Source organism: Kitasatospora sp. NPDC048286 (assembly GCF_043201735.1).
GTDB lineage: Bacteria > Actinomycetota > Actinomycetes > Streptomycetales > Streptomycetaceae > Kitasatospora.
This window is the reverse complement of the sequence record NZ_JBICZE010000018.1, coordinates 1-207,050: the sequence shown is the minus strand read 5'-3', so window position 1 is coordinate 207,050 and position 207,050 is coordinate 1. Positions and strand designations below refer to the sequence as shown.

General features: G+C 73.9%; 122 protein-coding genes, 1 tRNA gene, 1 rRNA gene and 3 pseudogenes. 60 read left to right on the top strand and 67 right to left on the bottom strand.

The window, feature by feature from the left end; all coding sequences use genetic code 11:
• Positions 1-322: 322 nt before the first annotated feature.
• Positions 323-1,903 carry an MFS transporter gene (locus tag ACGF13_RS34500; RefSeq protein WP_392882984.1) on the bottom strand — a complete coding sequence of 527 codons (1,581 nt, stop codon included), beginning with the start codon at positions 1,901-1,903 and terminating at the stop codon, positions 323-325.
• 143 nt (positions 1,904-2,046) lie between these two features.
• Between ACGF13_RS34500 and ACGF13_RS34495 the strand changes: the two are divergent.
• Positions 2,047-2,247: pseudogene (locus ACGF13_RS34495) on the top strand (ArsR/SmtB family transcription factor); the annotation flags it as partial.
• A gap of 94 nt (positions 2,248-2,341) precedes the next feature.
• Here the strand turns inward: ACGF13_RS34495 and ACGF13_RS34490 are convergent.
• From ACGF13_RS34490 to ACGF13_RS34455, 8 genes are all read right to left on the bottom strand, one after another.
• Positions 2,342-3,052 carry a 4'-phosphopantetheinyl transferase gene (locus ACGF13_RS34490; RefSeq protein WP_392882981.1) on the bottom strand — a complete coding sequence of 237 codons (711 nt, stop codon included), beginning with the start codon at positions 3,050-3,052 and terminating at the stop codon, positions 2,342-2,344.
• A 28-nt stretch (positions 3,053-3,080) separates the two neighbouring features.
• A complete protein-coding gene (locus ACGF13_RS34485; protein ID WP_392882978.1) occupies positions 3,081-3,704 on the bottom strand; it encodes a BTAD domain-containing putative transcriptional regulator in 624 nt (207 codons plus the stop codon).
• 379 nt (positions 3,705-4,083) lie between these two features.
• Positions 4,084-5,286, bottom strand: coding sequence for a cytochrome P450 (locus ACGF13_RS34480; RefSeq protein ID WP_392882975.1), 1,203 nt, complete (start codon positions 5,284-5,286; stop codon positions 4,084-4,086).
• A 36-nt stretch (positions 5,287-5,322) separates the two neighbouring features.
• Positions 5,323-5,991 carry an HAD family hydrolase gene (locus ACGF13_RS34475; RefSeq protein ID WP_392882972.1) on the bottom strand — a complete coding sequence of 223 codons (669 nt, stop codon included), beginning with the start codon at positions 5,989-5,991 and terminating at the stop codon, positions 5,323-5,325.
• A gap of 35 nt (positions 5,992-6,026) precedes the next feature.
• Entirely contained in the window at positions 6,027-7,007 is a 981-nt protein-coding gene (locus ACGF13_RS34470) for an AfsA-related hotdog domain-containing protein (protein WP_392882969.1), read from the bottom strand.
• A 44-nt stretch (positions 7,008-7,051) separates the two neighbouring features.
• The gene (locus tag ACGF13_RS34465; protein ID WP_392882966.1) at positions 7,052-8,218 is read right to left on the bottom strand and encodes a beta-ketoacyl synthase N-terminal-like domain-containing protein; all 1,167 of its coding nucleotides are present in this window, start codon (positions 8,216-8,218) and stop codon (positions 7,052-7,054) included.
• Positions 8,215-9,438 carry a beta-ketoacyl-[acyl-carrier-protein] synthase family protein gene (locus ACGF13_RS34460; protein ID WP_392882964.1) on the bottom strand — a complete coding sequence of 408 codons (1,224 nt, stop codon included), beginning with the start codon at positions 9,436-9,438 and terminating at the stop codon, positions 8,215-8,217. The genes ACGF13_RS34465 and ACGF13_RS34460 overlap by 4 nt, the downstream gene beginning before the upstream one ends.
• Positions 9,431-9,703, bottom strand: coding sequence for an acyl carrier protein (locus tag ACGF13_RS34455; RefSeq protein ID WP_392882962.1), 273 nt, complete (start codon positions 9,701-9,703; stop codon positions 9,431-9,433). Before ACGF13_RS34455 ends, ACGF13_RS34460 begins: the two co-directional genes overlap by 8 nt.
• 271 nt (positions 9,704-9,974) lie before the next feature.
• Here ACGF13_RS34455 and ACGF13_RS34450 point away from each other — a divergent pair, with 271 nt between their 5' ends.
• From ACGF13_RS34450 to ACGF13_RS34350, 21 genes are all read left to right on the top strand, one after another.
• Positions 9,975-11,024, top strand: a complete 1,050-nt coding sequence (locus tag ACGF13_RS34450; protein WP_392882960.1) for a ketoacyl-ACP synthase III family protein — start codon at positions 9,975-9,977, stop codon at positions 11,022-11,024.
• Between the two features lie 81 nt (positions 11,025-11,105).
• Positions 11,106-11,810 (top strand): SDR family oxidoreductase, encoded by a 705-nt coding sequence (locus ACGF13_RS34445; RefSeq protein WP_392882958.1) that lies wholly within the window; start codon positions 11,106-11,108, stop codon positions 11,808-11,810.
• Between the two features lie 182 nt (positions 11,811-11,992).
• A complete protein-coding gene (locus ACGF13_RS34440) occupies positions 11,993-28,555 on the top strand; it encodes an SDR family NAD(P)-dependent oxidoreductase (RefSeq protein ID WP_392882956.1) in 16,563 nt (5,520 codons plus the stop codon).
• A 73-nt stretch (positions 28,556-28,628) separates the two neighbouring features.
• Positions 28,629-38,276 (top strand): type I polyketide synthase, encoded by a 9,648-nt coding sequence (locus tag ACGF13_RS34435; RefSeq protein ID WP_392882953.1) that lies wholly within the window; start codon positions 28,629-28,631, stop codon positions 38,274-38,276.
• Positions 38,276-49,591, top strand: a complete 11,316-nt coding sequence (locus ACGF13_RS34430; protein ID WP_392882951.1) for an SDR family NAD(P)-dependent oxidoreductase — start codon at positions 38,276-38,278, stop codon at positions 49,589-49,591. Before ACGF13_RS34435 ends, ACGF13_RS34430 begins: the two co-directional genes overlap by 1 nt.
• Positions 49,588-50,043, top strand: coding sequence for a nuclear transport factor 2 family protein (locus ACGF13_RS34425; protein ID WP_392882948.1), 456 nt, complete (start codon positions 49,588-49,590; stop codon positions 50,041-50,043). Before ACGF13_RS34430 ends, ACGF13_RS34425 begins: the two co-directional genes overlap by 4 nt.
• A gap of 905 nt (positions 50,044-50,948) precedes the next feature.
• Positions 50,949-52,304, top strand: coding sequence for a LuxR C-terminal-related transcriptional regulator (locus ACGF13_RS34420; protein WP_392882945.1), 1,356 nt, complete (start codon positions 50,949-50,951; stop codon positions 52,302-52,304).
• Between the two features lie 410 nt (positions 52,305-52,714).
• A complete protein-coding gene (locus ACGF13_RS34415) occupies positions 52,715-53,140 on the top strand; it encodes a MarR family winged helix-turn-helix transcriptional regulator (RefSeq protein ID WP_392882943.1) in 426 nt (141 codons plus the stop codon).
• 55 nt (positions 53,141-53,195) lie between these two features.
• Entirely contained in the window at positions 53,196-54,671 is a 1,476-nt protein-coding gene (locus ACGF13_RS34410) for an FAD-dependent monooxygenase (RefSeq protein ID WP_392882941.1), read from the top strand.
• Positions 54,672-54,679: 8 nt separating this feature from the next.
• Positions 54,680-55,003, top strand: coding sequence for a TcmI family type II polyketide cyclase (locus ACGF13_RS34405; protein ID WP_392882938.1), 324 nt, complete (start codon positions 54,680-54,682; stop codon positions 55,001-55,003).
• Complete coding sequence (locus tag ACGF13_RS34400; RefSeq protein WP_392882936.1) at positions 55,003-56,286, top strand: beta-ketoacyl-[acyl-carrier-protein] synthase family protein; 1,284 nt, start codon at positions 55,003-55,005, stop codon at positions 56,284-56,286. Before ACGF13_RS34405 ends, ACGF13_RS34400 begins: the two co-directional genes overlap by 1 nt.
• On the top strand, positions 56,283-57,503 hold the full coding sequence (locus ACGF13_RS34395; protein WP_392882934.1) for a ketosynthase chain-length factor: 1,221 nt from the start codon (positions 56,283-56,285) through the stop codon (positions 57,501-57,503). The genes ACGF13_RS34400 and ACGF13_RS34395 overlap by 4 nt, the downstream gene beginning before the upstream one ends.
• Positions 57,504-57,516: 13 nt before the next feature.
• Positions 57,517-57,786: an acyl carrier protein gene (locus ACGF13_RS34390; protein ID WP_392882932.1), complete on the top strand. Its 270-nt coding sequence runs from the start codon at positions 57,517-57,519 to the stop codon at positions 57,784-57,786.
• Between the two features lie 13 nt (positions 57,787-57,799).
• Entirely contained in the window at positions 57,800-58,588 is a 789-nt protein-coding gene (fabG, locus tag ACGF13_RS34385; protein WP_392882930.1) for a 3-oxoacyl-ACP reductase FabG, read from the top strand.
• A 31-nt stretch (positions 58,589-58,619) separates the two neighbouring features.
• Complete coding sequence (locus ACGF13_RS34380) at positions 58,620-59,558, top strand: aromatase/cyclase (RefSeq protein ID WP_392882928.1); 939 nt, start codon at positions 58,620-58,622, stop codon at positions 59,556-59,558.
• 3 nt (positions 59,559-59,561) lie between these two features.
• Complete coding sequence (locus ACGF13_RS34375; RefSeq protein ID WP_392882926.1) at positions 59,562-61,568, top strand: SDR family oxidoreductase; 2,007 nt, start codon at positions 59,562-59,564, stop codon at positions 61,566-61,568.
• A 40-nt stretch (positions 61,569-61,608) separates the two neighbouring features.
• Positions 61,609-63,183 carry an acyl-CoA carboxylase subunit beta gene (locus ACGF13_RS34370; protein ID WP_392882923.1) on the top strand — a complete coding sequence of 525 codons (1,575 nt, stop codon included), beginning with the start codon at positions 61,609-61,611 and terminating at the stop codon, positions 63,181-63,183.
• A complete protein-coding gene (locus tag ACGF13_RS34365; protein ID WP_392882920.1) occupies positions 63,180-63,404 on the top strand; it encodes an acyl-CoA carboxylase subunit epsilon in 225 nt (74 codons plus the stop codon). Before ACGF13_RS34370 ends, ACGF13_RS34365 begins: the two co-directional genes overlap by 4 nt.
• Before the next feature lie 33 nt (positions 63,405-63,437).
• Positions 63,438-64,481, top strand: a complete 1,044-nt coding sequence (locus ACGF13_RS34360) for an LLM class flavin-dependent oxidoreductase (protein WP_392882918.1) — start codon at positions 63,438-63,440, stop codon at positions 64,479-64,481.
• A complete protein-coding gene (locus tag ACGF13_RS34355) occupies positions 64,474-65,724 on the top strand; it encodes an MFS transporter (RefSeq protein ID WP_392882916.1) in 1,251 nt (416 codons plus the stop codon). Before ACGF13_RS34360 ends, ACGF13_RS34355 begins: the two co-directional genes overlap by 8 nt.
• Positions 65,725-65,732: 8 nt before the next feature.
• On the top strand, positions 65,733-65,945 hold the full coding sequence (locus ACGF13_RS34350) for a ferredoxin (protein WP_392883004.1): 213 nt from the start codon (positions 65,733-65,735) through the stop codon (positions 65,943-65,945).
• A gap of 119 nt (positions 65,946-66,064) precedes the next feature.
• On the opposite strand, the gene ACGF13_RS34345 is transcribed toward ACGF13_RS34350, so the two are convergent.
• The 7 genes from ACGF13_RS34345 to ACGF13_RS34315 form a co-directional block, all read right to left on the bottom strand.
• The gene (locus ACGF13_RS34345; protein WP_392882914.1) at positions 66,065-67,261 is read right to left on the bottom strand and encodes a cytochrome P450; all 1,197 of its coding nucleotides are present in this window, start codon (positions 67,259-67,261) and stop codon (positions 66,065-66,067) included.
• 70 nt (positions 67,262-67,331) lie between these two features.
• A complete protein-coding gene (locus tag ACGF13_RS34340) occupies positions 67,332-68,171 on the bottom strand; it encodes an SDR family NAD(P)-dependent oxidoreductase (RefSeq protein WP_392882912.1) in 840 nt (279 codons plus the stop codon).
• Between the two features lie 146 nt (positions 68,172-68,317).
• Positions 68,318-68,896 carry a TetR/AcrR family transcriptional regulator gene (locus tag ACGF13_RS34335; RefSeq protein WP_392882910.1) on the bottom strand — a complete coding sequence of 193 codons (579 nt, stop codon included), beginning with the start codon at positions 68,894-68,896 and terminating at the stop codon, positions 68,318-68,320.
• A 133-nt stretch (positions 68,897-69,029) separates the two neighbouring features.
• Complete coding sequence (locus ACGF13_RS34330) at positions 69,030-69,773, bottom strand: class I SAM-dependent methyltransferase (RefSeq protein WP_392882907.1); 744 nt, start codon at positions 69,771-69,773, stop codon at positions 69,030-69,032.
• Between the two features lie 80 nt (positions 69,774-69,853).
• Positions 69,854-71,386, bottom strand: coding sequence for an MFS transporter (locus tag ACGF13_RS34325; RefSeq protein ID WP_392882905.1), 1,533 nt, complete (start codon positions 71,384-71,386; stop codon positions 69,854-69,856).
• Between the two features lie 84 nt (positions 71,387-71,470).
• Positions 71,471-71,917, bottom strand: coding sequence for an RrF2 family transcriptional regulator (locus ACGF13_RS34320; RefSeq protein ID WP_392882903.1), 447 nt, complete (start codon positions 71,915-71,917; stop codon positions 71,471-71,473).
• A 97-nt stretch (positions 71,918-72,014) separates the two neighbouring features.
• Complete coding sequence (locus ACGF13_RS34315; protein WP_392882900.1) at positions 72,015-72,521, bottom strand: nuclear transport factor 2 family protein; 507 nt, start codon at positions 72,519-72,521, stop codon at positions 72,015-72,017.
• A gap of 187 nt (positions 72,522-72,708) precedes the next feature.
• Between ACGF13_RS34315 and ACGF13_RS34310 the strand changes: the two genes are divergently transcribed.
• Complete coding sequence (locus ACGF13_RS34310; protein WP_392882898.1) at positions 72,709-73,494, top strand: SDR family oxidoreductase; 786 nt, start codon at positions 72,709-72,711, stop codon at positions 73,492-73,494.
• Positions 73,495-73,585: 91 nt separating this feature from the next.
• On the opposite strand, the gene ACGF13_RS34305 is transcribed toward ACGF13_RS34310, so the two are convergent.
• Positions 73,586-74,374: an SDR family oxidoreductase gene (locus ACGF13_RS34305; protein WP_392882895.1), complete on the bottom strand. Its 789-nt coding sequence runs from the start codon at positions 74,372-74,374 to the stop codon at positions 73,586-73,588.
• 633 nt (positions 74,375-75,007) lie between these two features.
• On the opposite strand from ACGF13_RS34305, the gene ACGF13_RS34300 reads away from it, so the two are divergent.
• On the top strand, positions 75,008-76,240 hold the full coding sequence (locus ACGF13_RS34300) for a LuxR C-terminal-related transcriptional regulator (protein WP_392882893.1): 1,233 nt from the start codon (positions 75,008-75,010) through the stop codon (positions 76,238-76,240).
• 116 nt (positions 76,241-76,356) lie between these two features.
• Here ACGF13_RS34300 and ACGF13_RS34295 read toward each other — a convergent pair whose 3' ends face one another.
• Positions 76,357-77,343, bottom strand: a complete 987-nt coding sequence (locus ACGF13_RS34295) for a helix-turn-helix transcriptional regulator (protein WP_392882891.1) — start codon at positions 77,341-77,343, stop codon at positions 76,357-76,359.
• 206 nt (positions 77,344-77,549) lie between these two features.
• Here ACGF13_RS34295 and ACGF13_RS34290 point away from each other — a divergent pair, with 206 nt between their 5' ends.
• The 4 genes from ACGF13_RS34290 (at position 77,550) to ACGF13_RS34275 (ending at position 83,797) form a co-directional block, all read left to right on the top strand.
• Complete coding sequence (locus tag ACGF13_RS34290; RefSeq protein ID WP_392882889.1) at positions 77,550-79,196, top strand: MFS transporter; 1,647 nt, start codon at positions 77,550-77,552, stop codon at positions 79,194-79,196.
• A gap of 263 nt (positions 79,197-79,459) precedes the next feature.
• Positions 79,460-81,073 (top strand): alpha/beta hydrolase, encoded by a 1,614-nt coding sequence (locus tag ACGF13_RS34285; RefSeq protein WP_392882887.1) that lies wholly within the window; start codon positions 79,460-79,462, stop codon positions 81,071-81,073.
• A gap of 254 nt (positions 81,074-81,327) precedes the next feature.
• A complete protein-coding gene (locus tag ACGF13_RS34280; protein ID WP_392882885.1) occupies positions 81,328-82,494 on the top strand; it encodes a serine hydrolase domain-containing protein in 1,167 nt (388 codons plus the stop codon).
• A 118-nt stretch (positions 82,495-82,612) separates the two neighbouring features.
• Entirely contained in the window at positions 82,613-83,797 is a 1,185-nt protein-coding gene (locus tag ACGF13_RS34275) for a serine hydrolase domain-containing protein (protein ID WP_392882882.1), read from the top strand.
• Positions 83,798-83,978: 181 nt separating this feature from the next.
• Here the strand turns inward: ACGF13_RS34275 and ACGF13_RS34270 are convergent, their stop codons facing one another.
• Together ACGF13_RS34270 and ACGF13_RS34265 are read right to left on the bottom strand one after the other, a co-directional pair.
• Positions 83,979-84,680 (bottom strand): response regulator, encoded by a 702-nt coding sequence (locus ACGF13_RS34270; RefSeq protein ID WP_392882880.1) that lies wholly within the window; start codon positions 84,678-84,680, stop codon positions 83,979-83,981.
• The gene (locus ACGF13_RS34265) at positions 84,677-85,912 is read right to left on the bottom strand and encodes a sensor histidine kinase (protein WP_392882878.1); all 1,236 of its coding nucleotides are present in this window, start codon (positions 85,910-85,912) and stop codon (positions 84,677-84,679) included. The genes ACGF13_RS34270 and ACGF13_RS34265 overlap by 4 nt, the downstream gene beginning before the upstream one ends.
• 369 nt (positions 85,913-86,281) lie before the next feature.
• Between ACGF13_RS34265 and ACGF13_RS34260 the strand changes: the two genes are divergently transcribed.
• Positions 86,282-88,588 carry an MMPL family transporter gene (locus ACGF13_RS34260; RefSeq protein ID WP_392882876.1) on the top strand — a complete coding sequence of 769 codons (2,307 nt, stop codon included), beginning with the start codon at positions 86,282-86,284 and terminating at the stop codon, positions 88,586-88,588.
• A gap of 2 nt (positions 88,589-88,590) precedes the next feature.
• Positions 88,591-88,725, top strand: a complete 135-nt coding sequence (locus ACGF13_RS34255; RefSeq protein WP_392882873.1) for a hypothetical protein — start codon at positions 88,591-88,593, stop codon at positions 88,723-88,725.
• Between the two features lie 250 nt (positions 88,726-88,975).
• Here ACGF13_RS34255 and ACGF13_RS34250 read toward each other — a convergent pair whose 3' ends face one another.
• Together ACGF13_RS34250 and ACGF13_RS34245 are read right to left on the bottom strand one after the other, a co-directional pair.
• Positions 88,976-90,139 carry a hypothetical protein gene (locus ACGF13_RS34250; RefSeq protein ID WP_392882871.1) on the bottom strand — a complete coding sequence of 388 codons (1,164 nt, stop codon included), beginning with the start codon at positions 90,137-90,139 and terminating at the stop codon, positions 88,976-88,978.
• 52 nt (positions 90,140-90,191) lie between these two features.
• Positions 90,192-90,791 (bottom strand): hypothetical protein, encoded by a 600-nt coding sequence (locus ACGF13_RS34245; protein WP_392882869.1) that lies wholly within the window; start codon positions 90,789-90,791, stop codon positions 90,192-90,194.
• Positions 90,792-91,664: 873 nt separating this feature from the next.
• Between ACGF13_RS34245 and ACGF13_RS34240 the strand changes: the two genes are divergently transcribed.
• The gene (locus ACGF13_RS34240) at positions 91,665-92,012 is read left to right on the top strand and encodes a hypothetical protein (RefSeq protein ID WP_392882867.1); all 348 of its coding nucleotides are present in this window, start codon (positions 91,665-91,667) and stop codon (positions 92,010-92,012) included.
• A gap of 515 nt (positions 92,013-92,527) precedes the next feature.
• Here ACGF13_RS34240 and ACGF13_RS34235 read toward each other — a convergent pair.
• Entirely contained in the window at positions 92,528-93,076 is a 549-nt protein-coding gene (locus ACGF13_RS34235) for a hypothetical protein (protein WP_392882865.1), read from the bottom strand.
• A gap of 177 nt (positions 93,077-93,253) precedes the next feature.
• On the opposite strand from ACGF13_RS34235, the gene ACGF13_RS34230 reads away from it, so the two are divergent.
• Positions 93,254-93,979 (top strand): hypothetical protein, encoded by a 726-nt coding sequence (locus tag ACGF13_RS34230; RefSeq protein WP_392882863.1) that lies wholly within the window; start codon positions 93,254-93,256, stop codon positions 93,977-93,979.
• Here the strand turns inward: ACGF13_RS34230 and ACGF13_RS34225 are convergent.
• The gene (locus ACGF13_RS34225) at positions 93,969-94,499 is read right to left on the bottom strand and encodes a hypothetical protein (RefSeq protein WP_392882860.1); all 531 of its coding nucleotides are present in this window, start codon (positions 94,497-94,499) and stop codon (positions 93,969-93,971) included. The genes ACGF13_RS34230 and ACGF13_RS34225 overlap by 11 nt on opposite strands.
• 1,478 nt (positions 94,500-95,977) lie before the next feature.
• Between ACGF13_RS34225 and ACGF13_RS34220 the strand changes: the two are divergent.
• Together ACGF13_RS34220 and xerC are read left to right on the top strand one after the other, a co-directional pair.
• Positions 95,978-96,187 (top strand): annotated as a pseudogene (locus tag ACGF13_RS34220) (Arm DNA-binding domain-containing protein); the annotation flags it as partial.
• Positions 96,188-96,196: 9 nt separating this feature from the next.
• Positions 96,197-97,228, top strand: coding sequence for a tyrosine recombinase XerC (gene xerC, locus ACGF13_RS34215; protein WP_392883001.1), 1,032 nt, complete (start codon positions 96,197-96,199; stop codon positions 97,226-97,228).
• On the opposite strand, the gene ACGF13_RS34210 is transcribed toward xerC, so the two are convergent.
• On the bottom strand, positions 97,137-98,537 hold the full coding sequence (locus tag ACGF13_RS34210; RefSeq protein WP_392882858.1) for a transposase: 1,401 nt from the start codon (positions 98,535-98,537) through the stop codon (positions 97,137-97,139). The genes xerC and ACGF13_RS34210 overlap by 92 nt on opposite strands.
• 290 nt (positions 98,538-98,827) lie before the next feature.
• On the opposite strand from ACGF13_RS34210, the gene ACGF13_RS34205 reads away from it, so the two are divergent.
• The 12 genes from ACGF13_RS34205 (at position 98,828) to ACGF13_RS34150 (ending at position 127,230) form a co-directional block, all read left to right on the top strand.
• On the top strand, positions 98,828-100,096 hold the full coding sequence (locus ACGF13_RS34205) for an NAD(P)/FAD-dependent oxidoreductase (RefSeq protein ID WP_392882855.1): 1,269 nt from the start codon (positions 98,828-98,830) through the stop codon (positions 100,094-100,096).
• Between the two features lie 117 nt (positions 100,097-100,213).
• A complete protein-coding gene (locus ACGF13_RS34200) occupies positions 100,214-101,479 on the top strand; it encodes a cation:proton antiporter (protein WP_392882852.1) in 1,266 nt (421 codons plus the stop codon).
• Positions 101,480-101,584: 105 nt separating this feature from the next.
• Positions 101,585-103,249 (top strand): NAD(P)/FAD-dependent oxidoreductase, encoded by a 1,665-nt coding sequence (locus ACGF13_RS34195; protein ID WP_392882850.1) that lies wholly within the window; start codon positions 101,585-101,587, stop codon positions 103,247-103,249.
• Position 103,250: 1 nt separating this feature from the next.
• Positions 103,251-109,493: an SDR family NAD(P)-dependent oxidoreductase gene (locus ACGF13_RS34190; RefSeq protein ID WP_392882847.1), complete on the top strand. Its 6,243-nt coding sequence runs from the start codon at positions 103,251-103,253 to the stop codon at positions 109,491-109,493.
• A 68-nt stretch (positions 109,494-109,561) separates the two neighbouring features.
• Positions 109,562-118,561, top strand: a complete 9,000-nt coding sequence (locus ACGF13_RS34185; RefSeq protein WP_392882845.1) for an SDR family NAD(P)-dependent oxidoreductase — start codon at positions 109,562-109,564, stop codon at positions 118,559-118,561.
• An 11-nt stretch (positions 118,562-118,572) separates the two neighbouring features.
• Positions 118,573-120,963 carry a beta-ketoacyl synthase N-terminal-like domain-containing protein gene (locus ACGF13_RS34180; RefSeq protein ID WP_392882842.1) on the top strand — a complete coding sequence of 797 codons (2,391 nt, stop codon included), beginning with the start codon at positions 118,573-118,575 and terminating at the stop codon, positions 120,961-120,963.
• Positions 120,960-121,745, top strand: coding sequence for a thioesterase II family protein (locus tag ACGF13_RS34175; protein WP_392882840.1), 786 nt, complete (start codon positions 120,960-120,962; stop codon positions 121,743-121,745). The genes ACGF13_RS34180 and ACGF13_RS34175 overlap by 4 nt, the downstream gene beginning before the upstream one ends.
• Before the next feature lie 50 nt (positions 121,746-121,795).
• Positions 121,796-122,374, top strand: coding sequence for a flavin reductase family protein (locus ACGF13_RS34170; RefSeq protein ID WP_392882838.1), 579 nt, complete (start codon positions 121,796-121,798; stop codon positions 122,372-122,374).
• A 9-nt stretch (positions 122,375-122,383) separates the two neighbouring features.
• The gene (locus tag ACGF13_RS34165) at positions 122,384-123,622 is read left to right on the top strand and encodes an AMP-binding protein (RefSeq protein ID WP_392882836.1); all 1,239 of its coding nucleotides are present in this window, start codon (positions 122,384-122,386) and stop codon (positions 123,620-123,622) included.
• A gap of 35 nt (positions 123,623-123,657) precedes the next feature.
• Positions 123,658-125,025 (top strand): FAD-dependent monooxygenase, encoded by a 1,368-nt coding sequence (locus ACGF13_RS34160; protein WP_392882834.1) that lies wholly within the window; start codon positions 123,658-123,660, stop codon positions 125,023-125,025.
• Between the two features lie 28 nt (positions 125,026-125,053).
• Entirely contained in the window at positions 125,054-126,010 is a 957-nt protein-coding gene (locus ACGF13_RS34155) for an alpha/beta fold hydrolase (protein ID WP_392882831.1), read from the top strand.
• 32 nt (positions 126,011-126,042) lie between these two features.
• Entirely contained in the window at positions 126,043-127,230 is a 1,188-nt protein-coding gene (locus ACGF13_RS34150) for a cytochrome P450 (protein ID WP_392882828.1), read from the top strand.
• Positions 127,231-127,316: 86 nt separating this feature from the next.
• Here the strand turns inward: ACGF13_RS34150 and ACGF13_RS34145 are convergent, their stop codons facing one another.
• From ACGF13_RS34145 to ACGF13_RS34135, 3 genes are all read right to left on the bottom strand, one after another.
• Complete coding sequence (locus ACGF13_RS34145; protein ID WP_392882826.1) at positions 127,317-129,230, bottom strand: BTAD domain-containing putative transcriptional regulator; 1,914 nt, start codon at positions 129,228-129,230, stop codon at positions 127,317-127,319.
• Positions 129,231-129,309: 79 nt separating this feature from the next.
• On the bottom strand, positions 129,310-130,620 hold the full coding sequence (locus tag ACGF13_RS34140; protein WP_392882824.1) for a salicylate synthase: 1,311 nt from the start codon (positions 130,618-130,620) through the stop codon (positions 129,310-129,312).
• A gap of 449 nt (positions 130,621-131,069) precedes the next feature.
• Positions 131,070-132,548, bottom strand: a complete 1,479-nt coding sequence (locus ACGF13_RS34135; RefSeq protein ID WP_392882822.1) for an MFS transporter — start codon at positions 132,546-132,548, stop codon at positions 131,070-131,072.
• Between the two features lie 109 nt (positions 132,549-132,657).
• Here ACGF13_RS34135 and ACGF13_RS34130 point away from each other — a divergent pair, with 109 nt between their 5' ends.
• Together ACGF13_RS34130 and ACGF13_RS34125 are read left to right on the top strand one after the other, a co-directional pair.
• Entirely contained in the window at positions 132,658-133,338 is a 681-nt protein-coding gene (locus ACGF13_RS34130) for a TetR/AcrR family transcriptional regulator (RefSeq protein WP_392882819.1), read from the top strand.
• A 2-nt stretch (positions 133,339-133,340) separates the two neighbouring features.
• Complete coding sequence (locus ACGF13_RS34125; protein WP_392882816.1) at positions 133,341-134,015, top strand: TetR/AcrR family transcriptional regulator; 675 nt, start codon at positions 133,341-133,343, stop codon at positions 134,013-134,015.
• Between the two features lie 129 nt (positions 134,016-134,144).
• Here ACGF13_RS34125 and ACGF13_RS34120 read toward each other — a convergent pair whose 3' ends face one another.
• The 5 genes from ACGF13_RS34120 to ACGF13_RS34100 all read right to left on the bottom strand — a co-directional run bounded on the left by ACGF13_RS34120 (position 134,145) and on the right by ACGF13_RS34100 (position 144,455).
• Complete coding sequence (locus tag ACGF13_RS34120) at positions 134,145-135,740, bottom strand: (2,3-dihydroxybenzoyl)adenylate synthase (protein ID WP_392882814.1); 1,596 nt, start codon at positions 135,738-135,740, stop codon at positions 134,145-134,147.
• Between the two features lie 28 nt (positions 135,741-135,768).
• On the bottom strand, positions 135,769-136,554 hold the full coding sequence (locus ACGF13_RS34115; protein WP_392882811.1) for a thioesterase II family protein: 786 nt from the start codon (positions 136,552-136,554) through the stop codon (positions 135,769-135,771).
• A complete protein-coding gene (locus ACGF13_RS34110) occupies positions 136,551-140,957 on the bottom strand; it encodes an amino acid adenylation domain-containing protein (RefSeq protein WP_392882808.1) in 4,407 nt (1,468 codons plus the stop codon). The genes ACGF13_RS34115 and ACGF13_RS34110 overlap by 4 nt, the downstream gene beginning before the upstream one ends.
• 94 nt (positions 140,958-141,051) lie before the next feature.
• Positions 141,052-142,761, bottom strand: coding sequence for an ABC transporter ATP-binding protein (locus ACGF13_RS34105; RefSeq protein ID WP_392882806.1), 1,710 nt, complete (start codon positions 142,759-142,761; stop codon positions 141,052-141,054).
• On the bottom strand, positions 142,758-144,455 hold the full coding sequence (locus ACGF13_RS34100; RefSeq protein ID WP_392882804.1) for an ABC transporter ATP-binding protein: 1,698 nt from the start codon (positions 144,453-144,455) through the stop codon (positions 142,758-142,760). The genes ACGF13_RS34105 and ACGF13_RS34100 overlap by 4 nt, the downstream gene beginning before the upstream one ends.
• Positions 144,456-144,848: 393 nt before the next feature.
• Here ACGF13_RS34100 and ACGF13_RS34095 point away from each other — a divergent pair, with 393 nt between their 5' ends.
• On the top strand, positions 144,849-146,453 hold the full coding sequence (locus ACGF13_RS34095; protein WP_392882802.1) for a radical SAM protein: 1,605 nt from the start codon (positions 144,849-144,851) through the stop codon (positions 146,451-146,453).
• A gap of 136 nt (positions 146,454-146,589) precedes the next feature.
• On the opposite strand, the gene ACGF13_RS34090 is transcribed toward ACGF13_RS34095, so the two are convergent.
• Both ACGF13_RS34090 and ACGF13_RS34085 read right to left on the bottom strand, forming a co-directional pair.
• Positions 146,590-147,705: a saccharopine dehydrogenase NADP-binding domain-containing protein gene (locus tag ACGF13_RS34090; protein WP_392882799.1), complete on the bottom strand. Its 1,116-nt coding sequence runs from the start codon at positions 147,703-147,705 to the stop codon at positions 146,590-146,592.
• Entirely contained in the window at positions 147,702-153,131 is a 5,430-nt protein-coding gene (locus ACGF13_RS34085) for an amino acid adenylation domain-containing protein (protein ID WP_392882797.1), read from the bottom strand. The genes ACGF13_RS34090 and ACGF13_RS34085 overlap by 4 nt, the downstream gene beginning before the upstream one ends.
• Before the next feature lie 619 nt (positions 153,132-153,750).
• Between ACGF13_RS34085 and ACGF13_RS34080 the strand changes: the two genes are divergently transcribed.
• Positions 153,751-154,878, top strand: coding sequence for a hypothetical protein (locus ACGF13_RS34080; RefSeq protein WP_392882794.1), 1,128 nt, complete (start codon positions 153,751-153,753; stop codon positions 154,876-154,878).
• A gap of 536 nt (positions 154,879-155,414) precedes the next feature.
• Entirely contained in the window at positions 155,415-156,665 is a 1,251-nt protein-coding gene (locus ACGF13_RS34075) for a tyrosine-type recombinase/integrase (RefSeq protein ID WP_392882791.1), read from the top strand.
• Between the two features lie 391 nt (positions 156,666-157,056).
• Here ACGF13_RS34075 and ACGF13_RS34070 read toward each other — a convergent pair.
• The 6 genes from ACGF13_RS34070 to ACGF13_RS34045 all read right to left on the bottom strand — a co-directional run bounded on the left by ACGF13_RS34070 (position 157,057) and on the right by ACGF13_RS34045 (position 162,812).
• Positions 157,057-157,130, bottom strand: a tRNA-Pro gene (locus tag ACGF13_RS34070).
• 135 nt (positions 157,131-157,265) lie between these two features.
• On the bottom strand, positions 157,266-158,642 hold the full coding sequence (locus ACGF13_RS34065; protein WP_392882789.1) for an MFS transporter: 1,377 nt from the start codon (positions 158,640-158,642) through the stop codon (positions 157,266-157,268).
• 162 nt (positions 158,643-158,804) lie between these two features.
• Positions 158,805-159,596 carry a DUF1684 domain-containing protein gene (locus ACGF13_RS34060; protein WP_392882787.1) on the bottom strand — a complete coding sequence of 264 codons (792 nt, stop codon included), beginning with the start codon at positions 159,594-159,596 and terminating at the stop codon, positions 158,805-158,807.
• A gap of 239 nt (positions 159,597-159,835) precedes the next feature.
• A complete protein-coding gene (locus ACGF13_RS34055) occupies positions 159,836-160,705 on the bottom strand; it encodes an acyl-CoA thioesterase (RefSeq protein ID WP_392882786.1) in 870 nt (289 codons plus the stop codon).
• A 225-nt stretch (positions 160,706-160,930) separates the two neighbouring features.
• Complete coding sequence (locus ACGF13_RS34050) at positions 160,931-161,620, bottom strand: alpha-ketoglutarate-dependent dioxygenase AlkB family protein (protein WP_392882998.1); 690 nt, start codon at positions 161,618-161,620, stop codon at positions 160,931-160,933.
• Positions 161,621-162,038: 418 nt separating this feature from the next.
• Positions 162,039-162,812: a transglycosylase family protein gene (locus ACGF13_RS34045; protein WP_392882785.1), complete on the bottom strand. Its 774-nt coding sequence runs from the start codon at positions 162,810-162,812 to the stop codon at positions 162,039-162,041.
• A 591-nt stretch (positions 162,813-163,403) separates the two neighbouring features.
• Between ACGF13_RS34045 and ACGF13_RS34040 the strand changes: the two genes are divergently transcribed.
• Positions 163,404-164,258 (top strand): hypothetical protein, encoded by an 855-nt coding sequence (locus tag ACGF13_RS34040; protein ID WP_392882783.1) that lies wholly within the window; start codon positions 163,404-163,406, stop codon positions 164,256-164,258.
• Between the two features lie 193 nt (positions 164,259-164,451).
• Positions 164,452-165,330 (top strand): hypothetical protein, encoded by an 879-nt coding sequence (locus tag ACGF13_RS34035; protein ID WP_392882781.1) that lies wholly within the window; start codon positions 164,452-164,454, stop codon positions 165,328-165,330.
• 211 nt (positions 165,331-165,541) lie between these two features.
• Here the strand turns inward: ACGF13_RS34035 and der are convergent, their stop codons facing one another.
• The 4 genes from der to ACGF13_RS34015 form a co-directional block, all read right to left on the bottom strand.
• A complete protein-coding gene (gene der, locus ACGF13_RS34030) occupies positions 165,542-166,996 on the bottom strand; it encodes a ribosome biogenesis GTPase Der (protein WP_392882779.1) in 1,455 nt (484 codons plus the stop codon).
• Between the two features lie 180 nt (positions 166,997-167,176).
• Positions 167,177-167,890 (bottom strand): (d)CMP kinase, encoded by a 714-nt coding sequence (gene cmk, locus ACGF13_RS34025; protein ID WP_392882777.1) that lies wholly within the window; start codon positions 167,888-167,890, stop codon positions 167,177-167,179.
• Positions 167,891-168,125: 235 nt separating this feature from the next.
• Positions 168,126-169,223 carry a DUF4419 domain-containing protein gene (locus ACGF13_RS34020; protein WP_392882775.1) on the bottom strand — a complete coding sequence of 366 codons (1,098 nt, stop codon included), beginning with the start codon at positions 169,221-169,223 and terminating at the stop codon, positions 168,126-168,128.
• Between the two features lie 72 nt (positions 169,224-169,295).
• Positions 169,296-170,381, bottom strand: coding sequence for a prephenate dehydrogenase (locus ACGF13_RS34015; RefSeq protein WP_392882773.1), 1,086 nt, complete (start codon positions 170,379-170,381; stop codon positions 169,296-169,298).
• 408 nt (positions 170,382-170,789) lie between these two features.
• On the opposite strand from ACGF13_RS34015, the gene ACGF13_RS34010 reads away from it, so the two are divergent.
• The 3 genes from ACGF13_RS34010 to ACGF13_RS34000 all read left to right on the top strand — a co-directional run bounded on the left by ACGF13_RS34010 (position 170,790) and on the right by ACGF13_RS34000 (position 175,024).
• Positions 170,790-173,024, top strand: coding sequence for a DUF4139 domain-containing protein (locus ACGF13_RS34010; protein WP_392882771.1), 2,235 nt, complete (start codon positions 170,790-170,792; stop codon positions 173,022-173,024).
• Between the two features lie 3 nt (positions 173,025-173,027).
• Positions 173,028-174,575 (top strand): mucoidy inhibitor MuiA family protein, encoded by a 1,548-nt coding sequence (locus ACGF13_RS34005; protein WP_392882769.1) that lies wholly within the window; start codon positions 173,028-173,030, stop codon positions 174,573-174,575.
• 86 nt (positions 174,576-174,661) lie between these two features.
• Entirely contained in the window at positions 174,662-175,024 is a 363-nt protein-coding gene (locus tag ACGF13_RS34000) for a DUF952 domain-containing protein (protein WP_224284232.1), read from the top strand.
• Between the two features lie 248 nt (positions 175,025-175,272).
• Here the strand turns inward: ACGF13_RS34000 and ACGF13_RS33995 are convergent, their stop codons facing one another.
• From ACGF13_RS33995 to ACGF13_RS33950, 10 genes are all read right to left on the bottom strand, one after another.
• Positions 175,273-176,280: a helix-turn-helix domain-containing protein gene (locus ACGF13_RS33995; RefSeq protein ID WP_392882766.1), complete on the bottom strand. Its 1,008-nt coding sequence runs from the start codon at positions 176,278-176,280 to the stop codon at positions 175,273-175,275.
• Between the two features lie 393 nt (positions 176,281-176,673).
• Positions 176,674-177,891 carry a pseudouridine synthase gene (locus ACGF13_RS33990; protein ID WP_392882763.1) on the bottom strand — a complete coding sequence of 406 codons (1,218 nt, stop codon included), beginning with the start codon at positions 177,889-177,891 and terminating at the stop codon, positions 176,674-176,676.
• Positions 177,892-177,953: 62 nt separating this feature from the next.
• Entirely contained in the window at positions 177,954-178,547 is a 594-nt protein-coding gene (locus tag ACGF13_RS33985) for an SMC-Scp complex subunit ScpB (RefSeq protein ID WP_392882995.1), read from the bottom strand.
• A gap of 374 nt (positions 178,548-178,921) precedes the next feature.
• The gene (locus ACGF13_RS33980; protein ID WP_392882761.1) at positions 178,922-179,800 is read right to left on the bottom strand and encodes a segregation and condensation protein A; all 879 of its coding nucleotides are present in this window, start codon (positions 179,798-179,800) and stop codon (positions 178,922-178,924) included.
• A gap of 535 nt (positions 179,801-180,335) precedes the next feature.
• Positions 180,336-180,956, bottom strand: coding sequence for a hypothetical protein (locus tag ACGF13_RS33975; protein ID WP_392882759.1), 621 nt, complete (start codon positions 180,954-180,956; stop codon positions 180,336-180,338).
• 41 nt (positions 180,957-180,997) lie between these two features.
• Entirely contained in the window at positions 180,998-182,065 is a 1,068-nt protein-coding gene (locus tag ACGF13_RS33970; RefSeq protein WP_030245868.1) for a ParA family protein, read from the bottom strand.
• Between the two features lie 425 nt (positions 182,066-182,490).
• Positions 182,491-183,606, bottom strand: a complete 1,116-nt coding sequence (gene ald, locus ACGF13_RS33965; protein WP_392882756.1) for an alanine dehydrogenase — start codon at positions 183,604-183,606, stop codon at positions 182,491-182,493.
• 261 nt (positions 183,607-183,867) lie between these two features.
• A complete protein-coding gene (locus ACGF13_RS33960) occupies positions 183,868-186,153 on the bottom strand; it encodes an AAA family ATPase (protein ID WP_392882754.1) in 2,286 nt (761 codons plus the stop codon).
• A 298-nt stretch (positions 186,154-186,451) separates the two neighbouring features.
• Positions 186,452-187,099: an NUDIX domain-containing protein gene (locus ACGF13_RS33955; RefSeq protein WP_392882751.1), complete on the bottom strand. Its 648-nt coding sequence runs from the start codon at positions 187,097-187,099 to the stop codon at positions 186,452-186,454.
• Positions 187,100-187,223: 124 nt separating this feature from the next.
• Positions 187,224-188,903 (bottom strand): CTP synthase, encoded by a 1,680-nt coding sequence (locus tag ACGF13_RS33950; RefSeq protein ID WP_392882748.1) that lies wholly within the window; start codon positions 188,901-188,903, stop codon positions 187,224-187,226.
• Between the two features lie 719 nt (positions 188,904-189,622).
• Here ACGF13_RS33950 and ACGF13_RS33945 point away from each other — a divergent pair.
• Positions 189,623-191,623: a glycoside hydrolase family 15 protein gene (locus ACGF13_RS33945; RefSeq protein WP_392882745.1), complete on the top strand. Its 2,001-nt coding sequence runs from the start codon at positions 189,623-189,625 to the stop codon at positions 191,621-191,623.
• 63 nt (positions 191,624-191,686) lie between these two features.
• Here the strand turns inward: ACGF13_RS33945 and ACGF13_RS33940 are convergent, their stop codons facing one another.
• The 3 genes from ACGF13_RS33940 to ACGF13_RS33930 all read right to left on the bottom strand — a co-directional run bounded on the left by ACGF13_RS33940 (position 191,687) and on the right by ACGF13_RS33930 (position 195,473).
• Entirely contained in the window at positions 191,687-192,865 is a 1,179-nt protein-coding gene (locus tag ACGF13_RS33940; protein WP_392882742.1) for a glycosyltransferase family 4 protein, read from the bottom strand.
• A 165-nt stretch (positions 192,866-193,030) separates the two neighbouring features.
• Entirely contained in the window at positions 193,031-194,788 is a 1,758-nt protein-coding gene (recN, locus tag ACGF13_RS33935) for a DNA repair protein RecN (RefSeq protein WP_392882739.1), read from the bottom strand.
• Positions 194,789-194,852: 64 nt separating this feature from the next.
• Entirely contained in the window at positions 194,853-195,473 is a 621-nt protein-coding gene (locus tag ACGF13_RS33930) for a YitT family protein (RefSeq protein WP_392882992.1), read from the bottom strand.
• A gap of 258 nt (positions 195,474-195,731) precedes the next feature.
• Between ACGF13_RS33930 and ACGF13_RS33925 the strand changes: the two genes are divergently transcribed.
• Positions 195,732-197,231, top strand: a complete 1,500-nt coding sequence (locus tag ACGF13_RS33925; protein WP_392882736.1) for a PLP-dependent aminotransferase family protein — start codon at positions 195,732-195,734, stop codon at positions 197,229-197,231.
• Positions 197,232-197,341: 110 nt separating this feature from the next.
• On the opposite strand, the gene ACGF13_RS33920 is transcribed toward ACGF13_RS33925, so the two are convergent.
• From ACGF13_RS33920 to ACGF13_RS33905, 4 genes are all read right to left on the bottom strand, one after another.
• A complete protein-coding gene (locus tag ACGF13_RS33920) occupies positions 197,342-198,247 on the bottom strand; it encodes an NAD kinase (protein WP_392882735.1) in 906 nt (301 codons plus the stop codon).
• A 93-nt stretch (positions 198,248-198,340) separates the two neighbouring features.
• Complete coding sequence (locus ACGF13_RS33915; protein WP_392882989.1) at positions 198,341-199,147, bottom strand: TlyA family RNA methyltransferase; 807 nt, start codon at positions 199,145-199,147, stop codon at positions 198,341-198,343.
• Between the two features lie 36 nt (positions 199,148-199,183).
• Positions 199,184-199,474, bottom strand: a complete 291-nt coding sequence (locus ACGF13_RS33910) for a hypothetical protein (protein ID WP_392882732.1) — start codon at positions 199,472-199,474, stop codon at positions 199,184-199,186.
• The gene (locus tag ACGF13_RS33905; RefSeq protein WP_392882730.1) at positions 199,458-200,321 is read right to left on the bottom strand and encodes a hypothetical protein; all 864 of its coding nucleotides are present in this window, start codon (positions 200,319-200,321) and stop codon (positions 199,458-199,460) included. Before ACGF13_RS33905 ends, ACGF13_RS33910 begins: the two co-directional genes overlap by 17 nt.
• A gap of 179 nt (positions 200,322-200,500) precedes the next feature.
• Here ACGF13_RS33905 and ACGF13_RS33900 point away from each other — a divergent pair, with 179 nt between their 5' ends.
• A complete protein-coding gene (locus tag ACGF13_RS33900; protein ID WP_392882727.1) occupies positions 200,501-200,848 on the top strand; it encodes an SCP2 sterol-binding domain-containing protein in 348 nt (115 codons plus the stop codon).
• A gap of 119 nt (positions 200,849-200,967) precedes the next feature.
• On the opposite strand, the gene ACGF13_RS33895 is transcribed toward ACGF13_RS33900, so the two are convergent.
• On the bottom strand, positions 200,968-202,005 hold the full coding sequence (locus ACGF13_RS33895; RefSeq protein ID WP_392882724.1) for an HAD-IIA family hydrolase: 1,038 nt from the start codon (positions 202,003-202,005) through the stop codon (positions 200,968-200,970).
• Positions 202,006-202,149: 144 nt separating this feature from the next.
• The gene (locus ACGF13_RS33890; protein ID WP_392882722.1) at positions 202,150-202,839 is read right to left on the bottom strand and encodes a tetratricopeptide repeat protein; all 690 of its coding nucleotides are present in this window, start codon (positions 202,837-202,839) and stop codon (positions 202,150-202,152) included.
• A 92-nt stretch (positions 202,840-202,931) separates the two neighbouring features.
• On the opposite strand from ACGF13_RS33890, the gene ACGF13_RS33885 reads away from it, so the two are divergent.
• On the top strand, positions 202,932-204,302 hold the full coding sequence (locus ACGF13_RS33885; RefSeq protein ID WP_392882719.1) for a DUF1015 family protein: 1,371 nt from the start codon (positions 202,932-202,934) through the stop codon (positions 204,300-204,302).
• 102 nt (positions 204,303-204,404) lie between these two features.
• On the opposite strand, the gene ACGF13_RS33880 is transcribed toward ACGF13_RS33885, so the two are convergent.
• The 3 genes and pseudogenes from ACGF13_RS33880 to rrf all read right to left on the bottom strand — a co-directional run.
• Positions 204,405-205,373, bottom strand: coding sequence for a hypothetical protein (locus tag ACGF13_RS33880; RefSeq protein ID WP_392882986.1), 969 nt, complete (start codon positions 205,371-205,373; stop codon positions 204,405-204,407).
• 201 nt (positions 205,374-205,574) lie between these two features.
• Positions 205,575-206,240 (bottom strand): annotated as a pseudogene (locus tag ACGF13_RS33875) (RNA helicase); the annotation flags it as partial.
• A 719-nt stretch (positions 206,241-206,959) separates the two neighbouring features.
• Positions 206,960-207,050: ribosomal RNA gene (gene rrf / locus ACGF13_RS33870) — 5S ribosomal RNA — on the bottom strand; the annotation flags it as partial.

Sequence of the window (207,050 nt, the reverse complement as noted above, 5' to 3'; positions counted from 1 at the left end):
TCTCCGAAGTGAAACGGTCACCGGTCAGCTGCATGCCGTCACCGGAATCACCGGCGAAACGAATGATCACCCGATCGAGTCTGCGGATCGGCTTGGGCCCGCTCGAAGCAGCGGCCGAGGCCTGCTGCACGGTGCCAGTCATGCTGTTCTCCAGACGTAGCGGATGGGGGTCGGACGGATCCGACGGGTGCCCCGGCCCGGTGGTCGGTCCTCGAAGCGGGTTCGACGACCGGCCCTGGGACCGGTCGGGAGGCGCCCCGGGGGTGTAGGCGCCTCCCGACCGGGTCGGGGGCCGCGGGCCGCTCCGGAAGCGGCCGCGGGGTCAGTTGGCCTTCGCCGGCTCGGCCTTGCGGCCGCTCAGCAGCAGCGCGATGAGCACGAGCAGCACCAGGCAGATGCCACCGAGCACCCACAGGACGGTGTGGAAGGCGCCGTCGTAGGCGTTGACCAGGAGGTCGGTGAAGCTGCCGCGCTGCGCCTCGGCCACGTCGCCGGCCGGGCCGGAGATGTTGCCGCTCGCGACGGTCCCGGCAACGGTGGTCGCGTCACCGGCGCCGGCGTAGCTGGCGATGCTGTCCTGGGTCTTGCCGCTGATGACGGTGGCGAGCAGCGAGCCGTAGATCGCCACGGCGATGGCCTCGCTGCCGAGGCGCATGGTGTTGAGGAAACCGGCGGCCATACCGGCGCGCTCCGGGGCGACGAGCTCCAGGGCCTTGCCGTCGACGAGGCCGGCGGCGAGGGCGTAGCCGGCGCCCACGATCAGCATCGGCAGGGCGACCAGGCCGAGGTTGACGTCGGGCTTGTAGAGCTCCAGGCCGGCGGCGCCGACCACCAGGAAGACCAGGCTCAGGTAGATGATGCCCATCGCGGAGACACCCTTGGCGACGAGCTTCGCGGCCACCAGCGGGAGGACCAGCATCGGGACGGTGAGCATCAGCATGATCGCACCGGCCGTGCCGCTGGAGTAGCCACCGGCGGCGGTGAGGTAGCTGGGCAGGTAGGTCAGCATGGTGACGAAGCCGAAGGAGCCGGCCACCGGCACCAGGCAGAGCGCCATGAAGCGGCGGTTGGTGACGATGCTCAGGTCGAGCATCGGGTGCGACTTGCGCTTCTCCACCGCGGCGAAGACCACGAGGGCGACGATCGTGCCGGCGAACAGGCCGAGCACGCCCGGGCTGGCCCAGCCCCACTGCGAACCCTGCGCGATGCCGGTGGTGAGCAGCAGCATGGCGAGGATGAACAGGGCGGAGCCGACGACGTCGATGCGCGCACCCTCGGTGCGGGTCTCCTGGACGGCGCGGCTCATGGTCGGGACGGCGAGCAGGACCAGGGCCAGCACGATCACGTGCACGGCGAACACCCAGCGCCAGCCGGCGTTCTCGATCAGCGCGCCGGAGAGCGACGGGCCGAAGGAGACGCCGATGCCGGCGACGGTGCCGAAGAGCGCGAACGCCCGGCCGCGGGCGGGGCCCTCGAAGACGGTGGAGAGCATCGCTGCACCGCAGGAGAAGATCGCGGCGCCGCCGATGCCGGCCAGGGCGCGGGCGGCGTCCAGCAGGATCACGTTGCCGGCGAACACGCTGACCAGCGAGGCGACCGCGTAGATCGTGGCGCCGAGGGCGAAGGCGCGGACGCGGCCGATGATGTCGGCGATGGAACCCCAGGCGAGGGTGAAGCAGGCGAACGCCACGTTGAAGGCGTTGACGACCCACTGGAGGGGCACCAGGTTGGCGTCCAGGTCGGAGCCGATGTACGGCAGCGCCACACCGGTGCCGGAGATGGACGTGGGGACGACGAAGACGGCCAGAAGGACGGCGACCAGGATCAGCGTCTGCCGCTGGCGCCCTGACGCCTGGGATCCGGCGTCTTCCCCGACGAGGGGGGATTCGGTCTGTGCAGCCATGGTTGGGGAAGCTCCCGTTCCGGAGGGCTCCGAACCTTAGGTTCGGTTCTTATAGAACCTAAGGCTTACACGGAGCGGAGGTATGATGCAAGTCAAACCTGGCCTACGAGTTGAGGCCACGAGCGACAGGGAGGCGGAGGAGAATGGTCGACGCGGAGGGTCACCCGAGCCGGGACGAGATGGAGCTTCCGACAATCCTGAACGCTCTGTCAGATCCCTTGCGGTACAAGGTCGTCCAGGAGTTCGTGGGGTTGCCGGACGGCACCGAGCGCACCTGTCTGTCCTTCGACCTCGGGGTCTCGAAGTCCACGCTCAGTCACCACTTCCGAATCCTGCGCGAGTCCGGGCTGGTCCTGCAGATCAACCGGGGCAACAGCAGGAAGGCGCACCTGCGACGGGAGGACCTGGAGTCGCGTTTCCCCGGACTGCTGGACCTGATCAGCCAAAACCCGCCACCCGGGCCAGGTCCGGAGCACGACGCCGCCGACGACTCGGACGCCGCAGCACCATCGCGGTCACGATCAGGCCGTCGCGGGCGAGCCATCGGCCCGCCAGCTGGGTCGAGCGGGAGTCCCGCCCGGCCGGCCCCGGAAGCCTGACCCGGGCCCGGAAGGTGCCGCCCCGGGGGTCGACCGTGATCAGCACGTCGTCGAAGCCCAACGGCCCGACCAGCGGGAAGCACGCCTTGTAGACGGACTCCTTGGCGCTGAACAGCAGCCGGTCCCAGCTGACTTCGGGCCGCCGCTCGAACAGGGTGCCGACCCAGGCCCGCTCCGCGGCGAGCGACAGCAGCGGCAGCGCGTCGCTGTTGCTCAGCCGCTGGTTCGGCTCCGCGTCGACGCCGATCGCCAGGATGTCCAGGGAGGGGGCGACGGCCGCGGCGTGGTAGCCGCGGGTGTGGGTCATGCTGCCGGTGAGCCCGCTCGGCCAGAGCGGCTCGCCCGAGCGGCCGCGCAGGATCGGGGCCGGCGGCAGCCCGAGCCGGACCATCGCCTGCCGGGCGCAGTCGCGGCTCGTGGTGAACCTGGCCCGCCGGGCGGTGGCCATCGGGGCGGCCCACCTCTCCTCCTCGGGGAAGAGGGCCGCCTCCTGCGCGGTGTCGAACGATTCGGCGCCGACGACCGGCCCCGGCAGCAGTTCCTCGATCACGGGATGTCACGTCCTTCCTGGCCGGGTCTCATGCGACGCCTCGGAGGATCTCGGTACGCAGCCGCTGGACGTCCCCGGAGGGCTCGACGCCCAGCTCGCGGTTGAGCAGGGTGCGCAGCGACTGGTAGGCCCCGAGCGCCTCGACCCGGCGGCCGGAGGCGTGCAGGGCGCGGATGAGCTGGGCGTGCCGCCACTCGTTGAACGGCTGGGCCGCGACCAGCAGCCGCAGCTCCTCGACGACGTCCCGGTGGCGCCCGCGGTCGAGGTCCGCCTCCAGCCGCTGCTCGATCGCCCGCTCGCGCAACCCGCCCAGTTCCGAGGCGAGTTGCTCGATCACGGCGCCGTGCCGCACGTCGGTGAGCACCGGGCCGCGCCACAGTGCCAGCGCCTGGCCGAAGGTCTCGGCGGCCGCGTCCACCCGGCCGGCGTCCAGCAGCTTGGACCCGTAGGCGCAGCGGAGCCGGAACTCCGTGGCGTCGACGTGCTCCTCGGATATCTCCAGCCGGTAGCCGTACGGCTGGCTGGCGATCTGCGGCTTGCATTCCTCCGCGACCGGGACGGCCGCGAACCACTTCCGCAGGTGGTAAATGTGGGTGCGGACGGTCATGACGGCGGTGGCGGGCTGATTCTCCCCCCACAGTTCATGCGCCATCACGTCGATGTTCACGTCCTCGTTCGCCCGCAGTGCGAGTAGGGCCAGTACTTTTCGCAGTTTGGGTCCCCGAAGTGCGAAGACCCGGTCGGTGAAACGGAATTCCAGTGTGCCCAGCACATCGACACGCATCACGTCCGACATGTATCCCCCGTGGTTCCCGCGCGATGGCGGGATCTCGTCCGGCCCCCCGGCCGACGCTTCAGAAAATATCGGTCCCGCACCGGGGGACTCAATGGATCTGCTCCTCAGGTGCCACCCCGGGTACGTCCAAAGGAACATGCCGGGTGACACACGCGACGCACCCGGGCCCCGCCTGCCAGCAGACGGGGCCCGGGTGCGTCCTCGCGGGAGGGCTTCCCCCGCGGGCACCGTGCGGCTACCAGCGCACCGGCAGCCCGATCGGACGGCGCAGCAGCGCGCCCTCGTCCCAGACCAGGTCGGCCGGGTCGCCGTCCAGCGTCATGGTCGGGAACTCGCGCACCACACGGCCGAGGATCTCGGCGATCTCCAGGCGGGCCAGCGCCGCGCCGAGGCAGTGGTGCATGCCGTAGCCGAACTGCAGGTGGCGCTTGCCCTTCCGGTCCGGGTCGATGACCAGCGGGTTCTCGAACACCTCGGGGTCGCGGTTGCCGAGGAAGGCGTCCGCGTAGACGAGGTCACCGGTGTGGATGGTTCCCTCGGAGGTCACCACCTCCCGGTGGGCGACCCGCGGGAAGGTGGACATCCGGCCCAGCGGGACCAGTCGGATGATCTCCTCGACCAGCTGCGGCATGACCTCGGGATCGGCGACGGCCCGCTGCCACAGGCTCGGCGCGCTGAGCAGCACGTGGGCGGCCTTGGCCAGGACCGAGAGCACGTTCTGGTCCACCGACACCACGGCGGTGAAGATGATGCCGACGAGCTCCTTGTCCTCCAGCGGCGGCTCGGTCTCGTCGCGGCCCTGGATGAACTTCTCGATCAGGCCGCCCGGGACGTAGGGGCGCTTGCCGGCGACCATGTCGGCGACGTAGTTGTACGCGGTGAAGAAGTCCTCCACCAGCTGCGGCACGTCGTCGTGCAGCGCCATCTGGATGGTGCGGGAGTGCGGGCGGAAGTACGCCACGTCCTCCACCGGGATGCCGAGGAAGTGGCAGGTCAGCTCGATCGGCACCCGGTCCAGGACGGCGGTGTACAGGTCGGGCCGCTCCTGGGCGCGCAGCTCGGCGAAGCTGCGGGTGATCGCCTCGTCCAGGTACGGGCGCAGCTTGGCGACCGCGTTGGCGCTGTAGTCCGCGGTGACGAACCGGCGCAGCCGGGAGTGGTCCTGGCCGTCCAGGTTGATCAGCATCTCGGGCGGCAGGGTGGTGGGGAAGAAGGTCGGGCCGCCCTCGACGTTGGTCTCGGTCCGGCCGTAGGTCGGGTCGGTCAGCGCCTTGTGCACGTCCGTGTAGCGGGTGAGGTGCACGGCCTTGTGGCCGCTGGGCAGCGCGATCTGCGGCAGGCCGCCGGCCGAGCGCTCGGGCACCGGCGTGTACAGCGGCGTCGGGTCCAGGCCCGGGATGTCCGTGACCGAGACGGACGCGTCGAGTGAGGTGGTCATGATGGTGGCTCCTCCGGGGTGTCCGGCCGGGCGGGCTCAGAGCAGGTCGGTCAGACCGGCGAGGCCGGTCGCGGCGTGCAGGTCGGCGAGGGTCTGCTCGTCGTTCTGGTAGAGCACCGTCTTCCAGCCCTGGGCGCGGGCGGCGGCGAGGTTCTCCTCGACGTCGTCGATGAGCAGGCACTCGGCGGGCGAGACGTCGGCGGTCTTGGCGGCGATCTCGAAGATCTCCGGGTCGGGCTTGCGGTGGCCGACCTCGGAGGAGTCGATCAGGACGTCGACCTCGCCGACCGGGGCGATGATCGCCTTCCAGTACGGGCCCCACTCGGTGACGTTGTTGGACAGGACGCCGACGCGCACGCCGTTGTCCTGGATGTACCGGTACGCCCGGACCATGACCGGGTTGGCCTTGATGCCGTCGAACCACTGCCGGCCGAAGGTCTCCAGCTCGGCCCGGGACAGGTCGATGCCGGGGTTCTGCTCGGCCAGCACCCGGGCCAGCCGGCGGCCCCACTCGGGCTCGCTGATCACGCCGACCTCGACGGGCGCCATGGTGGGCAGGCCCATCTCGTCGGCGACGCCCTTGATCGCGGCCTTGAGCTGGCGGGGGCTGATGCCGGTCTTGACCTCGTACGCCTCGTAGATGCGCTCCAGCGGCGGGGACAGGACGCCGCCGAAGTCGAACCAGACCATGGACAGGTGGGACATGGTGATGCCTTCCGAAAAGAGGTGGTGTGAACGGGTCAGGCGAGCGTGACGGCGACGGATGCCACGGCCTGCTCGCCCTGCACCGCCCGCAACAGGTAGGAGGTGGCGCCGCGGTCCGGATCCGGCGCGGCGGTGAGCCGAACGGTCTGGTCCAGTTCGGCGAAGCGGTCGAACGAGCCGTCCAGTCGCAGCACCCGGCCGGCGCCCTCCGCGCCGTCGGCCAGGAGCAGCGCGCACTGGCGGGCGGCCTCGCTGAAGACCATCGCCGGGACGTGGTCGTACGGGTGGTCGTACATGCTGCGGTTGCGGAAGGTGCGCGGGCTGAGCACCGCGGCCAGAGTGCCGTCCTCGCGGCGGACGTCGTCGAGGACGGCGTTCACCGGGTCGAGGCGGCGCACCGCGGCCGGGTCGACCGGCTCGCCGATCGGGTCGGCGGGCAGGCCGAAGGCGGTCGGCACCTCGCTGCCGCGCTGCATGTAGCGCAGGTTGTGGTACTGGTCGGTCGCGGTCGAGCGGACGTCCATGGTGAGGTGCCCGAGCGGCTTGCCGTCCAGGCTGAGGTCCATCGCGAACTCCAGCCGGCGCAGCCGTCCGCCGCGCTCGTGCCGGCCGGTGACGTCGCCGTCGATGGCCAGCTCGCCCGGGCGGGTTCCGCACGCCAGCGCGTCCCCGTCGGTGATCTCCAGGGTCCAGGCGGTCACCATGAAGGTGGTGGCGGCCGGGACGCCCTGGTGGAGGTGGGCCGCGGCGGTGACGGACTGCCGGCACGCCTCCAGCACGAGCAGCACGTCGTGGTGGTCGAGACGGCCCGGGTGGTCCCTGAAGTATCCGTGGGACAGCGGCAGTTGGGCGGCGGCCTGAAACCGCCGCTCGTCCACCGCACGCGATCCGGTCAGGAACACCTCGGAGAGCGACCAGCGGTGCACCAGGCTGCGGGGGACGGTCTGCTCGTACGCCAGCGGGGCCGGGGCCTCCTCGGTCCGGTCCGAGGGGTCGAGCAGAGACGTGCTTTCCATGAGAGTTCTCCAGATCGGTGCGGTGGACATGCGCGGACGGGAGTTCAGCGCGGGTCGGGCCTGGCGATCACCGCGGCGCCGACGGACCCGTCGGGGCCGACCGCGGTGAGCACGGCCGCCCGCTCCCCCGGTGCGGCCTGCCCCGCCTGCCAGCGGCCCAGGACGGCCGCCAGCTGCAGGGCGACGGAGGCCCCGTACGTCTCGCCGAGCGCGGTGTCGGTGCGGACGATCCGCTCCGCCGGGACGGCGCCGAGGGCCTCGCGCAGGGCGCGCCGCTCGACCGCGGACCAGCCGCGCCGGGCCGCCGCGCCCGGGGCCACGGCCACCGGCTCGTCGGCCGGCAGTCCGCTGCGCCGCAGCGCGCGGCGCACCACGGCGGCGAGCCGGGCGGCCACGCCGAGCGGGCCGTCGACGACCGGGTCGGCGTGGCCGCTCTCGCAGGCCAGCAGCTGCCCGAGGACGCTGCGGCCCTCGCCCCGCGCCCCCTCGCGCTCCAGCACGAAGACGCCGCAGCCCTCGCCGAGGGCCGACTCCGGGCGCAGCGCGCCGCTCTGCCGCCAGGACCAGGCGGCGGCGGCGGACAGCTCCTCCACGCCGCCCGCGAGCAGCCGGTCCGCGTGGCCGTTGACCAGCGCGGTCCGGGCGTAGCGCAGGGCGTGCAGGGCGGCCAGCGGGCCGCCGGAGACGGTCGCGTTGATCCCGGTGAACCCGAGCCGGATCGCGGTCTTGCCGGCCGCCGAGTTCATCAGCGTGCCGGGGAAGGCCGACGGGTTGACCAGGTACGGACGCTCCTGCACGAAGGTGTCGCGGAAGAACACCTCCTGGGCGCCGGAGCTGCCCACGGTGGTGCCGAGCACGATGCCGGTACGGGCCGTCGACCCGGCGACGGTCCCGTCCGTGGCGAGCACGCAGGCCGCCATGACCAGCTGGTCGGTGCGGGACAGCCGGGACAGCCCCTTGCGGCCGAGGACGGCCTGCGGGTCGAAGTCCGCCACCGGCCGCACGGCCAGCTCCGGCCAGTCCTCGCCGGGCGCGCCGGCCGGCGGCTCCGGCCGGGCCAGCGCGGCCGCGATCGGGGCCGTCCCGTGGCCGGCGGCGCTGAACACGGCGTGGCCGAGGATGTCGATCGGCAGGACGGACGGCTCGGTGTGTTCCCGCTCGTCGGCCGGGCGGGCGGACGGCGCCGCGTCGAGCAGAGTGGTTCCGGTCATGCCTCGACCTTCCCTAGCAGGAGGACCGCGTTGTTGCCGCCGAAGGCGAAGCCGTGGTTCTGCACGACGCGGGGGGCGGCGGCCCGGGCGGTGCCGGGAACGACGTCCACCTCGCCGAGTTCGGGGTCCACCGTGCGCAGCGTCGCGCTCGGCGGCAGGAACCCCTCGTGCAGGGCGGCGCAGGACACCAGCGCGCCGAAGGCCGCGGCCGCGCCCATGGTGTGCCCGAGCATCGACTTGACGGAGCTGATCGGGGGCAGGGTCTCCCCGAACACCTCGCGCACGGCGCTCACCTCGGTGACGTCGTTGGCCCGGGTTCCGGTGCCGTGCGCGCAGATGTAGTCGACGTCCCCCGGCTCGACCCCGGCGTTGGCGTGCGCGATCCGCACGCACTCGGCGATGGTCGCGGCGTTGGGGTTGGTCATGTGCTTGGCGTCGCAGGTCATGCCGTAGCCGAGCACCTCGGCGTAGATCCGCGCGCCGCGGCGCAGCGCCTCGTCGAGGGGCTCCAGGACGAGCGCCGCGCCGCCCTCGGCGGTGACGATGCCGTCGCGGTGCTCGTCGAAGGGGCGCGGCACGGTCTCGGCGAGGGCGCCGAGCGCGTGGAAGCCCGCGTGGGTGGCCCGGTTGGAGGCGTCCGCGCCGCCGCAGACGGCGAAGTCGGCCTCGCCGGAGCGGATCAGGTCGTAGGCGTAGCCGATGGCGTAGTTGCCGGCGGCGCACGCCGTGCCGAAGGTGAGCGACTCGCCGGTGAGGCCCAGCTCGGCGGAGACCGCGCCGGCGATGTTGCCCGGCTCGGTGCGGGCGATCTGCTCCGGCCGCAGGGCGGCGGGCCCGTCGGCGACCCAGCGGGCCACCGCGTGCTCGACCGCCTGGGACTCGCCGTTGGTGGTGCCGAAGCAGCTGACGCCCCCGTCCGGGAGCCCGGCCGCGGTGTCCAGGCCGGCGTCCTCGACGGCCATCCTCCCTGCGGCGGCGGCGAGTTGGCCACTGCGCCCCCAGCGCTCGGGGGTGGTGCGGTGCAGGTGCTCCGACGGGTCGAAGCCGCGGACCTCACCGGCCAGGGTGTGCTCGAAGCCGGTCGGGTCGAACTGCTCGATCGGACCGATGCCGCTGCGGCCGTGCCGGATGCCCTCGATCAGTTCCCCGACCCCGAGCCCGAGGCCGCTGACGGCCCCGAGCCCGGTGACGACGACCCGCCGGGACGTCCTGCTACGCACCTACGGCCTCGGCCACGTAGTGCTTGGCGACGAGCTCGTAGGCCTCGGGCAGGGTGTCCAGCTCGGACAGGTCGTCCTTGGGGATCTTGATGTGCAGGTCGCGCTCGAAGCGCGAGATGATCTCGATCACCAGGAGCGAGTCGGCCTCGAGGTCGTCGACGAAGCTCTGCTCGTCGGTGAGGTCGGCAATGTCCGCTTCGAGCACCTCGGCGACGATTTCGCGGATCTTCTCCCGAATTTCGCCCGGAAGCTGGCTGTTGCCCATATTCCTCTTCCCCTCAATTGGTCACGTCCGACCCTCCGGAGATCTTTCCCGGCAGGTCGGCGAGTTCCCCGCAATTCGAATGCAGCGACCGGGGGGGCGGCAACCCGTCGATAGTTGCAGGCGGCCATGTGTCTAAGGTGGCATGACCCAAATCGACACATTCGGGCCGTTCGACCGGACGTCGGTGCCGTTTTTTTAACCCGTTTCTATCTGCCCGCCGCAGACTCGGCCGGGAAGTACCCGCAGAGCGAATTCCGGAAGGAGGTCGGGGATGAGGCTGGCGGAACCGGTGAGCATCACGGCCGCGGCACTGTGGCTCCCCGAGGAACGCGACCGCGTCGAGTGCGCGGTCCAGGAGGGCCGGCTGACGCCCCGGCACGCCCGGGACCTCGGTCACGAGGACGTCCCCGCCGCCGTCGAGGAGACGGCACCCGACATGGCGGTCGCCGCCGCCCGCAAGGCCATGGACGCGGTCGGCATCGCGCCCAAGGAACTCGACCTGACCTTCCACGCGAGCATGTACTACCAGGGGCACGACCTGTGGTCGCCCGCCCACTACATCGCGCACCGGATCGGCGCCGACCGGGCCCTGCCCATCGGCATCCAGCAGGTGTGCAACGGTGGAAGCACCGCCATCCAGCTCGCCTCGACCTACCTGACCTCGGCCGGCGCCGGGGACACCCCCCGACGCGCCCTGGTCACCACCGCCGACCGCTTCACCGCGCCCGGCTTCGACCGCTGGGCCAGCGACTACGGCGTGGCCTACGGTGACGGCGGCACCGCGGTCGTGCTGAGCGGCCCCGGCGCGGAGACCGACGACGGGCTGCTGCTGCGCTCGACGGCGAGCACCGCCGCCGCCGAGCTGGAGGCGATGCACCGGGGCGTCGACCCCTTCGCCCCCGTCTCGCGCGGCGTGCGCGACCGGGTCGACATGCGGATCACCAAGCGCGCCTACCTGCGCGAACACGGCAACGAGCGGTTCGTCGAGGTCAACCGGCGCAGTATCCGCATGATCATCACCGACGCCCTGGACGGCGCCGGCATGCACCCGGGCGACCCCCGGCTGCGCTACGCGGTCCTGCCCCGCTTCGGCCGCAAGACCCTCCAGGACTCCTGGCTCACCATCCTCGCCGAGGAGACCTCCGCCGAGCCGCTGGACTTCGGCCGCGCCACCGGCCACCTGGGCGCGGGCGACGCGGTGGCCGGCCTCGCGGACCTGCTGGAGGCGGACGTGCTCGCCCCCGGCGAGGCCGCCCTGGTGTTCAGCGCGGGCGCCGGTTTCACCTGGTCCTGCCTGCTGGTCCAGGCCCCGGAGCGCTGACCGCGCCAGTGCGCCGCACGCCCGCCGCCGGTTCGGCGGGCCGCACCGAACGACCACCTCACGAAAGGCGACCCACGAACCATGTCTCGATCAGTCTTCATCACCGGGGCCAACCGCGGCATCGGTCTGGCGGTGGCCCGTGCGATGGCGGCGGACGGCGACCGGGTCGCGGTCGGCCACCGGGGCGGTGACGTCCCGGAGGGCTTCCTCGGGGTGCGCTGCGAGGTCACCGACCAGGCCTCGGTGGAGGAGGCGCTGGAGACCGTCGCCCGCGAGCAGGGCCCGGTCGAGGTGCTGGTCGCCAACGCCGGCATCACCCGGGACACCCTGCTGCTGCGGATGGACGACAAGGCCTTCGACGAGGTGCTGGACGTCAACCTGCGGGGCGTGTTCCGCACGGTGCGCGCCGCGGCCTCGACCATGCTCGCCGAGCGGCGCGGCCGGATCGTGCTGCTCTCCTCCGCGCTCGGCTTCCTCGGCTCCCCCGGCCAGACCAACTACGCGGCCACCAAGACCGCGTTGCTGGGCTTCGCCCGGTCGCTGGCCTGGGAGTTGGGCTCGCGGGGCATCACCGTCAACCTGGTCGCCCCGGGCATCATCGAGACCGACATGACCAAGTCGCTGTCCGACCGCCGGATGCGCGACACCATGAAGATGACCCCGCTCGGCCGCCCCGGCACCGACCGCGAGGTGGCCGCCGCCGTGCGCTTCCTCGCCAGCGAGGAGGCCAGCTACATCACCGGCGCGGTCCTCCCGGTCGGCGGCGGCATCGGCATGGGCATCTGACGCCACGGCGTCGGCCCGCCCTCTCGGACTCCCGGTCCGGGCACCGACCGGGTCAGGCACCCGCCTGCCCCGGTGTCGATGCCCCCGCTCCGCCCGGACCGGGCAATTCTTCGTGCGACCAGCCCCACCGGTCGGCTCCCTGGAACCGGCCGTCCCCACACGGCACAAGGGAGTCGGAACCGATGGACCAGCCGCCCGCCGCCGGACCAGCCCTCGACGAGGAGCCGGACGTCCCCGTCGCGGTGATCGGCCTGGCCTGCCGGTTCCCCGGGGCGTCCTCCCCCGAGGCGTACTGGCGGCTGCTGAGCGAGGGCCGCAGCGCCGTCGGCCCGACCCCGCCCGAGCGCTGGGACGCCGAGGCCTGGTACGGCGACGGCGACCTCGACGCCCCCGGGCGGGCGGACCTGCGGCACGGCGGCTTCCTGGACTGGCCCACCGTCACCGGCTTCGACGCCGAGTTCTTCGGCATCGGCCCGCGCGAGGCCGCCGCGACGGACCCGCAACAGCGCCTGATGCTGGAACTCGGCTGGGAGGCGCTGGAGAACGCCCGCCTGCTGCCCGAGCGGCTGGCCGGCAGCGCGACCGGCGTCTTCGTCGGCGCGATCTGGGACGACTACGCGGCCCTGCTGCACCGCGACGGCGCCGGCGCCACCACCCGGCACTGGGCGGCGGGCCTGCAGCGCGGGGTGATCGCCAACCGGCTCTCCCACGCCCTGGGGCTGGCCGGGCCGAGCCTGGTGGTGGACACCGCCCAGTCCTCCTCCCTGGTCGCCCTGCACCTGGCCTGCGAGAGCCTGCGCCGCGGCGAGAGCACCCTCGCCCTGGCCGGCGGGGTGAACCTGGACCTCGCGGTGGAGAACGCGGTCACCGCCGCCAAGCTCGGCGGCCTCTCCCCGGACGGCCGCTGCTACACCTTCGACGCCCGCGCCAACGGCTACGTCCGCGGCGAGGGCGGCGGCCTGGTGGTGCTCCAGCGGCTCGACGACGCGCTCGCCCAGGGCTCGCCCGTCCTGTGCGTGATCCGGGGCAGCGCGGTGAACAACGACGGCGGCGGCTCCGGCAGCCTGACCGCGCCCGACGCGCGGGCCCAGGAGGCCGTGATCCGGCGGGCCTACCGCCGCTCCGGCATCGACCCGGCCGAGGTCCAGTACGTGGAGCTGCACGGCACCGGCACCCGGGCGGGCGACCCGGTGGAGGCGGCCGCCCTGGGCGCCGTCGTGGGCCGCGCGCGCCGGGCGGCCCACGACGAAGGGGCCCGCGGCCCGCTGCGAGTGGGGTCGGTCAAGACCAACCTCGGCCACCTCGAGGGCGCGGCCGGCATCGCCGGCTTCCTCAAGGTCGCCCTGAGCATCCGGCACGGGCTCGTCCCGCCGAGCCTCAACTACCGGACGCCCAACCCGGACATCCCGCTGGACGAGCTGAACCTCGCGGTCCACACCGAGCTGTCGCCCTGGCCGCGGCAGGGCCGCCGACTCGTCGCCGGGGTCAGCTCGTTCGGGCTCGGCGGCACCAACTGCCACGTGGTGGTGACCGGCCCGCCGGACGCCCCGACGGGAGGGGCCGACCAGCCGCCGGCCGAACCCGCCGCCGTACCGTGGCCGCTGTCCGCCCGCAGCGGCGCCGCGCTGCGCGCCCAGGCCGCCCGCCTCGCCGACTTCCTGACGGAACACCAGGACGCCGGGCCGGCCGAGGTCGGGCTCGCCCTGGCCACCACCCGCTCGGTGTTCGAGCACCGCGCGGTGGTGGTCGGCGCCGACCGCGCGGAGCTGCTCGCCGGCCTCACCGCCCTGGCCGAGGACCGGCCCGCCCGCAACGCCGTGGCGCCCACCGCCCCGGCCGTGCACGGCGGCACCGTGCTGGTCTTCCCCGGCCAGGGGTCCCAGTGGGCGGCCATGGGAAGGGAGTTGCTCGCGGACAGCGAGGTCTTCGCCGAGCGGATCGCCGCCTGCGAGGAGGCGCTCGCCGAGTTCGTCGACTGGTCGCTCACCGCGGTGCTGCGCGGCGAGCCCGGGGCGCCGTCACTGGAGCGGGTGGACGTCGTGCAGCCCGCCCTGTGGGCGGTCATGGTCTCGCTCGCCGCGGTGTGGCGGGCCCACGGCGTGACGCCGGACGCCGTGGTCGGCCACTCGCAGGGCGAGATCGCCGCCGCCCACGTCGCCGGGGTGCTGTCGCTGCGGGACGCGGCCAAGGTCGTCGCCCTGCGGGCGCAGGCGCTCACCCGGCTCGCCGGGACCGGCGCGATGGCCTCCGTGCCGCTGCCCGTCGCCGAGGTCGCCGAGCGGATCGCGCCCTGGCGCGACCGGGTCTCGGTGGCCGCCGTCAACGGCCCCTCCGCCACCGTGCTCGCCGGCGACGGCGCCGTCCTCGACCAACTGCTCGCCGCCTACCAGGCGGAGGACGTCCGGGCCCGGCGGATCGACGTCGACTACGCCTCGCACTCCCCCGGCGTCGAGGCCGTCCGGGACGAACTGCTCGCCGCGCTCGCCGACATCACCCCGCTCCCGGCCGCCGCGGACGTCGCCTTCTACTCGACCGTCACCGCCGGCCCGGTCGCCGACACCACCGCGCTGGACGCCGACTACTGGTACCGGAACCTGCGCGGCACCGTCTGGTTCGAGGAGACCGTCCGCGCCCTGCTCGCCGACGGGCACCGGCTGTTCGTGGAGTCCAGCCCGCACCCCGTCCTCGCCGTCGGCGTCCAGGAGGCCGCCGAGGCGTGGACCACCCCGCAGGACCCGGCCGCCGTCGTCGGCACGCTCCGGCGTGAGGACGGCGGCCGCACCAGGCTGCTCGGCTCGCTCGCCCAGGCCCAGGTCGCGGGCGCCGCCGTGGACTGGACGCCGTTCTTCGGCGCCGCCCGGCCGGTCGGGCTGCCCACCTACGCCTTCCAGCGCACGCCGTACTGGCTTCCCGGGACCGCCGCTCCCGCCCCGTCGGCGCCCGCCGCCGAGGCCCCGCGGCCCGGCGGCACCCCGGCCGACCGGTCCGGGACGGCACGGCCGCTGGCCGACCGGCTGGCCGCACTGCCGGAGTCCGAGCGGGAGGCCCCGCTGCTCGACCTGGTGCGGGAGCAGACCGCGGCCGTCCTCGGCCACGAGTCCGGCGGCTCGGTCGACCCGGGCCGGGCCTTCAAGGAGTCGGGCTTCGACTCGATCGCCGCCGTCGAACTGCGCAACCGGCTGAACGCGGCGACCGGGCTGCGACTGCCGACCACCGCCGTCTTCGCCCACCCCACCCCCCGGGCGCTGGCCGCCCACCTGCTGACCGGGCTGCTCGGCACGCCCGCCGCCGGGCCGTCGGAGCCCGTCGCCCCGCCCGCCGCCGACACCGACGACCCGGTGGTGATCGTCGGCATGGCCTGCCGCTTCCCCGGCGGGGCGAACGGCCCGGAGGAACTGTGGCGGCTGGTCGCCGACGGACGGGACGCCGTCAGCGGCTTCCCCGACAACCGGGGCTGGGACCTCGACGCGCTCCACCATCCCGACCCGGGGCACTCCGGCACCTCCTACACCCGGCACGGCGGCTTCCTGTACGACGCCGACCGCTTCGACGCCGGGTTCTTCGGCCTGTCCCCGCGCGAGGCCCTGGCCACCGATCCGCAGCAACGGCTGCTGCTGGAGGTCGCCTGGGAGGCCTTCGAGCGGGCCGGGATCGACCCCGCGCCGCTGCGCGGCAGCCGGACCGGCGTCTTCACCGGACTGATGGCCTCCGACTACGGGCCGCGCCTCCACGAGGGCGAGGACGGCACCGACGGCTACCTGCTCACCGGCAGCGCGGGCAGCGTGGCCTCCGGCCGGCTCGCCTACGTGCTCGGGCTGGAGGGCCCGGCCGTCTCGGTCGACACCGCCTGCTCGTCCTCGCTGGTGGCGCTGCACCTGGCCGCCCAGTCACTGCGCTCGGGCGAGAGCGACCTCGCCCTGGCCGGCGGCGTGACGGTGATGTCCACACCGGGCACCTTCGTCGAGTTCAGCCGCCAGCGCGGGCTGTCCGAGGACGGGCGCTGCAAGCCCTTCGCCGCCGCGGCGGACGGCACCGGCTGGGGCGAGGGCGTCGGCGTCCTGCTGCTGGAACGCCTCTCCGACGCCCGCCGCAACGGGCACCCCGTCCTCGCCCTGCTGCGCGGCAGCGCCGTCAACCAGGACGGCGCCAGCAACGGCCTCACCGCCCCCAACGGCCCCGCCCAGGAACGCGTCCTGCGCCAGGCCCTCACCAACGCCGGACTCACCACCACCGACATCGACGCCATCGAGGCCCACGGCACCGGCACCACCCTCGGCGACCCCATCGAAGCCGAGGCGATCCTCGCCGTCTACGGCCCCCACCGCACCCCGCAACAACCACTGCACCTCGGCTCCGTCAAGTCCAACCTCGGCCACACCCAGGCCGCCGCCGGCGTCGCCGGCGTCATCAAGACGGTCATGGCCATGCGCCACGGCACCCTGCCCCGCACCCTCCACATCGACGAACCCACCCCCCACGTCGACTGGTCCACCGGCACCGTAACCCTCCTCACCGAGAACACCCCCTGGCCCGCCGCCGGCCGCCCCCGCCGAGCCGGCGTCTCCTCCTTCGGCATCAGCGGCACCAACGCCCACGTCATCCTCGAGGAGCCGGACCAGCAGCCGGACGAGGCGCCGTCCGCCGCACCGGCGACCGCCGACGGCCCGCTGCCACTGGTGCTGTCCGCGAAGACCCCCGAGGCGCTGCGCGAGCAGGCCCTACGGCTCACCCGGCACCTGAACGCCGACCCCGAGGCCCATCCGGCCGACGTGGCGTACACCCTGGCCACCACCCGCTCCACCTTCGAGCACCGCGCGGTGGTCCTCGGCGCCGACCGGGCGGAGCTGCTCGCCGGGCTCGCCGCCGTGGCCGCCGGCCGCACCGGCGTGACGGCCCCCGCCGAGGGCGCCGCCGGCCTCGCGGCGGCCGCCGCCGAGGACTTCGTCCAGGGGCTGGCCGTGGACTGGGCGGTGCTGTTCGCGGACAGCGGCGCCCGGGTGGTCGAGCTGCCCACCTACCCGTTCCGCCGGGACCGGTACTGGTGGCAGCCCGCCGCACGCCCCGACTCCGCCGGCGCCGCCCCCGACGAGGCCGAGCAGCGGTTCTGGGCCGCGGTGGAGCAGGGCGACGCCGAGGCCGTCGCCACCGAGCTCGACCTCGGCTCCGCGCCGGACGCCCCCGCCGCCGAGGCGCTGTCCGCGGCGCTGCCGGTGCTGTCCCGCTGGCACGGGCGCCGACGCGCGCGGGCCGCGCAGGACGCCCTGCGCTACCGGGTCCGCTGGCACCGGGTCGGCCCGGCCACGGACGCCACCCCCGGTGGACGCTGGCTGCTGGCCGTCCCGGCGGAAGCCGGACGGAGCGGTCCGTGGACGGAGGCGGCCGTACGGGCGCTGACCGTCCGGGGCGCCGAGGTCCGGCAGGTCGCCGTCGACCCGGCCGCGGACCGGTCCCGCGTCGCCGAGCGGCTGCGCGCCGAACTGGACGGGTTCCGCCCGACCGGAGTGCTGTCCCTGCTCGCCCTGGCCGAAGGACCACTGGCCGACCACCCGTCCGTACCCGCCGGTCTGGCCGCCTCGCTCGCGCTGACCCAGGCCCTCGGCGAGCTGGAGCCGGCCGCCCCGGTCTGGTACGCCACCAGCGGCGCCGTGGGCACCGGGGCCGGGGACCGGGTGCGCGACCCGGAGCAGGCCCAACTGTGGGGCCTGGGGCGGATCGTCGCCCTGGAGCACCCCGAGCGCTGGGGCGGGCTGGTCGACCTGCCCGCCGAGGCCGACGACGCGTCCACGGACCACCTGGCCGAGGTGCTGACCGGCGACGGCGCGGAGGACCAGCTCGCGATCCGGCCGCTCGGGGTGTTCGCCCGCCGCCTCGAACGCTCCCCCGCCCCGCCGCACGCCCACCGCGCGTGGCGCACCCGGGGCACCGCCCTGGTCACCGGCGGCACCGGCGCGCTCGGCGCACTGGTCGCCCGGCGGCTGGCGCGGGCCGGCGCCGAACACCTGCTACTGGTCAGCCGCCGCGGCGAACAGGCGCCCGGCGCCGAGGAGTTGCGGGCCGAACTGGCCGCGCTCGGCGCCCGCGTCACGTTCGCCGCCTGCGACGCGGCCGACCGGGACGCGCTCGCCGCCGTCCTCGCCGCCCTGCCGGACGACCTCCCGCTGACCACCGTGGTGCACGCCGCCGGGCAGCTCGACGACGCCCTGCTCGACGCCCTCACCCCCGACCGGCTGGACCGGGCGCTGCGCGCCAAGGCCACCGCCGCGCGGAACCTGGACGAGCTGACCCGGGGCGCCGACCTGTCCGCCTTCGTGCTCTTCTCCTCCGTGGCCGCCACCTGGGGCCTGCCCGGGCAGGGCGGCTACGCCCCCGGCAACGCCTTCCTCGACGCCCTCGCGGAGCACCGCCGCGCCGAGGGCCTGCCGGCCACCTCCATCGCCTGGGGGCCGTGGGCCGGTGCCGGGATGGCGACCGGCACCGCCGTCGCGGACCAGCTCCACCGCCTCGGCCTGCCCGGTCTCGCCCCCGAGCAGGGCCTCGCCGCGCTGGAGGGGGCGCTCGCCGCCGGCGACGACTGCGTGACCGTGGCCCGGGTCGACTGGGACGCCCTCGTCCCCGCCGTCACGCTCGGCCGCCCGCGCCCGCTGTTCGACACCGTCCCCGAGGCCCGTGAGGCGGCCGCCGGTTCGGCCGCCCCCGGCCCGGACGGCGAGGGGCCGGCCCGACGGCTGGCCGGACTCGATCCGCTGCGGCGCGCGGAGGCGGTGTCGGAGGTCGTGCGCGGGGCCGTCGCGACCGTCCTCGGCTACGCCTCCGCCGAGCAGGTCCGGGAGCACCGGATCTTCTCCGAGCTGGGGCTCACCTCGCTGACGGCCGTGGAACTGCGCAACCGGCTGAGCGCCGCGACCGGGCTGCGGCTGTCCCCCACGCTGGTCTACGACCACCCCACCCCGCGCGCGGTGGCCGAGGTCGTCCTCGCCGGGCTCATCGGCGACGACGCCCGGCCGGCCCCCGCCGTCGCGGCGCGGGCCGCCGACGACGACGAGCCGATCGCGATCGTCGGCATGGCCTGCCGCTACCCCGGCGGCGTGACCTCCCCCGACGGCCTGTGGGACCTCGTCCTCTCCGGCACCGACGCGATCGGCGACCTGCCCGACGACCGCGGCTGGGACATCGGGCGGCTGTTCCACCCGGAGCCGGGACGGCCCGGCACCTCGTACAGCCGGCACGGCGGATTCCTCTACGACGCGGGCGAGTTCGACGCCGCGTTCTTCGGGATCAGCCCGCGTGAGGCGCTCGCCATGGACCCGCAGCAGCGGCTGCTACTGGAGACCGGCTGGGAGGCCGTCGAACGGGCCGGCATCGACCCGGCCACCCTGCGCGGCAGCGACACCGGGGTCTACGTCGGCGCGTCCAACGGCGAGTACGGGCCGCGCCTGGCGGAGCCGGCCGGCACCGCCGACGGCTACGTGCTGACCGGCAGCGCCGCGAGCGTGGTCTCCGGTCGGCTCGCCTACGCGCTGGGGCTGGAGGGCCCGGCCGTCAGCATCGACACCGCCTGCTCCACCTCCCTGGTGGCACTGCACCTGGCCGCCCGGTCGCTGCGCTCCGGCGAGTGCTCGCTGGCACTGGCGGGCGGGGTGACGGTGATGTCGAGCCCCGGTGTCTTCGTCGAGTTCTCCCGCCAGCGCGGGCTCGCCCCCGACGGGCGCTGCAAGCCGTTCGCCGCCGCGGCGGACGGCACCGGCTGGGGCGAGGGCGTCGGCGTCCTGGTCCTGGAGCGGCTCTCCGACGCCCGCGCCAACGGCCACCCCGTCCTCGCCCTGGTCCGCGGCAGCGCCGTCAACCAGGACGGTGCCAGCAACGGCCTCACCGCCCCCAACGGCCCCGCCCAGGAACGGGTGATCCGCCAGGCCCTCGCCAACGCCGGACTCACCCCCGCCGACGTCGACGCCATCGAGGCGCACGGCACCGGCACCACCCTCGGCGACCCGATCGAGGCCCGGGCCCTGCTGGCGACCTACGGGCAGCACCGCCCGGCGGACCGCCCGGTCCGGCTCGGTTCGGTGAAGTCCAACCTCGGCCACCCGCAGGCCGCCGCCGGCGTCGCCGGGGTGATCAAGATGGTCATGGCGATGCGCCACGGCGTCCTGCCCCGGACCCTGCACGTGGACGAGCCGACCCCGCACGTCGACTGGTCCTCGGGCACGGTGGCGCTGCTCACCGAGAACACCCCCTGGAGCACCGGCGACGACCCGCGCCGGGCCGCCGTCTCCTCCTTCGGCATCAGCGGCACCAACGCCCACGTCATCCTGGAACAGCCCCGGCCCGAGCCCGAGCCCGTCTCGGCACCCGCCGGCCCCGAGGCCGTGCCGTGGGTGCTCTCCGGGCGGACGCCCGGCGCGCTGCGGGCCCGCGCCGAGCAGTTGCTCGCCCTGGCCACCGGGCAGCCCGGCCCCGACCCGGCGGCCGTGGCCCGCGCCCTGGCCACCACCCGGTCGGCCTTCGAGCACCGCGCCGTCGTGGTCGGCCGGGACCGCGCGGAGCTGCTCGCCGGGCTCGCCGCCGTCGCGGCCGGCGGCGAGGGCGTGGTGGCCCCCGGCGGGCAGGTCCCGGCCGCCGCCGAGGACTTCGCCCAGGGGCTCGAGGTGGACTGGACGGCCGTCCTCGGCGCCGCCGACCGCCCCGCGGTCGAGCTGCCCACCTACCCCTTCCAGCGCACCCGGTACTGGCTGGAGACCCCCGCCGCCCCGGCCGGGGGCGCGCCGCACGCGACCGGTCAGCGGCCGGTGGACCATCCGCTGCTGTCCTCGGTGCTGCACCTCGCGGGAACCGACGAGTACGTCCTCACCGGCCGGCTGGCCGAGCGGACGCAGCCCTGGCTCGGGGACCACCGGGTCGCCGGCGCCGTCCTGCTGCCCGGCACCGCCTTCGTCGAACTCGCGCTCCGCGCCGGCGAGCAGGTCGGCTGCGCGTCGGTCGACGAACTCGGCCTCACCGCACCGCTGCTGCCCCCGCCGGCCGGCGGCGTCGCCCTCCAGGTGGCGGTGGGCGCGGCCGACGAAGCGGGCCGCCGGAGCATCCGGATCTTCTCCCGCGCCGAACACGCCGGCGCGGGCCTGCCGTGGACGCAGCACGCCACCGGGCTGCTCGCGCCCGTTCCCGAGCGGCCCGCCGACCCGGCCGAGGAGTGGCCGCCGCCAGGCGCCACGGCGATCGACACCGCCGACCTGTACGAGCGGCTGGCCCGCCGGGGCTACGGCTACGGCCCGGCGTTCCGGAACCTGGTCCGGGCCTGGCGCAGTGGCGAGGACGTCCTCGCCGAGGTGGCCCTGACCGGCGCCGAGCAGGCCGAGGCCGAGCGGTACGCGGTGCACCCGGCCCTGTTCGACGCGGCCCTGCACACCATCGGCCTGGTCGCGGACGGCGAGGCTCCGGCCGTACTGCCGTTCGCCTGGCAGCGGGTGTCGGCGCCGGTCCGGGGCGCGGCCGCCCTGCGGGTGCGGCTCGGCCTCGCCGGGCCGGGCGAGGCCACGCTCACCGCCCACGACGCGGACGGGCGCCCGGTGGCCTCCGTCGGGGCCGTCGTGCTGCGCCCGGCGCCGGCGGACCTGACGGCCGGGCGGCCGGAGGCCGGCGAGAGCGGGCTCTACCGGCTCGGCTGGCCCGCCGCCCCCGCCCCGGTGGCGGCGGCACCGACCGGACGGCGGGCGGTGCTCGGCGCGGACGACCTGCTGCCGGGTGAGCCGGCCCCGCGCTGGGCCGACCTCACCGCGCTGCGCGCCGCGCTCGACGCCGGTGAGCCGGTGCCGGACCTGGTGTTCGCCGCCGTACGCCCGGCGGACGCCCCGGACCCCGGCTCCGCCGCCGACCGGGCCCTGGCGACGACGGCTCGGGCGCTGGCCCTGGTCCAGGCGTGGCTGGCCGAGGAGCGGTTGGCCCCGGCGCGGCTGGTCCTGGTGACCCGCTCCGCCGTGGCCGTGGCCGACGGCGAGACGCCCGACCCCGCCGAGGCCGCCGTCTGGGGGCTGCTGCGCTCCGCGCAGACCGAGCACCCCGGTCGCCTGGTCCTCGCCGACCTCGACGACGCCCCCGCCTCCGCCCGCGCGCTGGCGCCCGCGGCGGCCGGCGAGGAACCCCAACTGGCCCTGCGCGCGGGCACCGTACGGGTGCCCCGGCTGGCCCGGGCGGGCGTCCCCGAGCTGCGGTCGCCGCGTCCGCTCGACCCGGACGGCACGGTGCTGATCACCGGCGGGACCGGGTTGCTCGGGCGGCTCGTCGCCCGCCACCTGGTCTCCGAGCACGGCGCCCGGCACCTGCTGCTGGCCAGTCGCGGCGGCGAACAGTCGCCCGGTGTGGCGGAGTTGGTGACCGAGCTGGCCGGGCTGGGGGCCCGGACCACGGTGGTCGGCTGCGACCTCGCCGACCGCGCACAGGTGGCGGCCCTGCTGGCGGGCGTGCCCTCCGAGCACCCGCTGACGGCCGTGGTGCACGCGGCCGGGGTCCTGGACGACGGCGCGATCGGCTCGCTGACCGCCGAGCGGCTGGCGGGCGCCCTGCGCCCGAAGGCCCATGCGGCCCTGCACCTGCACGAGTTGACGCAGGGCCTGGACCTCTCGGCGTTCGTGCTGTTCTCCTCGGCCGCCGGGCTGCTCGGCTCGGCCGGCCAGGGCAACTACGCCGCCGCCAACGCCTTCCTGGACGCCCTCGCCGTCCACCGCCGCGGCCTCGGCCTGCCCGCGACCTCGCTGGCCTGGGGGCTGTGGGCGGAGCGCAGCGGGCTGACCGCCGGACTCGACGAGGCCGACCTGTCCCGCCTCGCCCGGGTGGGCGTACGGCCGTTGAGCACCGCGCACGGGCTGGCCCTGCTGGACGCCGCACTGGCCGCCGACGAACCGTTCCTCGCACCGGCGCGCCTCGACCCCGCCTCGGCGGCGGGCACCGGGGGCGCTCCCGGAGCGGCCCCGCTCGCGCCGCTGCTGCGCGCCCTGGTCCGTCCGGAGCCGGCCCACCGCCCCGCCCCGGCGCCCGCCCCGACGGCCGGGCTGTCCACCCGGGTGCGCGCCCTGGACGAGACGGAGCGGCTGCGCGAACTGGCCGCCGCGGTACGGGCCGAGGCCGCGGCCGTCCTCGGGCTCGACGCCCTGGACGAGTCGCAGGACGGCCGGGCCTTCGCCCAGCTGGGCATGGACTCCCTGACCGCGCTCGAACTGCGCAACCGGCTGGGCGCGTTGACCGGGCTGACGCTCCCCGCCGGGCTGGTCTTCGACCGCCCGACCCCGCAGGAGCTGGCGGGCTACCTGGCGTCCCGGCTGCTGGGTGCCGAGGAGGCCGCGCCCGCCCCGGCGCGCGCGGCGGCGCCCACCGCCGAGGAGCCGATCGCGATCGTCGCGATGGCCTGCCGCTACCCCGGCGACGTCACCACCCCCGAGGCCCTGTGGGCGCTGGTCGCGAACGGCGTCGACGCCGTCGGCGAGCTGCCCGGGAACCGCGGCTGGGACCTCGCCGGGCTGTACGACCCGGACCCGGGCAAGCCCGGCAAGAGCTACGCGCGCCACGGGGCGTTCCTGCGCGACGCCACCGCGTTCGACGCCGCGTTCTTCGGGATCAACCCGCGCGAGGCGCTCGCCATGGACCCGCAGCAGCGGCTGCTGCTGGAGACCGGCTGGGAGGCCGTCGAACGGGCCGGCATCGACCCGACCGGCCTGCGCGGCAGCCGGACCGGCGTCTTCGCGGGCGTGATGTACCACGACTACGGCTCGTGGGCGCGCCGGGTGCCCGCGGAGGTCGAGGGCTACCTCGGCTCCGGAACGGCCGGCAGCGTGGCCTCCGGCCGGGTGGCGTACGCGCTGGGGCTGGAGGGCCCGGCCGTCAGCGTCGACACCGCCTGCTCGTCCTCGCTGGTGGCGCTGCACCTGGCCGCCCAGTCACTGCGCTCGGGCGAGAGCGACCTCGCCCTGGCCGGCGGCGTGACGGTGATGTCGACGCCCACGCCGTTCATCGAGTTCTCCCGCCAGCGCGGGCTCGCCCCCGACGGCCGCTGCAAGCCCTTCGCCGCCGCCGCGGACGGCACCGGCTGGGGCGAGGGCGCCGGCGTCCTGCTGCTGGAACGCCTCTCCGACGCCCGCCGCAACGGGCACCCCGTCCTCGCCCTGCTGCGCGGCAGCGCCGTCAACCAGGACGGCGCCAGCAACGGCCTCACCGCCCCCAACGGCCCCGCCCAGGAACGCGTCCTGCGCCAGGCCCTCACCAACGCCGGACTCACCACCACCGACATCGACGCCATCGAGGCCCACGGCACCGGCACCACCCTCGGCGACCCCATCGAAGCCGAAGCCATCCACACCGTCTACGGCCCCCACCGCACCCCGCAACAACCACTGCACCTCGGCTCCGTCAAGTCCAACCTCGGCCACACCCAGGCCGCCGCCGGCGTCGCCGGCGTCATCAAGATGGTCATGGCCATGCGCCACGGCACCCTGCCCCGCACCCTCCACATCGACGAACCCACCCCCCACGTCGACTGGTCCACCGGCACCGTGGCCCTCCTCACCGAGAACACCCCCTGGCCCGCCGCCGGCCGCCCCCGCCGAGCCGGCGTCTCCTCCTTCGGCATCAGCGGCACCAACGCCCACGTGATCCTGGAACAGGCCCCGGTGGAGCGGGCCGCGGCCCGGGCCGCCACGCCGCCGCGCCGCACCGACGGCTCGGCCGTCCCGTGGCTGCTGTCCGCCCGCAGCGCCGACGGGCTGCGCGCCCAGGCCGTCCGGCTGCGCGAACGCCTCGACGAACGCCCGGACCTGCGCCCGCTCGACCTCGGCTACTCGCTGGCCACCGGACGGACGGCCTTCGAGCACCGGGCCGCGCTGGTGTCCACGACCCGCGCGGACTTCCTGGAGCGGCTGGACGAGCTGATCGCCGACCCGGCGCCGCCCGGGCGGCGCACCGGCGGGCGGCTGGCCTTCCTGTTCGCCGGCCAGGGCAGCCAGCGGCTCGGCATGGGCCGCGGCCTCCACACGCGTCACCCGGTGTTCGCCGCGGCCTTCGACGAGGTCTGCGCCGAGCTGGACCGGCACCTGCCGCGCCCGCTGCGGGAGGTGCTCGACGCCGCACCGGACTCCGAGGCGGCCGGGCTGCTGGACCGCACCGAGTACACCCAACCCGCCCTGTTCGCGGTCGAGGTGGCGCTGTTCCGGCTGCTGGAGTCCTGGGGCGTACGGCCGGACGTGCTGGCCGGCCACTCCGTGGGGGAACTCGCCGCCGTGCACGTCGCCGGGGTGCTGGACCTGGCCGACGCGGCCGTGCTGGTGACCGCCCGGGCGCGGCTGATGCAGGCCCTTCCGCCGGGCGGGGCGATGGTGGCGGTGGCCGCCGCCGAGGCCGAGGTGTCGCCGCTGCTGACCGAGGGCGCGGCCCTCGCCGCCGTCAACGGGCCGTCCGCCGTGGTCCTCTCCGGCCGGACGGACGCGGTGCTGGCGATCGCCGAGCAGCTGGCCGGGCACGGCCGGCGGACCGCGAGGCTGCGGGTCAGCCACGCCTTCCACTCCCCGCTGATGGACCCGATGCTGGACGAACTCCGCGCGGTCGCGGCCTCACTGACGTACCGTCAGGCTCGGATCCCGATCGTCTCCACGGTGACCGGACGCCCGGCGACGGCGGAGGAGCTCGGCTCGCCGGACTACTGGGCGGAGCAGGTCCGCCGGCCCGTCCGGTTCCACGACGCGGTACGGCAGCTGACCGAGGACGGCGTGACCACCCTGCTGGACGTCGGCCCGGACGGCTCGCTCGCCACCCTCGCCGCCGGCGAGGAGGCCGGCCGGGCGGTCGCCGCACTGCGCCGCGACCGGCCCGAACCGGACGCGCTGGCCGACGCGTTGGGCCGACTGCACGTGCGCGGCACGGCCGTCGACTGGGCGGCGTACTTCACCGACTCCGGCGCGCGGCGGGTCGACCTGCCGACCTACGCCTTCCAGCCGGAGCACTACTGGCTGCCCGCCTCACCCGACCCGGACCCGGACGGCCCCGGCCCGGCGAGCGCCGGCCTCGACGCCTCCGGCCACCCGCTGCTCGGCGCGTTCGTCGAACTGCCCGACAGCGACGAGCTGGTGTGCACCGGACGGCTCTCCCTCGCCACCCATCCCTGGCTGGCCGACCACGCCGTGCGCGGCGAGGTCCTGCTGCCCGGCGCCGCCTTCGTGGAACTCGCGCTGGAGGCGGGCGCCCGCCTGGGCTGCGACCGACTGGCCGAACTCACCCTGCGCAGCCCGCTGGTGCTGCCCGAGCGGGAGCAGGACGGCGTCCGACTGCGCATCCGGGTCGCCGAGCCCACCGCCGACGGGCGCCGCCCGCTGTCGGTGTACGCCCGCCCCGACCGGGCCGCCCGGGGCGCGCTGTGGACCCTGCACGCCACCGGTGTCCTCGCCGAGGGGACACCCCCCGGAGCGGAGCTGGCCGAGTGGCCGCCGCCCGGCGCCGTCCCCGTCGAGGTCGACGGCCTGTACGAGCGGATGGCGGCCACCGGGGTGGGGTACGGCCCGGCCTTCCGGGGCCTGGGCGCGGCCTGGATCCACGACGGCCGGGTCCTCGCCGAGGTGGCGCTGCCCGAGCAGGCCGCCGCCGGGGCCGGCCGGTACGGGCTGCACCCCGCGCTGCTCGACGCCGCCCTGCACGCCGCCGCGCTCCTCGGTCCGGACGCGGACGCGCCCGCCGCCGTACCGCGGCTGCCGTTCACCTGGTCCGAGGTGGCGCTGCACGCCACCGGCGCGGACCGGCTGCGGGTGCGGATCACCGTCGACGGCGACACCCTGACGCTCGACGTCGCGGACGCCACCGGGGCGCCCGTCGCGACCGTCGGCTCGCTGCTGCTGCGCCCCGCCGGCCCCGGCACCGCCGCCGACCGCCCGCTGTACGAGCTGCGCTGGCGCCCCGCGCCCGCCGACCCGGCGCCCGCCGAGGAGAGCTGGGCCGCGATCGGCCCGGACGCCCCGGCCGGACCGCCCGGCACCAGGACCGTCCGGTACGCCGACGTCGACGCGCTGTTCGCCGCCGTCGAGCACGGCACCCCGGCGCCGGACGCGGTGTCCGTCCGGGCGGCCGCCGGTACCGGCGGCCGCGTTCCGGAGCGCACCCGGACGGCGGTCAACCACACCACCGCACTGCTTCGCTGCTGGACGTCCGACCAGCGCCTGGACGCCACCCGGCTGGTCCTGGCGACCCGCGACGCGGTGGCCGCCACGCCCGAGGACCCGGCGGTCGATCCGGCCGCGGCCGCGGTGTGGGGCCTGGTGCGGTCCGTCCAGAGCGAGCACCCCGGCCGGGTCGTGCTGGTCGACACCCGCCTCGGCGCCGACGCGGCCCTGCCCGCGGCCGTCGGCTCCGGTGAGCCCCAGTTCGCCGTGCGCGCCGGCGCCGCCCTGGTGCCCCGGCTCACCGCGGCGCCCGGCCCGTCCGGCCCGCCCGCCGCGCCGGTGTTCGGACCCGAGGGCACCGTGCTGGTCACCGGCGGCACCGGCGGCCTGGGCGCGCTGCTCGCCCGGCACCTGGTCACCGGGCACGGCGTCCGATCCCTGCTGCTGGTCGGCCGACGCGGCCCGGACACGCCCGGCGCCGACCGGCTGGCCGCCGAACTCGGCGAACTGGGCGCCCGGGTGCGGATCGCCGCCTGCGACGTGTCCGACCGCACCGCCCTCGCGCGGCTCCTCGACACCCTGCCCGCCGACCGGCCGCTCGCCGCCGTGGTGCACTGCGCCGGGGCGCTCGACGACGGCGTGCTCGAATCGCTCACGCCCGGGAGCCTCGACCGGGTGCTGCGCCCCAAGGCCGACGCGGCCTGGCACCTGCACGAACTGACCACGGAACTGAAGCCCGCCGCGTTCGTGCTGTACTCCTCCGTCGCCGGCACGCTCGGCTCCGCCGGGCAGGGCAACTACGCGGCCGCCAACGCCTTCCTGGACGGCCTCGCCGCGCACCGCCGCGCCCTCGGACTGCCCGCCACCGCGCTCGCCTGGGGCTGGTGGGGCGGCGGGGCGGGCATGGCCGGCGCCTTCGACGAGGCCGACCGGGCCCGGCTGGCCCGGGCCGGCATCGCCGCCCTGGAACCGCCGGAGGCACTGGCCCTGTTCGACGCCGCGCTCGGCCTGGACGCGGCGGCGCTCGCCCCGGTCCGGCTCGACCCCGCCGTGCTGCGGGCCCGCGCCGACCAGGACGTGCTCTCCCCGGTCCTGAAGGAGCTGGCCACCGGCGGCGCCCGCCCGGTCCACCGCCGCGCCGCCGCCGCCCGCCCGGCGCCCGCCCCCGCGTGGCGGGAGCGGCTGCGGGACACCGCGGCGGGGCAGCGCGAGCACCTGCTGGTCGACCTGGTGCGCCGCGAGGTGGCCAAGGTCCTCGGCCGGCCCTCGCACGCCGCCGTGGCGGCCCACGACCGGCTGCTCGACCTGGGCTTCGACTCCCTCACGGCGGTGGAACTGCGCAACCGGATCGGCGAGTTGTGCGGCCTCCAGCTGCCGACCACGCTGGTCTTCGACCATCCCACCCCCGCGCGCCTGGCCGCCCACCTGCTGGAGCGGCTCGACGACGGCCCGGCCGGGACCGCGGCCCCCGCCGCCACGGCGCCCGCACCGGCCGCCCCACCCGCCGATCCTGCAGCCGAAGAGGCACCCGACCACCCGGCGGCGGCCGACCCCGCCCTCGCCGGTCTCGGCCGGGACGAACTGCTCGCCTTCATCGACGAGAACCTCAGAAGGCCCTGACCACCACCCACGACCACCCCCGGGCCGGCACGCCCGACCCGTTCCCCGCGACATGACGACGAGTGAGGTTCCGATGGCCGACGACGAGAAGGACGAGAAGCTCGTCGACTACCTCCGATGGATGGCCGGCGACCTGCAGCAGACCCGCCGGCGCCTGGACGAGATCGAGGAGGCGGCCCACGAGCCGATCGCCGTCGTGGCGATGAGCTGCAGACTGCCGGGCGGCGTCCACTCGCCCGAGGAGCTGTGGCGACTGGTGGCCGACGGCACCGACGCCGTCTCCGGCTTCCCCACCGACCGGGGCTGGGACCTCGACGCGCTCTACCACCCGGATCCGGACCACGCCGGCACCTCCACCACCCGGCACGGCGGATTCGTCGACGGCTACGCCGACTTCGACCCCGCCTTCTTCGGGATCAGCCCGCGCGAGGCCCTGGCCACGGACCCGCAGCAGCGCCTGCTGCTGGAGGTCGCCTGGGAGGCCTTCGAGCGGGCCGGGCTGCCCGCCGAGCGGCTGCGCGGCAGCCGGACCGGCGTCTTCGCCGGGGTGATGTACAACGACTACGGCAGCCGCGTCCGCCGGCCGGACGAGGACACCGAGGGGTACCTCGGCACCGGCAGCGCGGGCAGCGTCGCCTCCGGCCGGATCGCGTACACCTTCGGCCTGGAGGGCCCGGCCGTCACCATCGACACCGCCTGCTCCTCCTCCCTGGTCGCCCTCCACCTGGCCACCCAGGCGCTGCGCCAGGGCGACTGCGACCTCGCCCTGGCCGGCGGGGTGTCGCTGATGGCGACGCCGGCCACCTTCGTCGGCTTCAGCCGCCAGCGCGGCCTGGCACCGGACGGCCGCTGCAAGGCCTTCGGCGCGGACGCGGACGGTACCGGCTGGTCGGAGGGCGCCGCGCTGCTGCTGCTCGAACGGCTGTCCGTCGCCCGTGCCAACGGCCACCCCGTGCTCGCCGTGATCCGTGGCAGCGCCGTCAACCAGGACGGCGCCAGCGGCGCGCTGACCGCGCCCAACGGGCCCGCCCAGCAGCGCGTCATCCGCCAGGCGCTGGACAACGCCCGGCTGTTGCCCGCCCAGATCGACGCCGTCGAGGCGCACGGCACCGGCACCACCCTCGGCGACCCGATCGAGGCCCAGGCGCTGCAGGCGGTGTTCCGGGAGGGCCGGGCCGCCGACCGGCCGCTCTGGCTGGGCTCGCTCAAGTCCAACCTCGGCCACACCCAGGCCGCGGCGGGCGTCGCCGGGGTGATCAAGACGGTGATGGCGATGCGCCACGGCGTCCTGCCGCGCACCCTGCACGCCGACCGGCCGTCGCCGCACGTGGACTGGTCGGACGGCCCGCTGGAACTGCTCACCGAGGCCCGCCCCTGGCCCGACTCCGGCGAGCCGCGCCGGGCGGGCGTCTCCGCCTTCGGCATCAGCGGCACCAACGCGCACGTCCTGCTCGAACAGGCCCCGGACGCCCCCGCCGAGGAGGCCGCTCCCGAGCGGCCGCCCGTACCCGCCGCCGAACCCTCCGGCCTCCCGCCGCTGTGGCTGCTGTCCGCCCGCAGCGCCGAGGCCCTGCCCGCCCAGGCCGAGCGGCTGGCCGCCCACCTGCGCGCCGAGCCGGAGCTGGACCCCGCAGGCGTCGGCTGGTCGCTGCTGCGCACCCGGACGGCCTTCCCCCACCGGGCCGCCGTGACCGGCCGGGACCGCGCCGAACTCCTCGCCGGACTGGACGCGTTGGCGACCGGCACGGCCCCGGGCACGACCGCCGCCAGGGTCGCCCGGTCGCTCGCCGGCTCCGGCCGGGCCGCCCTGGTCTTCCCCGGCGCCGGCAGCCAGTGGGCCGGCATGGCCGCCGAACTGCTCGACTCCTCCCCCGCGTTCGCCCGCCGCCTGGCGGAGTGCGCCGAGGCGCTTCGCCCGCACGTGGACTGGTCGCTGACCGACGTCCTGCGCGGCGCACCGGGCGCGCCGCGGCCGGAGCGCACCGACGTCGCCCAACCCGCGCTCTGGGCGGTGACGGTGTCGCTGGCCGCGCTCTGGGAGTCCTGCGGCGTCGAGGTGTCCGGGGTGCTGGGCCACTCCCAGGGCGAGATCGCGGCCGCCGCCGTCAGCGGCGCGCTGTCGCTGCCGGACGCGGCCCGGGTGGTGGCGCTGCGCGCCCGGGCCCTGGTGTCGCTCGGCCGGCTCGACGGCGGGATGCTCGCGGTGTCCGCCACGCCCGCCCGGATCCGCGAGCAACTGGCCGAATGGCAGGGCGAGTTGACCGTCGCGGCGGTCAACGGCCCGCGCTCGGTGGTGGTCGCGGGCCGGAACCGGGCGGTGGAGGAGCTGCGGGCGCGCTGCGAGGCGGAGGGCGTCTGGGCCCGGCGGATCCCGCTGGACTACGCCTCGCACACTCCGCAGGTGGAGTCCGTCCGGGAAGAACTGACCGCCCTGCTCGGCACGGTGATGCCACATCAGCCGAGGCTCCCGATGTACTCGCCGGCCACCGGCGGGCTGCTCGAACCGGGCGCCCAGGACGCCGGGTTCTGGTACCGCAGCCTGCGGCAGCCGGTGGAGTTCGAGCGGGCCACCCGCGCCATGCTGGCGGACGGCTTCGACCTGTTCATCGAGTGCGGTCCGCACCCCGTGCTCACCCAGGCCCTTCAGGAGACCGTCGAGGAGGCCGGCACCGAGGCCGTCGTCGTCGGCTCGCTGCACCGCGACCACGGGACCCCGGACCGGTTCGCCGACGCGGTCGCCGAGGCGGTGGCGGGCGGCGCCCGGCTGGACGCCGACCGCTACTTCGGCCCGGCCCGGAGCGTCGGCCTGCCCACCTACGCCTTCCGGCGCAGCCGCTACTGGCTGGCCGCCGACGAGCCCACCCCGGCCGACGGACCCACCCCGGCCGCCGAGTCGTCCGGCGCCCGGGCGCCCGGCGGGCCCGGGGCGGCCTGGCGGCTCGCCGTCACCGAGCCCGGCGACCTCGCCACCCTCGCCCCGGTGCCGTCCGCCGAGGCGGACCGCCCGCTCGGACCGGGCGAGGTCAGGGTCGCCGTCCGCGCCGTCGGCCTGCACTTCGGGGACGTCCTGGTCGGCCTCGGCCTGGCCCTGCACGGCGACACCGGCGGCGGGCTGGGGCTGGAGGCGGCGGGCGTGGTCCTGGAGGTCGGCGCCGAGGTCGGCGGGCTCGCCCCGGGCGACCGGGTGATGGGCCTGTTCCCGGACGGAGCGGCCGGCCCGGTCGCGGTCACCGACCACCGGCTGTCCTGCGCCCTCCCGGCCGGCTGGACCTTCGAGCAGGGCGCCGCCGCGCCGCTCGCCCACCTGACCGCGCACCACGCCCTGGTCGGACTCGCCGGGCTCCGGCCCGGCGAGACCGTCCTGGTGCACGCCGCGAGCGGCGGCGCCGGACTGGCCGCCGTCCACCTGGCCCGCCACCTGGGGGCGAACGTCCTCGCCACCGACCTTCCCGAGCACCGGGAGGCACTGCTGGCGCTGGGCCTGCCCCGGGAGCACCTCGCCTCCTCGACCGATCCCGGCTTCGCGCCGGAGCTGCTCGCCGCCACCGGCGGACGCGGCGCCGACGTCGTGCTGAACTGCCTCGCCGGGGAGTCCACCGACGCCTCGCTGCGGCTGCTGCCGCACGGCGGCCGCTTCGTGGAGACCGGACGCACCGACCGGCGCGACGCCGGGCGGGTCGCCGCCGACCACCCGGGCGTGCGGTACCTGGTCGCCGACCTCGCGGACGCCGGTCCGGACCGCCTGCGGGCCGTCCTCGGCGAGCTGGCCGCCCTGTTCGCGGACGGCACGCTGCCCCCGCCGGCCGTCCCCGCCTGGGACGTCGAGCGGGCCGCCGAGGCGTTCGAGCACCTGGGCCGGGCCCGGCACGCGGGCCAGGCGGTGCTCACGCTGCGGTCCTCCTCGCGACCCGACCGTCCCGTCCCCGCCCCGGCCCCCGGGACCGCGCTGGGGGCCCTGGAGCCCGCCGCCCGCCGGGAGTTCCTGCTCGACCTCGTCCGCACCGAGATCGCCGCCGTGCTCGGCCACGCCGACGCCCGGGCGATCGGCACCGACCAGCGCTTCCAGGAGCTCGGGCTCGACTCGCTCACCGCCGTCCAGCTGCGCAACCGGCTCGGCGCGGCGACCGGCCTGCGGCTCACCGCGACCCTGGTGTTCGACCACCCCACCCCCCGGGCCGTCGTCGACCACGTCCTCGCCCTCACCGGCGCACGGGACGACGAGGGCGCCGACACCCCGCCGAGGCCCGCCGGCGATCCCGCCGAACCGCTCGCGATCGTCGCGATGGCCTGCCGCTTCCCCGGCGACGTCCGCTCCCCGGAACAGCTCTGGGAGGTCCTGGACACCGGGGCGGACGTCATCGGCGACTTCCCCGCCGACCGCGGCTGGGACTTCGCCGGCCTCTACCACCCCGACCCCGACCGGCCCGGCACCACCTACGCCCGCCAGGGCGGCTTCATCGACACCGTCGCCGACTTCGACGCGGCCTTCTTCGGGATCTCCCCGCGCGAGGCCCTCGCCATGGACCCGCAGCAGCGCCTGCTGCTGGAGACCTCCTGGGAGGCGTTCGAGCGCGGCGGCATCGACCCGGTGGCGACGGCCGCCGAAGGGCCGGTCGGCGTGTTCGTCGGCACCAACGGCCAGGACTACCCCCGGGTGCTGGCCACCGGCAAGGACGACCTGGAGGGGTACATCGGGACGGGCAACACCGCCAGCGTGCTGTCCGGCCGGCTGGCGTACGCCTTCGGGTTCGGCGGACCGGCGGTCACCGTCGACACCGCCTGCTCCTCCTCCCTGGTGGCACTGCACTGGGCCGGCCAGGCCCTGCGGCGCGGCGACTGCGACCTGGCGCTGGTGGGCGGCGTCACCCTGATGACCAGTCCGCTGCTGTTCACCGAGTTCAACCGGCAGCGGGTGCTCTCCCCGAGCGGCCGCTGCCGCTCCTTCTCCGCCGACGCGGACGGCACCAGCTGGAGCGAGGGCGTGGCCGTCCTGGTGGTCGAGCGGCTGTCCGACGCCCGGCGCAAGGGCCACCGGGTGCTCGGCGTGGTGCGCGGCTCCGCCATCAACTCCGACGGCGCCAGCAACGGCCTGACCGCGCCCAACGGCCCGGCCCAGGAGCGGGTGATCCGCCGTGCCCTCGCCGACGCCGGGCTGACCCCCGACGACGTGGACGCGGTGGAGGCGCACGGCACCGGCACCAAGCTCGGCGACCCGATCGAGGCCCAGGCGCTGCTCGCCACGTACGGCGCGCGGCGGGCCGCCGACCGGCCGCTGCTGCTGGGCTCGCTGAAGTCCAACCTCGGCCACACCCAGGCCGCTTCGGGCCTCGCGGGCATCATCAAGCTGGTCGAGGCGCTGCGGCACGAGCGGCTGCCGAAGACCCTGCACCTGACCGAGCCGACCCCGCACGTCGACTGGTCGAGCGGGGCGGTGCGGCTGCTCGACGAGGCCCGGGCGTGGCCGCGCACCGGCCGCCCCCGGCGCGGCGGGGTGTCCTCCTTCGGGATCAGCGGCACCAACGCGCACGTCGTCATCGAGGAGCCGCCGGCCGTCGAGCCGCAGACCCCGCCCGCCGCCCCGGACGACCGGGTGGTGCCCTGGACGCTGTCCGCCCGGAGCCCCGAGGCGCTGCGCGGCCAGGCGCTGCGGCTGGCCGAGCACCTGGCGGCCCGCCCGGACGCCCGCCCGCTGGACGTGGCCTGGTCGCTCGCCACCACCCGCGCCGCCCTGCGGCACCGCGCCGTCGTCCTGGCCGAGGACGGCCCGCGGGCGCTGGCCGCGCTCACCGCGCTGTACGAGGGCCGGGACGCCGCCGGGGTGGTGCTCGGGCAGGCCGGGGAGGGCCGCCGGACGGCGTTCCTGTTCTCCGGGCAGGGCAGCCAGGCCGCCGGCATGGGGCGCGAACTGCACCGCGGGTACCCGGTCTTCGCCGACGCCTTCGACGCAGCGTGCGCCGCCCTCGAACCGCACCTGGACGCCCGGGCCGAGCGCCCGCTGCGCGAGGTCGTCCTGGCCGAGCCCGGGGACGCGCGGGCCGAGGAGCTGATCGACCGGACGGAGTACGCCCAGCCCGCGCTGTTCGCCTTCGAGGTGGCTCTGTTCCGGCTGCTGGAGTCCTGGGGCGTCGTCCCGGACCTGCTGGCCGGGCACTCGGTCGGGGAGCTCGCGGCCGCGCACGTGGCGGGCGTCCTCTCGCTCGCCGACGCGGCCGAACTGGTCGCCGCGCGGGGCCGGTTGATGCAGGCGCTGCCGGCCGGCGGCGCGATGGCCGCGGTCGAGGCGACGCCGGCCGAACTCGCCGACCTGCTCGCCGGCCGGGCGGGCGTGGTCGCGGTCGCCGCGGTCAACGGCCCCCGGGCGAGCGTCCTGTCCGGCGAGCGCGCGGCGGTCGCCGAGGTGGTCGACGAGCTGCGCGGACGCGGGCGCCGGGTGTCCTGGCTGCGGGTCAGCCACGCCTTCCACTCCCCGCTGATGGACCCGATGCTCGCCGAGTTCGAGCGGGTCGCGCGGAAGCTGACGTACCACGCCCCGCGCGTCGCGCTGGTCTCTGCCCTCACCGGGCGGCCGGTGACCGCCGAGGAACCGGCCGCGGCCGAGCACTGGGTCCGCCACGTCCGGGACGCGGTGCTCTTCCACGACGCCGTGCGCGGCCTGGCCGGGGCGGGCGCCGAACTGTTCGTCGAGGTGGGGCCGCAGGGCGCGCTCAGCTCGATGGCCGCCGACAGCCTGGCCGGGCAGGGCGTCGTCGTCGCGGCGCAGCGCCGCAACCGGCCGCCGGAGGCCGCGCTGCTGTTCGCCGCCGCCGAACTGCACGTCCAGGGCGTCCCGGTGGACTGGCGGGCGGTGTTCGCCGGGCGCGGGGCGCGCGCGGTGGAGCTTCCCACCTACGCCTTCCAGCGCAGCCGCTACTGGCCGCAGCGCGGCTTCACCTCCCGGCGCGGTCCGGGCGGCGACGGGCACCCGGTGCTCGACGCCCTGGTGCCGCTGGGCGACAGCGACCGCCTGGTGGGCACCGGCCGGCTCTCCCCGGAGACCGCGCCCTGGCTCGCCGAGCACCGGCTGTTCGACTCCACCGTCGTGCCCGGCACCCTGTACGTCGAGCTGGCCGCGCAGGCCGCCGAGGCCGCGGGCCGCACCCGGGTACGGGAGCTGACCCTGCACGCGCCGCTCGTCCTCGGGCCGGAGGAGGAGGCCGAACTCCAGCTGCTGGTCGAGGAGTCCGACCCCTCCGACAGCGCCGGAAGCCGCGCCCTGCGGCTCTACGCGCGCCCGCGGGACACCACCGGCGCGGCGCCGTGGACCCTGCACGCGAGCGGCGTCCTGGCCGACGACGAGCCGGCCCCGGTGGGCCACGACCTGCGCGCCTGGCCGCCCGCCGGAGCCGAGCCCGTCCCCGTGGACGGCCTCTACGAGGCCTTCGCCGCCCAGGGGGTGGCGTACGGCCCGCTGTTCCGGGGCGTGCGCGCCGCCTGGCGCGACGGCGACACCCTGTTCGCCGAGGCGGCGCTGCCGGACGGCGCCGACCCGCAGGCCTTCGCCCTGCACCCCGCGCTGTGGGACGCCGCCCAGCACCCGGCCGCGATGGACGGCCTGGGCTCCGACTCGGGGGCGGCGGTGCCGTTCTCCTGGTCGGGCGTGCGGGTGCACTCCACCGGCGCCGACCGGCTGCGGGTGCGGATCGCGCCGGCCGGGCCGGGGGCCGTCACCATGGCGATCGCCGACGACCGGGGCGAGCCGGTGGTGGACGTCGAACGGCTGGCCGCCCGGCGGGCGGACGCGCGGGACCTCGACGCCCGGCAGGCCGAGGCGGCGGGGGCGCTGTACCGGATCGACTGGGTGCCGGGCGCTTCCGGCGCGGCGGAGCCGGTCACGCTCCGCTGGCTCGGCGACGGCCCCGCGCCGGCACCGCTCGCCGCGCTCCCCGCCGGCGGGGACGCCGAGGTCGCCCTCGTCCCGGTCACGGTCGACGCGACCGCCGGCCCGGCCGCCGCCCTGGCAGCGGTGGAGCGGGCGCTCGCCGTGGTCCGCTCCTGGCTGGCCGACGGCGGTTCCGCCCGGGGCCGGCTGGCCCTGCTCACCCGGAACGCCGCCGACTGCGCCCCGGCCGGGGCGCCGGCCGCACCGCCGCGGCCCGTCGATCCGGCGCAGTCCGCCGTCTGGGGTCTGGCCCGCGCCGCCCAGGCGGAGTACCCCGACCGGATCGTGCTGGCGGACCTCGACGGCGAGGACGCCTCCTGGCAAGCCCTGCCCGCCGCCCTCGCCGGCGGCGAGTCCCAACTGGCCCTGCGGGACGGCGCCTTGCTGCTCCCCCGGCTCGCCAGGACGGACGCCCGCAGCGAGCCCGCCGGGCTGGATCCGGAGGGCACCGTGCTGATCACCGGCGGCACCGGCTCACTCGGCGCACTCCTCGCCCGCCACCTGGTCACCACCCACGGCGTCCGCCACCTCCTGCTCACCAGCCGCAGCGGCCCCACCGCCCCAGGCGCCCAACAACTCGCCACCGACCTGCGCGCCACCGGCGCCCACGTCACCATCACCGCCTGCGACACCGCCGACCGCGAAGCCCTCACCACCCTCCTCGCCACCGTCCCCACCGACCACCCCCTCACCGCCGTCATCCACGCCGCCGGCGTCCTCGACGACGCCACCCTCACCACCCTCACCCCCCGACACCTCCACCACACCCTGCGCCCCAAGGCCGACGGCGCCTGGCACCTCCACGAACTCACCCGGCACCACGACCTCACCGCCTTCGTCCTGTTCTCCTCCGCGTCGGGGGTCCTCGGCTCCGCCGGCCAGGGCGCCTACGCCGCCGCCAACGGCTTCCTGGACGGCCTCGCCCAGCACCGGGCCGCCGCCGGACTGCCCGCCGTGTCCCTCGCCTGGGGCCTGTGGGACCAGACCGACGACGGCATGGCGGGCGGCCTGACCGAGGCCGAACGCGGCCGCATCGTCCGCTCCGGGTTCGGGGCGATCGCCTCCGCCACCGGCCTGGCGCTGTTCGACGCCGCCCTCGGCCGGCCCGAACCCCTGCTCGTCCCGGCCCGGTTCGACCTGCCGCTGCTCCAGACCCGCGGCGGTGACCCGGACTTCCCGCCGGTCCTGCGCGGCCTGGTGCGCCCCACCCGCGCCCGTACCGCCCCCTCCGGCGCCCCCGCCCGGCAGGACGCCGCCTCGCTCGCCGAGCGGCTGCTCCCGCTGGACGACGCCGAGCGCGAGAGCCTGCTGCTCGACCTCGTGCTCACCCAGACCGCGACGGTGCTCGGCCACAGCTCGCCCCGCGCCGTCGCCCCGGACCGGCCGTTCACCGAGTCCGGCCTGGACTCGCTCGCCGCCGTGGAGATCCGCGGCCGGCTCGACGCCGCCACCGGCGTGCGCCTGCCCGCCACCGCGGTCTTCGACCACCCGACGCCCGCCGGGCTCGCCGCGCACCTCAGGGACGTCCTCGTCCCCGCCGCACCGAGCCCCGCCGACGCCGCCCTCGCGGACCTCGACCGGCTGCGCGAGTCCGTCCCGGACCTCGCCGGGGACCCGGAGAACGCCGAGCAGGTCCGGCTGCGGCTCAAGGCCCTGCTCGCCGCCCTGGAGCAGGCCGCCGCCGACCGGGACCGGGCCGCCACCGAACCCGGCGGGGACCCGGACGGCGACGGGGACGACCTCGACGCCGCCGGCATCGACGAACTGCTCGCCATCATCGACGACGAACTGGGGGACGCCTGATGACGGGCACCGACGAGAAGGTCCTGGACTCGCTCAAGCGGCTCACCGCCGAGCTGCGGCAGACCCGCAGGCGGCTGCGCGAGAACGAGGAGGCGGCCCACGAGCCCATCGCGATCGTCGGCATGGCCTGCCGCTACCCGGGCGGCGTCCGCACGCCCGAGGAGCTCTGGCAGCTCGTCGACGGGGGCCGGGACGCCGTCTCCGCCTTCCCCACCGACCGCGACTGGGACCTCGACGCCCTGCGCGGACCGGACGACGCGGCCGGCACCAGCACCGCGCACGCGGGCGGATTCCTCTACGACGTCGCCGACTTCGACCCCGCGCCGTTCGGCATCAGCCCGCGCGAGGCGACCGCGATGGACCCCCAGCAGCGACTGCTGCTGGAGACCTCCTGGGAGGCCTTCGAGCACGCCGGCATCGACCCGGCCACCCTGCGCGGCAGCCGCACCGGCGTCTACGCCGGGATCATGTACCACGACTACGCGGCCCGGCTCCGCGAGCTGCCCGAGGACGTCATGGGCTACCTCGGCACCGGCACCTCGGGCAGCATCGCCTCCGGCCGGATCGCGTACACCTTCGGCCTGGAGGGCCCGGCCGTCACCATCGACACCGCCTGCTCCTCCTCCCTGGTCGCCCTCCACCTGGCCACCCAGGCCCTGCGCGGCGGCGAGTGCACGCTCGCGCTGGCCGGCGGCGCCACCGTGATGGCCTCGCCCCTGCCGTTCGTCGACTTCAGCCGCCAGGAGGGCCTGTCCTCGGACGGCCGCTGCAAGTCCTTCGCCGCCGCGGCCGACGGCACCGGCTGGGCCGAGGGCGTCGGCATGCTCCTGCTGGAGAAGCTCTCGGACGCCCGCCGCAACGGCCACCCCGTGCTCGCCGTGGTGCGCGGCACCGCCGTCAACCAGGACGGCGCCAGCAACGGCCTCACCGCCCCCAACGGCCCGTCCCAGCAGCGGGTGATCCGGCAGGCGCTCGCCGACGCCGGCCTCGCCCCCTCCGACGTCGACGCGGTCGAGGCGCACGGCACCGGCACCAAGCTCGGCGACCCGATCGAGGCCCAGGCCCTGCTCGCCGTCTACGGCCAGGGCCGCCCCGCCGACCGCCCGCTGCGGCTCGGCTCGCTCAAGTCCAACCTCGGCCACACCCAGGCCGCGGCCGGCGTCGGCGGGATCATGAAGGTGGTCCTCGCCCTGCACCACGGCGAACTCCCCCGCACCCTGCACGTCGACGAACCCACCCCGCACGTCGACTGGTCCGCGGGCGCCGTGGAACTGCTCACCGAGCCGCAGCCGTGGCCCCGCCGGGAGACCCCGCGCCGCGCCGGGGTCTCCTCCTTCGGGTTCAGCGGCACCAACGCGCACGCCGTCATCGAGGAGCCGCCCGCGCCTGCCGCCGACCTCCCCGCGGACAGTCGCCCCGCCGCCGACCTCCCCGCCGCCGACGGCACCGCCGCCGGGGCGAGCGCCGCGCCCGCCGCGCTGTGGACGCTGAGCGCCGCCACCGAGCCCGCGCTGCGCGCCCAGGCCGGCCGACTCGCCGCCCACCTGCGCCGCGGTCCCGCGCCGGACCCGGCCGACGTCGGCCACGCCCTGCTCACCACCCGCACCGCGCTGGAGCACCGCGCCGTCCTGGTCGGCCGCGAGCGGGAGTCCCTGCTGCCCGAGCTGGACGCCTTCGCCGCCGGGCGTCCCACCGCCGGCGTGCTGCACGAGCGCGCCGGCACCGGCGGCCTGGCCGTCATGTTCACCGGCGGGGGAAGCCAACGCCCTGGCATGGGGCGGGAGTTGTACGCCGCCTTCCCGGCCTTCGCGGACGCCTTCGACGCCGTCTGCGCCGAGCTGGACCGGCACCTGCCGTCCCCCCTGCGCCCGGCGGTCTTCGGCTCCTCGACCGGCGGCACCCCGCCGCTCACCGGCCAGGCGTACGCCCAACCCGCGCTGTTCGCCGTCGAGGTGGCGCTGTTCCGGCTGTTCGCCTCCTGGGGCGTACGGCCCGACCACGTCCTCGGCCACTCGGGCGGCGAACTCGCGGCCGCCCACGTCGCGGGCGTCCTCGACCTGCCGGACGCGGCCGCCCTGGTCGCCGCCCGTGGCCGGCTCACCCAGGCGCTGGCCCCGGGCGGGGCGATGGTCGCGGTCGCCGCCGCCGAGGCGGAGGTCCGCCCGCTGCTGACCGCCGGCGCCGAGATCGCCGCGATCAACAGCCCGGACGCGGTGGTCCTCTCCGGCGACGAACAGCCCGTCCTGGCGCTTGCCGCGCACTTCGCCGCCCTCGGCCGCAAGACCCGCCGGCTGAACGTCAGTTACGCCTCCCATTCGGCCCGGGTGGACCCGATGCTGGCCGAGTTCCGGCAGATCGCCGCCGGACTGGAGCTGCGGCCGCCCCGGATCGGCTTCGTCTCCACCGTCACGGGCGAACCCGCCGGGGACGAACTGCGGACCGCCGAGTACTGGGTGCGCAACGCGCGCCAGGCCGTCCGGTTCGCCGACGCCGTCCGGCACCTGGAGGCCCAGGGCACCCGTACCTTCCTGGAACTCGGCCCGGAGGCCGCCCTCACGCCCATGGCCGAGGCCTGCTTCACCGAGGCCGGCTCCGCCGCCGTCGCCGCCCAACGCGCGGACCGCGACCAGGCCGCCGAGGCCGCCACCGCCCTCGGCCGGCTGCACGCGCGCGGCACCGCCATCGACCGGGCGGCCTACCACGGGAGCAGCGGCCACGGGAGCAGCGGCGGCCGCCGGGTCGAGCTGCCGACCTACGCCTTCCAGCGGGAGCGGCACTGGCTGGAGGCCCCGGCCGGGAGCCGGCTCGACGTCACCCCGGCCGGGCTCGGCTTCCCCGACCACCCGCTGCTCGGCGCCAGCATCGTCGTCGCCGACTCCGAGGAGTTCCTGTTCACCGGACGGCTGGACCTGCGGACCCAGCCGTGGCTGGCCGACCACCGCGTCGGTGACGCCGTGCTGCTGCCCGGCACCGCCTTCGTCGAACTCGCCCTGCGGGCCGGCGAACAGGCGGACTGCGACCACCTCGACGAACTCACCCTCACCGCACCGCTGGTCGTCCCGGCGCAGGGCGCGGTGACCCTGCAGATCCGCCTCGGCGCGCCCGACGGCACCGGCCGCCGCGCGGTCGAGGTGTACGCCCGCGAGGAGGACGCCCTGCCCGGGCGGCCCTGGACCAGGCACGCCTCCGGGTTGCTGTCGGCCGGTTCCCCGTCCACCCGGCCCCCGCTCACCGCCTGGCCCCCGGCCGGCGCCGAAGCCCTCGACCCGGACGGCCTGTACGAGCGCCTCGCCGCCGAGGGCCTGCACTACGGCCCGGCCTTCCAGGGGCTTCGGGCCGTCTGGCGGGGCGAGGGGGAGCTGTTCGCCGAGGTCGCCCTGGACGCCGAACAGGACGGCGCGGCCGGCGCGTTCGGGCTGCACCCCGCCCTCCTCGACGCCGCGCTTCACGCCCTGGGCCTCGGCGCGCTCCCCGGCGCCCCGGAGAGCGCGAGCCTGCCGTTCGACTGGCACGGCGTCGCCCTGCACGGCGTCGGCGCCACCGCCCTGCGGGTCCGGCTCGCCCCCGCCGGGCCTGGCGCGGTCGCCCTGGAGGCCACCGACACCTCCGGCCGCCCCGTCCTCACCGTGGAGTCGCTGCTGCTGCGGCCCGCCGGCCGGCTCGCCAGCACCGGCAGCACCGCCCGCGAGCCGCTGCTCCACCTGGTCTGGACCGATCCGCAGGCACCGCACGCCCTCGCGGCGCCGGGCCGCACCGGACTGCTCACCGACGCCCTCGGCTCCACCGCGCCGCCGCCCGACACCCTGGTGCTCCCGCTCCTCGACGCCCCGACCGCGCCGCGCCCCGACCGCGCGGCCGCCGAGTCCACCGCCCGGACCCTCGGCCTCGTCCAGGCCTGGCTCGCCGACGACCGGTTCGCCGACACCCGCCTCGTCGTCGTCACCAGCGGCGCCGTGGCCGTCGGCCCCGACGAGGACGTCCGCGACCTGCCGCGCGCCGCCGACCGGGGCCTGCTGCGCTCCGCCCAGTCGGAGCACCCGGGCCGGATCGTCCTCGTGGACACCGACGCACCGGACGACTGGCCCGCGGACCTCCCCCGGGCGCTCGGCCCGGAGGAGCCGAGCGTCGCCCTGCGCCGGGGGCGCCCGCTGATCCCCCGGCTGGCCCCCGCCCCCGCCGCCGACCGGCCCGCCCCCGGGCTGGATCCGGAGGGCACCGTGCTGATCACCGGCGGCACCGGCTCACTCGGCGCACTCCTCGCCCGCCACCTGGTCACCACCCACGGCGTCCGCCACCTCCTGCTCACCAGCCGCAGCGGCCCCACCGCCCCCGGCGCCGAACAACTCGCCACCGACCTGCGCGCCACCGGCGCCCACGTCACCGTCGCCGCCTGCGACACCGCCGACCGCGAAGCCCTCACCACCCTCCTGGACACCGTCCCCACCGACCACCCCCTCACCGCCGTCATCCACGCCGCCGGCGTCCTCGACGACGCCACCCTCACCACCCTCACCCCCCGACACCTCGACAGCGTCCTGCGGCCCAAGGCCGACGGCGCCTGGCACCTCCACGAACTCACCCGGCACCACGACCTCACCGCCTTCGTCCTGTTCTCCTCCGCCGCCGGCCTCCTCGGTGCCCCCGGCCAGGCCAACTACGCCGCCGCCAACGGCTTCCTGGACGGCCTCGCCCAGCACCGGGCCGCCACCGGACTGCCCGCCCTGTCCCTCGCCTGGGGCCTGTGGGAGGGCGACTCCGGCATGGCCACGGGCGTCGACGACGCCTCCCGGCGCCGGCTCGCCGCCCTCGGCATGCGGCCGATCCCCACCGCCGAGGGCCTGGCCCTGTTCGACGCCGCCCTCGCCGGCACCGAGCCGCTGGCCGCGCCGCTCCACCTGGACCCGCAAGGCCTCGACGCCGACACGGCGCCGGCCCTGCTGCGCGCCCTGGCCCGGCCCCGGCGCCGGCGCCGGGCGGCCGCCACGGCGCGCCCCGTCCGCACCGGCCTCGCCCAGCGGCTCGCCGCCCTGCCCGCGGCCGAGCGGCTGCGCGAACTGACCGAGCTGGTCCGCGCCGAGACCGCCGCCGTCCTCGGCTACCGGAACCCGCAGGACGTCCCCGGCGACCGCGCGTTCTCCGAGCTCGGCTTCGACTCGCTCGCCGCCGTCGACCTGCGCAACCGTCTCGGCGCCGCCACCGACCTCCGGCTGCCGGCCACCACCGTGTTCGACCACCCCACCCCCGGCGCCCTCGCCGTACGGCTGCGGGACCTGCTCCTCGGCGCCGCCGACCGGGCCGCCCCCGAGCCCGCCGCGAACGCCGCCCGGCACGACGACGAGCCGATCGCGATCGTCGGCATGGCCTGCCGCTACCCCGGCGGGGTGGCCTCCCCCGAGGAGCTGTGGGACCTCGTCCTGGCCGGCCGGGACGCCACCGGTGACATGCCCCGCGACCGCGGCTGGGACATCGACGGGCTCTACCACCCCGAGCCCGGCCGACGCGGCTCCTTCTACACCCGCCGCGGCGGCTTCCTGGCCGACGCCGCCGAATTCGACGCCGGGTTCTTCGGCATCAGCCCGCGCGAGGCCCTCGCCATGGACCCGCAGCAGCGGCTGCTGCTGGAGGTCTCCTGGGAGGTGTTCGAGCGCGCCGGCCTGGACCCGCTGGCGATGCGCGGCAGCGACACCGGGGTCTTCACCGGCGTGATGTACCACGACTACGGCTCCTGGGCGCGGCGCACCCCCGAGGACGTGGAGGGCTACCTCGGCGCCGGGACGGCCGGCAGCGTCGCCTCCGGCCGGGTCGCCTACACGCTGGGCCTCGAAGGACCCGCGGTGACCGTGGACACCGCCTGCTCCTCCTCCCTGGTCGCCCTGCACCTGGCCGCCCAGGCGCTGCGGGCCGGCGAGTGCTCGCTCGCGCTGGCCGGCGGCGCCACCGTGATGGCGACGCCCGGCCCGTTCGTCGAGTTCAGCCGCCAGCGCGGGCTCGCCCCGGACGGGCGGTGCAAGTCCTTCGCCGCCGGCGCCGACGGCACCGGCTGGGCCGAGGGCGTCGCCGTGCTGCTGGTCGAGCGGCTCTCCGACGCCCGCCGCAACGGCCACCCCGTGCTCGCCGTGGTGCGCGGCACCGCCGTCAACCAGGACGGCGCCAGCAACGGCCTCACCGCCCCCAGCGGCCCCGCCCAGCAGCGGGTGATCCGCCGGGCGCTCGCCGTCGCCGGACTGACGGCGGGCCAGGTCGACGCGGTGGAGGCGCACGGCACCGGCACCGTCCTGGGCGACCCGATCGAGGCCCAGGCGCTGCTCGACACCTACGGCCGCGAGCACACCGAGGAGCGGCCGCTGTGGCTCGGCTCGCTCAAGTCCAACCTCGGCCACACCCAGGCCGCGGCCGGGGTCGGCGGCGTGATCAAGATGGTCCAGGCGATGCGGCACGGCGTCCTGCCCCGCACCCTGCACGTCGACGAACCCACCCCGCACGTCGACTGGTCCGCCGGCGGGATGCGGCTGCTGACCGAGCCGACCGCCTGGCCCGCCACCGGAGAGCCCCGCCGGGCCGGGGTCTCCTCCTTCGGCATCAGCGGCACCAACGCCCACGCCGTGCTGGAGCAGGCCCCGGACGACGCCCCGGCCACCGAGCCGGCCCCCGCGCCGGCCGTCACCCCCGTGTCCGCGCCGTGGCTGCTGTCCGGCCGCACCCCGCAGGCCCTGCGCGGCCAGGCCGGGCGCCTGCTGGAGCACCTCCGTACGCACCCCGACACCCCCGACGCCGACCTCGCCCTCAGCCTGGCCACCACCCGGGCCGCCCTGCCGCACCGCGCGGCCGTCCTCGGCGCCGACCGGGACACCCGCCTGGCGGCCCTGGCACGGCTCACCGACGACGGCGCCGCGCCCGGCACCCCGACCGGGCGCGCCGACGGCGGCCGGGTGGCCTTCCTGTTCAGCGGCCAGGGCAGCCAGCGCCCCGCCATGGGCCGTGAACTCGCCGCCGCCGACGCCGAGTTCGCCGGCATCCTGGACGAGGTCTGCGCGGTCTTCGACCCGCTGCTCGACCGGCCGCTGCGCGAGGTCCTCGCCGCCGAGCCCAGCACCGCGGCCGCCGAGCTCCTGGATCGGACGCGGTACACCCAGCCCGCCCTGTTCGCCGTCCAGGTGGCCCTGCTGCGCCGCCTCGCCGCCTGGGGCGTACGGCCGGACGTGCTGGCCGGCCACTCCATCGGCGAACTCGCGGCCGCCCACGCGGCGGGCGTCCTCGACCTGCCCGACGCGGCCGCCCTGGTCGCCGCCCGCGGCCGGCTGATGCAGGCGCTGCCGGACGGCGGGGCGATGGCCGCGGTCGACGCCCCGGAGGAGGAGGTCCTGCCGCTGCTCACCGACCGGATCGCGCTCGCCGCCGTCAACGGCCCGTCCTCGGTGGTGCTGTCCGGCGACGCCGACGCCTTGGAGGAACTGCTCGCCCGGCTGGCCGCCGCCGGCCACCGCACCCGACGGCTGCGGGTGAGCCACGCCTTCCACTCCCCGCGGATGGACGGCATGCTCGACGAATTCCGGCGGGTCGCCGAGGGCCTCACCTTCCGGGAGCCCGCGCTGCCCGTCGTCTCCACCGTGACCGGCCGCAGCGCCACCGCCGCCGAGCTGTGCTCGCCCGAGTACTGGGTGCGCCAACTCCGGCAGCCGGTCCGGTTCCGGGACGCCGTCCACCGTCTGGAGACCGACGGTGTGACCACCTTCGTCGAGCTCGGCCCCGGCGCCACGCTCACCGCCCTGGTCCGGGACTGCCTGACCGACCGGGAGCGCGCCTCCGTCCCGCTGCTGCGCCCCGGCACGCCGGAGCCGCGGGCGCTCACCACGGCCGTCGCCGAACTGCACGTGCGGGGCGTCGCCGTCGACTGGGCGGCCGTCCACGCCGGTTCGGGCGCCCGCCCGATACCGCTGCCGACGTACGCCTTCCAGCGCCTCCGGTACTGGCTGCCGGCCGGCCCGGCACAGGGCGACGACCGGCACCACCCGCTGCTCTCCGCCGCCATCGCTGCCCCCGGCCTCGACGGCACGGTGTTCACCGGCACGCTGGACGCCCACGACCTGCCGTGGCTGGCCGAGCACCGGATCGGCGGCACGGCGGTCCTGCCCGGCGCCGCCTTCGTCGAGCTGGCCCTGCACGCGGGCGGCGAACTCGGCTGCCCCGCCGTCGAGGAGCTGGTGGTCCAGGCGCCGCTCCCGGTGCCGGACCGCGCCGCGGTGCCGCTGCGGCTCTCCGTCCGGCCGCCGGACGAGACCGGCCGACGCGCCTTCGGCCTCTTCGCCCGCACCGCCGACGACGACGCCGACAACGCCGGCGACGGGGCCGCCGAGGACCGGTGGACCCCGCACGCCACCGGCACCCTGGCCCCCGCCGGCCCGCCGGCCCCGGCCGGCCGGGACGCGCCCTGGCCGCCCGCCGGCGCGGAGCCCGTCGACCCCGCCGACCTCGCCGACCTGTACCGGCGCCCCGCCGAGGCCGGCCTGTCGTACGGTCCGGGCTTCCAGGGCCTGCGCGCCGCCTGGCGCCGCGGCGAGGAGCTCTACGCCGAGGTCGCGCTGCCCGACGACACCTCCGGCCCGTACGCCCTCCACCCGGCCCTGCACGACGCGGCCCTGCACGCCCTCGGCCTGCCCCGGGACGGCGCGGCCGCACCGGCCGTCCTGCCCTTCTCCTGGCGCGGCGTCCGGCTGCACCGCACCGGCGCACGGGCGCTGCGGGTCCGGCTGACCCCGGACGGCGACACGGTGGCCGTGGAACTGAGCGACCCGACCGGCGCCCCGGTCGCCTCGGTCGAGGCCCTGACCCTCCGTCCGGTCTCCGTCCCGCGCGCCGTCCCCGACAGCGCCCTGCGGCGCCTCGTCTGGGAGCCGCTCACCGCCGTCCCCGGCGCCCCGGCGCCGGACACCTGGACGGTCCTCGGCTCGGCCGACACCCCGCCCGGGGCCTACCGGCGCGCCCACGACCTGGACTCCGTGCCCGACGACGCCGAGGGCGTCGTGCTGGTCCCGTTCCTCGACGCGCACCGGCCCGACGACCCGGCCCCGGTCTCCCGGGCGCTGGACCTGGTCCGGGCCTGGCTGTCCGGCTCCCGGTGGAAGAACTCCCGGCTGGTCGTGCTCACCCGACGCGCCGTCGCCGCCTCACCCGCCGAGGACGTCCCCGACCTCGCCCACGCCCCGCTCTGGGGCCTGCTGCGCTCGGCCGCCTCCGAACACCCGGGCCGCTTCGCCCTGGTGGACGTGGACGGCACCGAGTCGTCCTGGCAGGCGCTGCCGGCGGCCGTCGCGGCCGAGGCCGCCCAGGTGGCGATCCGGGACGGCGCGCCGCGCACCCCCCGGCTCACGCCCCTCGACCCGCCCGCCGCCGTCGACGGCCCCGCCTACGCCGGCACCCCGGGGTTCGCCCCCGACGGCACCGTGCTGATCACCGGCGCGGCCGGCGCCCTCGGCGGACTGGTCGCCCTGCACCTGGCCTGCGCCCACGGCGTACGGCACCTGCTGCTCCTCGGCCGCCGCGCCGACGACGCCCGGCTGACCGCCCTCACCGCGGAGCTGGAGCGGACCGGCGCCACCGTCACCGTCGCCGGCTGCGACGTCGGCGACCGCGCCGACCTGGCGCGCGCGCTCGCCACCGTCCCGGCCGGGCACCCGCTCACCGCGGTCGTCCACTGCGCGGGCGTCCTGGACGACGGCGTGGTCGCCTCCCTCACCCCGGACCGGCTCGTCCGCACCCTGCACGCCAAGGCCCGGTCGGCCTGGCACCTGCACGACCTGACGCTGCGCGACGACCTCGCCGCCTTCGTCCTGTTCTCCTCCGCCGCCGGCGTGCTCGGCGCCCCCGGACAGGCCAACTACGCCGCCGCCAACACCTTCCTGGACGCCCTCGCCCACCACCGGCGCCACCTCGGGCTGCCCGCCCACTCCCTCGCCTGGGGCCCCTGGGACCAGGACGGCGGCGGCATGGCGGGCGCCGGGGAGCTGGAGCGCCTCAGCCGGGGCGGCGTCGAGGCCTTCACCCCCGCGCAGGGCCTCGCCCTGTTCGACACCGCCCTCACCGGCGCGGTCGCGGACCCGCTCGTCGTCCCGCTGCGCACCGCCCCCGCGCACCGCCTCGCCGACACCGGCCCGGGACGCCCGCGCCAGCCCCGCGGCGTCCCGGCCCCGGCGACGGCGGCGGACCTGCCGGCCGTGGTGCGCACCGAGGTCGCGACCGTCCTGGGCTTCCCGTCCCCCGAGGTCGTCGACGAGCACAGCACGCTGCCCGAACTCGGCCTCGACTCGCTCACCGCCGTCGAACTGCGCAACCGCCTCGACGCGGCCACCGGGCTGCGCCTGGCCGCCACCGTGGCCTTCGACCATCCCACCCTCCCGGCCCTGGTCGAGCACCTGCGCAGCCGACTGGCCACCCGTACCGCCGACGCCCCTGCCGAGGCCCCCGCCCCGGCCGCCACCGACGCCACCGACGCCCTCGCCGCCCTCTTCCACCAGGCCCGCGGCGCCGGCCACACCCTGGAGGGGATCGGCCTCCTGCGCACGGCCTCCCGCTTCCTGCCCGCCTTCCGCACCCCCGCCGAGTTGCCCGCCCCGCCCCGGCCCGTCCGGCTGGCGGCCGGCCCGGCCGAGCCCGCGCTGGTCTGCCTGCCCGCCGTCGTCGCCCACTCGGGGCCGCACCAGTTCGCCCGGTTCGCCGGGGCCCTGCGCGGCCTGCGCGAGGTGGTGGCGCTGCCGCAGCCCGGATTCCTGCCCGGCGAACCGCTGCCGGCGGACCTCGACGCGCTCGTCGCCGCCCAGGCCGAGGCCGTCCTGCGGTACGCCGACGGCGCCCCGGTCGCGCTGCTCGGCTACTCCTCCGGCGGCTGGGTCGCCCACGCGGTGGCGGCCCGGCTCGAAGCGTCCGGCCACGGGCCGCGGGCCCTCGTCCTGCTCGACACCTATCTGCAGGGCGACACCGACGACGCCCTCGCGACCGCCTTCACCGACGGCCTGTTCGCCCGCCGCGGGGAGGCCGACGCGACCGCCGACCCGCACTCCCTCACCGCCATGGGCGCCTACTTCCGGGTGTTCGAGAACTGGACCCCCGGACCCGTCGCCGCCCCCACCCTCTTCCTGCGCGCCACCGACGCCCTGCCCGGCACCACGTCCCCGGCGACGTCCTGGGCCGGCGCCGCCACCGTGCGGGAGACCCCCGGCGACCACTTCTCGCTCCTCGAGGAGCAGGCCGCCCCCACCGCCCGTGCCGTACACAGCTGGCTCACCCGCCCGCTGACCGACGAACAGGAGCCGACCCCATGACCGACGTGACCCCCGAGCTGGTCGAGAAGGCCTACCTCGCCCTGATCTCCTGCGACCGCGCCGAGGCCGCCCAGTACTGGTCGGAGGACGTCCGCTTCTCCGTCCCCGGCCGCCACCTCCAGGCCGGCTGGCACGTCGGCCTGGACGCCCTCCTCTCCTTCCGCCGTGCCCTCACCGCGGCCGCCGGCGGCAACTTCGAGGTGGAGCTGGTCACTTCGATGATCAGCGGCAACGAGAACATGGACGTCGTCCAGGTCCACGCCGTCCGCCCCGGGGCCCCGGAGGGCAGCACCTCGCCGTACGACGTCCTCGACGCCCGCGGCGTCCAGGTCTTCCGCTGGGAGGACGGCCTGATCGTCGAGGGCCACGCCGGCTTCTTCGGCGACGGCGCCACCAACTACGACCAGTGGTGGTCCCCTCTCGACGGCACCGGCGAGCGCCGGTACGTCTGACCCGCCCTTGCGGCGTCCCACCGGCGACGGGCCCGGCCGCGACTCCCCCACGAGTGCGACCGGGCCCCGGCCGGCCATCGGGCCTGGGCGCGACTCCCCCCACGGAGCAGCGGCCGGGCCCTCGTTCCGCTCAACCAGCGACACGCAGCGTACATGCCATCTCTACCCAACGCTACATCGCCGTCGGCTCTCCTCCCGGGCCGACGGTCCTCGTGGCCGGTCGCCGAAGACCCGGCGCCCGCCCCGGGCGGCACCGACAGCCGACACCCCGTCTCAAGGAACGAGATGGGCGGAGTTTCATCCCCGCGGCGCCGAATTCTTCACCGAAGCACCACCACGGCACCATGAACGGTGACTCGGCGTGCACGGCCCCCGAGGGAACGACGCCGCATCCGCGAATGCCGAACCCCCCGGGACCTCCCGAATGGGCACCACCGTCACCGCCACCGTCCGCGTTTCGCACCGATATCCGCGACTCAAGCCCCCGGCACTCACGGTGAGGCAAATGGAATCAATTCTTCCCATTTCCCGGAGGAACGCCACACATTTCCGCCGGTGGCGCTATCGGCGTACCGGTCGACGGATTGTGGCAACGGTCACGTTTCGTCATCTCGCCCGCATCAGGAAGCCGTAAGGAGCGCACCGGACAGCGCGCCCGAACCCACCCGGGAATCACCAGGTCAGCGCGCCGGGACAGCGCACCGGGCGTCGCCCCGGCATTCGGTCGGCACCCACCGGTCGACACGTTATCGGGCGGCCGGGATCGTTGATGCGTGTGCAATGGGCGCCCTGTAGCGTGGATCCGAATGAGGCGTCCACGAAGCGGAATACACCCGGGGACAGCCCGCGCCCGCGCCCGGCGGCAGATCGATGCCAGTGACCGGATGAACAGCAAGGGGGAAAAGATGCTCGATCACGACCTCAGGAACATGCCCCGGCCGAGACACCTCGCCGCGGCCCGGGCGGCCACCGCGACCGGGACGAGGGCCGGGGTCCTGCGGGAAGGCCGCGACGTCTACGTACCGGGACGCTTCGACTCCGTCGAGAACGAACACATATCACCTCCCGAGCGGGGCCTCTCCTTACGCACCGTCGAACTGGCCAACCTGGGGATCAGGCGCGCCCTCGTCCACCAGCAGGTCGAGGCGGCCCTCGCGGCGGAGGAGGACCGCGGCGACCCGTACGGCATGTGGCCGGCGATCATGACGCTCCTCTACACCGGCGACATCGTCACCGCGCACGCCGAGTGCCGTCGACTGGCCGACGACGCCCGCTGGTCCGGCTCACCGCGGCACCAGGAGGTACTGACCCTGCTGCGCGCGCGGATCAGCCTGCTCGAGGGCCACGGCGTCGAGGCGTCCGGCCTGCTCACCGCACAGCTGACCCGCGGGCTCTCGCCGCACCTCGGCGGGCTCGCCGTCGCCTGGCTCATCGAGGCGCACGTCCTGTCCGGCGAACTGGGGCACGCGCACCAGGTGCTGCGGGCGCACGGCCTGGCCGGACCGCTCGACAGCAGCCGCCCGGACCTCGTCCACACCCTGGCCGCGCGCGGCGCGCTGCAGCAGGCGGCCGGCCAGTTCCAGCACAGCCTGAAGGACTTCATGGCGTGCGGACGACTGCTCGCCGAGCACCAGGTCGCCAACCCCGCCGTCATTCCCTGGCGTTCACGGGCCTCGTCGGCCGCGCTCGCGACCCAGCAGGGCGATCTCGCGCTCGCGCTGGCCGAGGAGGAACTGGCCGCGGCCCGCACCTGGGGCTCGCCGCGCTGTATCGGCCTGGCGCTGCACGCCGTCGCGGTCGCCCGCCGGGACGACACCTCGGTGGCGCTCCTGGAAGAGGCCGTGGTGCTGCTCCATCTCGCTTACGCGTGGGGCGAGTTGATCCAGGTCCTGGACGACCTCGGGACCCTGCAGATCGACCGCGAGAACCAGTCCGCGGGCCGCCGCCACCTGGAGGCCGCCCTCATGGTGGCCCGGGAGAGCGGCAACCGGCGCCGGCAGCGCAGCCTGCGGTCCGCCCTGGAGCGCCTGGACGCCCCCAGCCTCACCAGCCAGGAGCTGCACATCGGCCAGCTGGCGAGCGCCGGCTACAGCAACCGGCAGATCGCCGAGACCCTCTTCCTGGCGATCCGCACCGTCGAGTTCCACCTGTCGAGCGTCTACCGCAAACTCGCCATCTCCGGCCGGAGCGAGCTGCACTCCGCACTCCACACCCAGCGGCTCTCCTCCTTCCGGGCCGACCACTGTTCCTCCGCCGTGTAACCCCTCCGTTCACGCGCCGCTCACCCGTGGTCCGGGTGGGCGGCGTTTCGCATTTCCCGGCTCCTCACGCCGACCACGGTTCGCTTCGCGGAACCCGACGCGGTGCCCGCCGCCCCTGGTGCTACGCCGCCGCCGGCACCGTCACGGCCGCGCCCGCCGACCCGCGTGGCCACCCCGCCGACCCGCGTGGACACACCCACCGACGCGCCGGAAGAGCCGCGTCTCAGGGGTTCCTACAAAGGGTCCTACGGGCGACCCGCAAGGGACCCTGCGGGTCGCCCGTAGGCTTGCCCGTGGAGCCTTGTAGCGCGGCAGCCGATCATGCGAATGTCGAGTGGTCGGACATTCAACCGCGAGTTGGAACAGGCGGGTCGAGAATCCCTCCCCGCCGCCGAGGAAGTAGGCGCTTCATGCTCCAGCAGAACACCACCAAGCGCATCGGATACTGGCTTCTGCATTTGCACCGGCTCTTCGACGAGGCCACCGCGAAGGCCCTCGCCGGAGAGAATCTGAACCGACGGCAGTGGCAGGTTCTGCACGCCATCGGTATCGGCGTGCGGACCGTCGCGGACATCGACGCGGCATTCTCCCCGTTCCTGGCCGTGGACCGTTCCGACTCCTACCGGTCGGTGGTCGACGGATTCGTGGACCGCGGCTGGGTGCTCCGCCAGGGCGACACGGTGACGCTCACCGAATCCGGCGTCGCGGCGCACCAGCGGGCCGAGGTCCTGGTGAACGACCACGCGGCCCGCTCGCTCACCGGAATCTCCGAAGCCGAATTCCTCGCCGCCAATGACGTACTGGCTCGCATAGCCGCCAACATCGAGAACAAGTAGGGATTTTCCGACATCCACCCCCGGGATCGGCTCCCCGGACGCTCTGGAGATTCACATGGACGCTTCAGTCATTGTCGTCGGCGCCGGGCCGGCCGGTCTCATGCTGGCCGGAGAACTGCGTCTGGCGGGCGTCGACACGATCGTGCTCGACCGACTGCCGGAACGGACCGGCGAGTCGCGCGGGATCGGCTTCACCATCCGCACGATGGAGGTGTTCGACCAGCGCGGCCTGCTGCCCCGGTTCGGCGGGATCCGGACGAGCGAGGAGGGGCACTTCGGCGGCCTCCCGCTCGACCTGGCGGCCCTGAACGCCGCCCACGCGTCGGCGCGCGCCATCCCCCAGTCCGCCACCGAGGCCGTACTGGAGTCCTGGGCACGGGAGTTGGGCGCCGACATCCGGCGCGGCACGGAGGTCACCGGCCTCGCCGAGGACGGCGAGGGCGTGACCGTGATCCTCCGTGACTCGGCCCGGGCGCTGCGGGCCCGCTACGTGGTGGGCTGCGACGGCGGTCGCAGCACCGTCCGCAAGCTCGCCGGATTCGACTTCCCCGGCACGCCCGCGACCACCGAGCTGTTCCTCGCCGACCTCAAGGGCGTGGACCTGGAGCCCCGGATGACCGGGCAGCCCACCGACGGCGGCCTGGTGATGGTGGCCAAACTGCCCGGCGGCATCCACCGGATCATCGTCGGAGAGCGCGGCACCCCTCCGCAACGCCGTTCGGGGCCGCCGGAGTTCGGTGAGGTCGCCGACGTGTGGAAGCGGCTCACGGGCATCGACCTCACCGGTGCCGAGCCGGTCTGGGTGAGCTCGTTCAGCGACGCCGCCCGGCAGGCCACCGAGTACCGGCGCGGCCGGGTGCTGCTCGCCGGGGACGCCGCGCACGTCCACCTCCCCGCGGGCGGCCAGGGGATGAACACCTCCGTCCAGGACTCGGTCAACCTGGGCTGGAAACTCGCCGCGGTGGTGCGGGGCACGGCGCACGAGGCGCTGCTCGACAGCTACCACGAGGAGCGGCACGAGGTCGGCCGCCGGCTGCTGGCCAACACGCGGGCGCAGAGCCTGCTGATCCTCGGCGGCGAGGAGGTCTCCCCCGTACGGGAGATGCTCGGCGAACTCCTCGTCCACCCCGAGGTGGTCCGCCATCTCGCGGCGCGGGTCAGCGGCCTCGACATCCGCTACGACGTCGGCGGCGGGCCCAGTCCGCTGCTCGGCGCACGTCTGCCGCACCTCGACCTGACCCGGGAGCGGGGGCGCACCACGAGCACCGCGCTGCTGCGCACCGGGCGCGGCCTGCTGCTCGACCTCGACGACAACGCGACGCTGCGCGGGCGGGCCGACGCCTGGCGGGACCGGATCGACATCGTGACGGCGACCCCCGTCGGCGTACCCGACGGCAGCGACCTGAAGGGCACTTCGGCGGTGCTCGTGCGCCCGGACGGACACGTCGCCTGGGCCGCTCCCGGCAGCCACCACGACCTACCGATGGCCCTGGACCGCTGGTTCGGGCCCGCTCGACAAGCAAGGGAGTAGGGAAAACCATGCACAGCACTCTGATCGTGGCCAGGATGGCCCCCTCCTCGGCCCAGGACGTCGCCCAGCTCTTCGGCGCCTTCGACCGCACCGACATGCCCGGCCGGATGGGCACCCGCCGCCGCCAGCTCTTCTCCTACCGGGGCCTGTACTTCCACCTCCAGGACTTCGACGACGACAACGGCGCGAGCCGCATCGAGGAGGCCAAGACCGACCCGCTGTTCACCACGGTCAGCGAGGACCTCAGGCCGTACATCGAGGCGTACGACCCGGCGACCTGGCGTTCCCCCGCGGACGCCATGGCCCGCCGCTTCTACGAATGGAGCGCGTGATGGGCGACGCCCACGGCCGGCGGGTCGTGATCACCGGTGTCGGGGTGACCGCGCCGGGCGGTCAGGGCACCAAGGGCTTCTGGAAGCTGCTCACCGACGGCCGCACGGCGACGCGCCGCATCTCGTTCTTCGACCCGTCGCCGTTCCGCTCGCAGGTGGCCGCCGAGGTCGACTTCGACGCGGAGCTGTCCGGACTCACCCCCCAGGAGATCCGGCGGATGGACCGGGCCGCGCAGTTCGCGGTGGTCACGGCGCGCGAGGCGGTCGCCGACAGCGGCCTGGAGTTCGAGACGCTCGCCCCGCACCGCACCGGAGTGACGATCGGCAGCGCGGTCGGCGCCACGATGGGCCTCGACCAGGAGTACCGGACCGTCAGCGACGGCGGCCGCCTCGAACTGGTCGACCAGGCCTACGCCGTACCGCACCTCTACAACTACATGGTGCCCAGCTCCTTCGCTACGGAGGTCGCCTGGGCGGTGGGCGCCGAGGGCCCGAGCACGGTCGTCTCCACCGGCTGCACCTCCGGTCTCGACGCGGTGGGATACGCCGCCGACGTCATCCGGGAGGGCTCCGCGGACGTGATGATCGCGGGCGCCGCCGACGCGCCCATCTCGCCCATCACGGTGGCCTGCTTCGACGCGATCAAGGCGACCACACCGCGCAACGACGATCCGCGGCACGCCTCGCGCCCCTTCGACAACAGCCGCAACGGCTTCGTCCTGGGCGAGGGCTCGGCGGTCTTCGTCCTGGAGGAGCTGGAGAGCGCCCGCAGGCGCGGCGCGCGGATCTACGCCGAGGTCGCCGGCTTCGCGACCCGCTCGAACGCCTTCCACATGACGGGGCTGCGGCCCGACGGCAAGGAGATGGCCGAGGCGATCCGGGTCGCCCTCGACGAGGCGCGGCTCGCCCCGCAGGACATCGACTACATCAACGCGCACGGCTCCGGCACCAAGCAGAACGACCGGCACGAGACGGCCGCGTTCAAGCGCAGCCTCGGCGACCACGCGTACCGCACGCCGGTCAGCTCCATCAAGTCGATGGTGGGGCACTCGCTCGGCGCGATCGGCTCGATCGAGGTGGCCGCCTCGGTCCTCGCCATGGCCCACGACGTCGTGCCCCCGACCGCGAACCTCCACAACCCCGACCCGGAGTGCGACTTGGACTACGTACCGCTGACGGCCCGGGAGTGGAAGACCGACGCGGTGCTCTCCGTGGGCAGTGGGTTCGGCGGCTTCCAGAGCGCGATCGTGCTCGCCGCCCCCGACCGGGCGGGCGCCCGATGAGCTCGCGCACGGTGGTCACGGGACTGGGCGTCGTCGCGCCCACCGGCCTCGGGCTGGCGGACTACTGGGCGGCGACGCTCGCCGGACGGGGCGCGATCGGCCGGGTCACCCGGTTCGACCCGACGCCGTACGACTCCCGGCTCGCGGGCGAGATCCACGGCTTCGACGCCAAGGAGCACCTTCCCGGCAGGCTGCTCCCGCAGACGGACCGGATGACCCGCCTCGCCCTGGTCGGCGCCGACTGGGCGTTCGCCGACGCGGGCGTCGTCCCGTCCGAGCTGCCCGACTACGACGTCGGCGTCATCACGGCGAGCCACTCCGGCGGCTTCGAGTTCGGGCAGAACGAGCTGCGCGCGCTGTGGAGCAAGGGCGGCCAGTACGTCAGCGCCTACCAGTCGTTCGCCTGGTTCTACGCGGTCAACAGCGGCCAGATCTCCATCCGCGGCGGACTGCGCGGCCCGAGCAGCGTGGTGGTCAGCGACCAGGCCGGCGGCCTCGACGCGGTGGCGCAGGCCCGCCGGCAGATCCGCAAGGGCACCCGCATGGTGATCTCCGGGGCGGTCGACGCCTCCATCTGCCCGTGGGGCTGGGTGGCCCAGCTGACCAGCGGGCGCCTGACCACCAGCGACGACCCGGACCGCGCCTACCTGCCCTTCGACGACCGGGCCTCGGGCCACGTACCGGGCGAGGGCGGCGCCCTGCTCGTCCTGGAGAACGCCGAGCACGCCCTGGAACGCGGCGCCCCGCAGGTGTACGGGGAGATCGCCGGGCACGCCTCCACGGTCGACCCGCGGCCCGGCAGCGACCGCGCGCCGACCCTGCAGCGCGCCATGGAACTGGCCCTGGCCGACGCCGGCCTGGCGCCGGACGACATCGACGTGGTGTTCGCCGACGCGGCGGCCGTGCCCGACCTGGACCGGGCCGAGGCGGAGGCGATCACCAAGGTGTTCGGGGTGCGCGCCGTACCGGTGACCGCCCCGAAGACGATGACGGGCCGCCTCTACTCGGGCGCGGCACCGCTGGACCTGGCGGCCGCGTTCCTGTCGATGCGCGACGGCGTGATCCCGCCGACCACCGGCTCCACCCTGTCCCCGGACTACGACATCGACCTGGTCACCGGCGCCCCCCGCCCCCACGCGGTGCGCGCCGCCCTCGTACTCGCCCGCGGCCAGGGCGGATTCAACTCCGCGATGGTCGTGCGGGCCGCCCATCACTGACGGAAGGAACCCCGTGTCCACCACCGACTTCACCCTCACCGAGCTCAAGCGGATCCTCCTGGAGGCCGCCGGCGCCGACGCGGAGGCCGACCTGGACGGGGACATCCTCGACACCGAGTTCGCCGACCTCGGCTACGAGTCGCTCGCCCTCCTGGAGACCGCCGGGCGCATCGAGCGCGAGTACGGGATCAGCCTCGACGAGGACGCCTTCGGCGAGGCCCGCACCCCGCGCGCCCTGATCGACCTCGTCACCGCCCACCTGCCCGCCGCCCACGCCGCCTGACCGGGAGCCGAACATGACCGACACCACCACACGCAGGGTCGCCCTGGTCACCGGCGCGACCAGCGGGATCGGCCTGGCCTCGGCCCGGCTGCTCGCCGAGCAGGGGCACCGGGTGTTCCTGTGCGCCCGCGACGAGAAGGCCGTCGCCGAGACCGTCAAGACCCTGCGGGACGAGGGCCTCGACGTGGACGGCACCACCGGCGACGTGCGCTCCAAGGAGCAGGTGGCCGACGTGGTGCGGGCCGCGGTCGCCCGCTTCGGGCCGATCGACGTCCTGGTGAACAACGCGGGCCGCTCGGGCGGCGGGGTGACCGCCGACCTGGCCGACGAGCTGTGGGAGGACGTCATCGCGACCAACCTCACCAGCGTGTTCCTGGTGACCCGCGAGGTCCTCAACGCGGGCGGGATGCGCGCCAAGGCGCGCGGCCGCATCATCAACATCGCCTCCACCGCCGGCAAGCAGGGCGTGGTGCTCGGCGCCCCCTACTCGGCGTCCAAGCACGGCGTGGTCGGCTTCACCAAGGCCCTCGGCAACGAGCTCGCGCCGACCGGCGTCACGGTGAACGCGGTGTGCCCCGGCTACGTGGAGACCCCCATGGCGCAGCGGGTCCGCCAGGGCTACGCGGACGCGTACGGCACCACCGAGGACGCGATCCTGGAGAAGTTCCGGTCGAAGATCCCGCTCGGCCGGTACTCGACGCCCGAGGAGGTCGCGGGCCTGGTCGGCTACCTCGCCTCCGACCTGGCGGGTTCCATCACCGCCCAGGCGCTGAACGTGTGCGGCGGCCTCGGCAACTTCTGATCCCGCCCGACCCGACTGAGGAGCACCCATCATGACGACCCGTGAGGTCGAGCACGAGATCACCGTCGCGGCGACGGCGAAGGAGGTCTACCGGCTGCTCGCCGAGGTGGAGAACTGGCCGCGCCTGTTCCCGCCGAACGTGTACGTCGAGACCCTGGAGCGGGAGGGCGACCGGGAGCGGATCCGGATCTGGGCCACCGCCAACGGCGAGGCCAAGAACTGGACCTCGCGCCGCGACCTCGACCCGGAGGGGCTGCGCATCACCTTCCGGCAGGAGGTGTCGTCCCCGCCGATCGCCGAGATGAGCGGCACCTGGATCATCGAGCCGCTGGGCCCGGAGGAGACCCGGCTGCGGCTGCTGCACTCCTACCGGGCCGTCGACGACGACCCCGGGTCGCTCGCCTGGATCGACGAGGCGGTCGACAGCAACAGCCGCGCCGAGCTGCCCTCGCTCAAGGCCGGGCTCGAAGAGGCCGCGCGGACCGCGGAGTTGACGCTGTCGTTCACGGACTCGGTGCGGGTCGAGGGGTCCGCGAAGGACCTGTACGACTTCGTCAACGAGGCCGACCGGTGGGTCGAGCGCCTGCCGCACGTCGGTACCGTCAAGCTCACCGAGGACACCCCCGGCCTACAGGTCCTGCGGATGGACACCGTCGCCAGGGACGGCTCCACCCACACCACCGAGTCGGTGCGGGTGTGCCTCCCGCACCGGCGGATCGCGTACAAGCAGACCACGCTGCCCGCGCTCATGACGCTGCACACCGGGACCTGGCAGTTCGAGGAGGGCGAGGACGGGATCGTCACGGCCTCCTCGCAGCACACCGTCGTCGTCAACGCGGAGAACATCGCCAGGATCCTGGGTCGGGACGCGGACGTCGAGCGGGCCAGGACGTTCCTGCGCGACGCGCTCGGCACCAACAGCCGGGCCACCCTGGAGCACGCCAAGCGGTACGCGGAAGCGCGGCGCTGACCCATGCCGTCCACCTCGACTCCCCCGACGGACACCGACGTGGTGATCGTCGGCGCGGGGCCCGTCGGGCTGCTGCTCGCCGGGGACCTGCGCACGCACGGCGTGCGCACCACCGTCCTGGAACGGCTCGGCGCGCCGATGACCGAGTCCCGGGCGTCCACGCTGCACGCCCGCACCATGACGCTGTTCGAGGAGCGCGGCATCCTCGAGCGGCTCGGTGAGCTGCCGGACGGCGGCCCCGGCCACTTCGGGGGCATGCGGCTCGACCTGACCGCCGCGGACCCCGGCCACCGGTACGCCGGCCAGTGGAAGTGCCCGCAGACCCGCATCGAGTCGGTCCTCCAGGAGCGGGCCGTGGAGCTCGGGGCGCGGCTGCGGCGCGGGCTTCGCGTGGTGTCCCTGACCGACCGGGACGGGCACGTCCTGGTCGAGGCCGTCGGGGAGGACGGCGAACGCGTCCGCGTCACCGCCGCGTTCGTGGTGGGGTGCGACGGAGGCGACAGCACCGTACGACGGCTCGCCGGCTTCGAGTTCGCGGGCCACGCCGCGACCCGCGAGATGCTGCGGGCCGACGTGGCGGGCATCGACGTGCCGGCCCGGCGCTTCGAGCGGCACCCCAACGGCCTTGCCGTGGCGCACCGTTGGCCGGACGGCAGCACCCGGGTGATGGTCCACGTCTTCGGCACGGACCCGAAGGAGCGCACCGGGCCGCCCACGTTCGACGAGGTCGTCACCGCGTGGGCGGAGGTCACCGGTGAGGACATCGGCCACGGCACGCCCCGGTGGCTGAACGCCTTCGACAACACGAGCCGGCAGGCGACCCGGTACCGCAGGGGCCGGGTCCTGCTCGCGGGCGACGCCGCCCACGTGCAGATGCCGGTCGGCGGGCAGGCGCTCAACCTGGGCCTGCAGGACGCCGCCGAACTCGGCGGGCGCCTCGCGGAACGGGTCGGGTCCGAGGACCGCGACGACCTGCTCGACGGCTACGACCTCGTGCGCAGGCCCATCGGCGCGCACACCCTCGACAACATCCGGGCGCAGTCGCTGCTGCTCCTCGGCGGGCCCGAAGTGGAGCACCTGCGGGACGTGTTCGGCGAACTCCTCGGCCTGGCCCGGGTCCGCCGCCACCTGGCCCGCATGATCAGCGGCCTCGGCCGCCCCCACGCCCCCACGGCACCGCACACCTCCCCCCTCGCGGGCGCCCCACCCGCCCCGACCGCATCGACCGACAGGAGTTCCACGATGGGCAGGCTCACCGACAAGACGGCGCTGGTCACCGGTTCCAGCCGGGGCATCGGCCGCGCCACCGCACAGCGCCTCGCCCGGGAGGGCGCCCTCGTCATCGTGCACTACGCCTCCGACCGGGCCTCCGCCGACGAGACCGTGGAGCTGATCGAGCGGGACGGCGGGCGCGCCTTCCCGGTCCGCGCGCCGCTCGGCGTCCCCGGCGACGTGCACGAGCTGTTCCTCGGCGTGGAGCGGGGCCTGAAGGAGCGGACCGGGGAGACCAGGCTCGACATCCTGGTCAACAACGCGGGCGCCACCACTCCGGCCGGGCTCGCCCCCGAGGACGTCACCGCCGAGGAGTTCGACCGGCTCTTCGCCGTGAACGCGAAGGCCCCGTTCTTCATCGTGCAGCGGGCGCTCCCGCTGCTCGCCGACGGCGGCCGCGTCATCAACATCTCGTCGGGTCTCACCCGTTTCGCCAGCCCCGACCAGGTGGCGTACGCCATGACGAAGGGCGCCATCGAGCAGCTCTCGCTGCACTTCGCCCGGCACCTCGCCCCGCGCGGCATCACCGTGAACAGCGTGGCGCCCGGCATCACCGACAACGGCAGCGCGGTCTTCGACATCCCCGAGGCCGTGGAGCAGATGGCCCAGCTGTCCGCGTTCAAGCGGGTCGGCCAGGCGGGGGACGTCGCGGACGTCGTGACCTTCCTGGCCACCGACGAGGCCCGCTGGATCACCGGGTCCTTCGTCGACGCCAGCGGCGGCACCCTGCTCGGCTGACCCGACCTGAGCCGATCCGACCGGACCACCAGGAGCGACGATGACCACCGCGCAGGCACCCGTGACCACCGCCGGCGACCGGCTCGGCGAACTCAGGGAACTCAAGGAACTGGCGCGGCTCGGAGCCGACCCGAAGGCCACCGAGCGCCAACACGCCAAGGGCAAGCTCACCGCGTACGAACGCATCGACCTGCTGCTCGACCCGGGCTCCTTCACCGAGGTGGAGCAGCTTCGGCGGCACCGGGCGACCGGCTTCGGCCTGGAGGCGAAGCGCCCCCACACCGACGGCGTGGTCACGGGCTGGGGCACCGTCGAGGGCCGGACGGTCTTCGTGTACGCGCACGACTTCCGCATCTTCGGCGGCGCGCTCGGCGAGGCGCACGCCCAGAAGATCCAGAAGATCATGGACATGGCCATCGCGGCGGGCGCCCCGCTGGTCTCGCTGAACGACGGAGCGGGCGCCCGCATCCAGGAGGGCGTCTCGGCGCTCGCCGGGTACGGCGGCATCTTCCAGCGCAACACCCGCGCCTCCGGGGTCATCCCGCAGATCAGCGTGATGCTCGGGCCCTGCGCCGGCGGCGCGGCCTACTCGCCCGCGCTCACCGACTTCGTGTTCGCGGTCCGCGGCATCTCGCAGATGTTCATCACGGGCCCGGACGTGGTGCGTTCGGTGACGGGCGAACAGGTCACCCAGGACGGGCTCGGCGGCGCCGACGTGCACGGCGGCGTGTCGGGCGTCGCGCACTTCGTGCACGACGACGAGGAGAGCTGCCTCGCGGACGTGCGCCTGCTGCTGTCGATGCTGCCGTCCAACAACCGGGAGCTGCCGCCCGCGGCCCCGAACGGCGACCCGGCCGACCGGCGCGTGGACCGCCTGCTCGACCTGGTGCCCGCCGACGGCAACCGGTCGTACGACATCCGCGACGTGATCACCGAGATCGTCGACGACGACGAGGTGCTGGAGGTGCACGCCCAGTGGGGCGCCAACCTCGTGTGCGCCCTGGCCCGGCTCGACGGCCAGGTGATCGGCGTCGTCGCGAGCCAGCCGTCCTCGCTGGCCGGCGTCCTGGACATCAAGGCCAGCGAGAAGGGCGCGCGGTTCGTGCAGTTCTGCGACGCCTTCAACATCCCGCTTCTCACCCTCGTCGACGTGCCGGGCTTCCTGCCCGGCGTCGACCAGGAGCACGAGGGCATCATCCGGCGCGGCGCGAAGCTCCTCTACGCCTACTGCAACGCGACCGTGCCCCGGGTCTCGGTGATCCTGCGCAAGGCCTACGGCGGCGCGTACATCGTGATGGACTCCCGCTCCATCGGCGCCGACCTGTCCTACGCCTGGCCCACCAACGAGATCGCGGTGATGGGCGCGGAGGCCGCGGCCGACGTCGTCTTCCGCCGTGAGATCGCCGCGGCCCAGGACCCGGCCGCCACCCGCGAGCAGAAGATCAAGGAGTACCGGCGGGAGCTCGTCCACCCCTACTACGCGGCCGAACGCGGCCTGGTCGACGACGTCATCCACCCCGGCGACACCCGCTCCGTCCTGATCCGCGCGTTCGCGATGCTGCGCCGCAAGGACGTCGACCTGCCGCAGCGCAAGCACGGCAACCCCCCGCAGTGAGCGGCCGGCCGGCCGGCTCCGACGGGTCCTCGTTCCTGCGCGTGGAGCGGGGCAGCCCGGACCCGATCGAGCTGGGCGCCCTCGTCACCGTCCTGTACGCCCGGCTGGCCGCGGCTCAGGAGGAGCCGCGGGAGTCCGGGCACCCGTCGGCGCGCTGGCGCCGCCTGGAGCGCGCGCCCGGCTTCCGGGGCCCGAGGACCTGGCGGCACGGCCCCAGTTGAGCACCGCACCCCCCAAGACACGGAGACCAGAGCATGGATGTCGGACTTCTCTTCGACCTGCGCAACCCCGACCAGTGGCACCGGCCCTGGGCCGACCACTACGCCCGCTCCCTCGAGTTCTGCGAGGAGGCCGACCGGCTCGGCGCGAACGGCCTCTGGTTCACCGAGCACCACCTCTTCAAGGACGGCTACCTGCCCTCGCCCCTGACGTTCGCCGCGGCCGCCGCCGCCCGCACCCGCAACGCCCGCATCGGCACCGCGGTCGTGCTCCCCAACCTCCACAAGCCCGCCCAGCTCGCCGAGGACGCCGCGGTCGTCGACCTGATCAGCGGCGGCCGGCTGGAGATCGGCTTCGGCGCCGGCTACCGGGTGCCCGAGTACGACCTGTTCGACGCCGACTTCACGAGCCGCTTCACCCAGGTCGAACGCAACATCAGCGAGGTCAGGCGGCTCTGGGAGGAGGGCGGCATCACCCCGGGACCGCTCCAGTCGCCGGTCCCGCTGTGGGGCGGCTTCTACGGTCCGCGCGGCGCCCGCATCGCGGGCCGGCTCGGCATCGGTCTCCTGCACATCTCGCACGCGTCGTACGGGCACTACCGCGAGGGCCTGATCGAGGGCGGCCACGACCCCGAGCTCGCCCGGGTCTCCGACCTGCTCCCCGTGATGCTCGCCGACGACCCCGAAGCGGCCTGGCCCCGCGTCGCACCGCACCTCGCCCACCAGATGAACACCTACCGGCAGGGCTCGGTGGAGGGCACGGACCACCCCAGGCCGCCGCTGCTCGGCGCCGACGACTTCCCGGAGGCGCCGAAGGCCGACGGCTCCTGGTCGACGCTGGAGATCCTCACCCCCGAGGACGCCGCGGCCCGCATCCACGAGCGGACCAAGGGCCTCCCGGTGAAGCACCTGATCTTCTGGGCGAGCATCGCCGGGATGCCGGACGACCTCGTCGTGCGCAACATCGAGTTGGTCAGCGAGCGCCTGCCCGCGCTGCTCGCCGAGGCCGCCGGGTCCGACGCCACCGGGCCCGACGCCGGCGCCGGATCCCGCCCGGGCAAGGTGCCCGCAGGTGACTGAGGCGCCCGCCGCGCAGCCCCTCTCCGCGCCGGCCCGACAGGGCACCTGGCGGCTCCTGTTCATCCTGTCGGGCAACATGGTCCTCGACGCCATCGAGGTCTCGGTGGTCCTCGTCGCCCTGCCCTGGATCGGCGCCGACCGCGGCCTGTCCGTGTGGACGGTGCAGTGGCTGATGGGCGGCTTCGCCGCCGGATTCGCCGCGATGCTGCTCCTCGGCCCCCGCGCCACCGCCCGTTGGGGCCTGCGCCGCTGCTACCTCGTGGCGATGCTGGTGTTCGCCGCGGCCTCGGTGGCGGGCGGCCTGGCCGACTCGACCGCCCTCCTGATCGCCTCGCGCGTCCTCAAGGGCGGCTGCGCCGCGCTCACCGCGCCCGCCGGGCTGGCCCTGATCACCACCACGGTCCCCGACGGCCCGCCGCAGCGGCGGGCCGTGTCGGTGTACTCCCTGTTCGGCGCGGCCGGGTTCACCCTCGGCCTGCTGCTCTCCGGGGTGCTCACCGCGGCGAGCTGGCGCTGGACGTTCCTGTTCCCCGCGCCGCTCGCCCTCGTGCTCCTGGTGTGGGGCCTGCGGGTGATCCCGGACACCGGACGCCGGACGCCGCCGCGCCTGACGGCGGAACTCGCCCGCAACGGCTCGCTCATCCGCGCGACGCTCGGCGCGGCCACCCTCAACGGCACCTACGCGGCACTGCTCCTCCTGGTCACCTTCCAGGCGCACGACCGCTTCGGGTGGCGGCCCTGGCAGGTGGCGCTGGCGCTGCTCCCCGCGTGCGTGCCGCTCGCGGTGTCCGTGCCGTTCGCCGGCCGCCTGGTCGCCCGCTTCGGTACCCGGCGGCAGATCGCCGCCGGGGCGGCGGCCGCGTTCGCGGGCCAGCTGCTCCTGCTGCTGCGCCCCGAACCCGCCTCGTACGCCGGTGGTCTGCTGCCGACGCTCCTCCTCGTCGGCGCCGCCATGGCCCTGTCCTTCGCCGCCCTGAACATGCAGGCCACCCAGGACGTCGAACCGGGCCTGCGCGCGGCGGCGGTGCCGCTGTTCCAGACGGGCGTGCAGCTCGGCGGCGTCCTGATGCTGCCGCTGACCGCCGCCCTGCTCACCCATTTCGGCGGCCACCGGCCGGCGCTCCTGGCCGTCGCGCTCGCCGGGGCGGCCGGGGTCGGCGTCGCGGTCACCGGGACGCGCTCCGGCCGGCCGGGCGTCGCCCGCGTCGGCCCCGGGCCGCGCACGGAGAGGAACTCGCCATGACCGCTTCCCTGGAGATCACCGTCGAGGAGGACCGCTGCGTGGCCTCGGGGCAGTGCGTGATGACCGCGCCGGAGGTCTTCGACCAGCGTGACGAGGACGGTGTCGTCATCCTGCTCGACGCCCGGCCGCCCGCCGCGGCCCACGACGGGGTGCGCGCGGCGGCGGCCCTCTGCCCGGCCGCCGCCATCCGCGTGGCGCAGGGGCCGCGGCCGCGCGGCTGACCCCCGACCGCCCGTCGCGAGCGGCCCGCGAGCAGCCCGGAGCCGCCCTCCGACCAGGAGGGCGGCTCACGCGTGTGTGGCCTTCCGCCCGGGGCGTCCCCGGGCGGAAGGCCACACGGTCACCACTCGACGGGAAGGCTCCTGACCCCGTACACCAGCGACTCCGTGCGGTACTCGATCTCCTCGAACGGGACGGCGAGCCGCAGGCCGGGGAAGCGGCGGAACAGCGCGGGCAGCGCGATGCCGAGTTCGAGGCGGGCGAGCTGCTGACCGACGCACTGGTGTCGGCCGTAGCCGAAGGCCAGGTGCGGCACCGGCTTGCGGCGCAGGTCGAGCGCGTCCGCGGGCGAGGGCAGGTCGGCGCCGTGGTTGGCCATCAGCGTCGAGACGACGACGTACTCGCCGGCGCGTACCTCCTGGCCGTTGACCGACAGGTCGGTGCTCGCCCTCCTGACCAGCGGGGGCGCCACCGCGAGGAACCGCAGCAGCTCCTCGACGGCGCCACCGGACAGCTCGTCCTCGTCGCGCAGGACCGCCAGCTGCTCCGGGTGCGACAACAGGGCGAGGACGCTGAGCCCGATCATGCCGGAGAGCGTCCCGTGTCCGGCCACGAGGACGTCCAGGCCCATGCCGACGAGTTCGTCGTTGCTGAGCTCCTCGCCGTGCTTGCGCACCAGGTCCCCGAGGATGTTGTCGCCCGGGTCCCACCGGTGCGCGGCGACCAGTTGGGCCATGTAGTCGGTCATGGCCGCGAAGTTCTCCTGCTGGACCTCCAGCGTGGTGTCGACGCTGCTCGCGATCGAACTGCGCTCCAGGATGCCCGCCCGGTCCTCGAGCGGTGCCCCCAGCAGCTCGCAGATCACGATCAGGGGCAGCGGTTCGGCGAAGGTCCTGATCAGGTCGGCGCCCGGACCGGCCGCCTCCACCGCGTCGAGGTGCTTCTCGACGATCTGCTCGATCACGCCGCTGAGCGCCCGGATCCGCTTCATCGTGAAGGCGCCGGCCTGCATCCGGCGGTACCGGGTGTGCTCGTCCCCGTCGTAGTTGAGCAGGACGCCCGGCTGGTTCATCACCGAGCGCGGGCCGGTCCAGTGCGGATCGAAGGCGAACCCGACCTCGTGGCGGGCGTCGGACAGCACCGTACGGGCGTCGTCCTCCCGGGTGATGAGGACGGCTCCGACCTCGCCGAGCTGGGAGTTCGGCACCGGGACCCGGTGCAGCGACGGGTCCTGGTGCAGTTCCACCAGAGCGGGCCCGGGCCGGAACGGACACTCGGCCTGACGGTGGTTGTGCGGCATCGACACCGGTTCGGTCATGGCGTTCATTTCCTTCCTGACGGCACGAGGGCGATTCAGCGCGGAGCGGCCACCGGTTGCGGGCGGTTCGTCATGAGGCGCTCGCCTTCTCGCGCAGGAGTTCCCGGGTGATGCCGTCGAGCCGCGCCGCGGCGCCCTTGTCGAACGCCGGGCGCAGGAGGCTGAGGGGCGTGCCCTCCACGAAGGCGCTCAGCGGCTCCCGCGGCGGGGCGTCGATGATCTCGAGGATCGGCGGGACGGTGAACTCGACCGGCTGCGCGGCCCGCTTCATCTGGTCGATGTGCGCCGCGGTGGCGGCGTCGAACTCGCCCGCGAAGCCGGTGCGCGTCCCACCGGGGAACAGCAGCACGTACCGGGCGCGACGCGCGCTCCCGCCCTCGGCGAACGAGACGCCGAGGAGGTCGTTGAGCCGGCCGCCCTGGAACATGGCCGACCAGCCGTCGTAGCCCCGTTCGAGGCCGAGGTCGTTCCAGCGGACGCCCGGCGCCCCCACACCGGGACCGGCGATGTTCATCACGACCGGCGTCTCGGCCTTGTTCATCAGGTCCGCCAGGCCGTACCCGAGCAGGTACCGGCTGAGGTAGTACAGCGCGAAGTTGTGCTCGATCCCCTCGGAGGTCACCATCCGGTGGCTGCGGAAGTACCGCGCGCACAGCACGAGGACGTCCACCGCCTCGAACCGGTCCTCGATCTCCGCGATGACGCGCCGGTTCTCGCTGACGAGGCTGAGGTCGGCCTCGATGAAGAAGGCGCGGTCGGCCGCGCCCGACTTCTGCGCCGTGTCGAGGTACTTCTTCCCCTTCACCGGGTCCGGAGCGATGACGACCACCTGGTCGCCCCGGCCGAGATAGGTGTTCGCGAGCGCCTGCCCGATACCGGAAGTGCCCCCCGTGACAACAATGGTCTTCACCGTGATCCTCCTCGGAACACTGGGTCGTGAGATTCTGCGCAGCAGAAGAGCTCCCGCCCGCGGGCAGACTTCACCCCGGGACGGATTGCGAAAAAGAGAGAAATCGGGAAAGAGAGAAATCGGGAAAAGGGTTCGGCGTCAGGAGATCAGCCGACCGCGGCGGCGATCTCCGCCCGGACCACGTCGCCGGCGAACTCGACGGCCGCTTCCGCGGCACCGGTGGAACCCAGGGTCGACCCGTTCACGTAGACACCGTCGATGATCAGCATGATCCGGTCGCCGAGCCGCTCCGGGTTCGCGGCCGAGGTCCTGCGCGCGAGGTCCCGCAGTTGCTCGCGCACGCGCCGGAAGTGCTTCACGGAGACCTGGTGCGCCGGGTGGTCCGGGTCGGGGAACTCCGCCTGGGTGTTGCGCAGCGGGCAGCCCCTGGCGTTCGGCGCCATGGCCCGGACCGCCCGGACCAACTCGACGAGCCGCTCCTCCGGTGACTGCACCGCGGCGCACACACCGGTCACGAGCCGGTCCCAGTCCTCGGCGGACCGCTCCAGGTAGGCCACCACCAGCTGGTCCTTGCCGGAGAACTCCCGGTAGAGCAACTGCTTTCCGCAGCCGGCCTCGTCGATGATCTGCTGCATGCCGACCGCGTGCACGCCCCGCTGGTCGAAGAGGTGGGCAGCGGCGTCCAGGATGCGCTCGCGGGTACCGGCAGCAGGTTTCCGGGCCATGGGCCGAGGCTAGCAGACCATTCGGTCCCGTCCCGGCCGAACACCGGTCGTCACGACCGCACTTGCGGCGCACCGCGGCCACCGTGCGCGGGCCCTGGGCCGCGCCACCCGCGCGGCCCAGGACGACGGAGCCTCACCTGCGCCGCGCACGCACATGGGACATCGGTGTCAGCACCCGCCCGCGCTCGTCCACCCGGATCGCGTCCGGGCCCGGCCTGACCCCGGTATCCGGGGCGCCCGCCGTACCCAGCTTGGCCAGGATCTCGCGGGTGAAGGTCGTCGCGAAGACGGCTTCGGCGATGTCCTCGATCTCCCAGTGCGGGCCGAGGTTCGCGTGCAGGTTGGCCTCGCTGACCAGGGCCTCCTCCGTGATCGGCGTCCCCGACGGCATGGACTCCGCGAAGCAGAACAGGTGCAGCGTGGCACCCGGCCGGCACACCCGGTGGAGCGCGGCGGCGTACGCCGAGCGCTGCTCGTCGTTCAGGCAGTGGTAGAGGCCGCTGTCGAGCGCGGTGTCGAAGTCGCTTCCGACACCGTCCAGTTCGGTGGCGTCCGAGGTCAGGAACCGCACCCGCGCGCCCTGGGCCCCGGCCCGCCGCGCCGCCTCCTCGATCGCGCTGGGCGAACCGTCCACGCCGGTCACCTCGTACCCCTGGCCCGCCAGCAGGATGGCGTTCTCGCCCAGTCCGCAGCCCACGTCGAGCACCTTGCCGCTGAAGCCTCCCGCGCGCGCCAGGTCCACCACGGCCCGCTGGGGCTCGCCGATGTCCCAGGGGATCAACACCTCACCGGGGGCGACGCCGTCGAAGGACGCGCGCCCCGCGTACAACGCCTCGTATTCCTTGTCGTCCTGGGAGAAAGTCCGCTTCGTGGTCATGCCGGTCCCCTTGTCACTCGCAAGCTCGTCAACCAACACTCGGTGGATCCGGTGCGCCCCGGACGGGGCGAGTCGCGTTCCTACTGGACGTTGTTCACTTCCTGCGCCGACGCGGCCACCGGGGCCGCCTCGGCCTTCGCCGCGGCCTCGCTCTTCGCTCCGGCCTCGCCCTTCGCTCCCGCCTCGTCGTTCGCTCCGGCCGCGGCCGCCGCCGTGGGACGCATCCGGGACGCGACGACGAGCGTGAGGACGACGACCACGGCCATGGCCAGGAAGACGTCGGAGTAGGCCGCACCGTGGTGGCCGGAGAAGAGGGGGTTGATGGCGTCGCTGCCGCTCTGCTGCCTCGCGGACACCAGCACACCGAACACGGCCGGGCCGGTACCGGCCCCGAGGAACTGGGCGCCCTGGAGGATCCCGAGACCGACACCGACCTGCTCGGGCGGAAGTTCGCTCGCCGCGGCTCCGATGATGGTGGTCATCACGAACATGAAGCCGATGCTCAGCCCGAGGATCCCGATGCCGGCGAAGACCACCGAGGAGCCGCCGGTGAAGGACGAGAGGAGCAGCGAGAACAGCCCGATGAGGCCGAGCCCGAAGATCACCAGGACACGCGCGTTGACGCGGCCGGCCAGGCGGCCGATCCACGGCGAGAGGAGCGCGGTCACGACGCCGGCCGGGATCATGACCAACGCGCCCTTGCCCGGGGTGAGTTCGTTGACCTCCACGAGCAGCAGCGGGACGAACACCAGACCACCGAGGTTGACGATCATCGCCAGGAACGCGACGAGGATGCCGGTCCGGTAGACGCGGTTGGTGAACAGCGCCGGCGGGACGAACGGCTGGTCGACCCGGACGGTGCGCACCCCGAAGACCACCAGCGCCACGACGGCGACCAACAGGCTGCCCCAGGCCAGCGGGTCGGTGAAGCCGGAGACCTGCGCCCGGGTCATGCCGAACAGGACGAGGCCGGCGCCGAGGCCGAGCAGGAGGCCGCCGGGGAGGTCGAGCCGGCCCGAGCCCTGCGGAGTCTCGTCCGGCAGTACGCGCAGGGCCGGGACGAGCAGCAGCAGCGAGACCGCGAGCATGATCCAGAACAGCGCGGGCCAGCCGAGCGCGTCCCCGATGCCGCCGCCCAGCGCCGGTCCGGCGGCGGTGCCGACGCCCGCACCGGCGGAGACGACGCCGATCCCGACACTGCGCCGCTCCGGCGGCAGCAGCGTCGTGACGGCGATGATCGAGAGCACCGGGATCGCGGCCGCGCCGATGCCCGTCACGATCCGCCCGGTCACGAGCACGGCCAGGTTCGGGGAGAGCGCGCAGATCAGGCTTCCGAGGGCGTAGGTGAGCAGCGCGAACGCGAAGAGCCGGCGCAGGCTCACCCGGTCCGAGATGCGGCCGTACAGGGGGATCCCGACGGAGAACATCAGCAGGAAGCCGGTGACGACCCAGGCGAGTTCCGCCTCGGAGGCGCCGAACTCGGACCCGATCGTCGGGAGCATCAGGTTGACCATGTCGCTGGCCGTGACCGTGGCGAGGATCGCCGGCATCAGGACGGCGAGTAAGCCCATCCCCGAGCCGGTCCGCTCGGTCGTTGTCGACGTGGAAGTCATTCCAGGCCCTTCGGGTGACTTTCCGCCACCATGATAGTTACAGTTAGGGCAAAAGGACGGCGGAGGCACTGCCTCCGCCATCGGTCAGCTGGTGACGCGTTGTGCGAGCTCCCGCTCACTGGCCAGCACTTGCCGGACGAGGTGGGCGATCGTCGTCCGCCCGAGCCGTTCCTTCATGGCCCGCTCCGCGTCCTGGAACTCCGCCTCGAGCAGCTTCTGCATGTTCCGCCCCACCTCGCACTCCGCGCTCGGCGGATGCGGGTGCCGCGAAAGGATCGGCCCCACCTCCACCGCGGTGTACGCGTCGTAGAGCGTGATCTCGCGGGCGGGCTTGGCGAGCGACCAGCCGCCGTTGCGCCCCTCGGTGGACAGGACCAGGCCGGCGTCCCGCAGACTGCCGAGGATCCGCCGCACCAGAACCGGATTGCTGGCCAGGCTCTCCGCGATCTCCACGGAGGTCAGTGAGTGGTCCCAGCGCCCCAGCATGGTGAGTGCGTGGATCGCGACCGCGCTCCTGCTGCTGATGCTCACCGTGATGACCCCTTCGCGACGGTCGCCTCGCCGATCCAACTGCAACCACGCTAGTAGCGGTTTGATCCACGTGTCAATCCGCCGCACGCGTGCGACCTCACCAGGGCCAGCGCCACTCCTTGTTCTGCGGAACCACCCAGTAGTGCTCCAGTTCGACGCGTTCGAACAGCCACCGTCCGTCCTCGAACACATAGGTGTCGGAGAACCGGCCGACGCTCTGGTGCACCAGGTCCGCCCGATCGAACCGGACGTGCTCCACGAAGAAACAGGCGCCGGACGCGCGGTCGTCGCCCTCGACCTCCACCTGGTGGACCTGGTTGAAGTTCCTCAGGGCCACCTCGGAGGCGCCCTGGAGCTCGACCATCTTCGGCAGCAGCGCGCTGTAGTACTCCTGGATCGCCGCGCGCCCACGGGCGTCGCCGAAGCTTCCGTAGCCCAGGTGCGCGTCCTTCGTGAACAGGGCGCCGAGGCCCTGCCAGTCCTGCGAGTTGAGGCAGTGGTGGAAGGCGTTGCGCAGCTTGGTGAGCTCACGGACCGCCTCCAGCTCCCGCACTCTGGCCGACAGTTCGTCGATCCGTGCCGCCAGGTCAACCTCGTCCGCCATCGTGCATCCTCCCGAGCGCCTCGGATCCCGTTCCGCCTCGTGCCGGAACCGGACCGAGAGTCGCAGCCGCGGGACAGGCGTCACAAGGCCCGCACGCCTTTCCTGTGGTCGGCCCGCAATCCTCCGACTCCCCCGCGCGACTAGGGTCGAGCTGCAGGAACGCCGGCGACACCCGACGGGAGACACCGTGAAGCAGTCGAAGCGCATAGCCCTGATCAGTGGTGCGGGCCGCAACATCGGCGCCGCGACGGCCAAGGAGCTGGCCGGCCGCGGCTACCACGTGATCGTGAACTACCGGAGCGACGCCGAGGCGGCGGCGGACGTGGTCACGGAGATCGAGTCGCGCGGCGGCACGGCCGAGGCGGCGCAGGCCGACGTCTGCGACGCCGACCAGGTCGGCGCCCTCGTCGAGCGGGTGCGGGCCGACCACGGGCGCATCGACCTGCTGATCTGCAACGCCAACACCGTGACGCCGCCCTTCGCCTCCTTCGCCGAGCTGAGCTGGGACGCCTTCGCCGCGAAGGTCAACGGGGAGCTCGCCGGCTCCTTCTTCCTCACCCAGCGCACGCTCGCCGTCATGCGCGAACAGCGGTCGGGTCGGATCGTCTACATCTCCAGCACGGCCTCGGACACCATCGGCATGGCCCTGCCCCACTCCGTCGCCAAGGCGGCGCTGAACACCTTCAGCCGCCACATCGCCGGCATCGCCGCCGAGTACGGGGTGACCGTGAACACCGTCGCCCTCGGCGCCGTGCACACCGACGCCACGGCGGAGTTCAGCGAGGAGTTCTGGAAGTACACGACCGACCGCTCGGTGGCGGCACGCCCGGTGGAGCCGGCGGACGCCGCGCGCGCCGTGGCCCTCGTCGCCGACGACGGCTTCGCCTTCACCTCCGGCCAGGTGATCCGGGTCGACGGCGGCTTCGAGGTCCTCGACCAGCAGTTGCACCCCCTGGCGCACAGCTTCCGCTGACGGCGCTCCCGTGGGGCCGGGCGCCGGCGGCCGGCCCCACGGGACGCCCGGTGCGCGGCGGGCACCCGGCGCGACGCGAGCGCCCGCGGGTCTACTCGAAGTGCCGCACCATCGGGTTGAGTTGCCGGTCCAGGACCTCGAAGCCGCCGTCCACCCGGATCACCTGGCCCACCGATCCGCTGAAGTCCTCGTCGGCGAGCATCGCGATGCTGCGGGCCGCCTCGTCGGCCTCGAGCAGCCGGCCGGACGCCGACCGGCTCTCCATGAACGTGCGGAGGTCGTCCGTCATGACACCCGCGGTGGCGTCGGTCCGCACCGCGCCGAAGGCGACGGTGTTGACGACGACCCCGTACTGGGCGGCGACTCCCGCGACGTGCCGACTGAAGGTGTTGAGCGCGGCCTTGGCCGTGGAGTGGGCCGCGACGGTGCCGATCGAGTCCGCCGCGGTGCTGGAGACGTAGACGATCCGGCCCCTGCGCTCCTCCACCATGGCGCCCAGCACGGCCTGGGTGAGGAAGTACGCTCCCGCCAACTCCCCGGTCACCTTCCCGATGAAGTGGTCCCAGGAGAGCGTGAGCAGGGGCTCGAACGGCGGGTTCACCGTGTTGGCGTTGCAGACCAGGGCGTCGAGGCGACCCCGGTCGGCGCGGACGCGGTCGAGCATCCCGGACACCTGCCCGGGGTCGCAGACATCGGCCCGCAGCGCCTGGGCCGATCCGCCCGCGGCCTCGATCGAACGCACCACCTCCGCTGCCGCGTCGGCGTTCTGACGGTAGTTCACGACCACGTGGTAGCCGCGCCTTCCCATCTCCCGCGCGGTAGCCGCTCCGATCCCGCGGCTCGCACCGCTGATCAGCACCACCCGCTGTGACTGCTCCACGTTTCCTCCCTGGTCCTGGGCGTCCGGGGTCTGCCCGTCAGGCGACCTTGGACCCGGACCGGCCGCGCTGTCTCTACGGGTCTCCACCAGATTCCCCGCCCCTCCCGCGGGGCTCCCGCGGCCCTCCCCCATGACCCCGGGGGGCTCGACGCCTTACCGCTTGTTTACCTTTTGACAGAAGCTTCGTATCGTGACATGATTCCCACACCGGGGCGTGGACCGATCGGTCCAGTATCAATAGAGATTCACCGCGCGGAGCTTTCAGAGCCAGGGGCCGCTCTCGGCAAGAGGGTTCACCCAAGGGCGGGGCGGCGGCCTCGTCACATTTTCCGACCGATATCACCGTCAAATCCCCTGCCGGCACCGGGGGCACGGCCCAGGTCGTGACTTCCCCGTTTCGCCGAGCAGTTCCCAGCCCGACCTCCGCCGACGGCCATCAATGGCGATGCCGCAGATCCCGAGGTCAGCCGCGGGCGGCCGGCCCGACGCGCCCCAGTCCGCGTCGTGCTGTGAAGTGGCACCATTCGTCAGCTATGGGGGTGGCAGAAAATGGCCGGAGACGATAGGAATTGCCAAACCACAAAGATCGCTACCAGAACCGATGAGGCCCCCGCGTTCCCGACGGCCAGGAACGTGGCGAATACCTACGTACCGGGAATCCCCCTCACCGAGAACCGCGCACTCCTGCCACCCGACGAGTTGAGTCTCGCCCTGAGCACCATCGAGTTCGCGAATCGCGGAGTCGACCGCGTGATGGTCAACGAGCAGGCCAAATGGCTGCTCGACACGGCGGAACCGCACCGGAACCCGCACCGCGCCTGGCTCGCGATCCTGGCCCTGCTCTACGCCGGAGACCTCGAATCCGCCGACGCGCAGTGCAGGAGGCTCAGGGACGACCCCGCGTGGACGGGCTCGGCCCCGCGCCGGGAACTGCTCACCCTGCTGCGGGCGCGGAGCAGCCTGCTCGCGGGGAAGGCCTGCCAGGCCGCGGACATGCTCCAGACCATGCTCGATCGCGGCACGTCCACGCAGTCGGCCTGCCTCGCGATCGCCTGGCTGATCGAGGCGCTGGTCCACCTCGGCGAACTCGACCGGGCGCACCAGGTACTGCTCGACAGCAAGCTGGCCGGCCCGCTCGACCCCGACCTGCCGGACCGCGCCCACGTCCTGGCCGCCCGCGGGGCCCTCCACCTGGCCGGCGGGCAGTTCCGGCACGCCATCGACGACTACATGGCGTGCGGCTGGGTCCTCGACACCTGCTTCGTCGTCAATCCCGCGGTGATCCCCTGGCGTTCGAGGGCCGTGTTCGGGGCGCTGGGCATCCGCCGGTACGACCTGGCACTCGCCCTCGCCGAGGAGGAACTCATCGCGGCGAGGAAGTGGGGATCGCCGCGCGGCATCGGCATCGCCCTGCACGCCGTGGGCGTGGCACGCCGGGACGACACCTCCGTCGCCGCACTCGAGGAGGCCGTGGCACTGCTGGCCCAGGGCCACGCGCGCACCGAGTTCATGCAGGCCCTCTACGACCTCGGCATGATGCAGATCCGGCGCCAGGACGTGTCAGCGGGCCGCAGGCGGCTCGTCGAGGCGGCCATGGTCGCGTACGAGTGCCGCAACGCCTTCTGGCAGAAGCGCATCCGCTTCGCCCTGGAACGCCTCCAGGCCCCCGCCAACACCTCGAAGCTCACCCGCCAGGAGGAGAAGATCGCCTACCTGGCCCGCGCCGGACACAGCAACCGGCACATCGCCCAGATGACCTGCCTGACCGTCCGAACCATCGAGTTCCACCTCTCCAGCGTGTACCGCAAGCTCTCCATCTCCGGCCGCCGGGAACTCGTCACCGCACTGATCTCCGTCCCGTCCTGACACCTCACCCCACCGGGCGCCGCCCGCCGCCCCGACCCCGGCGGGGGCGGCGCCCGGAACCCGAAGGAGTAGTGCAGGCAGATCCGCCGTCCGGAAGTACTCAGGCAGCCCGTCGCCTACCGGCCGTCCGTGATCAACCGCTCGCAGTCCGCGAGGCGGCCGATCACCTGGCGCGCCGCCTCGGCGAGTTCGGGTGGGCCTTCGACGGTGAACCGGCAGTTGAAGGTGACGAGGAAGCCGATGAGCGCCGACCAGGACCACGCCCCCATCCGGATCCGGGTGATCCGCTCGTCGATCGCCTCGAAGCTCGCCGCGCCCGGAGCCCACTTCGCCACCAGCGTCGCGGGGCACTCCATCAGGACGGTGCCCCAGCACGGCCAGGTGTCCGCGGTGTCCCCCCGGTCGGGCTGGCTCTGGACGAAGCTGGTGATGTCCGCCTCCGGCACTTCCCGAGGACCGAACCGCCAGGCGGTGGAGGCCAGTTGCCCTATGCGGTCGAGCCGGTAGGTGTGCCAGGAGTTCCTGCGCTGGTCGTACGCCACCAGGTACCAGCGACCGGACCAGACGACGAGTCGATGGGGTTCGGCCAGGACCTCGTCGTCCTCCACCGGGTCGCGGTCGATGGACCGGTAGACGAACCGCACCAGCTCGCGCTGCTGCGCGGCGACGCTCAGCTGCGCCAGCAGCGCGGGATCGACCTGGGGCGGGGCCAGCTCCCAGGCGTTCTCGATCTGCTCGATCGAGAAGGTCGCCAGCCTGCGGGCCAGGTGGGGAGGCAGGAGCTCCTTGATGGAGTTCAGCGCCCGCTTCGTGGCGTCCCCCATGCCGGTCACCGAGGCCGGAGCTGTCTGCAGGGCCAGCGCGATGGCGATGGCCTGCTCGTCGTCGACTATCAGCGGGGGCAGCCGCGCTCCGCGGGACAGCCGGTAGAAGCCTGAGGGGCCCTTGCGCGCCGTGACGGGATAGCCCAGTTCGCGCAGTCGGTTGATGTCGCGCCGGACCGTCCGCGGGGACACCCCCAGCCGCTCGGCCAGACCGTCACCGGTCCACTCCTTCTGGGCCTGAAGCAGGCTGAGCAGTTCCAGCGTTCGGTTGGCGATCACGGACTGCCCTCCGGGTCGGTGTGAGTAGAGGTCAGAATACGTCCTCTTCTTCTGGCAGGGTGCCAGTGGCTCGGAGGCGGGACGCCTCCCCGGCACCCCAGTACCTCGCCCTCGGCGACGGAACCGGGTGCACCCATCGAACAGAACGGAGGAACGCTGTGTCCGAGAATCCGGCTCGGCCCTCACCCACCAACCGGGACGCGTGGTTGGGCCTTGTCGCCATTTCCCTCGGTGTCTCGCTGGTGGTCGTGGACTTCACCATCGTCAACGTGGTGATGCCGCCGATCATCGACGACCTGGAGATCTCGGCCTTCGGCGCTCAGTGGATCCAGGAGTCCTACGCGATCATCCTGGCCGCCCTGCTGCTGGTGATGGGCCGCTTCTCGGACATCCTGGGAGCGCGCAGGCTGTTCGTGGTCGGGACCGTGATCTTCGGGCTGGCCAGCATCGCCGCGGCGGTGTCGCCCACCGGGGAACTGCTGATCGCCGGCCGGTTCGCGCAGGGTGTCGGTGGCGCGATCATCATGCCGACCTCGCTGGCGCTGCTCAACCTGACCTTCCAAGGGCCGGACCGCGGCAAGGCGTTCGCCATCTGGGGGTCGACGATCGGGGCGGCCGCCGCGGTCGGACCGTTGCTGGGCGGCTGGCTCGCCGACTACTCCTGGCGGTGGGCCTTCGGCATCAACATCGTGGTCGTCGTGCTGATCCTCGTCGGCATCATGAAGTTCCTCCGGCCCTCCCCCCGCCAGCCGGGACGGATCGACGCCATCGGCTCGGTGCTGTCGGTACTGGGCCTCGGACTTCTCGCGTTCGCGCTGATCGAGGGACGCAACTACGGGTGGTGGGAACCGCGCAAGGACTTCGGTCCCTTCGGGGACGGCACGGGCCTGTCGGTCATCCCGGTCGCCCTGGCCGTCGCGATGGTGTGTCTCGCCCTCTTCCTGTTCCTCCAGGTACGGCTCACCCGGGGCAACGGTACGGCGCCGCTGATGGACACGTCGCTGTTCGGCATCAAGTCCTTCAGCACGGGCAACATCGCGACACTCGTCATCGCCCTGGCCGAGTTCGGCATGCTCGCCGTGCTGCCGCTGTGGCTCCAGTACGCCCTGGACTACTCCCCGGTCCAGACCGGGCTGCTGGTCTTCGTCGTCGCGGTCGGCAGCTTCTTCGCGAGCGGCGCGAGCTTCGGCATGGCCCAGAAGACCGGGCCGATCGGCCTGGTCCGGATCGGCCTGGTCCTTGAGGCCGCCGGCCTGCTGATGTTCGGCCTGCTGGCCGGCAGCGACTCCCAGTGGTGGGTCATCGCCATCGCCCTGTTCCTGTACGGCATGGGGGTAGGCTTCGCCACCGCCCAGGTCACCAACGTCGTCCTGGCGGACGTGCCGCCGCGGCAGGCCGGCCAGGGCTCCGGAATCCAGAGCGCCGCGCGCCAGCTCGGCTCCGCACTCGGTATCGCGGTCCTGACCTCGACGTTCTTCACGGCACTGGCCTCCGACCTGTCGGACCGGCTCGTCCGGCAGGGAACACCCGAGGCCGCCGCCGACCAGCTGTCCTCGGCGGTCTCCGACAGCGCCGGCGCGATGATCTCCGGGCTGGGCGACAACCCGCGGACGGCGTCCGCCGCCGACGCCGCCCGCGACGCCATGTCCCACGCTGTCCAGATCAACGGCTACACCTGTGCCTCGCTGCTCGCCCTCGGCATGCTGGCGACCTTCCTCATCCCCCGGCCCAAGCAGGGCGCCCAGCAGTGGGGAGAGGGCAGTCCCGCCGACGCGGCACCGGACGCCGACCACACCGGCCGGCCGGCCCCACGGAGTCCGGCCCACAAGAGCCACGACGGGCAAGCGGCGTGAAAGGAGAGCGCGAGGTCGACCACCGGGACGAAACTACGACGCAATACGAACTCTGCACCATCCAAGGACAGTTCGGCGTCTACGCTGAAGTACTTGTACCGCAGAGCCGTCTCGATGACGGCCTCGGGGTCCAGGTGCTTCGCTTCGTCCCGGGTGCTCCACCACGACGAATCCGGCCCGGGGGCGGAGAAGGAAAGGCTGATCACAGGGGCTCTCCTCCGCTGGTTCTGCGGGGAAGAGGTCCACGTCGCCGAGGAGGCCTCATGCCCGACCCCCAGCGCAGCCGCTCCGCTCCCGCCGCCCGACGGCCCCGGATCCTCCGGCGCACCGTCGCGGCCGGCCGCGCCCTCACGGCCGGCCTCGCTCTCACGGCCTGCCTGACCGCGCCCGCCGCCGCGACCCTGCCCGCGCAAGCCGTGGAAGGCCTCGCCCGGGGGCTCGACCGCTACTACGGGCAGCACCTCGACTGGCACGGCTGCGTCCTGGGCCCGGACGACCAGGACGGTGCCGCACTCGAACGGGCCGGCGCCCGCTGCACGGACGTCACCGTGCCGCTCGACTACGCGAACCCCGGCGGACGCACTGTCACGCTGGCGCTCTCCCGGATCAAGGCCACCGACACCCGCCACCGGATCGGCGCGCTGCTGCTCAACGACGGCGGCCCCGGCAGCCCGACGCTCGGCGCACCACCCCGGGTGCACGCCGCCCTCAAGGAGACCGCCGACCGCTTCGACATCGTCGGGCTGGACCCGCGCTTCGTCGGCCGCAGCGCGCAGATCGACTGCGGCTGGCCCGTCGGCTTCAGCATCCAGTCCTCCGGGACCGGCCGGGCGGGCTTCGAACGCCAGGTCACTCTCCAGCGGGACCTCGCGGCCAGGTGCCGCTCGGCGGCCGGCGATCTGCTGCCGTACGCGAGCACCCGCGACACGGCCCGGGACCTGGACGTGGTCCGGGGCGCGCTCGGCGAGCGGAGGATCTCCTACCTCGGTCTGTCCTACGGCACGTACCTCGGCACGGTGTACACCCAGATGTTCCCGGGCCGCGTCGACCGGATGGTCCTGGACAGCGCGCTGGACCCGGGCCACGTCGGCCCCGCGCTGGTCCCGAGCCAACTGCCCGGGCTCGAGCACGCGTTCGCCGACTGGGCGGACTGGACGGCGGCCCGCCACGGCACGTACGGGCTCGGCCGCACCCGCGAGGAGGTGACCGCCGGGATCCTGCACACCGTGGAGACGGCCGCGAACCGCCCGCTCGTCGTCGGCACCGGCGCCGACGCCTTCGAACTCGACGACTCCCGGGTGCCGTTGCTGCTCTTCGCGGGGCTCCAGGGCGACTCCGCCCCGGAACGGGCCTCCCTCGCCGAGCAGGTGGCGATGCTCGCCGAGGCTGCGGCGGGCCGGCCGGTCACCCCGACCGCGGACACCACCGCCCTGCTGCAGTTCCTGTTCAGCCCGCAGGGGTCGCCGGCCGGCAGCGCCATGCAGGCCATCGCGTGCGCGGACGGAACCGCGTCCCGCGACCCCGAAGACTACTGGCGCGAGATCGAGCGCAGTCGCGCCGAGAGCCCGCTGTTCGGCCCGCTGCTCGACAACATCACCCCCTGCGCCTTCTGGGACCGCCCGCGCGAGGCGCCCACCCAGGTGCTCCGCGACGCCCGGGCGCTGATCCTCTCCGCCACCGGCGACCCCCGTGCCCCCTACCGCGGCGGCGTCGCCCTGCACGACATGCTGCCCGGCTCGCGCCTGCTGACCCTCCAGGGCGCCAACCAGCACCAGCTGTACGGGATCTACGGCAACGCCTGCGTGGACGACACGGTCAACGCCTACCTGGCCGGCGGACGCCTGCCGGACACCGACCCGACCTGCACCCGCCAGTAGCCGGCCGCCTTCGGTGCGGGCCCGCGGACGCGGGGCGGCCGGTGTCCTGTCGTGGGAGAGGAGTGCGAGCACTCCTCTCTTGCCGGGGTCGATCGGCGCCCCCGGCCAGGAGTACGGTCCTGGCCGGGGGCGACTCCCGGAGTCTGCTCCCGGGCGCGGTTTCGTCCTGAGCGCGGACGAACTCCCCTGCCCCCGAATGGTCCTCTTGATGAAGGCCGGGAATCACCGGCGCCATTCATCGGAGGGGTCCTTTCGTGTACGAGCACGCACCGCACAGCCGTTTCCCGCTCTCCCGCCGCGGCGGCCGGCACCGGGCGGTGGCGGTCGTGACCGCCGTGGCCGCCGGGGTCATGGCGGCCGGGGCGCTGGCACCGACCGCGGCGTTCGCGGGCGGCAGGCCGGACAGTGTCCAGTCGGGCCTGAACGCGCTGGTGAAGGACGACGGCGTGCCCGCCGCGCTGGCCTCCGTCAAGGGCCGCGACGGCCGCACCCGCAGCTACACCGCCGGCGTCGGCGACCTCGCCACCGGAGCCAAGGTCCCCGTGGACGGGCAGGTCCGGATCGGCAGCAACACCAAGCCCTTCACCGCCGTCGTCGTCCTCCAGCTCGTCGCCGAGGGAAAGGTGGGCCTGGACTCCCCCGTCGAGACCTACCTGCCGGGCCTGCTGCGTGGCGACGGCATCGACGGACGCGTCATCACCGTCCGTCAGCTGCTCCAGCACACCAGCGGCCTGCCCGAGTACGTGAACAAGGACATGATCCTCGCCGGACCGACGCGGTACTACGAGCCGCGCGAACTGCTCGACCTGGCCCTCGCCCAGAAGGCCCACTTCGCCCCGGGCGCGCGCTGGGAGTACAGCAACACCAACTACCTGATGGCGGGCCTGATCGTCCAGAAGGTCACCGGGCGGCCGCTCGGCGAGGAGATCAACCGGCGCATCGTCGACCGCATCGGCCTGCGCCACACCTACTTCCCCACCCCGGGGGACATGGGCATCCGCGAGGCCCACCCCAAGGGCTACCACCAGGAGGCCGACGGCTCGTTCCGCGAGTACACCGAACTGGACCCGTCCTGGGGCTGGGCGGCGGGCGCGGTCGTCTCCACCAACAGCGATCTCAACGCGTTCTTCGGCGCGCTCCTCGGCGGCCGGCTCCTGCCCGCGGCGCAGCTCGCCGAGATGCGCACCACCGTCCCCGCCGAAGGAATGGACCCGGGGATCGGCTACGGACTGGGCCTGATGAGCATGCCGCTGTCGTGCGGTGGCGTGTACTGGGGCCACGGCGGGACCATTCCGGGCTACGAGAGCTCCGGGGGCGCCACCGACGACGGCCGCGCCATCAGCCTCACGGTGACCATGATCCCGGGTGACACGGTCAAGAAGCACGTGGGGGCCACCGTGGACTCCGCCCTGTGCCGCTGACCTCCCTCCCCGATCCGGCCTGAGCATCCGCGCCGGTACGACCGGCGGGTTCTGCGCGCACCTGCGCGCAGAACCCGCTCTCCCCACCGATTCCCTTTCGCAGCACAGGAGTTCCTCCGTGAACGAGCACGTACAGCACGACCGGGCCGACCGGCGCCGCCACGGCGGGCGCGGCCGGCGCGGGTTGGCGGCGGCCATGGCCTCGCTGGCCGTCGGCGTCGTGGCGGCCTCGGCGGTGGCGCCGACCGCGGCGTTCGCCGGCGGCAGGCCGGACAGCGTCCAGTCGAGCCTGAACGCGCTGGTGAAGGACGACGGCATGCCCGCCGCGCTGGCCTCCGTCAAGGGCCGCGACGGCCGCACCCGCACCTACACCGCCGGCGTCGGCGACCTCGCCACCGGAGCCAGGGTCCCCGTGGACGGGCAGATACGCGCCGGCAGCAACACCAAGGCGTTCACCGCCGTCGTCGTCCTCCAGCTCGTCGCCGAAGGAAAGGTCGGCCTCGACTCGCCCGTCGACACCTACCTCCCCGGCCTGCTGCGCGGCGACGGCATCGACGGCCGCGCCATCACCGTCCGCCAGCTGCTCCAGCACACCAGCGGCCTGCCCGACTACATGGAAGACCCCGCGGTCTCGGACTTCGCCGCGATCCAGTACCACTACTTCGAGCCCCGCGACCTCCTCGACGGCGCCCTCGCCCAGAAGGCCCGCTTCCCCGCCGGCACCGAATGGGAGTACAGCAACACCAACTACATCGTCGCCGGGCTCCTCGTCCAGAAGGTCACCGGACGGCCCGTCGGCGAGGAGATCACCAAGCGCGTCATCGACCGCATCGGCCTGCGCCACACCTACTTCCCCACCCCCGGGGACATGAGCATCCACGAGGCCCACCCGCACGGCTACTACCGCAGCTCGCCGGACGCGGCTCCGGTCGACTACACCGAGGCGGACTCCTCGGCGGCCTGGGCGACGGGGGCGATCGTCTCCACCAACACCGACCTCAACGCGTTCTACGCCTCGCTCATCGGCGGCCGGCTCCTGCCCGCGGCGCAGCTCGCCGAGATGCGCACCACCGTCCCCGCCGAGCTCCTGGGCCCGGGGGTCCGCTACGGGCTGGGCCTGCAGAGCAAGCCGCTGTCGTGCGGCGGCGTCCTCTGGGGCCACGGCGGCACCACCGCGAGCTACCGCTCCCGCAACGGGGTCACCGACGACGGCCGTGCCGCCGCCATCACGGTCACCACCATCCCGGGCGCGGTCGCCGCGCAGCACATGGCGGACGCCCTGGACGCGGCCCTCTGCCGCTGACCCACCCTCGGGGTGCGGTGCACGCCCAGGCCCCGGCAGTCACGGAACGTCGGAACGACTCCGTGACTGCCGGGGCCTTCTGCCCGCTCTCCCTCAGCCCGTCAGCCTTCTGCGAGGCCTCCCGGCCGGGCCCGACCCGGTCCTACCCGACCCGTTCCGACCCGGTGCTACCCGACCCGCTTCAGCCCGCCGGGTTCGCGCCCCGGGCCTCCACCAGGCCCGACTCGTAAGCCGCGATCACCGCCTGGGCGCGGTCGCGGACACTCAGCTTGGCGAAGATGCTGGTGATGTAGTTCTTGACCGTGGAGACGCTGATGCCCATCGCCGACGCGATCTCGGCGTTGTCGAGGCCGGTGGCCAGCAGGTGCCACACCTCGACCTCGCGGGGCGTCAGTTCGCCGAAGTCGGACACCGGCACCGGCGACGGCGTCCGCGGCAGGCGGGGCGTGGTGACGTAGGTGGAGATCAGCCGGGTGAGCAGGCGCGGAGCCACCGCCGCCTCCCCGGTGTGCACGGTGCGCACGGCCGCCGAGAGCTCCTCCGGGGAGACGTCCTTGGGCAGGAAGCCGGAGGCGCCGGCGCGCAGCGCGGCCACCACGTACTCGTCCATGTCGAAGGTGCTCAACGCCAGGACCCGGCATTCGGGCAGCTCCCGCGCGATCCGCTCGGTCGCCTGGACGCCGTCGAGAACCGGCATCCGGATGTCCATCACCACGACGTGCGGCCGGTGCAGGTGCGCGAGGTCGACCGCTCGCTGCCCGTCGTCCGCCTCGGCCACCACCTCGAACGCCGGGTCCGGTCCCAGGATCAGGGCCAGGCCCCGCCGCACCAGCGGCTGGTCGTCCGCGATCAGCACCCTGATCCGCTCCGGGGTTCCCGTCATCCGAGCCGTTCCTCTCCGCCGCCTGGCGCCACCGGCAGGCTGGCCACCACCCGGAAGCCACCACCGTCGACACCGCCGGCCACCATGCTGCCGCCCTGCAGCGCGACGCGTTCGCGCATGCCGATCAGACCGTACCCGGAGCGGCCCGCCCTCGGTGCGGCCGCACCGCCCGCCCCCGCCAGGGCTCCCACCAGGGCGTCGGCCGGCGTGCCGGCGCCGTTGTCGGACACCTCGACGGTGACCCGGTCCGGGTGGTACGTCAGCAGGACCCGCGCCTGGGCCCGGCCGGCGTGCTTGCGGGTGTTGGTGAGGGACTCCTGGACGATCCGGAACACCGCCAGGCCGGTGCTCGGCGGCAGCGGACGCTCCTCCCCCAGGACGGCGAACTCCGTGGGCAGACCGGCCCTGCGGGACTCCTCGACGAGCCCTTCGAGGTGCCCGACGCCGGGCTGCGGCGCGGCCGGCGCCCCGTCCGCCTCCTCCGGCGCGTCGCCGGCCCGGAGCACGTCGAGCAGTTGGCGCATCTCGCGCAGCGCCATCCGCCCGGAGCCCTCCAGCGTGACCAGGGCGTCGCGCACCACCTCGGTGTCACGCCCGAGGTTCGCTCGGGCGCCGCCGGCCATCAGCTGCATGGTGGTGATGTGGTGGGCCACGATGTCGTGCAACTCCCGTGCGATGCGGCGCCGTTCCTGCGCCACCGCGCGGTCAGCCAGCAACCTGCGCCTGACCTCCACCTCCTGCTGCCAGCGCTTCAGCACCTCGGCGGCGCTGATGACCAGCGCCGCGGCGAGCACGTTGGCCGCCACGTCCCCGACCGGAGGGGGCAGCGGATGTCCCGGGCCCACCAGGGGCACGGCGACCGCCACCAGGCCGGCCGGCGCCGCCACCGCGATGCCGCGGGAGCGGGCCACGGCGAACAGCGCGACGCACAGCGTGCAGTTGAAGTGGTGCGGCACCGGCCCGCTCAGGTTCAGTGCCAGGCCGAGGGCCAGCACGACCGCCAGTGACGCCAGCGGGTAGCGGCGCCTGGTGAGCAGCGGCATGGCCGCCAGTACGAGCAGGACCAGCGCGGTCAGGGCGACCGGCCGGCTTCCGTCCGGACCGCCGAGCCCGTAGCCGAGGAGGTCCAGGGCGGCCGCCCCGACGGCCAGCAGTCCGTCACTGGCCGTCCAGGGCAGGCCGTCGGTTCTCGGCGACGGCGGCGGGGGCGGGGGCTCGTGGTGCGTCGACATGCTGGTGCTGGTCCTTTCTGTGGCCGGTCGGCACTGGCCTCCGCCGGTTCACCGCGACCGTCGTCCGTCCTACGTGAGCCGCGTTCCCTGTGCCACGAGCCGGGTGCCGGGTGCCGGGTGCCGTTCCCGCGACGGCCCGCGGCCCCCGGGAGGAAGCCTCCGCGGCCCATTCTCGCAGCGGCCCCCGGACCCGGGCGGGTACCCCGGACCGATCCCCGACCAGGCCCCTGGTCCTGGTCGGGGCCGTGTACCGGGCCCGGGTCCCGACGGCGTTCTCCTCCCCCGCTCGGACGAGAACGCCCGGTACGCCGTGATGGTCTGGAGACGTGCCGGAACCCCCCGGCTGAAGCACCGAAGCCGGAGGACATCGTGATCCGCGCCCTGACCGGATTCTCCACCAGGAATCCGTGGAAGGTGATCGCCGTATGGGCGGTCCTGGGAATGCTCCTGACCGTCCTGAGCCAAACCCTGATCTACCGGGTGACCGCAACGCAGACGGCTGACTTCCTGCCGAAGAGCTACGACTCGGCCGCCGCCATGCAGATCGCCCACGACCACTTCGGGACGAAGCCCGACGCCAACCCGGTGACCGTCCTGGTCGCGCGGCCCGACGGCCGGGCGCTGACCCCCGCGGACCGCGAGCAGATCGACGCCGGGGCGAAGCGGCTGAGCCGCCTGAAGGTCACCATGCCCAAGCCCAAGGACGCGGCGCCCCTCCAGCGGGACTACTCGCAGGTCCCCGAGGTCGGTCCGGCCATGGCGGCACCCGACGGAACCTTCCAGCTGCTCTCCGTCAACCTCACCGGCAACCCCGCCGACCCGGGCCTGGAGAACACCTTCCGGGCGTTCCGGGACAACGCCCGGGCGGAGTTCGCCGCCCAGGGCCTGCGAACCGGCTTCACCGGCATGCTCCCCGAGCAGATCGACTCCGCCGACGACGGGAAGACCCTCAAGATCGTCGCCGCCGTCGGCTCCTTCGCCCTGATCGTGCTGCTCCACATCCTCGTGTTCCGCAGCGTCCTGGCCGCCCTGCTGCCGCTGATCGCGGTGACCCTCATCGGCGGCGTGGCCGCCGGCGCGGTCGTGGGCACCGCGCTGCTCACCGGCATCAAGCTCGACGCCTCCGTCCCGGGCCTCATCAGCGTGGTGCTCCTGGGCATCGGCATCGACTACTTCCTGTTCCTGATGTTCCGCTTCCGCGAGCAGCTGCGGGCCCGACCCGACCGCCACCACCGCGTCACCGCCGCCGAGGTCAGCCAGAAGGTCGGCACCGCGATCACCTCGGCCGCGCTGACCATCGTCGCCGCCTTCGCCACCCTCGGCGTCGCCAGCTTCGGCCAGTTCCGGGTGCTCGGCCCGGCCGTCGCGATCTCGGTCCTGGTCATGCTGCTGGCCAGCCTCACCCTGATGCCCGCCCTGCTCGCCGCCTGCGGACGCAAGCTCTTCTGGCCCTCCCGCTCCCTCGACGCCGAACCCCGCGCCGGCTCCGCGGCCCGGTTCGCCGACCTGGTGACCCGCCGGCCGCTGACCATGGTCGTCGCCTCGCTCGCCCTCCTGGGCGCCCTGGCCGGCGGGCTGGCCGGGATCACGATGGACTACGGCGTCGGCGGCGGCGGCCCGCGCACCGCGTCCCAGACCACCGCCCTCGAAATCGCCCGCGCCCTGCCCGCCGGCGTGGCGGACCCGACCAGCGTCTACGTCGAGACCAAGAACGCCGCCCCCCTCTCCCCGGGCGCACTCGACGGCCTGACCCAGCACCTCACCCGGGTCGCCGGCGTCGGCCAGGTGGCCGCGCCGGTCCTGAACGAGAGCCGGCAGGCCGCGCGGATCGACCTGTTCCTCACCGAGGACCCGCAGTCCCAGCGGGCCCGCGACCTGGTCTCCGGCCCGATCCGCGCCGCCGTCACCCAGAACACGCCCGCCGAACTGACCGCGCACGTCGGCGGCACCCCGGCCGTCTTCGCCGACGTCTCCACCGCCGCCGGCCGCGACCTCCGGCTGGTCTTCCCGGTCGCGGCGGCGCTGATCGCGGTGATCCTCCTCCTGCTGCTGCGCAGCCTGCTCGCGCCGGTGGTCCTGATGCTCTCCGTCGGCCTCGGCTTCGCGGCCACCCTCGGCGCGGCCGCCCTGACGTTCCAGCACGCGATGGACAAGCCGGGCGTCAACTTCATGCTGCCCCTGGTCCTGTTCCTGTTCGTGGTCGCGCTCGGCACCGACTACAACATCCTGATCAGCGACCGGATCCGGGAGGAGATGGAACACCCCGGGCCGCCCCGGGCAGCGGTCGCGCGCGCCCTGCGGCACACCGCCCCGGCCATCGCGACGGCGGGCCTCGTCCTGGCCGGCTCCTTCGCCAGCCTTGCGGTGACCCCGCAACCCTCCACCCAGCAGATCGGCTTCGCCACCGGGCTCGGCATCCTGCTCTCCTCGTTCCTGCTGTCCATCGTGCTGGTGCCCGCCCTGGCCGCGATCCTCGGCCGCAGCCTGTGGTGGCCCCTGCGCCCCGGCCGCACCACCACCCGACCCACCCCCCAGCACCGCACGGACACACCGCACTCACCGCAGTCGCCGCCCTGCTCCCAGTGGCCCGCACCGCCGCACCAGGACACCCACCCCCAGCCGTACGCGCCACAGCAGGAGCAGGGCACAGACAGGAACTGGTCATCAAGGGCCTGACCATGAAAGAGGGCCACTCGTACCCCTACGTGCTCTGGCTGATCAACCACTTCAAGGAAACGCTCCACCACGCCCTCCAACTCCGCCTGGGGACGGTGGACGTCACCTGCAAGGGCGACAAGACGTTCACAGCCTGAGGCAGCGCCCACCGCAGCACAGCGCGGCTCCCGTTGACACCCCCTGGGACGGGTGTTCGCCCCGGCCCAGAACGACCGGAGCGAACGCCCGTCCACGGCCGACAGCCCCCGTGCTCCACAGCCGCCCGGCGGCTCACCGGATGGGTACCGGGGCCTCCGTGGACCGGCCCAGCCGTAGTTCCCCGTTCGAACGCCCCGCCGGACGTGCTCCGCGATGCGGTCACGAGAACTCCCCGAAGGTCGGGACAGCTCACCAGGACTCAAAAGTGGGCAAGTGCTTGTTCACTCCAAATGATCTTGCCGGGGTGGCTGTGGCGGGCGTCGGCGGGGGCGAGGGCGCGGGCGGTGTGGGGCCGGAGACGGACCAGATGGTCTTCTCCGCGTGGAACAGGTCGCCGATCTCGACCGAGAGGTCCTTGCGGCCCCACAAGTCCAGGCCCAGACCTGTGGAGGTGTACAGCCCGCCCTTCAGCTCGGCCTTGTCCGCGCTGTTGCCGCCGCCTTGGCCGGAGAGTTTGAGCCCGGTGGTGATGTCCAGGAACGGCCCGGCGACACCGTAGAGGTCCATGTCGAGGCGGATCCCGATGCGGGCCGCGAGTTCGATCGTCGCCTTGGGGCCCTTGCGGAGGTTGAAGGAGTTGTCGAAGTCGGCGATCGGGTGGGGCAGTCCGCTTCCGGCCCAGTCGAGTCCGGCGGTGAACTGCGCTTCCTGGTCGAGGTCGAGCGCGAGTTCGGTCTTGGCGAAGTTCGCTTCGAGGATTCCGACGCCGCTGGCCTTCAGGATGAAGACGAGGGGAAGCGGGCCGCCGCTGGGGATGGCGAACTCGCCGAGGGGAATGGCGGGCTGCGGGTCCTGGAACTTCAGGGCGCACTTCTTGAAGTCGATGGTGTGCGGGATCTCAAGGTGGACGCGGGACTTCTGGGTGGTCTTGATCGTCCATCGGGCGCCGTGCACGCCGCCGAGGTCCCAGTGGAGGGCGAAGTCCAGACGCGGTGCGGCGGCGCCGAAGTCCGTTTCGACGAGCGGGGCGGAGTTGGGGGTGAGCGCCTTCTGGCATTCGAGCTCGGTGCCGGGGGCCACGGTCTCCTTGCGGAGGCCGGCGTTGATGGTGAACGTACCCGGGTCCGCGCCGAGTTCGAGAGGGTCGCCGCCTGCCGGCGCGAGCGCGGGTGGCTGGGCGGCGACGGCGCTGTCGGTCAGGCTCGCCAGGGTGACGGTGGCCGGTTTCGCCGCCTGCCCCGGACCGGGGTAGGGCTGGAGGGCGACGTCCTTGACGTCGATCTTCCCGCGCGGCATCGCGTCGCGGATCGTGGCGGGCACGGTCGAGACCAGCATCTGGCCCTGGTCGTCCCTGCGGGTGGCGGTGACCTTGCGCATCAGGCCCTCGGGAGTGGCGGGGCCGATGCCTGCCACGAGCACGTCCCCGGCGGCCAGGGCGCGGGCCGGCCCCCGGGTTGTGCGTCGGTCAGAGGTTGTGCGGGGCCTCCCAGTGCGCGGCGGGCAGGATCTTCTCGAAGTAGTCGTTGGGAAACTGCTTGGTGGCGCTGGGCAGGCGGGGGTCGTTTCGCAGGACCTCGCTGCAGCCCTTGAAGACGGCCATCGACATGTGCAGGCAGTTGTTGAGGGCGGCGTTGTAGCCACGGCCCTTGACGGCGCCGTACCAGGACTGGGCGCGCTTCACGTCGCCGTCCTTCGTGTTCACGCACCGGTAACGGGTGTAGTACCGGGCCCCGTTTTGGTCCCGGTCGCGGACGTCGGTGAAGTGGGCGCGGGCCTGCTCCCACTTTCCGCCCTTGATCCAGCCCGCCATCGGGCCGTCGTTGGTGCTGCCGAACGAGCCGTAGACCCAGTGGTTCGCCTCGCCGCGGACCTTCACCGCGAATGCGGCGTGCCCGAGGCCGTACGCGCCGTCGGGGGCCTCGAACATGCACACCCGCCCAAGCGGGGCGGCGGCCTGCGCATCCACCGAGGCGGTGACGGCTCCGCCGGCCAGCAGCGCGAGCGCGCCCGCAAGGGACGCGGCCGCCCTGGCGGCGGCGCTGCGGATCATCTTGGTGCCCACCATCAGGGGGACTTCCTTCCGGTCGTCGAACTGCTCCCGCGATGCCCCGGGCGGGGCCGCTTTGGCAGCTCGTTGACGGAAGGTTGGTGGACCGCTTGATGACCCGCCACACTGGTTCCCGCATTAATCAACGGGTCATCAAAACCTTGGGGGGTGAAGTCGGATTGACCAGCAGACAAGGACGTCAGGAGCGTCCGATCAATCCTGAGGACGAGCCGCTCGCGGTGTTCGCGATCGACCTCCGGGAGCTTCGCAGGACATGCGGAAACCCGACCTACGCCCAGTTGGAGGCTGCCTCCGCCCGTTCCCGGGGGGATAGGTCGTACTCAAGTACGACGCTCTCGAACGCGGCCAGGGGCGATCGGCTGCCGTCCCCCGAGGTCGTACGCGCCTTCGTCCTCGCCTGTCACCGGTACGCGAAGTCCGATCGTGCGACGGCCGAGGCCGAAGCCGCCGCATGGGACACCCGCCTATTGCGCCTCCAGGCCGAACTGAACCCGGGCCCCGCCGGGCCCGTCCCGGCCGACCCGCCCCGACCGACCCGCTACAGGCGGCAAAGCCCGCCCCGGCACCCGCAACGCCCACCGTCACACCCGATCCAATCGGTGACTCCGGCGGCGAGCTGGCCGCCGGGCCCCTGCCGGCAGATGTGCGCCCATTCTGCGGGCCACGTCCGCGCCGGGCTCGGCGTCCGCTGACACTCTTCCAACCGGCGCAGCGACCGCCGCCGTGCTGCCGGCCGGCACCGCCTCCGACGGTCCGGCCCGGCTCAGGCCCGCCTCGCCATCCGAGCAGCCAGGCCTGGAGAAGGACTCCCTCGGGGCCGACAGCCGCTGCGGCCCACCCAACTCCGGGCCAGGGGCCGTGAAGTGGCGCGTGTGCACGCGGGTCCAGGCCGACCGGGTCTCTTTCGCCCTGGAGATCACCAACCGCGACACCGAACCGGCGGCAGTCAAGGCTCGACTCAAGTACACCGCCAAGACCTCCGACTTCCGCACATGCCCCGGCGCGGAATCGGAGGATTTCCAGATCCTGACCGTACCGGCCGGCCAGACACTGACCACCGACACCGCCTGGTGCAGCGTTGCCCGCACCGCCACCCCCACCGCCTACTCCGGCGTCGGCTGGGTCGTGGCCCCGGACGCCGACTACGGCACCCGCGTCCTGTCCCCCGGCGCCCACGTCTATCCCGGCGAGATCCACTGGACCCCGGACGTGCTGTAGCCCCACACTCGCGATGGCAACGGCCGACACACGCCGATGGCGATGCCCACCCCCTGCACGGCCACGATCGTCCGCGGCGACGCCGGCACCGCGACCGGCATGGTAGCGCGGCCGCGCCGGACTGCGGGGGGAGTCACCGGGCCGCCAGGGACCGGCCTGGCTCACGAATCGGCCCTCCGGAGCAGGGCGTGGCCGAGGGTGCCTGGCTGGCGAACGGTTGCTGCATGGGGCCACGGTGGCACCGGGACGCTCGGCCGCATGCCCTCCTTCGCCGATGACCCGCGCCAACCGAAGCTGGTCAGCGTATGCCCTCTTCCAAGGGCTCGCACCCAATCAGCCTGGCCGGGCCAGGCGGGTGGCACGACGAAGGCCGGCCGGCGTAGCCCGGCTGGTACGGCGCTGAGCTGCTCGACAACATGCCGCTGGGCCCGGATGGCGGCGTCCGGGCCCGGGGCTCCGATCAGCCGATCGGCGCCCGTCTCCGGCCGCCTGCGCGACGCGTGAAGGCTGACGACCTATGCCTCATCGCCCCGGTCGACGTCGGGCAGCGTCTCGCCGAACCGCTCCCGCGCGGCCTGCGGCCCGCAGCCGAAGGCGCGGCCGATGTACTCCCAGGACATCAGGTTGCTGTGGGCCCTGCGGCCGGCCAGCAGCGCGGTCGAACCCGCGGCGCGCTCGAACCGGGCGGCCGCGCGGGCAGCGGCGTACGGCCTGCTTTCCATCAGGTCACAGATCTGGTCCACCAACGCCGCGACCAGTTCCTCGACCTCGCGCGGCACCACACCCTCGGCCAGGTCGACGTGCCACTCCCAGTCCGCGAACGGCCCGGTGTCCTCGCCCACCGCCTCGGTCGCCTGGTCGTCACCGAAGTCCAGCAGGTGCACCCGTTCACCCCGCCAGCCGCAGCTGCAACCACCGCGCACCGCGGCGGCCCGAGGACCATCGGCACCGTTGTAGAGCCACCAGGTGGTGCGCCCGTCCGGCAACGGCGCCGGCTCGCTGCCGTCCGCCAACACCGCCGCCGGGAAACCCCGGTGGCGCCCACTCTCGTCAACCCATGGCATGCCGTGTCCCTCGCGTCCCTGGAGTACAGCACCAGGGTTCTCAGCCTGTGACGCGCTGTCAAGGCTTCGCGACAACCGGTGCGATCCGCAGCTCAAGGCGGCGCGCACCAGCCGCCGCGCGCTGGTAAGGGACCCGCGCCGCACCAACTGACGATCCAGGCGAGCGTGGCTCCACAGGTGGCGAACTACCTGCTGCCGCAGACCGTGACCTACGCTGACGGCTCGCACGTGCACTTCGGCATCCCGGGGCTGCGGATCGAACGTGTCACCGCTCGCGCCGTCCACTTGCTCCACCTGCCTACACAGGGCCGTCTCGAACTGCGCGAATACCACTGCGGCACCCTGCGCTCGATGCGCTCTCGCCTGCGGCGGGAAACCGGCTCCGCCGAGATCCCGGAGAACCTCGCGTTCTGGTACACGGCGGGAATCACGGCTGCCGAAGAAAGTGCCGCCCCGCACTGGGCCCCCACCCCGTGCACGCCGTTGCGCAGCCGGCTGATGGTTCGCGCGAGCACCTGGTGGAGGCACTGGCCCCACACCGCCGAGATCGTGCCCTCGCGCCGGAGCAACACCAGTCGTTGCCCGAAATGGCGCGAGGGGCCTTCCTGCACGGAGGTGGGGGATCTGCTGGTCAACAGCGCCATCCGGATCTCCGACGCCGCCAACGTATCCGGCCCTGACGGGGCTGACGTCAGTCTGCTGACGCTCGGTTCCGCCACCATCGAGCTGGCGTGCCCCAGTCAGCGGGGAACCTCAGCGGGTACGGGGATCGCACTGGTTCTGGTGAACCCACGGCGGCTGCTGAAGCCGGGCCAGGCGCCGCGCCTGGCCCAGGACGAGCCGGCGGACCGCTTCGGCGGCTCCGCCTGGCCGGCGGACCGGCCCGCACCAATCAGGCGATGAGGTCGAACACCGTCTCGGTCTTCGTGGCAGTCGTGCGGGCCCGCAGGTACGCGTTCAGGTTCGCGTCGTACTTCAGGTCGGAGGGGATCACCACCTCGACGGAGAACGCCCCGGTGGCGTCCGTCATGGTGTCGCGCAGGTCGCGCGTCTTGTAGTCCTCGCCGAGGTCGCCCTTGATGATGAAGGACACCCGGACGACCTCGTTGGGTGGGAAGCCCCGGCCGGTGAGGACCGACTTCGTTCCGCCCTGACCGCCGTCCGGGGAGGCGCTGAGGACCCGCACCGCGGTCGGTGTCGGGCTGCCGGCCATCCCGCTGGGCAACGGGTTCAGGACCGGTGCGGAGCCCTGGCTGCCCGCCGGGGGCGCGGTCACGGTGGAGCCTGTCACCGTGACGGTCGGACCGGGCACGGTGACTGTGACGGCCGGCTGCGGCCGGGAGTCGTCGGTCACCTGAGCCTGGGTGTAGAAGCCGCCCGCGAAGCCGGCGCCGAGGGTGACGACCGCGACGGCGGCGGTCACCACGGCGCTCCACCCCTGGAGGTCAATCCCGCTGCGGCGGACCGGGGCGGCCGTCGGCGCCGGCGGGGCGGTCGGCCGCGACGGTGTCCCGGGTACGGGCGGCGGCCCGGAAGGACGGCTTGGCGTGGACGGCCCGGTCACAGAGTCCCCCTCGTTCTGCGGCCCGCTCCGGGCCATGATCGACGGGCTCCTGGGTACCACAGGAACCCGGGGCCTGTCGCGAACAAGGTCCAGGACGACTCCTGCCCGACCAACGACGATTCTCTGACTCAGGTCACCAGCCGCGCCCCGCTCTTGGCCGCATGCAGCGTAGGCACCAGGTCCTCACGGGCGAGCCCGAGGCCCGGGTGTATGCGGGCCAAGCCTTCGTGCGGCCACCTCAGCCGGGCGGCCGGGTAGGAGGATCGGACCTCGTCTGATGCTGCAGCCTCCGCACACTCGTGGTCGTCGGCCGCTTTCTCCCACCCGCACCGCCTCGGCGATGATCACTGTGCGTAGATGATCACGGATAGCAGGCAGATCCCCGACGGGCGCGCGGATGCGTCCGGGAGGAGCCGCGAGACACCTCCGGCGCGAGGTCGCGAAATCGACTGACGTCTTGACAGATTCGAGGACTGTCGCCCAACTGCCCGAAAGCATGGCCGGATTGCGTCGCGGGGTGTCGAAAAACTGTTGGTCACGACTTGATATCGGTCACTGTGGGTAGTCAATTTTGGGACCGGGAATGCCCCTTGGGGGAGGCCTCGCCCCCGAATTCGACCGCTCCGGGGCTGCTTGGTCCCCATCCGACCCCCAGCCGCATACGAACGAATGCTTGCCGAATCTGATGCCGCATCGCACGAAAGGCCGCTGACCAGGGATTTCTCCCGGCCAGCGGCCTTTCCGACTCACGTCGGGACGACAGGATTTGAACCTGCGACCCCTTGACCCCCAGTCAAGGGGTTCAACTAGTGTCGACAGTCGAGGCCTTGAGGCCTCGGCTTTTTCGTTTCCCAACTTCACTGAAACCAGAGAGAGTTGAGGCCCACCATGGATAGCGGGAGCCAGCAGATCCCAAACCCGGTCGATGCTCAGCCGGGTTCAAGTTCGTACATAGATGTCCGTAAGCACCCACGGGCGCTCATGGGCGCTCACCCGGTGCGGCCCCAAGCTGGTCCCCAAATGGTCCCCAGGTCCCCGGAGCCGCCTTCGTCACCGCGAGTAACAGCAATCTGTCGGTCCTTCAGCAGGACCCTTCTGCCGACCGCCGCACCCGGTCGCGCATTGGCCCTGGCCAGACGAGCCGGTCCGGACGAATCAGGGTCGACTACCCACTGGATGCGGATAGTGATCTTCCGGACGGTGTGTCGTCTTGAGCGTGTCCTCGCCATCCGGTTCTGAGTGCTTCGCGCACCGCCCAACGCGCTCTGCCGCCACACCCGCCACAGCAGCCACTCTTGCCTCAGATTCACCAGGCAGTCCGGGAGAAGGGGAAGCTCATGGGACAGCGTGCGCAGCGGGGCAGGGTGTACCGGCGGTGTGGGTGCAAGGACGGGCACGGGAGGCAGTTGGGTGCGTGGTGTGTGCGGTTGTTGGAGGAGGCGGGGCACGGGTCGTGGACGTACTGCGTCGATCTGGCGCCGGAGGACGGCAGGCGGCGTACCCGGCGGCGGGGTGGTTTCGCGTCGGAGGCTGAGGCCGCGCAGGAGTTGGCGGCGGTGTTGGAGGGTGAGCTGAGCGGGGCGTACGAGGTGCGTCGTACGACCGTGGCGGAGTTCCTGCGGGAGTGGCTGGCGGCGAGGAAGGAGGAGCTCACGGTGAACACCTACGCCGGCTACAAGGCCTACGTGGAGAGGGACCTGATCCCCGCGTTCGGGCGGTGCCGGCTGCTGGACCTGCGGCCGAAGCAGATCGAGGACTGGGTGGCCGCGCAGCGCAAGGCCGGCCGGGGCCGGGTCACGCTGTATCGGGTGGTCTCGACGCTGCGCAACGCGCTGAACCACGCGGTGCGGTCGTGGCGGCTGAAGTTCAACCCGGCCGAGCACTGCGTGCCGCCCAAACCCCGCGCGGACGAGCGCACATGCTGGACCCCGAAAGAGGCCGCGGCGTTCCTGCGGCACAACGCGGAGCAGTACGCCGACCAGCTGGCCGACCTGTTCGAGGTGATGCTCGGCACCGGCATGCGCCGCGGTGAGGTCCTCGCCCTGCACTGGCCGGACGTCCACCTCATGGACCGCAAGCTGTTCGTCCGCTGGACCCTGTCCGCCGTGGACAACGGCGACCTCCACTTCAACCAGCCCAAGACCGAGGCCAGCCGCGCCTGGATCAGCCTCTCCCCCAGAGTCATGACCGCCCTCCACCGCCAGGCCACCATCCAGATGCGCGCCCACCCCGACGGCCGGCTGGAGGGCCTGGTCTTCGCCCACGCGGACGGATCACCCCTGCGACCCCAGTGGGTCCTCGACCAGCTCCGCAAACGCACCACCGAACTCGGCCTGCCCCGGATCGGCCTGCACGACCTGCGACACACCGCGGCCAGCATCATGATCGCCGAAGGCATCCCCATCGCCATCGTCTCCAAGACCCTGCGCCACGCCACCCTGGCCACCACGATCAACCTCTACGGCCACCTCTTCAAGGACTCCGCCGACCAAGCCGTCAACGCCCTCGCCCGAGCCCTCGACCAAGCCCAGGCAGGCCAACTCCGATCCGTTCCCCCTGGCGACGACGGCATGCCGCTCGCCGCGTAGCGGTAGCCACGGTCGCCCTCGCCGGTCCGGCGAAGCTGCACCTGCCCCGGGTTCCGGGGAGGGCAGTCCTCAGGCCACGGAGGCTGCCCTCCCGGGCCGCTGGGTACGCTGACGAGGCAGCTCTCGCGGGTCTGCTTCTCCCAGGTGTGGGAGAGCCGGACCGTGGGCAGTCCGCACAGAATCCCCATTTCCTTGCGGTGAACCGCACGCCGTTTCTCCTGTGCGCCCGGGAAGGCGACCGCCACGGTCTGCGCGGTGCGGCACATCTCGTCGGGATAGACGTTGCGATCCTCGGCCGCCCCAAGGGAGACCGCCACCTCAACACTCCGGGTGTGCACCACCCCTGACCTGGGATTGCGATCCTCGGTTGCCCCGAAGGGCGACCGCCACGGTGCAGCTTCAGGTGCTCCGGCGGCAGCAGGTAGCCGCTGCGATCCTCGGTCGCCCCGAATGGCAACCGCCGCTTGGTGACGGCCACCGTGCTGTAGACGTCGGCCATGTTGCGATCCTTGGTCGCCCCGAAGAGCGACCACTCGGCGGGAGCTGGTCGTCGGTCACCTGGAGCACCCGTTTCGATCCTCGGCCCAGGGGGAGGGCGACCGCCACGCGGTGGCCGAGGTGATCTGGTTGCCGGCGGGTCAGTGTTGCGATCCTCGGCCGCCCAGGAGGGCGACCGCCACCGGCGGCATCCGCTCGCCGTCCGCCAGGAGTGGGCCGAGTTGCGATCCTCGGCCGCCCGGGAGGGCGACGCCTTGATCGAAAAGTAGGTGGTCTCCACCTGCCATCGGCGGTGGTAGAGCTCCACGAGTTCGCCGGCGGGGTAGCGTTCGTGGTCGAGCAGGTTGGTGACCAGCCGCCATGGTTCGCGCCGGGTGGTGCCGTCGGCGAGGGTGACGGTGATCCACGCCTCGATCACGCGCACCGGCAGTGTCCTGTAGCCGTTCCCGGCCCGGTAGGGGGCGGCCAGGCGGGCCAGGTAGGAGCCGTCGGGCAGACGGTGCTGGATGGTCGGGCGGCGCCGGGCGGAGGAGCGCACCAGGAAATGCGCGCCGGTCGCGGTCACGTCGCGCAGGAACTCCACGGCATCGAAGGCGGCGTCCCCGAGTAGCAGCATCGAGGTGTTCAGGCAGCTCAGCAGGTAGCGGGCGTAGGGTAGTTCACCCTCACTCTCGGGACCGAAACGGGCGGCGAGCACGGCCCGGGTGCCGCACTCGACCACTGCGAGCAGGCGTAGCAGCGGGTAGCCGAACTCCAGCCCGTCCCCAGAGCGCTTCGGGTAGTACCAGGTGACCTGCGCGGAGGACTCCACGGTTACAGGGGATTGACAGTCGGACTGACCTCCGGCAGCGGGGTCCTCGGCCCTCTCCTCGCCTTCTGCGCTGAGGGGCGTCCCGCCCTACATGCCTTCGATCGAACCTGCGGAGGAGACGGGCCTGAAGAGGCATGAAGAGGAGGGGCAGAAGACCTGCATTCGGTGTACAGAGGTCTTACAGATCGCTTGCGGCAGGCTGTTCGCGGTCGAGCAAGGTGCAGGGTTCATCCGCCCGTGAACTCGGCCGATCCCCACACCCGATCGCAAGCGACTACGGAGGCCTTTGCATGCCGTCCACACTGTACGGGGTCCCGGACGAATTCGACGTCATCGTCATCGGCGGGGGCCCCGCCGGCGCGACCACCGCCGGGCTGCTGGCACAGCGTGGCCACCGGGTGCTCGTGCTCGACCGCGAGCGGTTCCCGCGATACCACGTCGGTGAGTCCCTGATCCCCGCCTTCATGCGCCCAATGCAGGAGCTGGGCCTCACCGAGCGGATGGACGCCCGCGGGTTCGAGCGCAAGTACGGCGGCTCCCTGGTCTGGGGCAACAACCAGATCCCCTGGAACTTCTCCTTCATCAAGGGCGGCGCGTACGCCTACGCGTACCACACCCGCCGCGCCGACCTGGACTGCCTGATCCTCGACCGGGCCCGGGAGTTGGGCGCCTACGTCCTGGAGGAGGCCACCGTCAAGGAGGCCATCATGGTGGGCGAGCGGGTCACCGGCGTCCGCTACTCGCTGCGCGGCCTGGACGGCGTGCACGAGGCGCGCGCCAAGCTCGTGGTCGACGCCTCCGGCCAGGCCCGCGTGCTGGCCCGCAAGCTCGCCGACGTCGAGTGGCACGAAGACCTGCGCAACGTCGCCGTCTGGACGTACTTCGACAACTGCGAGCGCCTCCCCGGCGACGAGTACACCAACATCCTGATCGAGGGCGTCGACGAGGGCTGGTTCTGGGCCATTCCGATCGACAAGAACAACATCAGCGTCGGGTACGTCACCCGGTCCGCCACCGCCAGCGAGAGCGGCGAGGCGCTGAACGAGCTGTTCCACCGCGAGCTCGGCAACACCACCAAGCTCAAGAAGATGCTGGCCGGCGCCAGCCAGTGCGCTGGCTTCCGCACCGCCCGCGACTGGTCGTACCACAGCAAGAAGTTCCACGGCGACGGCTGGGTGCTGGTCGGCGACTCGGCCGCATTCGTCGACCCGCTGTTCTCCACCGGTGTCGCGCTCGCCACCCTCGCCGGCTCCACGCTGACCCGGATCATCGACCAGGTGATCCAGCACCCGGAGATCGAGTCCCAGGCGCTGAAGCGCTACGCGACCGCCTACTCCGACTTCTTCGACGAGATCCGTACCTTCGTCGAGCGGTTCTACGACCGCACCAAGTACAAGGAGTTCTACTTCAGCCTTGCGCAGGAGATGATCGACCCCGAGCGCAAGAACGAGCCCTCCGCAGACTTCGTGACGCTGATCTCCGGGCTGAGCGGCAAGCACCCGATGTTCAACATCACGCTGGACGACCTCATCGCGGACGCCTCCGCAGCCGCCGAGTAGGGCACCGGCAGGCCACCCGCACCGCCGTATCCACCGCTGCTGCGTGGACCGCGAGGATCCCCGGGACCGAGCGGTCCGCGCAGCGGCACCCCTATGCGACCGAGGCGCTCGATCTTCATGACCAGCCATCAAGTTCAATTACTCTTCGCAGACTTCGCCCTCATCCTGCTCCTCGCTCGCGGGCTCGGCCGACTCGCGGTGTGGGTGAAGCAGCCTCCGGTGGTGGGCGAGATCCTCGCGGGCATCCTGCTCGGTCCCACCCTGCTGAACGGCGCCGTCAGCAAGGCGCTATTCCCGTCCGACATCCGACCGCTGCTCTCCGGCATGGCCAACATCGGCGTGGCCCTGTTCATGTTCATCGTCGGTCTGGAGATCGAGACCCACACCTTGCGCGGCCAGGGACGGATCACCGCCGCCGCCGCCGTGGGGTCCACCGTCGTGCCGTTCCTGCTCGGCATCGGGCTCGCGTTCCAGCTGGAGCGCAGCTACCCCTCCTCCCAGCACGTCGCCTTCGTGGTGTTCATCGGCCTGTCGGTGTCGGTGACGGCCTTTCCGGTGCTCGCCCGGATCCTCAGCGACCGCGGGCTCTCCCGCACCACCCTTGGCGGGATCGCGCTCGCGACCGCGGCCGTGGTCGACGTGGTGGCCTGGACGGCGCTGGCGGCGGTCCAGGCCAGCGCCGGCGGGCAGGCCGGCGAGCACTGGCTCGTCGCGCTGATCGTCCCGTACGGCGTGGTGATGTTCGTGGTCGTCCGGCCGCTGCTGCGCCGCATCCTGCTGCCGGCCGGCCGCAAGCCCGGGCTCACCCCTCAGCGCTTCGCGGTGGTGCTGATCGGCGCGCTGCTGTCGGCGGCCGCCACCGAGGCGATGGGCATGCACTTCATCTTCGGCGCCTTCATGTTCGGCCTGGTGATGCCGAGGGAGGGCGCCGCGCAGCTGCGGGCCGAGGTCACCGCCGACACCGGCCACGTCACCTCGCTGCTCCTGCCCTTCTACTTCGTGGTGGCCGGACTGCAGGTCAACCTGAACGGGGTCGGGCTCTCCGGGGTCGGCCAGATCCTCCTGATCATGCTGGTCGCCGTGGTCGGCAAGTTCGGCGGCACCTACTTCGCCGCGCGCTCGCAGAAGCTGCCGCCCCGACCGGCGGCCGCGCTCGGCGCGCTGATGAACACCCGCGGCCTGACCGAGCTAGTGATCCTCGGGATCGGCCTGCAACTGGGCCTGCTGAACTCAACCCTGTACTCACTCCTGGTGGTCATGGCGCTGGTCACCACCGCGATGACCGGACCGCTGTTGGCCCGGATCTACGCCAAGCCGGTGGAGGTCGCCCCGCCCGCCGAGCAGCCGGAGCCCGCCGTGGTGGGTGCGGGCAGCACCCGCTAGGCCCGCGCTCCTCCCCCTCCCCCCTCCCCCACCTGCCCAGCATCAGGCCCCGTCCCCCTACCCGACCTGCCCAACCTGCCCGATCTGCCGAGAGAGGCGACTGCCATGCAGCCCACGAGCGGTACCAGCCCGCGCAAGAACCAGTACGACGTCGCGATCCTCGGCAGCGGCATGGCCGGCGGCATGCTCGGCGCGGTGCTCGCCCGCCACGGGGTCAGCGTGCTGCTGCTCGACGCCGGAACCCACCCGCGGTTCGCCGTCGGCGAGTCGACCATCCCGTACACCTCCGGCATGACCCGGCTGATCGCCGACCGCTACGGCGTGCCGGAGCTGAAGCACCTCTCCAGTTACAAGGGCATCACCAAGCACGTCTCCCCCGCCTGCGGCCAGAAGCAGAACTTCGGCTTCGTCTACCACCGCGAGGGGATGTCGCAGGACCCCCAGGAGATCAACCAGCTGGTCGTCCCCTCGGCGATCCGCACCGAGACGCACCTGTTTCGGCAGGACGTCGACTCCTACCTGTTCAACCTGGCCGTCAAGTACGGCGCCACGCCCCGGCTGAACACCCGGATCGCCGACGTCGAGATCGACCCCGACTCCGGGGCCGTGCTGCGCACCGACAAGGGCGAGGAGTTCCGGGCGAGTTACGTCGTGGACGGCAGCGGCTTCCGCTCGCCGCTGGCGGACAAGTTCGACCTGCGCGAGACCCCCACCCGCGCCAGGACGCACTCCCGCACCCTGTTCACCCACATGATCGGCGTCAAGCCGTTCGACAAGGCGCCTGCGGCCCAGGCCCACCAGCAGCCGAACCCGTGGCACCACGGCACGCTGCACCACGTCTTCGACGGCGGCTGGCTCTGGGTCATCCCGTTCGACAACCACCGCGACTCGATCAACCCGCTGTGCAGCGTCGGGCTGACGCTCGACCCGCGGGTCTTCCCCAAGGACGACACGCCCGCGCAGGAGGAGTTCGACGCCTTCCTGGCCCGGTTCCCGGAGATCGCCTGGCAGTTCAAGGGCGCCACGGCGGTACGGCCGTGGGTCTCGACGGGCCGGCTGCAGTACTCGGCGAAGCAGGTCGTCGGCGAGCGGTACTGCCTGACCTCGCACGCGGCCGGGTTCATCGACGCGCTCTACTCGCGCGGCCTGACCAACACCATGGAGCTCGTCAACGTCCTTGGCTGGCGCCTCATCGCGGCCTCCCGGGACGGCGACTGGTCGCTGAAGCGCTTCGCCTACGTCGAAACGCTGCAGCAGGGTCTGTTCGACTTCCACGACGACCTGGTCTACAGCTCCTTCGTAGGCTTCCGCGACTACGAGCTGTGGAACGCGGTCAACCGGACCTGGATGCTCGGCACGATGCTCGGCAACGTGATGCTGGAGGACGCCTACTACCGCTTCAGCCGCACCGGCAACAACAAGGTGTTCCTGGACCTGGAGGACTCGGCCCACCCCGGTTCACCGCTGCCCGTCAGCGAGGGCTTCAACGCGATGGGCGTCAAGACCCGCGAGCTCTGCCAGGCGGTGGAAGCCGGCACGCTCGCGCCGCGGTCCGCGGCCGAGCAGATCCTGGAGCACATCCGCACCGCGGACTTCATCGCCCCCTCCTTCGGCCTCGGGCTGCGCGGCACCCGCTGCTTCAACATGACGCCCGCCAAGATGGCCATGAACGCGGTGTGGTGCCGCCGGGACGCGCCGCCGGAGATCGGCCCGCGCATGATCAACGCCAGCAAGGGCCTGGTCCGGATGCGCTTCAAGGGCGGTGCGTGAGATGGCCGTCCCTGCCACGGACTACACCGACCTCGACCCCGCCGAGCTGGTCGCCGTCGTCGGCATGGCCGGCCGGTTTCCCGGCGCGCCCGACCCGGAGAGCCTGTGGCGGCTCATGATGGACCGCGTCGACGCGATCGGGCCGGTCCCCGCCTCCCGCTGGGACGCCTCGAAGCAGCTCGACCCCGAACGCGAGATCCAGGCGGTCGGCGGATTCATCGACGGCGTCGAGGAGTTCGACGCCGGCTTCTTCGGCGTCTCGCCGCGCGAGGCCGCCGCCATCGACCCCCAGCAGCGCCTGCTGCTGGAGGTCGCCTGGCAGGCTCTGGAGGATGCCGGACAGCGCACCGCGGACCTCGCGGGCTCTCGCACCGGCGTGTACGTGGGCGCTTCCTGGCACGACTACGAGCTGCTGCGCATGGAGCGCGGCGCGCAGCCCACCCCGCACAGCCTGGTCGGCAATGCGCTGGACGTGATCGCCGCACGGCTGAGCTACACGTTCAAGCTGCGCGGCCCCAGCATGGCGGTGGAGACCGGCTGTTCCTCCTCGCTGGTCGCCCTCCACCTGGCCGCGCAGGCGCTGCGCTCCGGCGAAATCGACGCCGCCGTGGTCGGCGGCACCAACCTGATCCTGGATCCGCACGTCACGGTGGGCCTTACCCACTTCGGCGCGCTCTCCCCCGACGGCCGTTGCCAGGCCTTCGCCGCCTCAGCCAACGGATTCGTCCGCGGCGAGGGTGTCGCCGCGCTCGTGGTGAAGACACTGGCGCGCGCGCTGGCGGACGGCGACCGCATCCACGCCGTGGTGGTCCGGACCGCCGTGAACAACGACGGCGGCGGGGACAGCCTGGTGACGCCCAGCCAGGAGGGCCAGGAGGACCTGCTGCGCCGGGTGTACCGGGAGGGCCCGTTGCCGGGGCTCACGCCCTCGTACATCGAGGCGCACGGCACCGGGACGGGCCGCGGCGACCCGATCGAGGTCACCGCCATCGGCAACGTGGTCGGGCGGCAGCGGACCGGGGGGCCGGTGCGGATCGGGTCGGTCAAGACCAACATCGGCCACCTGGAGGCCTCCGCCGGACTGGCCGGGCTGTTCAAGCTGATGCTGTCGCTGCGCCACCGCACGGTGCCGCCGAGCCTGCACTCGCAGGAGCTCAACCCGCGGATCCCGTTCGACGAGCTCAACGTCGACGTGGTGCGCGAACCCTTCGCCCTGCCCGAGAGCGGCGCGGTGTACCTGGGCGTCAACTCCTTCGGCTGGGGCGGGACCAACGCCCACGTGGTGGTGGCCAGCCCCCCACCGGTCGCCGAGGCACCGTCCACGGCCGGGGCCCGGACCGGGCTGCCGGCGGTTCTTCCGCTCTCCGCCCACCATTGGCCGGCACTGGCCGAGCGGGCCGACAGGCTCGCCGCGCTGGTGCCCGCCGACGCCGCGGACGCGGCCGCGCTGAGCGGCGCGCTGGCCTGGCGCCGCGACCACTTCCCGGTCCGTGCCGCCTTCCTCGCCGACGAGCTGTCCGTACTGCGCGAGGCGCTGGACTCGCTCGCGCAGGCGTCCGGGCCGGACTGGCAGTCGCCGGTCGCGGTGGCCGGGCGGGCCCGGGCTCATGGGCGCACGGCCTTCGTCTTTCCCGGACAGGGCTCGCAGTGGACCGGGATGGGCGAGCAGCTCTACCGGGAGAGCCCGCTGTTCGCCGAGGTGATCGAGCGCTGCGCGAGCGCACTGCGCCCGCACGTCGACTGGGACCTCCTCGCGGTCTTCGACGGCACGGCCGGGGACGAGTGGTCCTCCCGGATCGACATGCTCCAGCCTGTGCTCTGGGCGATGTCGCTGGGCCTGGCCGAGCTGTGGCGGGCGAGCGGGGTCGAGCCGGACGTCGTCCTCGGCCACAGCCAGGGCGAGATCACCGCCGCCACCCTGGCCGGCATCCTGTCGTACGAGGACGCCGCGCTGGTGATGGCCCGGCGCAGCGCGATCGCTCGCCGTACCTCCGGACGCGGCCTGATGCTCGCGGTGGACCTGGACCGCGAGGCGGCCCTCGCGGCCCTGGAGGGCTTCGAGGACACCGTCGCGCTCGCGGTGCACAACGGCCCTAACTCCTCGGTGCTGTCCGGGGACAAGGACTCCGTGCTGATGCTGAAGGAGCTGCTGGAGGCGGAGGGCACCTACTGCCGGCTGGTCAACGTCGACTACGCGTCGCACAGCCCGCAGATGGACGAGCTGGAGGAGGACCTGCTCGCCGCGCTCGCCCCCGCCCGTCCGGGCACCTCGTCGATCGCTCTGATGTCCACGGTGCGCGGGCAGCTGCTGGACGGCCCGGAGATGGACGCCGCGTACTGGGTGGAGAACCTGCGCCAGCCGGTGCAGTTCGCGGACGCGATGAGCGCGCTGCTCGACGACGGGGTGACCCACGTCGTCGAGATCAGCCCGCACCCGGTACTCGCCCCGGCGATCGAGCAGCTGACCGCGGCCCGGCCGGAGCCGGCCGCAGTGCTCACCACGCTGCGCCGCCACCAGGGCAGCCGACGGGACCTCGCGCTGGCGCTCGCCAGCGCTTACGTCCACGGGCTCGCCCCCTTCACCGAACTTCCGCGCCACGGCACGGCGTTGACCGTACCGGGCTACCCGCTGCGGCCTGAGCGACACTGGACGCCCGAGCGGCCCCAGGGCTCGCTCTCCGGGGCAGCTCGCGGCTTCGAGCCCGCATTCGAGCCGGCGGTCGGCGAGCCCGGAACCTGGCACGGCGCGATGGAGCTCTCCCTGGCCGACCTGCCCTGGCTCGGCGACCACCGGGTCTGCGGCACCGCCGTCCTGCCGGGCGCCGGCATGCTGACCCTGGCGGTCGGTACCGCCCTGGCCCGGGGCGGCGCGCTGCCCCGGCGGCTGGAGAACGTCGCCTTCCGCAAGGAAGTGGCGCTCGGCGAGCACCCCACCCGGCTGACCGCCGAATGGCAGGACGGCCTCGACGATCAGGACGCGGACGGCGGAATGTTCCGCCTGCTCACACTGCCCGCTGGCGGCACCGCCTGGGAGGTCAACGCCACCGCCCAGGTCCGCCAGGACGACGGCTCCGCCCCGGCGCCGGGCTTCCCGCAGTGGGCCGAGGCGCAGGACACCGCCGTCACACCAGCCGAGTTCTACGCCCGGTGCACCCGTCGCGGCCTGGAATACGGGCCGGCCTTCCAGGGCGTGCGCACCCTGCACCTGCACCCGGACGGCGCGGAGGCGCTGGGCGAGGTCGTCCTCGGCGAGCGGCTGCGCGCCGGGAACCGCCCGCACGTGCTCCACCCCGCCCTCTGGGACAGCGCGCTGCAGGTCTCGCTCGCACTGTGCGCGGGGGACACCCCGCTGGTGCCCGTGGCCGTCCGTCAGCTGCACCTGGTGACGGACCCGGCCGCGCCGGTCGAGTCCGTCTGGTCGCACGCGGTCCGGCGCGCCGACGGCACTTTCGACGTCCACCTCTTCGACGCGGACCGGGCGCCGCTGCTCAGCATGACGGGCCTGCGGCTGGAGTCGCTTCCCGGCACCGGTGCGGCCTCCTCGGACGCCGACCGGCTGCACCACCTGGCCTGGTCCGAGGTGACGGTGCAGACCCCCGCCGCCCCGCCGGCGCCCGCCCGTTGGCTGGTCTGCGGCGGCCCCGACGCCCGGGCCGAGGCACTAGCCGCCGCCCTCACCGAGGCGGGTGCCACGGCCGGGCGCGCCGACGACGGGTTCACCGAACCCGCCGACGGCGTGGTCTTCCTCGTCCCGGCCGCCCCCGACGGCACGGAGGACGAGCCCGAGGCCGGGCGGCTCGCCCTGGAGCGGCTCACCACCGTGGTCCGCGCCTGCACGGGCCTCGGCACTGCGCCGCGCCTGGCCGTGGTCACCGTGCGCGGGCAGGCCGCGATCGACTCCGACCGCCCCGAGCCGGGCGCCGCGCTCGCCTGGGGATTTGCCCGGGTGCTGCGCCGTGAGCACGCCGAACTCGCCTCCCGCGTGGTCGACGTCGACGACACCGAGGCCGACTGGGCCGCGCGGTGCGCCGCCGAGCTGCTGACGGACGACGCCGAGGACCAGGTCGCACTGCGCGCCGGCCGCCGACTGGCCGCCCGGCTCACCCGAGGACAGGCACCGGCCAGCTCCGCGCTGGCCGCTGGGACCGGGCCGCAACCCTTCCATCTGGTCCTGCCCGCACCCGGCCGGGGCGGCCAACGCCCCTCGCCCGTGGTCGAGTTCCAGCCGCTCACCCGTCGCCTCCCGGAGGCCGGCGAGGTCGAGATCGCGGTCACCGCCGCCACGCTGCACGGTCAGTCCTGCGCCGGGCGGGTCACCGCCGTCGGCGCCGGCGTCACCGGCCTGAGTGCGGGCGACCGGGTCGCCGCCTGGACCGCCGGCGCGCCCACCAGCCACGTCACCGTACGGGCCGACCACGCCCTCCCCGTCCCGGACGGGCTCGGCGACGCGCCCGCCGCGGCGCTGCCCCGTGCCCTGGCGACCGCCTGGTACGCGCTCGCCGAGCTGGGCAGCCTCGGCGACACCGACGCGGCGGACGGCGAACCCGCCCCGACCGTCCTGATCCGCTCCGTCCCCGACGGCGTCGGCCTGGCTGCCGCCCAGGTGGCCGGCCTACTCGGTGCCCGGGTGATCGCCTTGGCCGGTGGCCCCGGTGAACGGGCGGCATACGCGGACCTCGGTGTCGCCGAGGTCCTGGACGCGAGCGAGCCCGACTGGCCGCAGGCCGTGCGCGCGGCCACCAGCGGGCGCGGCGCGGACCTCGTCCTCGAGCCGCGCACCGGCTCCGCCACGAGCGCGGCCGCCCTCGCCGAGGACGGCCGGCTGATCAGCCTCGTCGGCGGCGACGGCCGCCCGGGCCCGGGCGGCCGGGCGCCCGACCTGCCCGACGGCACCACGCTCTGCGTGCTCGACCCGTCCCGGCTGGCTGCCCGCCACCCCGAGCGGGTCGCCCGGCTCCTCGGCACCGTCTGGCCGTCGGTGGCCGACGGAACCGTCCGGCCGCTGCCCGTCCGGGAGTTCGCCTTCGCCCTGGCCTCCGAGGCGCTCGCCTCGCCGGGCCCCGGGCAGCCGGTGCTGACCGACCCGGGAACGGTGGCCCGGATCGCCGCCGTCCCGATGCCCTCGGGCCGATTCCGTGCCGACGGCGGCTACCTGGTCACCGGCGGCCTCGGCGCCCTCGGCCTCTCGCTGGCCGAGTTCCTCGCCGCGAACGGCGCGGGCACGCTCGTCCTGCTCGGCCGCTCGGCGCCCGGCCCGGACGCGGCCGAACGCATCGCCGCCCTGCGCACGGGCGGCACCTGGGTGGAGGTGCTGTCCTGCGACGTCGCCGACCAGGCCGCACTGAACGAGGCGCTCAAGGGCGTCCGCGAGCAGCTCCCGCCGCTGCGCGGAGTGTTCCACGCCGCCGGGGTGCTCTCCGACGCCACCATCGGCACCCTGACCACGGCCGGGATCGACAAGGTCCTGCGCCCCAAGGTGGACGGCGCACGCAACCTGGACGCCGTCACCGCGGAGGATCCACTGGACCTGTTCGTCCTGTTCTCCTCCGCCGCCGCACTGATCGGTACCGCCGGCCAGGCTGCCTACGCCTCCGCCAACGCCTACCTGGATGCCCTGGCCGAGACCCGCCGGCGCCGGGGCCGACCCGCCCTGAGCATCCAGTGGGGCCCGTTCTCCGACATCGGCCTCGCCGCCGAGTCGGACGGGCGCGGCGCCCGGCTCGCCGAGCGCGGCATGGGGAGCTTCCCGGTGGAGGACGCGTGGCCCGCCCTGCTCCGGATGATCCACCACGACCAGCCGGTCACCGGCTACGTGCCACTCAACCTCCGCCAGTGGTTCGACTCCTACCCCGACACGGCGGCTTGCGGCAGCTGGCAGTCGCTCCGGGCGGCCTCCGGGCAGGGCGGCCACAGCGCCTCCGCCGACGAGTTCCTCGCCCGGCTTCGGCAGGCCGCGCCCGCCGAACAGGGGCCGCTGCTCGAGGCCAGGGTGCGCGAACTGGCCGGCCGCGTCCTGCGGATCGACCCGGGCGGCATCGAGCGGGAGACGCCTTTCAAAGCACTCGGACTCGACTCGCTGATGAGCCTGGAGCTGCGCAACCACCTGGAGTCCGCCCTCGGCCTGCGACTCTCGCCCACCCTGCTGTGGGCGTACGGCACCACCAAGGCGCTGTCGGGAGCACTGTCGGAGCAGCTGTCGTTCGGCGTGGCCGACTCCGAGCCGGCGGGCCCGCCCGGCGACTGACCCCGCCCGCCGAGGCACCCCGCACACCTGTGACGAACCCTCAGATTCAACCGTGAGGAACCCAGTTCATGGCAGAGAGCACCCCCGGAACCGGTCAGCGGACCACTCCGCTGACCCGTGCCCTGGACACGATCCGGACCCTGCGCCGCCAGCTCGCGGAGCAAGGCGGCGACCAGCCGATCGCCGTCGTCGGCATCGGCCTGCGCCTGCCCGGCGGCATCGGCGACCTCGACGGCTACTGGGAGGCGCTCACCGCCGGCAGGGACCTGTGCGGCCCGTTGCCCGAGACCCGCAAGGGTCCGCTGGCCGCCGAGTGGGCGGGTCTGCCGCAGCGCGGCGGGTTCCTCGACGAGGTGCTGGACTTCGACGCCGACTTCTTCGGGATCAGCCCCCGCGAGGCCCGGCACCTCGACCCGCAGCACCGCATGCTGCTGGAGGTCGCTTACGAGGCGCTGGAGGACGCGGCCATACCCGCCGACGGCCTCAGCGGCGCCTCGACCGGGATCTACCTCGGCATCATGTGGCAGGACTACCGGGACTGGCTAGTCGGCGATCCGGACGCCTACGCGACCACCGGCAACGGGCACAACTTCGCCGCGGGCCGGATCGCCCATGCCCTCGGGCTGAACGGCCCCGCGGTCGCGGTGGACACCGCCTGCTCGTCCTCCCTGGTGGCCGTCCACCTGGCGGCGCAGGCGCTGCGGCGCGGCGAGTGCGAGGTGGCCTTCGCTGCCGGCGCCAACCTGATCATGTCGCCGCAGTCGATGCGGCTGGTCCAGGCGACCAGGTCGCTGGCGCCGGACGGGCTCTGCAAGGCCTTCGACGCCCGCGCCAACGGCTTCACCCGCGGCGAGGGCTGCGGCGTCGTGGTGCTCAAGCGGCTGGACCACGCACAGCGCGACGGCGACCGGATCCACGCCGTCCTGCACGGCTCGGCGGTCAACCAGGACGGCCGGGCTGGCGGCTTCACCGCGCCGAACGTGCTCTCCCAGGTGGCGGTGATCGAGGCGGCGCTGGCCCAGGCCGGGCTGAGCCCCGCAGACATCGGCTACCTGGAGGCCCACGGCACCGGCACCGCACTCGGCGACCCGATCGAGATGGAGGCGCTGGCCACCGCGTTGGGCCGGCGCAACGGCGGCGCGCCGCTGCCGGTCGGCTCGGTGAAGACCAACTTCGGGCACCTGGAGAGCGCGGCGGGCATCGCCGGAATGATCAAGGCCGTGCTCTGCCTGCGGCACCGGCAGGTGCCGCCGCTGGTCCACCTGCGCACCGTCAACCCCCGGATCGACCTGTCCGGGACGGCGATCACCCTGCCGACCGAGCTGACCGACTGGTCACCGCAGAGCGGGCGGCTGGCCGGCGTCAGTTCCTTCGGCATGAGCGGCACCAACGCGCACATCGTTCTCGGGGCCCCCGAGCCCACCGATGCGCCCACCGAGGAGCCGCGGCCACCCGTCACCGCGTTCGAGATCAGCGCCCGCACCCCGCAGGCGCTGTGCGAGCTCGCCAACCGGTACGCGCGGCGGGCCGCCGAGCTGCTGGCCGACACCGGGGAGGACGCCTACCCGGCGTTCGCCTACACCGCCTCGCAGGGGCGCGCCCGGCAGGAGGTGCGGGCCCGGGTCACCGCCGCGAGCCTCGCCGAGGCGGTGGAGGCCCTGCGCGCGCTGGCGTCCGGCGGGCCGGCGGAGCCGGCCGAGCAGGACCTCGCCCCACTCCCCCGCCGGATCGTGGACCTGCCCGCCTATCCGTGGCAGCGCCGCCGCCACGCCCCGCAGGACGGCGCCGCCTCCACCGGGCTCGCCCCCGGGGCTCCTGCCGAGGCGCCGACCGACCGCCACCGGCTGGCCTGGGAGGCCGCCACCGAGCCGGGCGATCCGCGCGGGCGGTTCGTCGTCGCCGGAGACGACCAGGAGCTGCTCGCCGTCCTGGTCGCCGAGGCCGCCGTGCACGGCGTCGGCGGCACCGTGCTCGCCCCTGAGCCGACGACCGTCCCGGACGGCTGGGAACACGCCGGACTCCCGACCGACGCCGAGGGCTGGCACCGGTTCTGGGCCAACCGCACCGACCACGAGCCGGTCACCCTGCTGCTCATCCCCCGGACCGGCACCCCCTGGACGAATGCCGACCCGACCGCCGACAGCGCGGCGCTCTGCCTGGCCGTCGCGACGGCGGTCGGGGCGCTGGCCCAGGTCGGCGGGTCGCACCGTGCCTTCGCCGTCACCCGGGCGGCACGACGGATCCAGGACGGCGATCCCGTCCCGGGCGTCGCCGGCGGGCTGCTGCAGGGCCTCGCCCCCGTCCTGGGTCTTGAGCTCGGCCAGGCGTGGGGCGGCGTCGTCGACCTTCCCGAGCAGCCGGACGCGGCCGATGCCCGCGCTCTGCTCGCCTTCACCGCCGCGCAGACCCGCGCCGCCGGCCAGGCCCCGGCCGCGCCCCTGGAGGACCTCGCGGCCGTCCGCGCCGGGGCGGTACTGGTTGGCCGCCTGCGCCCCGCCCCCGCGACCGGCGCCCCGCTAACCGTCCGACCGGACGCCACGTACCTGGTCACCGGTGGACTCGGCGCCCTGGGCCGGGAGTTCGTCACCGAGTTGGCCGAGCGCGGCGCCCGGCACCTGGTCCTGGTCGGCCGCCGACCGGCCGCCGACCTGCCCGCCGAGGCGACCGGGCTGCTCGGCCGGCTCCGGGCCAACGGCGTCGAGGTCGACTACCGCGCCGGGGGCTGCGACACCCCCGAAGCACTGGCCACCGTCTGCGACGGCCTGTCGGCCATGCCCCCGGTCCGCGGCATCATCCACGCCTCCGGCACCCTGCACCGCACGCCGGTCACCGCACTGACCACCGAGGGCCTCGCCGCAGACCTGCGTGGCAAGGCCACCGCCGCCTGGTGGCTGCACCGGGCCTCACTGGACTGGCCGCTCGACTTCTTCGTGCTGGTCTCCTCGGTCTCCGCGCTGTGGGGCACCGAGGGCTGCGCCGGCTACGCCGCCGCCAACGGCGCGCTCAACGCCCTGGCCGCTCACCGCGCCGCCGCCGGCCTGCCGGCCGTCAGCCTGGTCTACGGCCCGTGGGCTCTGGACGGGGCGGGCATGGCCGACGAGGCCTCGCGCGCCACCTACGCCCGCCTGGGCGTGGGCTCCCTCGACGCCGTCGCCGGCCGCGCCAGCCTCACCGCCCGGACCGCCGAGCCGGGCGCCCAGCTGGTCGCCTGCCCGCTCGACCTGCCCCGGTTCCGGCAGGTCATGGCCGGCCTACGCCCGCGCGGCCTGCTCCTCGACGGGCCCGCCCCGGCCACCGGTCCGGGCGAGCCCGTCCCGGTCGAACCCTCCGTGACCGCCGAGCTGGACCGGCTCCCAGCCAAGGCCCGCGCCCGGGCCGCCCGCGGCCACGTCGCACGGCTGCTCGCCGCCGAACTCGGCCACGACGACATCGCCGCGGTCGGCGAGGACACCGGATTCATCGACCTGGGCCTCGACTCGATCGCCGCCGTCGACCTGGCCGTGCGCCTCGGCGCGGCCTTCGGCACCCCCGTCCACGTGACGGACGTCTTCGACCACCCCACCGTGACCGCGCTCGCCGCCTTCCTGCTCAGCCGCCCGGCCGCCGAGGCACAGCAAGCCACGCCGCACGTCGTTCCCCGACCCGCGACCGCGCCGACCCCGCTCACCGTCCCCGCCGCGAGCGGGCCGGACGAAAGGCCGGACGCCGAGCCGATCGCCATCGTCGGCATGGCGGGCCGTTTCCCCCAGGCGGACTCCGTCGAGGAGTTCTGGGACCTCCTGCTCGCCGGCACCGACGGCGTCGGCGACGTCCCCGAGGGCCGCTGGCCCGCCGGCCTGCTCGCCGGCGAGGACGGCGAGTCCGGCGCCACCGCCCAGGGCGGCTTCCTGCGCGACCTCGCCCGCTTCGACGCCGCCTTCTTCGACGTCCCCGTCCGCGAGGCCGAGAACCTCGACCCGCAGCAGCGCCTGCTCCTCGAATCGGCTTGGCACGCGCTGGAGGACGGCGGCATCGACCCGCACAGCCTGCGCGACACCCGCACCGGCGTGTTCGTTGGCGTCAGCTACAACGACTACGCCCGGGTGCTCGCCCAGGGCGGCCCCGCCGGGATCGACGCCTACTACAGCACCGGCACCGCGCTCAACGCCGCGGCCGGGCGGATCGCCTACACACTCGGGCTGAACGGCCCGGCGCTCGCCGTCGACACGGCCTGCTCCTCCTCGCTGGTCGCACTGCACCTGGCCGTCCGCTCGCTGCGCCTCGGCGAGAGCGACACCGTGCTCGCCGGCGGCGTCAACGTCCTGCTCGACCCGCACTCCTGGCTCGCCGTCGGCCGCGCCCATATGCTCTCCCCGGACGGACGGTGCCGGACCTTCTCCGCCGATGCCAACGGCTTCGTCCGGGCCGAGGGCTGCGGCGTCCTGGTGCTCAAGCGGCTCGGCGACGCGCGCCGCGACGGCGACCGGGTACTGGCCGTGATCCGCGGCAGCGCCGTCAACCAGGACGGAGCCTCCTCCGGGCTGACCGCGCCCAACGGGCGGGCCCAGGAGGCGATGCTCGGCGCGGCGCTCGCCGACGCGGGCCTCGCCGGATCCCAGGTCTCCTACCTGGAGGCGCACGGCACCGGCACGGCCCTCGGCGACCCGATCGAGCTCGCCGCCGCCTGGCGTGTCCTCGGTGCGGGCCGCAAGCCCGGCCAGCCTCTGCACGTGGGCTCGGTGAAGAGCAACATCGGTCACACCGAGTCCGCCGCCGGCATGGCGGGCGTGATCAAGACCGTGCTGGCCCTGCGACACGGTGTGATCCCCGCCAACCTGCACTTCGGCGAGCCCAACCCGCACGTGCCGTGGGAGGACATGAACGTCCGGGTGGTCGAAGCCCCCACCCCCTGGCGTCCCGGCCGTGAGCCCCGGGTCGCGGGCGTGTCCGGCTTCGGGTTCACCGGGACCAACGCCCACCTGGTCCTCTCCGACGCGCCGGACGACGCCCCCGCCACCCCGTCAGCCCCGAGCGGGGAGCTCCAGCTCATCCCGCTCTCCGCCCCCGACCCCGAGGGCCTGGCCCGGCTCGGCGAGACCTGGGAGCAGCGCCTGATCGGCGCCCGGGAGGAGGATCTGCCCGCGCTCGCCGCCACCGCCGCCACCGGGCGCGCCCACTTCCGTCACCGCCGCTCCCTGCTCGGCCGGTCCCCGGAGCAGCTGCTCACCGAGCTGCGCAGCGGCGCGCCCGGCGGTCCGGCCGCCCCCGGCCAGGCCCCCCGGATCGCCTTCCTCTTCTCCGGCCAGGGCAGCCAGTACTTCGGCATGGGCCGCGAACTGTACGAGACCGAGCCGGTGTTCCGCGAAGTCTTCGACTCGTGCGACCGGATCCTCGCACCCGGCCTCGGCGCCTCGCTCACCGAGCTGACCCTGTACGGCCCGGACCAGAAGGCGATCAACGAGACCCGGGTGACCCAGCCCGCCCTGGTCGCGCTTGAGGTCGCGCTCGCCGCGCTCTGGGAGTCCTGGGGCGTCACCCCGACCGTGGTCCTGGGCCACAGCGTCGGCGAAATCGCGGCCGCCATCCACGCCGGCGTCCTGGATCTCCCCTCCGGCCTGCAGCTGATCGCGGACCGCTCGCGACTGATGCAGGGCACCGAGCGCGGCGCGATGCTCTCGCTGGTCGCGCCCGAGGAGCAGGTCCTCGACTGGATCGCCTGCACGGGCCTGGACATCGCCGCCATCAACGGCCCCGAGGCCACCGTCGTCTCCGGCCCCCCCGAGGAGATCGAGGCCCTGGCCGCCCGGCTCAAGGAACAGGGGGTCCGGACCCGCGCGCTGAGCGTCTCGCACGCCTTCCACTCCCGGCTGCTCGACCCGGCGCTCGCCGAACTGCGCGGCTGCCTGGAGCCGTTGGAGTTCCGCGCGGCGCAGCTCCCGATCGTCTCCAACGTCACCGGCCGCCCGGCCGACCCCGACACCTTCGACGCCGACTACTGGTGCCGGCACGCCCGTCGCCCGGTCCGCTTCCTCGACGGCGTCCGGCAGTTGGCCGAGCTCGGCACCGACCTCTGCCTGGAGATCGGCCCGGACCGCACGCTGATCAACCTGGTCCGCAGCGCCGGCCTGTCGCCCGCCGGCGGCCTGGCCTCCTCGCTGCGCCGGGGGTCCGGTGACCGGGCGAGTCTGCTCACCGCGGTCAAGGCGATGTACGAGCAGGGCCAGGACCTGGACTGGCGGCGGATCCACCCGGCCGGCCCGCGCACCGACGCCCCCCGTTTCCCGTTCGCACCTACCCGGCACTGGGCCCCTGCCGCAACCGCGCCCGTCGCCCACCCCGCTGCGCGCCAGCTGCCCGACGCACCCGCGTGGGGCACCGAGCTGCGCTCGCCGGCCCTGCGCGGCCGGGTCTTCGTCACCGAGCGCACCACCGAGTACCCGGCGCACCTCACCGACCACCGGCTGTTCGGCGTGGTGTCGGTGCCCGGCGCGTCGCAGACCGCCACCGTGCTCTCCGTGCTCGGCCGCGGCGGCCTCCAGATGGGGCTCGCCGACCTGCACTTCCCCCGCGCCCTGGTACTGCACGACGGGGAGCGCTACGAGATGCAGATCCTGGAGGCCACGCCGGAGCCCGGCCGACGGTCCGTCAGTGTGCAGAGCCTGGTGGACCCGCGCCGGGACACCTGGCAGGAGCACCTGACCGCCCGGGTGGTCGGCGTCGACACCGGCGCGCTCCCGGCCGCCCCGGACCGCGAGGCCTTCGCGGCCACCGCCGAACGGCGGCTCGACGGCGCCGAGTTCTACGCCCACCTGTACCGGCTCGGTTACCACCTCGGCCCATCCTTCCGCTGGATCAGCGAGGTGTGGATCCGCGGCGACGAGGCGCTGATCCGCTTCGCCGAGCCCGGCCGGACCACCGCGGAGACGCGCGAGGCGCCCACCGACTACGAGATCCACCCCGGTCTGCTGGACTCCTGCCTGCAGAGCACGGTCTGCTTCGCCGTCGGCCTCAGCGATCCGAAGTCGGCGACTGAGCTGGCCATCCCGTTCGCCGCCGACCAGGTGGCCTTCCCCAGCCGCCCGGTGCCCGGACGGCAGCTGTGGGGGCACGTCAGGGCCACCCTTCGCGAGAACCGTTCGCCCGGCGACTTCGCAAGCGTGGAGGCGGCGGACATCCACCTGTTCGACGGCAACAGCACCACCATCCTGGCGGTGACCGGCTTCCGGTTCCGCCCCGCGCCACGCACCCTGCTGGAACGGTCGCTGCGCGAGCGCATCCAGCACGCCTACCAGCTGGAGTGGACGGAGCGCCCGGTCGCCCCCGCGAACGACCCGGTCAACCGCCGGATCGCACTGCTCGGCGGGACGGACGAGGTCCGCCACGCCTTCGAGGAGCTCGGCCACGACGTCCTGACCCTGGACGGCGACACGGCCCCGCGGAGCCTGGCCGCCGACTTGGTCGTAGACCTGCGGATCACCACCGCCCCCTGCGAGGCGACCCCGCAGAACGCACTGGCCTCCGTCCTCGCCCTCGCCGAATCGCTGAAGTCCCTGCCGCCCACCATCCCGTTCGCGGTAGTCGGCGCCACCGGCCGCCGGGTCGGCGGCGACGCCGTCGCCCCGGTCCGCGAGGCCCTGTGGGGCATGCTCGCCTCGCTCGCCGCCGAGCAGCACGAACGCCGCTTCCTGCGCATCGCGCTGGCCGACGACTGGGACGCCGGCACCCTCGCCAAGGCGCTCACCCACTCCCTGGACGAGGGCATCCCGGAGACCCGGCTGGAGATCGGCGCCGGCTCCGTCCGGGTGGCCCGGCTGGAGCCCTACCCGGACCCGACTGCGACCGGCGCCGCGGCGGAGGCAGCGGCCGAGCACGGCGCGGCCCTGGTCACCGGCGGGCTCGGGGCGCTCGGCCTCAGCGCGGCCCGGATGCTGGCCCGCAGCGCCGTGCCCGCGATCACCCTGATGGCCCGGTCGGCGCCGGACGACGCCGCCCGCGCGGTGATCGACGAGCTGACCGCGGCCGGGGTCAAGGTCCGGGTGGTCCACGGCGACGTCGCCGACCCGGCCGACTGCCGCCGGGCGGTGGCCGAGGCCGAACGGGACGCCCCGCTGCGCACCGTGCTGCACCTGGCTGGCGCCACCAGCGACCGCGCCTTCGAGTACCTGACCCCCGACGCCTTCGAGCAGGTCTTCACCGGCAAGGCCCTCGGCGCCGACAACCTGGCCCGTGCCCTCCAGGGCCACCCGCTGAACGCCTTCGTGCTGTTCTCCTCGGCCTCCAGCGTGCTGGGCTCGGCCGGCCAGGCCAACTACGCCGCGGCCAACGGCTACCTGGACGGACTGGCGCAATCTCTGCGGGCCCGGGGCATCCCGGCCACCAGCATCAACTGGGGCCCGTGGGCGCCGCGCGCCAAGGGCGGCCTGGCCGCCAACGACGCGACCGCACGGGCTATCGAGCGGCTGGGCATCCGCCCACTCAGCGACGACGAGGCAGAGGAGCTGCTGCACCTCGCCATCGCCGGCCGCGGCCCGCGGGTCGTCGCGGTCGCCGTGGACGCCGAGCAGTATGTCGGCCAGCTGGCCGGCCATCCGCGAGCGGCACTGTTCGACGGCACCGGCCACCGCGCCGCCCGGGAGGCGAAGCCGCCGCGCGGCTGGCTGCGCGACCTGCTCGGCCAGCTCGACCACGAGCCCCGGGAGGACCGGCTGCGGGAAACCGTCCGGGAGCTCACCGGCGCCGTGCTCGGCGACGCCTCCTCCGTCGAGGACGAGACCGGGTTCAGCGACCTCGGGGTGGACTCGATCATGGCGATCGACCTGCGCGACCGGCTGTCGCGCGCGCTCGGCACCGATCTGCCGGTCACCATCACCTTCGACGAGCCGAGCATCGCCCGACTCTGTGCCGCCGTCACCGCCCTGCTCTTCCCCGACGAGCCGGCCCCCGCTCCCGCAGCCGTACCCGTGTCCGTGTCCGTGTCCGTGAGCATTACCCCGTCCGCCGTCCCGCCGCAGCTCCCGGTCGCCCCGGAGAGCCTGTCGTTCGAAGACCTCCTGAACGCCGTCCGGGCGGACCTGGAGACAGAGCAGTGAGGGAGAACCCGATGGACTCCGCCGAGATCCGAACCCTGATGGAGGACCAGCTCCGGCTGTCCCAGCGGCTGCGCGCCCGCGTCGCCGAGCTGGAGGCCGAGCGGCACGCCCCGGTGGCCGTGATCGGCATGGGGCTGCGACTCCCGCCCGACCTCAACTCCCCCGCCGCCTACTGGGAGTTTCTCCGCTCCGGCCGCACCGGGCTGTCCGGTCTGCCCGAGGACCGCCCCGGCCTTCGCGCCGTGTACGACCCCGTGCCGGGCACGCCCGGCCGCTCGTACGCCGACCGGGCCGGGTTCCTGTCCGACATCGCCTCGTTCGACGCCGACTTCTTCGGCATCTCGACCCGCGAGGCCCGGCTGCTCGACCCGCAGCAGCGGATGCTACTGGAGACCGCCTGGGAGGCGCTGGAGCGGGCCGGCCTGGCCGTGCGACGCGCCGACCGGCTCCCGGTCGGCGTCTACCTGGGCATCATGGCCTCGGAGTACAGCGAACGGCTGGAGGACCGGGCGGACACCACCCGGATCGACCCGTACTACACCACTGGCGGTGGCCTGTGCTTCGGGGCCGGGCGGATCAGCTTCGTGCTGGGCTTCTCCGGCCCGGTGGTGAGCGTGGACACCGCCTGCTCGTCCTCACTGTCCGCGCTCCACCTGGCCGTACGCGGGCTGCGCAACGGCGAGTGCCGCTACGCCCTGGTCTGCGGTTCCAACCTGCTGCTGTCCGCCAACCTGATGGTCTCGCTCAGCCAGTCCCGGGCGCTCTCCCCCGAGGGGCGCTCCAAGTCCTTCCTCGCCTCCGCCGACGGCTACGGGCGTGGCGAGGGCGTCGGCTCCCTGGCGCTGATGCGGCTCGACGAGGCGCAGCGCGAGGGCCGCCCGATCCTCGCAGTGATCCGGGGCACGGCGATCAACCACGACGGCGCCGCCTCCGGCCTCACCGCGCCCAACGGCCCGGCCCAGCAGGAGGTGATCCGCGCGGCCCTGGCCGACGCCCGGACCGCGCCGGCCGAGCTGGGCTGGATCGAGGCACACGGCACCGGAACGGTCCTTGGCGACCCGATCGAGATCGGTGCACTGGACGGTGTGTTCGGGGCGGCGGTGCGCGAGCGCGGCGAGCCGCTGGCGATCGGCAGCGTCAAGTCCCGGCTCGGGCACCTGGAGGCAGCCTCGGGCATCGCCGCGGTGATCAAGACGGTGCTGATGCTCCAGCACGGCGAGCTGCCCGCGGCCGCGGCCCCGCAGGACGGCGAGCTCAACCCCGCGATCCCGTGGGAGCGGCTGCCGTTCACCGTCGGCCGCAAGCACCAGCCCTGGCCCGCGGCGCTGCCCCGGCGGGTGGCCGGAGTCAACTCGTTCGGCATGAGCGGGACCAACGCGCACGTGGTGCTGGAGGCCTACCAGCCCGCGCCGCAGTCCGGCGCGGAACCCGACGCGCAGCAGGGGTGGCCCGAGTTGCTCATCCTCTCGGCGAAGGACAGCGAGGCGCTGGCCCGGCTCACCGAACAAGTCCGCGACCACCTCGTCCGGGCCGAGCCGGCCCGGACGGCCTCGCTCTGCCACACCTTGCGCACCGGGCGCACCGCCTTCGCCCACCGAGTGGCCGTCATCGGCACGACCCCGGCCGAACTCGCCGCCCGGCTGGCCGGGGCCGAACCGGCGAAGCGCGCACCGGTCCGCGCCGTGACCCTGCGGGTAACGGACGACCGGCAGCGGCTCGGCACGGCAGTGACCGCGCTGGCGCAGGAATTCCCGGCGCTGGCGACCGACGCCGACCCGGCCGACCCAGCCGCCGCCCTGCACGGCATGCTGCGCGCCCTGGGGCTCGACGCCCGGACCGAGCACGGCCGGGGCCCGGAGCTGGCCGAGCTGTCCTGGAACGCTGGCGGCACCCCCGTGACCCGCCCTCTGCTGGCCGGGGACGGCGAGATCCGCACGGCCTTTCTGACCGCCCTGGGTGGGCTGTTCACCGCCGGCGCGGAGCTGCGCCTGGACGGGCTGCGCTCGCCGGGCGCCCGGCTGCTGGGCGACCTGCCCACCTACCCGTTCCTGCGCCGCCGCTACTGGGTCGACGAGCCGCTAACGGCCGCCGGCCCCGCTGGCGGCGGCGCGGGCGCGGGCCTCGCCGAGGTGCCGCCGGCCGGCGACAGTGGCGCCGTCCGCGCCTACCTGCTGGCCGAGTTGGCCGACGTGTTGCAATCCCCCGAGGCGCTCGACCCCGAGCTCTCGTTCCTGGAGAGCGGCGGCGACTCCTTCACCTCGACCCTGTTCATCACCCGGGTCGAGGAGCACTACGAGATCAGCCTGACCCCCGAGGAACTGCCGCTCGACCTCCCGCTCGACGAGATGTTCGAGCGGCTCTCCACCGACATCGCCGAGACCGCCGGGGCGAGCGCGCGGTGAACGCCTTCGTCCGCCCCCGCAGCCTCGAGGCCCCGGCCGTCCGTCTGGTGGTGTTCCATCACGCCGGCGGTTCCTCCGCGCCCTACTTCCCGCTGTCGCGGCACCTGCCGGTCGAGTGGGACCTCCTCCTGGCCGACCTCCCCGGCCGCGGCAAGCGGCACACCGCACCCGCGACCGACCGCCTGCCCGACCTGGTCGCGCTGTTCGCCGACGACCTAAAACCCTGGGCCGACAACGCTCCGCTCGCCCTGTTCGGGCACAGCCTCGGCGCGGTCGTCGCCCTGGAGACCGCCCGCGAGCTGGAGCGCCGGGGCGCCGCGCCGGTCTGGGTCGGCGTCTGCGGGCGCACCCCGCCGGAGCACCCGCTGCGCCTGCCCGGGATGCGCAGCGACCTCCCCGACGACGACCTCCTGCGCAGTCTCGCCGCGCTCGGCGGCCTCCCCGTCCGCATCGACGAACTGCCCGGCTTCCGGGACCGCTTCCTCCACCTGATCCGCACCGATCTGCGGGTCCTGGAGTCCTACCGGCCCGACCCGGCGCGCCGGCCGCTGGCCTGCCCGCTCACCGCCTTCGGTAGTCCCGACGATCCGCTCACCCCGCCCGCCGCCCTGACCGGGTGGGCGCGGGAGACCATCGGGGGGTTCCGCGGCCGACTGCTGCCCGGGGGGCACTTCGGCTTCCTCCACGACGCCTTCCGCACCCTCGCGTCGGCGCTGGTCGACGAGCTCGACCCGGCCCTTCGCCCGCCCGTCCCCGCCACGACCGTCCGGACGGCCCGCTGACCGCCCGGTCGCCGGCCCACTCGTACCGAGACCGCAGGAGGTCCTCCGCCATGTCACCGGATCCGGGGCTCGCCCCGCACCGCGAAGCACCCGAACAGGCCGCCGACATCAGGCAGTTGATGGGCGGGTTCCCCACCGGTGTCTCGATCATCACCGCTACCGGGGTGGACGGCGTCAACTGGGGCATGACCTGCAGCTCGCTGTGCAGCGTCTCGCTGGACCCGCCGATCCTCCTGATCTGCCTGCGCGCCGGCAGTCCGACCCTCGGCGCGGTGCTGGCGAGCGGCCGCTTCGCCGTCAACCTGCTGCACGACCAAGGCCAGCAGGCCGCCGAGCTGTTCGCCTCTGGCGCGCCGGACCGCTTCGACCGGGTCGCCTGGCAGGCCGGACCGGGCGCCGCCGGGCCGCACCTCCTGTACGCCTCGCACACCATCGCGGACTGCTCGCTGTTCTCCAGCCACATGGTCGGCGACCACGTCGTGGTGATGGGCGCCGTCGACAACGTGATTCCCCGGCGCCCGGTACGCCCGCTGATGTACGGGCTGCGCCGCTACCTCTCCTGGCCCGAGCAGAGCAAATCAAGGAATTCTCCAGACCAGGACGGCAGGCTGACCCCGTACGGATCCTGAGGAAGCCGAGTGAGGACTGACCAGCTGATCGCCGCCACGCTCCCGGGCGCCCGGCCGCCCGGGTGGCTCCGACCCGACCCGGACAGCCCGGACACCCTGGACGGCCTGTTCGCATCCACCGCCCGGCGCGCCCCCCGGGCGATCGCCGTGCGCGGGCCCGACACGCGGCTCGGCTACGCCGCCGTTGACACCAAGGCCGGGCAACTGGCCACGCTGCTGCTGCACCGCCAAGTGCAGCTCGGCGAGCCGGTGATCGTCCACTGCAGCGATCACCCGCAGTCCCTGCTGGCCCAGTTGGCGGTGCTGCGGGTGGGCGGCGTCTGCGTGCCGGTCCCGGCCCACGCCGACCCGGCGGAGATCACCGCTGCGGCCGAGATCAGCGGCGCGTCCACCGTCCTGTGCAGCCGCGCCCAGCTGCGCCACTGGCGTGACCGGTACGACGCGCTGGCGCTGGACGACGCCGAGGTCTGGCGGCTGATGTCCATGCAGCGGGTGGACCGGGCACTGCCGCTCTCCTCGCCGCACGGCGCCGCTTACCTGCTGGTCTCGGTGCGCAACGGCGAGCCGTGCGGCGAGCTGATCGACCACCGGGCGTGGCTGCTCGCGCTCGCGGCCCGCACCCGCTTCGCCGGACCAGCCTCGTCCCAGGTACTGCTGAGCTTGCCGCCGCAGGACCGGATCGCGCTGTCCGCGATGTGGTGGGCGTTCGCGGGCGGCGGCACGCTGTACCTCCCGCCGCCCGGGTCCGCCCGCCACCGGCCGTTGCCGGCGCCCAGGGCCGTCGCGGTCCTCGCCTCCGAGGAGTACGAGCGCGCACTGCCCACCCTGCCGGTGCGGCCGCGCACGGTGATACTGCTCGGCGGCCCCGTCCCCCGGCCGCTGGCCGCCCACCACTTCGCGCTGTTGCCGACGACCCGGCTGGTCCACGAGTTCGCCCCGGCCGGCAGCGTCCTGCCCTGGACCGTGACCGAGTTCCCGGCGGACGGCCGCACACCGAGCGGTTACCTGGGCGCCCCGTCGCCCGGCGTCCGGGTCCGGGCCCTGGATGCCGACGGCCGGCCCCTCCCGCCCGGGACGGCCGGCGAACTGCGTGCCGACGGTGCCGCCCTGCCCTTCGAGACCATCCGCCGCGTGCGAGCGTCTACCGGGTACCCGTTCCGCCCGGCCGTCGAAGCGGCGCCCGACCGGGGACCGCACGGCCGGCTCCTCCGCGACGGCGCCGTGGAACTCACCACCGCGCTCGGCTGACGACCCAACACGCCTTCTGGGAAAGAGAGATCGAGATGTCCGCGAAACACGCCCTGGTGATCGGCGGCGGCTTCGCCGGCTTGCTGGCGGCCAAGGTGCTGGCCCGCTACACCGACCGTGTCACCGTTGTGGAGCGCGACGTCCACCCGACTGGGCCCCAACCGCGCAAGGGCGTGCCGCAGGCCCGCCACTCACACCTCCTGATGGGCCCCGGCGCCCGGGCCGTGGACGCGCTGGTCCCCGGCACCCTCCAGGCCTGGACCGACGCCGGCGCCCACCGGCTGAGCGCGACCGGCGAGGTGGCGTTCCTGACCAAGTTCGGCTGGCTGCCCCGCTGCACCCACTCGGAGTTCATCGTCTCCTGCAGCCGCGATCTGCTGGACTGGGTGGTGCGCGAGCGCGTCCTGCGGGACGAGCGGATCTCTGTGCGCACCGAGACCGAGGTGACCGGCCTGATCGGGGACGGTTCCCGCGTGACGGGCGCCCTGGTCCGCGACCGCGGCACCGGCGAACAGTCCCGGGTGGAGGCGGAATTCGTGGTCGCGGCCGCAGGACGCTCGGCCCGGGCCGCGGACTGGCTGACCGATCTCGGTCTGCCGCCCGTCGAGGAGGAGGTGATCGACGCCGGCACCGCCTACGCCACCCGGCTCTACCAACCCTCCGCCGAGCTCCACGCGGCCACCCCGGGCATCGTGATGATTGCGAACTCCACCGGTGAGGCCACCGGCGGCGCGCTGCTCCCGCTGGAGGACGGCCGCTGGACGGTCACCATGATCGGCATGCGTGGCTCCGAACCCCCCGTCGAGGCAGACGAGTTCACCAGGTTCGCGGAGCAGCTCTCGGAGCCCGCGATCGCCAAGCTGCTCACCGAGGCGACCCCGCTCGGTGCGGCGCGCGGCTTCCGCGGCCTGGTCAACCGGCGCTGGCGGTTCGACCGGCTGCCCAAGCACCCGGAGAACCTGGTGGTCCTCGGCGACGCCGCCTGCACCCTCAACCCCTCGCACGCGCACGGGCTGACCGTCGCCGCGCTCGGCATCCAGGCCTTCGACACCGTCCTGGCCCAGCACGGCTTCGCCCCGGGGGCGGCACTCCGGGCCCAGCGGGCCGTCGCCGCGCAGGCCCGCGACGCCTGGGACCTCTCGATCAGCGACGACCTGCGCCACCCGTCCGTGCGCGGCGCGGTGCCGAACCTCGCCCTGCGTCTGCAGAACGTGTACGCGGACCGGGTCATGCGGGCCGCCACCGGCCGCACCACCGTGGCCCGGTCGCTGGTGGACGTGATGGCGCTGGCCAGGACCCCGATCTCGCTGGCCGCGCCCGCCACCCTGCTCGCCGCGCTGCGCGGCCCCGGCTCTCGGCCCGCGCGCGCCGAGGCCGCCCCCGCCCTGGCTCCCCGGCTCTGACAACCGGGCACACGGAAAGGAACCCCCCATGCTCCACCACCGCACCGTCGAGGTGAACGGCCTGCGCCTGCACCTCGCCGAACAGGGCGAGGGCCCGCTGGTCCTGCTGTTGCACGGCTTCCCGGAGTGCTGGTACTCATGGCGGCACCAGTTCGCGGCGCTCGCCGAGGCCGGCTACCGGGTGGTCGCGCCCGACCAGCGCGGCTACGGGCGCAGCGACCGGCCCGAGGCCGTGGACGCGTACACGATCCTGCACCTGGTCGGCGACGTGACCGGCCTGATCCGGGAGCTCGGCGCCGATCAGGCCGTCGTCGTGGGCCACGACTGGGGCTCGCTGGTCGCCTGGTCGGCCGCGACGCTGCGCCCCGACCTGATCCGCGGCGTCGCCGGCCTGAGCATCCTGCCGCCCCAGAGGCGCGGCCCGGTCCCGCCGCTGCGGCAGGCCCGGGAGCAGTTCGACGGACGGTTCTACTGGAACTACTTCGAGCAACCGGGCATCGCCGAGGCCGAGTTCGGCAAGGATCTCGATCGCACCTTCCGGCTGATGCTGTTCGGCGCCTCCGGCGACCGCCCGCAGAGCGGCCCCCCGGCCCCGCCCCTGGTCCCACAGGGTGGCGGCTTCCTTGACCTGGCCGCCTACCCGGAGCAGCTGCCGGCCTGGCTCACCGAGAAGGACATCGCGGCCTACGTCGCGGAGTACACGGAATCCGGCTTCCGCGGCGGCCTCAACTGGTACCGCAACCTCGACCGCAACTGGGAGCTGACCGCCGCGTTCGACGGCCGGCGGATCGAGGTGCCCGCGCTCTATCTGGTCGGCGACCGCGACCGGGCCTTCCCCGGTGAGGGCCGGATCGTGCCCGCGCTGGCCCCGGTCGCACCGAACCACCGTGCCCCCGTGGTCGTCCCCGGCGCCGGGCACTGGGTCCAGCAGGAGCGGCCGGAGGCGGTCAACACCGCCCTGCTCGACTTCCTGAACTCCCTGTGAGGGGCCGAACCGAGCAGTCGAGAGGAGTCGAAATGACCAGCACCCCGCTCGACCTCGCCGCGCTCGGCGAGGACTTCGCCCGGGACCCGTACCCGGTCTACGAACAGCTGCGCGCACAGGGCCCGGTGCACCGGGTCTGGATGCCCGAGGGCGCCGAGGTCTGGCTCGTGGTCGGCCACGAGCAGGCCCGGGCCGCGCTCACCGATCCCCGACTGTCCAAGCAGTGGCGCAACGCGGCCGAGGACTTCCCGATCAAGAGCCCGTCGGGCAGCCACATGATGAACTCCGACGCCCCGCAGCACACCCGGCTGCGCAAGCTGGTGGCCCGGGAGTTCACGTCCCGCCGAATCGAGTCGATGCGCGCGAGCGTACAGAAGCTCACCGACGAGCTGCTGGACCGGATGCTCGACGCCGGCCAGGACCGCGCCGACCTGGTGGACGACTTCTCCTTCCCGCTGCCGATGGCCGTGATCTGTGAGCTCCTGGGAGTGCCCTTCCTGGACCAGGCCGAGGTGCGCCGCTGGGCGGACGCCGCGATCTCCTCGCCGGACCCGGCCGAGCGCAGGGCCGCCGCCCAGGACGCCGCCCGGTTCATCAGCCGACTGATCGAGGTGAAGCGCGGGCAGCCCGGCGACGACCTGCTGAGCGCGCTGATCAAGGTCACCGACGAGGAGGGCGACCGGCTCAGCGGGGACGAGCTGATGGGCACGGTGTTCCTGCTCATCGTCGCCGGCCACGAGACCACCACCAACCTGATCGGCAACGGGGTCTTCGCACTACTCACCCACCCTGACCAGCTGGAGCTGCTCCGCTCCGACCTGTCGCTGATCGACAACGCGGTGGAGGAGATGCTGCGCTACGACGGCGCGGTGGAGAGCGCGACGTTCCGCTTCGCCACCGAGCCGATCGAGCTCGGCGGCCACCTCGTCCGGCCGGGCGATGCGGTCATGGTCGACCTCAACTCGGCCAACCGCGACCGGACGCGCTTCGCCGATCCGGACCGCTTCGACATCCGGCGGGCCACCGCCGGCCACATCGCCTTCGGCCACGGCATCCACCACTGCCTGGGCGCGCCGCTGGCCCGGATGGAGGCCCGGATCGCGATCCGCTCGCTCCTGGAACGTTGTCCGGGCCTGGAACTCGACGTCCACCCGGACCATGTGCGCTGGCGGCACGGCATCCTGGTCCGCGGCCCGCATCACCTGCCGGTCCGCTTCTGACCCGGTGCCGGAGGGGCCGGCCCTGGCCAGGGCCGGCCCCTCCGGCACCGAGGACGCGTCCTGCGGATCCCTGCCGGGCCCGGAACCTAGGCAGCGGAGTCGGCCGGTACCGCCTTCCGCCACAGCATCAGCCGTTCCATTGCAGCCTCACGCTGCAGCCGGGGCTCCCGCTGCGCGCACTCGACGGCGTAGAGCGCGATCAGGTCGTGGAAGCGATACTCGTGCTGGCGCACCTCCACCAACAGGTGGTTGTCCGACAGCAGTTCCAGCGTATCCCGAGCCTCGCGCCGGGAGATGCCGGCCAGCGCGGCGACCGCCGGGACAGTGATCGGCCCGCCCGGGTGGAGCCCGAGCAGCCGGAACAGCCGGGCCGCCTCCGTCGACAGCGCCTGGTAGGAGGACTCGAAGGCCGCCCGCAGGCTGGCCGCCTCGTCCCCCTGGACCATCAGCCGGTCCAGGCGGCCCTGTTCGACGGCGAACTGCTCGACCAGGTCAGCCGGGGACTCCTCGGGGTCGGCCACCAGCGCCTCCGCGGCGATCCGCAGCGCCAGCGGCATGCCACCGCAAAGCCGGACCAGACGCCGGGCGCTGGCGTCCTGGCCGTCCAGCCGCCCCTCGGTCAGGCCGCCGAGCAGGTCGAGCGACTCCTGCGCGCCGAGCGGTCCGAGCCGGACGAGGTGCGCCCCGTCCCGGACCGCCAGCCCGCTCAGCTTCTGCCGGCTGGTGGCGACCACGCAGGAGAAGCCACGCGGGATCAGCGGACGCACCTGCTCGGCACTGAGGGCGCCGTCCAGCATGACCAACATCCGCCGGCTGTGCAGCAGGCTCCGGTAGAGGGCGGAGCGGCCGGCCAGGTCGGCAGGCATCCGAGCGTCGTCCACGCCGAGGCCGCGCAGCAGCTGGAGCAGCGCGTCAGAGGCGCTGAGCGCCTTGCCACCCGGGCCGTGCCCAGACAGGTCGACGTAGAGCTGGCCGTCCGGGAAGCGGTCGGACAGCTGGTGGGCGGCCTCCAATGCGAACGCGGTCTTGCCCACGCCGGCCGGACCGTCCACCACCACGACAGGTGTGGCAGCCGACTGTTCCGTCTCCTCACTGATAAGCCGTGCGACGTGTGCCGACTCCGCTACACGGCCCACGAACCCCCGTGCCAGCGGGGGGAGTTGGGCAGGCATGGGCAGGCCCGGGGCGAACGACTCGACGGTGGTGGCGGTGGCCGCCGAAACCGACTGCTGCTCCCAGGGCAGCGAGCACGGCTGCCCGGCGAGGATCTGCTGGTGCAGCAGCTGCAGCTCCGCGCCTGGCTCGATACCGAGCTCCTCGCGCAGCAGGTGGCGGGTCTCCCGGTAGAGCTCCAGGGCGTGTGCCTGCCGGCCGCAGCGGTACAACGCGAGCATCAGCAGCCACCGCAACTGCTCGCGCAGAGCCTCCTCGGCCACGGCGGCGGACAGCACCGTGACCACCTCGGCCGCGCGGCCCACCTCCAGCATGCCCGCGGCCCACTCCTCCACCACGGTCAGCCGCTGGTCCTGGAGCCGGGTGCGCTCCAGGGCGGCGAACGGTCCGGGGATTCCCGAGAAGGCCTCCGCCCGCCACAGCGACAGGGCGGACTCGGCCGCCTCCAGCGAGCCCTCGACATCACCGCGCGCCCGCAGGCGGCGGGCCTGTGTGTGGCGGTCGGCGAACCGCACGGTGTCGATGCCCGTCGGGTCGATCCGCAGCAGGTAGCCGCCGCCGGAGGAGACGAGCACCTCGCTGTTCTCCCGTCGGCTCCGGCTCGGTTCCAACGACCGGCGAAGTCCGCCGACATAGGTGTGGACGCCATTGGCGGCCGTCTGCGGGATGTCACTGCCCCAGACGGCGTCGATGATCTGCTCCACCCCCACGACGTCGTTGGCCCGGCTGGCGAGCAACGCGAAGACGGCGCGCTGCTTGGGAGGACCCAGGACGATCTCACGGTCATCTCTCCAGGCACGCGTCGGCCCCAATAACTGGATCTGCATTGCTCCCCCGGTTTTGTGTGCTGATTCCTGAGGTATGTGCAAGGGCGGTTCAGCCAACGGGTTCGGCACTCCGCGCGGCCTACGCGGAGCGGGCCTGCAGGCACCCGGCCACGCAGCGCAGCTTCTCCCTGGTCTCCTCCAGTTCGCGCTCGGGGCGGGAGTGCCCGACGACACCGGCCCCTGCCTGGAGCCAGGTCTGCCCTCCCCTCGCGTAGACACTGCGCAGGACGAGGGCCGCGTCCATCGCGCCGTCCTGGGAGAAGGTCATCACGGTGCCCGCGTACGGGCCGCGCGGGCGGGTCTCGTACGCACGGATGGCATCGTAGGCGGCGCGCTTGGGCACACCGGAGGCGGTGACAGCGGGGAAGAGCGCTCGGAAGGCGTCCCAGGCGTCGTTTCCGTCGGCCAGCCGGCCGGTCACCCGGGAGGCGAGGTGCTGGACCGAGCCACGCTCCTTGACGACCATGAACTCCGCGACCGAGACGCTCTCGGGGTCGCAGGGGTCGACCAGTTCGTCTGTCGCGACCTTCACGGAAATCGCGTGCTCGTGCAGTTCCTTGGGGTCCGCGAGCAAGTCCTCGCGAAGGGTGCGGTTGGTCTGCGGATCACCGGTGAGGGCACGGGTACCGGCCAGCGGCTGGCTGACCACCTGGCGCCCGGCGTCGACCTCGACCACGGTCTCCGGGCTGAAACCGAGCGCACGCAGCCCGCCCATCTGCAGCAGGAAGGAGCGAGCGGGAGTGTTGGCCCGACGGCCTATCACGTAGCTGGCAGGGAAGTCGATCTCCTCACCCAGTGGCACGACCCGGGAGAGGACTGCCTTCTGGAGCAGCCCGTCCTCGATGTCCCTGACGACCGAGGCCACGCCGGAGAGGTATTGTTCGGCGCCGATCTCCAGGTCGGCTCTCGCGGCGTCCACCGAGGTGAATTCCTGTAGCGGGGCGACGAGTTCCTTCTCGACGGCGCTCATGCCGTACTGGTCCAGGCTGCGGATCACGGCCCGCGAGGCGGTGAAGCGCACCTCCGTGCGGGGAATCACGAGGTGCAGCAGCACCCCGTCGTCCACCGGCTGCCCGAGCAGCGCGTACGAGAGCTCAAAGGCGCACCAACCGTACGCCCGCCAGTCCGCGATCGACAGTCCGGCCAGGAATTCCCGGACGACATCCAGCGGGTCGCCCTCCCAGGATGCTTCGGTGGTGACGCCGTCACGCGTACATCGGACGGTGTCCGCCCCGACGACGATCTCGGCCGCGGCGTCACCCGCGATCGCCCACCCTTCGGTTCCCTCATACACGACGTAGGTGCCGAACAGGCCGGATGCCGCGAGCGCGGCGGCCCGGGTGAGCGGCTCACCGGAAGTCTCGACTACTGCGCTACGGTAATAGATCATTATTTCGCCTGCTCCTCATGGCTCGTCGGACAGTGACGAGGGCAGCGACGAACCAAGGAGAAGAAAAGCCGAGCACCGTTTCCCCGTGAATACCGCCGGAAGCCCTGCCAGAACGAATGACCAAACCTCGGGAGGGTACTCTGATGCTCATTCGCTAAATAGCTTAGCGACGCAATGAACTTCACCATTCGGTGAAGGATGGAAATCGAATAACCCCCCGGCCCAAGCCCGACCGAGCCGGGCCTTGGATGCATTGTATACAACGATCCAGTCGAACTCAATGTCGCCCTGAAAGGATTCCGACAGACCGACCGGAGCGTGAGGCGACATCACCGATCCGGAGTGGAAAAGGAATCCATAATTCCCCCTCCCGGACCCGGCCCCCACCTCCGCGGTGCTTCCGCCGGAACCTCCCGTCCCGAAGGTTCCGACGGACACGTACCAGTAGGTCAGCGCGCCGCGTCGGTCACCGGGCTGCGCTCGGCGGCGGGCTCGGCGGGTGCGGCCCCCGGGGCCGCCGGCTTCGGCCTGCCCGGCAGGACGACGGCCGCGACGAGTGCCGAGGCCACCAGGAAACCGGCCGCCAGCAGGAAGCCGAGCCCGAAGCCATGCGTCGCCGCCGCCTTGGCGTCGACCCCTGCGGCCAGCTGGTGGTTGGTGCGCGAGGTCGCCACCGTCACCAGCACCGCGAGGCCGATGGCGCCGCCGATCTGCCGGGCGCAGTTGAGCAGCGCCGAGGCCGTCCCGGCCTCCTGCGGCGGGAGTCCGCCGGTGGCCGCCGCGGTGAGCGGGACGAAGGAGAAGCCGATCCCGAGGCCCGCCACCATCGAGGGCCCGAGCACGTCGGTGACGAAGCCGCCTGAGGGGTCGACGGCCGCGAACCAGGCGAAGCCCGACGCGGCGACCAGCCCGGAGGGGATCAACATCAGCTTGACCGGAACGCCGCGCCGCATCAGCCGGGTGGAGACCTGGATGGCGACCACCACGACCAGGCAGAGCGGCAGGAAGGCCATGCCGGCCTCGGCCGCGTTGAGGTCCAGCACGGTCTGAAGGTAGAGCGTGATGAAGTAGAAGGCGCCGAACTGGCCGGCGACCAGCAGCGCCATGTACAGGTTGGCGCCCCCGATGTTGCGCCGGGTCAGCATGCCGAGACGGATCAGCGGGTCTTCCATCGGCCCGAACTGCTCCCAGAGCACGAAGGCGATCAGCAGCACCGCGGCGGCGGCGAGCGTCAGGATCGTGGTGGCGGAGCCCCAGGCGACCTGGTCGGTGCGCTCCACCCCGAGGATCAGCAGACCGGCGCCCGCGGTGGCCAGCACGGCGCCGACCACGTCGAGTCGGCCGCGCCGGTTGCCGAAGGTCCCGCCGGGGACGCTGCCCATCGCCATCACGAGCACGCCCACCACCATGGGCAGGTTGACCCACATCACCCAGCGCCAGCCCGCGTACTCGGCGAGCAGGCCGCCGATCAGCACGCCCGCCCCGCCGCCGACCGCCGAGACGGCCGCGTAGACGCCGAACGCCTTGGTGCGCTCCTTGCCCTCGCGCTGGGTCAGCGTCAGCACCGCCAGCGCGGCGGGCGCCATGATCGCCGCTCCGACCCCCTGCACCGCACGGGCCACGATCAGCTGCATCTCGTTCTGCGCCAGCCCGCCACCCAGCGAGGCGACGGCGAAGGCCACCGCACCGGAGAGCAGGATCCGGCGCTGCCCGTAGAGGTCGGCCATCCGCCCGCCGAGCAGCAGGAAGCCGCCGAAGCAGAGCGCGTAGATGTTGACCACCCACGGCAACTGGGACTGTTCGAAGTGCAGCCCCTCCCCCATGCTGGGTAGTGCCACGTTCACGATCGTCATGTCGAGCGTGACCATGAACTGGGCCAGGGCCACCGCGAATAGCGCCCTTCCCCGGTTCAGACCTGTCTCGTCCATCGTCCCCTCCGGGGTTTTTGTACCCGTATGCCTTACGCGTACGATAACTGTAGCCGGAGCCTGCGACGACCGCCACCCCGCAGGGGATCCGGAGGCCAGGAGAGGATGTATGCAGCCACCTGAGAAGACCCGAGCCCGGCCAGGCCGCCCCTCACAGCTCTCGCAGGACGTCATCGTCGAGGCCGCCCAGCGGATCCTCGACGAGGAGGGCCACGAGCAGCTGTCCATGCGCCGCCTCGCCCGGGAGTTGTCCATCACGCCGATGGCGCTCTACCACCACGTACGCGACAAGCACGACCTGCTGCTGCTCCTGCTGGCAGTGAAGTCCGCCGCCTTCCCCCACCCCGAGCTGCCGGACGACCCGGTGGAACGCACCGTCGCCGCCGGCCGTCTCCTCTACGACGTCCTGGCCGAGTGCCCCTTCCTCGCGGATATCCTCGCCTCGCCGGACCTGATGTCCGTCTCGGTCTCGTGGGTCGCGGAGGTGCTGGTCAACGCGGCCGTCGAATGTGGACTGACCCCCGCTCAGGCCCTTGGCGCCTACAACGTGATCTGGCGGTACACGCTCGGAACACTGATGATCCATCTGAACCATCGGGGAGGCCCGACCGATCCGGACGTCCACGACGAGCGGAGGCTCCAGACCATGTCCGCGCTGGACCCGGTGGACTATCCCCGGATCACCGCACTGGCCCCCCGGTGGCCCGAGCTCACCAACCGGAACCCGCATGACCAGGGGTTGCGGGACGTCGTCGGTGGCTTGCTGCACCATTACAAGAGGAAGATGTAGGGATGGAACCACGCACACCGACCCGTCGGACCGGACGACCGCCCAGGCTGTCCCGGGAGGCGATCCTCGCCGCCGCCCAGAGGATCCTGGGTGAGGAGGGGGCGGACCAGCTCTCCATGCGGCGGCTGGCCAAGGAGCTCTCCAGCACGCCGATGGCGCTGTACCACCACGTCCGGGACAAGGACGAGCTGCTGCTCCTGCTGCTGGAGAGCCACGCCTCGGCCTTCCCCCGCCCCGAGCTGCCCGCCGAGCCGCGCGGCCGGCTGATCGCCGCCGCACAGGTCCTGCACGACATCCTCGCCGAGTGCCCGTGGATCGTGGAGGTCCTGGCCTCCGACGACCTGTTCGCGGTCTCCGCGCTGTGGATCGTCGAGAACATGATCGACGCGGCCGTCGAGTGCGGGCTCACCCCCGAACAGGCCGTCTACGTGTACCGGGTGATCTGGTACTACACGGCCGGCGAGCTGACCATCCGGCTCGGCCGCGAGCGCCGGCGTGCCACCCTCGACCGCCAGCCGCACCGCACCCAGGCTCTCGCCGCGCTGGACCCGGAGGTCTTCCCCCGGCTGGCCTCGCTGGCCTCCGGCTGGGACGAGCTGACCAACACTGACACCCACCACGAGGGGCTCGTCGCGATCGTGGACGGTCTGCTGACCGCCCTACGACCCACCGCCTGACCGGAGGGTCCGCGCACCGCACGGCGGCGGCCCGCAGTCGACCGCCCCGGGACCGGTTCAGGCCCCGGGGCGGTCTGGCCGTGCGTGGCGGCCGGTTCGGGGGTGGTCCGGCCAGCGCGCACGGCCGCTCTAGTGGGCCCGCTGCACCAGGGCCTTCTTGTCGACCTTGCCGATCGCGGTCAACGGCAGCGCCGGGAGCACCATGAGCCGGTCCGGCAGCTTGTACGCCGCGAGCCCGCGCTCCCGCAGCGCCGCCTGCAGCTCGCGCAGCGTGGGAGCCCGCTCCGGATCGACCGGCACCACGCAGGCACAGGTCTGCTCCCCCATCAGCTTGTGCGGCAGCCCGATCACCGCGACCGATCGGATCCGCTCGTCGGCGAGCAGGTGCTCCTCGACCTCCAGCGTCGGGACCTTCTCCCCGCCGCGGTTGACCACGTCCTTGATCCGGCCCACCACCTCCAGGTCGCCGGCCGCCGAGCGCCGCACCAGGTCGCCGGAGCGGTAGTAGCCGTCCTCGGTGAAGGCGGTCGCGTTGCGCTCGGGCGCCCGGAAGTAGCCGCGCAGCGTGTACGGGCCGCGGGTCATCAGCTCGCCGACCTCGCCCGGCGCGGCGTCCGTGCCGTCCTCGCGCACCACCCGCACCTCGTCACCGGGTGACAGCGGGCGGCCCTGGGTCTGCTGGACCACCTCGGCCGGGTCATCAAGGCGGGTGAAGTTGAGCAGGCCCTCGGCCATGCCGTAGACCTGCTGCAGCATGCAGCCGAGCGCCTGCGGCACCTGCCGGGCGGTCTCCGCATCCAGCCGGGCGCCGCCCACTTGAAGCAGCGCCAGGGAGGAGAGGTCGTGCTCCGTCCACTCCGCCGCGTCGAGCCAGAGAGGCACCAGCGGGGGCACCAGCGAGCTGATCGTCACCCCGGCCCGCTCGATCAGTGGGAAGCACTCGTCGGGCGTCGGTGCGGGGGACAGCACCACAGTGCCGCCCACCCTCAGGGTGCCGAGCAAGCCCGGACAGGCGAGCGCGAAGTTGTGCCCGGCCGGCAGCGCCGTCAGGTACACGCTGTCCGGCCCCACCCCGCACAGCCGCGCGCTCTCCCTCAGCTGGTAGGCGTAGTCGGTGTGGGTGCGCGGGATGAGCTTCGGCGGCCCGGAGGTGCCCCCGGACAGCAGGAAGAGCGCGACCGCCTCCGGGTTCGGACGCGGTAGCTCGACCGGTTCGGCGTCGACCTCGGCGAGCGCGGTGTACGGACCGGGATCACCCACCACCAGGACGTGGGCGAGCGTGTCGGTCTGCTCCAGCACCGCGGCCGCGACCGCCCGGTAGTCGCAGCCCAGCGCCCGGGAGGCGCAGACGTAGGCGACCGCGCCCGAGCTCGTCACCAGGTGCACGATCTCGGCCGAGCGGTGGGCGGGGAGGGCGAACACCGGCAGCGCGCCGAGCCGGAACAACGCCAGACACAGCACCGCGAACTCGACGTCGTTGGGGAGGTGGACGACCACCCGGTCCCCGACGCCCAGACCACGCGCCCGCAGGCCCGCCGCCAACCGGTCCGCCGCCCGGTCGAGCTCACCGTACGTCAGCGTGCGGGCGGGCGTGACGACCGCGGGCCGCTCGTTCCGCTCCAGAAGGCCGGCCGGCCACTCGCCCAGCACCTCACTGGTCCAGTACCCCTGTTTCCGGTATTCCTCGGCCAGCGACTCCGGCCATCCGGTGAAACCCTCGATCATCGTTCGAACTCCTTGAATTGACGAATCGTCACGGCATCAGCGGCCAGGCGGAGCCGGTCAGCGCGCAGATCGAACGGGCCCGCTCGACCAGGGCGGCGAGCACCCGCTCGCGCTGCTCGTGCAGGTAGAAGTGGCCCCCGGCGGGGAAGACCAGCTGATCGCACGGCCCGTCCGTCACCTCCCGCCAACCGGCCGCCTCCGCCGCGGTAACCTCGGGATCGTCCGCCGCGCGGATGACGGTCACCGGGATCCGCAGCCGCACACCGGCCTCCGGCCGGTAGGTCTCGATCACACGGTAGTCACTGCGGATCGCCGGCAGCAGCGCGGCCAGCAGGGCCTGGTCCTCCAGGACGTCCCGGGAGGTGCCTTCCAGCCGCCCCAGGTCCGCCAGCAGCTCGCCGTCGGGGGCGTCGTGCAGGGCGCCGGCGCGGGACAGCTGCGGGGCGGGCTGCCCGGAGACCAGCAGCGCGGCCGGCCCCAGGCCCAGCCGGGCGAGCCGACGGGCCGTCTCGTACGCGACCGACGCGCCCATGCTGTGCCCGAACAGCACGGTCGCCACCGGGGACCGCTCGCGCAGCAGGTCGGCAGCCAGACCTGAGACCAGCCCGTCCATGGTGGCCTCGGGTTCCTCGTCGAAGCGGTCGCCGCGCCCCGGGTACTGGACGGCGCAGACCTCGACGTCCCAGGGTGCGTCCAGCGCCCAGAGGCGGTACGCGGTGGCGGCGCCCCCCGCGTGCGGGAAGCAGACGAGCCGGACCCGCGCCCGCGAGCGCGGCGAGAACCTCCGCAGGCTGGAGACCGCGGTGCCGGTCACAGCTCCCCCTCCTCGAACTCGCCTTCCTGTGCGGTACGGAGCGCGGCGATCAGCTCGCTCATCGCGGCCACGGTCGGCGCCCTCAGCACGTCCCGCATCGGCAGTGCGATCCCGAACCGCAGCCGGATCCTGGCAACCAGACGGGTCGCCAGCAGGCTGTCCCCGCCGTACGAGAAGAAGGTGGCGGACCGCTCGGTCACGGTCTGCCGCAGGACCTGCGACCACAGCTCGGCAACCGCCTCCTCCAGCTCGCCCCGCGGCTGGTCGTCGCCCTCGGGCGCCCGGTCCACGCAGGCGGCCACAGCCTGCTGCAGCCGGCCCCGGTCCACCTTCCCGTTGGCGCTCAGCGGCAGCTCGGGCAGCCCGACGAAGGCGGTCGGCAACATGTGCGAGGGCAGGCGGTCCGCCAGCCAGGCACGCAGCGCGCCGGGGTCGAGGCCCGGCACGGTGCGCGGGTGCTCGGCGGCGATCAGGACCGTCCCGCACGGCTCGCTCTGGACCACCCGGATCTGCGTGAAGCCCGCGCGCGCCAGCTCCCGGGCCCAGCCCTCGGCATCCGTGGGGGCGACCCGCTCCTCGGTGGCGGAGACGGCCGGCAGCGCGAGCGGGGTGGCCCGCACCCGGGCCGTCAGGAAGAGCTGTCCGCCCGGGCGCAGCAGCAGGGCCATGGCTGCGGCGGCCGCCCCCGCGTCGGGGATCGCGGACACCGCGTCGTTGGCGACCACCGCGTCGAAACGGTGCAGTCGGGTCTCCGGGATGCCCACCGGGCCCTGACGGACCGTCCGCACCTGGTGCGGGGATCCGGCGAGCCGGACGCCGGCCCCTGCCAGCTGGCGCGGGCACTGGTCGAACAGCGTGTAGCTGACGCTACCCGGCTTGAGTGCGTCGAGCAGCCGCTGCGCGGTCCGGCCACCCCGGCCCGCCCACTCGGCGACAGCCAGCGGCGTGCCGTCCTGGCCGGCCAACGCCTCCAGCTCCTGCGCGGTCGACTCCAGGCAGGCCCGTACGCCCGGCACCAGATCACTCAGACCGTCCGGTGACAGCACCGGGTCCTCCAGAAGAGCCGCCCCGTCGGCCTCGGCCTGGAACACCGCATTGAGCAGCGGCATCGCCCCGACCCAGCCGTTCACCACCGTCTCAAGACGGGTGCCCCGCACCTGCGCGCGCAGCCGGGCGGCCCGCTCGCCGTCGCGGACCTCCTCCCAGCGTGTGCCGGGCAGCACCGTCGCGCCGGCCCGGTCCAGCACCCCGCGCATGACGAGGTAGTCCAGCCAGGCCGTCAGCATCGGCCGACGGTCGGCGGCGACGGGTAGGGAACGCTCCTCGGCGGGCTCCTGACCGGGCTGCAGGTACTGGCTGAGCATGGCCGTGGCGAAGGTCTCGGTGAGCTGCTCCTCCAGCTCCACCTCCTCCGCCCCGGTCGTGGGGACCTCCGGCACCGCACCCCCGGCCACCGGACGGCCCACCACCGCCGCCACCAGTTCGCGCCGCGGCCCACCGACCACCGAGGCAAACGCGTGCGAGACCCCGGGGTGGGCCTGCAGCACGGACTCGATCTCGCCGAGCTCGACTCGGAAGCCGTTGATCTTCACCTGGTGGTCCAGCCGACCCAGGAACTCGATGTTCCCGTCCGGCCAGTAGCGGCCGAGGTCACCGGTGCGGTAGTAGCGCTCACCGTTGACGGTCGGGAACCGCCGGGCGGTCAGCTCCGGGTCGCCCCGGTAGCCGCGCGCCACACCCGTGCCACCGATCCACAGCTCCCCCGGCACCCAGTCCGGGCAGTCGCGCCCCGCCGGGTCGACCACCCGGTACGACTGGTTCCGCAGCGGCGTGCCGTACGGGACGGAGCGCCAGTGCTCCGGGACGTCCTCCACCTCGTAGGCGTTGGACCAGATCGCCGCCTCGGTCGCACCACCGAGGCCGACCAGCCGACATCGGCCGCCGGTGAGGTCGGCCAGCCGGCCGGGCAGGTCGAGCCCGATCCAGTCACCCGACAGCAGCGCCAGGCGCAGCGTGCCGGGCAGCTCGTCGGGGGCGGCGACGGTGAGCAGCATGTCGAGGAGGGCCGGGACGCTGTTCCAGACCGTCACCCCGTGCCGGCCACACAGGCTCAGCCACCGGCCTGCCTCCCGCCGGTCCTCCTCGGCCACCAGCACCAGGGCACCGCCGGCCGCGAGCAGTCCGAAGACGTCCCAGACCGACAGGTCGAAGTCCAGGGCTGAGACGGCCAGCACCCGGTCCGAACCGCTCACGCCGAAGCGCTCGTTGACGTCCTCGACGGTGTTGACCGCGGCCCGGTGGGTGATCTCGACGCCCTTCGGGACGCCGGTGGAACCGGAGGTGAAGATGACGTACGCGAGGTCCTCGGGGTCGCCGGGAACCGGGGCGGCGAGCGGTTCGGCGCACAGCGCCTGCTCGACGGTCAGCGCGGCGGCGCCGGGCGCGGCCGTGCCGTCCAGGACGACCGGGGCGCCGCTGAGCCCGAGGATCCGTTCACGTCGCTCGGCCGGCTGGTCCACCCCGACCGGCACATAGGTGCCGCCGGCCGCGAGCACGCCGAGCACGGCGGCGATCTGGTCGGGTCCCTTGGGGACCGTGACGACCACCGGCGTGCCGCGCCGCACGCCCCGGGCGGCCAGCGCACCGGCAATCCGCAGCGCGCGGTCAGCCAGCTCCACGTGGGTGAGCAGGCCGTCCTCCTCCCAGAGCAGCGCCGGAGCCCCGTCCCGCTCGGCAGCGCGGGCGAAGAACGCGTCGTGCAGCCGCAGGCCGCTCTCAGGACGCGTAACGGCGTTGATCTCGGCCCGGCGGGTGGCCTGGTCGGCGGGCAGCGCAGTTTCCGGTGAGTCGTCCCAGTCGGTCGTGGTGAGCCCGCGCAGCAGCGTGGTGTACGCGGCCATCATGTCGTCCAGCAGGCCGGCCGGGAACAGCTCCTCGACGGCGTCCCAGGCGAGCAGCAGGCCACCTTCCCTGGTCCGGTACACCTGGTGGTCGAGCCAGACCTGCGGTGTCTGCGAGACCATCCAGGACAGCTCGCCAAAGCGTTCGAAGCAGCTCTGCGGCACCAACGGGGCGTCCAGGTTGCAGGCGAAGACGACCGGGGCGCTGCGCGGGGCGCCGGTGTCCGTGCGGACGAAGTCGCGCAGCACGTCGACGCCCGAGTAGGCGGCGTGGCCGACGTCCTCGTGCAGCCGCCGCTGCACGGCGGCGGCCCGGGCGGCGAAGCCCTCGGCGCCCGCCAGGTCGACCTCCAGGAGCACCAGGCTGGTGAAGTCGGCGAGGATCCGCTCGATGTCGGGGTGGCGGCCCTGGTCGCGGTCGAACAGCGGGATGTTGAGCAGGAAGTGCTGCTGACCGCTCCAGCGGGCCAGCACCTCGGCGAACGCGGTGACCAGCAGGACGGCCGGGGTGAGGCCGTGGCGGGCGGCCCGGCGGCACAGCAGGTCCCACTCGTGCGGGTCGAGGGTGTGAGTGCGGCGGACGAAGCGCGGTACGCCGACCTCCTCCGGATCCCGGGCCAGCGGCAGGCACGGCCCGGCGGGCAGGTCGGGCAGCCTCCGCTGCCAGTACTCCCGCGCCCGGCCGCGCTCGGCGGCCCGGTCGTCGGCGCTGTCGGTAAGGTACTGGGCGAAGGTGTAGGCGGGCTCGGCAAGCGCCGACGGGTCCTCGTAGAGCGCGGCCAGGTCGGCCAGCAGCAGCCGGATGCTGTGCACGTCGGCGACCAGCAGGTCGACGCTGACGTGCAGGACGGCGCGCTCGTCGGGCAGGCGGCTGAGCTGGACGTCCAGCACCTGCCCGGCGTCCACGTCCAGGCGGCGGTGGGACAGTCGCTCGCGGACCTGCTCGACGCCCTGCTCGTCGGCGTGGTCGAGGACGGTCAGCCCGGGCCAGGGGGACTCCTCCAGCACCCGCTGGGTCCCGTCCTCCTCGAACCGGGCCCGCAGCATCGGATGCAGCCGCAGCAGTGCCCGCACGGCCCGCTCCAGGCGCTCGGGGTCGACCTCGCGGGCGGCGATCTCCAGGTAGGCGTGGCATCCGACGCCGCCGAGCGGCCGGTCGTCGCCGCGCCCGATCCAGTAGGCCTGCTGGACGGCGGTCAGTACGAACGGCTCGTGCGCGTCCGCCCGGGTTGCGGAGCGCTGCGCCCCCGGTGTGCCCGGGACCGACGCGCCGAGGTGCCCGTACCAGGCCGAGAGTCTGGGTTCCCGGGCCAGGTCGGTGAACTTCGCGTCCACCCCGGCCCGGTTCAGCCGGTTCACCAGGGTCATCAACTGTATGGACTGCAGCCCGAGTTCGAAGAGGTTCGCATCGTCACACAGGTCGTCCACGGGTATGTCGAGCAGGTCGGCGACCACGCCGCGGAGGTCTTCCGGCCGCTGACCGGCCATGCTTTTGCGGGGCATCCCCGCCTCCATTTCATCGAGTACCGGGCCGGCAACGCCGGTCACACGTCCAAGGGAGGAGCTCATAAAGGAAAGGGTTCGGAACCGACCCGGCTCATGAGGTCACCCGCGCCGCGAGCCGCCGGAACTCGGCGTACCGCCCGCCCCGGCCCAGCAGTTCCTGGTGGGTGCCCTGCTCGACGATCCGGCCCTCGTCCAGGAAGGCGATCAGGTCCGCCTGCTCGACCGTGCGCAGCCGGTGGGCGACCATCACCACGGTGCGGCCGGCCATCAGCCGGTCCAGGCCGTCCTGGACGGCCGCCTCGCTCTCCGGGTCCAGCGCCGAGGTCGCCTCGTCGAGCAGCAGGATCGGGGCGTCCTTGAGCAGGGCTCGGGCGATCGAGACGCGCTGGCGCTCGCCTCCCGACAGCGCGGTGCCGCCCTCGCCGACCTGGGTCCTCCAGCCCTGCGGCAGACGCGCGACCACCTCGTCCAGATGGGCGGCGACCGCCACCGCCCGCAGGTCCTCGTCGGCGGCGTCGGGCCGCCCGAGCCGGACGTTCTCCTCGATCGTCCCCTCGAAGAGGTAGACGTCCTGGAAGACGACGGAGAGCAGTTCCATCAGCGGACCGCTGCCGATCTCTCGCACGTCGACGCCGCCGATCCGCACCGCGCCGCCGTCCACGTCGTGGAAGCGGGCCAGCAGTTGGAGCAGCGTCGTCTTGCCGGCCCCGGAGGAGCCCACCACGGCCAGCCGACGGCCCGCGGGCAGCTCCAGCGAGAGTCCGTCGAGCACCGTGCGCCCGCCGCGCCGGAAGGCCACCCGGTCGAGGCTCAGGCCGTGGTCCGTGGGGGTCCGCGGCGTCGCCGCCTCGGGCAGCACGGGCTCCGCGAGCAGGACGTCGATCCGCTCTACCTCGCCGCGCGAGACCCGCATCTGCCCGCCCAGGTCGGCCAGCGACAGCAGCGGGTCGGCGCACCGCGCGACGAGCACCAGCAGCGCCAGCAGCTCGGGCACGGCGATCGAGCCGTCCAGGGCCAGGTAAGCGCCGAGGGCCAGGATGACGGTGAAGACCACCTGGACCACGAAGGTCAGGCCGAGCACACCGGGGACGTTCGCCAAGGCCGCCTTCCGGCCGCTGCGCCACTGGTCCTGGAGGGCATCGTCCAGCAACCGGTAGCTCTCCCCGGTGCGGCCGCCGGCCCGCAGCACCGGCTGCGCCCGGACGTACTCGACCACCCGGCCCGCCGCGTCGTCGCTACGCCGGGCACGCTCCTCGTCCTGCCGCACGGTGGCCCCGATCGTCCAGCGCTGCACGCCGAGGACGACCGGCACGGCGACCACCCCGGCGAGGGCCAGCCGCCAGTCGAAGAAGAGCATCACCAGCACGACGGAGAGCGGGGTGAGGCTCGCGGTGATCAGCGGCCGCAGCCGGTGGGCGGGAACCGACATCACCTCCATCACGCTGCGGCTCGTGAGGCCTGAGACGTTGCCGACCCGGCTGCCGGTGAACCAGCCGAGCGGCAGGCGGGCCAGCTGGTCACCGAGCCGGTGGTGAAGGCCCCGGGAGAGTTCCCCGCCGGCCCGGAAGCCGGCGACGTCGCTGAGGTAGCCGAGCACGGAGGTGACCAGGACGGCTGCGGCGAACCCGGCCAGCCAGGGCCAGGCATCGGACGGCTCGTCACCCAGCAGCGCGCGCAGCAGCGGGACCAGCAGCGCGTAGGACAGGCCCTCGGTGACGGCGCAGGCCGACATCACGGTGACGGCCCGGCGCAGCGGGCGGTCGTGCTGGCTGCCCAGGACACGGAGCAACAGGCGGATCACAGGCCGGCCTCCTTCAGCGCGGGCTGGCCGGCGTGCTGCTGCCGGACTCGCCACATCTCTGCGAACTTCCCGTTCTGGAGCAGGAGTTCGGGGTAGCTGCCGTGCTCGACGATCCGGCCGCCGTCCAGCACGACGATCCGGTCGGCGCGCACGACGGTCTCCAGCCGGTGGGCGATCACCAGCTGGGTGCGGCCCACGGTGAGGGCCTGCAGGGAGCGGCGGATCTCGGTCTCGGTCTTGGCGTCGGCGAAGGACATCGCCTCGTCCAGAACCAACACGGGTGCGTCCACCAGGAGCGCCCGAGCGATCGAGAGGCGTTGCGCCTCGCCGCCGGACAGGCCCACGTCCTCGCCGAGGACGGAGTCGTAGCCGCGTGGCATCGCGGTGATCCGCTCGTGGATGCCGGCCGCGCGGGCGGCCGCGATGACGGCGCCGCGGTCGGCCTCCGGGACGGCGACGGCAATGTTGTCGGCGATGGTGGTACGCAGCAGTCGGACGTCCTGAAAGACGAAGGAGACGTGCCGGTAGAGCCGGTCGGCCGGGACCTCCCGCAGGTCCGTTCCGCCGAGCAGGACGGCTCCGCCGGTGGGGTCGAAGAAGCGCGGCAGGAGCTGCGCGAGGGTGGACTTGCCGGCGCCGGACGGACCGACCAGGGCCGTGGTGGCGCCGGGTTCCAGAACCAGGTCGATCCCGTCGAGCACCAGGCGGTCGGGCTCGTAGCCGAAGCTCACCGAGCGGAACTCGACCCGGCCGTCGCGCGGTTCGGCCGGCCGGGTCGGCTCGGGCAGCGGCTCGACGGAGAGGAGCTGGTGAATCCGCTCGGCGGACTGCTCGGCGGCGTGGACGGTGTCCATGCCGTGACCGAGCGCGGCGACCGGGGCGGTCAGCGCGACCGAGAGCAGCAGGAACGGCAGCAGGTCGGCCGGCGGCATCCGGTCGGCGGCGATCAGGCCGGTGCCGCCCGCCAGGACGAGCAGCAGCACAAACGGCGGCGACAGGACGAGCGCGGCCAGCGAGGCCAGACCCGCGGAACCGTTCACGTACTCCAGGAAGGAGTCGGCGAAGTCGTCGGCGGCCTTGCGGTAGCGCTGGTGCGCCCGGCCGCCTCCGCCGAAGGTCTTGACGACGGCAATGCCCTCGACGAACTCGACGGCCGCGGCACCGATACGGCCCATGGCGGCGCCCATCTGCCGCCCCTCCGCCTGCCGGCGGGGCGAGTTGAGCACGCGGCGCAGCAACAGGCCGAGAGCGACCGGGACCAGTGCGACGAGGGTCATCCGCCAGTCCACCCAGGCCAGGTAGACGAGGGAGGCGAGCGGGACGACGATCGCCGAGGTGGCCTCGCCGGGTACGTGGGCGATCAGGTGGTGCAGCTGGTCGACGTCGTTCTGCACGACCCGGTTGACCTCGCCCGAGCTGCGGCCGGAATACCAGCCGAGCGGTACCCGCCCGAGCCGGTCGGCCAGTAGCCGGCGCAGCGTCAGTGCGAGCTTGCCGTCCACCAGGTGTGCGATCCCACCGGAGAGCGCGGCCAGCAGGGCCTTGACGAAGAGGCCGGCCACACCGAGCCAGACCACCGCCCAGACCTTCCGGTGGTCGGCTGACCCGGGGCCGAGCAGTTCACGGCCGAGTTCGACGACCGCGATGAGCGGCGCGAGCCCCGCGAGTGAGCTGATGGCCTGCAGGATCAACACGCTGGCGAGGCTGCCGCGATGCGGCCGCAGTAGCCGGAGAAGTTCCTGACGAGGAGTCCCTGCCGTAGCCATGGGGTCCCCCACCTTTCAGGCTCGGTCCCACCGCCACGAACACGGCATGCCCGGACCGCCGCCGGATCGCAAGAGAGTCGAATGCTGGAGACACAAACTTTACACGTATAACAAACCGGTCGGCAAGCGCTCCCGATCACACTGGCGTTACCAGCCAAGCCTTTTGACGGTCAGTCGCAATCGGGCGGTGGCCCGGGCCCGCCCAGCCCGAACACGTGCAGGATCCGTCCAGACACCCTCCAGGAGCGACTTGCCACGATCTCGGCGGCACCCTCGACCCGAGGCCCGTGCCGTGAATTCCCGGCAGGAGAGCAGTCGGCCATGCGCTTTTTGCTTCTGAGCGGGCTCGGCCCCGCGAATCTCAACGCTCCATATCTGAAGGGGTCGTTCTTCGACACTGATCCGGGCGGGCACGCCACGCGCACGCTGCACCGGGCCGACAGCGCCGGGCTCGACCTCTCCCGGCTCTCTTTCGAGCGCGGCGACCGGCAGGTGGCCCTGCTGCGCCCGCGACCGGACGACACCCCGCACCTGACCACGGTCACCCTGCTGTCGATCATGGAGCGGAGCGGACACGACTTCGAGCGGATCGACCTGGAGGACGTCTGGTCGGGCCAGGCCAAGGTCCCGGCCGGCGACTTCGACTACGTGCTGCTCTCCACCACGTTCATCTGGAACGGCCCCATCCTCTCCCGGGCCGTGGCCTGGATCACCGCGCACCTGCCCGGCGTCGGCATCATCGCGGGCGGGCAGTTCACCAACCTCAAGTTCATGCAGGCCCTGCGGGACCACCCCGAGATCGTCGCCGTGGTGCGCGGCGACGGCGAGGTGGCGCTGCCGGCCACCCTAAACGCGCTGAGTCGCGGCACCGACCTGGCCACCGTGCCCAACCTGGCCTGGCGCGACGGCGAGCGGATGAAGATCAACCCCATCGACTACGTCGACATGGAAGAGTTCCCCTCTCCGCTCGTACTCGGCTCCACCGCGATCGTCCCCTACGAGTCGATGCGCGGCTGCCCGTTCGACTGCAAGTTCTGCTCCTTCCCGGCCGCCTCCCCCAAGTGGCGCTACAAGTCGGCGGAGAAGATCCGGGACGACTGGCTGGCCTACGCCGCGCAGAACCACGCGGAACTGATCTCCGCGATGGACTCGACCTTCACCATTCCGCCGACCCGGCTGCGCCGCCTCCTGGAGATCCTGCCGGACGCCGGCACCCCCGCCTGGGAGGGCTTCAGCCGCGCCAACACCATCAACTCCGCCGAGCTCGTGGCCGGGCTGGAGGCCACCCGCTGCCGGCAGCTGCACATCGGCTTCGAGTCGATGAACGACGAGACGCTGAAGCGGATGAGCAAGCGCGTCTCGGTCAAGCAGAACCGCACCGCACAGGAACTGCTGAGCCGCAGTGGCCTCTCCTATTACGGCCTCTTCATCACCGGCTACCCGGGCGAGACCCCGGAGATGTACCAGGACACCCAGGACTACCTGATCCACGAGTACACCGGTCACTTCGCGCTCTCCCGGTTCTCCATCACCGACGAGACCATGCCGCTCTGGAAGGATCGCGAGGAACTACAGATCGAGGCCGACGACCCGACCGACCCGGCCTCCCCCTGGTCGCACATCGGCATGAACAGCGTCCAGGCCGCCCAGCTCCAGAAGGAGACACTGGACAAAGTCCGCCGGCACAACGACAAGGCGATCCTCAACCTCTGGCAGCACGACTACCAGCACTCCCTACTGCCGCACCGTGAGCGCGAGGTCAACATCGCCGTCGAGAAGGCCATCGAGCGGCTCGCCATGGCCCCCGTCGACCACACCGACGTGGACCGGGCCGCCGACACCGTCCGCACCCAGCTCGACCTGCTGCGGTCGCACGGCGTCGAACTCGCCGCCCCTGGAACCGAGTTGAGCAACTCAGCAGCCTGAGCCCCCCAAAGCCGCTGTGGCGGCGGAGCGGACACCCCCGGCCGCTCCGCCGCCACAGCCGTGTCCGGCGTCCGACAACGGGCCGGGCCCCGCCCTCCCTTCGGGGAGTGCGGGGCCCGGCCCGCCGCGTTCCGCGTCAGAGCTCACCGTCCTCGAACTCGTCGTCCTCGGCGCCACCGTCGAAGGGAGCCGCCTGCGTCACCGCGACCACGGTGGCCGGCAGGTGGCGCCTCAAGGCCTCCACGACCGTGGCCGGCGCGAGCACCCGGGACGCTTGGTGGGCGCCGAGCGCCACCCGGCCGGCGAGCAGCTCCCGGACCGCGGCCGCACCGACGACGCCGGTGAGTTCGGAGCCGTCCGAACCCCGGATCAGCCCGCTGCGCCGGACGGCGGCGCCCTCGGCGTCCAGCCCGTCTAGCGCGCCCCAAAGGACGTGGTACGGCTCGCGACCGACCACGTCCAGGGCGCCGGCCCGGACCAGCTCCTCGCACGCCGCGTCGAAGTCCTGAACGCCGCTCCGCTGCCGGTTCAGCGCGTCAAGCAGGTAGTGCCCGTCGAAACCGTTGTACCAGTCGGCCGACTCCAGCCCCAACTCCTCGGCCTGCCGGGCGATTTCGTCCAGCAGGTACGGGTAGGCCGTGACCGGCCGGGGCAGCCCCGGGATCCCGTGCTCGGGCAACATGCTCAGAGCCCCCGGCACCACCCGCCCCGCCCGCCACCCGGCGAGCGGCACGCCGTAGCCCCGGTCCAGGCTCAGCAGGTAGTCGGCGGCCCCGGTCGTGGTGAGGGCGCCGAGCCCGACGTAGTGCCCGGTGAACCGGAGCGGTCGGGCCAGGCCCTCGGCCAGCAGGCGCGGCAGGAGGCCGGACAGGCCTGGCGAGAGGCCGGCGGACAGCACCGCGGTCCGCTCGTCCGGGGGCGCCGTGCCGCCGCCGTCCATCACGTCCACGTAGGCAGCACCGACCGCTGCGGCGGCGCGGCGCGGGCGGTCGCGCAGGAGGTAAGCGGGGCCCGCACAGTTCAGGACCACGTCGCAGCCCCGCCCGAAGGCGAGCAGGCTCGCGTCGTCGGCGGCGTCGACGGTGACGGGCTCGGCACCGAGTCCGGCGGCGAGCCGCCGGGCCTGCTCGGCCCGACGGCCGCCGAGCCGCAACCGGACGCCCCCCTCGGCGGCCAGGCAGCGCGCGGCGCTCGCGCCGACCGCGCCGTAGCCGCCGAGGATGCCGACCAGCGGTTCGGTGGAGTGGCTCACGACAGCAGCGCCTCGGCCACAGCCCGCCCGAACGGGTCCCGCATACAGGTGAAGTGGTCGCCGGGGACGTCCACGATCCGCAGCCCGCCCTGGCAGACGCCCTGCCAGTACTCCGTCATGTCGCGGTGCATCCCGGGGAACACCTCCGCCTCCCCGAGCTGGCGGACGAAGACAGCCGGGCCCGAGTACGGCGTCGGCACGTGGGCGGCGACGGTGGCCAGGCTGTGCTTGACCGTCCGGTACTGCCTGGTCAGCCGGTCCAGCGAGCGCAGGTCGGCGTCCTCCACCGGCATCAGCTCGCCGATGGCACGCAGCCGCTCCTCCTGCGGCTTGGCCGCCAGGGCGCGGAAGGCCTGCCACGCCGCGCGACCGGCCTCGCTCAGCGAGGGGTCGGGGTCGTCGGCCGCGAGCGTGCCCTCGGGGACGCGGTCGACGTACTGGCGGGTGACCGACTCGACCAGCTCGCGGGTGGCCTCCTCGTCGCCCGGGTAGCCGAGCTGATGCACGTCGACGTGCATCAGCCGGCCGAAGATGTACTCCGCCAGCAGGTCGTCCTCGACCAGGTACGGCACCCGGTAGCTGCTGACGACGCGGACGCCGGCCACCTCAGCCCCAGCCCGTACCAGCCGGTCGGCCAGTTCAGGGACCAGCAGGCCGCCCATGCAGTAACCGACCAGCTCGACCTTGCGGTGCCCGGCCGCCAGCAGCGCCTTCGCGTGCCGGTCCGCCAGCTCGGCGACCTGGCTTCCCGGGTCGGTGGTCAGGAACGTGCTCAGGTCGTCGACCACCAGGCCGACCAGCGGGCGCTTCCCGGTCAGCTCCCGGATCACCGAGCGGTACGGGATGAGGGTCCCGGTGCCGTCGTGCACCAGCACCATCGTCGGGTCGTCCGTCCCCGCCGGGGCCGACTCCCCGATCCGCACCAGCGAGGAGGTCTCTCGGTCGCCGTCGCGCGCCGCCAGGTACGCCGCCGTCTCCGCGACGGTCGGCCGGTTCATCACCAGCCGCAGCAGGTCGTCCCACTCCAGCCCGGCGGCCTCCGGCAGCCGGTCGCGCATCAGAGTGACCAGCCGGGAGACCAGCAGCGAGTCCCCGCCCAGGGCGAAGAAATTGACGTCCCGGCCGACGGCGTCCACTGGCAGCACCTCGGTCCACAGCCGCGCCAGCGCCTGCTCCAGACCGCCGCGCGGCGCCTCGCCCTCGTCCTCGCGCCTGGCGCTCACCGCCGAGGCGCTCCAGGCGTCCAGCCGGGCCCGGTCCACCTTCCCGTTGCCGGTCAGCGGCATCCGGTCCACCAACTGGAGCTCGGACGGGAGCATGTAGGGCGGCAGCCGGTCCGCGAGGTGGGCCGCGAGTTCCTCGGGCGCGACGGACTCCCGGTCCGCCTTGAACCGGGTCAGCAGGACGTGCTGCCCGATGTCGGACAGCGGGGTGCCGTCCTCCGGCAGGCAGACCACGACCTCGCCGCCCGCCTCCGGCAGCAGCCGCAGCCAGTCCTCCCGCTGGATGAAGGTCTGCCCGGTCTGCGCCCGGTGGTCGGTGAATCCGTTCAGGCCCGTGTTGAACTCCATCGAGGTCATCACGTGGTAGGAGTCCCGGGTCGCCTCGATGGCGGCCAACCAGCCGCCCGGCGCCAGCAGTTCGCGCAGCCGCGCCAGACCCTCGACGATGTCGACCGCGTTGTGCAGCACGTTGGCCAGCAGGATGACGTCGAAGGAGTTCGGCTTCAGGCCCTGCTCGCGGTAGTCGCGGTTCAGGTCGAACAGGCCGTACTCGATCCACGGGTAGTCGGCGAACCAGGTGGCCGCGTTGTCCAGGAAGAAGTGCGACAGGTCGGTGAAGTGGTACCGGACGTTCAGCCCGTCCAGCGCCGGGACCAGCACCGTGCTGGTCCCGCCGACACCGGCACCGATCTCCAGCACCCGCAGCGGGCCGGGCCCGGTGTGCCGCTCGGCGATCGACCGCAGGGCCTCGACCATCGCGGCGTTGTTGTACCGGCTGATCAGGTTGTCGCGGTAGGCCGCCTCGGCCGTCTCCATCCGTCCCTCGGGGAAGAGCAGGGTCCGCAGGTCCATCTCGTTGCGCACCAGCGGCCCCAGGTTGGTCTCCGACGCGCGGTGGTAGCGGACCAACTCCGCACCCCAGCCGATCAGCGGCTCCACCTCGTCGATGCGCGCGAGGATGCGCTCTCGCTCGCCGTCCTGGGGCGCGACCACCTCGCGGTAGCGGTCTCCGGTCAGGGCCAGCCGGCCCTCCGTCACCAGGGCCGCCAGCCAGCGGCGCACCAGGTAGCGGTTCTCCGGAGCGGCGCCGATCGCGTCGGTGATCTCCTCGGCGGTGTGCTCGGCCCCGGCCTGTGCGAACAGCCCATGCTCGCGCAGGAGGCCGGCGATCGCGATGATGGCGGATTCGTCGAGCAGACCGACCATCTCGGTCACCAACGAGCCGTCGACCCCGTCCGCGGCCGCCGCGCCGGCCGCGGACGCGAGCCGCGCAAGATCCTGCGGGGCAGGCTCCGGCTCGGTCCGCGCGGTCTCCGCGAAGGCGATCAGCTTCGGCGCGCCGGATCCGGTCTGGACGGTCGCCGCGGCCGCCGCGAGGGCCGGGTGGGTCAGCAACGCGCTCTCCACCTCAGCGAGTTCGACCCGGTGCCCGTTGAGCTTCACCTGCCGGTCGATCCGGCCCAGGAACTCGATCTCGCCGTCGGCCATCCGGCGCCCCAGGTCGCCGGTGCGGTAGAGCCGCTCCCCGCTCACCGGATGCTGGACGAAGCGTTCGGCGGTGCGCTCGGCATCGCCGAGGTAGCCGAGAGCCAGGCCGACGCCGCCGATGTAGAGCTCCCCGGTGACGTGCACCGGGCAGTCGCGCAGCCGCGCGTCGAGCACCCGGAAGGTCTGGTTAGCGAGCGGCCGGCCGTACGGAATGCTGCCGAGGCCCGGGTCGACCTCCCCGATCGGGTGGTGGATCGACCAGATCGACGCCTCGGTCGCACCACCGAGGCTGACCACGCTCAGCCCGGGGACGCGTCCACGGATCGCGTTCGGTAGGGTGACCGGAATCCAGTCCCCTGAGAGCATCGCGAGACGCAGCCCGGAGACGTCCGCGGCCTGCGTGGTGCTCAGGTAGTCGGCCAGCATCTGCAACTGAGCGGGGACGGAGTTCCAGACGGTGATCCCGTGCTCGGCGATCAGCGCCGCCCAGTGCGTCGGGTCGCCGCGGCGCGCGGTGTCCGGCAGGACCACGGCACCGCCGACCGACAGCGGGCCGAAGACGTCGTACACCGAGAGGTCGAACCCGAGCTGGGCGAGCCCGAGCACCCGGTCGTCCTCGCCCACGGCGAAGCGGGCGTTGATGTCGTCCACCGTGTTGAGCGCGGCGGCGTGGGCGATCATCACGCCCTTGGGTGTCCCGGTCGAGCCGGATGTGTAGATGACGTAGGCCAGGTCGTCAGGGGCGGCGGCGAGCTCGTCCTCGGCCGCCTCGGCCACTGGCTCCAGGCCGTCGACCGAGATGGCGTCCACGCCCTCCGGCAGCCCCAGATCGAGCCAGGACTGGGTGAGCACCCGCCGCACCCCGGCGTCGCGCAGCACCACGTCCCGGCGCAGCGGCGGCTGCGTGGTGTCCACCGGCAGGTACGCACCCCGGGCGAGCAGCACACCGAGGACGCCGACCAACTGCTCCCAGCCCTTGTCCATCACCACTGCCACCCGCTCGCCCGGCACGCAGCCGGCCTCGCGGAGCGCGGCAGCCACGGCCCGGGCCCAGCCGACCAGTTCGGCGTAGTCGAGGGTGCGCGCAGAGCTCACCACAGCGACCCGCTCGGGCGTCCGTACCGCCTGGGCGAGCACGCCGGCGTGCAGGGAGGCCAGCGCGCGCGGCGCCTCGGTGGCATTGACCCGCTCCAGCTGCTCGCGCTGGTCGGCGGGAAGCTCGACGGCGTCGCGGGCCCGCCACACCCCGTCCTCGTCCGCGAGCCGGTGCACGAGCTGCTCGAAGGCGGCGAACATGGCGGGCGCCACGCCGTCCGGCAGCACGCCGTCGCGGACGTCCCAATGCACCAGCAGCTCGGAGCCCTCCGCCATCACCTGGCAGTCGATCCACACCTGCGGGGTCTGGGTGATGCCGTACAGCAGCTCACCGCCGGGCATCAGGGAGTCCGGCTCGTCCTGGCCGGCGCCCCCGACGGTGCTGGTGAAGGTCACCGGCATCAGCGCCTCCGCCCGTCCGCGCCGCCGGGCCACCTCCCGCAGAACCTCGACGCCGGTGCAGAGCCGGTGGTCGAGGTCCTCCCAGAGGCGGGTCTGGACGGTCCGGGTCCGCTCCTCGAAGGTGTCCCCCTCGGCGAGGTCGACCGCGAGCAGGGTGGTGGAGCTGAAGTCGCCGACGATCCGGTCCACGTCCGGGTGCAGCGGCAGGCGGTTCTGCACGGTGAGGCTCAGCGTAAACCGCGGCTGCGCGCTCCAGCGGCCGACCGTCTCCGCGAAGGCCTGCAGCAGCACGCCGGAGGTGGTCAGCCCGGCCGCCGCAGCACGGGCATCGAGTGCCTTGCGCTGGTGGTCGCTCAGGCGCAGACCGTGTCGGCCGAAGGTGGCCGGCGCGTACGGCGCGTCGGAGCGCAGCGGCAGGGCGGGCGCGGGCGGCAGGGCGTCGATCCGATCCCACCAGTAGTCGCGGTCGCGCTGGATGCGGGTGCCCTCGCGGGTACCGCGCGCGCCCAGCACGTAGTCGCGGAAGGTCGCCTCGGCCGGGTCCGGGTGCCCGGCGCCGGTGCAGAGCCCGCTGAGCTCGGCCAGCAGGATCCGGATGCTGCTGTAGTCGCAGATCAGCAGGTCGACGGCGAGGTGCAGGACCAACGCGGATTCGGTCCGGGTGGTGCGCAGCTCGAACAGCGGCCACTGCTCGGTCGGTCGGACCTGGTGCGACATCTCCCCGCGGACGGCGGCCAGCGCCCGCTGCTCGCCCTCAAGGTCCGCCTCCGTACGGCGGATCCGGTAGCACGGCACCTCAGCGAGCACCCGCTGGTGCCCCTCGGCCGACACGACGGCGCGCAGCATGTCGTGCCGGGCGATCAGGGCGTTCCAGGCCTCCTCCACCCGGTCCTCGTCCCAGAGCGGGAGGGCGAACTCCAGGTAGCCGTGGCAGGCCACCCCGCCGTACGCGAACGCCGGGCTGCGGCCGAGCAGGTAGGCCGACTGCACGTCGGTGAGCGGGAAAGCCTCGTACCGGGCCGCCGCGTCGACGGTCGCCCCGGGCCCGTACTCCTGCGCCCGCAGCCGCGCGAGCACCTCGTTCTTCCACTCGCGCAGCGTCGCCAGGTGCGCTGCGGTCAGCGCACCCCTCGGCGCACGGTAGCGAAGTTTTCCCCCCTCCTCGTACAACGTCACGCCCATCGCACGGAGTTCGGTCAGGTACTCCTCGACATTCATCCCCGCGTGCCCCTCCACACTCACACTGCTAGCGGTTCGAGCAGCCTTCCATCCAGCGACTGGCCAATGTCTGGATGCGCCCCCGGGCCGGGCTGCCCGCTCGCCCACCGGCCCACCGAGCGGGGCCCTGGACAGGAGGAGTTGCGTCAGTTCCGGTGGCGGCCAGCAAGACATGACGGGACGACGAGGACCATGGCGACCCGGAGAGCTGTGATGACGAACAGGCCGAACAGCAGGACCGCAGCCGTGGACACTTCGCCCGACTCGTCCGCGAAGCCTCCGCCCACCAGCGCGACCGGCCCATCTGTCGACCCCGCCACCACAGCCGTCCACGCACTGGGGCTGACTCCGACCTGGTCGGCATCCTGGAACAACCCATACCAGCCGAGACCTCGCCGAGTGCACCGCCAAACCGGTGCCATGCAGCTCCGGAGGTAGCCCCCCCTGATCCGCTACTGCTCGACCCCACCCGGGTTCAAACGCCTCTGCCCTCGAGGGGCCTCGCTCTCTCACCACCGTCGGCGCGTGTCGGTTGCACGATCCGGAGTTTTCTGGCGATGCGTCAGAATGACTCGATGCTCGGCGGCGTTGCCGAGCAGATCACCGGAGGTACGGCTTCATGACCCGCTACAGCCTCGACCCCGAACGCCACGAGCTGATCGCGGCCTGGGGCACGGGCGAGGGTGATCTCGCTACTCGTATCGCCGCCGTCCCGGCCGGCACGGACACCGCCACGCTCATGCGTCTGGCCCTCGCGCTCACCCACCTGTCCGAGGCTGCGTGGCGCGCCTACACCCATCCGGCCAGCGCCGCCGCGTCCATGGAGCCCAACTCCGAGGGCTGGCGCCGCGCGGAGGAGCGCAAGTCCTTCGACGAGGTCCCCGGCGCCATCACGCGGCCCAACCTCCCCCAGGACGGCATGCTCGACGTCGAATACAGTCCGATGGTCGAGTCCGCCCACCGCGCCGGCCGCGCCCTGCACGCCATCGGCAACGCGGACCTCACCGACTCCGTCCTCGCCGAAGTCGGCACCGAACTCGCCGCGGTGGACAATGCCGAACTCGGCGACCTCGCCGGCCGCGCCCACCAGGCCGTCGTCCTCAGCCGCGAAGGCGCCTCCCCCGTCCAGGTCGCCGCCGCCGACCGCCTCCTCGAACAGAACCCCTTCGGCCCCGCCGCACTGTTCACCGATATCGACCCCACCGCCGCGGCCGTCGCCGCCGCACACTGGCTCGCGGCCGCCGCCGAGGTCACCGCCGAAGCCACCGGCCACTCCCCCACCACCCTGCTCCTCGAAGCCGACGACATCGAAGCCCTCCCCCACGAAACCCCCACCCACGTCCTCGAACTCCTCGAAGCCGGCACCTCCCCGTACGACGCGGTCACCGGCCTCGTGCGCCACGCCCTCCACATCGCCGACGGCCTCCTCCCCGACCCCGCCGGCCTGCGCGAACAACTCGAAGACATCGACGAAACCCTCGCCCAACACACCGGCCCGGACACCGACCCCGAGGACACCGGCCTGCGCCTGACCCCACTCGACCCCAAACGACCCGCTCCCGACCTCCTCGAAGACCTCCTCGCCGGCATCCGCGGCTGCTGGCTCCTCCACGAGGAATACGACGAACCCGATGACGAGGACGGCTTCGACGACGACGAGCACACCGGACAGCCCGGCACCGGCCGCAGCCGATTCACCCGCCTCGTCCGCGAAGCCGCCGCCGCCAACCGCGACCGGCTCGTCTGACCGTCCGGCCCGGCCGCACCTTCACGAGGGCACATCCAGACGCGGGCCAGCCGATGGGATACCCCCCGACGTCGGCACGCCCACCCTTCTCGGCCTGATGCCGGCGGCGACCCGTTCGAGCCCGATTTTGGGTAACACTGCGTAACCAAGTCGAGGTCGCGGGATACCCGACCTGCAGGCCGAACAGGCGCACAGGAAGCCGGATTCCATTATCACTTACATGAATATCTGTCAATAGAAGCTAATCTCGGCGCCCTCTCGCGCGGCCGCCGCTTCGGGCCCCTCTCCGGGGCGCGCTTCCGGGCTCATGGTTACGCACGGTAATAACTTCCGGGTGCCCGCACCGTCCGTCCGAGGTAGCGCGGCGGGCCCTCTCCGTGTGTGGCATGCCCAGGTGCGGGTCCTCACCGCGAACCGCAGGTCAGGGGCCTGATTCCGCGTTGGTGATCGCATGGTGGTCGCAGACGATCTCCTGGGCGCGGCATCTGTAGCCTCCGTGAGCCGATCAAGGAGTCACAGCCGTAGGAGGTACAGAAGTGCGCAGGTCAGGACGGCCAGGCCGGGTCTACCGACGGTGCGGGTGCCGGGACGCCACCCGGCGCCAGCTCGGGGCGTCGTGCCCGCGCCTGCCCGAGGAAGGGCACGGCACGTGGACGTTCGCCGTCGACGTCCCCTCCCTCAGCGGCCGCCGGCGCACCGTGCGCCGCGGCGGCTTCGAGGACGCGTTCGCAGCCGAGACGGCGCTACGGCGCTTCCTCGAAGGGCGCCAGCTGGGCTTCGACGCCGACCCGCACGAGACGGTGGCCGCCTACCTCACCAAGTGGCTCAAGGGCATGGAGTTCCTGCTCAAGCCCACCACCTACGCCCGCTACCGCACCTACGTGCTCTGCGAGTTGATACCCGTCTTCGGCAAGCTGCGCCTGGAGGAGCTCGCCCACGACCACATCGCCGCCTACACACACGAGCAGCTCGACGCCGGCCGCGGCCGCCAGGCCGTCTACCACTGCCTCGCCACCCTCTCCAGCGCCCTCGGTACGGCCGTGCGCACCCACCGCCTGCCCTTCAACGCCGCCCAGCCCCTGCCCATGCGCAGACCCCGCCCCGACGAACGCATCCCCTGGACCGCGGAACAGGCCGTCTCCTTCCTCTCCCACTGCCGCAACGTCGACCCCGCCTTCGCCGACCTCTTCGAAGTCATCATCGGCACCGGCCTGCGCAAGGGCGAAGCCCTCGGCCTCCAACGCCCGTGCGTCCGGATCGACGACCGCGTCATGTACATCCGCCACACCCTGTCCGCGGTCGACAACCACGAACTCGTCCTGACCGCGCCGAAGACCAGGAAGAGCCGCAACTGGGTGCCGCTGTCCGAGCGGGTCGCCGCCGCCCTCCAACGCGCGATGGACCGCAGCACCGCCACCATCAACGGGCACGTCTTCCAGGGCCCCGACGGCCAGCCCCTCCACCCCGCCGCCGTCCGCCGGCGCTTCCACGAGCTGCGTGAACAGGCCGGGCTGCCCCACGTCACCATCCACGACCTGCGTCACCTCGCCGCCACCCTCGCCCTGGAGGGCAACGTCTCCATGGCCGTCATCTCCAAGACCCTGCGGCACTCCACGCTGTCGACCACCGCGAACATCTACAGCCACCTGACCTGGGACGTCGCCCGGGCCGCCGTGAACACCATCGAGGCAAGGCTCCGCCTCGTCGAAGCCCGCACCCGGCACGACCCGCACGCCCCCGCCCACGACGCCGGCTTGCCGAACCCGCTGTTCAGTCACGCGGCCTGACGGCCGCACCCCTGAAGCCGGCTCGGCTCTCCCAGCCACACCGGCCACCAGGACCGACAAGCAACCGGGATTCCCGGCTCACAGCTGACACCCGATAAACGTGCGAACTGTCGAAGCAGATGACGCCGCAGGTTCTGTCGGCATGCCCATTTCCCGCGAATCCGGGCCCGTTTCCACGCCGAAGAGGGGACCAGTCCGCAATCGACGGCACGTGGATTCCCGAATGAATGAACAAATGCCCCGTCACGGCCAGGCCAGAGGGGCTCAGCCTGCGGAAACACGCTCAGCAAGGCGATGTGAACGAGCGTTCACGACCACATTGCGACCACCAAAGGAAAAGGCCGTTCCTATCATTTCGATAAGAACGGCCTCCGACCTGCGGAAATGCCGGTCGGGACGACAGGATTTGAACCTGCGACCCCTTGACCCCCAGTCAAGTGCGCTACCAAGCTGCGCCACGTCCCGTGGTCTCGGTGCCTTCAGCTGGGCCTGGGGGGCTCTGCTGTGGGCTTCTCGACCTTGTCTCCGGTTGTCCCGGCGACGTGGAAAACAATACAGCACGTCGGGGGGTGCTCGCTGCCAGGTTCGGGGGTGGGTGGTTCAGGGGGTGGGGTGGCGGGCGTCGTAGGCGAGGAAGGCGGGGCGGCGGGCGGCGAGGAGGAGGACGGCGGCGACGCAGGCAAGGCCGCCGGTGATCACGGAGGTGGCGGGGTTGGTGAGGGCGGCGACGGTGCCGGACTCGAAGTCGCCGAGGCGGGGGCCGCCGGCCACGACGACGATGAAGATGCCCTGGAGGCGGCCGCGCATCTCGTCCGGGGCTGCGACCTGCATCATCGTGTTGCGGAAGATCATGCTGATGGTGTCGGCGCAGCCCGCGACCGCGAGCAGCAGGAGGCCGAGCCAGAGGTTGTGGAGGGCGCCGAAGGCCGCGATGGCCAGGCCCCAGGCGGCGACGGCGGCGAGGACGGCGAGGCCCTGGCGGTGCACACGGCCGACCCAGCCGGAGAAGAGCGCGCCGGCCAGGGCGCCGACGGCCGGGGCGGAGACCAGCAGGCCGACGGTGCCGGCGTCGCCGCCGTAGAAGGTGATCGCGATGGCCGGGAAGAGGGCGCGCGGCATGCCGAAGACCATCGCGGCCAGGTCGGCGAGGAAGCTGGTGCGCAGGTTGGGCTGCTCACGCAGGAAGCGCAGGCCGTCGAGGACGGAGGCGCGGCCCTTGCGCTCGCCGAGCGGCCGCATGGCGGGAAGGCGCCACATCGCGTAGAGGGTGGCGGTGAAGGCGACGGTGTCGACCAGGTAGGCGGCCTGGGCGCCGTACGCGCCGATCAGGACGCCGCCGAGCATCGGGCCGACGGTGAGGCCGAGGTTCATGCTGACGGTGTTCAGGGCGTTCGCCGCCGGGAGCTGGTGGCTGGGCACCAGCCGGGGGATCATCGCGGAGCGGGCGGGCGAGCTGATCGCGAAGAAGCCGGCCTGGACGGCGACGGCGGCGTACAGGACGGCGACCAGCCCGAGGCCGGCGAGCGCCTGCGCGGCCAGGACGGCGGAGACGACCGCCAGGCCCGCCGAGCCGATCAGGCCCAGCCGCCGCCGGTCGACGGTGTCGGCGATGGCGCCGCCGTAGAGGCCGAAGGCGACCAGCGGGACGAGGGAGAAGATGCCGACGAGCCCGGTCGCGAAGGCGGAGCCGGTCAGGTCGTAGACCTGGACGGAGACGGCGACGGCCGTCATCTGCTGGCCTATGGAGGAGATGGCCTGCCCGGCCCAGACCCGGCGGTAGTCCGGGTGGTCGCGCAGCGGGCTGAGGTCGGCGAACGCCCGCCGGTACCAGGGCGCACCGGCGGCCGCCTCCGGCCCGGGGCCGTCCCCCGGCCCGGAATCAGGTTGGGGTTCGGGTTCGGGCTCCGCGACGGACGGTGGAGGGGGCGAAGCGGGCGAGGGGGAGGAGGACGGGGTGGAATGTTGATTGTTCGACATAACTCCCCATGCTCCGCTCCGCCTCCGAACGCCCTCGCACTGGGGCCCCACCGCGGCGGCGGCCCGCAGTGGATGACCAGTGGACCACCAGTGGCCCGCCGGGGCTCGCGGCGGGGCCCTGCCCGCGCCCGGCGGAGGCCCGGCCCCGCCCCGCCCCGCCCGCTACCGGCTCAGCACCTGCTTCTCCCCCGCCTCCACCGCGAAGTCCAGCCGGTTGCCCGGCGGCGGGAACGGGCAGATGAAGTGGTCCGAGAAGGCGCACGGCGGCAGGTAGGCCCGGTTGAGGTCGAGGACGGTACGGCCCTCGGCGTCGGGTGCCGGCAGGGTGATGAAGCGGAAGCGGTAGGTGTCGATGCCGCTGGTCGCGTCCGCGATCACGCCGCTGAGCCACTCGCCCGACCTGCTGACGGTCAGGGTGCGGTGCTCGCCCGCCACGGTGAAGGCGATCTGCCCGGAGACGGCCAGCGGGCGCTCCCGCCCGTCGGCGTTCGGGACCACGACCGACTGCGCGTCACCGTCCTCGAACGGGGTGAAGACGGCGGGCACCGCCCACTCGGGCGCGTACGGGTAGGCGGCGATGCCCGCGAACGCGGTCCGCCGGGGTGCCGCCGGGTCGAAGACCCGCAGGGCCAGCTCGCCCTCGCGTTCGATCGGGACGAGCAGCAGGGCGCCCAGGGTGGCGGTGTCGGCGGCCGGGTCGCTGTCCGGGCGGAGCAGCACATCGCCGTCCACCGGTGCGCCGGCGCCGTCGACCGTGATGCCGTCGGACGCCTCCGCCCGGACCCGGACGCCCTCGGCGTCGGCCCACCAGCGCCCGGGCAGGCCGGGGATCTCGGCGGGCTCCGGCTCCAGCCAGTGCGTGCCGGTGAGTGCGAGCTGGCCGTGCGGCGCGCTCACCGACGCCGCCCGGCCGTCGCTCCAGTGCTTCCAGTCCTCCGCGGCCGTCGCCGTCATCGGTCCACCCTCCCGGTCTGTCCGTGGACGGCCCGCCGTTCGGGCCGCCCGTCTCGGTCATCCACAACACCGTCCACGCGGACGGATCATTCCCGTCGGCTCGAAACCGCCGAAACCGCAACACGGCGGCAACGCGCCGAAACGGGGCACAACACATGGCACGACACAGGGCCCGACGACACCGGGCACACCAGCACCGGGCACGGCGACACGGGCACAGCGACACCGGCCGGCTTCACCTACCCGTCGTGGCGCTTCAGCGGACGGAACAGCCCTTCCTGCACCACGGACACCACCAGTCGGCCGTGCCGGTCGAAGATCTGCCCACGTGCCAGGCCGCGCGCGCCGTGCGCGATCGGGGACTCCTGCTGGTACAGCAGCCAGTCGTCCGTCCGGAACGGCTGGTGGAACCACATCGCGTGGTCGAGCGAGGCCATGTCGAAGTTCCGCTCGCCCCACAGTGGCTCGACCGGGGCCCGGACGGCGTCCAGCAGCGTCATGTCACTGGCGTAGGTGAGGGCGCAGACGTGTATCAGCGGGTCGTCCGGCAGCGGGCCGTTGGTGCGCAGCCAGACGCCGCTGCGCGCCTCGACTCCCGCCAGCTCCTCCTTGCTCCACCGCAGCCGGTCGACGTACCGGACGTCGAAGGGCTGGCGGCGGCTGATGAACGGGGGCAGCTCGCCGAGCCGGGAGCCGACCTCGTCCAGTGCGCTCGGCAGGCCCTCGGGGGCGGCGACGGCCGGCATCGGGTACTGGTGCTCGATGCCCGCTTCCTCGGGTCTGTGGAAGTCGGCCGTGAGCGCGAAGATCGACCGGCCGCCCTGGATGCCGAGCACCCGGCGGGTGGTGAAGGAGCGGCCGTCCCTGATCCGGTCGACCTGGTAGACGATCGGCACACCGGGGACACCGGGGCGCAGGAAGTAGGCGTGCAGCGAGTGGACCGGGCGCTCGTCATCCACCGTGCGCCCTGCCGCGACCAGCGCCTGCCCGGCGACCTGACCGCCGAACGTCCGCTGCAGCGCCTCCTCGGGGCTGCGCCCACGGAAGATGTTGAGTTCGATCTGCTCGAGGTCGAGCAGATCGACAAGATCGTCGACGGGGGTACTCATACGCGCACGCTTCCTCTCCTGACTCCGAACGAATTCTCCAGCTCACTCGAATTCTCCGGCGACCCTGGTCATTCCCGCACAGCGGCCCGGAATCCCCAGTTCACTCGAACGAGTAGACGAGTCGGTGAGTCAGTGAGTCAGTGAGTCGGCGAACTGGCAAGTCGGCGAACTGGCGAACCAGTGGCGGACGGGACGACCTCACGCCCCCAGGGAAACCCTCCCCGGCTACTCCCCCAGCCCCGACTCCCGCACCGTGATGTTGAGCCGCCCGGTCAGCCCCAGCGCCGGATCGGCCGTCCCCGGCAGCGTCCGCACGACCCCGTGGTACGCGAACCGGACCGGGCCGCCGAACACCAGCAGGTCCCCGCTGCGCAGCTCCAGGTCCGTCCACGGCCGGGTCCTGGTCTCGGTGTTCCCGAGCCGGAAGACGCAGCCGTCGCCCAGCGAGAGCGACACCACCGGCGCGTCGGCCCGCTCGTCGCGGTCCTGGTGGAGGCCCATCTTCGCGCCGTGCGCGTAGTGGTTGACGATCGCGATGTCCGGCGCGTACGTCGCCGCGCCCGCGATCTCCCCCACCGCGGCCCCGTACGCCTCGGCGACGGCCCTGCGCGCCAGGTCCCCGAGCAGCGACGGGAACGGCTTGACGGGCGCGCCGTCCTCGGCGACCCGCCGGTACCCGTACGGGTACCAGTGCAGGCCGAGGCTCACCATCCGGACGGACATCGTCCCGCCGGTGGGCATCCGCACGGCGTGCAGGCCGGCCGGCGGACGGGCCCACTCCCGGCAGGCACCGACCAGCCGGCGCTGCGCGTCGAGGTCCAGCCAACCGGGGAGCAGAACGGCGCCGGGGGCCGGCTCGGAACGATCGCGCCCGCCCGGGAACCCGCCCGGATCGCTGAACAACTCGCCCTGGATCACCCCACCATCCTCCCGCACCGCGACCGCCCGGGCCCGGCCCCACCACCGACGGCGGGCACACCCCGGGAGTCCCAACTCCCGCCCGCAGGAAGGCCGGCGACGCCGCCACGGTGACACCCGGGCACCACGCCGAACACCGCGGAGCAGCGCCGAACCCCTCGGAGCAGCGCCGAACACCACGAGACGCCGCGAAGCATCGCGAGAAGCCGCGAAACGCCGACGGCCGCTCCCCCGACCGGCGGGGGAACCCGCGCGGTGGAGAAGCGGCCGTGGGAGCCGAACGCCTCGACCCAGGAAGCCGAACACCTCGGCACATCGACACGTCGACACCATGGCGCCCGACCGGGCACCGGCACCGTGAAGCCCGAGCAGCCGATACCGGCTACGCACGGGGCCTCGAGTGCTGGGCGAGACCTCAGATGCTGAGGGTCTGGCCCGGGAAGATCAGGTCCGGGTTGCCACCGATGACCTTGGCGTTGTTCTTGTACAGGTCGTGCCAGTCCAGGCCCTGCGCGGCGGCGATGGAGCTCAGGGTGTCACCGGCCTTGACGGTGTAGCTGCCCTTGTCGGCCGGCTTGGCGTCGTTCGAGCGGTTCCAGGACTTGGCACCCTGGTCGGCCTTCGGCGCGGACTTCTGGGCGTCGGCCTTCGGCGCGGCAGCGTCGTTCTTCGGCGCGGCCTGGGCCTTGGGGGCGGCCTTCGGGGCCTCGGCCGGCTTGGCGGCGGCCTTCGGGGCCTGCGCCGGCTTGGCGGCGGTCGAGCCCGCCGAGGTGTCGACGGCGGCCGGGGCGCCGCCCTTGGTCAGACCGGCCTTGACGGAGCAGACGGGCCAGGCGCCCGGGCCCTGGGAGGCGAGGACCTTCTCGGCGACGGCGATCTGCTGCGCCTTGGTGGCCAGGTTGGCCTGCGAGGCGTAGGCGGTGCCACCGAACGCGGCCCAGGTGCTGGAGGTGAACTGCAGCCCGCCGTAGAAACCGTTGCCGGTGTTGATGGCCCAGTTGCCGCCGCTCTCGCACTGGGCGACGGCGTCCCAGGTGGCGACGGAGGCGGCGGAGGCCGAGGTGGCCGTGACGAGGCCGGCCACCGGCAGGGCCGCGACAGCGGCGCCCGCCACGACGGCCATCCGAACGCGGTTGCGCTTGGTGGCGGCGGAGGTGGTGGCAGCGGCGGTCTCGTTACGGAAGGTCATGGGGTTCCTCTCGACAGCCCCGGGCGGGCATGCGGAACCAGGCCCTGGAGAGGGCCGCGATCGCTTGCCGCGTCCGTCGGACGGCCGTGCACGTGTCGGACGTGCCGCTGCCGCCCCGGCCACCCAGCCGCTCGCCGAGCGACCTGTTCGAGCGATCGCGTCGGCGGGCACCAGCCACGCCCGGCGAACCGGGGAGCCGTGCGTCGGGGGTGAACCCGGGTGGCGCTCGTTGCGCCGACGAAGAAGCTACGAGCCGGTCGGCGGGGAAACCAAAACCTCGGCGGTCTGCCCAGCTCAGCCAAGGGTTACCGAGGGTAACAACCAGGCAATCATGCCCGAAATGTCCACTTTGGCCGTCGATTCCTAGATCAAACATCCAGGCCGCGTGACTCACCTCACTGTTTGATTCCGGCAGTCCTGGCACCGACATCGACAGATTGCGACCACAAGAACACGCCGTGCGGTCGGATCCGACGCAATTCCCGTCAGCCTCGACGGGCACCCGTGACGCCTGACACAAGGGCCCGTTGGGCATGGCGACCTCCCCGTGTCCGCCCCCGAACCCCATCCACACCCATCCGAGGAGACCCTGTGCCGCGCATGCTCGACGTCAGCGACGAGGTCCGGTCCGAGATCGGCGACGACGAGGCCGACCGCCTGCTAGGCGGCGACCGCGCCCCCGACAGCTACGAGTGCACCTCCTGCCGGACCCCCGGCGACACGCACGTGGAACCCACCAGCACCGTGCTGTTCGTCGGCGACGAGACGGCCGTCCTCGCCTTCGCGCACGCCCGCTGCATCCCCTCCCAGGTCGTACCGGTCTCCGAGGAGCAGCTGGCCGGTGCCGTCCGCAGCATCAGCCAGTCCCAGCCCGGCGGCCCGGGCCTCGCCGTCCCCACCGCCGTACCGCACGCCCCCGCCCCGGCCCCGGCCTCGCCCGCCGGTCCGGCCCCGACCCAGCCGAGCACTCCCGGTCAGGCCGCCATCCTCGGCGTCACCTGCGGGCTGGTCCTGCACGGCAAGGTCGGGCGCGCCTCGCTGGTGGTCGAGCCGACCGGCCCGGTCGGCCGCCCCGGCAGCACCTCGGGCGAGGACGAGTTCCTCGACCTGCTCCAGGACGCCGGCTTCCAGCCGGTCACCGACCTGGACGAGACCCCGGATCAGCTGCCCGGCTGGTCCGTCCTGGTCGCGATGGGCAAGCTGCACGCGGTCCTCCAGCCCGCCGCGGCCGGCGGCAGCACCGGCTGGTGGCAGGCCCACCAGCCGCTCCAGGTCACCGACGCCTGGCGGATGGCCGCCAGCCAGCTCTCCGAGGTGACGATGTACGCCGTGCCGGCCGGCATGGTCGGCCGGCAGCCCCGCGAGGACCTGCTGCGCCAGGCGCTGGAGCGGGCGGTGGCGCTGGGTCAGGTGGTGGCCGCCTCCCTCCCGCTCGCCGGTACCTGATCCGCCTGCGCGCCCGACCCGCCGGAAGGCGGCCGCCCACCCCCACGGCCGCCTTCCGGCGGGCGCATGCCCGCCGCGCCCCGGCGTGCCTGCACTCCGCCCGGCGCACCCGCCCCCTCCACGCCCCGGCGTGTGGGCGCGCCCGCACTCCCACGCCCCGCATCCCCCGCCCCTCTCGCTCGTTGGCCCCTACGTGTACAGCTACGACGTCTCCGCGTCCCCCGGCCGGTCCGCCACCGCCTCGCGCTCGATCCCGGGCATGCGCCCTTCGTACGACGCCGAGCACCCGCACTCCGCCACGCCGATCTACGACGAGCTGTACTCCGAGTACCGGCGCCTCTTCCGTGCCCTTCCCGGCGACCGCTCGGGCGAGGAGGACCTGAAGTTCACCGGCTTCGCGGTCCGCGACGGTTACCCGCTGCTCGGCGAGCAGCGCTCGTACCCGCCCCAGCAGCAGGCGTTCCACACCCTCGCGGGCCAGGTGCCGGGCCTGCCCCAGTTCGTTCCGGGCCCCCAGAGCCACGGCTCGGGCCCCACCGGCGGCCAGCAGTCCGGTCATACCGGTGGGCACGACCGGGGGCACACCAGCAGTCACACCGGCGCCCAGCAACACGGCCACTCCGGCGCCCACACCAGCCCCCACCCCGGCGGTCACACCGGCGCCCACACCAACCCTCACCCCGGCAGTCACACCGGCGGTCACACTGCTGAAAGCCACATCGGAAGCCACAGCACCGGCCACCACCGCCACGGCCACTCCGCCGGCCGTCCCGCGCCCACCGCCCCCACCAGCGACGGCCTCGGCCACACCACCTCGGTCCCCGTCCAGGCCCAACCCGCCCTCCCCGCTGCCCAGTTCACCAACGGTCAGGGCTGGGTGGCGGCCGGCTACCTGGGCGCGGCCCCGCACTCGCTGCCGGTGCCGGCACCCGTACCGCCGACGCCGCCCGCGCCAGCCCCGGTGATGGGCACGGCCACCGGCCTCGCCCCCGCCCCTTCCTCGCCCAGCGGTGGCGGCCGCCACCGCCAGATGCTCTCCCTGCCCCCGGGCCCCACCGCCGACCACCGCTGACGCCCGGCCTGCACCCCGAGCAGGAGCCTCGAACGGGAACCCCGAGCAGGGACCATGGACAGGAACCGCCAGCGGGAACCCTGGAGACCCGGACGGGAGCCGCGCGCAGGAACCCCGGCCGAGCCCGGAAACGCCGGAGGGCCCCGCCACCACCGTGGCGAGGCCCTCCGGCCGGCGGTCGATCGATCAGCGGACCGACCGCTCCTGCCCACTACTTCTTCTTGCGCTTCTCCCGGACCCGCACCGAGATCGAGATCGGGGTCCCCACGAACCCGAACTCCTCGCGCAGCCGGCGCTCGATGAAGCGCCGGTAGCCGGCCTCCAGGAAGCCCGAGGCGAACAGCACGAAGCGCGGCGGACGGATGCCCGCCTGGGTGCCGAACAGGATGCGCGGCTGCTTGCCGCCCCGGATCGGGTGCGGGTGGGCGGCGACCAGCTCGCCGAGGAAGGCGTTCAGGCGCGCGGTCGGGATGCGGGTCTCCCAGCCCTCCAGCGCGGTCTCGACCGCCGGGACGAGCTTCTCCATGTGCCGGCCGGTCTTGGCCGAGACGTTGACGCGCGGGGCCCACTGCACCTGGACGAGGTCGCGCTCGATCTCGCGCTCCAGGTAGTAGCGGCGCTCCTCGTCCAGCTGGTCCCACTTGTTGTAGGCGATGACGACGGCGCGCCCGGCCTCGACGGCCATCGAGATGATCCGGGTGTCCTGCTCGGCGAGGGTCTCGCTGGCGTCGATCAGGACGACCGCGACCTCGGCCTTCTCCAGCGCGGAGGCGGTGCGCAGCGAGGCGTAGAAGTCGGCGCCGGCGGTCAGGTGGACCCGGCGGCGGATACCGGCGGTGTCCACGAACTTCCAGGTCTTGCCGCCGAGCTCGATCATCTCGTCGACCGGGTCGCGGGTGGTGCCGGCCAGCTCGTTGACGACGACGCGCTCCTCGCCGGCGACCTTGTTCAGCAGGCTGGACTTGCCGACGTTGGGGCGGCCGATCAGCGCGATGCGGCGCGGGCCGCCGGGGGCGGCGTCGCCGAAGGTCTGCGGCGGGGCCTCGGGCAGGGCGTTCATGACGGCGTCCAGCAGGTCGCCGGAGCCGCGGCCGTGCAGGGCGGAGACCGGGTACGGCTCGCCGAGGCCGAGCGACCACAGGTAGGCGGCCTCGGCCTCGGTGGAGGGGCCGTCGACCTTGTTGGCGCACAGGACGGTGGGCTTGCCCGCCCGCCGGATGATCTTGATCAGCGCCTCGTCGGTGTCGGTGGCGCCGACGGTGGCGTCCACCACGAACAGCACCGCGTCGGCCTGCTCGATGCCCAGCTCGGCCTGGGCGGCCACCATGGCGTCGATGCCGAGGACGTCGATCTCCCAGCCGCCGGTGTCGACGACCTTGAAGCGGCGGCCGTTCCAGCTGGCCTCGTAGGTGACCCGGTCGCGGGTGACGCCCGGCTTGTCCTCGACGACGGCCTCGCGGCGGCCGATGATGCGGTTCACCAGGGTCGACTTGCCGACGTTCGGGCGGCCGACCACGGCCAGCACCGGCAGTCGGACGTGCTCGGCACCGTCCACGGCGTCGAAGCCGTCGAGGTCGAAGCCCTCCTCGGCGGCGAGCGCCATGAACTCGGCGTAGTCGGCGGCGTCCAGCTCACCCTGGCCGGTGGCGGCGTGCTCTGCGGTCATGTTCGTCTGTTCCGTTTCCCGGCCCGGCCCTTCCCAGGGGCGTGCCGTGCGTACCTGCCCCGCTCGGGGCAGCGCGGTGGTTGTCTCCGCGGCGCCTCGACGGCCCGCGGTTCACTCGTTGGTCGGCCCGAAGGCCCGAAGGCCGGTCGGACCGGTCCTGATCGGACCGGCGGCAGCCGGTCAGACCGCGGACAGTCCGGCCCGCTCCTCCACCAGCCCGGCGATCCGGTCGATCACCTGCTCCAGTGTGAGGTCGCTGGTGTCCACCAGGACCGCGTCCGCGGCCTGGGTCAGCGGGGCCGTCTTCCGCGAGGAGTCGGCGGCGTCGCGGCGGGCGAGGTCGGCGGCCATCGCGGTGATGGTCGCCTCGTCCACGCCCTTGGCGCGCAGCTCGGCCGCCCGACGGGCGGCCCGTGCCTCCTCGGAGGCGGTCAGGAAGACCTTGACGGTGGCGTCCGGGAACACCACGCTCCCCATGTCCCGGCCCTCTGCGACGATGCCGCGCTCGGCGACCTCGGCGCAGCCGCGCTGGAGCTCCACCAGTCGGGACCGTACGGCCGGCACCGCGGACACGGCGCTGACCTCGGTGGTCACCTCGGGGCCGCGGATCGGGCCGGACACGTCCTGGCCGTCCACCGTGATGGTGGGGCCGTCGGCGTCGGTGCCCGAGACGATCACCGGCTTGCCGCACGCGACGGCCACGGTCTCCGGGTCGTCGACGTCGACGTCGTTGGCCAGCATCCACCAGGTCATCGCCCGGTACATGGCGCCGGTGTCCAGGAAGCTCAGGCCCAGCCTGGCGGCGACCGCCCGCGAGACGGTCGACTTGCCGGAGCCGGAGGGTCCGTCGATGGCGACGACGACCGGGGCGTGCGCTCGGTCGGCAGTGTCCACGGGGCGAACCTCTCTCTGGGCATGGGAACCGGAGCCTGGGCAGGCTGACGGCCGGGATTGTCTCCACTCAAGGTTAATGGACCGCCGACGTGACCCACTCCGCACCGTCCGGCCCGACCGGTCGACCCGGCCCCCGACCCCGACCGGTCGACCCCGACCCCGACCCCGACCCCGACCCGACCAGTCGTCCCTGATCAGTCCATCCCGACCAGTCGGTACCGACCGCCCCCGGCCGCTACCCCGCCGCCTCCAGCACCGCCGTCCCCAGCCGCGGCCGCAGGTACTCCCCGTCCCGTTCGACCCCGAGGACCCCGCCGACCAGCACCATCGGCACCTCCCGCCCCAGCACCTCCCACACGAACGGCACGCTCGACAGGTGCGACGGGAAGTCGTTCACCTCGAACGCCTCCTGGTGGTACTCGCGACCCGCCGCCTCCCGCCAGTCGAAGGAGCGCCGCAGCCTGGGCCCGTCAGGCGTCTGGGTGTGGGCAAGGAAGGCGGTGAGCCAACCGGTCACCCGGGGCCCTCCGGACATCTCTCGCCACTTGAACAGCGAGCGCCAGAACTCCTCGTCCACCGGACCGCCGGCCGCCGTCGCGGCGATCTCGTCCACCACCGGCCGCAGCTGCGCGAACCACGGCGCCAGCCAGCCGAAGCGTCCCGCCAGCGCGCCCACCCCGGCCGCCAACCGCGCCCAGTCCCCGGCCGTGCCCTCCAGCCGCACCCTCGGGATCCCGCAGCGGGTCTCCCAGCGGAAGTCGTAGTACGGACTGACCACGTCCATCAGCGCCACCAGCGCCGAGGAGGCGTCGTCCGGCGTCGTGGTGGAGAAGTCCGGCCGGAACAGGTCCACCAGCTCCGCGCCGACGGCCGCCGCGAGCGGCTCCCGCACCAGTCGGACCGATCGCGACCAGTCCGGCTCCGACCAACCCGCCGACGGCCCCGCCAGGGTGTCGTCCCGCACCACGATCGGGCCCCGTCGCCCGCCGACGGCACCGAACAGCGCCCGGTAGCGCGGCGGGTACATCCGTACGTGCACCGCGACCTCGTGCACCACCGCGTACCAGAGCACGTCCGGGGACAGGCTCAGCGGCAGGTGCTCGGCGAACGCGGCGTGGGCGGCCCGCAGCAGCAGGCTGAAGGTCGGCTCCGGCTCGGCGAACTCCGGGTACGGCGGTACGGGCCGGAGCCGCTCGTACATCACCTCGACGCTGCGGTGGCGGATCAGGTGCCCTCCGCCCAGCACCGCCCGCAGGAACCGCTCGTTCCCGAGGTCCACCAGGCCTCCGGCGAACCCGTGCCCGGTCTCCCCCAACGGCAAGTCGATGATCACACCCGCCCCCTCCCCGGAACGCCCCACCCCGGAAACGTCTGCCCCGGGCACGTCCGCCCCGGGCTCGGCGACTCAGTCCCGGACGCTCCAGCCGCTCGCCCGCAACGCCTTGGTCAGCCGCTTCACCGCCGTCGGCGCCACCGACAGCTGGACGAAGCCGACCTGCTGCCCGGTCGAGTGCTCGATGACGACGTCCTCGATGTTGACCCCGGCGTCGCCGACCTCCCCGAACAGCCGGCCCAGCTCGCCCGGCTGGTCGCCCAGCACGACCGCCACGGTCTCGTACCGGGTGGGCGGCGCGCCGTGCTTGCCGGGGATGCGGGCCTGGCCGGTGTTGCCGCGCCGCATGACCGCCTCGATCCCGGCCGCGCCCGCCTGGCGCTCGCTCTCCTCGACCGCCTCCATCGCGCGCAGCGCGGTGACCGTCTCGCCGAGGTCGCGGGCGACCCCCTCCAGGACGTCCGCGACCGCACCCGCGTTGGCGGAGAGGATGTCGACCCACATGCCGGGGTTGGAGGCGGCGATCCTGGTGACGTCGCGCACGCCCTGGCCGGAGAGCCTTATGGCGGTCTCGTCTGCGTTCTCCAGCCGGGCCGCGACCAGCGAGGAGACCAGCTGCGGGGCGTGCGAGACCAGGGCGACCGCCCGGTCGTGCTCGGCCGCGTCCATCACGATCGGCACCGCTCCGCAGAGCGCGACCAGTTCCAGCGCGGCGTTGAGCGTCTCGGTGTCGGTGTCCGCGCTCGGGGTGAGCACCCAGGGGCGGCCCTCGAAGATGTCGGCGCGCGCGGCCAGCGGACCGGAGCGCTCGCGGCCGGCCATCGGGTGACTACCGATGTAGTGGACGGTGTCGCAGCCCAGCTCGGCGATCTCGCTGCGCGGTCCGGCCTTCACACTGGCGACGTCGGTGTACCAGTGCGCCAGGTTGCGGCGCTGGCAGTCGGCGAGCACGCTGCCGACCAGCGCGGGCGGGACGGCGATGATCGCCAGGTCGACCGGGCCGTCGACCGGGTCGGTGGTGCCGGCGCCGAGCGACTCGGCGGTGCGGGCCGCGTCCGGGTCCGCGTCCTCCAGATGGACGGTCAGCCCGCGAGCGGTCAGGGCGAGCGCGGCGGAGGTGCCGATCAGTCCGGTGCCGACGACGACGGCAGTGCGCATGGCGGGTCGCTCTCCTCATCACGATTCTCGACAGGTGCCGGGACCGTCCGGGAGCACCCGCGCCCCATCCTCCCTCATCAACCGCGCCGAAGTCCCCACCCGGCGCCCGGCAACCGGGACGACGGTCCGGCAGCTTCCGGCACCGGCAACCGCGACGGGCCCGCCCCCGTCCCACACAGTGCACTCATGCCGCACCGGAAATCCCGCGACGCCCGCCCCCGAGCCGGGCAGACTGGCCGCCCGGGGGAAGGCGACGGACAGGCCGGAACCCGCGCGGCACGACCAGCGGCCAGCGGCAAACGGCAAACGGCAAACGGCAAACGACGAGTAACAAGCGACACGCACGAGCGACAAGCGACGAACGGCGAGCGCCACGCGGCAGGCGACACGCGAACGAAGGGGTTGCGCATGGACGATCAGCACAGCGGCCGGAGCGGGCAGTCGAAACCGCCGGCCGTACCGGCCCACCCGTCGGTCCTGGACTCCGTCGTGGTGTACGCCGAGGGCGCGGTGTGCCGCCGACGGGCCACCGTCCCGCTCCCGCCCGACGGCCGGCTGCGGCTGACCGGCCTGCCCGCCGCCCTGGACGGCCGCTCGCTGCGCGCCCGGGTGCTCGCCGGACCGGCCGGCACCGCGGTCACCGAGGCCCGGCTGGAACGACTCGCCGAACTCCGCGAACCGAACGAACTTCCGGACCTGCAGCGGGCCCTGGAGGAGGCCGCCGAACGCCGCAGCGCGCTCGCCGAGCGCCTCCGACTGGTCCTGGCCGCGATCGCCGAGACGGCCGCGCTGCGCGCCGTCCCGCCGCAGCGCCGACGCGACGAACCGCTGCGCCGCACGCCCGCCGACGCCTGGCTGGAGCTCGCCGACTTCGTCGACGAGCGGCTGGCCCGGCTGCAGGAGCGCGCCGAGGAGCTCACCCAGGAGCTGGAACTCGCCGACCACGAACGCGACCTGGCCGCCGACCGGCTGGAGCGGGCGTCCACGGCCGATCGGGCCGAAGCGGTCGGGACCAGCACCACCGTCCTGCTCACCCTCACCACCGCAGGCACCCCCGACGCCACCACGGCGGACACCGCCGAAGGCGCCGCCCCCGGCAGCGACCACCTCGACCTGGAACTGGAGTACGGCGTCCCCGCCGCCCGCTGGGTGCCCGCCTACCGGCTGTCCTACCGGACCGGCTCCGACACCGCCCACCTGGTCCTGCGCGCCGCCGTCGCCCAGCGCACCGGCGAGGACTGGACGGGCGTGCGCCTCGCCCTGTCCACCGCCGACCTCGACCGCCGCACCGACCTGCCCCGGCTCGCCTCGCTGCGGATCGGCCGCAGCCAGCCCGCCCCGCCGCCCTCCGGCTGGCGGGAGCCCCCGGCCGGCCTGACCGACCTCTTCACCGGCTACGACGCGGCCGGCTCCGACCGCCCCGCGCCGCGCCGCGCGCCCCACCTCGACCTGTACCGCCCGATCGCCGCCGCCGCCGTGGCCCCGACACCTTCCCCCGTCCCGGCCACCGCCCGCTCCGCCCGTCTCGGCGGCGCCCGTCCGGGCGGTCCCCGGGCCGAGGCCTTCGCGGCCGACGACCAGATCGCCCCCGCCGCCGGACCGTACGGCGGTGGCCTGCTGAGCGCCGACCAGCCGATGCCCCCGCCCCCGGGCGCCCCCGGCGGCTTCGCCGGTTACGGCGCCCCGCCACCGGCCCCGGTCGCCCCCGCGGCGCCGCTGCCGAAGGCCCCGGGCGGCCTCCCACCCACGGAAGCCCGTCGCCGCGCCGGCCACGCCGCCCCGCCCACAGAGGCCGGCCTCGCCCCGGACGCCGCCCTGCTCGACTACCCCGACCTCGTCCTGGCCGGCCCCGAGGAGCCCGCCGGCCGGCGCGGCACCCTGCATCCCCGCGCCGAGCGGACCGAGCGCGCGGAGGCGTTCTGGACACCGCCCGGCGCCGGCGGCACCAGCCGGCTCCGTGACCTCGCCCTGCCCCGGCACGCCGTCCCGCCCCGCGAGTCGGCCGGCTCCTTCGACCACCGCTTCGACGCCGCCGCACCCGCCGACATCCCGTCCGACGGCACCTGGCACACCGTCACCGTCGGCGAGATCCCGCTCGCCGTCCGGCCCGAGTACGTCACCGTCCCCGCCGTCGAGGAGAAGGTGTACGCGACCCTGGTGCTCGCCAACCGCACCGACCAGGCCGTCCTGGCCGGCCCGGCCGAGGTCACCGTGGACGACGAGTTCCTGCTGACCGCCGCCCTGCCCACCCTGGCGCCCGGCGGCACCCGGCGGCTGGGCATCGGCGTCACCGAGAGCATCGAGGTGGCGCGCCGCACCGAGCTGCACGAGTCCACCACCGGCATGCTGAAGGGCAACAGCACCGTCCTCGACCACCGGGTGCACGTCCTGCTGGCGAACCGGCTCGGACGCGCCGTCACGGTGGAGGTCCGCGAACGGGTGCCGGTCACCTCCGACGCCGAGATCCGGATCGAGGAACGGGCCGACTGGCACGCCCCGACCGTCTCCACCCCGGACTGCCCGCCCAGCACCCGGCTCTGGCGGGTCGACCTGCCGCCGGGCGGCCGCACCGAACTGGACGGCGGCTACCTGATCAAGATCCCGGCCGGAAAGGCCATCGTCGGCGGAAACCGGAGGAACTGAGCGATGACCGTCGAGACCCTTCCCCTCCCCGTCACCGCCGTGACCTGCCTGGAGGACCGCAGCCAGGTCGAGCGCATCAGGACGGTCGGGCTCGCCGCGGGCGTGCAGCGACTGCGCCTCGGCCCGCTCACCGCCCTCGCCGTCGACCGCACCCTGCGCGCCGAGTCCGCCACCGACGGCGTCCGCGTGCTGGACGCCCGGCTGGTGCGCAGCTGGGCCCCGCGCGCCCCGCTGCCGCCCGGCCCGGAGGACTCGGAACTGCGCCACCGGCTGCACCGGCTGGACGCCGAGACCCGGCTGGCCGACCAGACCCGGGCCCGGCTGGACGCCCGGCTGGCCCTGCTCGCCCAGCTGTCCGCCGATCTCCTGCGCGAGATCGGCGAGGGCGCCGGCCTCGGCGAGCTCGAACCCAACCGCTGGGCCAGGGAGCTCGGCCGGGTGGACGCCGAGCGGGAGCGCTACGGCGAGGAACTGCGCGCCACCCACTCCCGCCTGCGCCGCCTGGAGCAGGAACGCTCGCAGGCCCTGACCGCTCTGGACGAGGCCGAGGAGGAGCCGGTCGAGCTGACCGCCCACCTGGAGCTCACCGTCGAGGCGGCGCGGCCCGGCCCCGCCGAGCTGACCGTCTCCCACCTGGTGCCCTGCGCACTGTGGCGCCCCTCCTACCGGGCGACCCTGGACGGCGGCGAGCTGCGCCTGGAGTCGGAGGCGGTGGTCTGGCAGCGCACCGGCGAGGACTGGACGAACGCCCGGCTCACCTTCTCCACCGCCCGCTCCGCCCTCGCCGCCGCCCCGCCCGCGGTCGCCGAGGACGTCCTGGTGCTGCGCGAACGCACCGACGAGGAGCGCCGTACGGTCGAGGTCGAGCTGCGTGAGGAGGCGGTCGCCACCCTGGGCCCGGCCTCCGGGGTACCGGGCGTGGACGACGGCGGCGAGGTCCGGGTGCTGTCCGCCCCCGCGCCCGCGACGGTGCCCTCCGACGGCCGCGCGCACCGGGTGCCGCTGGGCTCCTTCACCGGCCCGGCGACCGGCGAGTACGCCTGTGCCCCGGAGCTGTCCCCGCTGGTCACCCAGGTGGTCCGGTTCCGCAACGCGGCCGGACACCCGCTGCTGTCCGGCCCGGTCGAGCTGGTCCGCGGCAGCGGCTTCACCGGCCGCGGGGAGCTGCGCTTCTCCGCCGCCGGCGCCGAGGCCGAACTGTCCTTCGGCAGCTCGGACGGCTACCGGGTGGTCCGGGAGACCGAGGAGCGCCAGGCCACCGGCGGCCTCACCGGCCGCCAGACCACCACCCGGACGGTCCGGCTGCACCTGTCCCGCTTCTCCGGCCCGGAGGAGCGCGACGAGCGGGTCGTCACGGTGCGCGAGCGGGTCCCGGTCTCCGAGGTGTCGGCGGTCGAGGTACGGCTGCGCAAGGAGGACTGCTCCCCGGCACCGGACTCCTTCGACTCCGAGGGCATCGTCCGCTGGGACGTCCCGCTCGCCCCCGGCGCCCGGCGCACCCTCACCCTGGTGTACGAGGTGTCGGCCTCGGCCAAGGTGGCCGGGCTCTGACCGCTGCGGCCGGTCGGTGGCGGACACCGCCGTGGCGATGACGGCCGCTCAGGACCAAACCGGAGACAACGGGTAGAAAAGGAAGCATGATCCTCCACCTTGCTCCCCTGGACGACTGGCTGGCCGACCCCGGTCGCCCGTACGCCACCGCGTCGCTGCTCACCGACGGGTTCATCCACTGCTCGGCGGACGAGCAGACGGCGCTCGCGGTGGCCAACGCCTTCTTCGCCGACACCCCCGACCCACTGATGGTGCTGCTGATCGAGGAATCACTGGTGGAGCCGATGGTGAAGTGGGAGGCCCCGCACGGCGCCCCGCCGCCCGGGGCCACCCCCGGCGTGCTGTTCCCGCACATCTACGGGCGACTGAACCGCACCGCCGTGGTCGGCCTGGAGAAGGTCGAGCGCGGCCCGGACGGCCGCTGGGCCTCGCTCAGCCCCTGGAGCTGACGGAGGCGCGGCCGGGAAAAGTTATGACAATTCCCGTGGATCCCGTGGATCCCGTGGTTCCAGCGGCTTCCGCCGAACACACGGACCGCCACGACTCCGCGAACGGCCACAACCCCCGGGAAAAGTTATGACTTTTCTCGAAGATCCCGTGGTTCCGGCGGCTCCCGCCGAACACGCGGACCGTCGCAACACCGTGGACAACCACGCCCCCGCACCCGTCGCGACGCCAGGAATTGTCACAACATTCCCTACAGCCACCCCCGCTCCCGGGCCGCCATCCCGGCCTGGAAGCGGGTGGTGGCACCCAGCGAGCGCATCAGGCTCTGGAGCCGGCGCTGGGTGGTCCGGGCGCTCCAGCCGAGCGACCGTGCGATCGACTCGTCGGTGAGCCCGGCCGCCAGCAGGCCCAGCAGCTTGCGGTGGTCGGCCTCCGGCCCCGACGGGGCGTCCCCGGCGCCGGCCTCCGCCTGCAACCGCACGGCCCGCTCCCACTCCGCCTCGAACAGCGTGTCCAGCGCCTGGAGCAGCGCCGAGGGGTGGATCACGTACGCGGCGTCCAGCACGCTGTCGCCGACGCTGATCGGAATGATCGCCATCCGGTCGTCCGAGATGATCATCTTCATCGGCAGCGTCGGCCGGACCCGCGCCTCCTCGCCGTCCGCGACGCCGACCAGGATGTTCTTCTCCAGCCGCCCCGGCCAGGCCACCGCCTCCCGGTCGTAGACCGTCCGGAACTTCACACCCTCGCGCAACCGCCGCCGCTGCAGGGGCATCGGTGCCACCGGGTCCTGGATGTACGGCGGGCGGTCGAAGCCGCGCACCTGGTACTGGCTGGTCTCGGTGATGTGCTCCAGCCGCTGCGCGATCGCCTCGCCGCCCGTCAGCACCTCCACGGAGTGCGCCGGGTCGGTGTACCGCGAAGCCTCCCGGAAGGCGTCCATCAGCCGGTGCATCTCGGCCCGGGCGTAGCGTAGTTCCGACTCCCGGTGGCCGATCAGGGTGCCGATCGCGACGTCCGGCGGCACCGGCAGGTAGCGATGCCGGTCCACCGGCGCCCGGGTGGCCATGCCCTGCTGCGCCAACCGGTCCAGTGCGCGCACGCTCTGCTGGAACGTCAGCCCGCAGCTCTCCGCCAGTTCCTCCGCCGTGGACTGCGGGTTGGCCACCAGCGCCGCGTAGACCTGCCCGTCCGGCTCCGCCAGTCCCAGCGCGCCGAGGGCCTGTCCGCCGGCCCGTCCCAGTGCTGCATCGGACACGACGCCCTCTCCCCCTGCTCGTCCGTTCCCGTTGGCCCTGTCCAGTCGGCCCGGCCCCGCCCCGACCCCGCACGCCGCGCGTACCGGCGCCGCCCCGTGCCGACGCGGTCCCGTACTGGCGCGGTCCCGCCACACGGCGGGGTGGTGCTCCGGTGGCCATCCTCGGCCACGGATCATGACACTGACAAGGCCGTGACCAGCGGTTGCGTCCCGGCTCACACGACTCGTCCGAAACGTGGACATCCGCACCCGAACGCCCGCGTGCCACTCCCACCCCAGCCCACACCACCCCACCGCGGCTCCCACACCCGCCCCACACCCCCGCCCCCGAGAACGCCGGAGCCCCCGGCCGCAGCGCGCGTGCGTCCGGGGGCTCCGGTGGAGCGGAAGGGCCTACAGGCCGACCTCGTGCATCAGCTGACCGACCTCCGGGTTGGTCAGCCGGCGCAGCCAGCCCGACTTCTGGTCGCCCAGGGCGATCGGGCCGAAGTGGGTCCGCACCAGCTTCTCGACCGGGAAGCCGACCTCGGCCAGCATCCGGCGGACGATGTGCTTGCGGCCCTCGTGCAGGGTCACCTCGACCAGGTAGTTCTTGCCGACGTTGGAGATCACCTTGAAGCTGTCGGCACGCGCGTAGCCGTCCTCCAGCTCCACGCCCTGGGCGAGCTGCTTGCCCAGGTCGCGCGGGATCGGGCCCTGGATCGCGGCCAGGTAGGTCTTGGTCACGCCGTAGCGCGGGTGGGTCAGACGGTGGGCCAGCTCGCCGTGGTTGGTGAGCAGGATGATGCCCTCGGTCTCGGTGTCCAGGCGGCCCACGTGGAACAGCCGGGTCTCCCGGTTGGTCACGTAGTCGCCCAGGCACTGGCGGCCGTCCGGGTCCTCCATGGTGGAGACCACGCCGGCCGGCTTGTTCAGCGCGAAGAACAGGTAGGACTGGGTGGCGACGGTCAGACCGTCCACCTTGATCTCGTCCTTCTGCGGGTCGACCCGCTTGCCCTGCTCGGTGACGCGCTTGCCGTTGACCTCGACCCGGCCCTGCTCGATCAGCTCCTCGCAGGCGCGACGGCTGCCGACGCCGGCCCGGGCCAGCACCTTCTGGAGGCGCTCGCCCTCGGGCTCGCCGAAGGTCTTGGGCAGCTTGACGGCGGGCTTGTCGTGCCGGGCGAGGACGGCGTCCTCGATCTTGGCCTGGAGCTCGCGGGAGCGCTGCGGCTGACGGCGCGGGTCGCCCGGGGCGCCCTGGCCCTCGCGACGCGGACGCGGGGCCGGGCCGGGTCGCCGGCCGGCGTAGCCGCCGCGGGCCGGGGTGGCGTTGGGGCCGCCGCCGTACTCGGGGCGGTCGTACTTGCGCTCCTCGGGCCGCAGCGGGCGGTCCGGGTAGCGCTGGTCGTCGCGACGGTCGTCCCGGCGCCCCTCGCGCCGGTCGTCACGGCCGTACGAGCCCGAACCCGAGCCGCCACGGCCGCTCCCGCCGCCGTACGAACCCCCGCGCGAGCCCGAGCCGCCGCGGCCGCTGCCGCCGCCGTAGGAGCTGCCGCCCCGGCCCCCGCCCTGTCCGCTGCGACCGCTCCCGCCGCCGCTGCTGTTCCTGCCGTTGCCACTGCTACGCATCAAAGTGTCCGTACGTCGTTCCGTCTGGGATGTGCGGTCGTTTCGGCCGACCTCACCGCCCCCTACCGATCGGGCCCGGCCCGACCGGCCTCGCCACTGCCGTCCGCGGCCTGCGCGGCAGCGGCGGCGACCGCCTCCGCGATCATCGTGCCCTCCAGGGACTCCGCTTCCACGTCGTCGACCTCGGGCAGGAAGGGAGCGAGCTCCGGCAGCTCGTCCAGGCCGCGGAGCCCCATCCGTTCCAGGAAGTAGTTCGTCGTCCGATACAGGATCGCACCTGTTTCGGGCTCGGATCCGGCCTCTTCCACCAGTCCTCGCTGTACCAGGGTACGCATCACGCCGTCACAGTTCACACCGCGGACTGCGGAAACCCGCGATCTGGACACCGGCTGCCGGTAGGCGACCACCGCGAGGGTCTCCAGCGCGGCCTGGCTGAGCCGGGTCTGCTGGCCGTCCAGGAGGAACCGGTCGACGGCCGCGGAGCAGGTGTCCCGGCTGTAGAACCGCCAGCCGCCCGCGACCAGCCGCAGGTCGAAGCCGCGGCCCTGGGCCGCGTACTCGGCGGACAGCTCGCGCAGCGCCGCGGCCACCTCGGCCCGGGGCCGTTCCAGCACCCCGGCCAGCCGCTCCTCCGCCACCGGCTCGTCGACGACCATCAGGACGGCCTCCAGGTCGGCCCGCAGCCCGGCGTCGGCGGGGCCCACGGCACCAGAAGTCGACGGGGCCGACTTCTGGTGCACGACACGCACCTCCGCCCCCACCCCGGCCGGCTCCACGGACTCCGCCGACCCGACCGACCCGACCGGCTCCACTCGCACCCCGGGCCCCACCGGCTCCCCGGGCTCCCCAGACCCCACCGGCCCCACCGGCCCCACCGGCTCCCCAGGCCCCACCGGCCCCACCGGCCCCCCGGGCTCCACCGGCTCCGGCAACAGCTCGAAGACCGGCTCCAGCCACTCCTCGGCCCGCGGCCGCCCCGGCAGCCCCAGCGGGCGCCGCACCGGCCGCCCGCCCTCGTTCCCGCCGCTCGTCACCGCTCCTCCTCCTCGACCTCGCCGGCCGGCCGGTCGAACTCGTCCGTCACCTCGACCGCCACCCGGCCCTCCTCGGCCACCCAGCGCACCAGCAGCTCGCCGAGCGCCTCCGGCTGCTCGAAGGCGAGCACCCGCTCCCGGTACAGCTCCAGCAGCGCCAGGAAGCGGGCGACCACCACCAGGTCGTCCGGCGCGTCCTCGACCAGCCGCTGGAACGAGGCCTCGCCCAGCTCGGTGAGCAGCCCCACGACCAGCCCGGCCTGCTCGCGCACGCTCACCGGCGGGGTGTGGATGTGGTCCACGTACACGACCGGCGCGGGCCTGGGCTCCATCGCCTTGGCCGCCAGCTCGGCGAGCCCCTGCGGCCCGACGGTGAGCACGACCTCGGGCAGCAGCTCGGCGTGCCGGGGTTCCAGGGCGGCCGTCCGGGGCCGGCGCAGCAGCTCGGCCGCCCAGCGCTCGCCGAACAGTGCCGCCGCCCGCTTGTACGCCCGGTACTGGAGCAGTCGCGCGAACAGCAGGTCACGGGCCTCCAGCAGGGCGATGTCCGCCTCGTCCTCGACCTCGGCCACGGGCAGCAGCCGGGCGGCCTTGAGGTCGAGCAGGGTGGCGGCCACCACCAGGAACTCGGTCGTCGCGTCCAGGTCCCAGTCCGGGCCCATCGCCCGGATGTGCGCCATGAACTCGTCCGTCACCGTGGCCAACGCCACTTCGGTGACGTCCAGCTTGTGCTTGGCGATCAGGCTGAGCAGCAGGTCGAAGGGGCCCTCGAAGTTGTCCAGTCGTACCCGGAAGCCGCCCCGCGACTCGTCCTCGGTCGATCTCACGGCAGTGGCGGCTGGTTCGGCGGTACTGGGCATGGCGGTACTGGGCATGGCGGTCCATCTTCACCCGTCCCGGCCGCCGGCCCCGCTCCGGGGCCACCCGACACGCCGTCCCGCCGGGCCCGGACCGGACGTCCACCCGGTACCCACGGGCCCGTACGAGGCCCTCGAAACGCGCGCCCGCCCCGACTGTCCGACCAACCGACCGTCCGACGGGACGACTACCCGACGGGCCGACCATCCGACCGCAGAGCCCCGCCAGAAGCCCCCCACGCCCCCAGGAACGGCCCCGCGGCGCCCGACACGCCCCCTCGTGCCCCGAGGCCCGCCCCGGCCCCGCCCCGCACCCCTGAGGCCTCTCGCCGACCCTCCAGCGTCCGCCGGCACCGCCGACACCCGGCGCCCCACCGCTCGACCGGCGGCCTCCCCACGCCGGGCCCGCGGCCCCCTCGACGCCCGACGCAAACCCGTCGGCCGCCCTCCACACCGCGTACCACTCAGCGCCTGACGCTCAGCACGCACCACTCAGCGCGCATCACTCAGCACGCACCACTCAGCACACAACGCACCACTCGGCGCCGGCCGCCTACCGGCCGCGCAGCCGCCGAACCAGGATCGAGGCCTCGCCACGCTGCTCCAGGTCCGCCAGGACGACCGCGATGGCCTCCCGGACGATCCGCCCGCGGTCCACGGCCAGGCCGTGCTCCCCGCGCAGCACCAGCCGGGTGTGCTCCAGGTCCATGAGCTCCTCGGCGGACACGTACACCGTGATCTTCTCGTCGTGCCGCTCGCGCCCGCTGGGCCGGCGCGGCGCGCGGCCACGCGGCCGGGCACGTCCGGCGGCACCGGGCTGCTCCTCGGCGGCGCCCTGGTGCGTCCGGGGCGCCGGGGCGGAACCGGCACCGCGACCGCCCGAGACGCCCTTCCCGGCCGCGGCGGCGCCCGCGGCACCCACGGTGCCCGCAGTGGACGCGGGCCCGGCCGGGCCGGATCGCTGGACGGGCGGCTGCGCGGCCGCCGGCACCCCACCGGCCGCCTGCTGCTCCGGCGTCACCTGCCGGTCGCCCCGGTCGCCCTGTGCACCCTGGGTGCCCTGGCCGGACTCGGCGCCCTCCGCGCCGTCCGGTTGGCCGTTGACGGTCCGCGCGGTCTCCGGTCTGGATGCCTCGGCGGCCGGACGCGGCGCGAGGGAGGGCGACAGCGCCATCCCTCCCGTGGTCCGGAACAGCTCGTCGGCACCCGGGAGACTCACTCGGCGGGGCGGCACCGGTCGAGCACCTCCCTGGCGAGCTGGCGGTAGGCGGCGGCACCGACCGAGTTGGTCGCGTACGTCGTGATGGGCTCGCCGGCGACGGTGGTCTCCGGGAAGCGCACGGTCCGCCCGATGACGGTATGGAAGACGTGCTCGCCGAACGCCTCGACGACGCGCGCCAGCACCTCACGGCTGTGCACGGTGCGCGAGTCGTACATGGTGGCCAGGATGCCGTCCAGGCGCAGCTCGGGGTTGAGCCGCTCGCACACCTTCTCGATGGTCTCCGTCAGCAGCGCGACACCGCGCAGCGCGAAGAACTCGCACTCCAGCGGGACGATCACGCTGTGAGCGGCCGTCAGCGCATTGACCGTCAGCAGGCCCAGCGAGGGCTGGCAGTCGATGATGACGTAGTCGTAGTCGGGCAGCAGCGGCTTCAGGGCGCGCGCCAGCGCGGACTCCCGGGCCACCTCGCTGACCAGCTGCACCTCGGCGGCGGAGAGGTCGATGTTGGACGGCAGCAGGTCCATCCCCGGGACCGCCGTCTTCAGCAGCACTTCATCGGCCGTCAGGCCCCGCTCCATGAGCAGGTTGTAGACGGTGACGTCGAGCTCCATCGGGTTGACGCCGAGGCCGACCGAGAGAGCGCCCTGCGGGTCGAAGTCGACGAGCAGCACCCGGCGGCCGTACTCGGCCAGCGCCGCGCCCAGGTTGATGGTCGACGTGGTCTTGCCGACGCCGCCCTTCTGGTTGCACATGGCGATGATCTGGGCGGGGCCGTGCTCGGCGACCGGCGCGGGGATCGGGAAGTACGGCAGTGGGCGGCCGGTCGGGCCGACCCGCTCGCGGCGCTGGCGCGCGGCGTCGGGGGCCAGCGTGGCGGCGTACTCCGGGTCCGGCTCGTACTCGGCGTCCGGGTCGTCGTAGGCGCCGTAGGCGAACTCGCCGTAGGCCAGGCCGTAGGCCGCCAGGTCGGCGTCGTGATCGGTCACCGTGGTCACCTGTGCTGTGTTCTGGCGTGCTTCGAAAGTACGGAGTGCGACCGAGCCGACCTCGGCCGAGCCCACGGAGGGCTGCCGGGCCCCGGGCTCCTCACTCGGCTGGCCGGCGGTGAGTTCCGCCAGTCCTGGCTGACCACCCCCGGGAGCAATTGTCGACTCATTCACAAGTCGTCTTACCTCCTTGGGCATCCAGGACTCTATGTCGATTCGTCAGCGTGGCAGCATGCCGACGGTTTGCGACTCTAGGCCGTTCAAGGCGTTCGCAGCAACACAATCCACGGTAGTGGGCAGGATGTGTCGACTATCGAGCGGGCCGCTGTCAAGGGATGAGAGGGTCACCGGCCCCAACGTTTCTGCGGGCGGGTGACATGACCGACGGATATTGACGACAGAGCGACGTAGCCGGCCGACCCACTGATCACGGGCATGGCGAAGCCCCCGGCCCGAAGGGATCGGGTCGGGGGCGAACGACCGCCGGGCGGTCAGGGTGTTCAGGCGAGCACGCTCTCCAGGGAGACCGACTCCAGGCCGAAGGCCTCGGCCACGGCCGGGAAGGTGATCTGGCCCTCGTGCACGTTCAGGCCCTTGGCGAGCGCGGCGTCGCGGCGCAGCGCGTCCTTCCAACCACGGTTGGCCAGCTCCAGCACGTACGGCATGGTGGCGTTGGTCAGCGCGTAGGTGGAGGTGTTCGGGACCGCGCCCGGCATGTTGGCCACGCAGTAGAAGACCGAGTTGTGGACCTTGAAGGTCGGCTCGTCGTGCGTGGTGGCGTGCGAGTCCTCGAAGCAGCCGCCCTGGTCGATGGCGATGTCGACCAGCACGGAGCCCGGCTTCATGCGGGAGACCAGCTCGTTGGTGACCAGCTTCGGGGCCTTGGCGCCCGGGATCAGCACGGCACCGACGACCAGGTCGGCCTCGAGGACGGCCTTCTCCAGCTCGAAGGCGTTCGACACGATGGTCTTGACCTTGGTGCCGAAGATGCGGTCGGCTTCGCGCAGCTTGTTGATGTCGCGGTCCAGCAGGGTCACCTCGTAACCCATGCCGACGGCGATGGTGGCCGCGTGCCAGCCGGAGACGCCACCGCCGATGACGACGGCCTTGGCCGGGTGGGTGCCGGGAACGCCGCCCGGCAGGGTGCCGCGGCCGCCGGCCGGGCGCATCAGGTGGTACGAGCCGACCTGCGGGGCCAGGCGGCCCGCGACCTCGGACATCGGGGCGAGCAGCGGCAGCGCGCCGTTCGACAGCTGCACGGTCTCGTACGCGATGGCGGTGGTGCCCGAGGCGATCAGCGCGTCGGTGCCGGCCCGGTCGGCCGCCAGGTGCAGGTACGTGAAGAGGGTCTGGCCCTTACGCAGCCGGTGGTACTCCGAGGCGATGGGCTCCTTGACCTTCAGCAGCAGGTCGGCGGTGGCCCACACCTCGTCGGCGGTGGGGAGGATGGTGGCGCCGGCGGCCACGTACTCCTCGTTCGGGATCGAGGAGCCGACACCGGCGTTGTCCTCGATGTAGACCTCGTGTCCGTTGCGGACCAGCTCATGCACGCCGGCGGGCGTGATGGCCACGCGGTACTCGTGGTTCTTGACCTCGCGGGGGATGCCGACCTTCACGGCTAAACACGTCCTCTTGCCATGGGGGTCCCGACCGGAGAAGACCGGTGGGCGACGCGCACGTGGGGAAGCCTCCGGGGCAGCCCGGGGCGGGGATCGCTGCGCGACTGAGTCCGAGTGTAATGAAGCCCAGTCGGCGTGTCAGCCTTCCAAAGTGAATAATTTTCCCGCGCGCATTGGCAGGTTCGTAGGCTTCCCCTGCGACTTACCCACCGAAGAGGTCTTAACCGGGCATCTTCGACAATACCTCCGAAACGCCCATCACCACGCGGCGTCGGCACGTTCCCGCAGGTCCGCGAGGGCAGCCCCGACGGCCTCCAGGGCCCGCTCGTCGCCCACCCGGCGCAGCACCGCGAGCGCGGCCCGGTACTCCCGGTCCGCCTCGTCGAAGCGGCGCTGCGCGGTGTGCGCCTCGGCCACCCTGGCGAGCAGCCGGCCCTCGGAGGCGTGGTCCCCGAGGGCCTGCCGCAGGCCGAGCGCCCGGCCGTACCAGTCCGCGGCACGCACCGCGTCGCCGAGCGCCCGGTGGCAGTTGGCGGTGCTCTCCAGGGCCCGGGCGCACAGCGGTTCGTCGTCGGCCCTCCGGGCGTGCTCCAGGGCGGCCCGGTAGTGGACGGCGGCCGGGGACCAGCGGCCGGCCGAGGCCTGGAGGTCGCCCAGGTTCAGCAGCGCGGCCGAGGCCCGGCGCGGGCGGCCGTTGCGCTCGGCGACGGTCAGCACCAGCTCGTGCAGCCGGTACAGGTCGATGGGGGCGGCGGCCCCGGTCAGCGGCAGTGCCCGCAGCAGCGCGGTGACCAGCCGCCCGGCCGAACCGTCCAGGTCCCCCTGGCCGATCGCGTCGGCGACCGCCCCGAGCAGCAGCTCCCGTTCGCCGAGCAACCACTCGCGGGCGTGCGCCGCCGAGCGCAGCCGCAGCGGGGCGGGCAGCGGCTCCGGGGCGGGGTCGGCCGTCGGGTCCAGCAGCGCGCGGGCCGACTCGGTGAGCCGGACCAGCCGCTCCAGCAGCCGGGCCCGGGCCAGCTCGGTCTCGGCGGGCCGGTCCTCCTGCTCACGCAGCCGGACCAGCCGGGGGTAGAGCCGCCCGGGCACCCGGTAGCGCGGGGTGCCGTCGGCGGCGGGCGCCTCCTCGCCGAGCAGCTCCCGCTCGGCCAGCGTGGCGAGCGTCACGGCGGCGTCCGGCACCGGGCAGCCGACCAGGGCGGAGGCGGTACGCGGGTCGGCGGTCTGGGCCGGGGCCAGGGTGAGGATGCGCAGCATCCGCGCCTGGGCGGCCGGCAGTCCGCGGTACAGCAGGGTGAACGCACCGAGCAGCGGGTCGTTGTCGGGGACGGGCACCGGCTCGGCCGGCCCCGGACCGGGCTTCACCCAGGCCGCCGGGTCACCGGCCGACTCGGTCACCGCGCCGGCGGCCGCCACGACGGGCTCACCGGCCCGGCCCTCGGCCGCCCTCCCCGAGAGCGGCTTCCCCGGAACCGGCGTCCCCGGGACCTGCTTCCCCGTGAGATCCCCCACAGCCGCGACGGGCCCCGCCGCCCCGGCAGACCGTACGGGCCCCGCCGCCCCGGCCGCGGGAGCGCCGGGAGACTTCGCCCCCCGCTCCCCCTCCTTATTGTTCTTCCCCGCTCCCCTGCCCTGCCCCTTCCCCTTCGAGGTCCCCGCCCCGGCCCCCGTCCGCGCCCTCGTCCCCTTTTCCTTCACCACCGCCGCCATGGCCTCAACGGGCGCGGCGGGCGCAACGGGCTCCGCGGAGCCCCTGCCCACCACCGTCTCCTCCCCCACCACCCGGTTGAGCTCGCGCGCCGCGTCCGTGACCGCGATCTTCGGGTTCCCGCGCAGCCACCCCGCCATCAGCCGCAGGGCGGCCGGCCGGGCGGCGCAGGCCTCGGCCAGGTCGGCCCCGCCGACCGGGTCGCAGGAGATCCGGGTGCCGCCGACCAGGTCGGCCAGCAGCTCACCGGAGGCCGGCCGGTCCAGCCCGCCGAGGATCACCGGGTCGATGTCCTCGATTCCGGTGAGCGGCCCGGCCGTGGTGGCGAGCACCAGGCAGCCGGGTTCGTCGGCCAGCAGCGGCCACACCTGTCCGGCGTCCCGGACGTCGTCCAGCACGAGCAGCACCCGCAGCCCCGCGAGCGCCTCGCGGAGCGCCACGCAGCCCGGCTCGTCCCGCCCGTCCTCGCCCGCCCCGGGCAGCGGCACGGCGGTCTGCGGGTCGAGCTGCTCCAGCAGCAGCCGGGCGGCCCGGGCGGGCGGCATCCGGCCGCCGTCCGGGGCGGACAGCCGTACGAAGAGCACGCCGTCCGGATAGTCGGCGGCGACGGTACGGGCGAAGCGGGCGGCCAGCGTGGTCCGTCCGGAGCCGGGGCGCCCGGCCAGCACCAGTACGGGGCAGCGCCCGCTCGCCGGGCGGGCGGCGGCCGCCCGCAGCGCGGCCAGTTCGGCGCGCCGTCCGACGAACAGCGCGGGCCCGGCCGGCAGCCGCTCCAGGCCCGGGACGGCCCCGGCGGGCGTGCCGGGGCCGGGGTCCATCGTCGCCGTCTTCCTCGCCACCCGTGCCACTCCCGATGTCGTCCCGCGCTCGGCATCCGACGCTCGGCATCCGGTGCCCCGCCTCCGGAGCTCGCCCGGAGCCCAGCGGAGGCGGCCCGGGACGGGCGCCCTGTCTGCGAAGCGTAGTTCGACCGTCCGGCTCAGCCGAGGTGACATCCGGTCGTACGAATCCGCAAATCACCCCAACGACTCAACGCACGGACCCGGTCACCCCTCGACTGGCCCCTCGACCGGTCCCTCGGCCGGCCGCCCGACCGGCCCGACCCGACCCACCCCGGTCTGCCGGGACCCGACCCTCTCAGGCCTCGAAGGGCCGGGCCGGCCACGGCGAGTCCGCCGGGCGCAGCGCGTCCAGCCCGTCCGGGCCGGTGAGCGCGGCGTGCACCGCGAGGGTGCCGGTGACCAGCGTCGGGTTGTGCAGCCTCCCCGCCTGGATCAGCCGGATCAGTTCCGGCACCGGCACCCAGGCGACCTCGATCTCCTGCTCCTCGCCCTCGGCGGCGTAGCGCTCGCCCTCGGCCTGCGCCAGGTCGGTGGCGAGGAACATCCGCAGCGCCTCGTCGGTGCCGCCCGGGGAGGTGTAGTAGTCGGCGAGGATCCGCCAGGTGCCGGCCTTGCAGTACGCCTCCTCGTACAGCTCGCGCTGCGCGGCGTGCCACGGGTTCTCGCCGGGGACGTCGAGCAGGCCGGCCGGCAGCTCCCACAGCCGCTGGCGCACCGGGTGGCGGTACTGGCGCAGCACCAGCACCCGCTGCTCGTCGTCCAGGGCGAGCACCGAGACCGAGCCGGGGTGGGTCTGGTAGTCGCGGCGGGCCCAGCTGCCGTCGGGCATCCGGACCTCCTCGCTGCGCACCCCGGTGACCTTGCCCTGGAACGGCGTCCCGCTCGCCCGGACCTCCCACTCCTCGGCCACGTCGAAGATCCCCTGGCGGCCCTGCTCGTCCATCGCTCTCCCCTTTTCGTCAGTACGACACAATCTAACGCCGAACGGCGGCCCCGCGGGAATCGCGGGGCCGCCGTCCGGTGAACGACCGCTGTCGACGACGACGGCCGACTGCGGCGAAGGAGAACTACTTCGAGGCCGCGGTCTTGATCTCGATGGCCGCCTTGACCAGGCCCGCGAACAGCGGGTGCGGGCGGGTCGGACGGGACTTCAGCTCCGGGTGGGCCTGGGTGGCCACCAGGTAGGGGTGCACCTCGCGCGGGTACTCGACGTACTCGACCAGGTCGCCCTTGGGCGAGAGGCCGGAGAACACCAGGCCGGTCTTCTCCAGGTCCGCGCGGTAGGCGTTGTTGACCTCGTAGCGGTGGCGGTGGCGCTCCTCGACGTACTGCTCGCCGCCGTAGACCTCGCGGACGATCGAGCCCTCGGCGAGCTTGGCCGGGTACAGGCCCAGGCGCATGGTGCCGCCCAGGTCGCCCTTGCCGTCGACGATGGCCAGCTGCTCGGCCATGGTGGAGATGACCGGGTGCTTGGCGGCGGCGTCGAACTCGGTGGAGTTGGCCTCCGGCAGTCCGGCCAGGTTGCGGGCCGCCTCGATGACGACGCACTGCAGGCCCAGGCACAGGCCCAGCAGCGGGACCTTGTTCTCGCGGGCGTAGGTGATGGCGCCGACCTTGCCGTTGACGCCGCGGTCGCCGAAGCCGCCGGGGATGCAGATCGCGTCGACGTCGCCGAGCTGCGCCTGGGCGCCCTCGGGGGTCTCGCAGTCGTCCGAGGTGACCCACTTGATCTCGACCCGGGCGTTGTTGGCGAAGCCGCCGGCGCGCAGCGCCTCGGTCACCGACAGGTAGGCGTCCGGCAGGTCGATGTACTTGCCGACCAGGGCGACCTTGACGATGTGCTGCGGCTCGTGGACGCGGCGCAGCAGGTCGTCCCAGGTGGTCCAGTCGACGTCGCGGAACGGCAGGTCCAGGCGGCGCACCGCGTAGGCGTCCAGGCCCTCGCCGTGCAGCACCTTGGGGATGTCGTAGATCGACTTGGCGTCGATGGCCGCGACCACGGCCTCCTCGTCCACGTCGCACATCATCGAGATCTTGCGCTTGATCGCCTGCGGGACCTCGCGGTCGGCGCGCAGCACGATCGCGTCGGGCTGGATGCCGATGTTGCGCAGCGCGGCGACGGAGTGCTGGGTGGGCTTGGTCTTCAGCTCGCCCGAGGGGCCGATGTACGGCAGCAGGGAGACGTGCACGAAGAACACGTTGTCCCGGCCGACCTCGTGGCGGACCTGGCGGACGGCCTCCAGGAACGGCAGCGACTCGATGTCGCCGACGGTGCCGCCGACCTCGGTGATCACCACGTCGACGTCCTCGGTCGCCATCCGGCGGATCCGGGACTTGATCTCGTTGGTGATGTGCGGGATGACCTGGACGGTGTCGCCCAGGTACTCGCCGCGGCGCTCCTTGGCGATGACGGTCGAGTACACCTGGCCGGTGGTGACGTTCGCCGAGCCGTGGAGGTTGGTGTCCAGGAACCGCTCGTAGTGGCCGATGTCCAGGTCGGTCTCGGCGCCGTCGTCGGTGACGAACACCTCACCGTGCTGGAACGGGTTCATGGTGCCCGGGTCCACGTTGAGGTACGGGTCGAGCTTCTGCATCGTCACACGCAGGCCGCGGGCCTTGAGCAGCGCGCCGAGGCTGGAGGCGGTGAGCCCCTTTCCGAGAGAAGAGGCGACACCCCCGGTGACGAAGAGGTGCTTGGTCGTCACGGCGCGGCCGTTCGCTGCCTTGCCGGAATGGGGCTGTGCCAAGAGGGGGCTCCCGTGGGTCGCGTGTCGAAAGTGACGTGGGCGGGAGGCTCGGGGTTCGCCGGGCGACGGGAGGCCGGCGTGGTGCGCGGCGCTCTTTGGGTCGTCGGTTCGGCTGGTCCGGGGCGTTTTGATCCCGCCGGTCCACGGGATACCAGGGTAACAGTGACGCGGACCGGACGCCGTTCGGGCCGCGCGCGCCGCGCCGGGAGCGCGCGCGGGGCGCACCACCGGCGCATCACACGCCGCTCGTGTCACACCGGTCGCACAACCCACCGGACCGGGCCAGAGCGCGCCATCCGTCCGGACCATCCCGGCTCCTCCGGCCGGACCAGCCGGAGGTGATCCTTCCGGACCATCCTGCGCCGCGCCCTCACGATGCACGGCATTTCCGCCGAATTGCGGCGCCACACCGGGCTGCGTCCGCGTGCTTCGCCCCTTTCGTCCGTCGTAAGCTGCACGGACGCATCGCCGACAGCACGAGCACGCGGAGGGCGTGGGAGGGTCAGGACACTCCCGGTCCCCGATGCGCGACCGGACCTCCCCGTATTCCCGCTCATCCCCACCCACTCCAGGGGCTCGACCGAGCCCCGCGGACCCTCCAGCAAGGCCCGCCACCACCCCCGGCAGGCCGGACGTCCCGGGGTGGACCTCCGGCCCCGCAGACCGCTCGCTCCCTCCGCTCGCCGATGCCCTGACCACATTGCGAACTGGAGATCCACGTGGCCGGCCGTATCGAGGACTACGCACTCATCGGGGACATGCAGACCGCTGCCCTGGTCAGCAGGGACGGGGCGGTGGACTGGCTCTGCCTTCCCCGCTTCGACTCGCCGGCCGTGTTCGCCGGCCTGCTCGGCACCGATGAACACGGTTTCTGGCGGATCGGCCCGGCCGAGGCCGTCCTGACCGAGGTCCCCGCGCCGGCCGCCGCCACGCCCCCCGCCGGCACCGGCCGGATCCGCATCGCCGACACCGCCGACCTGCGGGTGCCCCCGCCCACCGCCGCCGCCCCCGCCCTGCCCGCCGACCGCCGCCGCTACCGGGGCGACTCGCTGATCCTGGAGCAGGAGTGGGACACCCAGGGCGGCACCGTCCGGGTGATCGACTTCATGCCGCCGCGTCCGCTGGCCGGCAAGGACGCCGTCCCCCAGGTGATCCGGATCGTCGAGGGCGTCTCGGGCACCGTACGGATGCGCTCGGCCCTGCGGATGCGCTTCTCCTACGGCCGGGTGGTGCCCTGGGTGCACCGCGTGGCGCAGGCCGACGGCGGCCACCGCACCGTCGCCATGGCCGGCCCCGACTCGGTCTGGCTGGACGGCGAGGCCGAGACCTACGGCCGCGACCTCACCACCTACGCCGACTTCACCGTCACCGCCGGCGAGCGGATCGCCTTCGCCCTCACCTGGCAGGCCTCCCACCTCGACCCGCCCAGGACCCCGGACGCCGAGGAACTGCTCGACGCCACCGCCGACTTCTGGCACGAGTGGGCCGACCAGTGCACCTACCAGGGCCCCTACCGCGAGGCCGTGATCCGCTCCCTGATCACCCTCAAGGGCCTCACCTACGCCCCCACCGGCGGCATCGTCGCCGCCCCCACCACCTCCCTCCCGGAGGACATCGGCGGCGAACGCAACTGGGACTACCGCTACACCTGGCTGCGCGACGCCGCCATCACCCTCTCCTCCCTGCTGCGCACCGGCTACCGCGAGGAGGCCCGCGCCTGGCGCGAGTGGCTGCTGCGCGCCGTCGCCGGGGACCCGGAGAACCTCCAGATCATGTACGGCATCGCCGGCGAGCGCGAGCTCACCGAGTCCTCGCTGGACTGGCTGCCCGGCTACGAGGGCTCCCGGCCCGTCCGGGTCGGCAACGGCGCCGCCGGACAGCTCCAGCTCGACGTCTACGGCGAGGTCGTCGAAGCCCTCCACCTCGCCCACATGACCGGCCTGGTCCGCAACGACCACGCCCTCCACCTCCAGCTGCGCCTGATCGAGTACCTGGAGGACCACTGGCAGGAGCCGGACGAGGGCATCTGGGAGGTCCGCGGCCCGCGCCGGCACTTCGTCCACTCCAAGGTGATGGCCTGGGTCGCCGTCGACCGGACCATCAAGCTGCTGGAGCAGACCCCCGAGGACGAGCCCTCCGGCGGGCACCTGGAGCGCTGGCGGGCACTGCGCGCGCAGATCCACGCGGACGTCTGCGAGAAGGGCTACGACCCGGAACGCAACACCTTCACCCAGTACTACGGCGGCCGGGAGCTGGACGCCTCGCTGCTGCTGATCCCCCAGGTCGGCTTCCTCCCGCCGGACGACAAGCGGGTGATCGGAACCATCGAGGCGATCCAGCGCGAACTGTCCACCGAGGACGGCTTCGTGCTGCGCTACCCGACCCACGACGAGTCGGGCAACAACGTCGACGGCCTCTCCGGCCACGAGGGTGCCTTCCTGGCCTGCTCCTTCTGGCTGGCCGACGACCTCGCCATGATCGGCCGGGTGCAGGAGGCCCGCGAGCTGTTCGACCGGCTGCTGGCGCTGCGCAACGACCTGGGCCTGCTCGCCGAGGAGTGGGACCCGCGGCTCAAGCGCCAGGTCGGCAATTTCCCCCAGGCCTTCAGCCACGTCCCGCTGATCGACACCGCCCTGCGGCTGACCGCCTGCGGCGCCGCGTATCTGTCCGCCCAGCCGGACGGTCCGGCCGCCGACCGGGTCGAGCGGGCCACCGTCTAGCGGGCGACCCTCCAGCCGGCCACCCTCCGGCCGGCCTCGGGCGACGGTCCGCCCGGCGCGGACCTACCCGCGCTGCACCAGCTCGTCGTAGGTGCTGAGCACCTGGGCGACGGTGGCGGCCTCGTCCGGCCAGGTCTCGGCCTGCTGCCGGCCGGCCGCCACCAGGTGCTCGCGGCGGGCCGGGTCGGCCAGCAGGGCGCGCACCGTGCGGCCGAGCGCCGCCGGGTCGCCGGGGGGCACCAGTTCGGCGGCGTCGCCGACCAGTTCGGGGATGCCGCCGACGGCGGTGGCGACCACCGGCACGCCGGCCCGCATCGCCTCCTGCACCACCAGCGAGCGGGCCTCCCAGCGGCTGGGTACCACCACGACGTCGGCGGCGGCCAGCAGGTCGGGCACGTCGGTGCGGTAGCCGAGCAGCCGCACCGGCAGCTTCTCCGTGGCCGCCCGCTCGCGCAGCGCGCCCGCCTCCGGGCCGTCCCCGGCGAGCAGCACCAGCGGCTCCGGGTCCAGCGTGGACAGCTCCCGGGTGGCGTCCAGCAGCAGCCCGAAGGCCTTCTGCGGGACGAGCCGGCCGACCGCCAGCAGCAGCGGACGGTCCGGGCCGCCGTCGAGCAGTTCGGCGCGCGCCTCGGCGCGGCCGAGCAGGCCCTCGGGCATCGGCGGGGCGGCCACCGGGCCCAACCGGGCGTCGGTGGCGCCCAGTTCGCGGGCCCGGGCGACCAGGTCGGAGGAGGCGCCGAGGACCAGGTCGGCGGCGCGCGCCACCCGGCGCTCCATCAGCCGCTGCAGCCGCCGCTCCAGGCCGGTGGCCAGCAGCGCGTGGTGCGAGGTGACCACCAGCGGGGTCTCCGGGCGCAGACCCGGGAAGCGGCCCGCGGTGCGCAGCGCCAGGTCGGACAGCAGCCCGGCGCGCAGCCCGTGGGCGTGCACCACGTCGGCGCCGGTGAAGGCCCGGCGCAGCTCGCCGATCGCGGTGGCGTCGCTGCGGGCGCCCGCGGTGGGGGTGATCTCGACGGTGTGGAACCTGGCGCCCGTACGGGAGAACCCGAACAGCGCGTCCGCGCCGGCCGGCGCGCAGACCGTGACGTTCACGCCGTGCGCGACCAGGCCCTGGGCCAGGGAGCGCACGTGCGCACCGATGCCGCCGCTGCTGGCGGCCAGGACGAGTACCACCTGCAGCTGCCCCGGTTCGGGGACGGCCGCGGTGGCCCGGGCGGCGGAATGGTCCACGTCGTCTCGCATCCGACTCGATCGGGTTCGCGCGCCGCTTCGCGAGGATTGCCCGCCGGGCGGCGCTCGGGGCTGGGAAGCCAGTGTCCAGCCGCCACCATGCCAGGTCGGCGGCCCTCTTGGACAGTCGGCGCCACCGGGGCGCGTCGCCGACGTCCGAGGGGCCGCCGGCGGCCGCTACCGGCGGCGCGGGGCCCGGGCCGTGGCCAGCAGTTCCTCGGCGTGGGCACGGCCCAGCTCCGAGTCCTCCAGGCCGGCCAGCATCCGGGAGAGCTCGCGCACCCGCTCCTCGTCGTTCAGCACCTTGACGCCGCTGCGGGTCACGGTGCCGTCGTGGGTCTTCTCCACCACCAGGTGCCGGTCGGCGAACGCGGCGACCTGCGGGAGGTGGGTGACCACCACGACCTGGGCGGACTCGGCCAGCTTGGCCAGCCGGCGGCCGATCTCGACCGCGGCCTTGCCGCCGACGCCCGCGTCCACCTCGTCGAACAGGTAGGTGGGGACGGGGTCGGCGCCCGCGAAGACCACCTCGACGGCGAGCATCACGCGCGACAGCTCACCACCGGAGGCGCCCTTGGCGATCGGGCGCGGCTGGGCGCCCGGGTGCGGGGCGAGCAGCACCTCCACCTCGTCCACGCCGTGCGGACCGTAGGCGACGGTGCGCCCATCGACCTCGATCCCGGCCAGGTCGTCGACCTGGCTGATCGAGAAGGTCACCCGGGCGTGCGGCATGGCCAGTTCGGCGAGTTCGGCGGAGACCGCCTCGGCGAACCGCCCGGCCGCGGCGTACCGGGCCCGGGAGACCTCGGTGGCCAGCTCGGCCAGTTCGGCCCGCAGCTCGGTCTCCCGGGCGCCGAGCTCGTCGATCCGGTCGTCGTCGCCGTCGAGCTCGGCGAGCCGGGTCGCCCCGGCCTCGGCCCAGGCGATCACCTCGGCGAGCGAGTTCTCCTCGCCGCCGTACTTGCGCAGCAGCTGGGCGAGCACGGCCCGGCGGTCCTCGACGGCGGCCAGGCGCACCGGGTCGGCGTCCAGGTCGTCCGCGTAGCCGGCCAGGTCGCCGGCCACGTCGGCGAGCAGGTAGCCGACCTCGTTGAGGCGGTCGGCCAGGGCGGCCAGCCGCTCGTCGTGGTGGCGCACGGCGTCCAGGGCCCGGCGGGACTGGGCGAGCAGGGTGCCCGCGTCCAGTGCCTCCGGGTCGACCGGGTCGCCGGCCAGGGCGGCGTGGGCGAGGGTCGCGGCGGAGGACAGCGCGTCGGCGTGGCCGAGCCGCTCGGCCTCGGCGGCCAGCTCCTCGTCCTCGCCGGCCACCGGCTCGGCGGCGGCGATCTCGTCCAGGCCGAAGCGCAGCAGATCGGCCTCCTGGGCGCGCTCGCGGGCCCGGGTGGTGAGCTCCTCCAGGGTCGCGGAGACCTCGCGCAGAGCGCGGTAGGTCTCCCGGTAGCGGGCCAGCGGCTCGGCCACCGAGGCTCCCGCGTACCGGTCCAGCGCGCCGCGCTGGCGGGCCGGGCGCAGCAGGCGCTGCTGGTCGGTCTGGCCGTGCACGGCGATCAGGTCCTCGCCGATCTCGGCGAGCAGGCCGACCGGGACGGACCGTCCGCCGACGTGCGCCCGGGAGCGGCCCTCGGCGGAGACGGTCCGGCTGATCAGCAGCGCGCCGTCGTCCAGTTCGGCCCCGGCCTCGATCGCGCGGGCCGCCACCGGGGAGCCGGCCGGCAGTTCCAGCCGGCCCTCCACGACGGCGCGTCCGGTGCCGTTGCGCACCAGGCCCGGATCGGCGCGGCCGCCGAGCAGCAGGCCGAGGCTGGTCACGACCATGGTCTTGCCGGCGCCGGTCTCACCGGTCACGGCGGTGAAGCCGGGAGCCAGCTCGACCACCGCGTCGTCGATGACCCCAAGATCCCGTATCCGCATCTCGTCCAACACGGAGACGACCATACGAGGTTCCACCCCCGGCGCGCGACGAGCGACAACGGCGCGCGGCAACTCCGTGCCCCGAAGTTCATCCCTTCCGGGAGTCCCCGGCGGGCACCGGCACGGTGCACCAGGGCAGGAAGAGCTGCACCATCGGGCCGATGGCCAGCGCGTACGCGACGGTGCCGACCCCGACGGTGCCGCCGAGCAGCAGGCCGACGGTGAGGACCGTCACCTCGATGCCGGTGCGGATCAGCCGCAGCGAACGTCCGGTGCGCCGGTGCAGGCCGGTCATCAGGCCGTCGCGCGGGCCGGGGCCGAGCCGGGCGCCGATGTAGAGGCCGGTGGCCAGGCCGTTGAGGGCGATCGCCGCGGCCGACAGCGCGATCCGCGCGGGCAGGGAGCCGGGGCTGCCGAGGGCCTCCAGGGTGAGGTCCATGGCCGCGCCGATCACCAGCACGTTGGCGACGGTGCCCAGGCCCGGGCGCTGGCGCAGCGGGATCCACAGCAGCAGGACGAGGGCGCCGCAGATCGTCACCCAGGCGCCGACCGAGAGCCCGACGGTGCGCTGCAGGCCCTGGTGCAGGACGTCCCAGGGGTCGAGGCCGAGGCCGGAGCGGAGCATCAGAGCCATGCTCACGCCGTACAGGGCGAGGCCGACGAACAGCTGCGGGATCCGGCGGCCCAGGGCCCGGGTGTCACCGAACACCCGAACGGCGAGGCCGGCGCCCCGGGCGGCGGCGACCGACGCGGCCGGTACGGGCGTGGCGGAGTCCGACGTCGGTGGCGGTGCGGTCGAGGCGGCGGCCGGCGTCGGCGGTGTGGTCGCGGTGGCCAATGGTGCTCCTGCGGTGGTGCTGCACCATCGGGGCTCCCGGTGGTGGCGGCCGGCATGGCCGCCCTGCCATGATGGCCAGGCCAATACGACCCACTCCAGGGCCAATACCGAGCAAGTGGACTGATCGCCATGGCCGACTGGCACACCACCGTCACCCCGCCCGCCCTGGCCCGGCTGCTCGCCACCGCCCGGCTCCCCGAGCCGGCCGCCGCCCGCCGCCCCGCCTACCGCACCCTGGCCGGACAGATCCGGCTGCTGGTCACCGAGGGCCGGCTGCCGGTCGGCGCCCGGCTGCCCGCCGAACGCGAGCTGGCCACCGCCCTGGCGATGAGCCGCACCACCGTCGCCACCGCGTACGAGACCCTGCGCGGCGACGGCTACCTGCGCAGCCGGCGCGGCGCCGGCAGCTGGACCGCCCTGCCCGAGGGCGCCCCGCCGCCCAGCGAGGCGCTGCACCCCGTCCCGCCGGACGAGCAGGGCCGCATCCTGGACCTCGGCGTCGCCGCCCCGCCCGCCCCGCAGCCCTGGGTCGGCCAGGCCGCCGCCCGGGCCGTCGAACAGCTGCCGCACTACACCGCCGGACACGGCCACTACCCCACCGGCGTCCCGGTGCTGCGCGAGGCCGTCGCCCGCCGCTTCACCGAGCGCGGTCTGCCCACCACCCCCGACCAGATCCTGATCACCACCGGCGCCATGGGCGGCCTGCACCTGGTCCAGCGGGCGCTGATCGGCCGCGGCGACCGGGTCGCCGTCGAGGCGCCCAGCTACGCGAACACCCTGCAGGCCCTGCGGCTGACCGGCGCGCGCCTGGTCCCGGTGCCGTACGCGTGGACTCCGCAGCCCTCCTGGGACCTCGACGAGTGGCGGCGGGTGCTGCGCGGCGCCGGCCCCAAGGTCGCCTACGTGATCCCGGACTTCCACAACCCGACCGGCGCGCTGATCGACGAGGAGCAGCGCCGCCGGCTGCTGGCCGCCGCCCGGGCCGCCGGGAGCATCGTGCTCGCCGACGAGACCACCGCCGAACTCGGCTGGGGCGTACCGCCGTCCACACCGCTGCCGCGCCCCATGGCGGCACTGGACCGCTCCGCCCAGGTGGTCACCGTCGGCTCGGCGGGCAAGCTGCTCTGGGGCGGGCTGCGGATCGGCTGGGTCAGGGCCGCGCCCGCGCTGGTGCGCCGGCTGGCCACCGAGCGGGTCTACAGCGACGTCGGCACCCCGGTACTGGACCAGCTGATCGCCGCCGAACTGCTGGGCGAGCTGCTGCCCGACGTCCGGGAGCACCAGCTGACCCGGCTGCGGGCCACCGCGCAGGCCTTCGCCGCCGCTCTGCCCGAACGGCTGCCCGGATGGAGTTTCACCATGCCGCCCGGCGGCCTGTCCCTGTGGGTCTCCACCGACGGCCTGTCCGGCGCGGCACTGGCCCGGGCCGGGGAGCGCGGCGGGGTCCGGATCGCCTCGGGCAACCGCTTCGGCGTGGACGGCGCCTTCGAGCACCACATCCGCCTGCCGGTCACCGTGCCCGCCTCGACCGTCCCCGCCGCCGTGGAACGCCTCGCCGCCCTGGCCGCCCACGCCGCGAACGGCGGACGGCTCGAACCGGCCGACGAGGCCCAGCCACTGGCCGTCTGACGATCAGCCAGTGTCCGGTGCGCGCCCCAGGCCGGGTGAACGGCCTTGGCGCGCACCGGATTCGGCACATGTGTACGGGCGTCGGCCGACCGTACGGCCGCCGACCGGCGCTAGTGGTGGTCCGCCCGGCCGCGCCAACCCGTCACCGGCAGCGCGAACTTGGCCACCAGCCGGTCGGTGAACGGCGCCCGGTGCAGTCTGGCCAGCCGCACCGGGGTCCGACCCCGGCGGACCTCCACCCGTGCCCCGGCGGGCAGTTCGACCGAACGCCGCCCGTCGCACCAGAGCACGCCGTGCGGGGTCTTGGGCTGCACCTCCACCGCCAGCACCGACTCCGGCGAGGTCACCAGCGGGCGGGCGAACAGCGCGTGCGCGGAGATCGGCACCATCAGCAGCGCCTCCACCTCCGGCCACACCACCGGCCCGCCACCGGAGAACGCGTACGCGGTGGAGCCGGTCGGCGTCGCGCACACCACGCCGTCACAGCCGAAGTTGGAGACCGGACGGCCGTCCACCTCGGTCACCACCTCCAGCATCCGCTCCCGGGACGCCTTCTCGATCGAGGCCTCGTTCAGCGCCCAGTCCTCGTGCACCACATCGCCGTTGGTGCGGACGATGACGTCGATCGTCATCCGCTCCTCGACCTCGTAGTCGGCGTCCACCACCCGCTCGACCACCACGGCCAGGTCGTCCCGCTCGGCCTCGGCGAGGAAGCCCACCCGGCCCAGGTTGATCCCGAGCATCGGCAGCCCGTGCGAACGCGCCAGCTCCGCCCCGCGCAGCAGCGTCCCGTCCCCGCCGGCCACCAGGATCAGCTCGCAGCCGTCCGCCGCCCCGGGGCCCTCGGACACCTTCTCGACGCCCTCCGGCAGATCCAGGTCCACCGCCTCGGCCTCCAGCAGTCTGATCCGGAGCCCCGCCTTCAGCAGCCCGTGCACCAGACCCTCGACGCTGCGCAGCGCCGCCTCCCGGCCGGTGTGCGCGATCAGGAAGACCGTACGTTCTTCATCGCTCATGCCGCTGCCCTCTCCCTAACGCCTGCCGGGTCGCCCTTGGCCCCGGTGCGGCCGCGCCATACGACATGACGCGCCGGACGCTCGCAAGGCACCCTACCGGGGCCCCTCCGCCACGGCCCGGTCCGCCTCCGCGGGGTCCAGCTGCAGAGCGTCCCGGCGCAGCCAGAGGAAGTACTCGACGTTGCCGGACGGCCCCGGCAGGGGGCTCGCGGTCACCGCGCGCACGCCCAGCCCGAGCTCCCACGCCTGCCCCGCGACCTGGCGCACCATCTCGGCGCGCAGCTGCGGGCTGCGCACCACCCCGCCGCTGCCCAGACGCTCCTTGCCGATCTCGAACTGGGGCTTGACCATCAGCACCAGGTCCGCGTCCTCGGCCGCGCAGGAGGCGAGCGCCGGGAGCACCAGACCCAGCGAGATGAACGACAGGTCGCCCACCACCAGGTCCACCAGGGTGCCGCCGATCAGGTCCGGGGTCAGCTCGCGCACATTGGTGCGGTCCATCACCGTGACCCGCTCGTCGCTCTGCAGCGACCAGGCGAGCTGCCCGTAACCGACGTCCACCGCCAACACGTGCGCGGCCCCGGCGCGCAGCAGCACGTCGGTGAACCCGCCGGTGGAGGCGCCGGCGTCCAACGCCCGGCGGCCCTCGACCACCAGGCCCTGCGGCACGAAGGCCGCGAACGCGCCGGCGAGCTTGTGGCCGCCGCGCGAGACGTAGTCGGGGTCGTTGTCGTCCTTCGCCACCACGACCGCCGCCGAGGTCTCCACCTGGGTGGCCGGCTTGGTCGCGGTGGTGCCGCCGACGGTCACCCGCCCGGCGGCGATCAGCTCGGACGCGTGCTCACGCGATCGGGCCAGCTTGCGGCGGACCAGTTCCGCGTCGAGTCGGCGTCGTGCCACTGCCACTGGTGTTTCAGCTCCTACGGATCCTGCGGGTCATTCCTGGTCGAGCGCGGCCAGTGTGTCGACGAGCCGCTGGTGAACATCTTCGTACACCGCGACGTGTGCCTCGGCCGGGACCCCGTCCAAGGCCTCCAGCCGGGCCAGGCCCGCGTCCACGCCGGGGTGGCCGGTGGGCGCCAGCTCGACGCCCAGCGGCTCGGTGCCCAGCGGCTCGACACCCAGCGGCTGGGCATCCCGGACGGGCTCGGTGTCCCGTACGGGCTCGGGAAGGCGGGAAGACTCGGGCGGGCGGGCGGCCGCGGGCGGTTCACTCGTCGTGGGCATCGGGCTTCTTCGTGCTGGTGGCCTTGCGGACGGTGGTCTTCCTGGTCGCCGCACGCTTCGCGGGCGTCCCCGGCTGGGCCTCGGCCTGCTTGGCGGTGGCGGTCTTCTTCACGGTGGTCGTCTTCTTCGCGGCGGCCTTCTTGGCCGTCGCCCTCTCGGGCGCCGCCGTCTTCTTCGCCGCGCTCTTCTTGGCCGCGGACTTCTTGGCCGCGGACTTCGCCGTTCCCTTCGCGGCCGTGTCCTTCGCGGCGGTGCTCTTCCCCGCGGCAGCGGTCTCCGGCGCAGCGGCGGCCTCCTCCTTCGGGGCCTGGGCGGCCACCGACACCGGCGGGACCGGCGGGACCGGCGGATCGACCTCGACCGGCTCGTCCACCTCCACCCGCTCGGCGACTATCGGCTCGTCCGCCGTCCGGGCGGCCGACCGCTCCTCCTCGAACTCCCAACCGCGCCCGAACAGGTCGCCGGCCCGCGGCGCCGGCACCGGCTCCTCGGCCTCGTACGCCCCCGGCCCGGACGCGGCCGCCGGGGCCTCCTCCTCGACCTCGCGCAGCTTGGTCTCCAGGTACGCCAGCACCACGCCGACCTTGGTGACCTGGTCGCCGACCTTCTCGAAGACCTTCTCCGCCTCGTTGCGCGCCACGCCGACCGCCAGGTCCACCCCGGCGCGCCCGGCGGTGACCGCCTCCCCGGCCAGGGTCTGCAAGGTCTCCACGGACGGCGGGAACTGACCGCCCAGCCGGCGCTCGACCCCGGAGACATCGACCCCGGCCTTCTCCAGGATCGAGGTCGCCGTCCCGACGACCATCTTGCCGACCTCCTCGACCACCCCGGCGGCGGTCTCCACCACTCCCCGAACCGTCCTCGGCAGCATCCGGGTGCCTCCCAATCGCCTACGCGCGTCGCTCCGTCGCCCTCAGTACCCGGGCGCCGTCGCGGGCACCCCACTGACGACGCTACCGCCAAAACCCTCCTGAGGTACCGTGGCCCGCAGTCAGCACCGCAGCGACCGGGGGAGGGAGCCGCCCCGTGGCGAACGCCGAGGAGTGCCGGGAGGCACTGGAGCAGCTCAGCCGGAACATGGCGAAGTCCACCGGCGACGTCCGCAAGGCCGCCGCCCTCGACCGCTCGCTCAGCTGCCGGATCACCGACCTCGACCTGACCTTCACCGGGCGGCTGCGCGACGGCCGCATCCAGGACATGGTCGCCGCCCCCGGCCCCCCGGCCGGGAAGGCGGCGATCCGGCTCACCATGAGCAGCGACGACCTAGTCGCGATGGTCGGCGGCGGGCTCAACTTCGCCTCCGCGTGGGCGAGCGGCCGGGTCAGGCTGGAGGCGGGCTTCCGCGACCTGCTGCGGCTGCGCACCCTGCTCTGAACCCGGCACCGCCGAAGCTGCCGTTCCCGGACCGGGCATCGGACCGGACCGGACATCGGAGCAGGGGCCACCGAGCCGGGCTCAGCCGAGGGCGGCCCCCGTCGACTGCGGAACCGTCCTCAGAACCCGAGGTCGGCCAGCGCCTTACGGCCGTCCACCGGCGCACCGCCCGCGTCCAGCACCGTCCACGCCGCCGCGCACAGCGCCCGCAGGCCGTCCCAGCGGTCCCCGGCACCGGACAGCCGCAGCACACCGGCCTCCACGCCCGCGACCAAGCCGCCGCACGCGAAGCCGCCGTCGACGGCCGTCACCTCCGGGTGCGGGACGAGCAGTCCGCGCAGGTCCTCCGCCAGGTACGTCGGCCGGTGCTCGACCGGGGCCGACAGCAGCTGCTCCGGGGTGGTCACGCCGGTGAACACCAGCAGGCTGTCCACCCCGCCGTTGAACGCGCCCTCGATGTCGGTGTCCAGCCGGTCGCCGACCACCAGCGGCCGCTCCGCGCCGGTGCGCAGCACCGTCTCCCGGTGCATCGGCGGCAGCGGCTTGCCCGCCACCTCCGGCTCCACCCCGGTCGCCGCCCGCACCGCCGCCACCAGGGTGCCGTTGCCGGGCGCGATGCCGCGGGCCCTCGGCACCGTCAGATCCAGGTTGGACGCCACCCAGGGCAGTCCGCTCTGCACCGCGTACGAGGCCTCCGCGAGGTCCGTCCACCCCACCGAGGGGTCGAAGCCCTGCACCACCGCGAGCGGCCCGTCGGCCAGCGAGCGGACCGCGATCAGGCCCAGCTCGGCCAGCGCCTCCTCCAGCCCGAGACCGCCCACGACCAGCACCTTCGAGCCGGCCGGCACCTTCTCGGCGATCAGCCGGGCGGCGGCCTGGGCCGAGTTGATCACGTCGGAGGGCTCGGCCGGGATGCCGAGCTCGGTCAGGTGCTCGGCCACCACCCGCGGCGGGCGGGAGGCGTTGTTGGTCACGTACGCGAGCCGCATCCCGGCCGTCCGGGCGGCGTCCAGTGCCTCCACCGCGTGCTCGATCGCGTGCGCACCCGTGTAGACCACGCCGTCCAGGTCCAGCAGCGCGGTGTCGTAGGCGTCGGTCAGCGGCCGCTCGCTGCCGCCGGGGGCGGTCCGTCGCACGGGGGTGGCCGTCTCGGTCATGGCTGCGCTACCTCATTCACTGCGTCGTCGTTCACTGCTGCGTGCACTGCTTCCACTGCGTCGTACGTCCCGGCGTACGGGTCGCTGCGTACGGGTCGCCTTGTCCGTGACGCACCGCGTCGTGCGTCAACGGCGTCCGCCCGGTCAGGCGCCGCCGTCGGTACCGGTGCCGGCGCCGGCGTCGTCCGCCGTTCCGCCGGCCGGGTCCCCGGCGTCCGCCGGGGGCGCCACGTACCCGGGTGCTCCCGGCAGCAGCGGTCCGTAGGCCCCCGCACGGGCCGCCAGGGTCGCCCGGGTCTGCCGCAGTGCCTGCCGGTAGTGGTCGGACTCCGGCCGCATCGCCACGGCCAGCGCCAGGTGCTCGGCGGAGGTCTCGAAGTCGCCCAGCCGGGCCGCCGCGACTCCCCACCCGAACTGAGCGTAGTCGTCCGCCGGGTCCGCCAGCGCCACGGCGCGGAAGTTCTCCAGCGCCGCCGCGTACGAGCCCGCGTCGAACTGGGCCCGCGCCAGCGCCTCCCGGATGCTGCGCGAGTGCGGTTCGGCCGCCACCGCCCGGGCGAGCAGCTGCTCGGCGGCCGCCGGATGTCCCTGGGCCAGCAGCCGGGCTCCCCGGCGGAACCACTCGTACACGTCCCCGGCGGGCTCGCCGGAGCGGTTCTGCGGCGGCACCCCGCCGACCGGCGCGCCACCGCCCGGAGCCCCACCGACCGATGCGCCGTCGCCCGGTGCTCGGTCCGGTACGCCGTCGGCCGGAGCGTCCCCGCGGGCGGCACCCACCGGCCCGCCCGACTCGGCCGGGCCGCCGCCGTCCACCCGTTCCTGCCCGTCGTCCATGCCGTACCTCGCCCTCGGTCCCACACCCGCCCCACAACCCGGCGCGGGCATTCCGATCTCTCAACAACGCGTACCCGGTTACGATGCCCAGAATGAGCACACCCAGTGCAGAAGACGGAGTCGAGACTCCCGAGGGCGGCCCCGGCGATCCCGGGCACGTCGCCACCGCCGGCCTGTCCCTGTCCCCCTTCCGCGGCCTGCGCTACGTCCCCGACCGGGTCGGCACCCTGGCCGCGGTGACGTCCCCGCCGTACGACGTCGTGGACCCGGGCCGCCGGCTCGACCTGGAGACCGCCGACCCCCACAACGTGGTCCGGCTGATCCTGCCCAGGCCGGAGCCCGAGGACGCCGGCGACCGCCCCGACCGCGACACCCGCTACCGGCACGCCGCCCGGCTGCTGGCCGCCTGGCAGCGCGAGGGCGTCCTGGCCGCCGACCCCGAGCCCGCGCTCTACGTCTACGAGCAGCGGGTGCCGGCCACCGACGACTCCCCCGAACTGCTCCAGCGCGGCCTGATCGGTGCCCTCGCCGTGAGCGGCCGCGAAGGCGGCGTGGTGCTCCCGCACGAGGACGTGATGCCGCGGCCGGTCGCCGACCGGGTCGGCCTGATGCGCACCACCCGCGCCAACCTGGAACCGCTGCTGCTCACCTACCGGGGCAACGGCGGCGCCTCCGGCGTGATCGAGCGGACGGTCGAACGCGAGCCGCTGCTCTCCACCGCCACCAGCGACGGGACCCACCACCGGCTGTGGGCGGTCACCGACCCGGCCGAGATCGCCGAGATCAGCCGCGACCTCGCCACCTGCCGGGCGCTGATCGCCGACGGCCACCACCGCTGGGAGATGTACCTGCGCCTCCAGCGCGAGCACCGCCACCTGCCGCGCAGCCCCTGGGACCGCGGCATGGTGCTCCTGGTGGACACCGCCCGCTACCCGCTGCGGGTCCGCGCCATCCACCGCGTGCTGTACCGGCTGCCTGTGGCCGAGGCGCTGGAGCGGCTCGGCGACCAGTGGAAGGTCAAGGAGGTCCCGGGACCGCTGTCCGCCGCGCTCCAGGCCCTCGCCGAGCAGAAGCGGCACGGCGGCAACGGCTTCGTCGTCACCGGAGGCGACGGCGTCTACTGGCTGCTCGGCGAGCCCGAGGAATCCCTGCTCGACGCCACCGTGCCGCACGGCAGACCCGAGGAGTGGCGTCACCTGGACGCCACCGTCCTGCACGCCACCCTGCTCGACCACACCTGGCACGTCCCCGACGGCCCGGACGACATCGGCTACCTGCACACCGCCGTGGCCGCCGAACAGGAGGCCGCGCGCACCGGCGGCACCGCCGTCCTGCTGCACCCGGTCCGGGAGTCCGTGGTGCGACGGCTCGCCGAGCAGGGCGTCACCATGCCGCGCAAGTCGACCTCCTTCGGACCGAAGCCGGCCACCGGGCTGGTGCTGCGCAACCTCGCGCTGGGCTGACACCGCGCCGTCGGCCCGACCCAGGCCCGAACGCCGTGAGGCCCTGCCGTTCCCGAAGTTCCGGGAAACGGCAGGGCCTCACGGCGTTGACCGGGGAGCTGATCAGCTCTTGTCGGCCTCGGCGTCGGCGTCGGCCTTGACCTTGGCGGCCTCGGTCTCCTCGGCCTTGGACTCCTCGGCCTTGCGGTCCTCGGCCTTGCGGTCCTCGGCGTCCTGGGCACGCTCGGGGACGACGCCGTCGAAGTCGTCGTCGATCTCGAGGTCGTCCTCGTCGTAGTACTCCTCGACGTCCTCCTCGTCCTCGAAGATCACGCGGTCGTCGGCGTTGTCGCCGCCACCACGCTTCTTCGCCGGGGCGTCGACCGACTCGGCCTCGTCCTCGTCCAGCTCCGGGTCGAGAGTGTCGGTGAACTCCACACCGTCGATCTCGGCCAGCCGCTCCGAGGCGTTGGTGGTGCCGTCGGTGTCGGCCTCGGCGGCCTTGGCGAACCAGTCACGGGCCTCGTCGGCGCGGCCGGCCGCGATCAGGGCCTCGGCGTAGGCGTACCGCAGGCGAGCGGTCCACGCGTGCACGGTGCTGGAGGCCAGCTCCGGGCTCTGCAGCGTCACCACGGCGGCGTCGAACTGCTCCATGTCGGTGCGGGCACCGGCCGCCACCAGGCGCATCTCGACCTGGCCGGCCTTGTCCAGCTGCTTCACCTCGGGCTCACCGGCCATCGCCAGCGCCCGCTCCGGGCGGCCCAGACCGCGCTCGCAGTCGGCCATCACCGGCCACAGGTCCGCACGGCCAGTCATCCGACGGGCGGCACGGAACTCGGTCAGCGCCTCGGAGTACCGCTGCGTCATGTACGAGGCGAAACCGGCGGCCTCACGGACGGCGGCCACGCGGGAGGCCAGACGGAGCGCGACGCGCGAGTACTGGTAGGCCTCCTCCGGCTCGCTGTCGAGCAGGCGGGCCACCATCACCAGGTTGCGGGCGACGTCGTCCGCGAGGGTCTTGGGCAGGCTCTTGAGCTCCTGACGCACGTCCGCGTCCAGCTCAAAGCCGGTGACGTCCTCCGGGATCGGCAGACGCTTGACGGGCTCGTAGTTGCCCCGGCGGTCGTCGTAGTCCCGACGGTCACCGCCGCGGTCGTCCCGGTCCCGGCGGTAGCCGCCGCCCTGACGGTCGTCACGACGGAAACCGCCACGGTCGCCACCACGGTCGTCGCGACGGAAGCCACCGCGGTCACCGCCGCGGTCGTCACGGTCGCGGTTGAAGCCGCCGCCCTGGCGGTCGTCACGACGGAAACCGCCGCGCTCGCCACCACGGTCGTCGCGGTCGCGGCCGTACCCACCCGACGGACGGTCGTCACGACGCGGACGCTCGTCACGGTCGTCACGACGGAAACCACCCGGACGGTCATCGCGGCGGAAGCCACCGCCGGCCGGACGGTCGTCACGACGGAAACCGCCACGGTCGTCGCGGTCACGGTTGAAACCACCGGAGGGACGGTCATCCCGGCGGAACCCACCGGACGGGCGGTCGTCGCGACGGAAGCCACCGCGGTCACCGCCGCGGTCGTCACGGTCGCGGTTGAAGCCGCCGCCCTGGCGGTCGTCACGACGGAAACCGCCGCGCTCGCCACCACGGTCGTCGCGGTCGCGGCCGTACCCACCCGACGGACGGTCGTCACGACGCGGACGCTCGTCACGGTCGTCACGACGGAAACCGCCACGGTCGTCACGGTCACGGTTGAAACCACCCGACGGGCGGTCGTCGCGACGGAAGCCACCGCGGTCACCGCCGCGCTCGTCACGGTCGCGGTTGAAGCCGCCGCCCTGGCGGTCGTCACGACGGAAACCGCCGCGCTCGCCACCACGGTCGTCGCGGTCGCGGCCGTACCCGCCCGACGGACGGTCGTCACGACGCGGACGCTCGTCACGGTCGTCACGACGGAAACCACCCGGACGGTCATCGCGGCGGAAGCCACCGCCGGCCGGACGGTCGTCACGACGGAAACCGCCACGGTCGTCACGGTCACGGTTGAAACCACCCGACGGACGGTCATCGCGACGGAAACCACCGCGGTCGTCGCGGTCACGGTTGAAACCACCCGACGGACGGTCGCCGCGGTCGCGGTTGAAGCCGCCGCCCTGGCGGTCGTCACGACGGAAACCGCCGCGCTCGCCACCACGGTCGTCGCGGTCGCGGCCGTACCCACCCGACGGACGGTCGTCACGACGCGGACGCTCGTCACGGTCGTCGCGACGGAAACCACCGGACGGGCGGTCATCGCGACGGAAGCCGCCCGACGAACGGTCGTCACGGCGGTCATCGCGACGGCCGCCACGGTCGTTGGACCAGCCGCCACGGGACCGGGGCTCGTAGCCTCGGCCGTCGTCCGATCGGCGCTCGGGACGGTCCTGGGGCTGGTTCGACATCGTGGTGACTCCTTCTGCTGCTTCAGCTCAACCGCGGGCCGAGCGAGCAACTTCGCTGCCGCCACGCGGTTTCGACGCCGGCCTGCTGGCCCGCGTACCTTCTCCATTGTCCGGCATGCCCGGACCCTCCGCGTCTGGGCGGAAGTCCCGGATCTGCCGGCCTTCTTCACGTTCGCAAAACACAAAAAGGCCGCGGCCCCAGCGAGTCGCTGGGGCCGCGGCCTTGAATAATTGTTCGGCGGCGTCCTACTCTCCCACAGGGTCCCCCCTGCAGTACCATCGGCGCTGTGAGGCTTAGCTTCCGGGTTCGGAATGTAACCGGGC

Excerpts from the sequence above, each read along its gene's own strand:
- ACGF13_RS34500 (WP_392882984.1), bottom strand. The coding sequence starts at position 1,903 with ATGGCTGCACAGACCGAATCCCCCCTCGTCGGGGAAGACGCCGGATCC.
- ACGF13_RS34485 (WP_392882978.1), bottom strand. The coding sequence starts at position 3,704 with ATGGCGCATGAACTGTGGGGGGAGAATCAGCCCGCCACCGCCGTCATG.
- ACGF13_RS34480 (WP_392882975.1), bottom strand. The coding sequence starts at position 5,286 with ATGACCACCTCACTCGACGCGTCCGTCTCGGTCACGGACATCCCGGGC.
- ACGF13_RS34475 (WP_392882972.1), bottom strand. The coding sequence starts at position 5,991 with ATGTCCCACCTGTCCATGGTCTGGTTCGACTTCGGCGGCGTCCTGTCC.
- ACGF13_RS34470 (WP_392882969.1), bottom strand. The coding sequence starts at position 7,007 with ATGGAAAGCACGTCTCTGCTCGACCCCTCGGACCGGACCGAGGAGGCC.
- ACGF13_RS34465 (WP_392882966.1), bottom strand. The coding sequence starts at position 8,218 with ATGACCGGAACCACTCTGCTCGACGCGGCGCCGTCCGCCCGCCCGGCC.
- ACGF13_RS34455 (WP_392882962.1), bottom strand. The coding sequence starts at position 9,703 with ATGGGCAACAGCCAGCTTCCGGGCGAAATTCGGGAGAAGATCCGCGAA.
- ACGF13_RS34450 (WP_392882960.1), top strand. The coding sequence starts at position 9,975 with ATGAGGCTGGCGGAACCGGTGAGCATCACGGCCGCGGCACTGTGGCTC.
- ACGF13_RS34445 (WP_392882958.1), top strand. The coding sequence starts at position 11,106 with ATGTCTCGATCAGTCTTCATCACCGGGGCCAACCGCGGCATCGGTCTG.
- ACGF13_RS34440 (WP_392882956.1), top strand. The coding sequence starts at position 11,993 with ATGGACCAGCCGCCCGCCGCCGGACCAGCCCTCGACGAGGAGCCGGAC.
- ACGF13_RS34435 (WP_392882953.1), top strand. The coding sequence starts at position 28,629 with ATGGCCGACGACGAGAAGGACGAGAAGCTCGTCGACTACCTCCGATGG.
- ACGF13_RS34430 (WP_392882951.1), top strand. The coding sequence starts at position 38,276 with ATGACGGGCACCGACGAGAAGGTCCTGGACTCGCTCAAGCGGCTCACC.
- ACGF13_RS34425 (WP_392882948.1), top strand. The coding sequence starts at position 49,588 with ATGACCGACGTGACCCCCGAGCTGGTCGAGAAGGCCTACCTCGCCCTG.
- ACGF13_RS34420 (WP_392882945.1), top strand. The coding sequence starts at position 50,949 with ATGCTCGATCACGACCTCAGGAACATGCCCCGGCCGAGACACCTCGCC.
- ACGF13_RS34415 (WP_392882943.1), top strand. The coding sequence starts at position 52,715 with ATGCTCCAGCAGAACACCACCAAGCGCATCGGATACTGGCTTCTGCAT.
- ACGF13_RS34410 (WP_392882941.1), top strand. The coding sequence starts at position 53,196 with ATGGACGCTTCAGTCATTGTCGTCGGCGCCGGGCCGGCCGGTCTCATG.
- ACGF13_RS34405 (WP_392882938.1), top strand. The coding sequence starts at position 54,680 with ATGCACAGCACTCTGATCGTGGCCAGGATGGCCCCCTCCTCGGCCCAG.
- ACGF13_RS34400 (WP_392882936.1), top strand. The coding sequence starts at position 55,003 with ATGGGCGACGCCCACGGCCGGCGGGTCGTGATCACCGGTGTCGGGGTG.
- ACGF13_RS34395 (WP_392882934.1), top strand. The coding sequence starts at position 56,283 with ATGAGCTCGCGCACGGTGGTCACGGGACTGGGCGTCGTCGCGCCCACC.
- fabG (WP_392882930.1), top strand. The coding sequence starts at position 57,800 with ATGACCGACACCACCACACGCAGGGTCGCCCTGGTCACCGGCGCGACC.
- ACGF13_RS34380 (WP_392882928.1), top strand. The coding sequence starts at position 58,620 with ATGACGACCCGTGAGGTCGAGCACGAGATCACCGTCGCGGCGACGGCG.
- ACGF13_RS34375 (WP_392882926.1), top strand. The coding sequence starts at position 59,562 with ATGCCGTCCACCTCGACTCCCCCGACGGACACCGACGTGGTGATCGTC.
- ACGF13_RS34370 (WP_392882923.1), top strand. The coding sequence starts at position 61,609 with ATGACCACCGCGCAGGCACCCGTGACCACCGCCGGCGACCGGCTCGGC.
- ACGF13_RS34360 (WP_392882918.1), top strand. The coding sequence starts at position 63,438 with ATGGATGTCGGACTTCTCTTCGACCTGCGCAACCCCGACCAGTGGCAC.
- ACGF13_RS34345 (WP_392882914.1), bottom strand. The coding sequence starts at position 67,261 with ATGACCGAACCGGTGTCGATGCCGCACAACCACCGTCAGGCCGAGTGT.
- ACGF13_RS34335 (WP_392882910.1), bottom strand. The coding sequence starts at position 68,896 with ATGGCCCGGAAACCTGCTGCCGGTACCCGCGAGCGCATCCTGGACGCC.
- ACGF13_RS34330 (WP_392882907.1), bottom strand. The coding sequence starts at position 69,773 with ATGACCACGAAGCGGACTTTCTCCCAGGACGACAAGGAATACGAGGCG.
- ACGF13_RS34325 (WP_392882905.1), bottom strand. The coding sequence starts at position 71,386 with ATGACTTCCACGTCGACAACGACCGAGCGGACCGGCTCGGGGATGGGC.
- ACGF13_RS34315 (WP_392882900.1), bottom strand. The coding sequence starts at position 72,521 with ATGGCGGACGAGGTTGACCTGGCGGCACGGATCGACGAACTGTCGGCC.
- ACGF13_RS34285 (WP_392882887.1), top strand. The coding sequence starts at position 79,460 with ATGCCCGACCCCCAGCGCAGCCGCTCCGCTCCCGCCGCCCGACGGCCC.
- ACGF13_RS34270 (WP_392882880.1), bottom strand. The coding sequence starts at position 84,680 with ATGACGGGAACCCCGGAGCGGATCAGGGTGCTGATCGCGGACGACCAG.
- ACGF13_RS34265 (WP_392882878.1), bottom strand. The coding sequence starts at position 85,912 with ATGTCGACGCACCACGAGCCCCCGCCCCCGCCGCCGTCGCCGAGAACC.
- ACGF13_RS34255 (WP_392882873.1), top strand. The coding sequence starts at position 88,591 with ATGAAAGAGGGCCACTCGTACCCCTACGTGCTCTGGCTGATCAACCAC.
- ACGF13_RS34245 (WP_392882869.1), bottom strand. The coding sequence starts at position 90,791 with ATGGTGGGCACCAAGATGATCCGCAGCGCCGCCGCCAGGGCGGCCGCG.
- ACGF13_RS34235 (WP_392882865.1), bottom strand. The coding sequence starts at position 93,076 with ATGCCATGGGTTGACGAGAGTGGGCGCCACCGGGGTTTCCCGGCGGCG.
- ACGF13_RS34205 (WP_392882855.1), top strand. The coding sequence starts at position 98,828 with ATGCCGTCCACACTGTACGGGGTCCCGGACGAATTCGACGTCATCGTC.
- ACGF13_RS34200 (WP_392882852.1), top strand. The coding sequence starts at position 100,214 with ATGACCAGCCATCAAGTTCAATTACTCTTCGCAGACTTCGCCCTCATC.
- ACGF13_RS34195 (WP_392882850.1), top strand. The coding sequence starts at position 101,585 with ATGCAGCCCACGAGCGGTACCAGCCCGCGCAAGAACCAGTACGACGTC.
- ACGF13_RS34190 (WP_392882847.1), top strand. The coding sequence starts at position 103,251 with ATGGCCGTCCCTGCCACGGACTACACCGACCTCGACCCCGCCGAGCTG.
- ACGF13_RS34185 (WP_392882845.1), top strand. The coding sequence starts at position 109,562 with ATGGCAGAGAGCACCCCCGGAACCGGTCAGCGGACCACTCCGCTGACC.
- ACGF13_RS34180 (WP_392882842.1), top strand. The coding sequence starts at position 118,573 with ATGGACTCCGCCGAGATCCGAACCCTGATGGAGGACCAGCTCCGGCTG.
- ACGF13_RS34170 (WP_392882838.1), top strand. The coding sequence starts at position 121,796 with ATGTCACCGGATCCGGGGCTCGCCCCGCACCGCGAAGCACCCGAACAG.
- ACGF13_RS34160 (WP_392882834.1), top strand. The coding sequence starts at position 123,658 with ATGTCCGCGAAACACGCCCTGGTGATCGGCGGCGGCTTCGCCGGCTTG.
- ACGF13_RS34155 (WP_392882831.1), top strand. The coding sequence starts at position 125,054 with ATGCTCCACCACCGCACCGTCGAGGTGAACGGCCTGCGCCTGCACCTC.
- ACGF13_RS34150 (WP_392882828.1), top strand. The coding sequence starts at position 126,043 with ATGACCAGCACCCCGCTCGACCTCGCCGCGCTCGGCGAGGACTTCGCC.
- ACGF13_RS34145 (WP_392882826.1), bottom strand. The coding sequence starts at position 129,230 with ATGCAGATCCAGTTATTGGGGCCGACGCGTGCCTGGAGAGATGACCGT.
- ACGF13_RS34140 (WP_392882824.1), bottom strand. The coding sequence starts at position 130,620 with ATGATCTATTACCGTAGCGCAGTAGTCGAGACTTCCGGTGAGCCGCTC.
- ACGF13_RS34135 (WP_392882822.1), bottom strand. The coding sequence starts at position 132,548 with ATGGACGAGACAGGTCTGAACCGGGGAAGGGCGCTATTCGCGGTGGCC.
- ACGF13_RS34130 (WP_392882819.1), top strand. The coding sequence starts at position 132,658 with ATGCAGCCACCTGAGAAGACCCGAGCCCGGCCAGGCCGCCCCTCACAG.
- ACGF13_RS34125 (WP_392882816.1), top strand. The coding sequence starts at position 133,341 with ATGGAACCACGCACACCGACCCGTCGGACCGGACGACCGCCCAGGCTG.
- ACGF13_RS34120 (WP_392882814.1), bottom strand. The coding sequence starts at position 135,740 with ATGATCGAGGGTTTCACCGGATGGCCGGAGTCGCTGGCCGAGGAATAC.
- ACGF13_RS34110 (WP_392882808.1), bottom strand. The coding sequence starts at position 140,957 with ATGCCCCGCAAAAGCATGGCCGGTCAGCGGCCGGAAGACCTCCGCGGC.
- ACGF13_RS34095 (WP_392882802.1), top strand. The coding sequence starts at position 144,849 with ATGCGCTTTTTGCTTCTGAGCGGGCTCGGCCCCGCGAATCTCAACGCT.
- ACGF13_RS34085 (WP_392882797.1), bottom strand. The coding sequence starts at position 153,131 with ATGAATGTCGAGGAGTACCTGACCGAACTCCGTGCGATGGGCGTGACG.
- ACGF13_RS34080 (WP_392882794.1), top strand. The coding sequence starts at position 153,751 with ATGACCCGCTACAGCCTCGACCCCGAACGCCACGAGCTGATCGCGGCC.
- ACGF13_RS34065 (WP_392882789.1), bottom strand. The coding sequence starts at position 158,642 with ATGTCGAACAATCAACATTCCACCCCGTCCTCCTCCCCCTCGCCCGCT.
- ACGF13_RS34060 (WP_392882787.1), bottom strand. The coding sequence starts at position 159,596 with ATGACGGCGACGGCCGCGGAGGACTGGAAGCACTGGAGCGACGGCCGG.
- ACGF13_RS34055 (WP_392882786.1), bottom strand. The coding sequence starts at position 160,705 with ATGAGTACCCCCGTCGACGATCTTGTCGATCTGCTCGACCTCGAGCAG.
- ACGF13_RS34045 (WP_392882785.1), bottom strand. The coding sequence starts at position 162,812 with ATGACCTTCCGTAACGAGACCGCCGCTGCCACCACCTCCGCCGCCACC.
- der (WP_392882779.1), bottom strand. The coding sequence starts at position 166,996 with ATGACCGCAGAGCACGCCGCCACCGGCCAGGGTGAGCTGGACGCCGCC.
- ACGF13_RS34015 (WP_392882773.1), bottom strand. The coding sequence starts at position 170,381 with ATGCGCACTGCCGTCGTCGTCGGCACCGGACTGATCGGCACCTCCGCC.
- ACGF13_RS34010 (WP_392882771.1), top strand. The coding sequence starts at position 170,790 with ATGGACGATCAGCACAGCGGCCGGAGCGGGCAGTCGAAACCGCCGGCC.
- ACGF13_RS34005 (WP_392882769.1), top strand. The coding sequence starts at position 173,028 with ATGACCGTCGAGACCCTTCCCCTCCCCGTCACCGCCGTGACCTGCCTG.
- ACGF13_RS34000 (WP_224284232.1), top strand. The coding sequence starts at position 174,662 with ATGATCCTCCACCTTGCTCCCCTGGACGACTGGCTGGCCGACCCCGGT.
- ACGF13_RS33990 (WP_392882763.1), bottom strand. The coding sequence starts at position 177,891 with ATGCGTAGCAGTGGCAACGGCAGGAACAGCAGCGGCGGCGGGAGCGGT.
- ACGF13_RS33985 (WP_392882995.1), bottom strand. The coding sequence starts at position 178,547 with ATGGTCGTCGACGAGCCGGTGGCGGAGGAGCGGCTGGCCGGGGTGCTG.
- ACGF13_RS33980 (WP_392882761.1), bottom strand. The coding sequence starts at position 179,800 with ATGCCCAGTACCGCCATGCCCAGTACCGCCGAACCAGCCGCCACTGCC.
- ACGF13_RS33975 (WP_392882759.1), bottom strand. The coding sequence starts at position 180,956 with ATGGCGCTGTCGCCCTCCCTCGCGCCGCGTCCGGCCGCCGAGGCATCC.
- ACGF13_RS33955 (WP_392882751.1), bottom strand. The coding sequence starts at position 187,099 with ATGGACGAGCAGGGCCGCCAGGGGATCTTCGACGTGGCCGAGGAGTGG.
- ACGF13_RS33940 (WP_392882742.1), bottom strand. The coding sequence starts at position 192,865 with ATGCGAGACGACGTGGACCATTCCGCCGCCCGGGCCACCGCGGCCGTC.
- recN (WP_392882739.1), bottom strand. The coding sequence starts at position 194,788 with ATGGTCGTCTCCGTGTTGGACGAGATGCGGATACGGGATCTTGGGGTC.
- ACGF13_RS33925 (WP_392882736.1), top strand. The coding sequence starts at position 195,732 with ATGGCCGACTGGCACACCACCGTCACCCCGCCCGCCCTGGCCCGGCTG.
- ACGF13_RS33920 (WP_392882735.1), bottom strand. The coding sequence starts at position 198,247 with ATGAGCGATGAAGAACGTACGGTCTTCCTGATCGCGCACACCGGCCGG.
- ACGF13_RS33910 (WP_392882732.1), bottom strand. The coding sequence starts at position 199,474 with ATGCCCACGACGAGTGAACCGCCCGCGGCCGCCCGCCCGCCCGAGTCT.
- ACGF13_RS33895 (WP_392882724.1), bottom strand. The coding sequence starts at position 202,005 with ATGACCGAGACGGCCACCCCCGTGCGACGGACCGCCCCCGGCGGCAGC.
- ACGF13_RS33890 (WP_392882722.1), bottom strand. The coding sequence starts at position 202,839 with ATGGACGACGGGCAGGAACGGGTGGACGGCGGCGGCCCGGCCGAGTCG.
- ACGF13_RS33885 (WP_392882719.1), top strand. The coding sequence starts at position 202,932 with ATGAGCACACCCAGTGCAGAAGACGGAGTCGAGACTCCCGAGGGCGGC.